This is a genomic window from Vogesella amnigena, assembly GCF_042648905.1.
Classification (GTDB): Bacteria; Pseudomonadota; Gammaproteobacteria; order Burkholderiales; family Chromobacteriaceae; genus Vogesella; species Vogesella amnigena.
In genome coordinates this window covers 54,721-248,311 of record NZ_JBHRYH010000009.1, presented here as the reverse complement: position 1 = coordinate 248,311, position 193,591 = coordinate 54,721, and the positions used below count along the sequence as shown (strand labels likewise).

The 193,591-nt window shown below is 62.5% G+C and carries 165 protein-coding genes, 3 tRNA genes and 1 riboswitch (1 of these 169 cut by a window edge); of the genes, 114 read left to right on the top strand and 54 right to left on the bottom strand.

All coding sequences use genetic code 11. The annotated features are described in order from the left end of the window. The first annotated feature begins 264 nt into the window (after positions 1 to 264). The 9 genes from ACFOKJ_RS04695 (at position 265) to ACFOKJ_RS04655 (ending at position 9,315) form a co-directional block, all read left to right on the top strand. On the top strand, positions 265 to 1,128 hold the full coding sequence (locus tag ACFOKJ_RS04695; protein ID WP_390276967.1) for an AraC family transcriptional regulator: 864 nt from the start codon (positions 265 to 267) through the stop codon (positions 1,126 to 1,128). Between the two features lie 94 nt (positions 1,129 to 1,222). Beyond that, positions 1,223 to 2,191, top strand: a complete 969-nt coding sequence (locus ACFOKJ_RS04690) for a DMT family transporter (protein ID WP_390276966.1) — start codon at positions 1,223 to 1,225, stop codon at positions 2,189 to 2,191. Between the two features lie 205 nt (positions 2,192 to 2,396). Then, a complete protein-coding gene (locus ACFOKJ_RS04685) occupies positions 2,397 to 3,464 on the top strand; it encodes an extracellular solute-binding protein (protein ID WP_390276965.1) in 1,068 nt (355 codons plus the stop codon). An 87-nt stretch (positions 3,465 to 3,551) separates the two neighbouring features. After that, on the top strand, positions 3,552 to 4,646 hold the full coding sequence (locus tag ACFOKJ_RS04680; RefSeq protein ID WP_390276964.1) for an ABC transporter ATP-binding protein: 1,095 nt from the start codon (positions 3,552 to 3,554) through the stop codon (positions 4,644 to 4,646). Positions 4,647 to 4,651: 5 nt separating this feature from the next. Beyond that, on the top strand, positions 4,652 to 5,521 hold the full coding sequence (locus ACFOKJ_RS04675) for an ABC transporter permease (protein ID WP_390276963.1): 870 nt from the start codon (positions 4,652 to 4,654) through the stop codon (positions 5,519 to 5,521). Between the two features lie 10 nt (positions 5,522 to 5,531). Next, positions 5,532 to 6,389 (top strand): ABC transporter permease, encoded by an 858-nt coding sequence (locus tag ACFOKJ_RS04670; RefSeq protein WP_390276961.1) that lies wholly within the window; start codon positions 5,532 to 5,534, stop codon positions 6,387 to 6,389. 140 nt (positions 6,390 to 6,529) lie between these two features. Continuing rightward, positions 6,530 to 7,270 carry a glycerophosphodiester phosphodiesterase gene (ugpQ, locus tag ACFOKJ_RS04665; RefSeq protein ID WP_390276960.1) on the top strand — a complete coding sequence of 247 codons (741 nt, stop codon included), beginning with the start codon at positions 6,530 to 6,532 and terminating at the stop codon, positions 7,268 to 7,270. A gap of 129 nt (positions 7,271 to 7,399) precedes the next feature. Further along, entirely contained in the window at positions 7,400 to 7,654 is a 255-nt protein-coding gene (locus ACFOKJ_RS04660; RefSeq protein WP_390276959.1) for a hypothetical protein, read from the top strand. Positions 7,655 to 8,220: 566 nt separating this feature from the next. Beyond that, positions 8,221 to 9,315, top strand: coding sequence for a fimbrial protein (locus ACFOKJ_RS04655; RefSeq protein ID WP_390276958.1), 1,095 nt, complete (start codon positions 8,221 to 8,223; stop codon positions 9,313 to 9,315). Positions 9,316 to 9,591: 276 nt separating this feature from the next. Here the strand turns inward: ACFOKJ_RS04655 and ACFOKJ_RS04650 are convergent, their stop codons facing one another. Continuing rightward, complete coding sequence (locus ACFOKJ_RS04650; RefSeq protein ID WP_390276957.1) at positions 9,592 to 10,572, bottom strand: bestrophin family protein; 981 nt, start codon at positions 10,570 to 10,572, stop codon at positions 9,592 to 9,594. Positions 10,573 to 10,671: 99 nt separating this feature from the next. On the opposite strand from ACFOKJ_RS04650, the gene ubiU reads away from it, so the two are divergent. The 5 genes from ubiU (at position 10,672) to ACFOKJ_RS04625 (ending at position 18,789) form a co-directional block, all read left to right on the top strand. Further along, positions 10,672 to 11,670, top strand: coding sequence for a ubiquinone anaerobic biosynthesis protein UbiU (gene ubiU, locus ACFOKJ_RS04645; protein ID WP_390276956.1), 999 nt, complete (start codon positions 10,672 to 10,674; stop codon positions 11,668 to 11,670). 5 nt (positions 11,671 to 11,675) lie between these two features. Then, positions 11,676 to 12,581: a U32 family peptidase gene (locus ACFOKJ_RS04640; RefSeq protein WP_390276955.1), complete on the top strand. Its 906-nt coding sequence runs from the start codon at positions 11,676 to 11,678 to the stop codon at positions 12,579 to 12,581. Then, positions 12,568 to 13,002, top strand: coding sequence for a ubiquinone anaerobic biosynthesis accessory factor UbiT (ubiT, locus tag ACFOKJ_RS04635; RefSeq protein WP_390276954.1), 435 nt, complete (start codon positions 12,568 to 12,570; stop codon positions 13,000 to 13,002). Before ACFOKJ_RS04640 ends, ubiT begins: the two co-directional genes overlap by 14 nt. Positions 13,003 to 13,357: 355 nt before the next feature. Continuing rightward, entirely contained in the window at positions 13,358 to 14,521 is a 1,164-nt protein-coding gene (locus tag ACFOKJ_RS04630; RefSeq protein WP_390276952.1) for a response regulator, read from the top strand. 203 nt (positions 14,522 to 14,724) lie between these two features. Continuing rightward, a complete protein-coding gene (locus tag ACFOKJ_RS04625; protein WP_390276951.1) occupies positions 14,725 to 18,789 on the top strand; it encodes a PAS domain-containing protein in 4,065 nt (1,354 codons plus the stop codon). 38 nt (positions 18,790 to 18,827) lie between these two features. Here ACFOKJ_RS04625 and ACFOKJ_RS04620 read toward each other — a convergent pair whose 3' ends face one another. The 10 genes from ACFOKJ_RS04620 to ACFOKJ_RS04575 form a co-directional block, all read right to left on the bottom strand. Further along, the gene (locus ACFOKJ_RS04620; protein WP_390276950.1) at positions 18,828 to 20,189 is read right to left on the bottom strand and encodes an MBL fold metallo-hydrolase RNA specificity domain-containing protein; all 1,362 of its coding nucleotides are present in this window, start codon (positions 20,187 to 20,189) and stop codon (positions 18,828 to 18,830) included. 330 nt (positions 20,190 to 20,519) lie between these two features. Further along, a complete protein-coding gene (locus tag ACFOKJ_RS04615) occupies positions 20,520 to 21,221 on the bottom strand; it encodes a hypothetical protein (protein ID WP_390276949.1) in 702 nt (233 codons plus the stop codon). 81 nt (positions 21,222 to 21,302) lie between these two features. Next, entirely contained in the window at positions 21,303 to 22,601 is a 1,299-nt protein-coding gene (locus tag ACFOKJ_RS04610; RefSeq protein WP_390276948.1) for a nucleotide sugar dehydrogenase, read from the bottom strand. A gap of 92 nt (positions 22,602 to 22,693) precedes the next feature. Further along, positions 22,694 to 23,764: a hypothetical protein gene (locus tag ACFOKJ_RS04605; RefSeq protein WP_390276947.1), complete on the bottom strand. Its 1,071-nt coding sequence runs from the start codon at positions 23,762 to 23,764 to the stop codon at positions 22,694 to 22,696. A gap of 146 nt (positions 23,765 to 23,910) precedes the next feature. Beyond that, positions 23,911 to 25,026 carry a hypothetical protein gene (locus ACFOKJ_RS04600; protein WP_390276946.1) on the bottom strand — a complete coding sequence of 372 codons (1,116 nt, stop codon included), beginning with the start codon at positions 25,024 to 25,026 and terminating at the stop codon, positions 23,911 to 23,913. A 99-nt stretch (positions 25,027 to 25,125) separates the two neighbouring features. Beyond that, positions 25,126 to 26,427 (bottom strand): glycosyltransferase, encoded by a 1,302-nt coding sequence (locus tag ACFOKJ_RS04595; RefSeq protein ID WP_390276945.1) that lies wholly within the window; start codon positions 26,425 to 26,427, stop codon positions 25,126 to 25,128. A 1,739-nt stretch (positions 26,428 to 28,166) separates the two neighbouring features. Next, positions 28,167 to 29,054, bottom strand: a complete 888-nt coding sequence (locus tag ACFOKJ_RS04590; protein WP_390276944.1) for a LysR family transcriptional regulator — start codon at positions 29,052 to 29,054, stop codon at positions 28,167 to 28,169. A 265-nt stretch (positions 29,055 to 29,319) separates the two neighbouring features. Next, positions 29,320 to 30,633, bottom strand: coding sequence for a replication-associated recombination protein A (locus tag ACFOKJ_RS04585; RefSeq protein WP_390276943.1), 1,314 nt, complete (start codon positions 30,631 to 30,633; stop codon positions 29,320 to 29,322). Positions 30,634 to 30,636: 3 nt separating this feature from the next. Further along, entirely contained in the window at positions 30,637 to 31,242 is a 606-nt protein-coding gene (gene lolA / locus ACFOKJ_RS04580; RefSeq protein ID WP_390276942.1) for an outer membrane lipoprotein chaperone LolA, read from the bottom strand. A gap of 114 nt (positions 31,243 to 31,356) precedes the next feature. Then, positions 31,357 to 32,949, bottom strand: a complete 1,593-nt coding sequence (locus ACFOKJ_RS04575; RefSeq protein WP_390276941.1) for an NAD+ synthase — start codon at positions 32,947 to 32,949, stop codon at positions 31,357 to 31,359. Between the two features lie 262 nt (positions 32,950 to 33,211). Here ACFOKJ_RS04575 and ACFOKJ_RS04570 point away from each other — a divergent pair. From ACFOKJ_RS04570 to ACFOKJ_RS04540, 7 genes are all read left to right on the top strand, one after another. Then, positions 33,212 to 33,302 (top strand) — tRNA-Ser (locus ACFOKJ_RS04570). A gap of 60 nt (positions 33,303 to 33,362) precedes the next feature. Then, positions 33,363 to 33,453 (top strand) — tRNA-Ser (locus tag ACFOKJ_RS04565). Between the two features lie 275 nt (positions 33,454 to 33,728). After that, positions 33,729 to 34,769, top strand: a complete 1,041-nt coding sequence (locus tag ACFOKJ_RS04560; protein WP_390276940.1) for an adenosine deaminase — start codon at positions 33,729 to 33,731, stop codon at positions 34,767 to 34,769. A gap of 205 nt (positions 34,770 to 34,974) precedes the next feature. Beyond that, positions 34,975 to 35,934: a threonine/serine dehydratase gene (locus tag ACFOKJ_RS04555; protein ID WP_390276939.1), complete on the top strand. Its 960-nt coding sequence runs from the start codon at positions 34,975 to 34,977 to the stop codon at positions 35,932 to 35,934. Next, positions 35,931 to 36,875 carry an ornithine cyclodeaminase family protein gene (locus ACFOKJ_RS04550; RefSeq protein ID WP_390276937.1) on the top strand — a complete coding sequence of 315 codons (945 nt, stop codon included), beginning with the start codon at positions 35,931 to 35,933 and terminating at the stop codon, positions 36,873 to 36,875. Before ACFOKJ_RS04555 ends, ACFOKJ_RS04550 begins: the two co-directional genes overlap by 4 nt. Before the next feature lie 221 nt (positions 36,876 to 37,096). Continuing rightward, the gene (locus ACFOKJ_RS04545; RefSeq protein WP_390276936.1) at positions 37,097 to 38,041 is read left to right on the top strand and encodes an ornithine cyclodeaminase family protein; all 945 of its coding nucleotides are present in this window, start codon (positions 37,097 to 37,099) and stop codon (positions 38,039 to 38,041) included. A gap of 27 nt (positions 38,042 to 38,068) precedes the next feature. After that, on the top strand, positions 38,069 to 38,971 hold the full coding sequence (locus ACFOKJ_RS04540; protein WP_390276935.1) for an ornithine cyclodeaminase family protein: 903 nt from the start codon (positions 38,069 to 38,071) through the stop codon (positions 38,969 to 38,971). Between the two features lie 69 nt (positions 38,972 to 39,040). Here ACFOKJ_RS04540 and ACFOKJ_RS04535 read toward each other — a convergent pair whose 3' ends face one another. The 4 genes from ACFOKJ_RS04535 to ACFOKJ_RS04520 form a co-directional block, all read right to left on the bottom strand. After that, positions 39,041 to 39,820 carry a substrate-binding periplasmic protein gene (locus ACFOKJ_RS04535; RefSeq protein ID WP_390276934.1) on the bottom strand — a complete coding sequence of 260 codons (780 nt, stop codon included), beginning with the start codon at positions 39,818 to 39,820 and terminating at the stop codon, positions 39,041 to 39,043. Between the two features lie 204 nt (positions 39,821 to 40,024). Next, on the bottom strand, positions 40,025 to 41,812 hold the full coding sequence (locus ACFOKJ_RS04530) for an aminopeptidase P family protein (RefSeq protein WP_390276933.1): 1,788 nt from the start codon (positions 41,810 to 41,812) through the stop codon (positions 40,025 to 40,027). A gap of 360 nt (positions 41,813 to 42,172) precedes the next feature. Continuing rightward, complete coding sequence (locus ACFOKJ_RS04525; protein ID WP_390276932.1) at positions 42,173 to 43,354, bottom strand: acetyl-CoA C-acetyltransferase; 1,182 nt, start codon at positions 43,352 to 43,354, stop codon at positions 42,173 to 42,175. 84 nt (positions 43,355 to 43,438) lie between these two features. After that, a complete protein-coding gene (locus ACFOKJ_RS04520) occupies positions 43,439 to 45,199 on the bottom strand; it encodes a PHA/PHB synthase family protein (RefSeq protein WP_390276931.1) in 1,761 nt (586 codons plus the stop codon). Between the two features lie 430 nt (positions 45,200 to 45,629). On the opposite strand from ACFOKJ_RS04520, the gene ACFOKJ_RS04515 reads away from it, so the two are divergent. Together ACFOKJ_RS04515 and ACFOKJ_RS04510 are read left to right on the top strand one after the other, a co-directional pair. Next, positions 45,630 to 46,037 carry an RNA-binding S4 domain-containing protein gene (locus tag ACFOKJ_RS04515; protein ID WP_390276930.1) on the top strand — a complete coding sequence of 136 codons (408 nt, stop codon included), beginning with the start codon at positions 45,630 to 45,632 and terminating at the stop codon, positions 46,035 to 46,037. 104 nt (positions 46,038 to 46,141) lie between these two features. Beyond that, the gene (locus tag ACFOKJ_RS04510; RefSeq protein WP_390276929.1) at positions 46,142 to 47,302 is read left to right on the top strand and encodes an MFS transporter; all 1,161 of its coding nucleotides are present in this window, start codon (positions 46,142 to 46,144) and stop codon (positions 47,300 to 47,302) included. Between the two features lie 11 nt (positions 47,303 to 47,313). Here the strand turns inward: ACFOKJ_RS04510 and ACFOKJ_RS04505 are convergent, their stop codons facing one another. Then, positions 47,314 to 48,087 (bottom strand): helix-turn-helix transcriptional regulator, encoded by a 774-nt coding sequence (locus ACFOKJ_RS04505; RefSeq protein ID WP_390276928.1) that lies wholly within the window; start codon positions 48,085 to 48,087, stop codon positions 47,314 to 47,316. 162 nt (positions 48,088 to 48,249) lie between these two features. Here ACFOKJ_RS04505 and leuC point away from each other — a divergent pair, with 162 nt between their 5' ends. From leuC to ACFOKJ_RS04400, 21 genes are all read left to right on the top strand, one after another. After that, complete coding sequence (leuC, locus tag ACFOKJ_RS04500) at positions 48,250 to 49,656, top strand: 3-isopropylmalate dehydratase large subunit (protein ID WP_390276927.1); 1,407 nt, start codon at positions 48,250 to 48,252, stop codon at positions 49,654 to 49,656. A gap of 74 nt (positions 49,657 to 49,730) precedes the next feature. Continuing rightward, positions 49,731 to 49,853: an entericidin A/B family lipoprotein gene (locus ACFOKJ_RS04495; protein ID WP_390276926.1), complete on the top strand. Its 123-nt coding sequence runs from the start codon at positions 49,731 to 49,733 to the stop codon at positions 49,851 to 49,853. Continuing rightward, positions 49,850 to 50,488: a 3-isopropylmalate dehydratase small subunit gene (gene leuD / locus ACFOKJ_RS04490; RefSeq protein WP_390276924.1), complete on the top strand. Its 639-nt coding sequence runs from the start codon at positions 49,850 to 49,852 to the stop codon at positions 50,486 to 50,488. The genes ACFOKJ_RS04495 and leuD overlap by 4 nt, the downstream gene beginning before the upstream one ends. Before the next feature lie 62 nt (positions 50,489 to 50,550). Beyond that, entirely contained in the window at positions 50,551 to 51,615 is a 1,065-nt protein-coding gene (gene leuB / locus ACFOKJ_RS04485) for a 3-isopropylmalate dehydrogenase (RefSeq protein WP_390276922.1), read from the top strand. A 287-nt stretch (positions 51,616 to 51,902) separates the two neighbouring features. Next, on the top strand, positions 51,903 to 53,009 hold the full coding sequence (asd, locus tag ACFOKJ_RS04480) for an aspartate-semialdehyde dehydrogenase (RefSeq protein ID WP_390276921.1): 1,107 nt from the start codon (positions 51,903 to 51,905) through the stop codon (positions 53,007 to 53,009). A 69-nt stretch (positions 53,010 to 53,078) separates the two neighbouring features. Further along, positions 53,079 to 54,092, top strand: coding sequence for an aspartate-semialdehyde dehydrogenase (locus tag ACFOKJ_RS04475; RefSeq protein ID WP_390276920.1), 1,014 nt, complete (start codon positions 53,079 to 53,081; stop codon positions 54,090 to 54,092). 150 nt (positions 54,093 to 54,242) lie between these two features. Beyond that, positions 54,243 to 56,429: a FimV/HubP family polar landmark protein gene (locus ACFOKJ_RS04470; RefSeq protein ID WP_390276919.1), complete on the top strand. Its 2,187-nt coding sequence runs from the start codon at positions 54,243 to 54,245 to the stop codon at positions 56,427 to 56,429. Positions 56,430 to 56,497: 68 nt separating this feature from the next. Next, positions 56,498 to 59,023: a type IV pilus assembly protein FimV gene (locus tag ACFOKJ_RS04465; RefSeq protein ID WP_390276918.1), complete on the top strand. Its 2,526-nt coding sequence runs from the start codon at positions 56,498 to 56,500 to the stop codon at positions 59,021 to 59,023. Then, on the top strand, positions 59,023 to 59,649 hold the full coding sequence (locus ACFOKJ_RS04460) for a hypothetical protein (RefSeq protein WP_390276917.1): 627 nt from the start codon (positions 59,023 to 59,025) through the stop codon (positions 59,647 to 59,649). Before ACFOKJ_RS04465 ends, ACFOKJ_RS04460 begins: the two co-directional genes overlap by 1 nt. Continuing rightward, the gene (truA, locus tag ACFOKJ_RS04455; RefSeq protein ID WP_390276916.1) at positions 59,646 to 60,434 is read left to right on the top strand and encodes a tRNA pseudouridine(38-40) synthase TruA; all 789 of its coding nucleotides are present in this window, start codon (positions 59,646 to 59,648) and stop codon (positions 60,432 to 60,434) included. The genes ACFOKJ_RS04460 and truA overlap by 4 nt, the downstream gene beginning before the upstream one ends. Position 60,435: 1 nt before the next feature. Beyond that, positions 60,436 to 61,086: a phosphoribosylanthranilate isomerase gene (locus ACFOKJ_RS04450; protein ID WP_390276915.1), complete on the top strand. Its 651-nt coding sequence runs from the start codon at positions 60,436 to 60,438 to the stop codon at positions 61,084 to 61,086. Between the two features lie 31 nt (positions 61,087 to 61,117). Then, the gene (gene trpB / locus ACFOKJ_RS04445; protein ID WP_390276914.1) at positions 61,118 to 62,320 is read left to right on the top strand and encodes a tryptophan synthase subunit beta; all 1,203 of its coding nucleotides are present in this window, start codon (positions 61,118 to 61,120) and stop codon (positions 62,318 to 62,320) included. Between the two features lie 87 nt (positions 62,321 to 62,407). After that, positions 62,408 to 63,202, top strand: coding sequence for a tryptophan synthase subunit alpha (gene trpA, locus ACFOKJ_RS04440; protein ID WP_390276913.1), 795 nt, complete (start codon positions 62,408 to 62,410; stop codon positions 63,200 to 63,202). A gap of 125 nt (positions 63,203 to 63,327) precedes the next feature. Next, a complete protein-coding gene (gene accD / locus ACFOKJ_RS04435) occupies positions 63,328 to 64,200 on the top strand; it encodes an acetyl-CoA carboxylase, carboxyltransferase subunit beta (RefSeq protein WP_390276912.1) in 873 nt (290 codons plus the stop codon). Positions 64,201 to 64,402: 202 nt separating this feature from the next. Continuing rightward, on the top strand, positions 64,403 to 64,585 hold the full coding sequence (locus tag ACFOKJ_RS04430; protein ID WP_390276911.1) for a hypothetical protein: 183 nt from the start codon (positions 64,403 to 64,405) through the stop codon (positions 64,583 to 64,585). A 138-nt stretch (positions 64,586 to 64,723) separates the two neighbouring features. Continuing rightward, positions 64,724 to 65,848 (top strand): glycerate kinase, encoded by a 1,125-nt coding sequence (locus ACFOKJ_RS04425; protein ID WP_390276910.1) that lies wholly within the window; start codon positions 64,724 to 64,726, stop codon positions 65,846 to 65,848. Next, positions 65,842 to 66,378: a macro domain-containing protein gene (locus ACFOKJ_RS04420; protein WP_390276909.1), complete on the top strand. Its 537-nt coding sequence runs from the start codon at positions 65,842 to 65,844 to the stop codon at positions 66,376 to 66,378. The genes ACFOKJ_RS04425 and ACFOKJ_RS04420 overlap by 7 nt, the downstream gene beginning before the upstream one ends. 114 nt (positions 66,379 to 66,492) lie before the next feature. Beyond that, positions 66,493 to 67,425: a cysteine synthase A gene (gene cysK, locus ACFOKJ_RS04415; RefSeq protein ID WP_390276908.1), complete on the top strand. Its 933-nt coding sequence runs from the start codon at positions 66,493 to 66,495 to the stop codon at positions 67,423 to 67,425. Between the two features lie 46 nt (positions 67,426 to 67,471). Then, positions 67,472 to 67,894, top strand: a complete 423-nt coding sequence (locus ACFOKJ_RS04410; protein WP_390276907.1) for a hypothetical protein — start codon at positions 67,472 to 67,474, stop codon at positions 67,892 to 67,894. Next, positions 67,891 to 68,298, top strand: a complete 408-nt coding sequence (locus ACFOKJ_RS04405; protein ID WP_390276905.1) for a YchJ family protein — start codon at positions 67,891 to 67,893, stop codon at positions 68,296 to 68,298. The genes ACFOKJ_RS04410 and ACFOKJ_RS04405 overlap by 4 nt, the downstream gene beginning before the upstream one ends. Before the next feature lie 105 nt (positions 68,299 to 68,403). Then, positions 68,404 to 68,712: a hypothetical protein gene (locus ACFOKJ_RS04400; protein WP_390276903.1), complete on the top strand. Its 309-nt coding sequence runs from the start codon at positions 68,404 to 68,406 to the stop codon at positions 68,710 to 68,712. Between the two features lie 63 nt (positions 68,713 to 68,775). Here the strand turns inward: ACFOKJ_RS04400 and ACFOKJ_RS04395 are convergent, their stop codons facing one another. The 3 genes from ACFOKJ_RS04395 to dcd all read right to left on the bottom strand — a co-directional run bounded on the left by ACFOKJ_RS04395 (position 68,776) and on the right by dcd (position 70,498). Then, positions 68,776 to 69,204: a MarR family winged helix-turn-helix transcriptional regulator gene (locus ACFOKJ_RS04395; protein ID WP_390276902.1), complete on the bottom strand. Its 429-nt coding sequence runs from the start codon at positions 69,202 to 69,204 to the stop codon at positions 68,776 to 68,778. After that, positions 69,201 to 69,677 carry a glutathione peroxidase gene (locus tag ACFOKJ_RS04390; protein WP_390276900.1) on the bottom strand — a complete coding sequence of 159 codons (477 nt, stop codon included), beginning with the start codon at positions 69,675 to 69,677 and terminating at the stop codon, positions 69,201 to 69,203. Before ACFOKJ_RS04390 ends, ACFOKJ_RS04395 begins: the two co-directional genes overlap by 4 nt. Positions 69,678 to 69,928: 251 nt before the next feature. Then, positions 69,929 to 70,498 (bottom strand): dCTP deaminase, encoded by a 570-nt coding sequence (gene dcd, locus ACFOKJ_RS04385; protein ID WP_390276898.1) that lies wholly within the window; start codon positions 70,496 to 70,498, stop codon positions 69,929 to 69,931. Between the two features lie 176 nt (positions 70,499 to 70,674). Here dcd and bfr point away from each other — a divergent pair, with 176 nt between their 5' ends. Further along, complete coding sequence (bfr, locus tag ACFOKJ_RS04380; protein ID WP_390276969.1) at positions 70,675 to 71,157, top strand: bacterioferritin; 483 nt, start codon at positions 70,675 to 70,677, stop codon at positions 71,155 to 71,157. A gap of 257 nt (positions 71,158 to 71,414) precedes the next feature. On the opposite strand, the gene mscL is transcribed toward bfr, so the two are convergent. Next, positions 71,415 to 71,876: a large conductance mechanosensitive channel protein MscL gene (gene mscL / locus ACFOKJ_RS04375; RefSeq protein ID WP_390276897.1), complete on the bottom strand. Its 462-nt coding sequence runs from the start codon at positions 71,874 to 71,876 to the stop codon at positions 71,415 to 71,417. Positions 71,877 to 71,905: 29 nt separating this feature from the next. Here mscL and ACFOKJ_RS04370 point away from each other — a divergent pair, with 29 nt between their 5' ends. Continuing rightward, positions 71,906 to 72,109, top strand: coding sequence for a hypothetical protein (locus tag ACFOKJ_RS04370; RefSeq protein ID WP_390276896.1), 204 nt, complete (start codon positions 71,906 to 71,908; stop codon positions 72,107 to 72,109). A gap of 81 nt (positions 72,110 to 72,190) precedes the next feature. Here ACFOKJ_RS04370 and ACFOKJ_RS04365 read toward each other — a convergent pair whose 3' ends face one another. The 3 genes from ACFOKJ_RS04365 to tsaD all read right to left on the bottom strand — a co-directional run bounded on the left by ACFOKJ_RS04365 (position 72,191) and on the right by tsaD (position 76,478). After that, positions 72,191 to 73,318, bottom strand: coding sequence for a M14 family metallopeptidase (locus tag ACFOKJ_RS04365; protein ID WP_390276895.1), 1,128 nt, complete (start codon positions 73,316 to 73,318; stop codon positions 72,191 to 72,193). A 75-nt stretch (positions 73,319 to 73,393) separates the two neighbouring features. After that, a complete protein-coding gene (locus ACFOKJ_RS04360) occupies positions 73,394 to 75,313 on the bottom strand; it encodes an ATP-binding cassette domain-containing protein (RefSeq protein WP_390276894.1) in 1,920 nt (639 codons plus the stop codon). A gap of 139 nt (positions 75,314 to 75,452) precedes the next feature. After that, on the bottom strand, positions 75,453 to 76,478 hold the full coding sequence (tsaD, locus tag ACFOKJ_RS04355) for a tRNA (adenosine(37)-N6)-threonylcarbamoyltransferase complex transferase subunit TsaD (RefSeq protein ID WP_390276892.1): 1,026 nt from the start codon (positions 76,476 to 76,478) through the stop codon (positions 75,453 to 75,455). Between the two features lie 107 nt (positions 76,479 to 76,585). Here tsaD and ACFOKJ_RS04350 point away from each other — a divergent pair, with 107 nt between their 5' ends. The 13 genes from ACFOKJ_RS04350 (at position 76,586) to ACFOKJ_RS04290 (ending at position 88,481) form a co-directional block, all read left to right on the top strand. Beyond that, positions 76,586 to 77,005, top strand: a complete 420-nt coding sequence (locus ACFOKJ_RS04350; RefSeq protein WP_390276891.1) for an OsmC family protein — start codon at positions 76,586 to 76,588, stop codon at positions 77,003 to 77,005. 218 nt (positions 77,006 to 77,223) lie between these two features. Further along, positions 77,224 to 77,619 (top strand): flagellar basal body rod protein FlgB, encoded by a 396-nt coding sequence (flgB, locus tag ACFOKJ_RS04345; RefSeq protein WP_390276890.1) that lies wholly within the window; start codon positions 77,224 to 77,226, stop codon positions 77,617 to 77,619. Positions 77,620 to 77,621: 2 nt separating this feature from the next. Continuing rightward, positions 77,622 to 78,032 carry a flagellar basal body rod protein FlgC gene (gene flgC / locus ACFOKJ_RS04340; protein ID WP_390276889.1) on the top strand — a complete coding sequence of 137 codons (411 nt, stop codon included), beginning with the start codon at positions 77,622 to 77,624 and terminating at the stop codon, positions 78,030 to 78,032. A 16-nt stretch (positions 78,033 to 78,048) separates the two neighbouring features. Then, positions 78,049 to 78,735 (top strand): flagellar hook assembly protein FlgD, encoded by a 687-nt coding sequence (locus ACFOKJ_RS04335; RefSeq protein WP_390276888.1) that lies wholly within the window; start codon positions 78,049 to 78,051, stop codon positions 78,733 to 78,735. A gap of 19 nt (positions 78,736 to 78,754) precedes the next feature. After that, complete coding sequence (flgE, locus tag ACFOKJ_RS04330) at positions 78,755 to 80,062, top strand: flagellar hook protein FlgE (RefSeq protein WP_390276887.1); 1,308 nt, start codon at positions 78,755 to 78,757, stop codon at positions 80,060 to 80,062. 24 nt (positions 80,063 to 80,086) lie between these two features. Continuing rightward, on the top strand, positions 80,087 to 80,827 hold the full coding sequence (gene flgF, locus ACFOKJ_RS04325) for a flagellar basal-body rod protein FlgF (protein ID WP_390276886.1): 741 nt from the start codon (positions 80,087 to 80,089) through the stop codon (positions 80,825 to 80,827). A gap of 27 nt (positions 80,828 to 80,854) precedes the next feature. After that, entirely contained in the window at positions 80,855 to 81,634 is a 780-nt protein-coding gene (gene flgG, locus ACFOKJ_RS04320; protein WP_390276885.1) for a flagellar basal-body rod protein FlgG, read from the top strand. 39 nt (positions 81,635 to 81,673) lie between these two features. Then, positions 81,674 to 82,354 carry a flagellar basal body L-ring protein FlgH gene (locus ACFOKJ_RS04315; RefSeq protein WP_390276884.1) on the top strand — a complete coding sequence of 227 codons (681 nt, stop codon included), beginning with the start codon at positions 81,674 to 81,676 and terminating at the stop codon, positions 82,352 to 82,354. Between the two features lie 14 nt (positions 82,355 to 82,368). Further along, complete coding sequence (locus ACFOKJ_RS04310; RefSeq protein WP_390276883.1) at positions 82,369 to 83,466, top strand: flagellar basal body P-ring protein FlgI; 1,098 nt, start codon at positions 82,369 to 82,371, stop codon at positions 83,464 to 83,466. Between the two features lie 108 nt (positions 83,467 to 83,574). Beyond that, complete coding sequence (flgJ, locus tag ACFOKJ_RS04305; protein ID WP_390276882.1) at positions 83,575 to 84,483, top strand: flagellar assembly peptidoglycan hydrolase FlgJ; 909 nt, start codon at positions 83,575 to 83,577, stop codon at positions 84,481 to 84,483. Positions 84,484 to 84,533: 50 nt separating this feature from the next. Then, on the top strand, positions 84,534 to 86,465 hold the full coding sequence (flgK, locus tag ACFOKJ_RS04300; protein ID WP_390276881.1) for a flagellar hook-associated protein FlgK: 1,932 nt from the start codon (positions 84,534 to 84,536) through the stop codon (positions 86,463 to 86,465). Between the two features lie 14 nt (positions 86,466 to 86,479). Continuing rightward, entirely contained in the window at positions 86,480 to 87,661 is a 1,182-nt protein-coding gene (gene flgL / locus ACFOKJ_RS04295; RefSeq protein WP_390276880.1) for a flagellar hook-associated protein FlgL, read from the top strand. An 88-nt stretch (positions 87,662 to 87,749) separates the two neighbouring features. Further along, the gene (locus ACFOKJ_RS04290) at positions 87,750 to 88,481 is read left to right on the top strand and encodes a pseudouridine synthase (protein ID WP_390276879.1); all 732 of its coding nucleotides are present in this window, start codon (positions 87,750 to 87,752) and stop codon (positions 88,479 to 88,481) included. 232 nt (positions 88,482 to 88,713) lie between these two features. Here the strand turns inward: ACFOKJ_RS04290 and ACFOKJ_RS04285 are convergent, their stop codons facing one another. The 4 genes from ACFOKJ_RS04285 to ACFOKJ_RS04270 form a co-directional block, all read right to left on the bottom strand. After that, entirely contained in the window at positions 88,714 to 89,877 is a 1,164-nt protein-coding gene (locus tag ACFOKJ_RS04285; protein WP_390276877.1) for an HD-GYP domain-containing protein, read from the bottom strand. A 34-nt stretch (positions 89,878 to 89,911) separates the two neighbouring features. Continuing rightward, positions 89,912 to 91,069 (bottom strand): HD-GYP domain-containing protein, encoded by a 1,158-nt coding sequence (locus ACFOKJ_RS04280; RefSeq protein ID WP_390276875.1) that lies wholly within the window; start codon positions 91,067 to 91,069, stop codon positions 89,912 to 89,914. A gap of 78 nt (positions 91,070 to 91,147) precedes the next feature. Then, entirely contained in the window at positions 91,148 to 95,098 is a 3,951-nt protein-coding gene (gene hrpA, locus ACFOKJ_RS04275; protein WP_390276874.1) for an ATP-dependent RNA helicase HrpA, read from the bottom strand. Positions 95,099 to 95,236: 138 nt separating this feature from the next. Beyond that, positions 95,237 to 95,920 (bottom strand): DUF5610 domain-containing protein, encoded by a 684-nt coding sequence (locus ACFOKJ_RS04270; protein WP_390276872.1) that lies wholly within the window; start codon positions 95,918 to 95,920, stop codon positions 95,237 to 95,239. 303 nt (positions 95,921 to 96,223) lie between these two features. Here ACFOKJ_RS04270 and ACFOKJ_RS04265 point away from each other — a divergent pair, with 303 nt between their 5' ends. The 4 genes from ACFOKJ_RS04265 (at position 96,224) to ACFOKJ_RS04250 (ending at position 102,162) form a co-directional block, all read left to right on the top strand. Further along, positions 96,224 to 98,731, top strand: a complete 2,508-nt coding sequence (locus ACFOKJ_RS04265) for an EAL domain-containing protein (protein ID WP_390276870.1) — start codon at positions 96,224 to 96,226, stop codon at positions 98,729 to 98,731. Between the two features lie 248 nt (positions 98,732 to 98,979). Then, positions 98,980 to 100,176 (top strand): formaldehyde dehydrogenase, glutathione-independent, encoded by a 1,197-nt coding sequence (fdhA, locus tag ACFOKJ_RS04260; RefSeq protein ID WP_390276869.1) that lies wholly within the window; start codon positions 98,980 to 98,982, stop codon positions 100,174 to 100,176. A 274-nt stretch (positions 100,177 to 100,450) separates the two neighbouring features. Further along, complete coding sequence (locus tag ACFOKJ_RS04255; RefSeq protein ID WP_390276868.1) at positions 100,451 to 100,771, top strand: hypothetical protein; 321 nt, start codon at positions 100,451 to 100,453, stop codon at positions 100,769 to 100,771. 899 nt (positions 100,772 to 101,670) lie between these two features. After that, complete coding sequence (locus tag ACFOKJ_RS04250; protein WP_390276867.1) at positions 101,671 to 102,162, top strand: hypothetical protein; 492 nt, start codon at positions 101,671 to 101,673, stop codon at positions 102,160 to 102,162. 285 nt (positions 102,163 to 102,447) lie between these two features. On the opposite strand, the gene serS is transcribed toward ACFOKJ_RS04250, so the two are convergent. After that, entirely contained in the window at positions 102,448 to 103,734 is a 1,287-nt protein-coding gene (serS, locus tag ACFOKJ_RS04245; protein ID WP_390276866.1) for a serine--tRNA ligase, read from the bottom strand. 519 nt (positions 103,735 to 104,253) lie between these two features. Between serS and ACFOKJ_RS04240 the strand changes: the two genes are divergently transcribed. Then, a complete protein-coding gene (locus tag ACFOKJ_RS04240; protein ID WP_390276864.1) occupies positions 104,254 to 105,513 on the top strand; it encodes a methyl-accepting chemotaxis protein in 1,260 nt (419 codons plus the stop codon). 128 nt (positions 105,514 to 105,641) lie between these two features. Here ACFOKJ_RS04240 and ACFOKJ_RS04235 read toward each other — a convergent pair whose 3' ends face one another. After that, a complete protein-coding gene (locus ACFOKJ_RS04235) occupies positions 105,642 to 106,637 on the bottom strand; it encodes a GlxA family transcriptional regulator (protein WP_390276863.1) in 996 nt (331 codons plus the stop codon). A 190-nt stretch (positions 106,638 to 106,827) separates the two neighbouring features. On the opposite strand from ACFOKJ_RS04235, the gene ACFOKJ_RS04230 reads away from it, so the two are divergent. From ACFOKJ_RS04230 to ACFOKJ_RS04190, 9 genes are all read left to right on the top strand, one after another. Next, positions 106,828 to 108,039 carry a M24 family metallopeptidase gene (locus ACFOKJ_RS04230; protein WP_390276862.1) on the top strand — a complete coding sequence of 404 codons (1,212 nt, stop codon included), beginning with the start codon at positions 106,828 to 106,830 and terminating at the stop codon, positions 108,037 to 108,039. A 169-nt stretch (positions 108,040 to 108,208) separates the two neighbouring features. Continuing rightward, positions 108,209 to 109,585, top strand: a complete 1,377-nt coding sequence (locus tag ACFOKJ_RS04225; RefSeq protein WP_390276861.1) for an L-serine ammonia-lyase — start codon at positions 108,209 to 108,211, stop codon at positions 109,583 to 109,585. A gap of 10 nt (positions 109,586 to 109,595) precedes the next feature. Continuing rightward, positions 109,596 to 110,840 carry a sarcosine oxidase subunit beta family protein gene (locus ACFOKJ_RS04220; RefSeq protein ID WP_390276860.1) on the top strand — a complete coding sequence of 415 codons (1,245 nt, stop codon included), beginning with the start codon at positions 109,596 to 109,598 and terminating at the stop codon, positions 110,838 to 110,840. 14 nt (positions 110,841 to 110,854) lie between these two features. Then, entirely contained in the window at positions 110,855 to 111,139 is a 285-nt protein-coding gene (locus ACFOKJ_RS04215) for a sarcosine oxidase subunit delta (RefSeq protein ID WP_390276859.1), read from the top strand. Beyond that, a complete protein-coding gene (locus tag ACFOKJ_RS04210) occupies positions 111,126 to 114,122 on the top strand; it encodes a sarcosine oxidase subunit alpha family protein (RefSeq protein ID WP_390276858.1) in 2,997 nt (998 codons plus the stop codon). Before ACFOKJ_RS04215 ends, ACFOKJ_RS04210 begins: the two co-directional genes overlap by 14 nt. Next, positions 114,115 to 114,708: a sarcosine oxidase subunit gamma gene (locus tag ACFOKJ_RS04205; RefSeq protein ID WP_390276857.1), complete on the top strand. Its 594-nt coding sequence runs from the start codon at positions 114,115 to 114,117 to the stop codon at positions 114,706 to 114,708. Before ACFOKJ_RS04210 ends, ACFOKJ_RS04205 begins: the two co-directional genes overlap by 8 nt. 59 nt (positions 114,709 to 114,767) lie before the next feature. Then, a complete protein-coding gene (purU, locus tag ACFOKJ_RS04200; RefSeq protein ID WP_390276856.1) occupies positions 114,768 to 115,634 on the top strand; it encodes a formyltetrahydrofolate deformylase in 867 nt (288 codons plus the stop codon). 348 nt (positions 115,635 to 115,982) lie between these two features. Further along, positions 115,983 to 117,350: an MFS transporter gene (locus ACFOKJ_RS04195; RefSeq protein WP_390276855.1), complete on the top strand. Its 1,368-nt coding sequence runs from the start codon at positions 115,983 to 115,985 to the stop codon at positions 117,348 to 117,350. Positions 117,351 to 117,472: 122 nt separating this feature from the next. Beyond that, on the top strand, positions 117,473 to 119,515 hold the full coding sequence (locus ACFOKJ_RS04190) for a methyl-accepting chemotaxis protein (RefSeq protein ID WP_390276854.1): 2,043 nt from the start codon (positions 117,473 to 117,475) through the stop codon (positions 119,513 to 119,515). 364 nt (positions 119,516 to 119,879) lie between these two features. Here the strand turns inward: ACFOKJ_RS04190 and ACFOKJ_RS04185 are convergent, their stop codons facing one another. The 7 genes from ACFOKJ_RS04185 to tauA all read right to left on the bottom strand — a co-directional run bounded on the left by ACFOKJ_RS04185 (position 119,880) and on the right by tauA (position 125,102). Then, positions 119,880 to 120,185 carry a DUF2325 domain-containing protein gene (locus ACFOKJ_RS04185; protein WP_390276853.1) on the bottom strand — a complete coding sequence of 102 codons (306 nt, stop codon included), beginning with the start codon at positions 120,183 to 120,185 and terminating at the stop codon, positions 119,880 to 119,882. 373 nt (positions 120,186 to 120,558) lie between these two features. Continuing rightward, positions 120,559 to 120,981, bottom strand: a complete 423-nt coding sequence (locus ACFOKJ_RS04180) for a hypothetical protein (protein ID WP_390276852.1) — start codon at positions 120,979 to 120,981, stop codon at positions 120,559 to 120,561. Positions 120,982 to 121,075: 94 nt separating this feature from the next. Next, a complete protein-coding gene (locus ACFOKJ_RS04175) occupies positions 121,076 to 121,429 on the bottom strand; it encodes a hypothetical protein (RefSeq protein ID WP_390276851.1) in 354 nt (117 codons plus the stop codon). Between the two features lie 172 nt (positions 121,430 to 121,601). Continuing rightward, a complete protein-coding gene (gene tauD / locus ACFOKJ_RS04170) occupies positions 121,602 to 122,435 on the bottom strand; it encodes a taurine dioxygenase (protein WP_390276850.1) in 834 nt (277 codons plus the stop codon). Positions 122,436 to 122,472: 37 nt separating this feature from the next. After that, a complete protein-coding gene (gene tauC, locus ACFOKJ_RS04165) occupies positions 122,473 to 123,327 on the bottom strand; it encodes a taurine ABC transporter permease TauC (protein ID WP_390276849.1) in 855 nt (284 codons plus the stop codon). Next, positions 123,324 to 124,106 carry a taurine ABC transporter ATP-binding subunit gene (gene tauB / locus ACFOKJ_RS04160; protein ID WP_390276848.1) on the bottom strand — a complete coding sequence of 261 codons (783 nt, stop codon included), beginning with the start codon at positions 124,104 to 124,106 and terminating at the stop codon, positions 123,324 to 123,326. Before tauB ends, tauC begins: the two co-directional genes overlap by 4 nt. Before the next feature lie 12 nt (positions 124,107 to 124,118). Beyond that, complete coding sequence (gene tauA / locus ACFOKJ_RS04155) at positions 124,119 to 125,102, bottom strand: taurine ABC transporter substrate-binding protein (protein WP_390276847.1); 984 nt, start codon at positions 125,100 to 125,102, stop codon at positions 124,119 to 124,121. Positions 125,103 to 125,327: 225 nt separating this feature from the next. Here tauA and ACFOKJ_RS04150 point away from each other — a divergent pair, with 225 nt between their 5' ends. Then, positions 125,328 to 126,194 (top strand): EAL domain-containing protein, encoded by an 867-nt coding sequence (locus tag ACFOKJ_RS04150; protein ID WP_390276846.1) that lies wholly within the window; start codon positions 125,328 to 125,330, stop codon positions 126,192 to 126,194. 56 nt (positions 126,195 to 126,250) lie between these two features. Here ACFOKJ_RS04150 and ACFOKJ_RS04145 read toward each other — a convergent pair whose 3' ends face one another. Further along, complete coding sequence (locus ACFOKJ_RS04145; protein WP_390276845.1) at positions 126,251 to 127,534, bottom strand: haloacid dehalogenase-like hydrolase; 1,284 nt, start codon at positions 127,532 to 127,534, stop codon at positions 126,251 to 126,253. A gap of 236 nt (positions 127,535 to 127,770) precedes the next feature. Between ACFOKJ_RS04145 and ACFOKJ_RS04140 the strand changes: the two genes are divergently transcribed. From ACFOKJ_RS04140 to ACFOKJ_RS04130, 3 genes are all read left to right on the top strand, one after another. Further along, positions 127,771 to 128,544 (top strand): DeoR/GlpR family DNA-binding transcription regulator, encoded by a 774-nt coding sequence (locus tag ACFOKJ_RS04140; protein WP_390276844.1) that lies wholly within the window; start codon positions 127,771 to 127,773, stop codon positions 128,542 to 128,544. A 171-nt stretch (positions 128,545 to 128,715) separates the two neighbouring features. After that, the gene (locus tag ACFOKJ_RS04135; RefSeq protein ID WP_390276842.1) at positions 128,716 to 131,814 is read left to right on the top strand and encodes a response regulator; all 3,099 of its coding nucleotides are present in this window, start codon (positions 128,716 to 128,718) and stop codon (positions 131,812 to 131,814) included. Continuing rightward, a complete protein-coding gene (locus ACFOKJ_RS04130; protein WP_390276841.1) occupies positions 131,811 to 132,905 on the top strand; it encodes a response regulator in 1,095 nt (364 codons plus the stop codon). Before ACFOKJ_RS04135 ends, ACFOKJ_RS04130 begins: the two co-directional genes overlap by 4 nt. Positions 132,906 to 132,917: 12 nt before the next feature. Here ACFOKJ_RS04130 and ACFOKJ_RS04125 read toward each other — a convergent pair whose 3' ends face one another. Next, entirely contained in the window at positions 132,918 to 133,970 is a 1,053-nt protein-coding gene (locus tag ACFOKJ_RS04125) for an NADP(H)-dependent aldo-keto reductase (RefSeq protein WP_390276840.1), read from the bottom strand. A 205-nt stretch (positions 133,971 to 134,175) separates the two neighbouring features. Here ACFOKJ_RS04125 and ACFOKJ_RS04120 point away from each other — a divergent pair, with 205 nt between their 5' ends. Next, entirely contained in the window at positions 134,176 to 135,417 is a 1,242-nt protein-coding gene (locus ACFOKJ_RS04120; RefSeq protein WP_390276839.1) for an MFS transporter, read from the top strand. Continuing rightward, a complete protein-coding gene (locus ACFOKJ_RS04115; protein ID WP_390276838.1) occupies positions 135,410 to 136,357 on the top strand; it encodes an alpha/beta hydrolase fold domain-containing protein in 948 nt (315 codons plus the stop codon). The genes ACFOKJ_RS04120 and ACFOKJ_RS04115 overlap by 8 nt, the downstream gene beginning before the upstream one ends. A gap of 427 nt (positions 136,358 to 136,784) precedes the next feature. On the opposite strand, the gene ACFOKJ_RS04110 is transcribed toward ACFOKJ_RS04115, so the two are convergent. Further along, positions 136,785 to 137,669, bottom strand: coding sequence for a DMT family transporter (locus ACFOKJ_RS04110; protein WP_390276837.1), 885 nt, complete (start codon positions 137,667 to 137,669; stop codon positions 136,785 to 136,787). A gap of 109 nt (positions 137,670 to 137,778) precedes the next feature. Between ACFOKJ_RS04110 and ACFOKJ_RS04105 the strand changes: the two genes are divergently transcribed. Both ACFOKJ_RS04105 and ACFOKJ_RS04100 read left to right on the top strand, forming a co-directional pair. Next, positions 137,779 to 138,585 carry an AraC family transcriptional regulator gene (locus ACFOKJ_RS04105; protein WP_390276836.1) on the top strand — a complete coding sequence of 269 codons (807 nt, stop codon included), beginning with the start codon at positions 137,779 to 137,781 and terminating at the stop codon, positions 138,583 to 138,585. Next, positions 138,582 to 139,259 (top strand): thermonuclease family protein, encoded by a 678-nt coding sequence (locus ACFOKJ_RS04100; RefSeq protein ID WP_390276835.1) that lies wholly within the window; start codon positions 138,582 to 138,584, stop codon positions 139,257 to 139,259. The genes ACFOKJ_RS04105 and ACFOKJ_RS04100 overlap by 4 nt, the downstream gene beginning before the upstream one ends. Positions 139,260 to 139,276: 17 nt before the next feature. On the opposite strand, the gene ACFOKJ_RS04095 is transcribed toward ACFOKJ_RS04100, so the two are convergent. Continuing rightward, positions 139,277 to 140,185, bottom strand: a complete 909-nt coding sequence (locus ACFOKJ_RS04095; protein WP_390276834.1) for a LysR substrate-binding domain-containing protein — start codon at positions 140,183 to 140,185, stop codon at positions 139,277 to 139,279. Positions 140,186 to 140,283: 98 nt separating this feature from the next. On the opposite strand from ACFOKJ_RS04095, the gene ACFOKJ_RS04090 reads away from it, so the two are divergent. The 4 genes from ACFOKJ_RS04090 to argE all read left to right on the top strand — a co-directional run bounded on the left by ACFOKJ_RS04090 (position 140,284) and on the right by argE (position 143,902). Next, positions 140,284 to 141,573, top strand: coding sequence for a flavin-containing monooxygenase (locus ACFOKJ_RS04090; RefSeq protein ID WP_390276833.1), 1,290 nt, complete (start codon positions 140,284 to 140,286; stop codon positions 141,571 to 141,573). Positions 141,574 to 141,645: 72 nt separating this feature from the next. Continuing rightward, complete coding sequence (locus ACFOKJ_RS04085; protein WP_390276832.1) at positions 141,646 to 142,065, top strand: RidA family protein; 420 nt, start codon at positions 141,646 to 141,648, stop codon at positions 142,063 to 142,065. Continuing rightward, positions 142,065 to 142,739, top strand: coding sequence for a DUF1028 domain-containing protein (locus ACFOKJ_RS04080; protein ID WP_390276831.1), 675 nt, complete (start codon positions 142,065 to 142,067; stop codon positions 142,737 to 142,739). Before ACFOKJ_RS04085 ends, ACFOKJ_RS04080 begins: the two co-directional genes overlap by 1 nt. Next, the gene (gene argE, locus ACFOKJ_RS04075; RefSeq protein ID WP_390276830.1) at positions 142,736 to 143,902 is read left to right on the top strand and encodes an acetylornithine deacetylase; all 1,167 of its coding nucleotides are present in this window, start codon (positions 142,736 to 142,738) and stop codon (positions 143,900 to 143,902) included. The genes ACFOKJ_RS04080 and argE overlap by 4 nt, the downstream gene beginning before the upstream one ends. Positions 143,903 to 144,361: 459 nt before the next feature. Here the strand turns inward: argE and ACFOKJ_RS04070 are convergent, their stop codons facing one another. After that, positions 144,362 to 144,961, bottom strand: a complete 600-nt coding sequence (locus ACFOKJ_RS04070) for a hypothetical protein (RefSeq protein ID WP_390276829.1) — start codon at positions 144,959 to 144,961, stop codon at positions 144,362 to 144,364. A gap of 74 nt (positions 144,962 to 145,035) precedes the next feature. Beyond that, positions 145,036 to 145,938 carry a hypothetical protein gene (locus ACFOKJ_RS04065; protein WP_390276828.1) on the bottom strand — a complete coding sequence of 301 codons (903 nt, stop codon included), beginning with the start codon at positions 145,936 to 145,938 and terminating at the stop codon, positions 145,036 to 145,038. A gap of 841 nt (positions 145,939 to 146,779) precedes the next feature. Between ACFOKJ_RS04065 and ACFOKJ_RS04060 the strand changes: the two genes are divergently transcribed. Beyond that, positions 146,780 to 147,655 carry a hypothetical protein gene (locus ACFOKJ_RS04060; RefSeq protein WP_390276826.1) on the top strand — a complete coding sequence of 292 codons (876 nt, stop codon included), beginning with the start codon at positions 146,780 to 146,782 and terminating at the stop codon, positions 147,653 to 147,655. A 185-nt stretch (positions 147,656 to 147,840) separates the two neighbouring features. On the opposite strand, the gene ACFOKJ_RS04055 is transcribed toward ACFOKJ_RS04060, so the two are convergent. The 3 genes from ACFOKJ_RS04055 to ACFOKJ_RS04045 form a co-directional block, all read right to left on the bottom strand. After that, positions 147,841 to 149,226, bottom strand: a complete 1,386-nt coding sequence (locus ACFOKJ_RS04055) for an aspartate aminotransferase family protein (protein ID WP_390276825.1) — start codon at positions 149,224 to 149,226, stop codon at positions 147,841 to 147,843. A gap of 67 nt (positions 149,227 to 149,293) precedes the next feature. Continuing rightward, positions 149,294 to 150,715, bottom strand: a complete 1,422-nt coding sequence (locus tag ACFOKJ_RS04050; RefSeq protein WP_390276824.1) for an APC family permease — start codon at positions 150,713 to 150,715, stop codon at positions 149,294 to 149,296. Between the two features lie 54 nt (positions 150,716 to 150,769). Beyond that, positions 150,770 to 152,266, bottom strand: coding sequence for an aldehyde dehydrogenase (locus tag ACFOKJ_RS04045; protein WP_390276823.1), 1,497 nt, complete (start codon positions 152,264 to 152,266; stop codon positions 150,770 to 150,772). A 162-nt stretch (positions 152,267 to 152,428) separates the two neighbouring features. Between ACFOKJ_RS04045 and ACFOKJ_RS04040 the strand changes: the two genes are divergently transcribed. The 10 genes from ACFOKJ_RS04040 to ACFOKJ_RS03995 all read left to right on the top strand — a co-directional run bounded on the left by ACFOKJ_RS04040 (position 152,429) and on the right by ACFOKJ_RS03995 (position 165,037). Next, positions 152,429 to 153,211 carry a LuxR C-terminal-related transcriptional regulator gene (locus tag ACFOKJ_RS04040; protein ID WP_390276822.1) on the top strand — a complete coding sequence of 261 codons (783 nt, stop codon included), beginning with the start codon at positions 152,429 to 152,431 and terminating at the stop codon, positions 153,209 to 153,211. Positions 153,212 to 153,670: 459 nt separating this feature from the next. Next, the gene (locus ACFOKJ_RS04035) at positions 153,671 to 154,270 is read left to right on the top strand and encodes a response regulator transcription factor (protein ID WP_390276821.1); all 600 of its coding nucleotides are present in this window, start codon (positions 153,671 to 153,673) and stop codon (positions 154,268 to 154,270) included. Positions 154,271 to 154,657: 387 nt separating this feature from the next. Further along, positions 154,658 to 155,026, top strand: a complete 369-nt coding sequence (locus tag ACFOKJ_RS04030) for a response regulator (protein WP_390276820.1) — start codon at positions 154,658 to 154,660, stop codon at positions 155,024 to 155,026. Positions 155,027 to 155,036: 10 nt separating this feature from the next. Then, entirely contained in the window at positions 155,037 to 155,351 is a 315-nt protein-coding gene (locus tag ACFOKJ_RS04025) for an STAS domain-containing protein (RefSeq protein ID WP_390276819.1), read from the top strand. Then, complete coding sequence (locus ACFOKJ_RS04020) at positions 155,335 to 157,401, top strand: chemotaxis protein CheA (RefSeq protein ID WP_390276817.1); 2,067 nt, start codon at positions 155,335 to 155,337, stop codon at positions 157,399 to 157,401. The genes ACFOKJ_RS04025 and ACFOKJ_RS04020 overlap by 17 nt, the downstream gene beginning before the upstream one ends. Before the next feature lie 36 nt (positions 157,402 to 157,437). Next, a complete protein-coding gene (locus ACFOKJ_RS04015; RefSeq protein WP_390276815.1) occupies positions 157,438 to 159,042 on the top strand; it encodes a methyl-accepting chemotaxis protein in 1,605 nt (534 codons plus the stop codon). An 11-nt stretch (positions 159,043 to 159,053) separates the two neighbouring features. After that, positions 159,054 to 159,560 (top strand): chemotaxis protein CheW, encoded by a 507-nt coding sequence (locus tag ACFOKJ_RS04010; protein WP_390276814.1) that lies wholly within the window; start codon positions 159,054 to 159,056, stop codon positions 159,558 to 159,560. Between the two features lie 393 nt (positions 159,561 to 159,953). Then, positions 159,954 to 160,343: a hypothetical protein gene (locus ACFOKJ_RS04005; protein ID WP_390276813.1), complete on the top strand. Its 390-nt coding sequence runs from the start codon at positions 159,954 to 159,956 to the stop codon at positions 160,341 to 160,343. Further along, on the top strand, positions 160,327 to 161,583 hold the full coding sequence (locus ACFOKJ_RS04000) for an EAL domain-containing response regulator (RefSeq protein ID WP_390276812.1): 1,257 nt from the start codon (positions 160,327 to 160,329) through the stop codon (positions 161,581 to 161,583). The genes ACFOKJ_RS04005 and ACFOKJ_RS04000 overlap by 17 nt, the downstream gene beginning before the upstream one ends. 1 nt (position 161,584) lies before the next feature. Continuing rightward, complete coding sequence (locus ACFOKJ_RS03995; protein WP_390276811.1) at positions 161,585 to 165,037, top strand: response regulator; 3,453 nt, start codon at positions 161,585 to 161,587, stop codon at positions 165,035 to 165,037. Between the two features lie 342 nt (positions 165,038 to 165,379). Here the strand turns inward: ACFOKJ_RS03995 and ACFOKJ_RS03990 are convergent, their stop codons facing one another. The 3 genes from ACFOKJ_RS03990 to ACFOKJ_RS03980 form a co-directional block, all read right to left on the bottom strand. After that, positions 165,380 to 165,865: a hypothetical protein gene (locus ACFOKJ_RS03990; protein ID WP_390276810.1), complete on the bottom strand. Its 486-nt coding sequence runs from the start codon at positions 165,863 to 165,865 to the stop codon at positions 165,380 to 165,382. A 106-nt stretch (positions 165,866 to 165,971) separates the two neighbouring features. After that, positions 165,972 to 166,406 carry a hypothetical protein gene (locus ACFOKJ_RS03985; protein WP_390276809.1) on the bottom strand — a complete coding sequence of 145 codons (435 nt, stop codon included), beginning with the start codon at positions 166,404 to 166,406 and terminating at the stop codon, positions 165,972 to 165,974. A 390-nt stretch (positions 166,407 to 166,796) separates the two neighbouring features. Further along, a tRNA-Thr gene (locus ACFOKJ_RS03980) sits at positions 166,797 to 166,872 on the bottom strand. 364 nt (positions 166,873 to 167,236) lie between these two features. Continuing rightward, a riboswitch (TPP riboswitch) is annotated at positions 167,237 to 167,330 on the top strand. A gap of 55 nt (positions 167,331 to 167,385) precedes the next feature. On the opposite strand from ACFOKJ_RS03980, the gene ACFOKJ_RS03975 reads away from it, so the two are divergent. From ACFOKJ_RS03975 to ACFOKJ_RS03950, 6 genes are all read left to right on the top strand, one after another. Beyond that, on the top strand, positions 167,386 to 168,399 hold the full coding sequence (locus ACFOKJ_RS03975; RefSeq protein WP_390276968.1) for a thiamine ABC transporter substrate-binding protein: 1,014 nt from the start codon (positions 167,386 to 167,388) through the stop codon (positions 168,397 to 168,399). A 10-nt stretch (positions 168,400 to 168,409) separates the two neighbouring features. Beyond that, entirely contained in the window at positions 168,410 to 168,976 is a 567-nt protein-coding gene (locus ACFOKJ_RS03970; protein ID WP_390276808.1) for a GNAT family N-acetyltransferase, read from the top strand. Beyond that, the gene (locus tag ACFOKJ_RS03965) at positions 168,973 to 170,505 is read left to right on the top strand and encodes an ABC transporter permease (protein ID WP_390276807.1); all 1,533 of its coding nucleotides are present in this window, start codon (positions 168,973 to 168,975) and stop codon (positions 170,503 to 170,505) included. Before ACFOKJ_RS03970 ends, ACFOKJ_RS03965 begins: the two co-directional genes overlap by 4 nt. Next, positions 170,492 to 171,430, top strand: coding sequence for an ABC transporter ATP-binding protein (locus tag ACFOKJ_RS03960; RefSeq protein WP_390276806.1), 939 nt, complete (start codon positions 170,492 to 170,494; stop codon positions 171,428 to 171,430). Before ACFOKJ_RS03965 ends, ACFOKJ_RS03960 begins: the two co-directional genes overlap by 14 nt. Positions 171,431 to 171,758: 328 nt before the next feature. Next, positions 171,759 to 173,474 (top strand): methyl-accepting chemotaxis protein, encoded by a 1,716-nt coding sequence (locus ACFOKJ_RS03955; protein ID WP_390276805.1) that lies wholly within the window; start codon positions 171,759 to 171,761, stop codon positions 173,472 to 173,474. Between the two features lie 74 nt (positions 173,475 to 173,548). Next, positions 173,549 to 174,136, top strand: coding sequence for a D-sedoheptulose-7-phosphate isomerase (locus ACFOKJ_RS03950; RefSeq protein ID WP_390276804.1), 588 nt, complete (start codon positions 173,549 to 173,551; stop codon positions 174,134 to 174,136). 140 nt (positions 174,137 to 174,276) lie between these two features. Here ACFOKJ_RS03950 and ACFOKJ_RS03945 read toward each other — a convergent pair whose 3' ends face one another. The 3 genes from ACFOKJ_RS03945 to ACFOKJ_RS03935 form a co-directional block, all read right to left on the bottom strand. Next, positions 174,277 to 175,323, bottom strand: a complete 1,047-nt coding sequence (locus ACFOKJ_RS03945; RefSeq protein WP_390276803.1) for an oxidoreductase — start codon at positions 175,321 to 175,323, stop codon at positions 174,277 to 174,279. A 137-nt stretch (positions 175,324 to 175,460) separates the two neighbouring features. Beyond that, complete coding sequence (locus ACFOKJ_RS03940; RefSeq protein WP_390276802.1) at positions 175,461 to 176,444, bottom strand: response regulator transcription factor; 984 nt, start codon at positions 176,442 to 176,444, stop codon at positions 175,461 to 175,463. A 115-nt stretch (positions 176,445 to 176,559) separates the two neighbouring features. Beyond that, positions 176,560 to 177,750, bottom strand: a complete 1,191-nt coding sequence (locus ACFOKJ_RS03935) for an NnrS family protein (protein ID WP_390276801.1) — start codon at positions 177,748 to 177,750, stop codon at positions 176,560 to 176,562. A 102-nt stretch (positions 177,751 to 177,852) separates the two neighbouring features. Here ACFOKJ_RS03935 and ACFOKJ_RS03930 point away from each other — a divergent pair, with 102 nt between their 5' ends. The 12 genes from ACFOKJ_RS03930 (at position 177,853) to ACFOKJ_RS03875 (ending at position 190,551) form a co-directional block, all read left to right on the top strand. Beyond that, a complete protein-coding gene (locus tag ACFOKJ_RS03930) occupies positions 177,853 to 178,533 on the top strand; it encodes a Crp/Fnr family transcriptional regulator (RefSeq protein ID WP_390276800.1) in 681 nt (226 codons plus the stop codon). A gap of 186 nt (positions 178,534 to 178,719) precedes the next feature. Continuing rightward, entirely contained in the window at positions 178,720 to 179,940 is a 1,221-nt protein-coding gene (locus tag ACFOKJ_RS03925) for an aspartate aminotransferase family protein (RefSeq protein ID WP_390276799.1), read from the top strand. Between the two features lie 116 nt (positions 179,941 to 180,056). Next, on the top strand, positions 180,057 to 181,094 hold the full coding sequence (locus tag ACFOKJ_RS03920; RefSeq protein ID WP_390276798.1) for an arginine N-succinyltransferase: 1,038 nt from the start codon (positions 180,057 to 180,059) through the stop codon (positions 181,092 to 181,094). Continuing rightward, positions 181,091 to 182,122, top strand: coding sequence for an arginine N-succinyltransferase (gene astA, locus ACFOKJ_RS03915; protein ID WP_390276797.1), 1,032 nt, complete (start codon positions 181,091 to 181,093; stop codon positions 182,120 to 182,122). Before ACFOKJ_RS03920 ends, astA begins: the two co-directional genes overlap by 4 nt. Next, entirely contained in the window at positions 182,119 to 183,579 is a 1,461-nt protein-coding gene (astD, locus tag ACFOKJ_RS03910) for a succinylglutamate-semialdehyde dehydrogenase (RefSeq protein ID WP_390276795.1), read from the top strand. Before astA ends, astD begins: the two co-directional genes overlap by 4 nt. Further along, the gene (gene astB / locus ACFOKJ_RS03905; RefSeq protein ID WP_390276794.1) at positions 183,576 to 184,925 is read left to right on the top strand and encodes an N-succinylarginine dihydrolase; all 1,350 of its coding nucleotides are present in this window, start codon (positions 183,576 to 183,578) and stop codon (positions 184,923 to 184,925) included. The genes astD and astB overlap by 4 nt, the downstream gene beginning before the upstream one ends. Before the next feature lie 496 nt (positions 184,926 to 185,421). Further along, positions 185,422 to 186,351 carry a branched-chain amino acid ABC transporter permease gene (locus ACFOKJ_RS03900; RefSeq protein ID WP_390276793.1) on the top strand — a complete coding sequence of 310 codons (930 nt, stop codon included), beginning with the start codon at positions 185,422 to 185,424 and terminating at the stop codon, positions 186,349 to 186,351. A gap of 19 nt (positions 186,352 to 186,370) precedes the next feature. Beyond that, positions 186,371 to 187,429: an ABC transporter permease subunit gene (locus ACFOKJ_RS03895; protein ID WP_390276792.1), complete on the top strand. Its 1,059-nt coding sequence runs from the start codon at positions 186,371 to 186,373 to the stop codon at positions 187,427 to 187,429. A gap of 3 nt (positions 187,430 to 187,432) precedes the next feature. Continuing rightward, complete coding sequence (locus ACFOKJ_RS03890) at positions 187,433 to 188,203, top strand: ABC transporter ATP-binding protein (protein ID WP_390276790.1); 771 nt, start codon at positions 187,433 to 187,435, stop codon at positions 188,201 to 188,203. Further along, positions 188,200 to 188,910 carry an ABC transporter ATP-binding protein gene (locus ACFOKJ_RS03885; protein WP_390276789.1) on the top strand — a complete coding sequence of 237 codons (711 nt, stop codon included), beginning with the start codon at positions 188,200 to 188,202 and terminating at the stop codon, positions 188,908 to 188,910. Before ACFOKJ_RS03890 ends, ACFOKJ_RS03885 begins: the two co-directional genes overlap by 4 nt. Before the next feature lie 100 nt (positions 188,911 to 189,010). Beyond that, positions 189,011 to 189,784, top strand: a complete 774-nt coding sequence (locus ACFOKJ_RS03880; RefSeq protein WP_390276788.1) for a YdcF family protein — start codon at positions 189,011 to 189,013, stop codon at positions 189,782 to 189,784. Between the two features lie 5 nt (positions 189,785 to 189,789). Beyond that, on the top strand, positions 189,790 to 190,551 hold the full coding sequence (locus ACFOKJ_RS03875; protein WP_390276786.1) for a competence/damage-inducible protein A: 762 nt from the start codon (positions 189,790 to 189,792) through the stop codon (positions 190,549 to 190,551). Between the two features lie 98 nt (positions 190,552 to 190,649). Here ACFOKJ_RS03875 and ACFOKJ_RS03870 read toward each other — a convergent pair whose 3' ends face one another. From ACFOKJ_RS03870 to mmsB, 3 genes are all read right to left on the bottom strand, one after another. Further along, the gene (locus ACFOKJ_RS03870; protein WP_390276785.1) at positions 190,650 to 192,416 is read right to left on the bottom strand and encodes a DEAD/DEAH box helicase; all 1,767 of its coding nucleotides are present in this window, start codon (positions 192,414 to 192,416) and stop codon (positions 190,650 to 190,652) included. 306 nt (positions 192,417 to 192,722) lie between these two features. Then, positions 192,723 to 193,172, bottom strand: a complete 450-nt coding sequence (locus tag ACFOKJ_RS03865) for a DMT family transporter (RefSeq protein WP_390276783.1) — start codon at positions 193,170 to 193,172, stop codon at positions 192,723 to 192,725. A 183-nt stretch (positions 193,173 to 193,355) separates the two neighbouring features. Continuing rightward, positions 193,356 to 193,591: the 3' portion of a 3-hydroxyisobutyrate dehydrogenase gene (gene mmsB, locus ACFOKJ_RS03860; RefSeq protein ID WP_390276781.1), read on the bottom strand. Its footprint extends 649 nt past the window's final position; only the last 236 of its 885 coding nucleotides appear in the window; its start codon lies off the right edge, out of view — the gene reads right to left on this strand; its stop codon occupies positions 193,356 to 193,358.

Genomic DNA, 193,591 nt, shown 5'->3' with positions numbered 1-193,591 from the left:
AACGCCTCAGCGCCGATGATAGTGCGGATACCCGTGTGAAAGTAGGACACCGCCAGACTCCCCCACAAGAAGCCCAGCTCAGACGAGCTGGGCTTTGTGCTTTGTGGTGGGCGGCAGCCAGCACACCGGTGCAGTCTTGCCTGATTGCAGGCTGCGACCAACGTTGGCTGCACGCCGTGTCAGCGACGTCGACTCAATCATCGCGCCTGATGATGGACCGCTTTTCTGCCAGAATGTGGTTTTATCGTGACCGCTCCATCGCCCATGTCTTCCGTTGTAACTGCTTCGATCCCTCCCTCCGTGTCGCTGAATGGCGTGCCACAGGCGTTCGAGCATTTGTCAGATCGGGCAGAGTTTTGTCAGCCGATGCCAGGTGTGGAGCTGTATCGGGCACATATCGTCAGCCATGCTTTCGAGCCGCATACCCATGCGGCTTTCGGTCTGGGAGCGATTGAAAGCGGAGTGGAGCGCTTTCGTTATCACGGCAGTGAACATTTGGCTTCATCCGGCTCGCTGGTGCTGATGAATCCGGATGCGCTGCATACCGGTGAGGCGGCCACCGAACAGGGCTGGTGCTACCGCATGATCTATATCGATCCGGATGTGCTGGCGCGCGTCAGCGGCGAAGACGGCTGGTGGTTCGACGCTGCGGTCCGCCACGACCCTGCCATCGCGCAGCGGGTGGGCCAGCGTTTGGCGGCGTTGTGGCAGGCGGAGGAGCCGCTGGCATTCGATAGCCAGCTGTACGAGCTGCTGGCCGAGTTCCGTCCGCTGGCGCGGGTGCCGCGACCGGCGCGGCGCGAGGCCGATGTGCGGTTGACTGCCGTGCTGGACTTTCTGCACGCGCACCTTGCCGAGCGGTTGACGCTGGAACAGTTGGCCGCAGTTGCTGGCCTTAGCCCCTACCATTTTCTGCGCCGCTTCCGGGCGCAGTATCACGTTACGCCGCAGCAGATGCTGATGGCGCTGCGGCTGTACGAGGCCAAGCGCCTGCTGGCCACTGGTCTGCCGCCGGCGCAGGTGGCTGCCGCTGCCGGCCTTACTGATCAGTCGCATCTCAATCGCTGTTTTGTGCGTCGCTACGGTGTGACTCCGGCGCGTTATCAGCAACAGCTGCGCTTGCGCTAGCCATTCCTTTACGTATCCCGTTCATCGCAATCTGGTACAAGACCGCTGCCTTGCGGCCAACCTACACTGCCGGCAACGCAGACTGGAGGTGAGCATGTTGGCAGGAGTGTTGTATGCATTGGTGGCTGGCCTGATGTGGGGGCTGGTATTCGTGGCGCCACAGATGTTGCCGGAGTATCCGGCTGCCCTGTTGTCGGTGGGGCGCTATCTGGCATTCGGATTGATTGCCTTGCCGCTAGCCTGGGTGGATCGCGCAGGCTTGCGCGATTTGAGCCGTGCGGACTGGCTGGAGGCGCTCAAGCTCGCTGCAGTTGGCAATCTGCTGTACTACCTGTGCCTGGCTGGTGCCATCCAGCGTGCCGGTGGCCCGCTACCCACCATGCTGATCGGTACCTTGCCGGTGGTAATCGCCATCTGCGCCAATCTGCGCGACCACCAGCGTGACGGGCGTCTGCCCTGGCTGCGACTGCTGCCTTCGCTGTTGCTGATCGCCGTTGGTATCGCCTGTGTGAACAGCGTGGAACTGGACGCCTTGCGCCGCGACAGCGGGGTCGATCTGGGGCGCTATGTCAGTGGTGCGCTGCTGGCCTGCCTGGCGGTAGCCTGCTGGACCTGGTACCCGCTGCGCAATGCTGACTGGTTGCGCGACCATCCAGGTCGTAGCCCGCGCACCTGGGCCACGGCACAGGGTGTGGCCACCTTACCGCTGGCCTTGCTGGGTTTTGTGCTGCTGAACTTGCTGCCCGGTGCTGGCGACAGTGGTTTCGCCATGCCGCTGGGTCCGCAGCCGGTCCGTTTTCTGCTGCTGATGGCCGCCATCGGCTTGTTTGCCTCCTGGCTGGGGACCCTGTGCTGGAATGAGGCCAGCCAGCGCCTGCCTACCGCGCTGGTGGGGCAGTTGATCGTGTTTGAAACCTTGGCCGCATTGGCTTACGCCTACCTGTGGCGCAGCGAGTTCCCGGCATGGCTTACCTTGCTGGGAGTGCTGTTGCTGGTAGCCGGGGTACTGTGGGCGTTACGTGTCAAACCCGAGCTGGTAGCTGCAGAGGGGCATGCTGGCTGAGTTGCAGTGTTGTAAGAAAACATACAGGAAACGCACAAAAAACCAACAACTGAAATTTTTATTAAACATGCCCGTAACATGGCCTATATATTCTCTGGTGCTGGCCCGCGAGACAAAACCCGGCGCAATGCAGGGTACACGCGGAATCGCAGCCGCCACCGGTGGCTGCGGAGTTGTCTTTCCAAACACGAGGGAGTGGCAATACATGTTCAAGCAAGTTTCGAAATTATCCGCCGGTGCACTGCTGGTGGCATGTGCGTTCAATGCCAACGCCGCCGATTCCGTACTGCGCCTGCTGACCTGGGCCGACTACGCGCCACAGGCGGTGGTAGAGCAGTTCAAGAAGGAAACCGGCATCACCGTCGAGGTGACCCTGTCCAACAACGAGGAAATGATCTCCAAGCTGCGCGCCACCGGCGGTGCCGGCTTTGACCTGGCCAACCCCAGCCAGGACCGCATCACCGGCCCGGTGCGCGAGTTTGGCATCTACCGTCCTATCGACCTGTCCAAGGTCAAGACGGCCAATTTCATCCCTTCCATGCTGGCGTCCACCCAGAAAGTCACCGCGCTGGATGGCAAGGTATATGGCCTGCCGCTGTTCTGGGGTACCGATGGCCTGGTAGTGAACAGCGCCAAGAGCAAGGCCGCCGACTACGGTGATCTGTGCAGCCCGCAGTATGCCGGCAAGACCGCGGTGCGCCTGAAGCGCCCGACGCTGATCGCCCAGGCTTTCGCCATGGGCAAGGATCCGTTCAAGGCCTATGCCAATGCCAAGGAATACGAGGCAATCATGACCGCAGCCGGCAACAAGCTGATCAGCTGCAAGAAGAACCTCAAGTACTTCTGGGAAAGCAAGGATCAGCTGCTGAACGATATCCGTACCGGTGAGGTGGTGGCTGCGCAGATGTGGGATGCCGGTGGCTGGAAGCTGAACAGCGAAAACCCGGCGCTGAAGTTCGTGGCGCCCAAGTCCGGCGCGCTGGGCTGGGTGGATACCTTTGCCATCCCGGCCAAGGCCAAGAACCTGGATGCCGCTTACAAGTGGATCAACTTCATCACCCGTCCGGAAATCGCAGCCCAGGTGGCCAAGTCTGCTGGTAGCTTCACTGCGGTGAAGGGCGCCGAGAACTTCATGGATGCGCAGATGAAGAAGCAGCTGGCAGAGTCCTTCCCGCCGGCAGCGATGAAGAACATCAAGTGGTACCCGGCGATTCCGGCTGGTCTGGAAGAGATCGACGGCAAGGTGCTGGATCGCATCAAGGCTGCAAGCTAAGTCACTGCCGGCCACAGCCGTGGCTGGCAATTCTGCAAGGCCGCGTTCGCGGCCTTTCTTTTCTCTCCAATTTGAATGGGGCTCTTCATGCCGCATACCCCGCAACATGACGCCATCGACTTGTCGGTGCGTGGCGTCAGCAAACACTACACCGGTTTTACTGCCGTCGACCGGCTGAGCCTGGACGTGGCCAAGGGCAGCTTCTTTTCCATCCTCGGCCCCTCCGGCTGTGGCAAGACCACGCTGCTGCGCATGATCGCCGGCTTCATCGCCCCGGATGACGGCGATATCGTCATTGGCGGCCACAGCATGCACAACGTGGCGCCCAACCGTCGCCCGGTGAACATGGTGTTCCAGCACTTGGCGCTGTTCCCGATGATGTCGGTAGGCGACAACGTGGGCTACGGCCTGGCGCGCCGGGGCCTCGGCAAGGCCGAGATCCGTCGCCGCAGCGAAGCGATGCTGGAGCGTGTCGGTCTGCCCGGTACTGCGGGCAAGCGTATCGACCAGCTGTCCGGTGGCCAGAAGCAGCGCGTGGCGATTGCCCGCAGCCTGGTGCTGGAGCCGACCCTGCTGCTGCTGGACGAGCCGCTGGGGGCGCTGGATCTGAAACTGCGCGAACACATGAAGCTGGAGCTGAAGCAGCTGCAGCACGAGATCGGCACCACCTTTGTCTACATCACCCACGACCAGAGCGAGGCGCTGGTGATGTCCGACCAGGTGGCGGTAATGAACAAGGGCCGCTTCGAACAGGTGGGCACGCCGCAAGAGCTGTACTACCAGCCGGCCAGTGCCTTCGTGGCCGGTTTCGTCGGCAACAGCAACCGGCTGGAAGTTACGCTGTCCGGCGCAGGCGAGGGCGTGGCCGCCAGCGGTCTGCCGCTGAAGTTGGCCGCACAGCAGGACGATACCGGCGGCAGCCAGGCGCTGTTCATCCGCCCGGAAACCATTGCGTTGTCGCGGCATGAGGCCGATGTGGCGGCGTTCGACAACCGCCTGCCGTGCCGGGTGGAAACGCTGTATTTCGATGGCGCCAACTCCACGGTGCAGGTACGCGATGCCCGCTACGGCACGCCATTGCATGTGGCGCTGCCGCACACCGGCCAGCATGCCGATCTGCAGCCGGGCGAGACGGTATACCTCGGCATCCGCGCCGAGCATGCCAAGGCCTTCAGGGAGTGAGCGCCATGAACGTACTGGCTCCGCGCCGTCTTGGCCTGTTCCTGCTGCTGGCGCCCGCCGTACTGTGGCTGGCGCTGCTGATCCTGCTGCCGCACGTGGAGGTGGGTCTGCTGTCGTTCCGCGAGCGGGTCGGCCCCGGCGAATTCGCCCCCAGCCTCAAGCAGTATCTGACCTTTTTCGACGAGCCGCTGTACTGGCATACCTTCGTGCGTACCGCGCTGATGTCGGTGATCGTTACCGTGCTGGCGCTGCTGCTGGCGTTTCCGGTGGCATGGAGCATCGCCAAGGTGGCGCGCGGGCGGGTGCGCGCACTGCTGATGGCCGGCATCCTGCTGCCGTTCTGGGCCAGCGAGCTGGTGCGCATGCTGGGCTGGCTGATCCTGCTGCGTGGTTCCGGGGTGCTGCCGCAGCTATTGTTCCAGCTGGGCATTACCGCCGAGCCGGTGGAACTGCTGTACCACGATGCCACCATCCTGGTGGGGCTGGTGTATAGCTCGCTGCTATTCATGCTGGTGCCGCTGATCAATGCACTGGAAACGCTGGACGACAGCCTGATCGAGGCTGCCTATGACCTGGGCGGCAATCGGCTGGATATCCTGCGCCGCATCGTGGTGCCACATGCGGCGCCCGGCATTGCCGCCGGTTGCATCATGGTGTTCATGCTGACGCTGGGCAATTACCTGACGCCGGTGATCATGGGCGGCAAGAACTCGATGTGGTTCACCGAGCAGATCTATACCCAGTTCATCACCCGTTTCAACTGGGAGCAGGGCTCGGCCTTCGCCTTCCTGTTGCTGGGGCTGTCGTCGTTGCTGGTATGGCTGGGGCTGAAGCTCACCGGCCAGCGCTTTGCCGACTCCATGCGCCGTACCTGAGGAGCCTGACATGATTCCAAGCCTGCCGGACAACCGCTGGCTGCTGCGCGGCCGCACGCTGTACCTGGCCGTGTTCTTCCTGTTCCTGCTGCTGCCCTTGTCGGTGGTGGCGGTATTCGCCTTCAACGACTCGCTGTTTCCCACCCCGCCGTGGCAGGGCTTCACCCTGGACTGGTTCCTGGCCAATGGTAACGGCCGCACCGGCCTGCTGTTCGATAGCGAGCTGCTGGTCAGCATCTGGCATAGCTGCAAGGTTGCGTTCTGGGTGAGCCTGATTTCGGTACTGCTGGGTACCAGCAATGCTTTTGTGCTGGAGCGCGCCGAGTTCCGCGGCAAGGGCCTGTTCACCACCCTAATGCTGGTGCCACTGGTGATTCCTGGCGTGATTCTGGGGATTTCCATCCTGGCGTTTGCCAGCCAGATCGCCAACTTTCTCTACGACAGCTGGGAAATCGAGCTGGAGTGGCTGCGCCCCGGCTTGCCGCTGGTGGTGATGGGGCAGGTGTCCTACATCATCACCATCGCCACGCTGACCATCGCCGCGCGGCTGAAGCGCTTCGATACCTCGCTGGAGGAGGCCGCGCTGAACCTGGGCGCCAGCCGCTGGGAGATCCTGCGCACGATCACCCTGCCGTACCTGAAGCCGGCCATCATCGGCAGCGGTGCGGTAGCCTTCCTGCTGTCGTTCGAGAACTTCAACACTACGCTGATGCTGGTAGGTAGCGACAGTCCGCTCACCATCCTGATGTACGGCCGCATGCGCGAGGGTGCCTCGCCGGTGCTCAACGCTGTCAGCCTGGGGCTGATGCTGGTGTCGGCGCTGGCGGTGGTGCTGCTATACCTGCGCAAGCCCAAACAGCAGGCATGACGCCCTTGCGGCCAACCCCCGTGTAGGGTGGGCAAAGCGTAGCGTGCCCACCAGAACCACTTGCCGGTGGGCACGGCCTGCGGCCTTTGCCCACCCTACCTCAGCCCAGGCAGCCTGCCTGCACACGACTGGAGAACCCCATGCAAGACTGGCCTTACCCCTACCTGTTCGCCCACCGTGGTGGCGGAAAGCTGGCCCCGGAAAACACCCTGGCCGGCATGGCTACGGCGGTGCAGTACGGCTACGGCGCGGTGGAGTTTGACGTGAAACTGAGCCTGGACGGCGTGGCATTCCTGCTGCACGACGACACCCTGCAGCGCACCAGCAACGGCCATGGGTTGGCCGCAGAGCATGACATCGCCGCGCTGTCGCGGCTGGATGGCGGCAGCTGGTTCGCACCGCGCTTTGCTGGCGAGCCGCTGCCCACCTTCGCCACCATCGCCGCTTACTGCCGCGCACATCGCTTGCTGGCCAATGTCGAGATCAAACCCTGCCCGGGGCGCGAAGCGAAAACCGGCCGGGAGGTGGCGCTACTGGCCGCAGAGCTGTGGCAGGGCCACCCGGCACCGCCCTTGCTGTCGTCGTTTGCCTGGGAGGCGCTGCTGGCCGCGCGCGATGCCGCCCCGCAGCTGCCGCGTGGCTGGCTGATCGAGGAACAATGGCCTGAGGACTGGCCGGCGCGCCTGGCCGAGCTGCAGGCGGTATCGCTGCATAGTGACCACCAGCTGCTCACCGCCGAGCGCGTGGCGGTGGTACGCGCCGCCGGCTACCGCGTGCTGGCCTATACCGTGAACGATCCTGCTCGTGCCGCCGAACTGCGGCAGTGGGGCGTGGACGGCATCTTTACCGATGCGCTGGACCGGATCCGCCCTGAGTCGTAGCAAGCTGTCACCCCTACCCGGTTGGCGTGGCATCAGCAGGTGACCACGCCAGCCGTTTGGTGTCCTTCTGTCCTGGCAGTCATCCTGTGGCCACTTCTCCTATCGCCCGCCTATTGGTGGGCGATTTTCATGCTGCCTTCCATCACCGCTTCGCTTACCTGCTGTACCACCATGGCTGTCCTGTGGCGCGTTGCCTGCTTCCGGGTAAGTGCGGGCGGTCTTTCCGGTTTTCTCTCTTCGGCAAGCGATTGGCTTGTTGCCTCATCTACTAAATCAATACTGCTATTTAATACCTTATTGTTTTTATTTGGCATGGCTTATGAATTTACGATGCATTCAAATGGCTGTTTCAAGCCATTGATTAATTTTTTGGCTGTTGCATAAGTGCTGCGTAATTAAAGCTTTGCTTTCAAATGACGGCATTCGGCTTAAATCTATTTGTTTATATAGATGCTGTTTGAAACTGCCTGCGTAGATTTTGAACAGTATTGGGATGAATCTTATGTGGTTGACTGCCATGCTACGTTGTACTGACCAATATTCGCAGCGATATTGCTGGTGCTGAAAAAACGGGGTGGCTTATGTTGTGACAGTCGATGACGTAAATGGATTCAGGCTTGCCGATTTATGCGAATGCTATGACGACACGATTTACTGTTTTTCCTTATGTCTAGTAGATAAATGCAGCAGCAACAGAAACTGGCATTGCCAATAATTGCTCACGATTTGTTTGCTCGTGCCGCGTGCCAGGTCAACAACGATTTCCGTGCTGCATTGGTTGCTGGCACAGAAGCGAGTGCAGGCGTTTTTTGCGTTAGGCCTTTGGACGTAAGTTCCCGAGTTTTGCCGGCAACGCATAAATATCCAGCTCGTGCGCTGACTGTGGGGGGGCGATATTGCAGTCAGCTAATGCAGTCACGGCAAATTTTATTTTGGAGGTGGAATATATAATGCGATGGGGCTCTGACAAAGTTGCGGGCTGGCAGCGAAAATCAAGGCTGACTCTGCACTTGGTGGTATTGCTGCTGGGTGTGACAACAGCGATGGAGGTGAAGGCGACGGGTTGTGTGCCCACTGCGGGTACGTCGTTTTTCTACAATCTTCCATTCCCAGCTACGATGCGGCTACCAGCCAATAAGCCGATAGGTTCGATCTTGCAGGATACTGGCTGGGTCAGCCCGCCCAGCTTCTCCCAGGGCAAGTTCAGCTGCTCCGATAATTATTTTATTCGCTATTCCTATAAAATGACTTCGGCAACCAATCCTTTGGTTCCTGGTAGTAGCGATATTATCCAAACTGGCATACCAGGTATTGGCCTGCGCATGTGGGCAAGTGCTGATGTATCTGGCGGGCGTCCGGTGGCGATGACGCCTTGGCCCGGAACGTATGAGAACTACTCGACTACACGTATTGGTATTACCATTGGCCCCTTGCCCTCCATGAGGGCACAATTGATCGTGACTGGCCCGATTTCGGCGGGAACCACTAACTTTCCGGCTAGTGATCCAAATCACCCAATTGGTTTTATTGATTTTAGTGACCGCAGTATGAATACTGTCAGTACTGCAGGTTGGGGAAATATGTATATCAGCAATAGCGTAACGGTAACTGCGGCTTCCTGCACGATCAATGCGCCGAATAACCGTGCAGTAAATCTGGCGCCGGTAGCCGCCAATAGTTTCAGCGCGGTGGGAGCCACTGCCGGCAGTGGTAGCTTTACTCTGAGCCTGAATTGCATGTCCGGCACCAAGGTTTACATGACCATGACTGACAGCACGAATCCAGGCAATACCAGCAATGTGCTTTCCCTGGCTGCCGGTTCCACTGCCACCGGGGTTGGTTATCAGCTAAGCCATCCTAATGGCGTAGTATCTTATGGCCCGGATTCCAATGTTGCAGGCAATACCAATCAATTCTGGGTAGCCGATGTCGGAGGCACTAACAGCACCGTGAATATTCCGTTTTCCGTGAAGTATGTGCGTACCGGAACGGTAGGCCCTGGTACGGCAAATGCCGTGGCAACGTATAACGTGAGTTACCAGTAACAATAACAGCACCTGTGGGCAGGGGATGTCAAACAGACACCACCAGCTGATTTGACGACGGGGGTGTGGTGTCAAAACAAGGCAGTCCATACGGGCTGCTGATACGGCAGAAAGCAACGGCTGTCCAAGCTGTTGTGGTGATATCACCGGGATAGCAAAGAGGGATATTCTGCCATTCGAGGTTGGCCGCATGCGGCCAACCTTTTTTACGTACCAGCCCTTATTCCGCCCTGGCTGGTGTTTACTACGCCTGTCGCTGCGAACCGGGCGGCGGTTTCAATGCAGGTATATGCCATCCGGCCGTGGCGCTTCCACTGCCAGCGGTACGCCCTGTATTTCGCGCAGCGAGGCTTCGATATTGTGGCTCATGGCTGCCAGTGGCAGGTCGTTGCCTTCCTTGCCGAATGGCTCTTCCAGCTCGTCGCCCAGCGTATCCAGCGCCAGGAAGGTATAGGCCACGAACACCGCGATCAGCGGCGTGAGCCAGCCGATGCTGCTGGCGAGGCCAATGGGCAGCAGCATGCAGTAGATGGTGACGGTGCGGTTCAGTAGCACGCGGTAGGTAAACGGAATCGGCGTGTTGCTGATGCGCTCGCAGCCACCCTGGGCTTCCACCAGCGCATCCATATTCTTGTCCAGGCTCTGCCACTGCCAGTCACTGATGGCAGCGTTTCGGCGCAAGTCGGCCAGCAGCTGTTGCAGCCAGGCGGCAATCAGCGCCGGCTGGTTGTCGGCAGCTCGCACCCGCTGATACTGGGCCTGCGGCAGCAGCCGCTGCAGATGGTTGCTGACATCATCCTGGCGCAGGTGGCCTTTCAGCGCGTAGACAAAGGCGCAGACGCCATCGATCAGCAGCGGGGTCTGAGGTGCGGCTGGTGCCAGCGCCAGGCTTTTGCCGGCTAGCTCGCGACCGGCAATCAGCAGCACCCCCCACAGCTTGCGCGCCTCCCAGAAGCGCTCGTAGCTGGCCGAGTTGCGAAAACCCAGGAAGATGGCCAGCGATACGCCCAGCAAGGTGAAGATGTAGATGTTCAATGACGACTGCGCGTGCCGGCTCACCCACCACGGCGCGGACCAGCTGGCCAGCAGCGAAATGACCAGCACCAGGGTCAGGCGGCTGAGAATGCGTGGTACGACGGAACCACGCCAGATGAACAGCAGGCGAAACCAGTGGTAGCGGGGGCGAACGATCATGATGCAGGCAGCAGGCGGGTAGGGGTAGTCATCATAGGCGCTATGCTGCAGTGCGGTAAACACGCAGGCCGCAGCGGTATGGATAAATGCTTGATTTGCGGCAATGGCAGTCGGCTGGTGCTGGGCTAAGGTCGGTGCGTTTTGCTTGCAAGGATTTTCACCATGCCGCTTCCGGAACTGGTCTGCCCGGCGGGCAGCCTGCCTTCGCTCAAGGCCGCGGTCGACAATGGCGCCGACTGCGTGTACTTCGGCCTGAAGAACGACACCAATGCCCGCAACTTCGCCGGGCTGAATTTCGACGAAAAAACCGCCGCCGAGGGCATACGCTACGCTCGTGCCAAGGGGGTGAAGACGCTGCTGGCGATCAATACCTTCGCCCAGCAGGCTGACACGGCCCGCTGGCAACGCGCGGTGGACGAAGCCGCCGACCTGGGGGTGGACGCGGTGATCCTGGCCGATTTCGGCCTGCTGGATTACGCCAGCCGCCGCCATCCGGACTTGCGTCTGCACCTGTCGGTACAGGGCTCGGCCAGTAATTACGAAGCGGTCAACATGGCGCAGCAGCTGTTCGGCGTGCAGCGCGCGGTGCTGCCGCGGGTGCTCACTCTGGCACAGGTGGAGCAGGTGATTGCCAACACCAATGTCGAGATCGAAGTGTTCGGCTTTGGCAGCCTGTGCGTGATGGTGGAAGGCCGCTGCCTGCTGTCCAGCTACGCCACCGGCCAGTCGCCCAACACCCACGGCGTGTGCTCGCCGGCGCGTTTCGTGCGCTGGGAGGAGGGTGCGCAAGGCATGGATGCCCGACTGAACGGCATCCTGATCGACCGCTACGCGCCGGACGAACCCAGCGGCTACCCCACGCTGTGCAAGGGCCGCTTCGAGGTGGAAGGCAGCACTGGCTACGCGCTGGAAGAGCCCACCAGCCTCAACGTGTTGCCCCTGCTGCCGGAGATCCTGCGTATCGGCGTGGCCGCCATCAAGGTGGAAGGTCGCCAGCGCAGCCCGGCCTACGTGGCGCAAGTTACCCGCGTGCTGCGCCAAGCGCTGGACAAGGCCGCGCAGGGCGGCCGCCACGCCGACCCGCTGGCCATGGCCACGCTGGGCAAGCTCTCCGAGGGCCAGCAAGTCACGCTGGGCGCCTACAACCGACCATGGAAATGACCACCATGCCACTCCCGCTGCAACTGGTGCTGGGGCCGCTGCTGTACTTCTGGCCGCGCGACCAGGTAATGAACTTCTACGCCGAGGCCAGCAGCTGGCCGCTTGAGCGGCTGTACTTGGGCGAGGTGGTGTGTTCGCGCCGCCAGCAGCTACGCACCCAGGACTGGATCGCGCTTGCCGCCGATATCGCCGCCAGCGGCAAGCAGGCGGTGTTGTCCAGCCAGGCGCTGCTGGAAAGCGAATCCGACCTCAAGCGGCTGCGCAAGCTGATCGACAACGGCGCGGCACTGGTGGAGGCCAACGATGCCGGCGCGGTGCACCTGCTGCAGCAGCGCCGGCTGCCATTTGTTGCCGGCCCGCACCTGAACATCTACAACAGCGACACCCTGCGGCTGTACCGCCGGCTGGGCGCCGAGCGCTGGGTGCCGCCGGTGGAAATGCCGGGCGTCACCGTGCGTCTGATCGCGCAGGCTAATCCGGACATCGAAACCGAGGTGTTCGCCTGGGGCCGGCTGCCGCTGGCGTTCTCCTCGCGCTGCTTTACCGCGCGTCACTACCAGCTGAACAAGGACGATTGCCAGTTCCGCTGCCTGGAGCATCCGGACGGCATGACGCTGGCCACGCGCGAGTCGCAGGACTTCCTCGCCATCAACGGTATCCAGACCCAGTCTGCCGGCTGCCACAGCCTGCTGGCCGACATTGCCGCTTTGCCGGCACACGGTGTGCATGCGCTGCGCATCAGCCCGCAGCACCAGCAGCTGGCACAGGTGGTGCAGGCCTTTGCCGCCGCCATTGCCGGCCAGGCACCGGCGCTGGATGTCGCCACACTGGCACCGGGCCCGCTGGCCAATGGCTACTGGCATGGCGAGGCTGGCATTGTATTGAAGGAGGTGGCCCATGGCTGTGCCTGATCTGAAAGTCCCAGCCGCGCTTGCGCGCGTGCTGGGCAAGCTGCCGGCCACGCCGCCGGCCTGGGGTATGGTGCGCATGCTCAACCTGTTGGCCGCACGCGGCGTGCTGCCGGTGGATCACGGTTTGCTGGCCGGGCGCCAGTTCTGCATTCGCGTGCTGGATGCCGGCATCAGCCTGCATTTCGCCAGCGATGGCAGCCGCTTTGTCAGCAGCAGTGCCGACACCCCGCATGATCTGCTGCTGGCGGCCAACCTGACCGACTTTGCCCGGTTGATGCTGCGCGAGGAGGATCCGGACACGCTGTTCTTCAATCGCCGTTTGCGTATTGAAGGCGATACTGAGCTGGGGCTGACGGTGAAGAACCTGCTAGATAGCGTGGACTGGCAGAATACGCCGCTGGCGCGCTTCATGGCGGTGTAGCGGTAGCGGCGCTGGCCAGGTTCGCGGTCCTGGCGGCGCCTCCATTGCCGGTTTTACCCATGTCTTGCCGCGGCATCGGGCTTGTCGAGACAGCTGCCTGCCGCGCGGCTCCCTCTTTATCCCCCCCTGTACCCGTTCTTGCCAGCCCCGGCACGGCTGTTGATGTTGCGGCAAGTGTGTGTATCTACTTGACAAAAAGTTTGAATCCCGCAGAGTTGTTGCCAAGTATTGATAATGTTGCCTTATTGATATAAGTCAAAGGCGATGTCTGTCGGCTCGCGACAATGCCGTGCCCGGCCAGGCTGGCCACGCCAGCCTGATGTCCGTGTGATCATATTCTCACCTTGGAAACCGCATGCAGACCACACCACTGCTGTTCGTGATTGATGACGACTCGCTGACTGCGCAGATGATAGAGGATGTGCTTGGGGAGCAATTCCGGGTTCGCGCCTACCTTGACCCGCTGCTCGCCCTGCAGCAGGTAGCGCAGGAGCAGCCGGACATCATCCTGCTGGACATCAATATGCCGCAGATGGATGGCTACGAGGTGTGTCGGCGGCTGAAGGCAGACTTCGACAGCCAGGATATTCCGGTGATGTTCCTGTCCGGCTTGACCACGCTGGAAGACCGCATGGCCGCTTATGATGCCGGCGGTCAGGATTTCATGGCCAAGCCACTGGAGCTGGCCCTGCTTGGTGCCAAGCTGGATGCCATGTTGCAGCATCGCCAGCAGCGGGAGGCCCTGGTGCAACAGGCCAGTTACGCCACGGCAACAGCCATGACGGCCATGAGCAATGCGGCTGAGATGGGACAGGTGGTGCAGTTCGCACGCAAGGTGATGCTGTGCCAGGACATGCCATGTCTGGCGCGGGAGCTGCTGGATGCCGCTGCCAGCTATGGTCTGTCTGCGGCGGTGGCGCTGCGTAACGAGAGTGGCTCCCTGGAGATGAACCAGGAGGGAGAGCTTAGTGCCATGGAATCCGGCGTGCTGCAGCTGATTGCCAGCTGCGGCCGTATCGTTGCCATGGGGCAGCGCGCCGCCTTCAACTATGGCGGTGTCACGCTGATGATTCGCAATATGCCGCAGGATGACGAGGACAGGCGTGGCCGGCTGCGTGACAATCTGGCCGCCGTGGCGGAGTTGGCCGCAGCACGGCTGGAAACCCTGGTGCTGGCCGACCTGGCAGCCTCACGGCTGGATATGCTGAAACTGCAGCAGCAGATTGTCGAACGCGAGGCTTGCCTGCGCCGGGTGCTGACCAGCGTGCAGGCTGGTATCGGCGCGATGGAACAGCAGCGTCGCGATGACCGCTTCGCGGCCACCGCCTTGTTGGAGAGCATGCTTGGCGATCTGGAGCGGGAATATGTCCACCTGGGGCTGACGGATATCCAGGAGGCCAACCTGAGCAATCTGTTGCGTGCCGCCAGTAACCGCATTCTTTCCTTGTACGGTGGCGATTTTCAGGGGCTGGAAAGCCTCAAGCAGGTGCTGGCCGAGATGCCGCTGCAGGCAGATTGACCCTGATTTATGCGCATCCAGTATCGGCTTCTGCAGTGGTTTGTGCTGGGTAGCCTGCTGCCGATCCTGCTGGTGGGGGGGGGGCGTATCGGCATTTCGAGACCCAGTATCGCGACTCCGCCCTGACTCAGCTGCAGGGCCTGCTCAGTGTCCGCTTGCACGAAGTCGCCGCCTGGTGGGCCGGGCAGATGGGCATTGTGCGGATGCTGACTGCGGATCCGAATCTGCTTGACTGCGTGCAGCAGCTTGCCGGTGGCGCCAGTGGGATGCACTCGGAGGATTGCGCGCCGTTGCGTACCGTGGGCCAGCTGCCCAGCCAGCTGGAGGTATTGCTGCTGAGCCCGCAGGGCAAGGTATTGTTCAGCGGGCAGCATCGCCAGTGGCGTGGGCTTAACCTGATGGACGCCGCGCAATCCTCGCCCCGGCTGGCCCGGCAGCTGCGGCAATTGCACGATTTGCCTGTGGATGGCACCAGTTTCATTCCCTATGGGCACTTCGCGCCGGCCCATGAATATGCCGCCTTCTGGCTGGCGCCGCTGCTGCGGCAGGGCAAGCTGCAAGGCTTCCTGTTGTTGCGGGTCAGCGACGAGGATGTCCGGGGGATGACTGATGATTATGCCGGCCTGGGCGAGGATGGCGAGAACCTGCTGGTGAGTCTGCAGGAGAACGGTGATGCCTTGGTGATCGCGCCATTGCGCCACACGCCGCATGCCGCCTTCAGGCTGAAGATCGATCGCGCCAGACAGGCCGGGCAGGAAATGTGGCAGTCGCTGGAAGGCGGGATGGGGGCCGGCAGCGGGCAGGACTACCGTGGCCGGCAGGTACTGGCCGCCTGGGCCGCCGTGCCCGTACTGGGCGGCGCCATCATGGTGACGCGCGACGAAGCGGCGGTCATGGCGCCGTTAGTGCAGCAACGCAACCAGCTGCTGGTGCTGTTGTTGCTGGTGTCTGCTGCCGCCGGCGTGGTCGCCTTCTCGCGAGCCCGCCGGCTGGTGGTACCGGTCAGCCGGCTGATGGAAGCCAGCCTGCGCATCAGCCGGGGGGAGCCGGAGGTACGGCTGCCGGCGCTGGAGGGCGAGGAGTTCGCCGTGCTGGGCCGTACATTCAATGCCATGGCGGAGCAGATAGAGCGCAACCAGCAGCAAAGACAGTCGCAGCTGGAGGACGCCGAGCGGATGGCCCGCCTTGGCTACTGCATTGCCAACAGTGATGGCCGGCCTGACGAGTGGACCGTGCAGCTGTACCACATCCTGGAGTACCCCACCAATCAGCCCCCGCAGATAGCCGACTTGCTGCAGCGCATTCACCCGGAGGACTTGCCGCGTGTGCTGCTGGCCCATGCGGCCAACATCAAGGATGGCTATGAGGTGGAGTACCGGCTGTTGCTGCCGGATGCGCGGATCAAGTACCTGCGAGAAGTCGGTCGTCACGAATTCGACAGCAACGGCCTGCCATTGCGCCGCGTGGCGGTGATACAGGATGTGACCGCGGCACGGCAGATGCTGCTGGAGATGCACGCCGCGCGTGAAGCGCTGGCCGTGGAGCGGCTGGCAAGGGCGGAGGAGGCGATCAGCCATGCCGAGGCCAAGGCGCAAGCCATTCTGCAGGCGATGAGCGACGGGGTGTTCGGCCTGGCTACGGATGGACGAGTGGTGTTTTGCAATGCGGCTGCCGGCAGCTTGCTGGGCGATTCGCAAGCCGGGCTGGTCGGTCGACCGCTGGACGACATCCTGCAGCAGTACAACGCCTATGGGCAGCATCTGGGCGAGCCATTACCCCTGCTGGGCGCGCTGCGGCAGGGCAAACCATGCAACAGCCACCAGGAGCAGTTCGGCAGCCCGCAGCGCAGCATGTTCCCGGTGTTCTACCAGTTGAACATGCTGCACAACCCCATTGGCGAGCTGGCCGCCGTACTGCTGTTCCGCGATATCTCGCAGCAACGTGCCAATGAGGTGCGGCTGGAGCAGATGTCGCGGGCCGTAACCCAAAGCCCGGCCGGGGTCATGATCACCAATACGCAAGGGATTATCGAATTCGTCAATCCTCGGCTGTTGCAGATGACTGGCTACCGGGAAGACGAGCTGCTGGGGCAGCTGCCCAGCATGCTCAAGAGCGGGAAAGCGGCATCGGCGCTGTACACCGAGCTGTGGCGCACCCTGCTGGCGGGTGAGAGCTGGAAAGGCGAGCTGCTCAACCGGCGCAAGGATGGCCGCGAGTACTGGGTAATGCAGATGATCTCGCCGATCTGGGACAGCAACGGGCAATTGACCCACTATATCAGCGTGCAGGAAGACATCACGGCCCAGAAGCAGATGGCGGAGCACCTGCAGGAGGCCGTGGCCGCGGCGGAAAGCGCCACCGCGGCAAAAAGCGCCTTCCTGGCCAATATGAGCCACGAGATCCGTACCCCGATGAACGCCATCATCGGTCTTTCCGACCTGGCCATGCGCGAGCAGCTGCCCGCCCGGGCACACGATTACCTCGGCAAGGTGGTGCGCTCGGCGCGAGGCCTGCTGGAAATCATCAATGACATCCTGGATTTTTCCAAGATCGAATCCGGCAAGCTCAGCGTCGAGCAGGTGCCATTTGTACTGGAGGACGTGCTGGAATCGCTGGCCGACGTGCTGGCCATGCGCCTGGATGGCAAGCCACTGGAGCTGGTGTTCGATATCGATGCCGGGGTGCCCGGCCACTGGCGTGGCGACCCACTGCGGCTGGGGCAGGTATTGCTGAATCTTCTGGGCAATGCCGTCAAGTTCACTGCCAGCGGCTTTGTGGTGCTGACCGTGCGCTGGCGCGATGCGCGCCTGCATTTCGATGTGCGCGACAGCGGTATCGGCATGAGTGCAGAGCAGCTGGAAAGACTGTTCCGACCGTTTTCCCAGGCGGATGTGTCCACGCAGCGACGTTATGGCGGCAGCGGACTTGGCTTGGTGATCTCCAACCAGCTGGTGCGGCTGATGGGCGGCGATGGGCTGCAGGCTGCGTCGCAAACTGGCGCAGGCAGCAGCTTCTCCTTCAGCCTGCCATTGCAAGCATTGCCGGCACCGGCTGTTGCCGGCTGGCGGCCAGCTGGCCGGCTGTTCCATGCCCGCCTCAGTGAGCTGTGCCGCAGCTGGCTGCTGCCATGTAGCCAGACGATGGGTATCGATACCTTGCAGGTCGACTCCCGCTCCCAGCTGCATGCGCTGCTGCAGGACTGGAATCCTCAGGATGTACTGCTGCTGGATAGCGATGCCGCCGACTGGCGCGAACTGGTCGACAATCTGCCATGGCCGGCCACCGCCAAGCTGATCCTGCTGAGTCGCCACCATGTCAGCTCCGCCGAGCTGCTGGCGCTGTCCTCCTGCAGCCTGCCGGTAAGTGAAGTCTGGCTCAAACCGCTGACCTTGGGCCGCCTGTCCAGGGCGTTGCAGCGGCTGGCTGCAGAGGATGTCACGCCGGATGGCAAGCTTGGCGCTGCGTTGCCGCGGCTGGATGGCTGCCTGGTGCTGGTGGTGGATGACGTAGCGCTGAACCAGGAAGTGGCGGCGGCATATCTGCAGGAGGCCGGCGCGCTGGTGAGCTTTGCGGCCAACGGGGAAGAAGCCCTGCAGCTGCTGGCACAGGGCCTGCCGGACGTGGTGCTGATGGATTGCCACATGCCGGTGATGGATGGTTTTGCCGCCACCCGCGCCATCCGTGCCAATCCGGCATGGCAGGGGCTGAAGGTGATTGCCCTTACCGCCAATGCGCTCACTGGTAGCCGCGAAGAAGCACTGGAGGCAGGTATGGACGATTACATCAGCAAGCCGCTAGACCCACAGCAGCTGTTCGCGGTGTTGCAGCGTGCAGGCCTGCAGCCGCGCGAGCCGGCGCCGGCAGCGCCGGCGGCGGTCGGGAAAGCGTCACAAGACGCGACCGTGGATGTCTGGCAGCAACTGCGCCAGGCCGGCGTGAATGTGGAAGATGGCATTGCCCGCGCCGTGGAGCGGCCGGACATCTATCGAAAATGGCTGCTGATGTTCGCCCGCAATTGCGCCGATTTCCGGGAGCAGACCGATGCCGCACTGGCGGCCGGCGATGCGACGCTGCTGCATCGGCTGGTGCATACGGTGAAAGGCGCTGCGGCCAACGTCAGCGCCGATGTCGTGGTCAGTCATGCCCTGGCGCTGGAGGCGGTATTGCATGGCGGGCAGGGTCAGCAGGAGCAGGCTGCCGCGCTGGCACAGCTGCAGCAGGTGCTGGACACGGTACAGCAGGCGGTGCTGACCCTGGAAAGGGAGTAGGGAGCTGGCGCTGCCACCAGTTCCCTATCCCCCGGCTACTAATCCAGCTTCACCCGCTGCCCCTGTTCCGCCACCGTTACCTGCCAGCGCTTTTCCAGGCTGATGCGGCGGCGCAGCGCGTCGGCCGCTTCCGGTTCGCCGTGCACGATGAAGGTCTGGCGCGGGGCCTGGCTGAAGCCGCTCAGCCATTGCATGATCTCGTCGCTGTCGGCATGGGCCGACAGGTGCTCCAGCGCCACCACCTCGGCATTCACCGGCACGTCCTGGCCGTGGATGCGCACGCTTTTTGCCCCGCCCACGATCAGCGCGCCACGGGTGCCACCCGCCTGGAAACCGCTGAACAGCAGGGTGTTGCGCGGATTGGGGGCGAAGGCTTTCAGGTGGTGCAGCACGCGCCCGCCGGTGGCCATGCCGCTGGCGGCGATGATCACCGCCGGCTCGCGCAGTTCGTTCAGGCGCTTGGATTCCTCCACCGAACGCACCATGTGCGCCACCTGGCACATACCCTCGCATTCCGCATCCGACAGCCGGTGGCTGTCACGGAACTGCTGGTACACGTCGGTGACATCGCTGGCCATCGGGCTGTTCAGATATACCGGCAGGCGGGCAGGAATGCGGCCGGCACGCTTGAGCCGGTACAGGAAATACATCAGCGCCTGCGCCCGCTCCACGGCAAAGGCCGGAATCACGGTGATGCCATGGCGCGCCACCGTCCGGTTGATTACCTCCGCCAGCACGGCTTCCGGGTCTTCCTGCGGGTGCTGGCGGTTGCCGTAGGTGGACTCCAGCAGCAGGTAGTCGGCCTGCTGTACGAACTCCGGCGGCTTCATGATCGGGTCCTGCTGGCGGCCCAGGTCGCCGGAACCCACCACCGTCACGCCATCGGCCACGATCTGCACGCTGGCCGCACCCAGGATATGGCCGGCCGGGCGTAGCAGCACCTCGATGCCCGGCAGGATCTCGCTGCGCTGGTGAAACCGCAGCGGCACAAAGTATTCCAGCGCCTTTTCGGCATCGGCCTGGGTGTACAGCGGCAGCGCCGGGCTGTGCTTGGAAAAGCCGCGGCGGTTGGCGTACTCGGCTTCCTCTTCCTGCAGGAAACCGCTATCCGGCAGCAGGATGCCGGCCAGCGCGCAGCTGGCCTCGGAGGCATAGATGCTGCCGCGAAACCCATCGCGCACCAGTGCCGGCAGGTAGCCGCTGTGATCCAGGTGGGCATGGCTGAGCACCACCGCATCCAGCTCGGCCGGCGCGAACGGCAGCCCGCTCCAGTTGCGCAGCCGCAGCTGCTTGTAACCCTGAAACAGCCCGCAGTCGAGCAGGATGCGCTTGCCGGCGCATTCCAGCAGGTACTTGCTGCCGGTTACCGTGCCGGCGGCGCCAAGAAAAGTCAGCTGCATAGTGTGTGTCCCCCGTGTATTGCCGAAGCATGCCTGTTGGGAAGCTTAGCAGGGCGGTGTGGTGCTGTATTGCGCTAGCGCAGGAGTGAGGGGGCAAGGCAAGCGGCTGGCCTGTCGGCCAGCTGTTGCAGCGGCTGCTGGCTGGCAGCCTGCGTTATTTCACTTTCCCAAAACGGAAAGTTGGCTTGGCGAATTGGTTAGACATCCCCTCGACCAGCTGGGGCTGATACGCGGGCGACAGAAAGCGATCAGGATCGGCAACGCAATGAAGCTTGGTGGCCTGGCCATGCTGAGTTGGACATGTCCCCATGATGTTAAGCTCCACCTGATTCACTCAGGGGTGAACCGGAAATTCTTAACTACAAGCTCCACTTGGTCTCCTGCCTGTGGAGGTTGACCCTTATAAAGCCAAAGGTTTAGCTCAATCTTGGCGCCATCAGCATCTGGTACACCTTCACGGCGAGTCCAATGCTGAAGGATGTTGCCGGCAGAACTCAATGCGATGAACTCTGCGAGTCCCTTCGTCCATCGGATGCGATAGCGCGTGTGCGCTTCATTGACTGTAAAGCGAGTCACCCTACCGGGCGTTGTATCATTCTGAACAACAAATTGACCGTTCTTAACATCATTTGGCTTGCCCCAGTAGGACAATTCGACATCAAGTTCCCGGTGCGCCTGCTCCGGAGAATGTTTGTAAGTAAAGAATCCAAATACTACTGACCGAGGAAGTGTCGTTGGATTCGTTTCCACTTCCAGTTCGTAAGTACCATACCCCAAGGCTTGGGACAGGATGACTTCTGAACTGGTCCAGATATTGCCAGTTTTACGAATAAATAGGTGGAGGCTACCGTCTGCTCCGACGGCAACCGATTCAGGGGTGCCATCAAAGATATTTGGGCCGGGGCCCCCCTCTTTTCCTGCAGAATCGCGCACCTCCCAGTTGTATCCAGAGAATGCTATCTCTCTGGAGGCGGACAACGCGGGCGTAATAATCAGCGAAAAAAAAGTTGCAATAGCAAGTTTTCGGAGCATAGCGCACCTTTACGATGTGATTTAGTTAGATTCTACGCAGTGAAAAACTTGCCACCTGGCCCTCGCTCCGGCTGCAGATGTTTAGCGCACCATCTCTATATGAGCTGGTGCCAAGCCAGCGTCCAGATGACCCTTAAAGTCCATTACCATGGCCTGCTTCCGCTTCACTAAACTTTGAATCAGTGGCCACCCACCACCCTCCAGAAAGGCTTCGTGTGAAACCGCCATAAAGACCGCATCTGCAGGGTTGGCTTGAGCCTCCGCAAGTGAAGTCAGCTGAAAACCCAACTCATGCTCTACTTCATCAGCGTGTGCCAATGGATCCACGACTTGAACCGTCACGCCATACTTGGCCAGTTCTTTGCAGATATCGCCGACTTTGGAATTGCGTACGTCCGGGACATTTTCCTTGAATGTAACGCCCATCACGGTGACTACCGAATCGCGACCAATGCCGACAGTTTGTGCCATCTTCTTAGCCAGTTTATCCACCAGGAACGCGGGTATCGAGTCGTTGGTTTCACGTGCCGATAGAATCAGTTTGGCTTGAAAGCCTTCACAAGCTGCTTTGTGGCTTAGGTAGTATGGATCTACCGAGATGCAATGGCCGCCAACCAGGCCTGGAGTAAATTTCAGGAAATTCCACTTGGTACCAGCCGCAGCAAGTACGTCATTAGTATCAACGCCACAGCGACTGAAAATCTGATAAGCCTCGTTCATCAGGGCAATATTTACGTCGCGTTGCACATTTTCCAGTACCTTGGCACCTTCAGCCACTTTGATTCCTGGTGCCCGGTGTACGGTAGTGATAGTGCCGTACATTGCGGCCAGGGTCTCCAGCACCTCTGGGCGGTCGCCAGACACTATCTTGGTGGTGTTAGTCAGGCGATGTACGTGGTCCCCCGGATTGATGCGCTCCGGCGAATAGCCAATGCTGAATTCTTGCGGGTAGCGATAACCTGATACCTGTTTCAGAATTGGCAAGCATTCTTCTTCGGTTGCGCCAGGGTAGACAGTGCTTTCGTAAACCACGATGGCACCTTTTTTCATTACTTTGGCTACGGTACGACTCGCTGCCAGTACCGCACCCATATCAGGCACTCGCGCCTCGCTAACCGGGGTCGGCACTGTCACAACAAAGATGTCAGCTACGCACAGGCTCTCTGCATCGCAGGTCAGTGTCAGTTTACCCCTCTTGGTCAGATCAGTTAGCACATCGGTGTGAATCTCACAAGTACGGTCATAGCCGTTAGCCAACTCGTCTATACGCTCACTGTTAATGTCAAAGCCGATAACATCGAAGTGCTTGGCCAGTTCAACTGCCAACGGAGCTCCTACGTAGCCTTGGCCAATAACTACAATTTTCGCTTGCTTAGACATTCCATTTCCAATCATTGTGCGCCAGTCCGGCTGGTCAGTTTATATGTACTTGGTTTTTCGGCCGCATTCATGCGGGCAGATTGAACGGGCAATTACTTGGCAGAATCACCATTGCGAGTCAGCCAGTCACGCAGATATTGCATGCGAGCCTCGGAGCCAGCTTGTTGTGCCACCGCAATAAGTTTTTCCAGAGTGGCCGAGCGCATTGCACGTTGCGCATCATCAGAATCAATACCTGTCACACGCTTAATCGTGTCTTCGGCTAGCTCACGGCGATCAGACCAACCCTGATGCAAGACGTTTTCCGCAGCAATAAGTCCCTTTACGGTATTGATTGCACGCTGCAATTGACTCAATGGGCCGTCACGTTGCTCACGGATATACTGTGCAGCCAAGCCCTCTACTGTAGTTGCAATCCGGTTTGCCGCGGACTGACCAAAACTGTAGGAAAAATTCATGCCCACAAACGCTTTACTGCTGCCTCCGTGTGTTTTGGTGTCAGCCTGAGCCCCTGCCGCGATAGAGACGTCCCAGCCAGTTTGTGCTGCGAGCTGAGCAGTCACGCTGGCCACTTTTGCATGTGACGCAATGGCTTTTTCGACCAGAATATTCAGCGGCTGTTCCGCCTCTTTTAGCTGGTCCTGGAATCTGGCGCGACTCTGATCCATATCTACCAACATCGAATGGACAGTAATACGGGCATCGTAGGAGGCTTTAACATCCATTAGCGTACTCGCACCTATTGCAAGCATCTGTTTCTCTTTAGTGATGTTGGCATTAGCCTGGTCAAGTGCCTTTTGCAGCTTCTGCGCCATGGCATCAATAGCCATCAGCATGCTACGTTGTTCTACGTTTTTTGCCTGCTCAGCCAGCATCTGATCAGCACGGTATGCATCACAGGTAGCATCAGCCAGGGTGCTAATGGTTTTAGCCTGGATATGGCGCGACAGGGACTTGCTTACTCCTGCTGTGATGGTGCTGCTAATGCCAGTTTGAGGATTGCCTAAGGTAGTGAACAGCTGAGAAGATCCCAGAAGTTGCTGTTGAACATTGGCTTGTGCTTTAGTCATTTCACAGAACAACTGTACTTCGTCAGCGAAGCTTGGGGTAGAAATCATTGCAATGACAGTAACCAGCGCCAAGTGCATGTAATTCAATTTCATGGTTGTTCCGTATGGAGGCTTGTCTTTTGTAATCATCAAGTTATGTGGATTTAATCGCTAATAAATTACATGGTAACAAATGTTGAGTGCAGGAAATAAGAGTAATAGACTACTCGGCCATTAATGTAATATTGCTAATTAAATTTTTAGATGATAACGAAAGGCCGGCTGCCAACAAATAAAACTTTGTCCTTGGCTGCTTGATTCTCGCCCAAGTCGAGTTCAACCAGGACGCCACGCACTAACGTGTTATACAGCGGATGTTGCAGCCGCTCTTCTTCAGTGGTAACTGTTTTTATGGTGCCAACTTGGGAACATAGTATAATTTCCAGTTTGCATGAAAATACAGGGGCGCCGATCCGAGCGGAGTCTTCGTTTTCATAAGGCACAAAAGCAAAACGATTAACAGTTTTTGCACCATATGCAGTCATGTAGTATGGGCTGGCTTTAAGTGAAGTCAGCATGGCACCTAGCTCAGCAGTGTCTTTTGTTTTGGTCTTTACATCGGAATCCAGCTCAAGCAATTTCAACTCGGTTTCATTCAGTTGCTGTCGCAGAATGTTAACCTGGGCAATGCTTTGTATTGCCTCCGGCGAAGTGTTGCCACCTGCTAAGGAGTGAACGCCACGATTCAGTTGGCCAATCTGATTGAGCAGCGCAGCTGCAGCGAGATTGCCATCTACCAGAGAAGCCTCCAGTCCAAGAGCAGTAGCACGCATCTGATTTGCCGTAGTCGTTGTAATCAGGCCTGCGCGCAGTGATTTATCTATATTGGCAGTGGTCGGTAGAGTATTCGCTACCAATTTTTCGTTTTTTGCGTTAATGACGATTTTCTCTACACTAAGAGCCTGTAGCTTACCACTGTATTTTTGTGTGGTTACCTTTTCAGCGTTAAGCGCCTGCTCGTAGCGAGCAATAATTTCTCGCAACGCGTCTCGCTGTATCTGCAATAGCTTGTGTGCTTTTTTCGCGATCCCTAGCTCGCTTTTCATCTTGTCATAATTTTGGCGAGCTTGAAAAACCTGTGCAGCCAACTGCGCTACGTGAGGGTCAGACTTGCTCATGATAACTGGGATTGCCCAGCTTTTATTAAAGAGGAAAGTAGTAACTGTAATGCCGTAGCTAACAGCCCCCATCAATATCGCCACTAGCAGAAATATAGCTAGACGGCGGTACCAGTTAAGAACAGTGCCTTTGTAATCTGCATTTTTTAACTGCTTGAAGCGCAAAAAATCACGGATGCCTGTATTGTTTGATTTCATCGTAATTCCTGACTGCATATATTATGTATGACTGCATAGTGTATTTGTAAACATAACACCAAATAACCAGTGTAAATTGTAAGAAATTGCGGAAATTAATTACATTGATTGTTCGGTAGTTAGGTTTGTTAATTCTACTGGGTATTTTTGATCGACATCTTCGTTCGATGCTGCGGGAATTATCGCCTTCTCACGCGTTCCCCACACATCATGATCGAAGGAGAGAAGTGCCATGAAATGCAACATCCAAGACACGATGCCCCACGCTTGAAACAGGCCAACCTTCAGTGGGAAGGAAATCTTGACCGACCCAGGCATCAGCTTGGGTGCGTAGTAGTTGTAAGCTAAAGCCATTAGGATCGAGTGAATACTGCCGAACAGCACGCCAATACATGCCCCATACCAGAACACACCTATACCGTAGACCGGAATACAGGTAAAAAAGAACAGTGTCACTAAAATGCAGAGCACATACGGCATTAACCAGGTCAGCGTACGGTTAACACCGATAGTGCGAAAATTGGTTGGCAATGTTGCCAGAGTCCAGCATGTGTCACGCAGCGCGGAGCGTGACCAGCGCAACTGTTGCTTGAATAGGACGTTGAATGTATTGGGTACGGATGTCCAGCAAATTGCTTTCGGGTTAATGGTGGTACGCCACCCGCGCAGCATGACGATATGGGTCATGAAACGGTCCTCGCCAGCACGTACTTTTACACCAAGCCAGCTCAGGTTGTGAATATCTGGCTCAATGTCGCGATAAATAGAGGCGCGAACTGAGAACAGGCAGCCACTAATACAGCTAACACCTCCCTGTGCCATTTGTGGTAATTTTCCCAGTTGAAAACTTTTGAAGTAGGTTACCGCCTGCGACATGGTGTATACGTTATCATTGATGTTAGTGATGCCAACCGATCCACCTACTGCGCCAATGCGTTCATCACCATAACAAGCCACCAACTCTTTGATAACGTCTTCATGGAATATGCAATCGCTGTCGATGATTATGAAAATTTCACCAGTTGCGTGCCGCGAGGCGTTCAATACAGTAAGATGCTTGCCCGAGTTTTTCTCGTTACTTCCTACTCGCACGAGACTTGGGTGCGCGTCAGCTACTTGCCTAACGTACATCATTGAGTCGTCTTTGCTGCAATCGTCGAATGCGATGATTTCCAATTTGTCGCGGGGCCAATCTGCGGAAATGATGCTGTTGAGCGTATTCAAAATGTTGGCGCCCTCGTTATACACAGGAACCAAAACACTAACACGCGGTTGGTAGGTGTAGTCACGAGCAGGCTGCGCTGCAGTTGTTGCCAGACGCAACAGAAGATTGACTACTAATGCAATAACTAGCAGAATCGGCAGCATTTCAAAAAGTTCAATAATGCTTTGGGCAAACATGGTAGATTCTCAGAAATTTTCTAAGTGACGGAATTGAGCGCGCGCCAAAAATGCACATATTCTACAAGTAATGATTAATGCACTCGACTATGTCATAAATTAATGCAAGCGCTGCCTATGGTTATTCTTAATTTTTCAGCGCTGCCGATGTGCACGTGCAATAAAGTCGCAGCCGAAATTTACAGTGCCGTGTGTCGTGAGATGTTTTGTTTTATTAGTTTAGTTAACATTAAATTTAAATCGTTATGGGTGGGGTTATGCCGCTTAAGGAGACCGAGTGGCACTATACACGCTGCGCTAGGAATTAGTGGTCTGTGCTTAAATTCTTAACAATTGCTATAAATATTTGGCTTGCCCCCCCCCAAGAAGTCGCACGGGTATCTAGGAAAATACTGATTTCATTGCGTTGCTGCGTTGTTATTACAGAATTTCTCATTTCATATCAAGTGTATGCCACGGTGAAGTTTTCAGTGCGCGCTTTGTCCCGCTTAGAAATTCGGTTTTTCGAGGTGCCTATATGTGAATCAGCTGCTCAAATTGAATGGTGCAGTAATGTCATGGGTATGCTGTGATAATTTTCCAGAGTGACTGCCTCATGATTGCCATGGGGCACAAAAAAAGTCCGTACCATCACCGCCACCTGCGCGAAATTAATCAGGCCACCGGCCTCTTGGTCGAGTTGGCCGTATGCAACAAGGTCAGCATCCGCACCAGCCGGAAGTGGAAGCTGTGCGATAGCATCATGAATCAGTCCTCCTCCAGTGGCTGATTGCTCTCAATCCCCGCGCAGGAAATCATCGCCGTAGAACTGCGCAAGCTTTTCCGCTTTGGTCTGGAGGGTCTGCGCTTGTTGTCGGGGTAATGCTTAGTAGGGCGTCTCGAAAAACCCGGATTTTTAAGCGAGACAAGGCGCGAACGGAAAATTTCTACGCAGCATGTATTTGATATGTAAGGAAAAATTTTTCGTGAGCAACGCAGTGTCGCGACGAAAGCTGGAGTTTTTCGAGGTGCCCAATACTGATGTTTCGCGTTACGCCCTAGATCGCTGTTTACGGTCGGCTCAGCGTGGGCAACCTGCAAGCCCGTCGTTGAAGGCTGACAGGCTGGGCTATTTTCCGTTTTGTAAAATGCTTTATGCATGTTTCGGGCGTTACTTCGCACCGCTATCTGTTTGTGACTATCGCCATGCGGCACGATGGATATTTATCTTGCTACGCTCTAGCAAGACCACAATATATGCCATTCAATTTTTGGTGGTCCTGCATAAAGCGTGTCCGTGCCACGTTCGCACCCTATTGGCCTATAACGGCATCGAATTAAGCGGCCGCCTGTTCAACAAGTAGAAACAGGTTTGCGGCAGCCATGAATTCGACTAGTTATGTGTAGCGCTAGGGATGGAAGACCGATTGACCAAACCTCACCATCTGCAAGCGAACGTTATGCTGCAGCGCTTCAACGGGCGTGTCAGTGAGCTATTGGCTACGCTCCGTTTTGAGCACGGGCAGAATCTGGAGGCGACCTTGTTGCGTTAAGTGTTGCTGTACTACCAGCATTTATCGCAATGGCGTTGGCTCATAAAACGCCGTAGCAGGCGATGAAGCAGCGGCAGAAAGCAAACCCTGAATTATTCAAAAAGCAGATATACGGTAGTCCGGAGCAAGTCACAGGGGCGATCCGCCATGTTGCGACAGCCAAAGCCACGCTGGTGGAGCGCCCGGTGAGGCAGTGTTTTCGCACTACTACTTGGTAGCGGCCAGCAGGCAGTCCTGCAGCAGCTGGCTGGCCAGGTCCGGGGTTTTGCCCTGGCGGGTGATGATGCTGAAGGTGGAAGAGTAGGAAAACAGCGCCGGCTGCAGCGCCCGCAGCAGCCCCTGCTGCTGCCATTGCTGCGCATAGTGGCTGAGGTATTGCCCGGTAAGTACCAGGGTGCTGATCGCTTCCATGGTATAGGCCACCGCGGCCTTTTTCAGGCGGATCTGGCAGGGGCGCTGGCTTTCCTGCATATAGCCGCGCTCCACGTAGTCATGGTCGGCCACGCTGTGGGCGATGTGCTCGTCGCTGCTGGCGAACAATGGATGTTGCGTGGCGCAATACAGGCTCTGCTCTTCCTGGAAGGCGCTGGTGTACACCAGGCCGGACAGGTTGTGGTGGAAGGCGCCGACGGCGATGGCGATCTTTTCTTCCAGCACCAGTTTTTCCAGTTCATCTGGGCGATGGATGTGCAGGTGGATCTGGGTTTGCGGCAGCTGTTCGCGAAAGCGCCGCAGCGCCTGCGCGGTGGGCATCTGCGGCAGGGTGAGCAAGCCATCCACCAGCCCGATGTGGATATTTGGTGCCGGCTGGCCGTGCAGGGCGCCCAGGTTGCCAATGAAACGATCGATATCGGAAAACAATCCACGGCTGGCTTCGTATACCGCCAGACCATCCTGGGTGAGCTGAAAACCCTGTCGTCCGCGCTGGCACAGCTTCAGCCCCAGTCGCACTTCCAGATCGCTGATGGTGGTGCTGAGCTTGGACAGATGCATGTTGAGGCTGGTCTGCGCCTGGGTGAAGCCGCCGGCATCGGCGATGGCGCAGAAAATGCGCAGTGATTTCAGATCGAAATCGGATAGGTTGCGGATCGGCATGGCTGTTTCCCGGGCATGGTGGCGGCTTGCGGCGCCCGTTGTTGCGGGCGTGCGGGCATTCTGTGGCAGTGTCCGTGGCGGAACAACTGTCCACGCCGCGCGGTAGGGCGCCTCGAAAACCCGGATTTCCAATTGCGCCAAGTCAGGCGAGACAAGGCGCGAACGAAAAATTTCGACGCAGCATATGTTTGATATGTAAGGAGAAATTTTTCGTGAGCAACGCAGTATCGCGACGAAAGCAGGAGTTTTTCGAGGTGCCCGGTATTCAGCCGCCCGGCTTGCCCGCGTCCTCGTCCAGTTGGCGCAGGAAGGCCAATTTGTCGGCGATCTTGCTTTCCAGCCCGCGTGGCACCGGCTGGTACCAGCCGGGTTCGGCCATGCCGTCGGGGAGGTAGGTCTCGCCGGCGGCATAGGCATGCGGCTCGTCGTGGGCGTAGCGGTAGTCGTGGCCGTAGCCCAGTTCCTGCATCAGCTTGGTGGGCGCATTGCGCAGGTGTACCGGCACTTCGCGGCTCTTGTCCTGCTTCACGAAGGCCTTGGCCTGGTTGTAGGCCATGTAGCCGGCATTGCTCTTGGCCGCCACCGCCAGGTAGATCACCGCCTGCGCCAGCGCCAGCTCGCCTTCCGGGCTGCCCAGCCGCTCATAGGTGGCGGCGGCGTCGTTGGCGATCTGCAGGGCGCGCGGGTCGGCCAGGCCGATGTCTTCCCACGCCATGCGCACGATGCGCCGCGCCAGATAGCGAGCGTCGGCGCCGCCGTCCAGCATGCGTGTCAGCCAGTACAGCGCGGCGTCCGGGTGCGAGCCGCGCACTGATTTATGCAGCGCGGAGATCTGGTCGTAGAAGTTGTCGCCGCCCTTGTCGAAGCGGCGGGCGCTCACGGTGAGCACCTCAGCCAGGAAGTCGGCTGCCACGCTGGCAATCTTGCGCGCGCGCGCGGCGGTGATGGTCTGCTCCAGCAGGTTGAGGAAGCGGCGCGCATCGCCGTCGGCGTAGCCGGCCAGCGCTTCGGCGGCGCCGTCGGCAAAGCTGATGCCATCCAGCCGGCCGCTGGCCTGTACCCGCTGCAGCAGCGCCAGCAGGTCGGCGCCCTCCAGCGATTTCAGTACGTAGACCTGGGCGCGCGACAGCAGCGCGGCGTTGACTTCGAACGAGGGGTTCTCGGTGGTGGCGCCGATGAAGGTGAGCAGGCCGGATTCCACGAACGGCAGGAAGGCATCCTGCTGGCTCTTGTTGAAACGGTGTACTTCATCGACGAACAGGATGGTGCGCCGCCCGCTCTGCTGCAGCGTGGCATGGGCGCGTTCCACCGCTTCGCGGATTTCCTTCACTCCGGACAGAACTGCCGACAGCGGGATGAACTCGGCGTCAAAGGCCCCCGCCAGGATGCGCGCCAGCGTGGTCTTGCCCACGCCGGGTGGCCCCCACAGGATCATGGAGTGCGGCACCTGTGCTTCTACCGCCAGCCGCAGCGGCTTGCCGGCGCCGATCAGGTGTTGCTGGCCGATGACCTCGTCCAGCGATGTTGGCCGCATGGCTTCGGCCAGCGGTTTTACCGGCTCGCGCGCAAACAGGTCCATGGCTTACTCGCTGACCACGTCCACGCCCTTGGGCGGGGTGAAGCTGAAGTGGCTGGCTGTCAGCGGCGGGTTCTTCCTGATGTTGCTGAAGCTGATGCGGGTGACATTGCCGAAGCTGTCGGTGAGCTCCATCTCCACCAGCTGGTTGGCGCTGAAGCCCATCTTGATGCCGTCAAAGGTGTTATCACCCTTGCGCGGGGTGGCTGCCAGCCATTCCACCGCACCCTGGCGGCCAACCTCGCGCAGCAGGTAGTCGCGTTCGATGGCATTGCTGCCGGCCAGCAGTGCCGCCGGGCTGCTGCCCAGGGTGCCGGCCTGGTTGCGCTTGGTGATCTGCGCCAGTTCCTTGTCGTACACCCACAGCGTCTTGCCGTCGCCGACGATCAGCTGCTCGTAGGGCTGGGTGTAGGTCCAGCGCAGCTTGCCGGGGCGCTGGATCTCCATCTGGCCGCTGGCTTTTTCCTGACCGTTCTTGCTGCTAACGGTCTGGCTGAAGCTGGCGGACAGGGTCTTGGTGCCGGCAACAAAGGCCTTGAGCTGGGCGATGGCGGCGGCGTTGGCCGGGGCGATCAACGCGCAGCACAGCGCGAAACTGGCGAATGCTTTCATGGTATTCCTGTCGGTGAAACGGTCTTGCATCAGACCATGCTTCACCGTGACTGTTCGTGCACTTTTGTTAACGAATGCGTGATATTGGCCGCAACTCTGCGGCCAACTTGCTGTTTACATGAAGCGGTTGGTAATCGGGTATCGCCAGTCCTTGCCGAAGCCGCGGTGGGTGATGCGCGGGCCTACCGGTGCCTGGCGGCGCTTGTACTCGTTGATCTTCAGCAGGCGCACCACCTTGCTCACGTCGGCTTCGGCAAAGCCGGCCTTGACGATGTCGGCGGCGGACTGGTTGCCTTCCACATAGCGTTCCATGATGGCGTCCAGCACCTCGTATGGCGGCAGGCTGTCCTGGTCTTTCTGGTCCGGGCGCAACTCGGCGGACGGCGGGCGGGTGATGATGCGCTCCGGAATCACCTCGCCCACGGTATTGCGCCAGCGGCACAGCGCGAATACCAGGGTCTTGGCCACGTCCTTCAGCACCGCAAAGCCGCCGGCCATGTCGCCGTACAGCGTGCAGTAGCCGGTAGTCATTTCCGACTTGTTGCCGGTGGTCAGCACCAGCTTGCCGCTCTTGTTGGACAGTGCCATCAGCAGGGTGCCGCGAATGCGCGCCTGCAGGTTTTCCTCGGTGGTGTCGGCTTCCAGGCCGGCAAAGGAGGGCGCCAGCGCTTGCATGAAGCTTTCGTACATTGGCCAGATTTCGATTTCGTCGTACTTCACGCCCAGGCGGCCAACCATGTCGCGGCTGTCCAGCACGCTGATGTCGGCGGTGTAGCGCGAGGGCATCATTACCGCGTGTACCTTGTCTGCGCCCAGCGCGTCCACCGCTACCGCCAGCGTCAGCGCGGAATCGATGCCGCCGGACAGGCCGAGCAGGGCGCCGGGGAAGCGGTTTTTGCCGATGTAGTCGCGCACGCCCACTACCAGCGCGCGGTAGATGCTTTCCAGCTCGTCCGGCAGCGGGGCGATGTTGGCCGCGGCGATGTCGCCATCCACCACATCCACCAGCAGCAGTTCGTCGTCGTAGGCGGAGGCCTGCGCCACCACTTCACCAGCCTGGTTGATGGCGAAGGAGCCGCCATCGAATACCAGTTCGTCCTGGCCGCCGGTCAGGTTCACATAGGCCATCGGCACGCCGGTTTCTTCCACCCGGTAGCGCAGCACTTCGTGGCGGGTGGCGATCTTGTTGCGATGGAACGGCGAAGCGTTCAGCGACACGATCACCTGCGCGCCGGCCTCGGCGGTTTCCGCCGCCGGCTCCACCGACCACACGTCCTCGCAGATCAGCACGCCTACCTGCACGCCGTTCTGCTCGAATACCAGCGGCGCGGCACCGGGGGTGAAGTAGCGGCATTCATCGAATACTTCGTTATTCGGCAGCAGCATCTTGTGGTACTGGCCCAGGCGGTGGCCGTCACGCAGCACGGTGGCGGCGTTGAAGCGCTCGTTGCCCAGTTTGACCGGGTGGCCGATCACCAGGGTAATGCCGTCCAGCATTTCCAGCTCGTCGATGCCACGGGCAATGTCGCGATAGAACTGGTCGCGCAGCAGCAGGTCTTCCGGGCTGTAGCCGGTGAGCGCCAGCTCCGGGGTAACCAGCACGTCGGCGCCTTGCGCCATGGCCGCACGGGCGAGTTCGAGGATTTTCTGGGTATTGCCGGGGATGTCACCTACCACCGGGTTGAACTGGGCAAGAGCGATACGCATGGCTTGAAGACAGCTTGTTTGTAAGTTAACGGAGAGATTCTACCTGATCAGCCGGCGGCCCGCGTGCCGGAGCGGGCGTCGGTGCTTTGCCTGCCGGATCAAGTGCTTGCCCGCACCACTGTTGCCGGCACGGCGCAGGCTTGGCCGCAAGCGGCTGCATGCTGTGCTTTTTTCTGCAAAAAAGCTTGCCAATATGGGGTATGTCCCCTAGAATGCGCAGCCTCTGACGACGAAACGCCTAGCGCCGTTGTCAAAGCCATCTGGAGAGGTGGATGAGTGGTTTAAGTCGCACGCCTGGAAAGCGTGTTCAGGGTAATACCCTGACGGGGGTTCGAATCCCCCCCTCTCCGCCAGATTGCCTCATAAAGCCGGTTAAACGCCGGCTTTATCAAATTCCGGTTTTATAGAATTCTGGAGAGGTGGATGAGTGGTTTAAGTCGCACGCCTGGAAAGCGTGTTCAGGGTAATACCCTGACGGGGGTTCGAATCCCCCCCTCTCCGCCAGAATGTGAAAAGCCCCGAGCAATCGGGGCTTTTTGCTGGCTGCTACAAACTAACTATTGATGCCTCGCCAGACCCGGCAAAGCCGGGCCGCGCCAGCCAGGTGCTTGCATCGGCAGCCTTCCTGTTTACAAAACCAAGTCCTTCCGCGTAGCGAAAGCACTTGGTCAATACTCGCAAAAAGCCCCAGCAATCGGGGCTTTTTGCTTTTCCTGCCCGCAGCTTTGCACCATGCTGAAAGCACCCCGCCGCTGCGGCCAACCTGCCCGGAGTTATCCATGTCTGCCCTGCACCCCATCGACGCGCTGATCGCGCAGCTGCCCAAGACTGAACTGCACCTGCATATCGAAGGCACGCTGGAGCCGGAGCTGATGTTCGCCCTTGCGGCGCGTAATGGCATCAGTCTGCCGTATGCCGACATTGCCAGCCTGCGCGCTGCCTACGACTTCAATAATCTGCAATCTTTCCTCGACCTGTACTACGCCGGCGCCGGCGTGCTGCAAACCGAGCAGGATTTCTACGACCTGACCTGGGCCTACCTGCAGCGCGCGCAGGCCGACGGCATCGTGCACACCGAGATTTTCTTCGACCCGCAGACCCACACCGCGCGCGGCATCGCCTTTGCCACCGTCTACCACGGCATCAGCCGCGCGCTGGAAACCGCTGAGGCGGAGTGGGGCATGACATCGCGGCTGATCATGAGCTTTCTGCGCCACCTCAGCGAGGAAGATGGCTTTGCGGTGCTGGAGCAGGCGATGCCCTACCTGTCCGGTATCGACGGCTTCGGCCTGGATTCCAGCGAGGCAGGCCACCCGCCGTCCAAGTTCCAGCGCCTGTTCGCCCGCTGCCGCGAGCTGCAGCTGCCCTGCGTCGCACATGCCGGCGAGGAAGGCCCGGCCGCCTATGTGCGCGAGGCGCTGGAGCTGCTGCAGGTATGCCGTATCGACCACGGCGTGCGCAGCCTGGAAGACGCGACGCTGGTACAAAGGTTGGCCGCAGAGCGCATGCCGCTGACGGTGTGCCCGCTGTCCAACATCAAGCTGAAAGTGTTTGCCGACCTGGCCGAGCACCCGCTGCGCCGCATGCTGGAGGCCGGGCTGGTGGCGATGGTGAATTCCGACGACCCAGCCTATTTTGGCGGCTACCTGGGGGAGAACCTGCTGGCCTGCCGCCGCGCGCTGGATCTGGGGGCAGACGAGATTGTGCAACTGGTGCGCAACAGCTTTGAAGCCAGCTGGCTGGCGCCGGCACAAAAGGCCGACTGGCAGCGTGCCATCAGCCACATCGTGGCGGCGTGGCAGGTGGAACAGGCGCTGTAAGCCAGTTTGCGAGGATGACAGAACAACCCGGCATTGCCGGGTTGTTTGCTTTCCGGGCTGGCGGCATTGTCATCAAGTGCAAAAATAAGAGCGATCCTAGTGGAATTGTCGACAATCTAACGGACAATTCAGTCCACATTGTACAAAAAATCCACATTTTGCTGGGCGTTGCCAGTGGCGGCTGTCCGCAATCCATCCGGGAAACATGATGAGCACACTCTACGCTGCCATTGCCGATGCGCACCGCCAACTGCGGCCGCATGTCCGCTACACCGCGCTGGACTACAGCCCGGCGCTGTCGCAGCTGACCGGCTGCGAGGTCTATCTCAAGGCCGAGCATCAGCAGCACACCGGTTCCTTCAAGTTCCGTGGCGCCAGCAACAAGATCCGCCTGCTGTCGCCGGCCGAGCGTCATGCGGGCGTGATTACCGCGTCTTCCGGCAACCACGGCCAGGCGGTGGCGCTGGCCGGGCGCGCTGCCGGTGTGCCGGTTACGGTGTATGCCGCCGAGCACGCCGCCAGCGTGAAGCTGGACGCCATTCGCAAGCTGGGCGCCCGCGTGCAGCTGGTGGCGGGCGATGCGCTGGCGGCGGAGTTGGCCGCACGCGCCGCAGCGGAACAGCAGGGCTTGACCTATATCTCGCCGTACAACGATCTGCAGGTGATTGCCGGCCAGGGCACGGTAGGCATGGAGCTGGCCGAGCAGTGCCCGGAACTGGCGGCGGTGTGCGTGGCGGTGGGCGGCGGCGGCTTGGTCTCCGGCATTGGCAGCGCGCTGCGGCAACTGTCACCCGACACCGACATCATCGGCTGTTGGCCGCAGAACGCCGCTGCCATGTATCACTGCCTGCAGGCTGGCGAAATCTACGATGTGGTGGAGCAGGACACACTGTCCGACGGCACCGCCGGCGGGGTGGAGCCGGGGGCGGTGACATTTGCACTGTGCCAACAGCTCATTGACCATGGCGCGCTGGTGAGCGAGAGCGATATCCGCCACGCCATGCGCCTGCTGGCCGAGCACGAACACTGGATTGTGGAAGGCGCTGCCGGCGTGGCGCTGGCCGGCTTGTTGCAACTGGCGCCGCGCTACCAGGGCCGCAAGGTGGCGGTGGTGCTGTGCGGGCGCAATATCGGGCTGCAGGACTTCCTGGAAGCGATCCGATGAAGGTGCTGGGCAAGCCGGAGATCATGGCGCTGTTCCGGCCGGAGCATGCCTTGCAACTGCTGCGCGAGGGGCTGATTGCCTATTCCGCCGGCCAGGTGCAGCAGCCCCCGGTGCAGCATTTCGGGTTTCAGCAAGGCCAGGGGGACTGCTGTATCAAGTCCGGCTACCTGATCGGGGATGATCAGTTTGCGGTCAAGGTGTCATCCGGTTTTTACGGTAATGCGCAATATGGTCTCGCCAGCAACCAGGGGCTGATCATGCTGTTTTCTGCTGTCACCGGCGCACCGCAGGCGCTGTTGCTGGATGAAGGCTGGCTCACCGGCCTGCGTACCGCGCTCACCGGGCGGCTGGTGGCGGAGGTGATGGCGCCGCCACGGGTGGCGGCCATCGGCATACTGGGTACCGGCATGCAGGCCAGCTTGCAGCTGGAGCAGCTGGCATCGGTGTTGCCATGTCGCACGGTATGGGTGTGGGGGCAGAGCCAGCAGGCGCTGCAGCGTTTCATCCAGCCATTCGTGGCCAGGGGCTACGATATGCGGCCAACCCAGGATGCCCGCGAGCTGGCCAGTCACTGCCAGTACATCGTCAGTTGCACCCCATCCAGCAGCCCGCTGCTGCAGGCGGACTGGATTGCCCCCGGTACCCATATCACCGCGGTGGGGGCGGATGCGGAGGGTAAGCAGGAGCTGGATGCCAGCCTGGTGGCGGCTGCCGATGTGCTGGTGGCGGACTCGGTGGTGCAGTGCACCGCCTTTGGCGAATTGCAGCATGCGTTTGCCGCCGGCGCGATCGGCTTGCAGGACGTTCACGAATTGGGGGCGGTGCTGGATGGTCGCCAATGCGGGCGACGAGCGGCCGATGACATCACCATTGCCGACCTGAGTGGCATCGCCATTCAGGATGTGCAGATTGCCAAGAGCGTGCTGCAGCTGCTGGATTGAACGGGATGTGTCACAGCGAAGGGCCAGGCCGCTATTTCCGGCCTGGCCCTTCGCATTGCTGCTGGCGCGGGCAGTTTTGTGGGCGCTCAGGTGTCTGAGCGTGACATCGTTAAATAGAGAATGAAGCAAAGTTTATTCAGAAAAGCTAGCATCAAGAGCAGTACACACTGCCGCTAGCCCAGGACACACGGCATTGCCATGGGCCGGCACAAGGGGGACGCGTGGAAATCTATACCAGCAAGCAGATCATGCAGGCCTTTCGCCCGGAGCTGGCGGCGGCGCTGATCCGCGAGGGGCTGATTGCCTATTCCGCTGGCCAGGTGCAGCTGCCGCCGGCGCAGCACATCAAGTTCGATGCCATCGAAGCCGATTGCGTGATCAAGTCCGGCTATATGGAAGGTGACAAGGTATTCACCGTCAAGGTGTCATCCGGCTTTTACCAGAATCCGCAACAGGGCCTGGCCAGCAATCACGGCATGCTGATCGTGTTTTCCGCCCACACCGGCGTGCCGCTGGCACTGCTGCTGGACAAGGGCTGGCTGACGGCGCAGCGCACCGCCGTTGCCGGCCGGCTGGTGGCTGAGGTCATGGCGCCGGAACAAGTAGAGGCCATCGGCATTGTCGGTACCGGCCTGCAGGCGCACCTGCAGCTGGAAGCGCTGGGCGAGGTACTGGATTGTCGCCAGGTGTGGGTATGGGGCCGGCATGAGGCGAGCCTGCAGGCGTTTTGCCAGCATTTTGCCGAGCAGGGCTTCGAGGTGCGGCCAACCATGGATGCGCAGCAACTGGCTGCCGCCTGCCGCTACATCGTTACCTGTACGCCGTCGGCACATCCCTTGTTGAAGGCGGAGTGGATTGCGCCGGGTACCCATATCACCGCGGTAGGGGCCGACCGCAAGGGCAAGCAGGAGCTGTCCAGTGCCCTGGTGGCGCTGGCAGATGTCCTGGTGGCCGACTGCGTGGCGCAGTCGCTGGAGTTTGGCGAATTCTCGCATGCCTTCGAGGCCGGGCTGATCCGGCAGGAGCACATTGCCGAGCTGGGCAATGTGCTGGCGGGCAAGTTGCCAGGCCGGCTGCAAAGTCACGACATCACCATTGCCGACCTGACCGGGCTGGCGATTCAGGATGTGCAGATCGCCAAGAGCATCCTGCTGGCGCAGCAGTAGCCTTGCCAGCGTGCAGGAGGGAAGGTCGTGGATATCTATACCAGCAAGCAGATCATGCAGGCCTTTCGCCCGGAGCGTGCCGCGGCGCTGCTGCGCGAGGGGCTGATTGCCTACGCGGCTGGCCGTATGCAGCTGCCGCCTATGCAGCGCATTCACTTCGATGCGGTGGCGGCGGACTGCGTGGTGAAATCCGGCTACCTGGAAGGCGACAAGGTGTTTGTGGTCAAGGTGTGGTCCGGCTTCGAGCACAATGCCGAGCAGGGGCTGGACAGCCGGCACGGCATGTTGCTGGTGTGTTCCGCCCGCACCGGCGAGCCGCAGGCGCTGTTGCTGGACAAGGGCTGGTTGACGGCGCAGCGTACCGCGCTTACCGGCCGGCTGGTGGCGGAGGCGATGGCTCCGCCGACAGTCGATGCGATCGGCCTGCTGGGTTGTGGCCAGCAGGCACAACTGCAGCTGGAGGCGCTGGCCAGTGTGCAAACCTGTCGCCAGATATGGGTATGGGGGCGCAACCTGCAGCGGCTGCAGGCGTTCTGTGAGCCGTTCGCGGCCCGAGGTTACCGCATGCGGCCAACCCTGGATGCCCGCCAGCTGGCCGAGGCATGCCAGCTGATCGTGTGCTGTACTCCGGCAAGGCAGCCCCTGTTGCAGGCGGAGTGGATCGCTGCCGGTACGCACATCACCGCGGTGGGGGCGGACCGCAGTGGCCGGCAGGAGCTGGCAGCTGGCCTGGTGGCGCGAGCCGATGCACTGGTTGCCGATTGCGCGGCTCAGGTACTGGAGTACGGGGAATTCTCCCACGCGTTGAACGCCGGGCTGATTCGCCACGAGCAGGTGGCGGAACTGGGGGATGTGCTGGCCGGGCGGCAGCCGGGGCGCCGCGCGGCAAGCGATATCACCATTGCCAGTCTCAGCGGTTTTGCCGCCTAGGATGTGCAGATCGCCAAGAGCGTGCTGCAGAAGGCGGATGACTAGTGGCGTGACAGCCGGCGGCGCGGCCTAGTGCTGGATGCCCAGCAGCTCTACCTGCGGCGGAGGCTGTTCCTGCGGAAACCAGCGGCGGTGAATGGCGGAGAAGGTGCCGTCCTGCTTGATGGCTCTCAGTCCTGCTTCCCACTGCAGGATGGTTTGCCGCGCGACGCGCGGAGAAAACGCCAGGTACAGATCCAGCTTGTCCAGGGTGAGGATTTTTTCCACTGCGTTGGGGTTGACGCCTTTTTCCCGCAGGATGCGGCCCATTACCACGTTGCCGTCCACCCACAGTTTCACCCGCCCGGCCAGTAGCAGGCGCGCCGATTGGGCCGGGTCGTTGGTGTCTGCCACCTGGAATCCGGCAGCCTTGGCCGAAGTGGCAAAGATGCTGCCGCGATAGGCGGCCACCGGCAGCCGACGCAACTCGGCAGGCGGCAGTTTGCGCAGGCTGGCGGCATGCTTGCTCAGGGCCACGATGTCGGTGCTGGACACCAGGATAGGGCCGAGCAGCGTCATCAGCCGCTCGCGTTCGGCATTGCGGCCAACGGTGAACAGCATCACGTCGCCATCGCCCAGCAGGCTGTTGTAGGCACGAACCCACGGCTGCACCTGTATCTGGCTGTTGTCGCCGATACGGGTCTGGATCGCGCGCACCACTTCCACCGCCATGCCATCCGGCAGGCCCTTGTCGTTCTGGAAGGTAACTGGCGGCCAGTCTTCGGTCAGCAGGGTCAGCGCCGGGCTGGGCAATGCCTGGCCCAGCAGGGCCAGCAGGCCGCACAGAAGGAGTGGTCGGGTGATGTTCATGCGGTAATTCATGGCTACGGGCGGCTTCGCGATCTGCTGTGCGTGGTGGAGTGTTGCGCGCTGCGGGCGGCATTGACACCTGGTCAACTCCGCCTCCCCAGCCGTTTTTGCCTTGTTCCGCACCTGCTTGCGAGGTGGTGAACATGCGCTAACGCGGCAGTATAGCCATTTGGCTCCGACCTGTACGGCCGGAGCCGGTCATGCTCAGATTGCGGCGGTGGCCTGTTGCAGCCAGGCCAGCGCGTCGCCGCTTACCAGCGGCGCGATGCGGCGGTACACCTCGGCGTGGTAGTCGTTCAGCCAGGCGGTTTCGGCCGGGCTCAGCAGCTCGCGTGCGATGCAGCGGGTGTCGATCGGGCACAGCGTCAGCGTTTCGAACTTCAGGAAGCTACCGAAGCTGTTGTCGGCGGCCGGCACGTTCAGCAGCAGGTTCTCGATGCGCACGCCCCAATGGCCCGGGCGGTAGATGCCAGGTTCGTTGGAGGTGATCATGCCTGGCTGCATCGCCATGGTGGCTTCCGGCTGCGAGCGGGAGATGCTCTGCGGGCCTTCATGCACGTTGAGGAAGTAACCCACGCCGTGGCCTACGCCGTGGCCGAAGTCGATGTCTGCCTGCCAGATCGGCGCGCGCGCCAGCGAATCCAGCATCGGCGACGGCGTGCCCACCGGGAAGTGCGCCATGCTCAGCGCGATCATGCCCTTGAGTACCAGGGTGAAGTCGCGCTGCTGTTCGGCGCTGGGCTGGCCCACCGCCACCACGCGGGTGATGTCGGTGGTGCCGTTCAGGTACTGGCCGCCGGAGTCGATCAGCAGCAGGCCGTTGCCGGCGATGTCGCTGTGGCTGGCTTCGGTGGCGCGATAGTGCGGCAGCGCACCGTTGGCGTTGAAGCCGGCGATGGTGGCAAAGCTCGGGCAGACAAAGCCGGGGCGGCGGGCGCGCGCGGCGGTGATCTGCTCGTCGATGGTCAGCTCGCTGATAGTGCTGCGGCCAACGTTGGCCTCGAACCAGGCAAAGAACTCGGCTAGCGCGGCGCCATCCAGTTCCATGGCCTGGCGCACGTGCGCGGCTTCGGCGGCGGTCTTGCGTGATTTCAGCAGCGTGCTGGGGTTGATCTGTTCGCTGATCTGTACCTGCTCCGGCACAGCCTGGCGCAGGCCCAGGGTGATGCGGCGCGGGTCCAGCAGCAGGCGCTTGCCGGCCGGTAGTGCCGCTAGCGCCGCCTTGGCGCCGGCGTAGTCGGCCAGCAGGATGCCATCGGCGGCAAGCTCTGCCGCCAGTTCGGCGTCAATCTTGCCGGCGCCGACGAACAGCGTGGCGCTGTGCTGGCCCAGTAGCAGGTGGGCGATGAACACTGGGTTGTAGTTCACATCGCTGCCACGCAGATTGGTGAGCCAGGCAATGTCGTCCAGGGTGGAAATGAAGTGCCAGTCGGCGCCAGCCTCACGCATGGCGCTGCGTACCGCGGCCAGCTTGTCGCTACGCGGGGTGCTGGCGTAGGGCGGCAGGTGGGCGTATACCGGCGCGGCAGGCAGGCTCGGGCGCTCGGCCCACATCTGCTGCAGCAGGTCGAGATCGGTGCGCAAGGCGACGCCGATACCCGCCAGCGTGGCCTGCAGCGCGCGTGCCGGCGCCAGACCGAGTACGTCGCCATCCACCGCCAGCGTGCTGCCAGCGGCTAGGTTGGCCGCCAGCCAGTCCAGGTGATGGGTGCTGGCCAGGGTCTGGATCTTCATCAGCTGGATGCCGCTGCCGGCCAGCTCCTGCTCCGCCTGCACCCAGTAGCGGCTATCAGCCCACAGGCCGGCAAAGTCGGTGGTAACGATCAGCAGCCCCACCGAGCCATGAAAGCCGGACAGCCAGCGGCGGCCTTGCCAGTAGCCCGGCAGGTATTCCGAAAGATGCGGGTCGGAAGAGGGAATCAGGCAGGCGGTAACACCGTGTTGCTGCATGGCGGCACGCAGGGCGGCGATGCGCTGGGGGATCTGGCTCATGGGGGATGCTCCAACAAAATATTGTATCCATTTTGCGGGGTGGTACTAGCTGGCGCAAGCCTTGTGGCGGCAAACCGCGGCTGGCTGAACCAAGGGACAGGTAGCAGCGTAGCATCGGGGAGTGGTTGCAAGGGGGTGGATGCGACAGCCATGAAAAAACCGGGGCGGGGCCCCGGTTTGTCATGCGGAAATGTAATGCCTTGACAACTGATTTACGATCTGGCGAGCTAGAGCGAGACAAGGCGAAAGCGGCTGAGGGAGCGGAATTGACATGAAGTCAATGCGCATTACCGAGTCGAATTCACGCCGTATCGCCCAAGCGCAGCGGTATAAACAACCGCAGCAGATCGTAAGCAGTTGTTACTGGCGTTCCACTGCCAGCGCCACCCCCATGCCTCCACCAATGCACAGGGTAGCCAGGCCTTTCTTGGCGTCACGACGCTGCATTTCGTGCAGCAGGGTCACCAGCACGCGGCAGCCGGAAGCGCCGATCGGGTGGCCCAGCGCGATAGCGCCGCCGTTCACGTTCACCTTGTCGGCGCTCCAGCCCAGTTCGCGGGCCACGCCCAGTGCCTGTGCGGCGAAGGCTTCGTTGGCTTCCACCAAGTCCAGGTCTTCCACCTTCCAGCCGGCCTTGTCCAGCGCCTTGCGGGTGGCGGCCACCGGGCCGATACCCATGATCTCCGGCGCGCAGCCGGTCAGGGCGTAGGACTTGATCACGGCCAGCGGCTTCAGGCCCAGCGCTGCGGCCTTGGCTGCGCTCATCAGCATCACGGCGGCGGCGCCGTCGTTGATGCCGGAAGCGTTACCAGCGGTTACTGTGCCTTCCTTCTTGAACGCCGGGCGCAGCTTGGCCAGGGTTTCAGCGGTAGTGCCGGCCTTGATGTATTCATCGCTGGCGAAGGCAACCGGGTCGCCCTTGCGCTGCGGTACCAGTACCGGAACGATCTCGTCCACGAACTTGCCGGCAGCCTGGGCGGCTTCGGCGCGGTTCTGCGAAGCCAGTGCCAGCGCATCCTGCTCTTCGCGGCTGATGTCGTACTTGGAGGCCACGTTTTCGGCGGTGATGCCCATGTGGTACTGGTTGTACACGTCGGTCAGGCCATCGGCCACCATGGTGTCCACCAGCTGGGCATTGCCCATGCGGAAGCCGTCACGCGAGCCCGGCAGGATGTGCGGGGACAGCGACATGTTTTCCTGACCGCCGGCAATCACGATCTCGGCATCGCCGGTGGCGATGGCCTGGGCGCCCAGATGCACGGCGCGCAGACCGGAACCGCATACCACGTTCAGGGTGGAAGCCGGGGTGCTTACCGGCAGGCCGGCCTTGATCAGCGCCTGACGCGCCGGGTTCTGGCCGCTGCCTGCGGTCAGTACCTGACCGAGGATGACTTCGCTGACGTCTTCCGGCTTCACGCCGGTTTTTTCCAGCAGGCCCTTGATCACGGTAGCGCCCAGTTCAGGGGCAGGGATCTTGGACAGGGAGCCGCCAAAGCTGCCAACGGCGGTACGCAGGGCTGCAACGATAACTACGTCTTGCATCGGTTTCTCCAGAGTGTTGGGTGATGTGCTTTTTGGAGTTGGTGTCGCACGGGCAACACCACTCTAGCACAATCCGTGGTCAGATTATTGCAGTGCAGCGAGAGCCGGCATGGCCTTGGCCAGCACGTATTCGCCCGGTGCCGCGCACAGCGGCGGCAAGTCTTTGCTGCCCATGGTTTTCGGGGTGGCGATCTTGTCACCGGATTGCGGTGCCAGCCAGGCATCCCAGTCCTTCCACCAGCTGCCAGGGCGGCTTTCAGCGGCATCCAGCCAGCTTTCGCTGCTGTCCACCAGGTTTTCATTCACCCAGTAATTGCGCTTGTCCTTGGTTACCGGGTTGATGGAGCCGGCGATGTGGCCGGAGGCGCCCAGGATGTAGCGGCGGCTTGGGGCGCCCGACAGGTACTTCAGACCGTCGTAGGCCGACTGCCACGGCACGATGTGGTCTTCACGGGCGGCAAAGATGTACAGCGGAATGTCGATGGTGGACACGTCGATAGGTACGCCGCACAGGGTGATGCTGCCCGGCTTGGTCAGCGCGTTGTTGCGGTAGAACTCCTTCAGGAAGAAGGTGTGCATCGGCATCGGCAGGTCGACGGCGTCGTTGTTCCAGTACAGCAGGTCGAACGGCGGCGGGGTCTTGCCCAGCAGATAGTTGTTCACCACGTAGTTCCACACCAGGTCGTTGGCGCGCAGGCTGGCGAAGGTGCGGCCAAGTTCCTTGCCGCTGACGATGCCACCGTTGCCGCTGGCCAGCTTGGCTTCGCGGCCGGCAAAGAAATTGTCGTCCAGGAATACCTTGATCTCGCCCGGGTCGCTGTGGTCTACCAGCGAAGTCATGAAAGTGGCGGAATCAAAGTACTTCAGGCCGCGTGCCTTGGCCACGCACAGCGCGGTGGTAAGAATCACGCCGCCGATGCAGAAGCCCAGCACGTTCATGCTGGCCTGCTTGGTGACTTTCTTCACCGCCTCGGCAGCGGCGAACACGCCTTCCTCGATGTAGTTGTCCCACTGGTAGTTTTTCATTTCCGGGGTGGCGGAGCGCCAGCTCACCAGGAACACGCGGTAACCCTGGGCCACGAAGTGGCGCACCATGGAGTTGTCCGGCTGCAGGTCCATCAGGTAGTACTTGTTCACGCACGGCGGCACGATCAGCAGCGGCTTGGCATAGACTTCGCCGGTGGTGGGCGTGTACTGGATCAGCTCCATCAGCTGGTTGCGGAACACTACCTGGCCCGGGGTGCAGGCGATGTTCTTGCCGATTTCGAACTTGCTTTCGTCCGACATCGAGATGTGACCCTTCTGCAGGTCATCGATCACATTCTTCATGCCTTCCACCAGGCTCTCGCCCTTGGTTTCGATGGCACGTTTCACCACTTCCGGGTTGGTGAGCATGAAGTTGGTCGGCGCCATGGCGTCGATGTACTGGCGGGTGGCGAAGGCCAGGCGTTCCTTGTCGCCGGCTTCCATCTGCGCTTGGTCCACCAGCTCGGTCATCCACTTGGAAGTCAGCAGGTAGCTCTGTTTCAGGAAGTTGTAGAACGGGTGCTCGTTCCATTCCGGGGCGGCAAAGCGGCGGTCATTGCTCGGTGCGGCGCTGGCGCTGTTCTGGCCCAGGAACTGCATCCAGATATTCATCTGCTGCTGGTACAGATTGTTCTGCATGGCGATGAACTGGTTGGCGCCTTCCATCATCTGGCCCCAGGCGCCAGCCAGCGGGTTGCTGGTCTGGTCGGGGGTAACGCCTGCAGACATGGTGTTGACGAACTGTTGCATCCACTTCTGGTTGGTTTCAGAGATGCTGGCAAAAAAGCTGTCCAGCGATGACTTGGGATCCTGACTCATGGGGTCTCCTTGCAGAAAGTGGCTAGGTGGCCGTCGGGGAGCTGTGCTTGTCGTTTTGGCGGCCCGCAACCGAAAGCATGGTTGTCACTGTATCACCGCTTTATGACAAAACACAGGCGTCACCCCTGTTGCCGGCATGGCTTTGCGTGGTGCTCGGCAGATGGCTTGTTGGCGGTTTGCCGGGCGCGGTTGCACTTGGGCTGGTCACTGCTGCGGGTGGGGTGGGAAAAGCTTTTGCTTTCAATGGTTTGTTATGTTGCATTGCGCAACCGGTTAAGGGTAGGGGGCGGCGGGGCGGCTTACCATGTATGAGATTCTGCTTGTTGCGGCGATGCACAATCCACTGTCATGCCAGTCAGGCAGGGCACGTTGACTAGCGGCCGCCGCAGCACTACCTTGGCGCCAGATCAGTAATTAGACAGGTGGCAGCATGAGCAAGCAGCAGGTAGCGCAGGACGACGACAAGCTGCGGCTGGACAAGTGGTTGTGGGCGGCGCGCTTCTTCAAGACCCGGCAGCTGGCGCACGAGGCGCTGGAGCTGGGGCGCGTACTGGTGAACGGTGAGCGGGTAAAGGCTTCGCGGGTGGCCAGAGTGGGGGACTTGCTGCAGGTGCGCATCGACAAGCTGGTCTATAACGTCACCATCCTGGCGCTGGCCAGTCAGCGCCGCCCGGCAGCGGAGGCGCGGTTGCTGTACAGCGAGAGCGAGGAATCCATTGCCGCGCGCGAGCATCAGATCGGGCTGCAGAAGGCCGAGCACGCCAGCTTTCCGTATGGCGAGGGCCGACCCACCAAGAAGGCGCGTCGCGACATTATCCGCTTCAAGGACAACTGGTAGCCGGGCTGCGGCCAACCTGACCATCCGGGCAGCTGCAGTCCGGCGTCATTTCGCCGTGGCAGGCAATGCGCTAGAATGCAGCGCCCGCTTCAAGGTTGGCCGCAATGCCCGTATCCGCCGTTCCGCCATTGGCAGCCATGGCTGCCTTCTACTTCAGCTACTTTGCCTTCCAGGGCCTGTTCGGGCCGTTCTGGTCGCTGTATCTCGAATCGCTGGCGTTCTCGCCGCTGCAGATTTCCATCCTGATGTCGCTGTCCACGCTGGCGCGTATCGTGTCGCCGGTATTCTGGGGTTGGCAGTCTGACCGCAGTGGCAAGCGCCGCGCCATTATTTTCTGGACCTCGTTTGCTGCCGTGGCCTGCTTTCTGCTGGTGGTGTGGCAGCGCAGTTTCTGGGGCATGTTCGCCACGCTGGCACTGGGCTTTTTCTTCTGGGCGGCGGCGCTGCCACTGGCAGAGGCCACCACCAGCCAGCTCACCCGCAGCCAGCCGGGGCGCTACAGCCGCATCCGGGTGTGGGGTTCCATCGGTTTTGTCTGCCTGGCCAGTAGCGGTGGCTATCTGCTGGAGTGGCTGTCGCTGGCCAGCCTGCCGTGGCTGTTGTGCGTTCTGCTGGCGCTGGTGGTGCTGGCTGGCTGGACGGTGCCGGAGGTGGCACCGGAAAAACGCAGCCGCCATCAGGACTCCATGCTGGATACGCTGCGCCAGCCGCGTGTGGTGGCGCTGTTTGCCTGCTGTTTTCTGCTCGCCTTCGGCATGGGGCCGTACTACAACTTCTACTCGCTGGGGCTGAAGGAAGCCGGCTATGACAAGGCGGCCACCGGCTGGCTGTGGTCGGTGGGGGTGCTGGCGGAGATCGTGGTGTTCTGGCAGATGCCACGGCTGATGGCTCGCTTCAGCCTGGAGCGCTTGATGCTGGCCTCGCTGCTGGTGTCGGCCGCCCGCTTCGCGCTGATCGCCAGCCTGCTGGCGGTGCCCGCGCTGGCGGTGCTCGCCCAGCTGGGGCATGCCTTTACCTTTGGTGTGCATCACGCGGCATCCGTTGGCCTGATTCACCGCCTGTTCAGCGAGCAGCAGCAGGCGCGCGGGCAGGGGCTGTATACCGTGGCGTCGTTCGGCATCGGCGGCAGCCTGGGCGGGCTGCTGGGTGGCGCGCTGTGGCAGCACGGCGGGGTAGCGCTGACCTTCGGCATTTCCACTGTGGCTGCCTTGCTTGGTGCTGCGGTGTGTCTGAAATGGCTGCGTCCGCAGCCTGCCGGCCACTGATGCGGCCGACGCTATAACAGCATCACCAGCTTCAGCCCCGGCGCGTGGGCCAGCCGCAGGGTGAGTTGCTGGTAGCGCAGCTGGCCGCGGCTGGCGTGGTTGAACACCCGCTCGCCGCCTTCGCGGCCCTGCACATCCTGCTGCCGCCACAGGGCGTCAAATTCCTCGCTGTCCTGGCGCAGCTGCTCCAGCAGTTCCGTTACCGCCTCGTCGTGGTGATGGCTGATCTCGGCACGAAATTCCGCCACCATGCGCCGTGCGCGTGTTGGCCAGTCGTCCACCAGCGTGCGCGCCAGCGGGTGCTGGAACATGAACTGCAGCAGGTTGTGGCTGTCGCGGCCATCGTCCAGCCAACCGTGGAACAGGCTGGCCGCCTCGGCATTGCAGGCCGGCACGTTCCACAGCGTATCCAGCACGTAAGCCGGGCTGGCAATCTTGTCCACCGCCAGCGCCAATGCCTGCTGAGCCTCCGGGTTGGCCGCTAGGCTGGCTTCCTGCGGATCCTTCAGCCCGGCGAGGTCGAACAGGTAGTCACGCTCGGCGCGCGACAGCATCAGCACTTCGGCCAGCCGTGACAGCGTGGCGGCGGACACCGACTGGGTGCGCCCCTGTTCGATCCAGGTGAGCCAGGTGGGGCTGATGCCCACCAGCTGCGCCACTTCCTCGCGGCGTAGGCCCTTGGCGCGACGGCGGTTGCCGGCGGGCAGGCCGGCCTGTTGCGGGCTGATGCGTTCGCGGTGGCTGCGGATGAATTCGCCCAGCGGGCCGGGGCTTTGTTTGTCCATGAGCTGTCTGTGCCCGTATGTGGGTAGTAGTGTGACTACTAGTATAAATGCTTATCTTGTACTAGGAAGCGTGCTGGGCAATGATGGCGCATCGCCGCCATGCGGCCAACCATCCAGCGACCCCGGCACTGCAGTGCGGTGCCAGTAAACGGAAAGCACACCATGACCGCACAGACTCTCTACGACAAGCTCTGGAACAGCCACGTGGTACGCCAGGAAGCCGACGGCACCGTACTGTTGTACATCGACCGCCACCTGGTACACGAAGTGACCAGCCCGCAAGCCTTCGAAGGCCTGAAGCTGGCCGGCCGCCAGCTGTGGCGTGTCGATTCGGTGGTGTCCACTGCCGATCACAACACTCCTACCGACCACTGGGACGAAGGCATCAAGGACCCGATCTCGCGCCAGCAGGTGGAAACCCTGGACGCCAATATCAAGGCCTTCGGCGCCTTGGCCTACTTCCCGTTCAAGGACAAGGGCCAGGGCATCGTGCACGTGATGGGGCCGGAGCAGGGCGCCACCCTGCCGGGCATGACCGTGGTGTGCGGCGACAGCCACACCTCCACCCACGGCGCCTTCGGTGCGCTGGCGCACGGTATCGGCACCTCGGAAGTGGAACACGTGATGGCCACCCAGACCCTGGTGGCGAAGAAATCCAAAAACATGCTGGTGCGCGTGGATGGCAAGTTGGCCGCAGGCATCACCGGCAAGGACGTAGCGCTGGCAATCATCGGCAAGATCGGCACCGCCGGCGGTACCGGCTACGCCATCGAGTTCGGTGGCGAGGCGATTCAGAGCCTGTCGATGGAAGGCCGCATGAGCCTGTGCAATATGGCCATCGAAGCCGGTGCCCGCTCCGGCCTGGTGGCGGTGGACCAGAAAACCATCGACTACGTAAAAGGCCGCCCGTTCGCGCCGAAGGCCGAGCAGTGGGATGCCGCCGTGGCCTATTGGAACACCCTGCATTCTGATGAAGGCGCGCACTTCGACGCCGTGGTGACGCTGGATGCCGCCGACATCCAGCCGCAGGTGACCTGGGGTACCTCGCCGGAAATGGTGACCGACATCAACGGCCGCGTGCCGGACCCGGCGCAGGAAAGCGACCCGGTGAAGAAGGGCTCCATCGAGCGCGCGCTGGCCTATATGGGCCTGCAGGCCAACACCCCGATCAACCAGATTCCGGTGGACATCGTGTTCATCGGCTCCTGTACCAACAGCCGTATCGAAGACCTGCGCGAAGCCGCCGCGGTGGCCAAGGGTCGCAGCAAGGCGGCCAACGTCAAGCAGGTGCTGGTGGTGCCGGGCTCCGGCCTGGTGAAGGCGCAGGCCGAGGCCGAGGGCCTGGACAAGGTATTCGTGGCCGCTGGCTTCGAATGGCGTGAACCGGGCTGCTCCATGTGCCTGGCGATGAACGCCGACCGCCTGCAGCCAGGCGAGCGTTGCGCGTCCACCTCCAACCGCAACTTCGAAGGCCGTCAGGGGCAGGGCGGTCGCACCCACCTGGTAAGCCCGGCCATGGCTGCCGCTGCCGCGGTTGCCGGCCATTTTGTGGACATCCGAACCCTGTGATTGACGGCTGGTCACACGCTGGTCGCAGTGTCAAACTGCCGCCTTTGTGTGACTGCCTGCAAGGACTTCAAGCCATGATTACCCGAATTCTGACCGCCCTGACCATCGTGTTCGCCATGACTGCCTGCAACACCGTATCCGGCATCGGCAAGGACATCAGGAGCGCGGGTTCCGCCATTGAAAGGGCTGCACAATGAAAGCATTCACTACCCTGAACGGGCTCGTTTGCCCGCTGGATCGCGCCAACGTTGATACCGACGCGATCATTCCCAAGCAATTCCTGAAATCCATCAAGCGTTCCGGCTTCGGCCCCAACCTGTTCGACGAATGGCGCTACCTGGACCACGGCGAGCCGGGCATGGACAACAGCAAGCGCCCGCTGAACCCGGATTTCGTACTGAACTTCCCGCGCTACGCCGGCGCGCAGGTGTTGCTGGCACGCGAAAACTTCGGCTGCGGCTCCAGCCGCGAACACGCGCCGTGGGCACTGGAAGACCAGGGTTTCCGCGTGGTGATTGCGCCGTCTTTCGCCGATATTTTCTTCAACAACTGCTTCAAGAATGGCCTGCTGCCCATCGTGCAGCCGACGGAGGTAGTGGACCAGCTGTTCCGCGAGTGTGAGGCAAACGAAGGCTACCGCCTGAACGTGGACCTGGCGGCGCAGACCATCAGCACCCCGTCCGGCCAGTCGTTCGGCTTCGAGGTTACCGAGCACCGCAAGCACTGTCTGCTGGGCGGCCTGGACGAAATCGGCCTCACCCTGCAGCATGCCGACGAGATCAAGGCGTTCGAAGCCAAGCGTCGCGCCGAACAACCGTGGCTGTTTGCCTGATTTACCCGGGGTTGGCCGCATGCGGCCAACCTTTTGTCACTTAATCTGACGGGATACCAAACATGAAGATCGCAGTTCTGCCGGGTGACGGCATCGGTCCGGAAATCATTGCCCAGGCGCGTCGCGTGCTGGATGTGCTGCGCCAGGATGGCCTGCCTATCGAAATGGAAGAAGCGCCGCTGGGCGGCGCCGGCTACGACGCCTACGGCGTACCGTATCCGGAGTTCACCCAGAAGCTGTGCCGCGAGGCCGATGCCGTGCTGCTGGGCGCCGTGGGCGGCCCGCAGTACGACAAGCTGGATCGCCCGCTGCGCCCGGAGCGCGGCCTGCTGGCCATCCGCAAGGATCTGAACCTGTTCGCCAACCTGCGCCCGGCCATCCTGTACCCGGAGCTGGCCAATGCGTCCACGCTGAAGCCGGAAGTGGTGTCGGGCCTCGACATCATGATCGTGCGCGAACTGACCGGCGACATCTACTTTGGCCAGCCGCGCGGCATTGCGGTGAACGAGCTGGGCGAGCGCGAGGCGTTCAACACCATGCGCTACAGCGAAAGCGAGATCCGCCGCATCGCCCACGTGGCCTTCGGCATCGCCATGAAGCGCAATAAAAAGCTGTGCTCGGTGGACAAGGCCAACGTGCTGGAAACCACCGAGTTCTGGAAAGAAATCATGATCGACGTGGCGCGCGAGTACCCGCAGGTGGAGCTCAGCCACATGTACGTGGACAACGCCGCCATGCAGCTGGTGCGCAACCCCAAGCAGTTCGACGTGATGGTGACCGGCAACATCTTCGGCGACATCCTGTCCGACGAGGCTTCCATGCTTACCGGTTCCATTGGCATGCTGCCGTCGGCATCGCTGGACCAGAACAACAAGGGCCTGTACGAGCCTAGCCATGGTTCCGCCCCGGACATTGCCGGCAAGAACCTGGCCAATCCGCTGGCTACCATTCTTTCCGCCGCGATGATGCTGCGCTACACCTTCAACCAGGAAGCCGCCGCCGTGCGCGTGGAAGATGCGGTGAAGAAAGTGCTGGCCCAGGGCTACCGCACCGCCGACATTTTCGAGGCCGGCTGCGAGAAGGTGACCTGCTCCGGCATGGGCGATGCCGTGGTGGCTGCGCTGTAAGACTGCGCTCGTCCAGCTGCACCTGTTGTCAGCGGCTGTGGAATGCGGGTTTGCCTGGTGCGGACCTGCGCTTCCGCAGCCGTTTTGCGTTGGCGGGTGGAGTGTTTGCTGTATCGGTTCAGACGGCTGAAAACAGTGTTTTGATGCGTATTGGATAAAAATAATCAACCCCATTGTGCGGGCGGCTGTTGCCCTGCACAATGGGGTTGATCATCGAATAGAGCCGGCACGTCAACGGGCCGGCAGAACAGTTTCATATCACCCGACAGACATTCAGGAGAAGTATCGTGCGAGTAGGTTTTGTTGGCTGGCGTGGCATGGTTGGTTCCGTGCTGATGCAGCGCATGCGTGAAGAGAACGATTTTGCGGTTATCGACGAGCCGGTGTTTTTCACCACCTCCAACGTGGGCGGTGCTGCACCGGACGTTGGCCGTGATGTGCCGCCGCTGAAGGATGCGCGCAATATCGACGAACTCAAGGCGATGGACGCCATCGTTACCTGTCAGGGCGGCGATTACACCACCGAGGTGTACGCCAAGCTGCGCGACGCCGGCTGGAAAGGCTACTGGATCGATGCCGCTTCCACGCTGCGCATGGAAGACAACGCCATCATTGTGCTGGACCCGGTAAACCGCGACGTGATCGACGCGGGTCTCGCCAATGGCGTGAAGGATTTCATCGGCGGCAACTGCACCAACTCCATCATGCTGATGGGTATGGGCGGCCTGTTCCGTGCCGGTTTGGTGGAGTGGGTTTCCTCCATGACCTACCAGGCTGCTTCCGGCGGCGGTGCCAACCACATGCGTGAACTGCTGAAGGGCATGGGCGTGGTGCACGGCGCGGTGGCCGAAGAGCTGGCTACCCCGTCCTCCGCCATCCTGGATATCGATCGCAAGGTGGCTGCAGCCATCCGCGAAGACGTGCCGACCGAATTCTTCGGCGCCCCGCTGGCTGGCGGCCTGATCCCGTGGATCGACAAGCAGCTGGACAACGGCCAGTCCAAGGAAGAGTGGAAGGGCCAGGCCGAGGTGAACAAGATCCTGGGTACCGACGCCACCATTCCGGTAGACGGTCTGTGCGTACGTATCGGTGCCATGCGCTGTCACAGCCTGGCGCTGACCGTGAAGCTGAAGCGCGATCTGCCGCTGGACGAGATCGAATCCATCATCAAGTCCGGTAACGACTGGGTGAAGTGGGTGCCGAACGATCGCGAGATCTCGGTGAAAGAACTGACCCCGGCCGCCATTACCGGCAGCCTGCAGGTAGGCGTTGGCCGCGTGCGCAAGCTGAACATGGGTGGCGAGTACCTGTCGGCCTTCGTGATCGGCGACCAGCTGCTGTGGGGCGCGGCCGAACCGCTGCGTCGTATGTTGCGGATTCTGATTGAGCGTTAAAATACGCTTCAAGCTGTTTCCTTCAAGGGCGCCGGCGGCGCCCTTTCTGTTTTTCATCTGGAAAGAATTATGTCTGAAGCCATTCGTGTTGCCGTAGTGGGAGCCACCAACCTGGTCGGCCAGTCCGTGCTGGAACTGCTTGCCGAGCGCGAGTTGCCGATCGAGCGCGTGTACGCGCTGGATGTGGCGGAAAAAGAGGGCGAGAGCGCCTATTACGGCAACCTGGAGCTGGATGTGCTGGCCGTGGACGAATTCGACTTCGCCAATGCCGCGCTGGCCATTTTCGTGGCTGGCAGCGATATGTCGCGCCAGTACGTGCAGACCGCGCGTGCCGCCGGTTGCGCGGTAGTCGACTTCAGCGCGGTATACCGCCAGGCCGACGATGTGCCGCTGTACGCGCCGCTGATCAACGACAAGTTGCTGGATGATCTGGGCGAGGCGCCGCTGGTGTCGATTCCCAACTGTACGGCTACCCCGCTGGCGCAGGCCCTGTCCGCCATCAAGGCTGCGGGCCTGCAGCGCGTGACCGTTACCAGTTTCCAGTCAGTGTCCGGCAGTGGCCAGGCAGCGCTGGAAGAGCTGGCCAGCCAGACCACCGCGCTGTTCTCGCAGCGCGACGCCGAGATGGAGGTGTACCCCAAGCGTATCGCCTTCAACGTGCTGCCGCTGATCGGTGGCGTGGACGAGCAGGGTGTCAGCGAAGAAGAGCAGTCGGTGGAGCTGGAAGTGCGCAAGCTGCTGGCGCTGCCGGCGCTGGCCATCGAGGCCAGCTGCGTGCGCGTGCCGGTATTTTTCGGCCATGGCTGGGCGGTAAGCGTGGAAAGCGAGGATGCGCTGACGGCCGACAAGGCGCGTGAACTGTTCAAGGCCGCCGGCCTGCAGGTGGTGGATGACCCGGCTGGAGAGATGCCGTATGTCACCCCGCTGGAGGCCTCCGGCAACGAGGCGGTGTGGGTTAGCCGCGTGCGTCGCCAGGGCAAGTCGCTGCAGTTCTGGCTGGCTGCCGACAACATTCGCGCGGCAATCGCGCATAGCTGCGTGGTGACTGCCGCCGCATTGATGAAACGCGGCTATTTTGCCTGATGCGCTAAAACAGTTAGTATCAGGCGTTAACATTGTATGAAGTTTGACTTGTTGCATTGCGCGCTTGATAGTACAAGCAGCATGCACGTCCCTGTTGGCCGCATGGAGCCGCAGGGTGCAGATAATCACAGCGAAAGGTAATGCGACAAAATGCTGGCCAAGAAAAAAATCAGTTCGCTGCTGTTGGCTTTGCTGTTTTCCACTTCTGCCTGGGCTGGTTTGGGGGGCATCGCGGTACGCTCCAACCTGGGCGAAGCGCTGCGGGCCGAAATCGATCTGACCGGTAGCGGCAAGGGCGACGAGGAGGTGATCCGCGTCGGTCTGGCATCTATCGATACCTTTCGTGATCTGCAAGTCGACTATGCAGGCATTCTGAGCAGTCTGCGTTTCAATCTGGCCTATCGCGCCAATGGCCGTCCCTATATCCGCGTCAGCTCCACTGCGGCGATAAGCGAGCCGTTCCTGCGTTTCGTGGTGGAGGCGCGTGCGGCCAACGCGCGCTATGTGCGCGAATACACCGTGCTGCTGGACCCGGCAGAATACCCGAGCCGCGCCGATGAAATCAGTCGTGGCCAACCGGCTGCCACCGCGGCGCCGTTGCGTCGGCCTGCGCCGCCGGTGGTACGCCCGCGACCGCTGGCCAGTGACAATCTGCCAATTCCGCCCGCCTACCGCGCACCGCGCGGCAGCATCGTGGTGCAGCCGGGGCAGACCTTGTCCGGCATCGCTCGCAGCCTTGGTTTGGGAACCAGCCAGCGGCGTGCAATGGCCGCGCTGGTCAAGGCCAACCCGAAAGCATTCATCAACGGTAACCCGTCTTCCTTGCGGGCCGGCAGCACGCTGAAGGTTCCTGCCATGTCCGCGGTGCGCGCGCTGAGCGAGCCGCAGGTCAGCGATATTCTGGCCGGCCGTGCCAGCATGGCGGGTGCGCCTGCCGCGCCGCAGGCCGCTGCGCCGTTGCCGCAGGCTACGCCGAAACCGGCGGTACCCGCGCCGGCGGCCACGCAACCGCCAACGGTAGCTTCGGCTCCTGCCACACTAGCGCCGAACGCTACGCCGGTATTGAAGCTGGAGGCACCGGAAGCTTCTGCTTCCGCCACCGACCAGGCGCTGCAGAGTGCGCAGCGTAAGATCGACGAGCTGGAAAAGCAGCTGAAGGCACTGCAGGCAGCGGCCTCCGCCGCCAAGGCCGCGCCGCCAGCCGCCGAACCGCAGCAGGAAGAGGGCGGCTCGCTGCTGGACAGCGTATTCGACAATCTGCCGCTGATTGCAGGCGGCAGCGCCGCCATTCTGCTGCTGTCGGCAGCCGTGGTGTTCCTGCGCCGCCGACGTGGCAATACCAGCACGCTGGCTTCCGCCACTACCATCAACATGCCGCTGCATGACGCCGGTCTCTCATCTGAGACTGGCAGCGGCGACAGTGCTTTCCTGGCCGACTTCACCCGCACCAGCATGAACACGGTGGATACCGTGGAGGTAGACCCGGTGGCCGAGGCCGAGGTGTACCTGGCCTATGGTCGGGATCAACAGGCCGAGGATATCCTGCGCGACGCCCTGAGCAAGGACCCTACCCGCCACGAAGCACGCTTGAAGCTGATGGAAATCTACGCCTCGCGTCAGGATCGTGGCGCGCTGGAAACCCACGCGCAGGAGCTGCAGGCGGTTACCGGTGGCCAGGGCAGTGTCTGGGCGAAGGCAGCCGGACTTGGCCGCTCCATCGACCCGGATAATCCGCTGTATGCCGATCAGCAAGCTGCGGCTGGCGCGCCGGCCGCTGTCGAGGTGGTGGCGGTGCCTGATACCGCGCTGGACCTGGACAAGGAGCTGATGGGGGATATCGCTGCTGAGGCCCCGGCAGCTGCGGCGCCTGTCGAGCCAGAAGCGGCACCGCCGGCGGCCCAGCCCGCAGTCGCCGACGAACTGGACATGGATGCGCTGCTGAACCCGGCGCCGGCAGCCGCCCCGGCCGCTCCGCTGCCTCCGCCCGAGCCGGACAATAGTCATATGCTGGACTTTGACTTCAATCTGGATAGCGTGGCCGCCACTGATGCCGGGGAGCCGGAGCCGGCAGTGGCCGAGCCGGATGCGCTGGAAACCTTCGACTTTGACATGAGCAGCCTGGAGGCGCCGGCCGCCGCGCCTGCTCCTGCTGCCGAGGCGGTATCCACCGCCGGCCTGGATGTCAGCGACGACCCGCTGTCCACCAAGCTCGACCTGGCCCGCGTCTATCTGGACATGGGCGACAAGGAAGGCGCCCGTGAGGTGCTGGAAGAGCTGGTAAAAGAGGCACAGGGCAGCCTGAAGGCCGAGGCGGAAGCCCTGCTGGATAGCCTGTAAGCCTGTTGCGGCGGCATGGTGCAAGTCATGCCGCCGTTTTGCGTAGAGATGTCATAGGGGATGGTGGGGTGCGACTGAAGGCGCTATCTATTGCGCTGGCGCTGGGCATGCTGGCGCCACTGGCTCATGCCGGGCTGGGCGAGATCCGGGTATTGTCGGCGGCTGGCGAGCCGTTTCTGGCCGAAATCCCGGTGCTGGAAGAGCCCGGCATGCTGGCACCCTATGCCTCGCTGGCATCCACGCAGCAATATCCCTTTCTCGACAGCTATACCGCCCGGGCATTCCAGCTCAAGATCCTGACTGTCGAGGAACAGCCCGGCCGCTACGTGATTCGCGTCATGGGGCCGGTGATGTCGGCGGATGAGGCATTGGACTTCGCGCTGGAGCTGGCCTGGGCCGCCGGACGCGAAGTCCGCGCCTACCATGCCGCCCCTCGTGCCGAGAGTCAGACGGCAAGCCAGTCACCAGAGAGCCGGGCCAGTGTTGCTGCGGTATCGCCCGACAGTATGCTGGCATTCGGCGAAGCCCAGCTGCTGTCACGCCATGGCGAACCGCTGCTGGCGGAAATTCCCCTGCACGGTGAATGGCCGGAGGCGCTTGCCGATGGCGACTTCCTGTTTCGCCGCACTACCGCTACACCGGAAGGGCTAGTGGCGGTGCAATACCACCACAGCGCGCAGCGCCGCTGGCTGACACTGCAAGGCCTGTTGCCACTGCAGGGCGACGAACTGGTGTTTGTGCTGGAAACCCGCGCCCGCGGCATGCTGGTGGCGCGAAGCTACCGGCTGCCGCTGCGTCAGGCTGCGGGCCAGGCCGTGGTGGCGCGTCAGCCGGGGCTGAAGAACCACGCGGCACTGTACCGGGTGCAGGCGGGAGATACCCTGTCCAGCCTGGTGCATGGCATGGTACGTGGCCTGGCGCAGCGCAATCAGCTGGCGCTACAGATCGTGCGGGACAACCCGCATGCCTTTGTCGATGGCAACCCCAACCACCTGCTGGCTGGCGCCTTGCTGCAATTGCCGCAGCGTCCGGCGACGCGTTCCGTGGCGCATGGCGGCAAGGCGAAACCTGCGCCAGTGCAGGTCGTGGCCAAGCCGGTGCAGGTGCCTCCGGCACAAGTTGCTCCCGCGGCACCGGTGGCTGCGCCCGCGCAAGCCAGTGCGCCGCTTGCCGCCACGGCGAGCGCCGAGGAAGAGCGACAGCGTATCCAGCGCCTGCATGCCGCACAGCAGCGTATCAACAAGCTGGAGCAGGAAATCCAGCGCATTGCCGACAGCCAGCACAGCGTGGCTAGCGCGCCGCAGCCGGAGCCTAACGCGCAGCACGACAGCGACCTGATGGCGGTGCTGGATGACTGGGTGCTTACCGGCGTGGGTGGCGCTTCGGTTTTGAGCCTGCTGGCCTGGGCATTGTGGCGGCGTCGCCGCCAGCACGGTCAGGATGCTGAGCAGGAGCAGCTGCGCGCCGAGCAGGCCGCCGCCGCCGAGGCGCTGAAGCAGCGCACCAGCGAAGCTTTGCTGCCTGTGGATGTACCTTCCGAGGCGATCGAAGTTACCGAGTTGCCTGCAAGCGAGCCGCCCGCAACGCCTGAAATTGCCACCACTGTGGCCGACGACAGCCAGATGCTGATGCTGGACCTGCCGGCCGAGCCAGCGCCGGACAGCATGGCACCAGTGTTGGCCGCAGCGGACATCGAACCGGCCGCCGAGGCGGAGCCGGATGCTGCGGCGCAGGTCGAGCCCGAACCCAATCCCGATCCCGCGCCTGCGGTGCAGACCGAGCCGCCATTGGCAGCAGAGCCTGACATGGTTGCACCGCCGCTGGTTGCAGCCCTACCGGAAGAGGGCGCCGGAGCAGCGGCTCTGCCGGAAGCCGAGCTTGCGATGGCCGCTGCCGATGTGCCGCTGCCACTGGATATGCCGCCGCCGGAACCGCCGGCTGCAGTCGCTGCACCCTCCGAGACGGTAGAGGTGGACGAGGTGCTGGCCGAGGCGGATGTGCACCTGCTGTACGATCATCGCGACGAGGCGATACAGGTGCTGCGCAGTGCCCTGCAGCGTGCGCCGCAGGCTGAGCCATTGCGCCACCGCTTGTTGCAGTTGCTGGCCGACGATGGCGATCGCGCCGCATTCGAGGCAGAAGCGCTGGATGCCCTGGCCAGTGGCGGTGCCAATGGCCCGCTGTGGGGCAGGGTGCTACAGCTGGGGCGCAGCATCGATCCCACCAATCCGCTGTACGGCGCACCGGCCACGGTCGCCGCGGTCGCGGCCCCCGGGCCGGCTGCCAGCCAGGTAGAGAGCGCCGTGTCCGCCATCGCCGAGGAGCCGCCGGTCGTGCCAGCGACCGTCAGTGCAGCCCCGTCGCCAGTGGCTGCCAGTGCAGCCCCGCCGTCTGCGGCTGCCAGTGCAGCGCCAGCGGCAGTGACGCCAGCACGGGAAGCGCCGCGGCAGGTGCGGCGGGTGGCCGCCAATCAGCCGGTCGCCGTGGCCGAGCTGGCGGAAAACGATGCCGAAACTGCCGCGCTGGCGCAGCTGTATCGTGAGATGGGCGATACCGAAATGGCCGATGCCTTGCTGAAAGGTAGCGGCAACTGATGCCGCGTGCTGCCGGCCTTCATCCCTTCAGCTGTTGCCTTGCTGCTTTCATCCTGGCCCTGTATCTGTCCCGCCAGCCCTTGTCGGTAGTTTCCACCATGCTGGCACTGGCGGTGTTGTGGCAGTCGGCGCGTCGCCAGCTGTGGCTGGCATTGCGGCGCATGCGCTGGTTGCTGCTGGCCATGCTGGGGCTGTCGGCGTGGTCGCTGCCGGGGGCGCCGTTATGGCCATCTGCTTATGCGCCCAGTGTGCCTGGCTTGCTGGCTGGTGCGCAGCAGGCGCTCGGCGTGCTGCTGCTGGCCTTGTTGGCGCGCGGGCTGTGGCTGTGGCAGGGGCAGCAGGGCATGTTGGCCGCAAGCCTGCCGCTGGATGCGCTGCTGGCGCGTGTGGGCATGCCGCGCGGCCGGCTTGCCTTGCGGCTCACCCTCACTTTGCAATATGCCAACCATCTGCTGGAGCAGCCACGCCAACCGCGGCTGACCGAGCTGGCAAGCTATCTGCAGGCGCCGCCGATGGCACAAGCCGGCTCCGATAAGGTACAGTTGCCTCTTTATCCATGGACAAAACGGGATGGCGCGCTGCTGGCGGCCCTCCTGATGGCGGTAGTAATGAAAGTCGTAGCATGAGGATTGCGCTGGGTCTGGAATACGACGGGCGCGCATTTGCCGGCTGGCAGAGCCAGCCGCATGGCAATACCGTACAGGACAGGCTGAACCGGGCGATATCCACCATCGCCGGCCAGCCTACCGTCACCGTGGCGGCAGGCCGCACCGATGCCGGTGTGCATGCGCTGCAGCAGGTGGTGCATTTCGACACCGAGGCGCAGCGGCCGCTGAATGCCTGGGTGCGCGGCGTCAACGCGCATCTGCCGGACAGCGTGGCGGTGACCTGGGCGCGCGAAGTGCCAGAGACCTTCCACGCCCGTTTCTCGGCGTTTTCCCGTTCCTACCGTTACCTGCTGCTCACCGACCCGGTGCGACCGGCGCTGACTGCCGGCCGCATCGGTTGGTATCACCAGCCACTGGACGTGGCCGCCATGCGCGCCGCCGCACAGTGTCTGCTCGGGCAGCATGATTTTTCCAGCTTCCGTGCCAGCGAGTGCCAGGCCAAGTCGCCGCTGAAACACCTGCAGCAACTGGAAATCCGCGAGGCGGATGGTGTGATCAGCTTCGATCTGCTGGCCGATGCCTTCTTGCACCACATGGTGCGCAATCTGGTGGGGGCGCTGCTGTACGTCGGCAAGGGCAGCCTGGATGCAGCCGGTCTGCAGGCGCTGTTGGCCGCACGCGACCGCCGGCTGGCACCGCCCACCTTCATGCCGGATGGCCTGTACCTGACCGGGGTGGGCTACCCGCCGGAATTCGATGTGCCGTCGCACGCCGCGCCAGCGCGGCTGACGCTGTGGAGATGACATGAGCGCGCGTATCAAGATTTGCGGTTTCACCCGCCCGGAAGACGCGCTGGCTGCGGCCAGGCTTGGTGCCGACGCCATCGGCCTGGTGTTCTATGCGCCGAGCCCGCGGCACGTGAGCATTGCCCAGGCGCAGGCCATCATTGCCGCGCTGCCACCGTTCGTCAGCGTGGTGGCGTTGTTCGTCAACGCCAGCCGCGAGGAAGTGGAAAACGTGCTGGCGCACTGCGCCATCGACATCCTGCAGTTCCACGGCGAGGAAAGCCCGGAATTCTGCCGCAGTTTCCAGCGCCCTTATCTGAAAGCGGTGCGCGTACAGCCTGGGACCGACCTCATGGCGCTGGCGGCGCAGTATCATGATGCCCGCGGCCTGCTGACCGACGCCTTCGTGGAAGGCGCGCACGGCGGTACCGGCAAGACTTTCGACTGGACGCTGATTCCGCCGCAGCTGCCACTGCCGCTGGTCCTGTCCGGCGGGCTGGACGAACACAATGTGGCCGCTGCAGTCGCACGTGTCAGCCCCGCCGCAGTGGATGTTTCCAGCGGCGTGGAAAGCGGCAAGGGCATCAAGAGCCCGCAGCGCATGGCCAGTTTTATCGCCGCGGTACGCGCGGCACAGAATGACGTATCGATATCAATGAGGCCGGTGTAAGCCGGCACACACCCACTATCAGGAGCATGCCATGAGCCAATACGACTTCCCCGATGCACGCGGCCACTACGGCCCGTACGGTGGTGTCTACGTTGCCGAGACCTTGATGGCTGCCTTGGACGAGCTGAAAGCCGAGTACGCCCGTGCCAAGGCAGATCCGGCCTTCTGGCAGGAATTCCATTACGAGCTGAAACACTTTGTCGGCCGCCCCAGCCCCATCTACCACGCCAAGCGCTGGTCCGAGCTGCTGGGTGGCGCGCAGGTGTTCCTCAAGCGCGAAGACCTCAACCATACCGGCGCGCACAAGATCAACAACGCCATCGGCCAGGCCTTGCTGGCACGCCGCATGGGCAAGAAGCGTGTGATTGCCGAAACCGGCGCCGGTCAGCATGGCGTGGCTACCGCCACCGTGGCAGCGCGCTATGGCATGGAGTGTGTGGTGTACATGGGGGCGGAGGACATCAAGCGCCAGGCGCCCAACGTGTTCCGCATGAAGCTGCTGGGCGCTACCGTGGTACCGGTGGAATCCGGCTCCAAGACGCTGAAGGATGCCCTGAACGAAGCGATGCGCGACTGGGTAACCAATATCGACAGCACCTTCTACATCCTGGGCACCGCTGCCGGCCCGCACCCGTACCCGATGCTGGTGCGTGACTTCGTGTCGGTGATCGGCGAGGAAGCCAAGGTGCAGATGCCGGAAATCCTCGGCCGCCAGCCGGATGTGGTGATGGCCTGCGTGGGTGGCGGTTCCAACGCCATCGGCACCTTCTACCCGTATCTCGACGTGCCGGGCGTGCGCCTGCTGGGCGTGGAGCCGGCCGGCGACGGCCTGGAAACTGGTCGCCACGCCGCGCCGCTGGCCTCCAATGCGCCGGTTGGCGTACTGCACGGTTCGCGCAGCTACCTGATGCAGGATACCGATGGCCAGGTTGTCGAAACCCATTCCATCTCCGCTGGCCTGGATTACCCGGGGGTAGGTCCGGAGCATTCCTGGTTGAAAGACAGCGGCCGCGCCGACTACGTGGCGGTAACCGACCAGGAGGCCCTGGCCGCGTTCCACGACTGCTGCCGTCTGGAAGGCATCATCCCGGCACTGGAATCCAGCCATGCGCTGGCGCAGGCGGTAAAACTGGCGCCCACCATGGCGAAGGACAAGGCCATTCTGGTAACGCTGTCCGGCCGTGGCGACAAGGACATCAACACCGTTGCCGGCCTGATGGGGCTGACACTGTAAGCATCCAGGGGGTGGCCGCATGCGGCCAAGCCCTGGCAATTTCATACGCGGGCCGCGTGCAACGCCGGCCCAGCAAGGAAACCTGCCATGAACCGTATTGCTGCAACCTTTGCCCGCCTGAAGGCCACCGGCGAAAAAGCGCTGATTCCCTTCATTACCGCTGGTGACCCGCACCCGAACCTCACCGTGGATCTGATGCACGGCCTGGTGGACGGCGGCGCCGACATCATCGAACTGGGCATTCCGTTCTCCGACCCGATGGCCGACGGCCCGGTGATCCAGCGCGCCAGCGAGCGCGCACTGCTACACAAGGTGAGCCTGCGTGACGTGCTGGAAATGGTGAAAACCTTCCGCCAGCGCAACCAGTCCACTCCGGTGGTGCTGATGGGCTACCTCAACCCGGTGCATGTCCTTGGCTACTCGCAGTTTGCCCAGCAGGCTGCTGCTGCCGGTGTGGATGGCGTGCTGACCGTGGACTGCCCGCCGGAAGAGGCTGGCGAACTGTCCGCCGCGCTCACTGCCGCCGGGCTGGATCCGGTGTTCCTGATCGCCCCCACCACCCCGGAAGCGCGGGTGCGTGAAATTGCCCGTCACGCCCAGGGCTATGTCTACTATGTGTCATTAAAAGGCGTTACCGGCGCAGGAAATCTGGACATTGCCGACGTAGCGCGTAAAATTGCCGCCCTCAGACAATTTATCGAGGTACCGATCGGCGTCGGCTTCGGCATTCGCGATGCCGAGACCACCCGCGCTATCGCCGGCACCGCCGACGCGGTAGTGGTGGGCAGCCGTCTGGTACAGGAAATCGAGGCGGCTACACCAGAAACTGCCAGAGAGCAGTTGACCCGTCTGGTGGCCACATTGAAGGCCGCCACCCGTTAAGGCCGGTTTGCGTTCATGGCGTACAGCAGAGCGCAAACAGGATCTTAGGATAACGCTGGACACCCGTGCCAGTAGCACTGCGGCCAACGCCAGGTTGGCCGCAGTATTTGATTCAAGGAGTCAGCATGAGCTGGTTGAACAAACTCCTGCCGCCGAAAATCAAGCGCGAAACCCGCACTGTGAAATCGTCGGCGGTACCGGAGGGGCTGTGGAGCAAGTGCCCGGCCTGCGAGGCGGTGCTGTATCACACCGACCTCCAAAACAACCTGCAGGTCTGCCCCAAGTGTGGCCATCATCACGCCATCGATGCGCGCGCGCGCATCGACATGCTGCTGGATGAGGAAGGCCGCCGCGAGATCGGCGCCGACGTCAAGCCGGTGGATATTCTGAAGTTCAAGGACAGCAAGCGCTATCCGGACCGCCTGACCGCCGCGCAAGGCAGCACCGGCGAGGATGACGCGCTGGTGGTGATGCAGGGCAGCATCCACAACCTGCCGGCCGTAGTGGCCGCCTTCGAGTTCCGCTTCATCGGCGGCTCGATGGGCTCGGTAGTGGGCGAGCGTTTCGTGCGCGGCGTGCAAGCCGCGGTGGAAGCGCGCGCGCCGTTCATCTGCGTGGCCGCCTCCGGAGGCGCGCGCATGCAGGAGGGCCTGAACTCGCTGATGCAGATGGCCAAGACCTCGGCCGCGCTGCAACTGCTGAGCGACTACCAGCTGCCGTTCATCTCCATTCTCACCGACCCGACCATGGGCGGCGTTTCCGCCTCCTTCGCCTTCCTGGGCGACGTGGTGATCGGCGAGCCGGGCGCACTGATCGGCTTTGCCGGCCCGCGCGTGATCGAGCAGACCGTGCGCGAAACCCTGCCGGAAGGCTTCCAGCGTTCCGAGTTCCTGATGGAAAAGGGTGCCATCGACATGATCGTCGATCGTCGCGAGCTGAAAGAGCGCGTCGCCACCTTGCTGGCCATGCTGCAGAAGGAGCCGCCGGTAGCCGCCTGAGCCACCGACAGCTGCCGGCTTTCGGCCTGCTGACAAAGCCCTTGCGTGTACGCGCAAGGGCTTTGTCATGTCTGCGTGCAGGGGGCGCGCATACGCTGTCCCGGCTGTTTATGTCGCACCGCACAAAGCCAATGTCCTGTTTCTGAACGCCAACTCGGCTCTGCTGCCGGATAATGTATACACATCAAGCAAGGAGCAGATCATGCAAAACCTGTTGGCCCTGGTACTGCTGTATTTTCTGGTACTGCCGCTGCTGGGCGGCGTGCTGGCCTTTTTCGCCGGTGCGGTACGTGCACGCCTGAGCGATCGACGCAAGGCACTGGCCGGCTGGCACCCGCTCAACCCGTACTACGCACTATCGCCATACCATTTCGGCAAGCGCTGAAGCCTGACGCGCCTTACACTGTAGCCCCGCCAATGCGGGGCTTTTGTGTTTGGGGGCCTTGCGCCGTGCTTGCCCGGCAAGCTGGGTGTTTCGATGCCCCTATTTGTGGCCAAGCCTGCAGTGGCCAAAGGAGGGCGCATGAGGTGCGTACTGGCACCGGATTCATTCAAGGGCAGCCTGGCAGCTGCCGAGGTGGCGGCAGCCATCGGCCGTGGCCTGCAGCGGGTGCTGCCGGATATCGCGTTGGATATCTGCCCGATGGCGGATGGAGGCGAGGGGACATTGCTGGCCTTGGCCAGCGCCGGCTGCGGCCAACTGCGTACCGCCACGGTGCACGATGCCGAGGGCCGCTTGCGCCCGGTGCAGTGGCTGCAGGGCGCTGAGCTGGCGGTACTGGAAGTGGCGCAGGTGGTGGGTCTGCCGGATGTCGGCGCCAGCCTGCTTGCCGAACGCCACAGCGGTGGCGTGGGCGAGCTGCTGCGCCAGATGCTGGATGCCGGCTGTCGGCGCATCGCGGTCGCGCTGGGTGGCTCCAGTACCAACGATGGCGGCGCTGGCCTGCTAGCGGCGCTGGGTGGACGCTGGCTGGCGGCGGACGGCAGCCAGCTGCCGCCTTTGCCGGCAAGTTGGCCGCCGGCAGTCTACTTTGATGAGAGCGGGCTCGACCCGCGGCTGGCTGGCGTGCAGCTGGAAGTGTGGTCCGATGTCGGCAACCCCTTGTGTGGCCCGCAGGGTGCCAGCGCCGTGTTCGGCCCGCAGAAGGGTTTGCTGGCGCAAGACCTGCCGCGCTTCGATGCCGCGTTACAGAGTCTGGCTTGTGCGCTGTTGCGGCAAAAGCCTGGGCTGCCGCCGCAGGTGGCCGGTGGTGGCGCTGCGGGAGGCATGGGCTTTGCGTTGCAGTGGCTGGGCGCGCGCCAGCAGTCCGGTGCTGCCGCGCTGGCGGCGGCAAATGGTCTGGCGGCACGCATTGCCACTGCCGACTGGGTGATCACCGGCGAAGGGCGCAGCGATAGCCAGACCCTGCACGGCAAGGCGCCGGCACTGGTTGCACAGCGGGCACGCGAGCATGGCGTGGCGGTGAGCCTGCTGTCTGGCGCGGTGGAGGGTAGTGCCGCGCTGAGCGAGGCGTTTGACGGCTGTTTTTCGCTTTGCCCCGGCCCGGCATCGCTGGCCGATGCCATGCAACAGGCAGCGCCTTGGCTGGAACAGGCGGCGGAACAAATGCTGCGGCTAAGGTTGGCCGCAAGGAGGCAGGCATGCTGACACGCAAGCACGGCGTCACCATCGAACTGTGGCGTGGCGATATCACCCGGCTGGAAGTCGATGCCATCGTCAACGCGGCCAACAACGGCTTGCGCGGCGGCGGCGGTGTCGATGGCGCCATTCACCGCGCCGCCGGGCCCGAGCTGCTGCAGGCCTGCATGCTGATCGGGCATTGCCCTACCGGCGACGTGCGGGTGACGCCCGGCTTCAAGCTGCCGTGCCGTTATGTCTTTCATACTGTAGGGCCGGTGTGGCGCGGTGGGGATGAAGGCGAGGGCGAGCTGCTGGCCAGCTGTTACCGCCGCAGCCTGGATACGGCTGCAGAGAAAGGCGTGAAAAGCCTGGCGTTTTCCGCCATCAGCTGCGGGGTATATGGCTACCCGGTATTGTCCGCCATGCATATCGCCTGGCAGCAGATCACCGACTGGCTGGAAGCGCCGCCGCCGCACCAGCTGCAGCGCATTGTGCTGGTAGCCTACGACGATGCCGTGTGGCAGGCCGGCTGTCGGGTAATGCCCGGCATCAGCTGATGCTCACCGGGAGTAAAAAACTTAGCAGAAATCGGTATTAGCTAAGCAGCATTTCGCTGTTTAGAATTGTCCAGAATAACGGATTGGCCGTTAACAAGATTGGAGAATAAGTCCATGCGCATCGCTGCTACCGTAACTGATCTCATCGGCAATACCCCGCTGGTTCGCCTGAACCGCGTGACTGCCGGTGTCGGCGCCACCGTGGTGGCCAAGCTGGAGTTCTTCAACCCGGCGCACAGTGTGAAAGATCGTATCGCGGTATCGATGATCGATGCCGCCGAAGCCGCCGGCAAGATCGGCCCGGATACCGTGATCGTGGAACCGACCTCCGGCAACACCGGCATCGGCCTGGCCATGGTCTGTGCCGCGCGTGGCTACAAGCTGGTGATCACCATGCCGGAAACCATGAGCCGCGAGCGCCGTCAGCTGCTGCGCGCCTATGGTGCCGAGCTGGTGCTGACCCCGGGCCCGGACGGCATGGGCGGGGCCATTGCCAAGGCAAAAGAGATCGTGGAAGCCAATCCGGCTACCCACTTCATGCCGCAGCAGTTCGAAAACCCGGCCAACCCGGAAATCCACCGTCGCTCCACCGCCGAGGAAGTGTGGAACGATACCGATGGCCAGGTAGACATTTTCGTGGCCGGTGTGGGTACCGGTGGCACCATCACCGGCGTGGGTGAGGTGCTGAAGGCCCGCAAGCCGGGGGTGCAGATCGTGGCGGTGGAGCCGGATGCCTCGCCGGTGTTGTCCGGTGGCGCCAAAGGCCCGCACCCGATCCAGGGTATCGGTGCCGGTTTTGTGCCGCCAATCCTGAACACCACGGTGTACGACGAAGTCATTCGCGTGAAAAACGATGACGCCTTCGAAACCGCGCGCGCCATGGCATCGCAGGAAGGCATCCTTACCGGCATCTCCTCCGGCGCCGCCGTCTGGGCCGCGCTGCAGCTGGCCAAGCGCCCGGAAAACGCCGGCAAGCTGATCGTGGTGGTGATTCCGTCGTTTGGCGAGCGCTACCTGTCCACGCCGTTGTTCGAGCATCTGGCCTGACAAAATCCTGAATCAAGCTAAAATGACGGCCATGAACAAACTACTCATGGCCGTTTTGCTTGCCGCGCTGGCAGGCTGCGCCAACCTGCCACAGCTGTTCCCCTCCAGCCAGTCATCCAGCCCGGCACGCGGCAATAATGCGGCGGATGCGCTGCTGGCCGAGGCCGACCGGCTGGCCGACCGGGTGGGAAAGGGCGAGCTGACGCGCGTACAGGCGGCGGAAAAGCTTGGTGAAACCCGCATCAAACTGGTTGGCCGCAACCTGGTGGACGACGATGTCTACCGGCTGTACTACCAGATCGCCCAGTTGCGTGATGCCGGCAAGATCGACGGCGATGCCGCCCGCAAGCAGATGGAAGACCGCCTGCGCTACTGGCAGCGCCGCTGGCCAGGCTTGCAGAACAAGCCTGCCAACCCCGCCTTTACCCAGTTCATGTTCAAGGTCTACAACCTGCCGCCGCTGAAATGAGCAAATCCCGCAAGCAACAAGTTGTCGCTGGCTGCCCCTGCGGCCAACCCTTGCCGTACGAGCAATGCTGTGGCCGCTATCACCAGGGCGCCTTGCCGCAAACTGCCGAGCAGCTGATGCGCTCGCGCTATAGCGGCTATGTGCTGGGCAACGAACCTTACCTGTTGCAGACCTGGGCCAGCACTACTCGCCCGGCAGCGCTGGATCTGTCCGCCGATGACGGCGTGAAGTGGCTGGGGCTGGAGGTTATCGGGCATGAGGCAGGGCAGGCTGGCGATGCCAGCGGCAGTGTTCGCTTTGTTGCCCGCTACAAGCTGGGCGGGCGCGCATTCCGCATGCAGGAAAACAGCCGTTTCGTACGCGAAGATGGCGCCTGGCGCTATCTGGATGGCGAGGTCAGCTAGCTGCGCATGCCGGCTTGCCAATGATCAAGCCGGCATGATTTGTCCCTTGGCATCCGGCATCGATGTGCCATGCTGGTGGTGAACATTCCCCCCAGGAGGTTTACCATGACCGACGTACTTCATGATTTTGTCCGGCAACTGGAAGCGCACCGGGCTGATGGCAAGGAACTGGCGCCCTTGCTGAATGCTCCGGCGGTGCGGCATCTGCAGGTGCCGCTATGTCACGAATGCTGCACCGAATTGCGCGCGATGGCGGCGGTGTTCCAGTGTGACGAGGCGCAGCTGGCCGGCGCGATTCTGCGCGGAGCCTTGCGCCATATGCAGGCCAATCTGGACGAGGACCTGGACCAGCTGGCCGCCATGGCAAGCGAGATGCTTGACAGCCCGTGCCAGAAAGCCAGCGAGACCATCTGACCCTGTGTTGTTCTGCTCATAGCGGCTTCTCGGCGCCCTGCGGGGCGCCTTTTGCATTGATGGCTATGTGTCCTGCAGCAGGCGGATCAGCCGTTGCAATTGCTGCTGCAAGTCCGCGCAGTTTGTGCTGCAGCGGCGTGACTGCTGCAGCCTGGCCGGGACTTGCTCCGCCGCTTGCTGCAATGCCAGGCCGCTAGCCGTCAGGTACAGCAGCACGCTGCGCTCGTCACTGTTGCAGCGCTGGCGTTGCAGCAGCCCGGCGGCCTCCAGCCGTTTCAGCAGCGGCGTGAGGGTGCCGGAATCCAGCTGCAGCCGCTCGCCCAGCCGCTTCACGCTGATGCCATCGGCTTCCCACAGTACCAGCATGGCCAGGTACTGCGGGTAGGTCAGACCAAGTGGCGCCAGCAGTGGCTGGTAGGCCTGGGCCATGGCGCGGCTGGCAGCATACAGTGCAAAGCACAGCTGTGTTTCCAGCCGCAGCGGCGCACTCATAGCAGCGTCTTGATGCGGGCGGCAAGGTCTTGCGGTCTGGTGAGCGGGCCGTAGCGCGCCACCACGTTTCCCTGGCGGTCTACCAGGAACTTGGTGAAATTCCACTTGATGCGCCGGCTGCCAAGCAGGCCAGCCTGTTGCTGCTTGAGGTGCTGCCACAGTGGATCTGCCTGCGGGCCGTTGACATCGATCTTGTCGCTCAACAGAAAGCTGACGCCATAGTTTTTCTGGCAGAAATCCCCGATCTGCGCATTGCTTCCCGGTTCCTGGGCGCCGAACTGGTTGCAGGGAAAACCGATGATGCTGAGCCCGGCCGCGCCAAAGTCACGGTGCAGCTGTTCCAGCGCCTGATATTGCGGCGTAAAACCGCAGGCACTGGCGGTGTTTACCAGCAACAGCACCTGGCCGCGGTAATCTTCCAGGCTGATGTCGCGGCCATCCAGGCTGCGCAAGCGGTATTGATAGAGGCTCATGGCAGGTGTCGGGCGGCGCGGAAATTTGGTGTGCAATTTAGTTGTGTGCAATACAAGTCGCTAAAAAAAGAGCGATGCGGCAAGGGGGAACCACAACGCTCAGGAAGAAACGGCTTGCTGTGCCCAAACCGGCCAGTGCTGGCCGACTCTGAATTTCATCCTAGAACAGGCTACCCAAATTGCGAGCAGGAAATCGTCAGCAAACACAAACGCGGCCAGCAGGCCGCGTTTGTGCAGTGCCTTGCGAATGGTCAGGGGCGCGGCAGGGTTACGCCGACCTGGCCCATGTACTTGCCGGCGCGATCCTTGTAGGACACATCGCAGATTTCGTCGGACTCGAAGAACAGTACCTGTGCCACGCCTTCGTTGGCGTAGATCTTGGCCGGCAACGGCGTGGTATTGGAGAACTCCAGCGTGACGTAGCCTTCCCATTCCGGCTCGAACGGGGTGACGTTGACGATGATGCCGCAGCGCGCGTAGGTGGATTTGCCCAGGCACACGGTCAGTACCGAGCGGGGAATGCGGAAGTATTCCACCGTGCGTGCCAGCGCGAAGCTGTTGGGCGGAATGATGCAATAGCCCTTGCCGGAGACTTCCACGAAGGAGTCCGGGTCGAAATTCTTGGGGTCGACAATGGTGCTGTTGATGTTGGTGAACACCTTGAACTCGTCAGCGCAGCGGATATCGTAGCCGTAGCTGGAGGTGCCGAAGGAGATCACCTTCTGGCCATCGACATTCTTGACCTGGTCATAGACGAAGGGCTCGATCATGCCGTGTTCTTCCGCCATGCGGCGAATCCATTTGTCCGATTTGATAGCCATTGTTCGATCTGCATTCTGAAAGCGAAATAATCGCCCGATTGTACTGGCTCGCCATCCACGACGCCACCGCCGGAAGGCGTAGCCGGGCTGATCGGGCGCATGCTGACGGCAAAGACATTCTGGCCAGTGTCGACTAGAATTCGGGCTTGAATGCCAGCAAAGACAAGGAACCGACCATGCAGGGCCACCCCAAGATCATTGAATTGCTGAACGAGTTGCTGGCCGAGGAGCTGTCCGCGGCCGATCAGTATTTCATTCATGCCGAAATGTACAAGGACTGGGGGCTGGACAAGCTGTTCACCCGCATCGACCACGAGCGCGAGGATGAGCTGGAGCATGCGCGCAGCCTGATCGCCCGTATCCTGTTCCTGGGCGGCAAGCCGAATGTGGCAAAGCGGGTGGCGATTGCGGTGGGCGAGGATGTGCCATCGATGCTGCGCAATGATCTGGACGTGGAGTACCGCGTGGCCAAGGCGCTGAAGGAGGTGATTGCGGTGTGCGAGAAAGAGCGCGACTACGTGACCCGCGACGGCCTGATGGTGCTGCTGGAAGAAACCGAGAACGATCATGCGCACTGGCTGGAGCAGCAGCTGAAACTGATCGAGCTGACCGGTCTGGCCAACTACCAGCAATCACAGATGGGTGGACAGCCCAGCTAGTTCTGCGGCCAGGCTGCCAACAATAAAAAGCCCTCCGTTAGGAGGGTTCAGAGTGTTGACAAAGCCCTTTTGCCTCGCAAAAGGGCTTTGTTTTGTAAGCAGGAAGACTGCCGATTCAATCGCTTAGCTGGAGCGGCCCGGCTTTGCCGGGTCCGGCAATGCATAAATGGGTAGTTTGTCAGCAGCCTGAGCCCTCCGTTAGGAGGGTTTGTTATTGTTGGCAGGTCTCTCCGGGCTGCGGCGCAGCTGGCGTGGGCTCAATCCAGCTGCGAGGTGCAGCACGGGCAGCGGCTGGCTTTCAGCGGAATGCTGGACAGGCAGTAGCGGCACTCCTTGCTGGTAACCTCGGCCGGGGCTTCGGCTTTTTCTTCGCGCTTGAGGCGGTTGATCACCTTTACCAGCATGAAAATGGCAAAGGCGACGATGGTGAAGCTCACCAGCGCATTGATGAACAGGCCGATGTTCAGCGTTACCGCGCCTGCCTCCTTGGCGGCGGCCACCGAGGCATAGGGCGCGGCGCTCTTGGCACCTTCCTTCAGTACCAGGAACAGGTTGGCAAAGTCGACATTGCCGATCAGCAGGCCGATGGGCGGCATGATCACATCGTCCACCAGCGATTTGACGATGGCGCCGAACGCGCCGCCGATGACCACGCCGACTGCCAGGTCGATGACATTGCCGCGCATGGCGAATTCACGGAATTCCTTGATGATGGACATGGTGTAAGCCCCCTTGTTATGGATTGTGGATGAATAATGCCGTCAGTATCGGCAAATTCGGCGCAGATTTGAAGGTCACCTCGCAAAACTCCAGCTTTCGTCGCGATACTGCGTTGCTCACGAAAAAGTTCTCCTTACATATCAAACATATGCTGCGTCGAAATTTTTCGCTTGCGCCTTGTCTCGCCGCGTCTTCACTCCAATGGAAATCCGGGTTTTTCGAGGCGCTCTGAAGTCTTTATGCTGGCGGGAGCATGCAAAACGCCGCCCCCCGGAAGCGGGAGGCGGCGTGATGTGGCGGCAGTGCGTGCGGCTTAGCGCAGTTCCTGCAGGATGCCGTAGATGGCCGACAGCGTAGCCTCGCCCAGGCGCAGGCTGCGCTGACCGTTCCAGCCGTAGTCGTCGTCCGGCAGGTTGTCGTTGTCCTTGAACGGCATTTCCAGAGTGTAGGCCAGGCATTTGAACTGCTCGCCTACCCAGGCGGTGGCCATGCTCAGGTTGGCCGCACCCGGGGCGTCCTTGTCGTAGCCGTGTTCGTCCTGGAAGTCCGGCGAGGACAGGCGCAGCAGGTGCTTGAACTTGTCTTCCAGCTTGGCGACACGCTCGTCGTAGCTGGGCACGCCTTCGGTGCCGGCCACGAAGATGTACGGAATGGTTTCGTCGCCGTGGATGTCCAGGAACAGGTCCACGCCGGTTTCCAGCATCTTGTTACGCACGTGGAACACTTCCGGGCTGGTTTCCACGCTGGGGTTCAACCATTCGCGGTTCAGGTTGGCGCCGGCGGCATTGGTACGCAGGTTGCCCAGCACCGAGCCGTCCGGGTTCATGTTCGGCACGATGTAGAAGGTGGCACGGTCCAGCAGTGCGCGCGAGGTCGGGTCCTGGGTGTCCAGCAGGCGGGTGATCAGCCCTTCGACGAACCACTCGGCCATGGTTTCGCCCGGATGCTGGCGCGCGGTGATCCACACTTTCAGGTCCGATTCCACTTCGTGCCCCACGGTCAGCAGGTTGATGTCGCGCTGCTGCACGGTGGAGCCCAGGTCGGATACCTGGCACAGGCCGGAGCTTTGCGCCATGCCGATCAGGTTCAGGTGCTGCTCGTGCGAGTACGGCTCGAAGTAGGCGTAGTAGACGCTGTCGGCCAGTGGCGCGTGCTCGATGATCAGCTCGTTGCCTTCCACGTGGGTGGGTACGCGGAACCAGTTCACGCGGTCGTAGGAGGCTACCGCCTGGTAACCATCCCAGCTGTACGGGTAGGCGGTTTCGTTCAGGTTCAGGAAGCGCAGCTTGCAAGTCTCGTAGGCAGCGCCCTGCAGGCGGAAGTAGAACCACTGGGCGAAATCCGAGGCATTGTCCTTGCGGATGCGCAGCTGGATATCGTCAAATCCGGTGATGGAAACTACCTCGATGCTGCCGGCATCGAAATTACAGCTGATTTTCATTGGGTACATCCTTCCTGATCAAGGTCGGCATTGTAGACTGCCTTGCCGCTGCCGTCATGGTTGGCCGCAAGGCTCTTACACGGCGTGCTGTTGTTCCAGTTGTTCCAGCTCTTCCTGCAGCGCCAGCCAGTCCATTTCGATTTCTTCCAGCTGGCTGCTCACTTCGCCCTGGCGCTTAACGCTGTCGCCAAGTTGCTGGCGGTTGGCATCATTGTAGGCATCCTCGGATGACAGGAACGCTTCCAGCTGGGCCTTTTCCTGCGACAGCGCCGCCATGCTCTTTTCCAGTTTGGCGAGCTTGGTCAGCAGCGGCTTTTTCACGACCGACAGCTTCTGGCGGGCTTCCGCCTCCAGGCGTTTCTGTTCCTTGCGGCCAAGGTTCTGTGCGTCGCCAGCGGATGGCTGTGCGGCCTGGCTCTGTTGTGCCAGCTGTGCCAGACGCCACTGGCGGTAGTCTTCCAGATCGCCGTCGAAGGCTTGTACGCCGCCGTCCGCCACCAGCCAGAAATCATCGGTAGTGGCTTCCAGCAGCGCGCGGTCGTGGGATACCACCACCAGCGCGCCGGCAAAGTCCTGCAGCGCCATGGTCAGCGCGTGGCGCATTTCCAGGTCCAGGTGGTTGGTCGGTTCATCCAGCAGCAGCAGGTTGGGCTTCTGCCACACGATCAGCGCCAGTGCCAGCCGCGATTTCTCGCCACCGGACATCGGCCCCACCGGGTCGGTCACGCTGTCGCCACGGAAGTTGAAACCGCCGAGGAAGTTGCGCAGCTCCTGCTCGCGGGTATCCGGCGCCAGCTTCTGCATATGCCACAGCGGTGATTCGTCCGGGCGCAGCGTGTCCAGCTGGTGCTGGGCAAAGTAGCCGATCTTCAGCATCTGCGCGCTGATCAGCTCGCCCGACTGTGCGGCCAACTCGCCGGCCAGCAGTTTCACCAGCGTGGATTTACCGGCACCGTTCACCCCCAGCAGGCCGATGCGGCTGCCGGCCATCACCGACAGGCTGATGCGCTGCAGGATCGGCGTGGTGCCGTAACCGACACTGACGCTGTCCAGCCGCAGCAGCGGGTTGGGCAGGTTGTCCGGGGTGTCGAAATGGAAGTCGAACGGCGAGGCGATGTGGGCCGGGGCGATGCGCTCCAGTTTCTCCAGTGCCTTGACGCGGCTCTGTGCCTGGCGCGCCTTGCTGGCCTTGGCCTTGAAGCGGGTGATGAACGATTCCAGGTGCGCGATTTCGCGCTGCTGCTTCTCGAAGGCGCCTTGTTGCCGCGACAGCTTCTCGGCGCGCATCACTTCGAACTGGCTGTAGTTGCCGGTGTACAGCGTCAGGCTCTGCGACGCCACTTCCACGATATGGCTGGTCACGCTATCGAGGAAGTCGCGGTCGTGCGAGATCACCAGCAGGGTGCCGGGGTAGGCCTTGAGCCAGTCTTCCAGCCACAGCACCGTTTCCAGATCCAGGTGGTTGGTCGGTTCGTCCAGCAGCAGCAGGTCGGAGCGGCACATCAGCGCCTGTGCCAGGTTGAGGCGCATGCGCCAGCCGCCGGAGAACTCCGCCACCGGGCGTTGCTGGCCTTGCTCGCTGAAGCCGAGGCCGGTGAGCAGCCGTGCGGCGCGCGATGGCGCGGCGTAGCCATCCACGCGTGCCAGCTCTTCGTGCAGATGGCCGATGGCATGGCCGTCACCGTGTTGTTCGGCTGCGGCCAACTGTTGCTCCAGGCTGCGCAGCTCGACGTCACCGTCCAGCACGTAATCGAGAGCGCTGCGCTGCAGGGCCGGGGTTTCCTGCGCCACATAGGCCATGGTCCAGTGCGCCGGCACGATGGCATCGCCGCTTTCTGCATGCAGCTCGCCGCGCAGCAGGGCGAACAAACTGGACTTGCCGGCGCCGTTGGCACCGACCACGCCGACCTTGTTGCCAGGGTTGATCGTAAGGTTGGCCGCAACAAGCAGTTCTTTCAGGCCGCGGCGCAGGGTGAGGTTTTTTAGCTGGATCATGTTTTTTTAGCCACGGAACCCACGGAAAGCACGGACAGAAAACCTGCGCCGGCTTGAAAGGCAAGTGTGGAGGCGGGGGGCGAAGGTTTCCGTGTCTTCCGTGGGTTCTGTGGCAAGAAAAAGGGGTTAGATGTCGCGATCAAACCGCCGGCAGGCTGGACAAGTCCCAGCGCGGTTTTACCGTAAAGCCGCCGGCTGCCTGTGCCTGCTGCAGGCGCATGGCGCCGGCGAAGGCGATCATGGCGCCGTTGTCGGTGCACAGTTTCAGCGGCGGATAGTACACCGCGAACTTGCGGCGCTTGGCGGTGGCGTCCAGCGCGGCGCGCAGCTGCTTGTTGGCGCCTACGCCGCCGGCCACCACCAGTTGGTTCATGCCGGTCTGTTTGAGCGCTTGCTGACACTTGCTTACCAGTACCTCGACGATGGCTTCCTGGAAGGCGCGGCAGATGTCCTTGCGGGCCTGCTCGTCGATGCCGCCGTGTTCGGCTTCCACCTGTTTACTCAGCGTCAGCACTGCGGTCTTGAGGCCGGAGAAGCTCATGTCCAGGTCGCCGGAGCGCAGCATCGGCCGCGGCAGGGTAAAGCGTGCCGGGTCGCCTTCCTCGGCCAGCTTCGACAGTAGCGGGCCGCCGGGGTAGGGCAGACCGAGCAGTTTTGCCGTCTTGTCGAAGGCTTCGCCGGCGGCATCGTCCAGCGTTTCGCCCAGGATTTCGTACTGGCCCACGCCACGCACCGCCATGATCTGGGTGTGGCCGCCGGAAACCAGCAGCGCCAGGAAGGGGAACGCGGGGCGCGGCTCGGCCAGCAGCGGCGACAGCAAATGGCCTTCCAGGTGATGCACCGGAATCACCGGCTTGCCCAGGCCAAAGGCCAGCGCATTGGCAAAGCTGGCGCCCACCAGCAGCGCGCCGCCAAGGCCCGGCCCCTGGGTGAAGGCGATGGCGTCGATGTCCTGCAGCGTAATGCCGGCCTCGGCGAGACAGGCATTGGTGAGCGGGCGGATGCGGCGGATGTGGTCGCGGCTGGCCAGCTCCGGCACCACGCCGCCGTATTCGGCGTGCATGGCCATCTGGCTGTGCAGCTGGTCGGCCACCAGGCCGCGTTCGGTGTCGTACAGGGCTACGCCGGTTTCGTCACAGGACGATTCAATACCAAGAACAAGCATTAGTTCGGGCTTCAAAACAAATCAATCTTTCCATTTTACCGGTGATTCTTTGTCCGCCCAAATCGGCGATGTTAGGCTAGGCGCCTTGTTTCACGCGGAGAACAACAATGAAGGCAAGACTGAAGTGGGTGGATGGTGTCTGTTTCATGGGGGAAACCGGTAGCGGCCACGCGGTGGTGATGGACGGCGCACCGGAAGGCGGCGGCCGCAACCTGGGCCCGCGCCCGATGGAACTGCTGCTGCTGGGTACCGCCGGCTGCACCAGCTACGACGTGATCAGCATCCTGAAAAAATCGCGCCAGGACGTGCGTGACTGCTGGGTGGAAATGGAGGCCGACCGTGCCGAGGTCGACCCCAAGGTGTTCACCCGCATTCATTTCCACTTCGTGGTGGTTGGCCGCGGGCTGAAGCCGGAAGTGGTGGAGCGCGCCATCTCGCTGTCGGCCGACAAGTACTGCTCGGCTTCCATTATGCTGGGCAAGACCGCTGACATCACCCACGACTTCGAGATCCGCGAAGACGCCTGATGCAGCCAACGTTGGCCGCCAGAATCCAGAACGCCACCGGCAAACGGTGGCGTTTTTCATTTCAGGGGGCGGCAAAACTTGCCGTTGTTGCTCTTGCCGCCGCCTGTCTCCATCGGCAACAGCCTGATTTTCTTGAGTCTGAAATGTAAAAAATTGTTGGCACGCATCGTGCTTATGTAGCTGCATTCCACCGTGAGTGACGTGCCATGTTGAACAAGATGTCCCAGCAACTCGACTTCCTGCAAAGCTCGCTGAATCTGCGCGCCAAGCGGGCAGAAGTGATTGCCAGCAACATCGCCAACGCCGACACCCCGGGTTACAAGGCTGTGGATTTCGACTTTGCCCAGGCACTCAAGGCGCAGGCCGCCGGCCAGCAGGGCGGACTGTCGCTGCAGCGTACCGATGCCGCCCACCTGCCGGCGGTTGCCAGCCACGCCGGCGGCGCCCAGCTGCAATACCGCAGCGCGGTACAGCGCAGCATCGACGGCAATACGGTGGATATGGATATCGAGCGTTCGGCATTTACCGACAATGCACTCAAATACCAGAGCACGCTGACATTCCTGGGCCGCCGTATCAGCGGCCTGATGGATGCCATCAAGGGCGGTCAATAATCATGTCACTGTCTAATGTTTTCAATATTGCCGGCTCGGCTCTCACCGCGCAGTCGATGCGCCTGAACCTGGTAGCCAGCAATATCGCCAATGCCGAGAGCAGCACCAGCTCTACTGGCGAGCCGTACCGTGCCCGTCACGCGGTGTTTACCGCCACGCCGGTGACCGCAGCCACGCCGCAGCTGGCCGGCGTGCGCGCCACCGCGGTGGTGGAAGATACCTCGCCGTTCCGCATGAAGTACCAGCCGGGCCACCCGCTGGCCGACGAGAACGGCTACGTGAAGATGTCCAACGTGAATCTGGTGGAGGAAATGGCCGACATGATTTCGGCTTCGCGCTCCTACCAGACCAATGTGGAAATTGTGAATACCGCCAAGACCCTGCTGCAGAAGACCCTGCAGCTGGGCCAGTAAGCCTGGGGAGTGAGTGATGTCCACCATCGCCAACAGCAAGTACAGCCAGTCGATGCTCGATCAGATCAATGGCACCAGTAGCACCTCGTCGAGCAAGAACATGACCTCGGCCGAGGAAATCCAGAACCGCTTCCTCAAGCTGCTGACCACCCAGATGCAGTCGCAGGATCCGCTGAACCCGATGGACAACAGCCAGATGACTGCGCAGATGTCGCAGATCAGCACCGTGTCCGGCCTGGAAAAGCTGAACGCTACCCTGAAGGTGATGATGGATGCGCAGGTGTCCGGCCAATCGATGTCGGCCATCAATGTGATCGGCAAGAAAGTGCTGGCCGAAGGCAATGCCATCAATCTGAAGGACGGCACGGCTCCTGGCTTGTTCAAGCTGGCCGCGGATGCCGACAAGGTGTCGGTGGATATCGTGGACAGCAGGGGCAGTGTGCTGCGCACCCTGGAGCTGACCGGCGGCGAGGCCGGCATGGTCAGCTACACCTGGGACGGCAAGGATCGCAACGGCAATACGGTGGCTGAAGGTACCTACGGTGTGCGCGTCACTGCCAGCAGTGCGGGCGAAACCGTGGAAGCCACGCCATTGCAGGGTTACTCGGTGAGTGCGGTAGCGTTTGAAAATGGACAACCCCGTCTGGTTCTTTCTTCCGGTGAGCGTGTAAGCCTGTCGGACGTGGAATTGATTACGGCTTAAGGTTTGGAAGGAGAACATCATGGGTTTTCAGCAAGGTTTGAGCGGTCTGAACGCAGCCAGCAAGCAGCTGGATGTGATCGGCAACAACGTGTCCAACGCCAGCACCGTGGGCTTCAAGCGCTCGCGTGCCGAGTTTGCCGATATCTACGCCAATAGCCTGTCCGCGGTGAGCAATACCCAGGTGGGTATCGGCGTGCAGACCGTGAACGTGGCGCAGGCCTTCTTCCAGGGCAATATCACCACCACCCAGAACCCGCTGGACCTGGCGATTTCCGGCCCCGGCTTCTTTCAGGTGAATTCCGACGAGCAGGGTGACGGCATTGCCGCCTACACCCGCAACGGCCAGTTCAAGCTGAACGAGAACGGCTACTTCGAGAATAACGGCTACTTCCTGACCGGTTACAAGCTGGATGATTTCGGCAATGAAGTGGGTGCCGAGCAGCCGCTGAGCATCGACAACGTAGGCGAGGGCGTGGCCAAGCAGACCACCAACGTGGTGTGGAGCCTGAACCTGGATGCCGACGATACCCGCACCCCGGATATCCCCTATGCGGCAGCGCCCGGCGGTTTCGATCTGCCCAGCCTGACCAACCGCGATTCCTACTCCTACACCAATACCACCAAGTTCTACGACAACTTCGGCGCCTCGCACGAGCTGACCACTTTCTTCGTCAAGCGTGATGGCGCCAACAACGTATGGGACGTGTACCGCCAGATCGATGGTGGCGCCATTACCAATGCTGATGGCACCACTCCCAACACGGCGGCACCGTACGTGCGTACCCAGATCAAGTTCGACAGCCTGGGCCAGCTGGTTACCAACGACCAGACCAATTTCCCGACCACGTTCACCATGGATGCCGCCACCACCGGCCTGGATCTGGCTGACCCGATCACCGTGGATTTCGCCAAGACCACACAGTACTCCGGCGAATTCTCGGTGACCCGCCTCAGCTACGACGGTTACCCGCTGGGGCGTCTGGCCGGGGTGAACGTCTCGTCCGATGGACTGGTGACCGCGCGCTTCTCCAATGGTTACGTGAAGAACATCGGCCGCGTGAAGCTGTACAACTTCGTGAACCCGCAGGGCCTGCGCCCGGTAGGTGACAACCGCTGGGTATACACCGACAATGCCGGCGCCAAGAGCGTGGCCAGCCCGGATTCTTCCGGCATGGGCTCGCTGCGCTCCGGTGCGCTGGAAGACTCCAACGTGGATACCACCGAGGAACTGGTGAACATGATCATCGCCCAGCGCTTCTACCAGGCCAACGCGCAGACCATCAAGACGCAGGATGCCGTGCTGCAGACCCTGCTGAACCTGCGCTAATCAATGAACTGAGGGTGTGAACCGATGGACAAGATGCTGTACCTGGCAATGAATGGCGCCAAGCATGTCGAATGGCAGCAGGCGACCACCACCAATAATCTTGCCAATGTCCACACCAATGGTTTCAAGGCCGACCTGGTGTCGTTCCGCGCGCTGCCGGTAGTCGGCGATGGCGCACCCACCCGTGTCTACCAGGTGGACAACACCGTTGGCCACGATCTGTCGCAGGGGGCGCTGCAGCAGACCGGCAACGATTTCGACTTTGCGCTGACCACCCCGGGCTTTTTTGCCGTGCAACTGCCGGACGGTACCGAGGCCTATACCCGCGACGGCGGTTTCGAGCTGGATGCCACCGGCACCATGCGCACCCGTAGCGGGCTGGCCATCGTCGGCGAGGCAGGGCCGCTGCAGGTGCCGGAAGGCAGCAAGGTGGATGTACGCCAGGATGGTTCGGTATATGCCGTGCCGGCCAATGGCGGCCAGGCGCAGGAGGTTGGCCGCATCAAGCTGGTGAACCCGCAGCAGCCGCGCGACATGTACAAGGGTGACGACGGCCTGTTCCGCCAGAGCAATGGCGAAGACCTGGCTGCCGACCCGGCGGTGCGTGTGCGCAGTGGCGCGCTGGAAGGCAGCAACGTCAATGTGGTGGATAGTCTGGTACAGATGATCAGCCACGCCAAACACTACGACCTGAATGTCCGCCTGATGCAGACCGCGGACCAGGATGCGCGTCAGGCGACCCAGATCCTGACGCTGAACAGCTAAGCCGCATAATCGCAAGGTAATCCCACCATGATGCGTTCGCTTTACATTGCCAAGACCGGCATGGAATCCAGCCAGTTTCGCCTGGATGTCATTTCCAATAACCTGGCCAACGTTGGCACCAAGGCATTCAAGCGCAGCAATGCGGTATTCGCCGACCTGATGTACCAGACCCTGCGCGAGCCGGGCTCGCAGCTGCAGACCGGCGAGGCGCTGCCGACCGGCCTGCATGTCGGCCTGGGCTCCTCTCCGGTGGCCACCACCCGGGTGCACACCCAGGGCGGCCTGTCCACCACCGACAATGTGTTCGACCTGGCGATCAACGGTCGCGGCTTTTTCAAGGTCACCATGCCGGATGGCGAAACCGGTTATACCCGCAATGGCCAGCTGCAGCGCAGCGGCACCGGCCGACTGGAAACCTCGGAGGGCTACCCGGTGCAGCCGGAACTGACACTGCCGGAAGGTACCGCCTTCCAGGTTGCCGCCGATGGCACCGTGTCCTACCTGCCGGCAGGCAGCGCGACCCGTACCGATATCGGTCAGATCGAACTGGCGGATTTCATCAACCCGGCCGGCCTGGAGTCGCTGGGCGGCAACCTGTACCGCGAAACGCCGGCCTCCGGCGCGCCGATCAACGGCGTGGGCGGTCTGCAGGGCTTTGGCAATATCAAGTCGGGCTTCCTGGAGGAATCCAACGTCAACGTGGCGGAGGAACTGGTGGGCATGATCCAGGCGCAACGCGCCTATGAAATGAACTCGCGCGCCATCAAGACCTCCGACGAGATGCTGCAGCGGCTGACCCAGCTGTAATGCTGCAGGCTGCATAACCTTGTTGCCAGGATCGTCATCATGAACAAACTGCTGTTGGCCGCCACCACGCTGCTGCTGCTTGCCGGCTGCGCTACCCAGTCGGCACCGATTACCCAGCAGCCAATGAGCATGCGCCCGCAGCCACAGGCGGTGACGGTGCCGGCGGAGGGCTCCATTTTCCAGGGCGGCAGCTATCAGCCGTTTTTCGAGGACAAAGTGCCGCTGCGGGTGGGCGACATCCTGACGGTGACAGTGGCGGAGAACACCACCTCGTCCAGCAGCGAGGATACCGCCGGTAGCCGCGATGGCAGCATCGATGGTTCCATTGGCGCCAGCCTCAACCTGCCGTTCGTGCCGGGTGCGATCGAGAAGAAACTGGCCGGGACCAGCCTCTCCGGCAGCGGCAGTGCCAGCAGCAATGGCAGCAGCAGCAGCAAGAACAGCAGCAAGCTGCAGGCCACCATTACCGTGACGGTGATCGATGTCTACGCCAACGGCAACCTGCTGGTCAGCGGCGAAAAGCAGCTCAAGGTCAATGACGAGCACCAGTTTGTCCGTCTGTCCGGCGTGGTCAATCCGCGCGACATCAACCAGGACCGTACCATCGCATCCACGCGTCTGGCCGATGCCCGCATCGAGCAGGTCAGCCAGGGTCGCAGCCGGCTGTTCAACGATATTGGTTGGCTGCAGAAGATTTTCCTGACCCTGATTCCTTTCTGAGGCGGAATATGAGCATGAAAAAATGGTGCCTGGCACTACTGGCCTGCGCGCTGAGCATGAATGTGCTGGCGGCGCAGCGTCTGAAGGAGCTGGCAACGGTGGCCGGCGTGCGCTCCAACCCGCTGCTGGGCTATGGCCTGGTGGTGGGCCTGGATGGCAGCGGCGACAAGTCCAGCTCCTCGCCGTTCACTACCCAGTCGCTGGCCAATATGCTCAATCAGCTGGGTATCCAGGTGCCGGCGGGTACCAAGCTCGACCCCAAGAACGTGGCGGCGGTATCGCTGACCGCGGTGATGCCGCCGTTCGGCCGTCGCGGCCAGCCGCTGGACATTACCGTTTCCTCCATTGGCGACGCCAAGAGCCTGAAGGGCGGCACCTTGCTGATGTCGCCGCTGAAGGGCGCCGACGGGCAGATCTACGCGCTGGCGCAGGGTAATGTGGTGGTAGGGGGCGCGGGTGCGTCATCTGGCGGCAGCAAGGCGCAGGTCAACCAGCTCAGCGTTGGCCGCATTCCCTCCGGCGGCACCATCGAACGGGAGGTGCCGACTGCCTTCACCGGCAGCGAGGTGGTAATGCTCAATCTGCAGGAATCCGACTTCACCACCGCCAACCGCGTGGTGCAGGCCATCAACCGCGAGATGGGCGGCACGGTGGCGCGGGCGCTGGATGGCGCCACCCTGGAAGTGCGCGCACCGATGGACAGCGATAGCCGCATCCGCTTCCTGTCGCGGCTGGAAAACATCGCGGTAGAACCGGGGGAAGATACGCCGCTGGTAATCATCAACGCCCGTACCGGCTCCATCGTGATGAACAAGGCGGTAACGCTGGAACCGTGCGCCATTGCGCATGGCAACCTGTCGGTTACCGTCAGCAACACCCCCGGCGTCAGCCAGCCGCCACCGCTCAGCGGCGGCAATACCGTCACCACCAACCAGGCAAATATTGCCGTCAAGGCCGATGGTGGCAAGGTGCTGAACCTGCCGCGCAGCGCCTCGCTGTCGCAGGTGGTCAGCGCGCTCAATACCGTGGGGGCGACACCGCAGGACCTGGTGTCGATTCTGCAGGCCATGAAGTCTGCCGGGGCGCTGAAAGCCGATCTGCAGATCATCTGACCGGGCGTTCACCGTGTATTACGGGCCAGGCGTGGCGGGACTTGCGAGTGTCCGTTGCCCCTGGCCCGATTATTGCTGTACTAGGGCAGATTCCCAGGAGTTTGCCGTATGTCCGCCTCTTCCCTCAGCAACCGTCTGGTCATGGACCCGACTTCCACCGAGCGCATCGCCGAACAGTCCCGCAAGGACCCGAAAGCGGCGATGAAGGCGGTTGCCGGCCAGTTCGAAGCCCTGCTGCTCAACCAGCTGGTGGCTGCCATGCGCGAAAACCCGCTGGGTGGCGATGACGACTCCGCCGAGATGGACACCTTCCGCAATATGTACGACCAGCAAGTGGTACAGGGGCTGGTGGAGCGTGGCGGCATGGGGCTGGCCGACATGCTGAGCCAGCAATTGCTGCGGGCGGCAAATCTGTCCGACGGGCAGCAAGAACTGCCGCCGGCCTCGCTGCAATTGCCGCCGGTGGCCGCCGCCCGTGTGCAGCAGGCTTATGGCCAGGCGCCGCAGTTGGCCGCAGGCCAGGCTTCTGGCGCTACCGCTGCCGCCGATAGCCTGCCGGCAGACCGGCAGGGTTTTGTCAGCGCGCTGCTGCCACACGCGCAACGTGCCGCCGACAAGCTGGGCGTGGCGCCAGAGGTGCTGGTGGCGCATGCCGCGCTGGAGTCCGGCTGGGGCCAGCGCATGCTGCGCCAGGCGGATGGCCAGAACAGCTTCAACCTGTTCGGCATCAAGGCCGGCGGCAGCTGGCAGGGCGGCACGGTAGCCGCGCTCACCACCGAATACGAAGGCAGCAAGCCCAGAAAACAGGTGGAAAACTTCCGCGCCTATTCCTCGTATGCCCAGGCATTCGATGACTACGCACAACTGATTGGCAACAGCTCCCGCTATCGGCAGGCCCTGAACCAGGGGAGCGATTTCGGCGCCTACGCCACGGCGTTGCAGCGTGGTGGCTATGCCACCGATCCGGCCTATGCCAGCAAGCTGCAGGCAGTCGCCCGCCATGTCGCGGCACTGTAAGACTTCAATTTGCGCTGCTATTGCCGATATAAAGCAGTAAGGAGAGTTCGATGAATTTGCTGAACCTGGGCGCCAGCGGCGTTGCCGTTGCCAGGGTGAACCTGGAAGCCGCCAGCCATAACATCAGTAACGTGAGTACCGAAGGCTATTCGCGTCAGGTGGTGTCGCAGAATGCGCGTCTGCCGCAGTACAACGGCTTTGGCTTCCTGGGGCAGGGTGCGGATGTCGCCAGTATCAGCCGCATGTTCGACCAGTTTGTCGAAGTGGAGCTGCGCACCACAACCTCCAATATCAGTTCGCTGCAGGCGCAGAAAAATGCGCTGGGCACCATCGACAACATGCTCACCGACAGTTCCACCGGCATCATGGCCTCGGTGCAGCAGTTCTTTACCGCCATGCAGACCGCCGCGGCCAACCCGACCTCCATCGCTACCCGCCAGGTGGTGCTGAGCGAGGCACAGGCGCTGGTGGACCGCTTCCAGACCACCAATAGCCAGATCGAGGAACTGCGGCAGAACCTGCGCAGCTCGGTGGAAGTGAACGTTGCGCAGATCAACACGCTGTCGGAAAGCCTTGCCAAGATCAACCGCGAAATCACCATCCTGTCCGACGGCAACAAGATCCCGAACGATCTGCTGGACCAGCGTGACAAGCTGGTGGTGGACCTGAACAAGCTGGTGAACGTCAACGTGGTGCAGTCCAGCAATGGCAGCTACAACGTGTTCCTGGACAACGGCGGTGCGCTGGTAGTGGGGGGCGATCACTCCACGCTCTCTACGCAGACAACTCAGAGTGCCATCAACGTGTTCCTGGATACCCAGTACGCGCAGCCGGTGCAGTTGCTGTATTCCGATCTGAAGGGTGGCACCTTGCACGGCAACCTGCAGTTGCTGGAGCAGGATATTCCCCGCGTGCAGATCGATCTGGGCAACCTGGCGATCGAGTTCACCGATGCAGTCAACCGTCAGCACGCGCTGGGGGTGGATCTGACCGGGCAATACCAGCCGCAGCAGACACAGAACACTACCGCGCTTGGCTCCTGGGTGGCGCAGACCGGCGGTCTGTTCCAGGATCTGGGCGAGGAGCGGCTGACTGCGGAACTGGCCACCAATATCACCGACGAAGCGCTGGCGATGCGGCTGGCGATTGATCACATGTCGGTAAAGGTGGGCAACCCGGCACAGCTGGCGATGGCATCCGGGGTGATTGCCGTGCCGGCCTACAATGCAGACGGCACCGTGGCCAAGCCGGTGATTTCCTCGGTATGGCAGGAGGCCTATCTGCATAACGACAATGCCACCCCCTTTACCGGCAGCGAGCCCAATGCCCGGCTGAATGAGGTACTGCCGCCGCCAGCTACCATCCAGATTCCATTCGATGCCAGTACCAATCCGGTATTCGGCACCCCGACGGCATCGGTGGCAGGCTATACCTTTACCGCTATCAGTAAATCCAGCTCGCAGCAGGGGGTGTGGGAGTTCGAAATGACGGCTCCTGCGCCGGGTGGTGAGAAGGTCAAGCTGGCGTTCAAGGCTGAATCGCTGCCATTGACCGGTACCCAGTCGCTGACCATACGCGCCCGGGACCCGGCCAATGACGGTATTGCCGGCATGGATAACAGCAATATGCTGGCCATCAACGCGCTGCAAGCCAAGCCGATTCTGGCCAGTAGCAAGAGTGGCGCCACATCGCTATACCCCAAGATTACCGACCCCGGTTTTACCCGCACGGCCACCATGGAAGTGTACTTTGCACAGACCGTGAGCTATGTCGGCAGCCGCGGCAGCATTACCGGTGTGCAGTTGCAGGCGCAGCAGAACCTGAATCTGGAAGTCACCAAGAAGAAGGAAGGCCTGTCCGGGGTGGATCTGGATGAAGAGGCGGCCAACCTGGTGCGCTTCCAGCAGGCCTACCAGGCATCCAGCAAGGTGATCCAGGTGGCGCAGGAAACCTTCCAGTCCATTCTGGATGCCGTTGGTTAAGCAGAGGATTTGTCATGAGAGTGAGTAATGCAACCCAGTTCAGCCTGGGGGTGTTCTACATGCAGCAGAAGCAGCAGCGGCTGCAGAACCTGTATGAGCAGATTTCATCCAAGCAGCGGGTAATTACCGCCGCGGATGATCCGTCTGCCGCTTCGCTGGCGATCGAAGTCTCTGCCACTGCCAGCCGTAATGATCGCTATGTCAGCAATGCCAAGCTGGCACATGACCAGCTGGCCATCACCGACAGCACGCTGCAGAGCGTGGCGGACACCATTACCCGTATCCGCGAGCTCACCATTCAGGCTGGCAAGCCGGCGCTGTCGGATACCGACCGCTCGGCCATGCGCAGTGAGCTGGTGGAAGTCAGCAAGAACCTGGTGGGGCTGCTCAATGCCACCAGTGCCGAGGGCAACTTCATTTTTGGCGGTACAGCCACCGAGTCGAAGCCGTTCGATATCGTATGGGAGCCGGCTATCCAGATCACCTACCAGGGCAACGCCCAGCGACAGGAGGTGGCGATTGGCTCATCCCGTACCCTGGCACTGACCGAGCCGGGCAACCTGGTGGCGGGCGATAGCAGCGTCATTCCCGCACTCACCACCGCCCTGCCGGCGGTGGCGGCCAACCCGCCGACGGTGCCCACTGCCTTGCCGGCGGTGACCACCGATCGTGATGCCTTCACCCCTGGCAATGAGCTGTTCCAGGCCATTTCCCGGCTGGACGAGTTGTTGCGGGTGGGCGAGAACAATGCCGCCAGTACTGCGGCATTCGATCGCATGCTGTATGAATCCCGCCAGAATACGGCGGGTGCCATTACTCCCAACCCGTTCAAGGGCTATGAAGATTTTGCCGCCAGGGCCGACTGGAATATCCCGGATCCGCCAAACCCGGACAGCGGCACCGCCTACTACGCCAAGGGCATGGAAGAGGTGTTGAAAGGGCTGGATGTCGGCTTCGAGCAGGTGGTGTCGGTGAACACCATCATCGGCTCGCGCATGAATGCGGCAGACACGGTGGAAAACATCGGCCGTGACCAGGCCATCAACTACACCTCGCGTATCGAGCAACTGGTGGGGCTGGATGACGACGGTTATGTGCAGGCCATTTCCGAGTACCAGGCGGCGCTGACGGCCCTGCAGGCCTCGCAGCAGACCTTCTCCAAGATCGGCGGCCTGTCGCTGTTCAACTACCTGTAATGCGGCCAGCCAGGCTGAGGTAAAAAGACCGTGAGCCGGTGCTTGGTGGTATGATGCCGCCCTTTGTCGGCATGGCTGTGGGAGAGATATGGAAACGGTGCGTCTGTCCAAGCGCCTGGCGGAAATGGGCGTGTGCTCGCGTCGCGAAGCGGATGTCTACATCGAAAAAGGCTGGGTGAAGGTCAATGGCGAGGTGGCCGTGCTGGGGCAGAAAGTCGGCCCGGACGACCAGATCGTGGTGACCAAGCAGGCGTTGGCCGCACAGGCGCAGCGCGTCACCATCCTGCTCAACAAGCCGGTGGGCTATGTCTCCGGCCAGGCTGAAGACGGCTACCAGCCGGCGGTGGTGCTGATCCGTCCGGAAACGCACTGGAGCGGCGACAGCAGCAATACCCGCTTCTCGCGCGACCATCTCAAGGGCCTGGCGCCGGCCGGTCGGCTCGATATCGACTCGGTTGGCCTGCTGGTGCTGACCCAGGATGGCCGTGTGGCCAAGGAAATCATTGGCGAAAATTCCGAGGTCGAAAAAGAGTACCTGGTGCGGGTGGAGGGCGAATTGAGCGCCGAAGGCCTGCGCCTGCTGAACCATGGTCTGTCGCTGGATGGCGAGGCGCTGCAACCGGCCAAGGTGTGGTGGCAGAACCAGGATCAGCTGCGTTTCATCCTGCGCGAGGGCAAGAAGCGCCAGATCCGCCGCATGTGCGAGCTGGTGGGCCTGCGCGTGGTGGGTCTGAAGCGTATCCGCATCGGCAATATCATGCTGGGCGACCTGCCTACTGGGCAGTGGCGCTACCTGTCGGCGGACGAGGGCTTCCGCTGAGAATTGCGGCCAACTATGAACAAAAAAACCTGCCAGTCGGCAGGTTTCAGAGTGTTGACAAAGTCCTTTTGCCCCGCAAAAGGACTTTGTTTTGTAAACAGGAAGGCTGCCGACTCAAGCGCTTGGCTGGAGCGGCCCGGCTTTGCCGGGTCCGGTAATGCATAAATGGGTAGTTTGTCAGCAGCCTGAAACCTGCCATCCGGCAGGTTTTTTTGTTTATGGGGCCGGGTGTTCAACCCCACAGCTTCACCAGGAAGGATGGCCGCACGCTGGCGTCTTTCAGTGACACCGGGGCACTGATGGCGTACTCGCTTTGCACGGTATTGCGTGGCAGCGGCTCGCCATACATATCGCCGCTGCTGCCGCGCACCGCCGCCACCCGTGGCGTGTTGCCGCGGCCTTCCTGCGGGCGTTGTACCACCACCGCGATTTCGCCATTCACCAGCCGCACGAAACTGCCGGGCGGGTAGATGCCGATTTCCTTGATCAGCAGCGCCACGAAGCGGCTGTCGAAGCTGCTGAAGTCACCGCGATACAGCTTGCCCAGCGCCACTGACGGCAGGTGGCCGGGGCGGTGGGCGTGGGTGGTCAGCAGCGCGGTCAGCACATCGGTGAGGTGGATCAGGTGGGCGCCGGGGTCGATCTGTTCCTTGCGCAGGGAGTAGGGGTAGCCATCGCCGTTCCATTCCTCGTGGTGCTGCTGCACCAGCAGGTGCCAGCGTTCGTCCTCCACCTTGAGGTCACGCAGGATGGCGGATGACAGCAGCGGATGCGCGTACATGTCGGAGCGCTGATCCTCACGCATCGGTTCGGTCTGGCGATCCAGTTCGCTGTGCAGGGTGGTGGCGGCGATATTCATGGTCAGTGCAGCACACAGCAGTACATGCTGCTCGGTGGCGGGCAGATTCAGTCGCCTGGCCAGCACCGCCAGTACCGCGGCGGTATGCAGGCTATGGGTGCTGCCATAGTCGCGCGAGGGTACCAGCAGGCAGGCGGCAATCAGGCCGTCCGGTTGCTGCTGCGCGAGGCGGATCAGGGTATCGGCTACCTGTTCGATCTCGGCGCCGAAATTGCGAAATTCAAAGAAACGGTTGAGTAGGCCGGACATCTTGTGTGCCAGGCGATCCATTTCCAGCAGCGGGTTGCTCTGGCGGTTGGCCTGCTCCCGGCGTTCCTGTTCCTGTTTTTCGCGCCGTTCGCGCAGTTCCTTTTCCACCAGCGCGGCGCGGTCGTGGCCGGTCAGGTGGCCGTGCTCGATCAGGCGCTGCTTCTGCGCCTCGGTCAGTACATAGTGCCCCTGCTTGATGAACAGCATGCCGTTCTTGGCGAACAGGTCGGCGGGAATCTTGCCGATCTGGATCAGGTCGCTTGGCGGGGGGGCGGAGGGCTTGCTCATATCGGTTGTTGCCTTGAGTCACGCGGCAGGCGGACTAGTTGTTGCTGAGGGCGGCGCCGATGCGCTGCCGTTTCCACAGGCTGGCCAGGTATTGCGGGCGAATGCCGATCTGCTGCTGGTCCAGGGCGTGGGTGATCTTGTACTGGCTCTTGCTGGCTTCGCGCAGCTGCGGCTTGCTGTAGGAGGCGCCATCGTTGCTGCGCAGCACCGCCACGCAGGGGGCATTGGCGCGGTTGCGGCGATGCAGCACCACGCCCATCTCCTGGTTTGCCAGCTGCACGAAACAGCCGGGCGGGTAAATGCCCAGCTCCTTTACCAGCATCGCCGTCATGCGGTAGTCGAAGGTTTTGTCGGCTTCCAGGAACACGCTGGCCAGCGCCTGGTTCGGCTTCAGCGCTGCCCGGTAGCCACGCGGCGCCAGCTTGGCGGCGGTGACATCGGCCAGATGCAGCAGGTGCGACAGCGGCTCAATATGCTCGCGGTTCAGGCCGTAGGGGTAGCCGTTGCCGCTCCATTGCTCGTGATGGGTCTGCACCAGCTGATGCCACAGCTCGTCATGCACTCCCAGCTCGCGCAGCATGGCGGATGACAGCAGCGGGTGTGCCTCAATGTGCTGTTTCTGATCGTCGCTCAGCGGGCTGCTCTGGTGGTGCAGGCTGTCCATCAGCCCGGCAATCGACAGGTTCATGGTCAGCGCGGCGCACAGCAGGCTGTTTTTCACTTCCGGCGGCAGCTCCAGCCGGCCGGCCAGGGTGGTGAGAATGATGGTTACGTGCACGCTGTGGGCCGCTGCATACTTGGTCAGCGGCACCAGCAGCACGGCGGCCAGCATGCCGTCCGGAGCGCGCTGGGTGAATGCTGCCAGCCGGTTGGCCAGTGCGCGTACCCGCTGCTCGAAGCCCTGTGCCGACAGCCCGGCGCCCAGCAGGTAGTCCAGGTGCCGGCTGGCGTGCTGCACTTCCTCGAACGGGCTGAAGTCGCCGATGCGGGTAAGGTCGCTTTCCAGCGGCATCATCTGCTGGCCGGGCTGGCTCACCCCCATGCGGGTAAGCCGGTCGCGCTGGTTTTCGTTCAGCACGTAGTGGCCTTTTTTCAGCAGCAGCAGGCCGCTGCGGGTATAGACATCCTCCCGCAGGGCTTCTCCTACCCGGAACACCTGGTTCAGGGCTGGTGCGTTATCCGTATTCGCCATGGCATCGATCTGTAAGCGTGTGCTGCAATATTATTTTGATTCTGGCACAAATCCCCGGCTGGGCGAGGGCCGACAGCATCAATAGTTGCGCGGCAATTCGTCCCACAGCTTCTGTAGCCGTTTCATCGACACCGGATACGGTGTCTTGAGCTCCTGCGCAAACAAACTCACCCGCAGTTCCTCGATATGCCAGCGGAAGGCCTGCAGCTCGGCCGAAGGTTGGCCGCGTTCGGCTTCCTCCGCCATGCGCGCCTCCCATTTCGCCCACAGCTCGCGAATCTCCGCACCACGCTGGCCATCGCGCTGGGCGTTGGTCGGCTGCTTGTCCATGCGCAGGCCCATCGCCTTCATGTAGCGGGGGAGATGTGGCAATTGCGACCACGGCGTGGCGGCCAGGAAGCCCTTGTACACCAGGCGGCCCAGCTGCTGGGTCAATTCGAAACCCAGCTTGTGCTTTTGCAGCCTTGGCGCCAGCGCCTGGTATTCGGCGGCGATCTGGTTCAGGTAGCTGGTCACCGCCTGGGTCACCGCCGGCAGGCGGGTGCGGGCGCGCGCTTTCTGCTCGTTGAAGGCTTTCTCGTTGCGCGGCGGTTCGTCGTCGCCGATGAAGGCGCGATCGCAGATGGCGGCAATCGCATCCTGCAGCAGCTCGTCCACATTGCACACCGTGCGCAGCTGCAGGCCCAGCTGGGTCATGCCCGGCAGCCCCTTGGAGAGCTGCTTCATGTGTTCCTTCAGCTGGTACTGCAGCAGGCGTACCACGCCCTGGCGGTGGGCATGGTTGGCCGCACCCTCGGTATCGAACAGGCGGATCGCCACATGCTCGCCCTTGGCGTCGGTTTCCAGCGTCAGCGCCGGAAAGCCGGTGAGCTGCTGGCGGCCGCGGGCAAACTGGATCGCCTGCGGCAGCTCGCCAAAATCCCAGGCTTCCACATGGTCGCGCTCGAACTCGGCGCTGGTGTCGCGGAAGGTAAGCTGCGCCGCCTGGCCGAACTGCTTCTGCAGCGCGATCAGATCACGGCCCATGCCGATTTCCTGCTTACCATCGTCGATGATGCGGAAATTGAACTGCAGGTGCGACGGCAGCTCCATGGTGTCGAATTCCAGCGGGTCCACCTTCACGCCACCTGTTTCGCGCAGGATGAAGTGCGCCAGCTGCGGGCCGATCGGCTTGTGCTGGTCCGGGTTGGTCAGCAGGAAGCGGGTAACGAAGTCCGGCACCGGCACGCAGCAGCGGCGAATCTGCTTGGGCAGGCCCTTGATCAGCGCCTGCAGCTTGTCGCGGATCATGCCCGGCACCAGCCATTCGAATTCGGCCGGCTCCAGCGTGTTCAGCGCCGCCAGCGGCAGGTCGATGGTAACGCCGTCCAGCGGGTGGTTCGGCTCGAAGCGGTAGCGCAGGCGGCAGCGGCTGCCGGCGATCTCGCGGTATTCCGGGAACTGGGTTTCCGACACATGCTCGGCGGCATGGCGCATCAGCTCTTCGCGGGTGAGGAACAGCAGCTTGGGGTTGGCCGCCTCGGCCTCCTTGCGCCAGGCTTCAAAGCTGGCGGCGTCCACCACCTCGGCCGGAATGCGCTCGGCGTAGAAGGCGAACAGCGCCTCTTCGTCCACCAGCACGTCCTGGCGGCGTGCCTTGTGTTCCAGCTGCTCCACCTCGCGGATCAGCTGCTGGTTGCGCTGGAAGAACGGCGCGTTGCTGACGTATTCCATCGCCACCAGCGCGCCGCGGATGAACAGCTCGCGTGCCTCTTCCGGCGCGATGCGGCCGTAGCTCACCGGGCGGCGGGCGATCAGCGTCAGGCTGAACAGGGTGACACGCTCGCTGGCCACCACCTCGCCGCGCGATTTTTCCCAGTGCGGGTCAAAGTGATGCAGCTTCACCAGGTGCGGCGCCACGTCCTCCACCCAGTCCGGCTCCACCCGTGCCACGCAGCGCGCGTACAGCTTGGTGGTTTCCACCAGCTCGGCGGCCATCAGCCACTTCGGGCGTGCCTTTTTCAGGCCGGAGCCGGGGAACATCAAGAAGCTGCCGCCACGGGCGCCGTTGTAGTCGTCGCCTTCCTGCGACTTCATGCCGATATTGCCGATCAGGCCGGTAAGCAGCGCCTTGTGCAGCTTCTCGTAGGCCAGCGCTTCGGCCTGCGCGCGCTTCTTCGGCGTGGCCTCGGTGCCTGTTGCCGCGGCCGGCGCATGCGCCGCCTCGCGCTCGATCAGCCCCATGTCGGCGGCGATCTCCGCCAGCTGGGCGTGCAGCTCGCGCCATTCGCGCATGCGCAGGTGCGACAGGAAGTGCTGGTGGCACAGGTTCACCAGCTGACGGTTGCTCTGCTTGTTGCTCAGTGCTTCGGCAAAGAAGTCCCACAGATGCAGGAAGGACAGGAAATCGGATTTTTCATCGCTGAAGCGGGCATGGGCGCGGTCGGCGGCCTCGCGCGCCTCGAACGGCCGCTCGCGCGGGTCCTGCACCGACAGCGCTGCGGCGATGATCAGCACCTCGCGCACGCAGTGGTGCTCGCGGCCGGCCAGCAGCATGCGGCCAACCTTGGGGTCTACCGGAATGCGCGCCAGCTCCTTGCCCACTGGGGTGAGCTGCAGCGCCTCGTCCACCGCGCCCAGCTCCTGCAGCACCTGGTAGCCGTCGGCGATCAGGCGGCTGGATGGCGGTTCGATGAAGGGGAACTGGTCCACCTGGCCCAGGCGCAGCGCCGCCATGCGCAGGATCACCGCCGCCAGGCTGCTGCGCACGATTTCCGGGTCGGTAAAGGCACCGCGGGCGTTGAAATCGGCCTCGTCATACAGCCGCACGCAGACGCCGGCTTCCACCCGGCCACAGCGGCCGGCCCGCTGGCGTGCGGCAGCTTGCGAGATCTTCTCCACCTGCAGCTGTTCCACCTTGGCGCGTGGGCTGTAGCGCTTGATGCGCGCGAGGCCGGTGTCGATCACGTACTTGATGCCGGGCACGGTGAGCGAGGTTTCCGCCACGTTGGTAGCCAGCACAATGCGGCGACCGCCGGAGGGTTTGAAGATTTTTTGCTGGTCCTCGTTGGACAGCCGCGCGAATAGCGGCAGTACCTCGTAATGGCGGATGCCGCTGCGGCGCAGCTTGTCGGCGGTATCGCGGATCTCGCGCTCGCCCGGCAGAAACACCAGGATGTCGCCGGGGCCGTGGCGCGAGATTTCCTCCACCGCTTCGACGATGGCGTCTTCCATCTCCATCTCGCGCTCGTCTTCGTCGCGCTGCTTCAGCGGGCGGTAGCGCACTTCCACCGGGTAGGTGCGGCCGGAAACTTCGATTACCGGCGCATTGTTGAAGTGGCGGGCGAAGCGGTCGGCATCGATGGTGGCCGAGGTGATGATCACCTTCAGGTCCGGCCGGCGCGGCAGCAGCTGCTTCAGGTAGCCCAGCAGGAAGTCGATGTTGAGGCTGCGTTCATGCGCCTCGTCGATGATGATGGTGTCGTAGGCCTCCAGGTGGCGGTCGGTCTGGGTTTCCGCCAGCAGGATACCGTCGGTCATCAGTTTGATGACGCTGCGCTCCGACAGCTTGTCGGTAAAGCGCACCTTGAAGCCGACGTGGTTGCCCAGCTCGCTGCCCAGCTCCTGCGCGATACGGGTGGCCACCGAGCGGGCGGCAAGCCGGCGTGGCTGGGTGTGGCCGATCAGCCCGTACACGCCACGGCCCAGCTCCAGGCAGATCTTGGGAATCTGTGTGGTTTTGCCGGAGCCGGTTTCGCCGCAGATGATCACCACCTGGTTGGCCGCAATCGTCGCCTTGATGTCGTCCAGCTTCTGGTTCACCGGCAAGGCATCGTCGAAGCTCGGCTTGGGCCGATGCTGGGCGCGCACTGCGGCGCGGCTGGCGGATTTGGCGATCTGCGCGGCGATGTCGGCCAGCAGGCGGTCTGCCGGTTGCTGGCGCTTGCTGCGTTGCTCGGCATCGGCCAGCTTGCGCTTCAGGCCGTAGCGGTCGCGGATCAGGCAGGTGGACAGGGCGGCTTTGAGTTCGGGCAGGGTGGGGGTGGTCATGCGGTGGGCAAAGAACGTGAATTCGGCAAAGGCGGCAGTATAGCAGAGCGCCTTGCCGCGCCAGACAGGGTGATATGGCCAAAAGCGCTGCGGCCAACCTTGAGGTTGGCCGCATGTGGTGCTGGATACCGGGCAGGATCAGGCAGCTGCCTGGGCACTGCTCTGGCTGGGCAGGGCGATGCTGCCGTTCGCCGGCAGGCCATCCTGCCCCCAGCGGTCGAACTCGGCCATGATGGTATCGTAGGTCTGTTCGCTGATGTCCGGCAGTGTGCCGCCCAGCATCTCCCGCGCCTCGTCAAAGCCCTGGGTTACTGCGTTGCGTACCGCCTCCAGACGCGACGGGTCGTCGCCTATCATGCTGCGGGCAAAGCTCAGGATGCGCTCGGCGGTCTTGCGCACGCCGAACTCGCCGTCTTCGCCAATGGCGGCCTGTGCTGCCTTGATGGTTTCCGGGTCGGCGCTCAGCTGCTGTTCGCCGCTGGCCACCTTGCTCCATTCCAGTCCCTGTTTCTGGATCAGGTTGCCCAGCAGCTGCAACATCTCGCTGGCCTTGCGGTCGGACTCTTCCAGCAGGGCGGCCAGATCCTGCGGGCCTTGCGTGCTCTGGGTTTCCTGGGTTTCTTGAGTTTCCTGGGATTCGGTGTTGCCGCGGCTGGCCGGTGGTTTGCTGTAGGTCAGCGCCAGGTCTTCCTGTTGCTGCTGTCCGAGGCTGACGGTTTCCTGTTTTTCCGCCTTTCTTTCGGCATTCCTGGCATGCGCGGCGGCGCTCACCAGCTGGCCTGGCGGCGTGAAGCCGGCATTGTTGACGCGTGAAATATCCATGGCGAGCTCCGGGAGGTGGCGGGATATTTCTTTATCGGCCACCAGCGCGGGAACTGCAGGCATTTATGCCGGTTTTTGCCGCAGGGGGACGGGATTTGCGGCGTTATTTGCATCTTGTTAGGTTTTCTATTGCAACTGGTGATTATTTTATGAAATTTGTTAAAATATGTTGTCGATTGATAAAATCCGGCTACTAACAAATAATGCGTTTGGCGTTTTCGTATCCTGTTGTTTTTAATCAATACTTATAGGCTGGCGACACGAATATAAAGTATTCTGTTGTTAGTGGCATTGGAGCCGGCTTTGACCTTTACCCACGCTGTTGAGTCGATCATTTCCCGCAATGTGCTGACCTGCGCGCCGGATACGCCGGTGAGCGAGGCGGCGCAGGCCATGCATCAAGCCCACTGCGGCTCCATCGTGGTGGTGGACGCTTCCGGCAAGGCGTTGGGCATCTGGACCGAAACCGATGTGGTGAAGCTGGACCTGTTCCATCCGGATGTGGCGCAGTGCCCGATTCGCGGCTTTATGAGCTCGCCGGTGCTGGCGATTCCTGCCGACCAGTCTATCCAGGACGCTACCGCCTGCATGCACGAAAACAAGGTGCGCCACCTGGTGGTAACCGACCCGGCCAGCGGCAAGCTGCTGGGCATGGTGTCGGTGACCGATATCGTGGTGAACCAGGATGCGGAGTTCTTCCTGCGCCTGAAGCGGCTGGACACCATGTTGCACAAGCCGCTGGTGGTGGTGGAGTCGCAGCAGCAGGTGGTGGAAGCCATGCAGCAGATGCGGGATTTCTCGGTTGAAGCGGTGGCGGTGCGCTACCCGGACCATAGCTGGGGGGTGCTTACCCACCGTGACGTGGTGCGCTTTGTGGCCGGTGGCGACAGCAGCTTGCTGGTAGCCGATGTGGCCAGCCGTCCGCTGCGTGCGGTGTCCTATCAGTCCACCCTGCTGCACGCACGGCGCACGCTGCTGGACGGACAGACCCGCCATCTGGGCGTGAGCGACGACAATGGCCACCTGATGGCGATTGTCGGCATGTCCGATATTCTGGCCACCATGGAGCAGGAGTTCCTGGTGGAGCTGCGTTCGGCACTGCGCGAGCGCGACGAGGCGCTGCTGCGTTCGCGCCAGAGCCTGCAGCTGGCGGACAAGGTGTTCGAATCCACGCTGGAAGGCATCGTGATCACCGACAACAGCGGGGTGATCCAGTCGGTAAACCCGGCGTTCAGCCGCATCACCGGTTACAGCCGCGAGGAAGTGCTGGGCAAGACGCCGGCCATCCTGAAATCCGGCCGCCAGTCGGCAGATTTCTACGAACACATGTGGCGCCAGCTGAAAGCCGAGGGCTACTGGCAGGGCGAGGTGGTAAATCGTCGCAAAAGCGGGCTGCTCTATACCGAGCACCTCACCATTACCGGCATTCCCGACGGCTACGGCGGCATCCGCCATTACGTGGCGGTGTTTTCCGATATCACCCAGCGCAAGCAGGCCGAGGAGCGGCTGCACTTCCTGGCCAACCACGATGCGCTGACCGGGCTGCCCAACCGCACGCTGTTCGGAGAAAAGCTGCAGAGTGCCATCGACCAGGCGCGCGAACATGGCCAGCGCATGGCGCTGATGTTCATCGACCTGGATCGTTTCAAGCTGATCAACGATACCCTGGGCCACCAGGCCGGCGACGAGCTGCTGGTGAAGATTGCCTCGCGGCTGCAAGCCGAGGCGCCGTTGGGCAGCACCGTGGCGCGGCTGGCGGGTGACGAATTCACCCTGTTGCTGCCCAATGTCGGTTCACCCAATGCGGTGGCCAGCCTGGCACAGGACATCCTGGACGGCATCTCCGGCGAGGTGGTGCTGGGGGGCAACAGCAAGGTGTTCGTTTCCGCCAGCCTGGGGATCGCCATGTTCCCCGAAGATGGCAGCACCGCCGACAGCCTGCTGGTCAACGCCGATGCAGCGATGTATCGCGCCAAGAACCGTGGCAAGAACACCTTCCAGTTCTACACCGCCGACATGAACGCCAGTGCCATGGCCCGCCTCAAGCTGGAATACGGCCTGCACCGCGCGCTGTCACGCGAGGAGTTCCATGTCTACTACCAGCCCAAGGTCAACCTGGCCAGCGGCCAGCTGGTGGGCATGGAGGCGCTGGTGCGCTGGCAGCATCCGGAACTGGGCATGGTGTCGCCGGTGGAGTTCATCCCGGTGGCCGAGGAGTCGGCGCTGATCGTGCCGATCGGCACCCATGTGCTGACCGAGGCCTGCCGGTTTACCCGCCAGTTGCAGCTGGAGCAGGGGTTTGCCGGCCGGGTGGCGGTGAACCTGTCCGGGCGGCAGCTCAAGTTCGGCAATATCGTCGATACCGTGCGCCAGGTATTGGACGACACCGGCCTGCCTGCGGCCAACCTGGAACTGGAAATCACCGAAAGCACGGCGATGGACAGCGACCAGGAGGTTGGCCGCGCGCTGGAAGGGCTGCGCGCCATGGGCATCACGCTGTCCATCGACGACTTCGGCACCGGCTATTCCTCGCTGGCCTATCTCAAGCGCCTGCCGGTGCAGGTGCTGAAGATCGATCGCTCCTTCATCGCCCACCTGCACGAAGACAAGGACGATGCCGCCATTGCCTCGGCGGTGATCTCCATGGGGCGCAGCCTGGGGCTGTCCATCGTGGCCGAAGGGGTGGAGCTGCCGGCGCATCGCGACTTCCTGCGCGAGCAGGGTTGCCACATGGCGCAGGGCTATCTGTACGGCAAGCCGATGCCGGCGGATGCCTTCCGCCACTACGTGCAGCAGTTCAGGGTGGCGTAAGCCGGCAGCCTGCCGCTGTTGCCTTTGGGCTGAAGTTGACGGCAGCCGCCATGGCGGTTTTGCACCTGTCTACGTCGCTTACAGCCAGAATGTCGCCTGACAGCCGATCCACACCGTTTTCCATGCATTTGCCGCCCATGTCGGGCGGGTAGTCTCGCGGACGCGGCACAGCCCGTGCCGTGCCGGCGCAGCCCCGCTGCGGGCTTGCGTCAGCAGTCACTACCCATCGAAAAAGGCGGAGACAAGCAATGAGCAATAATCGCGGTGTGGTGTATATGGGGCCTGGCAAGGTCGAAGTGCGTGAGATCGAAGCTCCGCGCATGGTGGACCCGACCGGACGCGCAATCGGCCATGGTGTCATTCTCAAGGTGGTTACCACCAATATCTGCGGTTCCGACCAGCACATGGTGCGCGGCCGGACTACCGCGCCCATCGGCCTGGTACTGGGCCACGAGATCACCGGCGAGGTGATCGAGGTTGGCCGCGACGTGGAAACCCTGCAAGTGGGCGACCTGGTGTCGGTGCCGTTCAACGTGGCCTGCGGCCGCTGCACCAGCTGCAAGGAGCAGCACACCGGCGTGTGTCTGAACGTGAACCCGGCGCGTGCCGGTGGCGCCTATGGCTACGTGGACATGGGCGGCTGGATCGGCGGCCAGTCCGAATACGTGATGGTGCCGTACGCCGACTTCAACCTGCTGAAGTTCCCGGACAAGGATCGCGCCATGGCCAAGATCCGCGACCTGACCTGCCTGTCCGACATTCTGCCCACCGGCTACCACGGTGCGGTGATGGCCGGCGTCAAGCCGGGCTCGTCCGTATACGTTGCCGGTGCCGGCCCGGTGGGCCTGGCCGCTGCCGCCTCCGCCCGCCTGCTGGGCGCCGCGGTGGTGATCGTGGGCGACATGAACGCCGACCGCCTGGCACACGCCCGCGCCGTGGGCTTCGAAACCGTGGACCTGTCGCTGGATGCCACCCTGGGTGAGCAGATCGCTGCGCTGCTGGGCGTGCCGGAAGTGGACTGCGCGGTGGACTGCGTAGGCTTCGAAGCGCGCGGCCACGGTGCCGGCAGCCACGAGGAAGCCCCGGCCACGGTGCTGAACTCGCTGATGGAAATCACCAAGGTAGCCGGCGGCATCGGCATCCCCGGCCTGTACGTGACCGACGATCCGGGTGCGGTGGACGCAGCAGCGAAGAAGGGCAGCCTCTCCATCCGCTTCGGCCTCGGCTGGGCCAAGTCGCACAGCTTCCACACCGGCCAGACCCCGGTGATGAAGTACAACCGCAACCTGATGCAGGCCATTCTGTGGGATCGCCTGCCGATCGCCGACATCGTCAACGTGGAAGTGATCACCCTGGATCAGGCACCGGAAGGCTACCGCGCTTTCGATGGCGGCGCGCCGAAGAAATTCGTGATCGATCCGCACAACACGCTGCAACTGGCATAAACCGGTAGCCAGCATGACAACGGGCCACTGCATTGCAGTGGCCCGTCTTGTTTGCGGCCAACCTTTCAGGTTGCTGACCAGGTAGCCGGCTCAATAACTTCCGCCAGCAGGCAGGGCGGGCTAAAGTAATTTTTTATGCTAATGTGTTGGCATGGTTGCTATCGGCCAGGCGCGGAAATTCCTTACGGTTCCGGTTAACCGGTCGATCTACCCGACGTCCCTCGGCAAGCCTCGGTCCGCGGGTCAACTTTAACGTCAACCACAGGAGGAAAATATGTTCCAAGAAATCGTTGTTCAACGGCTGTCCGCCGGAAGTGTCTTCAAGCTGGTTGCTGTTGGAACCTCTGTCACCTTTATCTCCTTTAGCATCATAATGGGATTTTTTGCGTTGTTTGGTGCCAATACAATTACGTGGAACAATGAGAACATTCACGGCATTACCGGCCTACTTGCATCTCCTTTTATTGGTATATTTCTCTCTCTCATCTTCACTCTGCTTCTCGGCTCATCTATAGCATTCGGCTTGTGGGTATTCTCCAAATTCAGACCCATCACGCTGCTAGTCAAACAAAACAATGCGAGCGCTAATGGCTAACCCGGCAGTCGAGAGGGACGGCCAAGAAGCTGCGCTTTTGGGTTCCCTCCGTGCTTCGCAGCTCCGGTTGCCCCTCACAGTGCTTGCAATTTGTTATCTCTCTTGCAATGAAAAACGGTACCCTGGAACCAATTTATGAGCGCGTTGTTGGCGATTGAGCGGGAGCTAATAAATATATTCAATGTGGCCAAATTACTTGGCGCTGAAACGTGTCAAGAACAAAATAATTATCCGCTTTGTAGTTTGGACGGTGACGGCGCAGGGTCGATACCTGGCGCGAGCCCAACGCATTCTACTCAGCTGAAGCACATTGCCATGCTATCATGCTGGCATGACAACTGGCGGCCACAATCTGCCATTCGGTGAGCTGGCCGTATAGCTGACACTGGCGGCCTTGTTAATTTGCTAGGTTAATTCACGTTAGATTGCCGTTCATGGTGCCGGCATAATTTCATAAAGAGGAATTGTTGTGAGCGAGCAACGTGAAATATCCCCCGAATGGGAAATAAGAGGAAAGACCATCAGACAACTCATTAAAGAACTCCAGACGTTTGAGGACCAAGACTTGGTGGTTCGTATGTCTGTCGATGATGGAGAAACCTTCAGATGCATAAGTTTGGTTACACGCCAGAACAAGCTCGGCGGCTACTTTTGTGGACTAATCAATTGCGAGACGGAAACCTAGTCATGCGCCACCAGCGTGACGTACCTTGTGAGGGTCGTCCTGGGTCACGAGATGAATGGCAGTATCCGGCCAATAGTTGCCGCCCGCTATCGCCGATTTAAAGCGGATGTTCGAGTAAGTATGTCCTACTCTCGATGTACCCAAACTTCCCTCCGCCGCTATGCGATTTCGGCAGCCCTTTTTACATATGGCGTTAGGCGCCAAGATGCGTGTGATGGAAATTCTTGATAGAGACGGCGTAGAAACCCTGTACGTCCACGGGGCAACAGTAAGCACACTTCAACCATTCCTAAATCTGGAGATTCCTTGGGTATGGGTGTTAGGGCATATGCCTAACCACGTTGTGGAATGGTGGCAGGCGACTCTACCTATCGACAAATCCAGAAAGCCAACCACTGCTGAATTCCGCATGGTCGGCTATGACGTACTTCTGCCAACCTTGCAATTCATTGAACTGGCTCCTGACTTCGAAAATCATGGGCTTGCTCTAATCCAAAGTCGTCAGCGGATGCCAAACACGATGGATTTGTCCCGCATTCCTGAGAATCAGCAGTCAAAGGTTCTTCGCAGCAACGGGGCCTTTCTTCGAATCTATCTCCCTCATGCGGGAGAAACTGCGCAAGTTCAGTGCTTTGAAAAAGGCTACTTGGCCAAAGTATCTGCGTCTAGCAGTTCGCTCAAGCCGAAATCTAATAGTGCGGCTTAAATTCAAAGTTAATGTCTGTTCCCTTGGCAGCAGACGACTGCTTTGGGTCGACTGCTGCCGGTCGGTTGGCAGCCCCCGGTCAGCGGCTACCGTGCAGAGGCTGAGCTGTCATTTGCACGGCTTCTTCCCCCTGCGACTGGCCTGCATGGTTACATGCGCCTATTGACCATAGCGAGCAGTTGACTGCGCTGGCCGCAGTCCTGCTCAAACAACAAAGCCCTTGCACTGCTGCAAGGGCTTTGTTGTATCCAGGTTGGCCGCATGCGGCCAACCTTATCAGCAGAATCAACCGCCGATCTTGTCCTTGCCGCCCATATACGGACGCAGCACTTCCGGAATGGTCACGCTGCCATCGGCGTTCTGGTAATTCTCCAGCACCGCCACCAGCGTGCGGCCAACCGCCAGGCCGGAGCCGTTCAGGGTGTGCACCAGCTGGTTCTTGCCGTTGGCGTCCTTGTAACGGGCCTGCATGCGGCGTGCCTGGAAGGCTTCGCAGTTGGAGCAGCTGGAAATCTCGCGGTAGGTGTTCTGCGCCGGCAGCCACACTTCCAGGTCGTAGGTCTTGGCGGAGCCAAAGCCCATGTCGCCGGTACACAGGGTAATCACGCGGTAGGGCAGGCCCAGTGCCTTCAGGATGTTTTCGGCGTGGCCCACCATTTCTTCCAGCGCGGCGTAGGAGTCTTCCGGCTTCTCGATGCGCACCATCTCCACCTTGTCGAACTGGTGCTGGCGGATCAGGCCACGGGTGTCGCGGCCGTAGCTGCCGGCTTCGGAGCGGAAGCAGGGCGAGTGTGCGGTCAGCTTCTTCGGCAGCTCTTCTTCCTTCAGGATGCTGTCGGACACGGTGTTGGTGAGGGTGATTTCCGAAGTGGAGATCAGGTACTGGTCAACAGTGCCTTCCTCGCCGCCACGGGTCACCTTGAACATGTCTTCGGCAAACTTCGGCAGCTGGCCGGTGCCGTACAGCGCGCTGTCGTTGACGATGTACGGGGTGTAGTGCTCGGTGTAGCCGTGCTCGCCGGTGTGGGTGTTCAGCATGAACTGCGCCAGCGCGCGATGCAGGCGGGCGATCTCGCCCTTCAGCACGGTGAAGCGCGCGCCGGACAGCTTGGCGCCGGTGTCGAAATCCAGGCCCAGCGGTGCGCCCACGTCCACGTGGTCCTTCACCTCGAAGTCGAACTGACGCGGTACGCCCACGCGGCGTACTTCCACGTTGTCGTTCTCGTCCTTGCCGGCCGGCACCGATTCGTGCGGCAGGTTGGGAATGGACATCAGCCAGCCGTCCAGCTTCTGCTGCACGCCGGCAAAGCCTTCCTCGGCGGCCTTCAGCTCATCGCCCAGGTTGGCCACTTCGGCCATGATGGCGGACACGTCCTCGCCATTCTTCTTTGCAATGCCGATCTGCTTGGAAACGCTGTTGCGCTTGGACTGCAGCTCCTGCATGCGGGTCTGCAGGAACTTGCGTTCCGCCTCCAGCGAATTGAAGGCGTCTACGTCCAGTGTGTAGCCACGGGCTGCCAGGCGGGCGGCCACTTCCTCGATATTGCTGCGCAGCAGTTGAATGTCCAGCATGGTTGAATCCTGTGTTCTCGAATGATCGTCATCAATGCCGCCCCGATGGGGCGCGTATCGTGCAAGTGTACTGGCTTGCGAGGGGATTTGTCCCGCCTGTCGCCGCATCCGCTGGTGTTGAATGGCATGCGCTACTGCCACTGGCGTGGTGTGGGGCTGACTGTACGCACAGGCTTGGCAGGTACTGCTGACAGGCCTGTGCCACTTGGCGAGTACCGCGCTTGTCCTTCACGCTGCCGGCCTGATCAGCGGCAGATGATCGGCAGTAGGTAGCTGCTTTTATTGATAAATATTGTGCAAGCGACACCCGCGCCCGCTTGGCATTGATATTGGCATTTTCATTTTTGTACTATACAAAACTGCCGCTTTAGTTAAAATAATCGTATAGCGACAGCGCCTGTAGGCACCCAGCATGTCATCGACAAGCTGCAACTGGCATGGGCAATACTAAAGAGGTGGCATATGTTCAACCGGGCACTAAAACAGCAAATCACACAGCTTGAGCAGGCACTGCATGCCATGCAGTCACACAAGCTGTGCATGGATAACACCCTGCTCTCATTGGAGCTTGATCTTGCAAAGAATGTGGTTGCCGCCAGCCGGCCTCTGTTGCAACGCTTCGGCTATCGCGACATCGAGCAACTGCGTGGCAAACCGTACAGCACACTGTTTCCCGACCAGCCAAGCAAGGGCAGCCAGGCTATGCAGCCCTGGAGTGCCTTGCAGCAAGGTTCTGCGTTTTCTGGCCAGCTACAGGGCGTGGATCAAAGCGGCAGCGAACTATGGCTGCAGGTCAGCTTCGTGCCTCTCTTGGACGAACAGCAAAAACTGTATGGCTATTTGCTGGTGGGGTTCGATGTAACCGACCAGCTTGCCAGCTCGCAGCGCAATAGCGCGGTTCTGCAGGCCATAGACCGTTCAATGGCCATCATCGAATTTACCCCCGATGGCAAGATCGTCACCACCAACGACAATTTCCAGCAGGTGACCGGCTATCGTGCTGACGAGCTGAAGGGGCGCCATCACAGCATGCTGTGCGAACCAGCATTTGTGCAAAGTGCTGAGTACGGCAAATTGTGGAGCAGCCTGCAGCGTGGTGAATACTTCGCTGGCCGCATACAGCGCAGGCACCGTAATGGCCAGGTGCTATGGCTGGAAGCCAGCTATAACCCGGTACTGGATAGCAGCGGCAAGATACAGAGTGTGATCAAGTTTGCTGCCGACATTACTGCCCAGGTACAACAAACCAATGCAGAGCGGGATGCAGCGATGCTGGCCTACCACTCCTCACAGCAGACCCTCAGCCTGTCTGACTCCGGGGTGAAAGGTGTGCAGCAAAGCATAGGCGAGATTCAGGAAATGGCCGGGAATATGGAGCGCGCCGGCCAGAACATACAGAGCCTGGGTGCCCGGTCGCAGGAAATATCCAGCATTGTGCAAACCATCCGTGACATTGCCGACCAGACGAACCTGCTTGCCTTGAATGCCGCCATTGAAGCGGCACGTGCCGGCGAGACCGGTCGTGGCTTTGCCGTAGTTGCCGATGAAGTGCGCAAGCTCGCCGAACGAACCGCCAGTTCCACCTCGGAAATCACCCGCATGGTGAACGATATCCAGCAACAGACGACACAGGCCGTGGCCAATATGCAGGAGCTGCTACAGCAGGCCCAGCACAGCGTGAACATGGTGCAAGCCGCTGGCGACACCATTGGCCAGATCCGGGATGGCGCGGAATCGGTGGTGGACGCAGTAAATCAGCTCGCACAGATGAAACACTGAGCGAGCGCCAGCATGCGCACGTCACTTTCCGTGCAACGTCTTTCTGTCGGCAATGGCCAATACCACCAAAGTGGGTGGGCAGATAAGTTGGCTTGGCACTGCAAGCCAAGTCCGTGTAACAGCTGCGCTCAGAGGCGGGTGCCGTAAAGTTTACGATCTGCTATGGGCGAAACCTGGAATTGCGCCTTGTACTTGGTGGCGAAATGGGTAGTAGAGACAAAGCCGGTACTGGCGCACACCTCTTCCAGCGGCTTGGCGGTACGGTAAAGCAGCTGCCGGGCGCGGAGCAGGCGGATCTCCATATAGGCCTGCGCAGGGGTTTTGTTCAGCCGCTCATGGAACCAGCGCTCCAGCTGACGCACCGACACTGCGAGGTAGGTGGCTAGCTCGGCGATCGATAGCGGCTCTTCCATATTGCTTTCCATCAGCTGAAGGGCTTCTTCAAGCTTGGGTAGCTCGGAGCCATGGTATTGCCGTAACGATGCGCGCTGACGCTGTTCGTGGCTGCGTTTCTCCGCCACCAGCAACTCCAGCACCCGCGAGCCAAGATTGCGCGAACCAGGTGGCTGGCTGAGCAGATGTACCATCAAATCCAGCGGCGCTACCCCGCCGCTGCAGGTGTAGCGTTTGCGGTCAGCTTCATACAGGCGGTTGGTAACAATCAGCTTGGGAAAGCGTTCCACCAGCAGGTCCTGATCTTCCCAGTGGATGGTGCAGCGGTAGCCGTCCAGCAAACCGGCACGCGCCAGGTAGTAGCTGCCGGTATCGATGCCGCCCAAGGCAGCGCCTTTGCTGTCCTGATAGTGCAGCCAGCGGGTAATGGCGGTATTGCGAGTTTGCGGAATCGGGTTGGGGCCAACCACGAACACCGTATTGAATACTTCGTTGTCCGCAATGCTGCCTTCCGCCACCACGGTGATGCCGTCACTGGAAGTCACCGCTTGCCCATCCTGCGATAACAGCTTGAAGGTATACACCTTGCGGCCAACCACCATGTTGGCGATGCGCAGCGGGTCTACCGCAGTACTCAGGCCAATCAGCGAAAAGTCCTTTACCAGCAGGAAACCGAAAGTGGTGACCCGCAAGTCGTGGATGCCGTCCGGCGTGATGTGGCTGTTGTCCATGGCGTTCCCGTGGTGTGTGCGGTGCAGCAAAAAATGTGGCTGCCAGATGTTGCATCGCACCTGGCAGCGCGGTGGATGCCATGTAACGTATACAGAAAGTATTCTGTCGTAAACAGAAATTCCGTAATGCTCCAGAAACCTACTATTCACCTCACCAGACGTGGCAACACATCACATGAGGAGAAAGTAAATGAATCTGGAAAGCCTGATCAAAATCGAGAACGGCGAAAAGGCCAAACACACCTTTTCCGATGCAGAGTACGCCAGCCGCCAGCGCAAGCTGCGTGAGCTGATGGCGAGTCAAAACATCGACAGCGTGCTGTTCACCTCGTACCACAACATCAACTATTACGCCGATTTCCTGTACTGCTCGTTTGGCCGCAAGTATGGCCTGGTCGTGACTGGTGACAAGGTGGTGTCGATCTCGGCCAACATCGATGGCGGCCAACCTTGGCGCCGCACCGTTGGCGACTACAACGTGGTCTACACCGACTGGCAGCGCGACAACTTCTACCGCGCCGTGAAGCAGGAGATCCCGAACAAGGGCCGTGTCGGCATTGAGTTCGACCACGCGCCGATCGAAATGCTGGACAAACTGCGCGCCGCGCTGCCGTCGGTAGAGTTCGTGGATATCGGCGCACCCACTATGCGTCTGCGCATGATCAAGTCAGCAGAAGAAATCGCCCTGATCAAGCATGGCGCCAATGTGTGTGACGTTGGTGGTGCCGCCCTGGCTGCCGCCGTGCATGAAGGCGTGGCCGAACACGAAGTGGCGCTGGCTTCCACCCAGGCCATGATTCGCGAAATCGCCAAGCGCTTCCCGGATTCCGAACTCATGGACACCTGGACCTGGTTCCAGTCCGGCATCAACACCGATGGCGCCCACAACCCGGTGACCACCCGCAAAGTGCAGAAGGGCGACATTCTCAGCCTCAACTGCTTCTCCATGATTTCCGGCTACTACACCGCGCTGGAACGCACCATGTTCTTCGACCATTGCCCGGATGCCAGCCTGCGCCTGTGGCAGATCAACGTCGAAGTGCATGAGGCTGGCCTGGAACTGATCAAGCCGGGCGCACGCTGCGGCGATATCGCGATGGAACTCAACAAGATCTACGAAAAGTACGACCTGTTGAAGTACCGCACCTTCGGCTACGGCCACTCCTTCGGCGTACTCAGCCACTACTACGGCCGCGAAGCCGGGCTGGAGCTGCGCGAGGACATCGATACCGTGCTGGAGCCGAACATGGTGGTGTCGATGGAGCCGATGATCATGATGCCGGAAGGGCGCCCGGGTGCCGGCGGCTACCGCGAGCACGACATTCTGGTGGTGACCGAGAACGGCGCGGACAACATCACCGGCTTCAAGTACGGCCCTGAGCACAACATCATCAAGGCCTGATGACTGACCGGCGGCACCTCCCGGCGGTACCCGCTGCCGGGGTGCTGCTGACCATGCCGGGCAAGAACACGTTTTGCCGTGTGGCAAGTGCCTTGCCGGTTTCGCCAGCGTGCCGCTATCTGCCATCTGCCGCGACTACCGTTGATAACGGATTCGCTGAGAGACAGCCATGAATGTCAGCACTTTCGACCTGTTCAGAATCGGCATCGGCCCGTCCAGCTCGCATACCGTGGGCCCGATGATCGCCGCGCAGCACTTTGCCGGTGGCCTGCAGCAATCCGGCGTACTGGCACGGGTGGCCGCGGTGGAAGTGCGCCTGCATGGTGCGCTGGCTGCCGGCAGCAAGCGGCATGGCAGTGAGAAGTCGGTGTTGCTCGGGCTGGAAGGCCATCTGCCGCACAGCATCGACCCGGACTACGCCACGCGCAGGTTGGCCGAAATCCGTAGCGATAACTGTCTGCGGCTGATGGGCGAGCATGCCGTCGGCTTTGTGGCGCAGCGCCAGCTGCTTCTGCTGCCACGGGAGAGCTTGCCGATGCACGGTAACGGCCTGCGCCTGATCGCCACCGACGCCGCGGGCGGCACGCTGCTTGACGCGGTGTACTACTCGACAGGAGGCGGCTTCATTACCGATGCCGCAGGACACCGACTCAACATGCAGCAGCCAGCAAGACCGCTGCGTTTCCCGTTCAAGAGTAGTGTCGACTTGTTACGGATGAGTGGCGAGAGCGGCCTGAGTATTGCGGCGCTGATGTTCGAGAACGAGCAGGCCTGGCGCTCGCCGGACGAAATACGCCGGGGCCTGCTGACCATTGCCGAGACCATGGCAGCGGCGATACATCGCGGTTGCCTCTCGGAAGGTGTGTTGCCGGGGCCGCTGAAGATGAAGCGGCGTGCGCCGGAGTTGTACAAGGCGCTGCAGGCGCAGTCTGCGGCCAACCAGGTCGACCCGCTGACCATCATTGACTGGATCAACCTCTACGCCATGGCGGTGAACGAGGAAAACGCAGCAGGTGCTTGCATCGTCGCGGCGCCCAGCCATGGTGCCGGGGGCATTCTCCCCGCCGTGCTGCACTACTACACCCGCTTTGTGGCGGGAGCGTCGCAGCAGGGGGTGATGGACTTTCTGCTCACCGCGGCGGCTATCGGCTTGCTGTACAAGGCGGACGCCTCGCCGCGCAGAGCAGCCCTGGGCTGCCAGGGCGAGGTTGGTGTGGCGTGCTCGATGGCAGCCGCCGCACTGGCGGCGGTACTGGGCGGCTCCTCGGAGCAGATCGAGAACGCGGCAAAGATCGGCATGGAGCACAACCTGGGCATGGGCTGCGACCCGGTGGGTGGCCAGGTGCAGATGCCGTGCATGGAGCGCAATGCCATGGGCGCCATCAAGGCGGTGAACGCGGCGCGCATGGCGCTCAAGGGTAATGGCAAACATTACGTTTCGCTCGACAAGGTGATCAAGACCATGTGCGAGATCGGAGCGGAGATGGCGGCCAGGAACAAGCAAACCTCGCGTGGCGGCCTGGCCGTCAACGTTATCGAATGTTGAGGTGAGTCTGATGAATCGTTATTCCATTTTCAGCCTGGTGCGCAATGGTCTCTCGTATCACGAGAACTGGCAGCAGGCCTGGCGCAGCCCGGAGCCCAGGCGCGAGTACGACGTAGTGATCGTCGGCGGCGGTGGGCATGGCCTGGCCACCGCCTACTACCTGGCCAAGGAGCACGGCATTACCAATGTGGCCGTGCTGGAGAAGGGCTATCTGGGTGGCGGCAACACGGCACGCAATACCACGATCGTGCGTTCCAACTACCTGTGGGATGAGGCCTCGCAGTTATATGAGCATGCACTCAAGCTGTGGGAGGGGTTGTCGCAGAGCCTGAACTACAACGTGATGTTCAGCCAGCGCGGGGTGATGAACCTGGGGCATAGCCTGCAGGACATGCGCGACATCGAGCGCCGGGTGGGGGCCAACCGCCTGAATGGCATCGATGCCGAGGTGCTGACGCCGGCACAGATCAAGGAGATCGTGCCGTGCATCAACCTGAACAGCCGTTACCCGGTGCTGGGCGCCTCGTTCCAGCCGCGAGCCGGGGTGGCGCGCCATGATGCGGTGGCCTGGGGCTATGCCCGTGGCGCCGACCAGCGTGGTGTCGACCTGATCCAGAACTGCGAAGTCACCGCCATCCGGCGTGACAACGGAGCGGTAACCGGCGTGGAAACCACGCGCGGTTTCATCAAGGCCAAGAAAGTCGCCGTGGTAGCGGCCGGCAACTCCAGCGTGCTGGCGGCCATGGCCGACATCCGGCTGCCGCTGGAAAGCCACCCGCTGCAGGCGCTGGTGTCCGAACCGATCAAGCCGGTGATCAACACGGTGATCATGTCCAACGCGGTGCATGCCTACATCAGCCAGTCCGACAAGGGCGACCTGGTGATCGGCGCCGGTATCGACCAGTACACCGGCTATGGCCAGCGCGGCAGTTTCCACACCATCGAAGGCACGCTGCAGGCCATCGTCGAGATGTTCCCGGTGTTCAGCCGGGTGCGCATGAACCGGCAGTGGGGCGGCATCGTGGATGTGTCGCCGGATGCCTGCCCGATCATCAGCAAGACCCCGGTGAAGGGGCTGTATTTCAACTGCGGCTGGGGCACCGGCGGCTTCAAGGCCACGCCAGGTTCCGGCCATGTCTTTGCCCACACCATCGCCACCGACAACCCGCATCCGCTGAATGCCGCCTTTGCGCTGGACCGCTTCTACAGCGGCCACCTTATCGACGAGCACGGCGCGGCAGCGGTTGCCCACTGATCAGGAGAATCACCATGTTGCAGATCACCTGTCCCTGGTGCGGGGACCGTGCCGAAAGCGAGTTCAGCTGCGGCGGCGAGGCCGACATCGTGCGGCCATTGGACAGCGACAAGCTGACAGACGAGCAGTGGGGCGACTACGTATTCATGCGCAGGAACACCAGGGGCCTGCACAAGGAGCAGTGGTTCCACGGCGCCGGCTGCCGCCGCTGGTTCAATGCCGAGCGCGACACCGTGACCTACCAATTCATCCGCACCTATCCCATCGGTGCGGCGGGAGACACTCATGGCACAGACTAACCGCATGGCCCAGGGCGGCCGCATCAATCGCGCCGCGCCGCTTACCTTCCAGTTCAACGGCAAGCTGTATCAAGGCTACCAAGGTGACACCCTGGCTTCGGCACTGCTGGCCAACAACGTGCATTTTGTCGCACGCAGCTGGAAGTACCACCGCCCGCGCGGCATCGTCACCGCCGGGGTGGAAGAGCCGAACGCGTTGGTACAGCTGGAATCCGGCGCCTATGAAGTACCCAATGCCCGCGCTACCGAGGTCGAGCTGTACGACGGCCTGACGGCTCGCAGCGTCAACGCCAGCCCCAGCCTCGAAAAAGACCGGCTGGCCGTCAACCAGAAAATTGCCCGCTTCATTCCGGCCGGCTTCTACTACAAGACCTTCATGTGGCCGCAAAAAATGTGGCCCAAGTACGAGCAGTTCATCCGCGATGCAGCCGGTCTGGGCGAAGCGCCCACCGAGCTGGATGCCGAGCGCTACGACAAGATGTATGCGCATTGCGATGTGCTGGTGGTGGGGGGCGGGCCGGCAGGGTTGGCCGCAGCCTGGGTAGCCGGGCGCAGTGGTGCCCGCGTGATGCTGGTAGACAACCAGCCGGAACTGGGCGGCAGCCTGCTCAGCCATCCGGCACGCATCGATGGCGGCTCGTCCCTGACGTGGGTGGCACGTATCGAGGCCGAGCTGGCCGGCATGCCGGAAGTCACCATCCTGCGCCGGACTACCGCCTTCGGCTACCAGGACCACAATCTGGTTACCCTGTGCGAACGCAAGACCGATCATGTGGCGCCATTCCTGCGCAAGGGCATCCGCGAGCGGGTGTGGAAGGTGCGGGCGCGCCGGGTGATCCTGGCTGCCGGGGCGCACGAGCGACCGCTGGTGTTTGCCAATAACGATCTGCCCGGCGTGATGACGGCCGGTGCGGTGTCCAGCTATGTGAATCGCTACGGCGTGCTGCCCGGCAAGCGCGTGGTGCTGTTCACCAATAACGACACGGCCTACCAGACAGCGCTGGACCTGCATCACGCTGGCGCGCGGGTAACCGTGGTGGATGCGCGCAATGCCACCAATGGCGATCTGGCGCTGCTGGCGCGCCGGCAAGGCATCGATGTGCGCCTGGGCTTGGTGGTAAGCCATGCCAGCGGCACGCAGCGGGTCAGCCGGGTGCGGCTGAGCCAGCATCATCAGGGGCAACTTACCGCCGAGGCCGGCACCTTGGACTGCGACCTGCTGGCCATGTCTGGCGGTTACAGCCCGGTGCTGCACCTGTTTGCGCAGTCGGGCGGCAAGGCACGCTGGGATGCGCAAAAAGCCTGCTTCGTGCCGGATCAGTCGGTACAGGCAGAGATAAGCGCCGGTGCTTGCAACGGCGATTTCGGCCTGGTCGCCGCCATCGGCAGCGGCATCATGGCGGCGGCACGTACCCTGTCGTTGCTGGACATGCCGCTGGCCCAGTTGCCGGCATGGCAGCTGGAGCCGGTGGCCGAATCGCCGATCCTGCCGCTGTGGCTGGTGGGAGATCGCGACAAGGTTGGCCGCAGCGACAAGCAGTTCGTCGATTTCCAGAACGATGTCTCCGCCGCCGACATCTACCTGGCGGCGCGGGAAGGCTACCGCTCGGTAGAGCACGTCAAGCGCTATACCGCCATGGGCTTCGGCACCGATCAGGGCAAGCTGGGCAACATCAACGGCATGGCGATCCTGGCGGAAGCGCTGGGGCAGAGCATTCCGGAAACCGGCACCACCACCTTCCGCCCCAACTTCACCCCAGTGAGCTTTGGCGCCATTGCCGGGCGCGAGCTGGGAGATTTTCTCGACCCGATCCGCAAGACCTGCATTCATGAGTGGCATGTGGAGCATGGCGCGCTGTTCGAGGATGTGGGGCAGTGGAAGCGCCCGTGGTATTTCGCGCGCAAAGGCGAAGACCTGCATGCCGCCGTGGCCCGCGAGTGTCTGGCTGTACGCAACAGCGTGGGCATGCTGGACGCTTCCACGCTGGGCAAGATCGATATCCAGGGGCCGGACGCCGCCACCTTGCTCAACTGGCTGTACACCAATCCGTGGAGCAAGCTCGAAGTGGGCAAATGCCGCTACGGACTGATGCTGGACGAAAACGGCATGGTATTCGACGACGGCGTCACCACCCGCCTTGGCGAGCAGCATTTCCTGATGACCACTACCACCGGTGGCGCGGCACGGGTGCTCAACTGGATGGAGCGCTGGCTGCAGACCGAGTGGCCGCAGCTCAAGGTGCATCTGACTACCGTCACCGACCACTGGGCAACCTTTGCGCTGGTAGGCCCGAACAGCCGCCGCGTGCTGCAGAAAGTCTGTGCCGATATCGATCTCGCTCCGCAGGCATTCCCGTTCATGAGCTACCGCAGCGGCACAGTGGCCGGCGTGGCGGCACGGGTGATGCGCATCAGCTTCTCGGGCGAACTGGCTTACGAGGTGAACGTGCCGGCCAACCTTGGCCGCAAGGTGTGGGAAGCGCTGATGGCCGCCGGCGCCGAATTCGACATCACACCGTATGGCACCGAAACCATGCACGTACTGCGGGCGGAGAAGGGCTACATCATCGTGGGCCAGGATACCGATGGCTCGGTCAGCCCGCTGGACCTGGGCATGGAAGGCATGGTGGCCAAGAGCAAGGACTTCCTGGGCAAACGTTCGCTGGCCCGCGCCGACACCGCGCGGCAGGACCGCAAGCAACTGGTAGGCCTCAAACCGCTGGACCCGGCCGCCGTGCTGCCCGAGGGCGGGCAGATTGTGGCGCGGCCGACCAATGGCGGCATCACCCCGATGCTGGGCCATGTCACCTCCAGCTACTTCAGCCCCATCCTGCAGCGCTCCATTGCCATGGCGCTGCTGAAAGGCGGGCAGTCGCGCCACGGCGAGCGTATCTACGTTGCCCTGCGTGACGGCGGCAATGTCGAAGCCGAGGTGTGCAGCCCGGTGTTCTACGACGTCGAAGGAGGACGCCAGCATGTCTGATCTGCTGATTCAGGAAGCCCCGCTAGTGGGCATCAAGGCGCAGTTGGTAGCGGCTGTAGGCCGGCCGGCAGCGGAGTTTTCACTCGTCGAACGGGCGTTCATGACCCATGTCACGCTGCGTGGCGACATCGCCTCGCCAGCCTTCAAGCAGGCGGTGGAGCAAGTGCTGCAACTGGCGTTGCCGGCCGCCCGCGGCATGACGACTTCGCAGCGTGGCTGCAGTGCGGTGTGGATGGGGCCGGACGAATGGCTGATCCAGTCGGTGGAAGAAACCGGCCCGGAGCTGGAAACGGCATTGCGCCAGGCGTTGCAGGGCGTGCACCACGCCGTGGTGGATGTCAGCAGCGGCTATACGGTGTTCGAGCTGGCGGGCCTCCGGGTGCGCGATGTGCTGGCCAAGGGCTGCCCGCTGGATCTGCATCCGCGGGTGTTCGCGGTGGGCGAGGCGACGCAGAGCCATTTCTTCAAGGCCGGCATCACCGTGCTGCACATCGCCGAGGCGCGCTACCAGCTGGTGGTGCGGCGCAGCTTTGCCGAGTACGCCTGCCTGATGCTGCTGGATGCCGCCGAGGAATACCTCGGCTGAGCCGGAAGGTTGGCCGCACCGCTGCTGGCGGCGCTGGCCAACACCTAATGGAGCGCAATATGAACAAGACGACCAGTCGCCAGTTCTGCCTCACGCTGGACTGCCCGAGCGAGGCCGGCGAGGTTGCCGCTGCGGTCGAATTTCTGGACCAGCGCGGCTGCTACATCGACGAGCTGGCGGTGTTCGATGACCAGGAGCGAAAGCGTTTTTTCCTGCGCTGCCGGTTCCATCACCGCAGCGGGCAGGCACTGCAACTGCCCGCCCTGCAGCAAGACTTTGCCAGCATTGGCCAACGTTTCGGCATGCGCTGGGCCATTCACGACATGGCCGATCGCCCTCGGGTGCTGATTCTGGTTTCCAGGTTCGACCATTGTCTGGCCGACCTGCTGTTCCGCTGGCGCATGGACGAACTGCAGATGCACGTGGTGGCCATTGTGTCCAACCACGACACGCTGGCGCCGTTGGCCGCAGCCAATGGCGTGCCGTTCCACCACCTGCCGGTAACGGCGGAAACCAAGGACGTCCAGGAAGCACAGCTGCGCGCACTGATAGCCAAACACGATGTGGAACTGGTGGTGCTGGCGCGTTACATGCAGGTGCTGTCGGCGCGCTTCAGCGCCGACTACGCCGGTCGCGTCATCAATATCCACCACTCCTTCTTGCCCGGCTTCAAGGGCGCCAGGCCCTATCACCAGGCATTCGAGCGCGGCGTGAAGCTGATCGGCGCCACCGCCCATTTCGTTACCGACGAGCTGGACGAGGGGCCGATCATCGAGCAGGTGGTGGAACGGGTGGATCACAGCTATTCACCGGACCGCCTGCAGGCCACTGGCCGCGATATGGAGTGTCAGGCACTGGCCCGGGCGGTAAAGGCATTTACCGAACGCAGGGTATTCATCAACGGGAATCGTACCGTGCTGCTGTAAAGCGGTAGCAGGGATTATTGATCGGCTTTCGGGCCAAGGGTGTCCTGCTTGCAGGATCAGGTGTAACCACTTGTTTGCAGTAAAGGAGATTGTCGAACCGAGTAATTGCGAGATGTACCCGCTTCCAGCCCTGGCCGTTTACCCCGGCGGCCAGGCATTTTTCGCCGCGACAGATTTACCGAGCTTCACAGGAGAAGAGCTAGGTGAACAACGGGCAGGCTTGCCCAGCAGGGCGGCGATGGAAACGGTTGTCGAGAAGTTTAGTAGTCATGTGATTAGAAGTTCACCCAATACAGCAATGAACCGCACATTTGTTCACTACTACGATCAGTTTGGAGGAGAAACCAAATGCACGACAACAAAGCAAAGCGGGGGCACAAGCCTCTGCCCAACCGCGGCTATGCAGCCGCCAGTCCCGCCACCATCCATCATGGAGGAGAAAGCACCAATGCTACTCTCAAGCGGGCCGCAACGGCCAGTTTTATCGGCAATTTTGTCGAGTGGTTCGATTATGCAGCCTACGGCTATCTCGCCACGATCATAGCCGCCGTATTCTTTCCCCTGAGCGACCCGACAACAGGCTTGCTGTCTGCCTATGCCGTGTTTGCCATCTCGTTCATCATTCGCCCCATCGGCGGCATCATCTGGGGGCACTTCGGGGACAAGATAGGGCGGCGCAGTGCACTGTCGCTATCCATTCTCATCATGTCTGCTTCCACCTTCTGCATTGCGTTTCTGCCGACCTATGCCCAGGTTGGCCTGCTGGCACCGGGGTTGTTGCTGTTGATTCGGCTGGTGCAGGGGTTTTCTGCTGCTGGTGAGTATGCCGGGGCTTCTGCCTTCCTGGCGGAGTATGCGCCAGAGGGCAAACGTGGCTTCTATACCAGTATCGTGCCGGCCAGTACTGCCGCCGGTCTACTGTTCGGGTCCCTGTTTGTCGCCGTGATGCACTCGGTACTGACCAGCGAACAGATGCACGAGTGGGGCTGGCGCTTGCCGTTCCTGCTGGCGGCCCCATTCGGTCTGATCGGCCGTTATATCCGGGTCCGCCTGGAGGACACGCCCAAGTTCAAGGAACTGGAAGGCAAGCACCATGTGGCCCGGACGCCGATTCGCGACCTGATGACAGTGCATCGTGGCAAGGTGGTGGTAGCGTTCGCTGTGACGTGTCTGAACGCCGTGGCGTTCTATCTGGTGCTGAGTTATATGCCCACGTATCTGTCCACGGAAATGGGCATGAACGAGTCTGACTCCTTCCTTGCCGCCTCCATTTCGCTGGCGGTGTATATCGGGCTGATTTTCCTGATGGGTACGCTGTCGGACCGCTTTGGCCGCAAGACCATGCTGATCCTGGCATCCTTGTTGTTCATCGGGCTTACCTTGCCCCTGTTCCAGCAGCTGCAGACACTCGGTTTTGTCGGCATCGTGCTGGTACAGGTAGCCTTTGGTGCCATGCTGACCATGAACGATGGCACGCTGCCTTGCTTCCTGTCGGAAATTTTCCCTACCAATGTGCGCTATAGCGGCTTTGCCTTCAGCTTCAACAGTGCCAATGCCCTTTTCGGTGGTACTGCGCCGTTGGTGGCAACCTGGCTGATCCAGCAATCCGGTAACAAGATGGCCCCTGCCTGGTATCTGATGGGTGCCGCGGTGGTGGCGCTGGTGGCGATCCTGGCCAGTCGCGAGACCTCTCGCCAGCCCCTGGCTGACGAGTAATGCCATAAGGCATCAGCAGCCGCCAGTGATGGTGCTGGCCATGATGTATGGCCAGCACCATGTGGCGGCATCCATTCTGGTGGACTGACTGCAGTCTGCCTCCCCGCTTACCGGTGCCTGCAATGAATCCTTTGATTTTTCAGCTGTGGCAGCGCAAGGGCGCAGCCACAGCAGGGGCTATGGCCGACAGCGAAAACCCTGTTGTCATGACTATCCGTAGCAAGCTGGTGCTATGTCTGCTGTTTACTACCTTGTTTCCCGTGCTGCTGATCGCCACGCTTGCCATTATCCAGGCGCGCAGCGAGGCCATGCAGCACTTCGTTGATGCCAGCGGACGGGAGATCCGGCAGGTTGATCGGGCACTGAGCGAGTCATTCCAGACTGTGTTCAACGATGTTGCCTACTTTGCCACCCTGCCGCAGCTGGATGCGCTGGGGCCGCAGATCAGCAATTACACCCAGCTCGCCGGCGAACAGCGGATGGCATCGGCTGGCAAGCCTGGTATTGAGGGTGAGCTGTACCGGCTGTTCGAGCAGTTTGGCCAGGCACATCCCGGGCTCGCCTATATCTACGTTGGCACCGAGCACGGTGGAATCGTGCAATGGCCGCAGGGGAAGGTCAGTGCACCTTACGACCCGCGCCGTCGTGCCTGGTATGCCCAGGCCATGGCAAATCCCGGACAAAGCCAGCTGACGCCGGCTTATTACTGGCCTGGAGATGGGGCAACCATTGTCAGCGTGGTGCATGCGGTGGTGCGGGATGGCCGCAAGCTGGGCGTAATGGCGATGGATGTGTCTTTGCGGGGGCTGACGGAAACCGTTGGGCGGATCCGTATCGGCGAAAGCGGTTTCCTGATGCTGGTAGAAGATAGCGGCACCGTACTGGTGGATCCTTCCAACCCGGCACACAACTTCCAGCCCCTGGCCGGTATCGAAGCCGGTGCCTATGCCGCGCTGGCGCGGGCGGGCAGCGGGGTGGTTTCCCTTACCCTGCACGGAGAGCGCTATCAGGCACAGATACTGAAGTCGCCAAAGTTGGGGTGGAAATTCATCGGTTTGGTGAAACAGTCCGAAATCTATGCGCATGCAAACCGGATGGCATGGACGATGGTTGCCATCAGCGCAGCCCTCTTGGTGGTGCTGTTTGTGCTGGGTGGGTGGTTTGCCGGCCTGATTTCCAGACCGGTCAGACAGGTGGCGGAAGGCTTGCATGCCATTGCCGCAGGAGGTGGTGGCCTGGAGCAACGCTTGCGGATTCGTTCCCGTGATGAAACCGCAGTACTGGCCCGCCGCTTCAATGCCATCCTCGACACGATTCAGCATCTGGTGAAACAGACGGGGAGCCGGGCGCTTGCCGTTGGGGATGCCGCGCAGCAGGTTGACCAGGTGGCCAGGAGCATCAGCCATACGGCCCGTTCCCAGTTGCAAGTGCTGGACAATGCCTCTGTGGCAGTAAGCCATATGGCTGATAGTGCCGAAACTATTGCGGCCAACAGTGCACGAGCGGCAGCGGCTGCACGCGATGGCGAGGCTTCGGTGAATCAGGGGGAGCTGGTGGTGGACAGAACGGTAGGCAGTGTTTCCGCACTGGGTAGCCGCCTGCGCCAGGCGGCGACTTCGTTGCAGGAACTGGCTTCCTCTGGTCGCGGCATTACGGCGATTCTGGATGTGATCAGGGGAATCGCCGACCAGACCAATCTGCTGGCGTTGAATGCGGCGATCGAGGCTGCCCGTGCCGGAGAGCACGGCAGGGGGTTTGCGGTGGTTGCCGATGAGGTGAGGGCGCTGGCGCAACGTACCCAGCAATCCACTACCCAGATCCAGCAGCTGCTGGACCGGCTGGCCCAGGGGACTAGCCAGGTGGTGCACGATATGGAGCAAAGTCTGGCGCAGTCTGATGAGGCGGTGGCGCTCAGCGATGCGACACGCACAGTGTTCGAAAGTGTGTCGCAAGCCGTGCGGATCATTAATGACATGAACGCGCAGATTGCCGCCGCCAGCGTCACGCAGCATCAGGCCAGCAGGAGTCTGCATGGTGATATCGGCGAAGTGTGCGCCGCAGCTAACCGGGTGCTGGAAACAGCGGACGCCGCCGCCTCCCATAGTGATGGATTGGTGGCTCAGGCAGCAGGGCTAGAGCAGTTGGTGAGTCACTTCGGGGGCTGAGTCAGGGGTGGGCAAGATTCGCTGGTGGGCTATTGCTGCTAGGCCTGCCTGGGTGCCGAGCGCTATCTGGCAATCAAGCAGCCCGCTGTTCCGCGACCCGGATGTGAGCCAGGGACGGTAGCAATACTAACAGCCCCGGTGGCCAGTGCTACCGGGGCTGTTGCTCGTGATGGCTGCTGCGCTTACTTGCCGTAGATCTGGTCGAATACCTTGCCGTCGTCAAAGTGGGTCTGCTGCGCCTTGGCCCAGCTACCGACCTGTTGACAACACAAAGTCCTCTTGCGGCGAAAAACACCTTGTCTGCATTCTCGAGCCATGGTGGTGCGCCATGGCTTTGTGGCCTGCTGCCAGCGGTACACCGGCTTCAGGCGCTATGCAGGGCGCGGGCGGCACCAGGGCGGCCGGTGGCCACTTCCGGCCCGCCCTGACGCTTGCGGCCAACATAGGCCACGCTGATCTGCCGCTCGCGCGCCATGTCGCGCACCCGCCGCGCCAGATTGTGGTTGATGAAGTCGAGCATGATCACGATATGGTCGACGCCGGAGGGCAGCGGCCGGGTCAGGTCCGCCGGCTTGCGTCCGCTCCAGTGCAGAATGTCGGCGTAGCCGGAAGCCTGCAGCACGCGGCGCGTAGTGTCGATTCTGTCCCCGCCTATGATCATCGCTTTCATGGCATTTCCCCCTGTATCGATAGCACTAATCTACCCAGCCGCCGGTGCCTACGGAACCAAGAAAACCGGCATTGCTTATCAGGGTTCTGCGGGCGGGTAGCCGTCGCCGGGCCTGGCCGTAAACTGCTGTGCGCCAGGGCGGTCTGCGGCGCTAAAAACAAGCACGCCCACCCCGGGGCGGGGTGGGCGTGGCTGGGTGCGCTGGCGTCAGGCGGGAAACGGGCTGCCGGCCGGCGCCACTCTTGGGCTGGCCGGGTTGGTCTGCGCCTGGCTGATAGCTCCGGTGCCGAGGTTCCAGCGGTTCAGCGCCTTGCTGTAGTTGCCGTTTTGCTGTCTGCGGTCTTCCCGCCGCCGGTCGGCAGGCAGGGGAGGTTTAGTCCAGCTTGCAGTTCTGCGTGTTGTCGCAGGCGGCCATCAACTCGGTAACGGCGCTGCGGATTACCTGCTTTTCTTCTTCCGCCACGTCGTAGGCGGTTTTTACTGTCGGCGAGTAGCGGTGGTAGGTCCAGTAGCGGCTGGGGAACAGGCCGGTGGCGTTCTTGGCCGCGCGCGGACGCACGCCGACCAGTGCCATGCCGGAGCCGGTATTGTCGGAATAGCGGATAAAGTCGGCCACCACGAACAGCTCCCACTTGTTGCTGTTGTAGCGCGTGGTGAAGCGCTCGGTTACCAGGTCGGAGAACAGCTCGTCACATTTCACATTGGTGTTGCACAGGTAGCTGTAGGTACCAGCCTGGGCGGCAGCGGCAGTCAGCGCCAGCAGGGCGGCGGGCAGCAGTTTGCGAAGCATCATCATGGGCTCCCTGAATAGTGGATTTTTGTTAAATGCTGACGGGATTGTGCGCGAGCAGCCTGTTATTTGCAATGCAACAGGCGGGCTGGGCGAACGGTCAGCGGCTGCCGGTGGCGCGCGGCTGCTGGCGCGGGGACGGCGGGCTGCGTTTTGCCGGCGAGCGGCGGGGAGGGCTGGGTTGGGGCGCCGGCTGGGGGCCGCTGGCGGGTGGCTGCGGCAGCATCAGCTCCGGGTGCATGCCGAACAGGCGTTCCAGCAGTTTGCTGCGGGCATCGGCATGCAGATCCAGGCACCAGTCCTGCAGCAATTGCAGTGCCAGCCGGCAATGCTGCTCGTCCAGCGTTTTCAGCCGCGCCAGGGCAAACGGCTGTTCCCGGTACAGGCTGATGACCAGTGCTTTCAGGGTTTCCAGCTGGGGTGTTTCCCGGCCGGCATCCAGCATCTTCTTCAATTGCTTCGCCGCATTCACCGTGCTGCTCCCGTGTTGTCGGTGCTGACAATTTACAAAAAGTTACAGAATGATGGCATGGGTGGTGGTGTTTGTCTGCCGGCATTCGGCACGGATTTGTGCTGGCGCAAGCGGGCCGGCGCAGAGCGCGCCGGCCGCGGGGAGTGGTACAGGCTCAGTACGGCTTGTCGCCGAGGATGGTGGCGCGGTGCATGATGCGGTGCGCCGGGCGGTAGTCGTCCACTGCGTAGTGCTGGGTGACGCGGTTATCCCAGAATGCCACGTCGCCCGGTTGCCAGCGCCAGCGCACGCTGAATTCCGGCTTGGCAAAATGGGCAAACAGGAAGCCCAGCAGCGCGGCGCTTTCCGCCGGTTCCAGCTCGTTGATGCGGGTGGTGAAGCCGTCGCTGACGAACAGCGCCTTCTCGCCGCTTACCGGGTGGGTGCGCACCACCGGGTGGCTTACCGGCGGGGTGGTGCGGCGGGTTTCCTCGTAGCGCGCCAGTGCTTCCGGGGTCTGGCCGAAGCGTTCCAGCGGAAACGACTTGGTGAAGTCATGGGTGGCGGTGAGCCCGTCCAGCAGCTGCTGCAGCCGTGGCGACAGCGCACGCCAGGCGGCGGTGCCGCTGGCCCACAGCGTGTCGCCGCCGTAGGGCGGCAGCTGGCGTGCGGCCAACACCGAGCCCAGCGGCGGGGTGTCGATGAAGGTGACATCGGTGTGCCAGATGGCGTTGTCGCGCAGGTCGTTCTGCGCGGTATCCAGCACCATGATCTGCGGGATGTCGGCAATCTTCGGGTACAGCGGGTGAATGTGCAGGTCGCCGAACCAGGCGGCAAAGTCGCGCTGCTGCAGCGGGCTGATGTCCTGGTTACGGAAGAACAGCACCTGGTGCTGCAGCAGCGCGGAGCTCAGCGTGTCACGCAGATCTGTGTCCAGCGGCTGGGACAGGTTGATGCCTTCCACCACGGCGCCGATGGCCGGGGACAGGCGGGTGAAGCTCAGACTCATGGTGTTTCCTTGCGATGATGGTCGAAGCGGGGTGGTTCTATAGAGACTTGCCATGCCATGGCGTCAGCGCCCGCTGCAGGCGGCGCAGTGCCAGCTCCAGGCTGAAGGCCACCAGCGCGATGACGATGATGCCCAGCACCACGATGTCGGTGCCCAGGAACTGCGCCGCCGACTGCACCATGAAGCCCAGGCCGCGGGTGGAGGCCACCAGCTCGGCGGCCACCAGCGTGGACCAGCCGGCGCCCAGACCGATGCGGATGCCGGTGAGGATGTCCGGCAGCGCGCCCGGCAGCATCACGTACCACAGCAGCTGGCGGCGGCTGGCGCCCAGCGACAGCGCGGCCTGCTGGCGGATGTGGTGCACGCTGGCCACGCCATGGGTGGTGGCGATCAGTACCGGCGCCAGTATCGCCAGGAAGATCAGCAGCACCTTGGACAGCTCGCCAATGCCGAACCAGATCACGATCAGCGGCAGGTAGGCCAGCGGCGGCAGCGGGCGGTAGAACTCGATCACCGGGTCCAGCCAGTGGCGCAGCAACGGAAAGCTGCCGATCAGAATGCCCAGCGGAACGCCCACTACCACCGCGGCCAGCAGGGCCAGCAGCATGCGCTGCAGGCTGGCGGCCAGGTGCTGCTGCAGCGTGGCGTCCATATAGCCCTGGGTGACCAGGCTGTAAAACTTGGCGGCCACGGCGGCGGGCGAGGGCAGGAACAGTGCCGGCACCAGCTCGCTGGCGCTTATCGCCCACCAGACCAGCAGCAGGCTGGCCACGCTGAGGCTGCTCCACTGCCATGCGGCCAACGCTGGGCGCGGACGTGCAGCCTTGCCCGGCGGGATATTGACTGGCGGCGTGGCTGCCGCCGGCAGGGTATGTTCGCGGGGCTGACTCATGCCGTCTCCTGTTGCTGGGCGCGGGTCAGGCTGGCCAGCAGCTGCTCGCGCAGGGTGATGAATTCCGGGTCGGACTTGATGGCGCGCACGCTCTCGCCAGCCAGGAAGCGCTGGCTGAAGCCAGGCTGCAGGTACTGCACGATGCGCCCGGGGCCTGGCGACATCAGCACCAGGCTGCTGGCCAGGAACAGCGCCTCTTCGATGTCATGGGTAATCAGGAAAATGCCGCGCCGCGACTGCTGCCACACCTGCAGCAGCAGTTGCTGCATCTGTTCGCGGGTGAAGGCATCCAGTGCGCCGAACGGCTCGTCCATCAGCAGTACGCGCGAACGGCTGGCCAGCGCGCGGGCAATGCCCACCCGCTGGCGCATGCCGCCGGACAGCTGCCACACCTGCTTGCCGGCAGCGGCGGACAGCCCCACCTGCTGCAGGGTATCGGCCACGATGGCGGCGCGCTCGGCTGCCGGCACGCCCTGCAGCTTGAGGCCGAAGGCCACGTTGCCGGTCACGTCCAGCCACGGCAGCAGGCCGTCCTGCTGGAACACCACCGCGCGCTCGGCACCGGGGCCGCGCACCGGCTGGCCGTCGAACTGCACGCTGCCATGGCTGGGGGCGACAAAGCCGGCCAGCACGTTCAATAGCGTGCTCTTGCCGCAGCCGGACGGCCCCAGCGCCACCAGCAACTCGTTTTCCGACAGCCCCAGCGACACCTGCTGCAGGGCAGGCTGGGCCTGCCCCGGGTAGTGCACGCTGAGCTGGTCTACTTGCAGCAGGCTCATGTGGCTACCCGATCAGCGCAGTGCGGCGTTGATGAACTGGTTGGTCACGTACGGGCTGTAATCGGCCTGCACGCTGTCCACCTTGCCCTGCGATTTCAGGAACGCCGAGGTATCGCTCACCGCCTTCACGAACGGCTTCTGCAGCAGCGCGCTCTGTTCCTTCAGCGACGGGTAGCGGTTGCCCGGCAGCAGCAGCGACACTTCCTCCGGCTTGCTGCCGGTGAGGCGGGCGATCTTGTCCACGTTGGCCGCATCGGCGGCAAAGCCTTTCGGGTCCTTGTTGTAGCGCTCGAACACGCTGCCGGTCACCTTGACGAACTGCTTGAGGAACTCCGGGTTCTTCTGGGCAAAATCCTTGCGCACGATCCACAGGTCATAGGTGGGCGCGCCCCACTTGCTGACCTCGGCCGAGCTGGTCAGCACCTTGCCGTTGGCCTTCACCTTGCCCAGCGCCGGCTCCCACACATAGGCGCCGTCAATGTCGCCACGCTGCCAGGCGGCGGCGATCTCGCTGGGGCGCAGGTTGAGTATGTTTACCTTGCCGGCATCCACCTGCCAGTGTTTCAGCGCCGCCAGCAGGCTGTAGTGGGTGGTGGAGACATAGGGCACGGCGATCTTCTTGCCTACCAGGTCGGTCGGCTTGTTGATGCCGCTGCCGTTACGCACCACCAGCGCCTCGGATTCGCCGATGATGCCGGTCACCAGGAAGGTCTGGATCGGCAGGCCACGGCTGGCGGCGGCTGCCAGCGGGCTGGAGCCGATATTGCCGATCGGCACGTCGCCGGAGGCCACCGCGGTAATCACTTCGGCGCCGCTTTCGAACTTGCGCCAGTTGATCTTCTTGCCGGTGGCTTTTTCATAGTCGCCATTGGCCTGCGCCACCTTGGACGGGTCGACGCCGGTCTGGAAGGCAATGGTCACGCCATCGTCGGCATGGGCAAAGCCGGCAGCCAGGGCCAGCGAGATAAACAGGGTGCTCAGAATGGGGCGGGTCATGGTGCGGATCCTCGGATTGGCGTTGGTGATGCGCCATTTAAGAAGCAAACCCTGCCGCTGGTGAAACAAGAAAATAGCCATTGCATATCGGCCGCCCCCGATTTGCTCTGCGGAAATTTCGATAAGCTGCCAATCCAGTTTGGCTGCAAAGCTTGGCGAATCTTCGAATAAGCCGGCGCCTGTAAACTGGCTACAGTAACGGCCAGCAAGCAACCAGGTCGTACCATGAAACGCTTCAAGCAAGCCAGAAACTATCCGGCCGGCTTCCAGCCGGCACATATCGAGCACTGTCGCCGGCTGCTGGCCGCCATGCCATGCCCGGTAACCCTGCAGTGGAACGAGCGCGAGGTATTTGCCGAATTCGATGGCTGGTGGCTGAGCAGCGAGTTCTTCCCGCTGGCGCGCAGCCACGACGGCGGCGAGGTGTTCTCCCATTACGCGGCGCGGCTGCGCATCCATGGCCAGTTCGGGCAGGCCATTCCCGCAGACTGGCTGTTTGCCATGAACTACGCCGAGCAGAAAACCCTGGCGCTGCTGCGGCTGATCCGCGTGCTGCATCTGCTGAACCATGTCGGGCGGCATGGTAGTAACACCGGTCTGCGCATCGACCTCGACCCGCGCATCTGTCGGGCGCACAGCGAGCACATTGTCGATTTCACTGCCGAGCTGCTGGATGTGCTGGCATTGCCGGCGGCGCAGCTGCGGCTGTTGCTGTTTGTCGATGCCGCTACCGTGGAAGCTGGCCGCAGCCTGCTGGCGCGCTACCGCGCGCTGCAGCACCCGGTGGCGCTGGGCGGCTTTGGCGCCGGCGCGAATGACCTGCTGGCGCTGTGGACGCTGGAGCCGGATGCGCTGGTGCTGGACCCGCGCTACAGCCGGCTGGCGGTGGTGTACCCGAGTGTGCGTCAGCAACTGCAAGTCCTGCTGCCTTCACTGTTGCTGCAGGGGTTTGCACTGGGAGTGGACGAGGTGAGTTGTGGCCAGATGCATGCACTGGCTCGGTCGCTGCAGGCCAGCCTGCTGTCCGGCCCGCTGATCAGCGAGCGCCTGTCGCCGGCAGCGCAGCCGGCGGCGATGGCGCTGAGTGGTTAGTTGCAGGCAGCCAGCAGGCCCTGGCGTCAGGTTTAGCGCTGGCTGCCCAACCCCGCTTACGCCAGCAGCTTGCGCTCGGTTTTGCCGTACTTCAGCGATTTTTCATCCGGCAGCATCAGGCCGGTGTGCTCATCGCGCCCCTGCAGGATGAAGCGTGCCTGCGGGTTGCCGACCTGTTCTGCGGCCAGCTTGCTGTCGGCGCCGATTTCGCCTTTCTTCATGCGGTTTACGATCACGCCTACCGAAGTGTCGGCGAAGTCGCGCAGCATCCAGGCATCGCCGTCGCTGTCGCCGGCCACCAGCACCGGCCCGTAGCCCTTGGCCGCCACCAGCTCGTTGCGGATGCCCACGCTCTTGCCCGGACCCCAGTTGAAATGCCAGCCAGCCTTGTAGCTGTCGGTGTATTTGCCATCCTGCATGGTCAGGCGCAGGCCAATCACATTCTCCGGCGGCACGCCGTAGCCGTAGTTGGGGTGGCTGGCGAATACCCGTACCACGTCGTCGATCGAGGCGGTGCTGACATAGACATCGATGCCGTTGGCGCGCAGCGCATGCATCAGCGCGCGGACTTCTTCATGGATGCGAATGCCGTGGAAATGGGTGGCAGTCACCACACCGGCCTTGCCCGGCAGGGTTTTCGGGCTCTGGTACTTCACCTTGCGCAGCGCATCGCCGATAGCGAGGTTGTTCGATGCCTCGGCCATGGCCTGCAGCTCGGCGGTGCTCATGTTCTTGTAGAAGTAGATGATCCACTTGTAGCCGACTTCCAGCGGATGGCTGTCACAGATGGCGTCGTACATGAAGTACAGCTTGGCGCGGAAATCCTGGAACTGGTCGCTGGTCTGGATTTCTTCCAGGCTCATGCTGCCGGCCAGGCCCTTGTAGTTGGCGTACAGCCAGCGGTAATCGGCTTCCACGTCGGCCGCCAGGTCTTCCATGGTTACCGGCTTGCCGTCCACCGTGCTGTAGTCCTTGATGAACTGGCCCCTTGGCACGTCCTTCCACATCACTGCCACGAATTCATCCGGCGTCAGTTTGTACTGCAGATGGTTGATCTGGTACATCAGCAGCGCTTCTTCGCAGTCGTTCATGATGCAGGTGTTGTCCCAGTCGAACACCGCGTACGGGCGCTGTTTCGCGTTGTACTGCTTGCTCTTCACGCCGTGCTGGTCCAGCACCAGCTGCAGGCGTCTGGCATTCAGCGGCGACCAGCGCGCCGGGTCCAGCGTGGGGGCGGTTACCGGGCCGCTGCTGGCGGCTTCGGCGATGCCGCTCTTGAGCAACAAGGTACTGCTGACGGATACGGCGGCGAGACGGTTCAGAAACTGACGGCGCTGCATGTTGACTCTCCCTGTGTAGGGCCCGGTGGTGGGCGGTGGTCGGCCGGCGCGGCAAGCGGCGCACGGCGCTTACATTGAATGGCATAAGCGCACATCATTTCCACAAAATTACACAATTGCCACAAATTTACACGCGATGGCCGTAACATCGACGCGACACTATGCCGTCGCCGCAGGCTTGACAGCCCGCCGCCGGCCGACACAATGCCAGCACGACACTGCGAATGGAGCCTGCCATGTGGCAAGAAGAGCGCTATCAGCGCATACGCGGCCTGCTGCACAGCCTGCAGCGCGTCAGCACCGAGCGCATCGTGGCCGAGCTTGGCGTATCGCGCGAAACCGTGCGCCGCGACTTGGTGGCCATGGAAAAACTGGGCCTGCTCAAGCGCACCCACGGTGGCGCGATCTGTATCGGGGACGAGGCGCCAATCGCCGAGCGCGCGCAGCAGAACGTGGCAGCCAAGCGCGCCATCGCCCGTGCGGCGCTGGCCGAGCTGACGCACGGCCAGACCGTGTTTGTGGATGCCGGCACCACCACGGCGATCCTGGCCGAAGAGCTGGCGCGCTTTGGCGGCCTGACGGTGATTACCAATTCCTTCGACGTGGCGCTGACGCTGCGCGATGCCGCCGACAGCCAGCTGCCGCCCAACCGGGTGGTGGTGCTGGGTGGCACGCTGGGCGCGCGCGCGCCTTCCACGCTGGGTGCCGACACGGTGGCGGAAATCTGCCGCTACCGCGCCGATGTGGCGCTGATCTCGCCGGTGGGGGTGGAAGCAGGGCGCGGCGCCAGCAATTACGACCACCAGGAGGCCGCCGTGGCGCGCGCCATGGTGGACAACGCCGCGCGGCTGGTGCTGCTGGCGGACAGCAGCAAGCTGGGTGTGGGCAGCCGGGTGGTGTTCTGCACGCCACAGCGCATCGATGTGCTGATAACCGAGCGCAGCGCCAAACCGCTACCGGCGCTGGAGGCGCTGGCCACGGGTGTTGGCCGCATCGTGCTGGCTGGCTAGGGAGGCGAGCAGGGGGCTGCCATGGCTGTGGCGGATTAGCACCATGGCGTGTTGTCGATAAAGATACGGCGATCAATATCGATAAATGTCGAATGATTATTTAAGCATTTGTGCTACATAGAAAGGACTCGTTGCGCGTAGTGACGCAACGCCTTTCGAGAAGCCCGCCTTATGCAGCGATCTACCCCACGGCAGTACGAGGGGTTCGCCTTCCTCTCTACCGCTGCGCCTTCCGCTACCCAGCAACGCCTGATGTTGATGGCGATCGGCCTGTCCGCCTTGCTGTGTGTGCTGCTGGTGCCGTTTGCCAAATTGCCGCTGGGCAAGGTGTGGGCGTTCATCCCGGCTTACCAGTCGGCGCTGATCGTGAATGACCTGATTACCGCAGTGCTGCTGTTCGGCCAGTTCTACATCCTGCGGGCGCTGGCCTTGCTGGCCTTGGCCGCCGCCTATCTGTTCACCGCCTGCATGGCGGTGGTGCATGCGCTGAGCTTTCCCGACCTGTTCGCCCCTGGCGGTCTGCTGGGGGCCGGGCCGCAGACCACCGCCTGGCTGTACATGTTCTGGCATGGCGGCTTTCCCTTGCTGGTGATGTGGTATACCCAGCTGGCGCAGCAGGGCGGGGAGCAGCCGTCACGGTTGCGCACCGCGCAAGCCATCCTGCTGTGTTGCGTGCTGGTGCTGCTGCTCACCGTGGTGCTGACGGCCATAGCCACGCTGGGGCATCCCTACCTGCCGGCCATCATGCAAGGCAACCGCTATACCCCGGTGATGCTGGGGGTGGTGGCCTGCACCTGGAGCCTTAGCCTGCTGGCCTTCCTGCTTACCCTGCGGCGGCGGCGCACGGTGCTGGATCTGTGGCTGGCGGTGGTGACGTTTGCCTGGCTGTGCGATATCGCGCTGTCCGCGGTGCTCAATGGCGGCCGCTTCGACCTGGGCTTCTACGCCGGTCGCATCTACGGCCTGCTGGCTGCCAGCTTTGTACTGGTGGTGCTGCTGCTGGAAAACGGCCTGCTGTATACCCGGCTGGCGCAGAGTGCGGCGGCGCTGCGCGAGGCCAAGCGCGAGGCGGAGGACGCCACCCGCGCCAAATCCATGTTTCTGGCCAATATGAGCCACGAGATCCGCACACCGATGAACGCCATCATCGGCATGTCCTACCTGACGCTGAAAACCGAGCTGAGCATGCGGCAGCGCGATTACGTCAGCAAGATCCACAACGCCGGCACCTCGCTGCTGGGCGTGATCAACGACATTCTGGATTTTTCCAAGGTAGAGGCCGACCGCATCGAGCTGGAGACGGTGAGCTTCCGGCTGGACGACGTGCTGGAAAACGTGTCGTCGCTGGTGGGGCAGCGCGCTGCCGAAAAAGAGCTGGAGCTGCTGTTCGAATGCGGTACCGAGGTACCGCAGAACCTGGTTGGCGACCCGCTGCGGCTGGGGCAGGTGCTCACCAATCTGCTCAGCAATGCCATCAAGTTCACCGAGCGTGGCCAGGTGACGGTCAGCATCCAGTTGCGCGAGCAGGTGGGCGACAAGGTGTTGCTGCGCTTTGCCGTGCGCGATACCGGCATCGGCATGGATGAGGAGCAGCAGGCCAGGCTGTTCCAGGCTTTCAGCCAGGCGGATGGCTCCACCACCCGCAAATATGGCGGTACCGGCCTGGGGCTGGCCATCGTCAAGCGGCTGGTGGAGCTGATGGGCGGCAGCATCCAGGTGGAGTCGGAGCCTGGCCAGGGCAGCAGCTTCCAGTTCAGTGCCTGGCTGGGTGTGTCCGCGCTGGTCAACCACCACGGCAAGGCGCTGCCGGAGGATGCGCGCGGCTTGCGGGTGCTGGTGATCGACGACAATGCCTCGGCGCGCGACATTCTGTCCGAGCAGCTGCGCGGGCTGGATTTTGCCGTCAGCACCTGCGCCTCCGGGCGCGAGGCACTGGAGATCTACCGCCAGGCCAGCATGGACCATCCGTTCGACATCGTATTCGTGGACTGGATGATGCCGGTGATGAACGGCATCGAAACCGCCAGCCATATCCGCGCGCTCAATGGCGCCAAAATCATCATGGTGACCGCCTTTGGCCGCGACGACGTGCGCGCCCAGGCCGAGGCAGTCGGCGTGGATGGCTTCCTGGTCAAGCCGGTAAGTCAGTCCTCGCTGCTGGATGTGATTCTGGGCCTGGTGGGCGGCCACAGCGAGGGCAGCGGCGGGCGGCAGGCGCTGGCGCTGCCCAGCCTGGCCGGGGTGCGGGTGCTGCTGGCGGAAGACAACCGCATCAACCAGCAGCTCACGGTGGAGCTGCTGCAGGCGGCCGGTGGCAGTGTGGACGTGGTGGATAACGGCCGCGATGCGGTGATCCGCCTGGCCGAGCACGGGCCGGATGCCTACGACCTGGTGCTGATGGACGTGCAGATGCCGTTGCTGGACGGCATCGAGGCGGCGCGGCTGATCCGTGGTGACCCGCGGCTGCTGGATCTGCCCATCATCGCCATGACCGCCGACGTGCAGGCCACCGAGCGCGACAACTGCATGGCCGCCGGCATGGTGGATCACATCCTGAAACCGGTGGACCCGCACGTGATGTTCGACACCATCCTGCGCTGGGTGCAGCCCAGGGCCGAGGCCGAGGCCGAGAGCGGGCCGGCCGCCGCCGTGGCGGCAGTACCCCGGGCCCCGCTGGCAATACAGGCGGTACTCAGCCAGAGCACCGGCCTTGGCAGCGTGGCGGGCAACCGCAGCCTGTACCTGCACCTGCTGCGGCAGTTCGTGGCCGAGGAAAGCGATGCGGCCAACCGTGTCGCCGTGGCGCTGGCGGAGGGCGAGCAAGATACCGCGGTGCGCATCGTGCACAGCCTGAAAGGGCTGGCCGGCACACTGGGTTTCCTGCGGCTGCAGGCAGTGGCCGCCAGCCTGCAGCTGGCTATCCAGCAAGGCGAGGAGTACCCGCCGTTGCTGGTGGATTTCGAAGAGCAGCTGCAACGGGTGGTGATGCTGCTCAAGGATGCCCTGGCGCAGGAAGAAGGCGAATCCAATGGCGCCACCGGTGATATTGCACCGCTGCTGCGGCAGCTGGACCAGTTGCTGGCGGCCAGCGATGGTGATGCGCTGGGCATCTTCCTGGAGCACGGCGCCAGCCTGCGCGCGATGTTGCCGGCGGCGGCATTTGCCGGTTTTGACCAGGCGCTGCGCCAGTTCGACTTTCCCGCCGCGCGGCAATGGCTGCAACAGGCGGCGGCGGAGGCCGGCATTGGCTGGCAGGAGGACGCGCCATGATGAAGACCCTGAGTCGGCAGACGGTGCTGATCGTCGACGACACGCCGGAGAACCTCACCCTGCTGTACGGCCTGCTGAAGGACAGCTACCGCATCCTGGTGGCCAACAGCGGCGAGCGGGCATTGCAGCTGCTGGCGGACGACCCGTTGCCGGACCTGGTGCTGCTGGACGTGATGATGCCCGGCATCGGCGGCTTTGCCGTATGCCGGCAGCTGAAGCAGGACCCGCGCACCGCCGGCATCCCGGTGATCTTTCTTACCGCCAAGGGCGAGAATGAGGATGAGCAGGCCGGCTTCGATGCCGGCGCGGTGGATTACATCATCAAGCCGATCTCGCCGCCCATCGTGCGGGCACGGGTGCGCACCCATATGAAGCTGAAAGCGGCGGCGGACTTCCTGGAGGATCAGGCTGCCTTCCTGCGCCGCGAGGTGGAGCAGCGCACCCAGGAAGTGCAGGTGATTCAGGATGTCACCATCATGGCGCTGGCATCGCTGGCCGAGACGCGCGACCACGAAACCGGCAACCACATCCGCCGCACCCAGAACTATGTGCGCGCGCTGGCCAGGGCCTTGCAGCCGCATCCGCGCTTTTGCAGCGTGCTGGACAACGACACCATCGACATGCTGTACAAGTCGGCGCCGCTGCACGACATCGGCAAGGTGGGGATTCCCGATGCCATCCTGCTCAAGCCCGGCAAGCTCACGCCGGAAGAGTTCGAGATCATGAAGACCCACACCACGCTGGGGCGCGATGCGATTGTCACCGCGGAAAAGCTGCTGGATGCGCCCAGCAGCTTTCTGCGCCTGGCGCGCGAAATCGCCAACTACCACCAGGAAAAATGGGACGGCAGCGGCTACCCGGAAGGGCTGGCCGGCGATGCCATTCCGGTGTCGGCGCGGCTGATGGCGGTGGCGGATGTCTACGACGCGCTGATTTCGCGCCGGGTATACAAGCCGCCGTTCCCGCACGAGCAGGCGGTGGCGATGATCACCGCCGGCCGCGGCCAGCACTTCGACCCGGACATGGTGGATGCCTTCGTCGACATCAGCGAGGAATTCCGCGCCATCGCCCAGCGCTTTTCAGACGAGTAAGGGCCGGCCGGCTTACGGCGCCGGGTTGGGAATCGCCTGGTGGATGGCCTCGATGGCGGCCAGGGTGTCGGCATCCAGTGCCAGCTCGGCGCTGGCGATGTTTTCCTCCAGCTGTGCCAGCGTGGTGGCGCCGATGATGTTGCTGGTCACGAATGGCCGGCTGTTCACAAACGCCAGCGCCATCTGCGCCGGCGACAGCCCGCGCTCGCGCGCCAGCGCCACGTAGCGCGCGGTCGCCGCTTCCGCCTGCGGGTTGGTGTAGCGGGTGAAGCGGTCGAACAGCGTCAGCCGCGCGCCATCCGGGCGCTGCCCCTGCAGGTATTTGCCGGACAGCACGCCGAAGGCCAGCGGCGAGTAGGCCAGCAGGCCCACTTGTTCGCGGTGGCTGAATTCGGCCAACCCTACCTCGAAACTTCGGTTGAGCAGGCTGTACGGGTTCTGGATACTGGCCACGCGCGGCAGGTCGTAGCGCTCGGCCAGCGCCAGGAACTGCGCCACGCCCCACGGCGTTTCATTGGACAGGCCGATGGCGCGCACCTTGCCGGCGGCCACGAAGTCCTGCAGCACGCGCAGGGTTTCCTCGATGGCCACGCTGCCCGGCGCATCCTCCTGCCACGGGTAGCCCAGCTGGCCGAAGTAGTTGGTGCTGCGGTCCGGCCAGTGCAGCTGGTACAGGTCCAGGTAGTCGGTCTGCAGCCGGCGCAGGCTGTCGTGCAGCGCCTGGGTCAGGTTGGCGCGGTCGAAGTGCACCTTGCCATCGCGGATATGGCCGGGGCGCTTGGGGTCGTTGCTCGGCCCCGACGCCTTGCTGGCAAGCACGATGCGTTCGCGGCGGCCGCCCCTGGCCAGCCAGCTGCCGATATGGCTTTCGGTGCGGCCCTGGGTTTCGGCCTTGGGCGGCACCGGGTACATCTCGGCGGTGTCGATCAGGTTGATGCCGCGCTCCAGCGCCAGATCCAGCTGGCTGTGGGCCTCGGCTTCGCTGTTCTGCTCGCCCCAGGTCATGGTGCCCAGCGAGATCAGGCTGACATGTATGCCGGTGCGGCCAAGTGGTCGGAGTTCCATCGATTGCGTCCTTGCAGGCGGGAGGTGGAGCCGCCGGGGTGGCGGCGGTGCAGACTGTGCATGATAGCGCTCACATGGTGGTGGACAAGCTGTCCGCAAGCAGGGGCATGGCGGAGATTTGCCGAACAGTCTGTACAGCGGTCACCTATGGCGCGGTGCAGCAATCGGGAGTAGGCTGTTGCCCCCACCCGAGCCGTCTGCCGATATGAACCTGCACAGCGATTCCCCTTCTTCCCTGCGGCACTGCCGCCCGTTCTGGCGCTTCTGGCTGGCGCGGCTGCTGCTTACCGGCGGTTTCCAGATCATGGGCGTGGCGGTGGGCTGGCAGGTATACAGCCTCACCGGCAGCACGCTGGACCTGGGCCTGGTGGGGCTGCTGCAGTTTCTGCCGCGCATCCTGCTGGTGCTGGTTACCGGCACCGTGGCCGACCGCTACCCGCGGCGGGTCATCGTTTCCATCAGCATGGCGCTGCAGGCGGTGGCGGCGTTGTTGCTGCTGGCCGGCAGTGCCGGCGTCGGTCCGGCCGTCAGCCGCGAGCTGCTGTTCCTGGTGTCGGTGCTGATCGGCACCTGCCGCGCCTTCGACATGCCCACCATGCAGTCGCTGCTGCCCAATATCGTGCCGCCGGCGCTGCTGCCGTCCGCCGTGGCGGCGGCGGCTTCGGCCAACGAGGTGGCTACCATCGTGGCGCCGGCCCTGGGCGGCCTGCTGTTTGCCGTGGGCGCGCCGTTCACCTACGGGCTGGATGCCTTGATGTTCCTGGCTGGCGCACTGCTGGTGCTGGGCCTGCCAGCACAACAGCGGCTGGCGGACAGCCGGCGAGTGACACTGGATTCGCTGCTGGCCGGGGTGCGCTTTATCCGCAGCCGGCCGGACATCTTTGGCGCCATCTCGCTGGACCTGTTCGCGGTGCTGCTGGGCGGCGCCACCGCCTTGCTGCCGGTATTCGCCGCCGACATCCTGCATACCGGCGCCTGGGGCCTGGGCCTGCTGCGCGCCGCACCGGCGGTGGGCGCGCTGGCGATGTCGGCCTGGCTGCTGCGCAACCCGGTGGAGCGCAAGGTTGGCCGCACCATGTTCGCCGCGGTGGCGGTGTTCGGCCTGGCCACCATCGCCTTCGGCCTGTCCACCCACTTTGGCCTGTCGCTGCTGGCGCTGATGGTATTGGGCGCGTCCGATATCATCAGCGTGGTGATTCGTGGCACCTTCGTGCAGCTGGAAACGCCGGACGAGATGCGCGGGCGGGTGAATGCGGTCAACTCGCTGTTCATCGGCGCTTCCAACCAGCTGGGCGAGTTCGAGTCCGGCGTTACCGCCTCCCTGTTCGGCACCGTGCCGGCGGTGGTGGCTGGCGGTGCCGGCACGCTGCTGGTAGTGAAATTATGGATGCGCTGGTTCCCGTCGCTGGCGCAGCGCGACCACATGCAGGAGCAGAAACATGGCTGAACTCGACGCCACGGTGGCGGCCTGGCTGGGCAAGGTGAACGCGGCGCAGGCCGAGCGCCTGGCCGCAGGCTGGGTGGCCACCCCGATCGGCGCGCGCGAGGCGCTGGCCGGGCTGATTGCCGCCATGGTGACGCCCGGCCCGAAGCTGCCGTGGGTGAACGAGGCGATGGTGGCGGGCGGCGACTGCCCGGTGCCGCTGCGCATATATCACCCGGCGCCTGACGACGCGCGGCCGGTGCTGGTGTACTGCCACGGCGGCGGCCACATGGCCGGCAGTGTCAGCAGCTACGACCCGGTATGCCGCAGGTTGGCCGCAAGCAGCGGCCATATCGTGGTGGCGGTGGAATACCGGCTGGCGCCGGAAAACCCGTACCCGGCGGCGCTGGACGACGTGGCGCTGGTGCTGCGCGAGCTTTGGCCGGCGCTGGATGCCGCCGGCGTGCGCTACCGGCGCGAACGCACGCTGGGTGGCGATTCCGGCGGCGCCGCGCTGGCTGCCACCCTGGCGCAGCGCGGCCAGCATGACCCGGCGCTGGCTTGCGATCGCCTGCTGCTGATCTACCCCAGCGTGGATTACACCCTGACCCAGCCGTCGATCCAGCGCCTGGGGCAGGGCCACCTGCTGGAGTCAGAGCGCATCGGCTGGTATTTCGAGCACTACTTCCGCCTGGGCGGAGACCGGGTAGCCGCTTCGCCACTGCATGGCACGGTAACGGCTGCACACCCGCCCACGCTGCTGATCACCGGCGGCTTCGACCCGCTGCTGGACGAAGGCGCCGCCTACGCCGCCAAGCTCGCCACCGCGGGTGTGGCGGTGGACTACCACTGCGAGGCGGCACATATCCACGGCTTCATGCTGCTGGAGGCGCTGCTGCCCGAGGTATGCGCGGCCAACTACCAGCGCATTGCGGCGTTTCTGCAGCGGCCGCTACCTGCCTGAAAGGACATGCCCCCTCAAGTTGTGCTGCATGCGTTCGATAACAGCTGAAGTAAGAATGCATGACAACAAGAACAAGGGGAACGCAGATGGAATACACCACGCTGGTGCTGATCATGCTGTTGCTGCTGACCATCATCCTGCTGGTGACGGCAGCCAGCAGCATGGATGCGCCGGACTGAGCCGACGCTGGAATGATGAACAAAGCCCCCGCACCATGTGTCGGGGGCTTTGAGAGTGTTGACAAAGTCCTCTTGCCCGGCAAGAGGACTTTGTTTTGTAAACAGGAAGGCTGCCGATTCAAAGGCTTGGCAGGAGCGGCCCGGCTTCGCCGGGTCCGGTGACCCGTAAGTGGGTAGTTTGTCAGCAGCCTGAAAGCCCCCGCGCCATGTGCCGGGGGCTTTGTCATTGCTGCGGCAGGCCAGCCTGTTCAGGCGGCTTGGGCTTGCGGCTTGGCCGCTGGCTTGCGCTGGCTCAGGCTTACCCCGGCCAGGATCAGCCCGCCGCCTATCCAGTGGTAGGGGTGGATGGTTTCGCCCAGTGTGACGCTGGCCAGCAGCGCGGTGAGCAGCGGCAGCAGGTTCATGAAGATGGCGGTACGCTCGCTGCCGAGACGCTGGATGCTCAGCATCCACAGATAGGCGGCCACCACCGAGGAACCGATACCGGCCACGATCAGCACCGGGATGCCGGCCAGCGGTATCGCCAGGCTGTCGGCAGTGGCGGCCAGCGGCAGCAGCATCAGTACCGCCAGCAATACCTGGCTATACAGATTCAGCCATTGCCCGAGCGGCGGCGCCCAGTGCCGGTACAGCAGCCCGTACAGCGCATAGGCGGCCGAGCCCAGCACGATCATGGCGTCACCGTGGTTCACGCCGTGCTGCAGCAGGAACAGCGGGTTGCCGGCACCCATCAGGTAGCACACGCCAGCCAGCGACAACACTACCCCGGCGACGGCGGCAGCGGTGATGGGCTGGCGGAAGAACAATGCTCCCAGCAGCAGGCTCAGCAGCGGAATCAGCGTGGTGAACACGCCCATATTGGTGGCGGTGGTCAGGTGGGCGGCGTAATAGGCCAGGCTTTGCGAGGCCACCATGCCCAGTAGCGACAGCACGGCCAGCTGCGGCAGATGGCGCCGCAGCAGCGTGCGTTGCCGCCACAGCGGGCGGGCAAACAGCGGCGTCAGCACCACGGCGGCCAGCAGCCAGCGGTACAGCGAGATCGCCGCCGGGTCGAACACGACGGCTGCCGCCTTGGAGGCCACGGTGTTGGCCGACCAGATCAGCACGGCAAGCAGGGGAAACAGCGCCAGCATTTTCGGCTCCAGGAAAACAATGCTGCTAGTGTAAGGTTGTCTGGTTCGTGGCATATAATGCAAACCTGACAAAATCATGCCGCACATGCGACAAGTTCACCATTTCGCCATGTCTCTCTCCGAACTACCGTTCAGCGCCGTCGATCGGGCATTGCCGCCGCCGGCACCGCTTACCTTCCGCTACGAGCAATACCAGGCCGATACCGAGTTCGACTGGCACCGCCACCCCTGGGGCCAGCTCAACCGCATCAGCCTGGGCTTGCTGGAGCTGCAGCTGCCGCAGCGGGTGCTGGTGGCGCCGGCCGACTACCTGGTGTGGATTCCGGCCGGCGTGGCGCACGCCGCGCATATCCGCCAGGCACTGGATTATGTCTCGGTATACGTGGCACACGATGCCGCCGCCGCGCTGCCGGCGGAACCCTGCCTGATCGCGCAGACGCCGCTGATCCGCGCCTTGCTGGACGACTTTTGCCAGCGCGGGCTGGATACCGTCAGTGACAGCTGGGATGTGGCGCAGGCGCAGCTGCTGCTGCACCGGCTGCAGCAGGCCGGCAGCGTGGACGACTACCTGCCGGACAGCGACGACCGCCTGCTGCTGCCCATCCTGCTGGCCATGCGCGCCCAGCCGGGCGATGCCACCACGCTGGCGGAATGGGCGCAGCGGGTGCATAGCACCGAGCGCACGCTGGCGCGGCGCTTTGCGCAGCTGCTGGGTATGAGCTTCGTGCAGTGGCGCAGCCGGTTGCGGCTGCTGCAGGCGCTGGGCTGGCTCAAGCAGGGGCGCACGGTAAGCGATATTGCCGCCGAGCTGGGCTATGCCACGCCGTCGGCCTTCATTGCCATGTTCGTGCGGCAGATCGGCATCACGCCGGATCGCTACCGCCGCCAGCTGCTGGCGGAAGGCGGTGCGGCATGAGGTGCTTGCTGTCGGGCCTGCTGTTGGCCGCAAGTCTGCCCATGCCAGCGGTGGCGGCGGCGCAAGACATGCAGTGCCGGGTGGTGGCGGTGCTGGATGGCGACACGCTGCAGTGCCTGGCAGGCTTGCGGCGCACCACCGTGCGCCTGGGGCAGATCGACGCCCCGGAAAAGGCGCAGCCCTTTGGCCAGCGTGCCAAGTACGCGCTGGCGGCACGGGTGTTCGGCCGCGAGGTGCGGCTGCAGCGGCAGGAGACCGACAAGTACGGCAGGCTGGTGGCGCGGGTGTGGCTGGGGGAGCTGGACATCAACCGGCAGCAGGTGAGCGACGGCTGGGCCTGGGTATACCGGCAGTATGCGCACGAGGCGGCCTACTACGCGGCGGAGCGCAGCGCACGTGCCGAGCGTGCCGGCTTGTGGGCGGATGCGCGCCCGGTGGCGCCATGGGACTGGCGCCGTGGCGAACGGGTTGGCCGCAGCCAACCTGCCGAGCCGGCTCCGCCCGCCACGCCGGCGCCAGCGCCACCGGTCAACAATGGCTGGCAGTGCGGCAGCAAACCGCGCTGCAGCCAGCTGCGCAGCTGCGACGAGGCGCGTTACCAGCTGCAGGTCTGCGGCCAGCGCCAGCTGGATGCCAACCACGATGGAACACCCTGCGAGAGCTTGTGCCGCTAGGCTGCCGCGCCAGGCCGCTAGGCGCTGGCCGGCGTACCCCATAGCTGCAGGCAGCTGTCGCGCAGCGCCTCCGCCTTGCGGGTGAGCTTCAGCTCCTGTGGCCAGGCCAGCACGATGGGCAGCTTGGGCACGTCGTCGGCAATCTCCAGGCAGGCCAGCCTGCCACCGTCGTAGCTCACATCCACCTTGGGCTGCAGGTTCAGCAGCGCATAGCCGAAATGCGCCGCCACCAGCCCGCGCACCAGCTCGAAGTTGATGGTGCGGTGGCGCACCTTGGGCTCCAGCCCCAGCTGGCGGAACAAGCCCAGAAAGTATTCACGGCTGTGCGGCCGGTCCAGCAGCACCAGCGGCTCGTCGGCCAGCTCGGCCAGCGACACCTGGCCACGCGCGGCCAGGGGGTGATCCGCCGCCACCAGCACATAGGGGCGGGCGCCGGACAAGGGCAACTTGTGCAGCGTGTCCGGCAGCCCCAGGTCGTACAGCAGCGCCAGCTCGATCTGCCCACCCAGCAGCGCCGCCTGCAGCTGCTGGGTGTCGCCTTCCAGCAGGTTCACTTCCAGCTCCGGATAGGCGTCGCGCAACGCGGTTAGCAGGCCGGGCAGCAGAATGGGCGCCATGGTGGTGAAGCAGCCCAGCGTTACCGTGCCGCGCAGCGACTGGCTGATTTCCTGCGCCTGCTGCATCAGGTCGTCGGCGTGGTGTAGCAGGTTGCGCGCGGCGGCAATGAAACTCTGCCCGGCCGGCGTCAGCGATACCCCGCGCGCATGGTGGCGCACGAAGAACTGCAGGCCGAAGGTTTCCTCCAGCTGGGCAATGGCGTTGGACACGCCGGGTTGCGAGGTATACAGCGCGTTGGCCGCAGCGGTCACGCTGCCGTGCTCGGCCACCGCCACCAGGTAGGCCAGTTGGCGCAGGGTGTATTGCATAATCTGAAGTTATCCTTTGTAGAAAATTTATATATTTTCGGTATTCAGCGTGGCTCCGTAGACTGCCCTTGTCAACCCGCTCAACAGGAGAGAGCAAGATGGCAATCGAAAAAACGGACACGCTGGTGATCGGCGCCGGCCAGGCTGGCGTGGCCATGAGCGAACACCTGAGCAAGCTCGATGTGCCGCACATCGTGCTGGAACGCAGCCGCATCGCCGAGCGCTGGCGCAGCGAGCGCTGGGATTCGCTGGTGTGCAATGGCCCGGCCTGGCACGACCGCTTTCCTGGCCTGGCTTTCGATGCCGACCCGGATGCCTTCGTGGCCAAGGAACAGGTGGCGGATTACTTCGAAGCCTATGCGCGTAAATTCAACGCCCCGATCCGCACCGGGGTGGAAGTGAAGAAAGTCACCCGTAACCTTGGCCGCCCTGGCTTTACCGTGGAAACCTCGGCCGGCGTGTTCGAGGCAGCGCGCGTGGTCGCTGCTACCGGCCCGTTCCAGAAGCCGGTGATTCCGGCGGTGGCACCCAGGGACGACCGCTTGCTGCAGATCCACTCCGCCCAGTATCGCAACCCGGCGCAGCTGCCGGCCGGTGCGGTGCTGGTGGTGGGCGCCGGCTCCTCCGGCGTGCAGATCGCCGACGAGCTGCGGCGTGCCGGCAGGAAGGTATACCTGTCGGTAGGCGCGCACGACCGCCCGCCGCGCGCCTACCGTGGCCGCGACTTCTGCTGGTGGCTGGGCGTGCTGGGCGAGTGGGACGCCGCGGCGATGAAACCTGGCACCGAGCACGTCACCATCGCGGTGAGTGGCGCACGGGGTGGCGAAACCATCGATTTCCGTCGCCTGGCACATGAGGGCATCACCCTGGTAGGCATGACCAAGGCGTTCGATAGCGGCGTGGTGAGCTTCCAGCCGGACCTTGCGGCCAACATTGCCCGCGGCGATGCCAACTACCTGGCGCTGCTGGATGCGGCCGATGCCTACATCGCACGTAACGGGCTGGATCTGCCGCAAGAGCCGGAAGCGCGCCGCATGCTGCCGGACCCGGATTGCCTTTCCAACCCGGTGCTGGAGCTGGACCTCGCCGCCGCCGGGGTGAGCAGCATCATCTGGGCTACCGGCTTTACCCAGGATTACAGCTGGTTGCAGGTGAATGCTTTCGACGACAAGGGCAAGCCGCAGCACCAGCGCGGCGTATCCAGCGAGCCGGGAGTGTACTTCGTCGGCCTGCCGTGGCTGACGCGCCGCGGTTCCACCTTCATCTGGGGGGTATGGCACGACGCCAAGCTGATCGCCGATCACATCGCCACCCAGCGCAAATACGCCGCCTATCGCGACGCCGGCCAGCGCGCACAAGCCGCAGCGGCGGTACCGGCAGAAGTCTGATCAACAACCACGGGTCGCCGGTGCGGCCCGTGGCACCTGCAGCCCAACACACACAATCACAAGGTGACAAACATGATCCACAAGCGTATCCGCCCGTTCAATACCAAGGAAACCTACCCGGAGCAGAACCTCAACAACGACCTGTGCCAGGCAGTGGTGGCCGGCAACATCGTGTTCGTCCGCGGCCAGATCGGCCAGGACCTGGAAACCCGCGAATCGGTAGGCATCGGCGATGTCACCGCGCAGGCGGAAAAGGCGATGTCCAACATCAAGATGCTGCTGGAAGAGTCCGGCAGCTGCCTGGAGCACATCTGCAAGATCGTCATCTACATCATCGACCCGCGTTACCGCGAAGCGGTGTACCAGGTGGTGGGCAAGTGGCTCAAGGGGGTGTACCCGGTATCCACCGGCCTGGTGGTATCCGCGCTGGCGCGCCCGGAATGGCTGGTGGAAATCGACGTGACCGCCGTGATTCCCGAGGAGCGTAGCTGATGACCTTTTCCATCGCTGCCCGTTGCCGGCAAAGCGGCATGGTCGGCGTGGCCGTGGCCTCGTCCAGCATTGCCGTGGCCAGCCGCTGCGCCAATGTGCGCGCCGGGGCCGGCGCCGCGCTGAGCCAGAATGTGACCAACCCCATGCTGGGCCGGCTGGCGCTGGCGCAGATGGCTGCCGGGCAGGAAGGCGATGCGCTGCGTGCCAGCCTGTTGGCCGCAGACCCGTTCATCGACTGGCGCCAGCTGGTGCTGGCGCCGCTGCATGGCACGCCGCAGGTCATCACCGGTAGCCACGCGCTGGGGGTGTACGGTGCGGCTACCGGGCGGGATTGCGCCGCCGGCGGCAACCTGCTGGCCAGCCCGCAGGTGCCGCAGGCCATGGTGGATGCGTTCGAAGCCAGCAGCGGCAGCCTGCCAGAGCGGCTGCTGGCGGCGCTGCAAGCGGCGGTGGATGCCGGTGGCGAGGCCGGGCCGATTCATGCCGCCGGCCTGCTGGCCACGGGGGATACCGAATGGCCCAGTGTCGACCTGCGCATCGACTGGAGCGACGGCGCACCGGTGGCCGAGTTGGCCGCACTGTGGCAACGCTACCAGCCGCAGATGGCGGCCTACGTCACCCGCGCCGTATCGCCGCAGGATGCCCCCAGCTACGGTGTGGCAGGAGACCCATGATGGAGCAACATTCTTCGCTCGGCCTGCTGCAGACCCTGGTGGGCTTCGACACCGTCAGCCAGCATTCCAACCTGGCGCTGATCCACTTCGTGCGCGACTACCTGGCGCAGTACGGCATCGCCAGCCAGCTGGTAAGCAACGAGGAGGGCAGCAAGGCCAACCTCTACGCCACCATCGGCCCCACCGATCGTGGCGGTGTGATGCTGGCCGGGCATACCGACGTGGTGCCGGTTACCGGCCAGCACTGGAGCAGCGATCCATTTTGTCTCGATGTCCGCGACGGCCGCGCCTATGGCCGCGGCAGCGCCGACATGAAAGGCTTCATCGCCGCAGTGTTGGCCGCGGTGCCGGCGTTTGCGGCCGCAAAGCTGCACACCCCGCTGCATATCGCGCTCACCTACGACGAGGAGATCGGCTGCATCGGCGTGCGCCGTCTGCTGGACGTGCTGGGCGGGCTGCCGGTGCTGCCGCAGATGGCCATTGTCGGCGAGCCCACGCTGATGCGGCTGGTGGCGGCGCACAAGGGCAAGGTGGCGTACCAGGTGAAGCTGCGCGGAAAGGAAGGCCACTCCAGCAACCCGGCTGCCGGGGTGAACGCGGTGGAGTACGCCGCCGAGCTGATCACCTTCATTCGCCAACTGGCACGCGAGCGAGAGGCCTGCGGGCCGTTCGACCCGCTGTACGAGGTGCCGTACACCACGCTGCACGTGGGCAAGATGCATGGCGGCACCGCGCTGAACATCATTCCGGCCGCCAGCGAATTCGAATTCGAAATCCGCCACTTGCCGGAGGATGACCCGCAGCCCTTGCTGAACGCCATCTTCCACTACGCCCGCGGCCAACTGCTGCCGGCAATGCGTGTGGTGGACCCGGATGCCGGTTTCGAGTTTGTCGAGCGCAGCAGCTACCCCGGCCTGCTTACCGCGCCGGATAGTGCGGTGGTGCGCTTCGTGCAATCGCTGCTGGGCGACGATCGCGCCCCGGCCAAGATCGCCTTCGGCACCGAGGCCGGGCTGTTCTCGCAGCGCGTCGGCATTCCGGCCGTGGTGCTGGGGCCGGGCAGCATAGACCAGGCGCACAAGCCGGACGAATGGCTGGCGCTGGAGCAGCTGTCCGCCTGCGACACCATGCTGGCCACGCTGTTGCAGCGGCTTGGCGGCTAGCGCTGCAGTTGTTGTTGTGCCGTACTTTCGGGTACGGATCGTTGCTTTGCTGTTTGCTATCTGCAAGTCCTTGGCCCGCTTCGGCGGGTTTCTTTTTTTGTGCGGGCTGTTTTGGTGCTGGCGTTGCTTGTAACGCCCGGCAGGTTGGCCGCAAGCGGCCGGGTGCTGGTGTTTGGCGCGCTTTGTGGGCAGGGGTGGTTGTGAGGGGTGTATGTCTATGTGTGGGCTGGATGCTGTTGAATGTTGCCTGTCGCCACCAGGAGCGCAAAACGATATGATGAATGAATTTTGCCGCGAACGGCTAGGGGGACAAGAGATATCAGCAAGGCAAGGAGTCTTCGCCCATCTGTATTTGGAAGTAGAGGCTGTTGCATTGAAGTACCTTAACGAAGCGTCCTACGTTTGACATGAAAGGCGGTCGACGGACGCAGTCCGTTGAACGTCCTCTCAATGGAATGGTTAGACGATTTTTCCGCTTCGCTCTAGCTCAAGCCCCAAGGTGTTGAGCACGCCCTGTAGAAAATCAACGATGATCGCAGTTGCAATCTCTTGAGCTAGAACAGCCGTTTCAGGCGTAGCAGGTTCTGCTCGATGAGCGACAGAGTTTCTTGCCTTTTGCACTGCCGTGATTTCTTCCCAAATGTTCTTCGTATGACCAGAGATCTTATAGTTTTCAAAATCAACCATTCCATACTTGCTCATGATTGCAGATAGAACCTCTTTAAAACGATCAAGGCCGTTGTTCTTGACCACCAGATCAGAGACCAAGTCTGCTACTGACTCGTTATGAACTAGGCCGTAAATTACTGGTTTTAGAACAGCACTTTTAAGGGCGACTTCGATGGCGGCCGTAAAGAGTAGCAGTGCTGCGGTCGGAGATTTTTCTGCGACAGACTTTGCCTCACGATAAATTTCAAACACATTTTCAGCCAAGGATGGATGCTTGCGGTAATACGAGGACAACCGCCCAGAAGTAAACCCATCAATAGCCTCAGCAGAAATGCTCTCTTGCATTTCGGATAGCCATTTCTCTTCTGCGATCTCGTCCGGAGTCATCATTGCGGGTTTCACCTAACGTTTGACATAACTGGACTGGCGCGGCCTTATCGCGCCAGTCCATGTTGAAAAATGGGTCAGCCAGCATTTCCGGCAACTAACCAGTTAAGACGATTTAGGTAGCAGAAATGAAGTACGGTACCGTATGACACTACGGCCTCAAGCTCTTCGCCATCAGCGAACTCGCTGGCAAGTTGCTGGATCGCTCTTGCGCCTTCAAAGAACCGTGCTTGCAAATATGAAGCCTCATCGGTTACTGACTCCATTGCGGATTTCACCGCCTGAGACAGCATCGCGAGCTCTTCGATGGCGGATCCCGTTGCGTTGCCGTTATGCTCAACAAGCGAGCTAACTCGTTCTAGGAGAGATGGTCCCTCGCTCGGTGTTGGGTCAATATTTGCAACGCCATGGGCACCAGGCATAGAGAAGTTCCAAGCCGAATGGCCTTTAAGTACTGAGATATCAGGAAAGGTAGAATTCTCCACAATCCGTGGCTCAACTGTCCACTTGTGAAGGAGCGACTCCTTATGGAACGCTGGGCACGCGTAACAGACAATTGCCCGTCCTTTCAACTTCTGTTGTAGTTTTTCAAGGGCAACCTGTTGGTGAGGTGTTATCTCGAATCTCCAGTAAGGCGATTTGAGGCCATGAGCTTTCAAAACCTTCGGCACATAGCGCCCGTACTGAGGGCGCTTGGCTTGAATGAAAACATTTAGATGAAAGGACGGGAGTTTTTTCTTGGAGCGACGAAGATGCCAAATGTAATCCCAGTTGTAACGTGACAAGACAACGCCGTCTAAAGGCGCATGGTGTCCATGAAGAGCATGAAGGTATGCATGCGTTGTGAATAATGCGTGATCTATCCCGATGTGCTTCTCAAAGACCTGTCCCGGCTCCCAGAGCAGGCTGGAGGTGGAGAGTTGATTAAACAGCGGGCCGCGATATTCTGCTTCTTCAAATTCACAATTCTTAAGTGGCACTCAACTGACCTCATTAATGATGGCTAACTAGTTAGTAGGTTAGTAGACAGCCCTATTGGTCCGCCTGCTATTAATCGTACGGGCAGTGGTTTTCATCTTAATCTGTTGATTTGCATCAACGGCATAGCCGATTTCTTTATTCGTATCAATAGACGGATAGCGCTCCTATGTTACTTCATTTGCATTTTTTTCGCCTAGGAAAAGATGGGAGCGTCTTGGCTATCGAAAGGCCTGCTTTGAGTTGGGGGCGGTCACTGGAGACGTGTGCGCTGACCGACCGCTCAGACCGAGCTGTTCGCGCTCAGCAAACGCGCTGAACGTCCGTAGCTAACGGTAAGCTGTCGTTGCCGAGTCCGAGATGCGAAGGTCCGTCTAGGAATTGCGGTTTCAGGAATGTGTTGCATCCATTGGTTGAATCCGCAGTCGAAAGCTGTCACTCATCCTGACGAACAATATCGCGACTCAGCCAAATACCCCGCCCCACAAAAGATAAAGGTTGGCCGCATGCGGCCAACTATTGTCTTTTACAACTCACCACCTGCAGTCTTCAGGTGGGCGTTCTTCGAATTACATCATCGGTAGCCCGGCCACTCTCCATTGCCGGCAGCAGCATGCTGCCCGGTTTCCGGTGCCGGGTTGGTAAACGCCAAGCGGATTTCGGCGCCCATTCTGCTGGTAACCGTCGGCACAATGGACAGGCCTAGCCCGGAGCAGGTCTGCTCGTCGCCGAGTGTACGACAACGTGGCCAGGCCAGCGCAGCCCCCGGATCTGGACCGCCGACATGGCAGTATGGTTATGACCGCCATATATTGAAGTCAGGTTCTGACCGAGATTGCTTACATGCGAATGCTTGCCCGCCGCTTGCTGCTGATAATCGCCATTTGCTGGACTGCAATGGCGCAGGGGGCGGAAACGGTGCGCTTTCCTGACTACCCGGATATCAACAAGGCCTTTTTTCTTGCCGTGCTGCAACTGGCGCTGGATAAAAGCGGCCAGCAATACACCTTGTCGCCGGTAGTGCCGAAAATGCTGCAAGGGCGGTCCATTGCGCTGGCCATGGCGCCCGGCGGCAACCTGGATGTGCTGTGGACCATGACCACGCGCGAGCGGGAGACGCAGCTTATTCCGGTACGCCTGCCGGTAGACCGGGGCCTGCTGGGCTGGCGTATCGCCCTGGTGCGGCAGGACAATGCCGCCCTGTTCTCCAGGGTGCGTACCGTTCAGGACTTGCGCTACTTTATCGCCGGCCAGGAGCACGACTGGCCGGATACCGGCATCCTGCGCGGCAGCGGTCTGCCGGTGATTGCCGTCAGCCGGTACGAATCCTTGTTCAGCATGCTGGCGGCCAAACGTTTCCACTACTTTCCCCGTGGCGTGACGGAAGCATGGGCCGAGCTTGAGGCCCACCCTGGCCTCGGGCTTACCGTTGATGGCTTCATCGCGCTGCATTACCCGGCGGCCGAGTATTTTTTTGTCACCCCCGGCAAGCCCTACCTTGCCGCGCACATCCAGCAGGGCTTGCAACGGGCGCAGGCCGACGGCGGCTTCGACCGTTTTTTCCATGAGCACTTCGACCGGATCTTGCAGCGTGCCAGGCTGTCGCAGCGCCGCATTCTGGAGCTGCCCAACCCATTGATCGATGCGGACAGTTTGCTGCCGGCTGATTCGCCGTGGTGGTATCACCCCGAGCGCCCCGTCCCCGCGAAACCAAACTGACGGGCACCTTGGAAAACCATGGGTTTTCGCGGTGCCCGCCTCGTTTTGCCTTGTCTCGTTACCGCTTGACCTGGTTACCGCTTGGGTTACCGCTTGACCTGGTCGGCGGCCTGGCTGGTGGCTGGCGCCAGCAGCAGGCCCGCCGTGGCCAGGGTGGGGCGCCTGTTGGCATTGCGCACTAGCGCTTACAGCACGCCGATCTCGGCGGCGGTGCGGTCTACTGCCAGCCTGGTCTTGTCTATCAGCTCGTCGATTTCTGCGTGGTTGATCACCAGCGCCGGCGCCATGATCATGCGGCCCAGGGTGGAGCGGATGATCACGCCTTCCTCGAAGCCGATGGTGCGGCAGCGCCAGGCGATGTCGTTCTCGTTGGCAAAGCGTTGGCGGGTGGGCTTGTGCTGGCAGAACTGCAGTGCCGCCACCAGGCCGGTGCCCTGGATCTCGCCCACCAGCGGATGCTGGTCGAACACCTCGCGCAGGCATTTCTGCAGGTAGGGGCCGGTGTCGGTCTTCACCCGCTCGACAATGCCTTCGCGCTGCAGCGTGTCCAGATTGGCCAGCGCCACGGCGGCGGCCACCGGGTGGCCGGCGTAGGTGAGGCCGTGGGCGAACACGCCGCCGTGCTCCACCAGTGCCTCGCCCATGCGGCGCGACAGCACCAGGCCGCCCATCGGGATGTAGCCGGAGGTCAGCCCCTTGGCGATGCTGATGGTGTCCGGCTGGAAGCCGAAGTGCTCATGGGCGAACCATTCGCCGGTGCGGCCGAAGCCGCCGATCACTTCATCGGCGCACAGCAGCACGTCGTACTGGCGGCAGATGCGCTGGATTTCCGGCCAGTAGCTCTCCGGCGGAAAGATCATGCCGCCGGCGCCCTGGAACGGCTCGGCCACGAAGGCGGCCACCTTGTCGGCGCCCAGCTCCAGGATCTTGGCTTCCAGCTCCTGCGCGCACTGGCGGCCGAATTCCGCCGGGCTCAATTGGCCGCCGTGCGCAAACCAGTACGGCTCGCCGATGTGCACCACGTTCGGAATCGGCAGGTCGCCCATCTCATGCATGAACTTCATGCCTCCCAGGCTGGCGCTGCCCACGGTGGAGCCGTGGTAGCCGTTGTGGCGGCCGATGAAGATTTTCTTGCTTGCCTTGCCCGCCACGTCCCAGTAGCGGCGCACGGTGCGGATCAGTACCTCGTTGGCCTCGGAGCCGGAGTTGGTGTAGATCACGTGGCTGTAGTCGCCGGGCAGCAAGGAAAACAGCAGCTCGGACAGCTCGTTCACCGCCGGGTGGGTGGTGTGGAAGAAGGTGTTGTAGTAGCTGAGCTGCTGCAGCTGGCGGGTGGCGGCGTCGATCAGCTCCTGGCGGCCGTAGCCGATATTGGTGCACCACAGGCCGGACATGCCGTCCAGGTACTTGTTGCCGTCGGTGTCCCACAGGTAGACGCCCTTGCCTTCGGCCATTACGCGCGGGCCTTCCTGGTTCAGGGCTTTCTGGTCGAGAAAGGCGTTGATGTGGTGGGCAGCATCCAGCTGCTGGTAGTCGCGGGTACTGCGGCTGCGGTTGCGGGATGTAGTCATGGCGATAACCTCGTCAGTGTGTGATCTGGCGCCAGGGCCGGGCCCTGGCGGGAAAGCGAAAGGGTGGTTACTGGCGTGCCAGCGCTGACTCCAGTGGTTCCGGGCGGAACAGCGGTTTGCGCATCACCAGCTTGATCCACAGGATGGCGATCAGCGATACCAGCCCCAGTACCGCGCCGGCATAGCCGAAGATGGCGGCGGTCATTTCCGGTGTTGGCGACACGTAGTAGATCGATACCAGCATGCCGGCGATGCCCACCAGCTGGGTCAGCGGGTAGAACGGGGTCTTGAACGGCCGTGCCAGCAGCGGGTAACGGCGGCGCAGGGCAATCACATCCAGGTGGCAGATGATGTAGGCCAGCAGCCAGGCAATGGCGGCCGCCAGTAGCAGTAGACCGATGGTGGCCGGGTCGTTGCCCATCAGCAGGACAGGGGCGCCGGTGATCAGCGACACGAACAGCACCGCTACCCACGGGGTGTTGTGGCGCTTGCTCAGCAGTTTGAACTGCGGAAACACCTGGCCGTTATGTGCCATGCCATACAGCATGCGCGGTACCGCGGCCAGCGAGCTGTTGAGGGTGCTGCAGGTGGCGGTAATGGCGGCCACCACCAGGAACAGCTTGCCGGTTTCGCCCAGCAGCGCGGTGGCGTACAGATAGTGTGGCAGTGCCGATGCGGCCAACTGCTCGCGCGGCACATAGAACAGCGCACCAATGCTGTACAGCGCGGTAGTGACGAAGATCACCACGATGCCAAGAATCATCGCCAGCGGGATATTGCGCTCCGGTTGGCGGGACTCCTCCACCAGCGGGCAGGTGAACTCGGCGCCGACAAAGCCCCAGATCGCCAGTGCCACCAGGGTGAGCACGCTGGCGCCCAGGGGATTCCAGTCACTGCTCACCGCCTGAACCAGCTGCGGGTGGCTGCCGCTGCCGGCCATGGCAGCCAGGCCCAGCGCCAGCAGCACGATCACCATCACCAGTGCCAGTACGGATTGCAGCTTGGCAAATACGTCGATGCCCAGCAGGTTCAGCAACGTGAACAGCAGCAGTACACCGTAGGCAATGCTCAGGTGCGGAAAGACACCGGGGTAGACCTGGTTGATGATCTGGTCCAGCAGCAGCAGCTCGGCCGATAGCGCGAACATTGCCACCACAACGTAGCCGGAGAAGGTGGCGAGGATGGCGGGGAACTGCCCCAGCGCCACTTCGGTGTAGCTGCTAAGGCTGCCGGCACGGGGAATCATCAGTGCCAGCTCGGAAAATGACATCACATAGGTGAGTGCCAGCACGAATGCCAGTGCAAGCGGGATGAGAAAGCCCAGCCCGGCAATGCCGGCACCCTGCAGCATCAGCACCATGACGCCCTGCGATACCACCAGGCCGATGGCCACGGCAAGCAGGGAGCCCAGGCCCAGGCTTGGTCTGGGCTTGGCGGTTGCTGGCGAGGCGGCCAGAGGAGGGGCGGAGTAGAGATGCGAATCGTTCATGATGTGTCTCCTACTGTCTTGTTGTTGTAACCAGGGAACTACAGCGCTGTGTGGCTAGCCACGCAGCTGCACCCAGGTGGTTTTGAGCTGGGTGAATTTGTCGACGGCGTGCAGCGACAGGTCGCGGCCGAAGCCGGACTGCTTGTAGCCGCCGAAGGGAATGCCGGGGTCGAGCGCGTCCACGGTGTTCACCGATACGGTGCCGGCGCGCAGTCGGCGAGCCACGCGGTGGGCGCGGGACAGGTCGTTGGTCCATACCGATGCGGCCAAGCCATAGATGCTGTCGTTGGCCAGCGCCACGGCTTCGGCCTCGGTATCGAAGGTCATTACCGCCAGCACCGGGCCGAATACCTCTTCGCGCGCCAGCGTCATGTCCGGGGTAACGTCGCTGAAAATGGTGGGGCGGATGTAGCAGTCGCTGCCGTTGATGCTGGCGCGCTCGCCGCCGCACAGCAGGCTGGCGCCTTCGCGGCGGGCGATGTCCACAAAGGTCATGATGCGGTCGGCCTGGCGGGTATCGACGATGCTGCCGGTGCGGGTGGCCGGGTCCAGCGGGTTGCCCGGCTGCAGCGCATCCACCTGCTTGAGCAGCTTCTGCAGGAAGGCATCCTTGATCGAACGCTGCAGCAGCAGGCGCGAGTTGGCGGAGCACACCTGGCCCTGGTTGAAGAAGATGCCGAAGGCGGCGCGTTGCGCGGCGGCGTCCAGGTCGCTGTCTGCGAACACCAGGTTCGGGCTCTTGCCGCCGCACTCCAGCCACACCATCTTCATGTTGGATTCCGAGGCGTAGCGCAGGAAGTATTTGCCCACCTCGGTGGAGCCGGTAAAGCTCAGGCAATCGATGTCCGGGTGCAGGCCCAGCGGGCGGCCAACCTCTTCGCCATAGCCCGGCAGCACGTTCAGCACGCCGTCCGGCAGGCCGGCCTCCTGGGCCAGCTCCGCCAGGCGCAGCGCGGACAGCGGCGATTGCTCGGCCGGCTTCAGAATCACGCTGTTGCCGGCGATCAGCGCCGGTGCCAGCTTCCACGCCGCCATGTCCAGCGGGAAGTTCCACGGAATCACCGCTGCCACCACGCCTACTGGCTCGCGGGTGATCAGCGCCAGTGCGTCATGGGCGGTGGGGGCCACCTCGTCGTACAGCTTGTCGGCGGCTTCGGCGTACCAGTCGAACACCGCGGCGGTGCCCGGCACATCGATAGTGCGGGCATCGGCAATCGGCTTGCCCATATCCAGGCAATCCAGCAGCGCCAGCTCGTCGCCGTGCTCGCGGATCAATGCGGCCAACCGTTGCAGCACGGTTTTGCGCTCGCGCGGGTGGCAGCGCGACCACACTCCGGCTTCGAAGCTGGCGCGGGCGGCCAGTACTGCCAGCTCGACATCGGCCTCGCCGCAGCGGGCAATCTCGCCCAGCGACTGGCCATTGATCGGGCTGATGTCGGCGAAGGTGCGGCCGTCAGCGGCCGGAACGAACTGGCCGTTGATGAAGGCCTGGCAGCGCGGTCGCAGGGCGGCGGCGCGTTGTTGCCAGTACGTCAGGTCATGCAGGGTCATGGGCTCACTCCGTTTTTCCGGCGCGGCTGAGGGTGGGTTGGCCGCATGCTGCTGGCCGTGCCGCGCGTTGTGAGGCCATACTAGTAAGCCCCCGCAGTGACGGACATCACGCAGAAACGTTAGCGGGGAGGGGTAGGAATAACCTTAACGGGGTAGGCGGACATGCAGTTGAACGTGGCGGATCTGGCGTTTCACCAGCGGCTGGGCAGGCTGCTCTGCAGCATCGATAGGGCGGCGTTCTGGCAGCAACTGGCAGCCTTCCTGCGTGAACAGCTGGCATTTGATACCTGGGTGGCGGTGCTGTTCCGCCCGGATGTGCCGCCGCTGGTGCTGGCCGACCATGCGGTGAATTACGCCGACGACAACCTGTTTGCCGACTACCTGAACGGCCTGTACCTGCTGGATCCGTTTTATAGCTTTGCGTTGAAATGCCCGACTGCCGGTGTGTACCGGCTGGACGAGGTGGCGCCGGACAGCTTTCGCGATACCGAATACTGCCGGCATTACTTCTCGCGCAATGTGGTTACCGACGAGCTGCAGTTCCTGCTGCCGCTGCCGCAGGGCACGCTGTCGCTGTCACTGGGCAGCCAGCGCCGCTTCAGCGATGCCGAAATTGGCTGCTGCAACCTGTTCGCGCCCTGGCTGCTACCCATGCTGCGCCTGGCCGCACAGCGGGAAGACAAACTGGTAGCGCCGGCCAACGACACCCCGCGCCGCAGCCGCCAGCAGCTGGAAGAGGCGCTGCGCCTGCGTGGCGCAACGCCGCTGACCAATCGCGAGGTGGAAGTGGCTTTGCTGATCCTTGGGGGGCACTCCACCAAGGGCGTGGCGCGCGAGCTGGATATCTCGCTGGAAACCGCCAAGGTGCACCGCCGCAACCTGTACGCCAAACTGGGCGTGTCCAGCCAGGCGGCGCTGTTCCTGCTGTTTGCCGAGCTGCAGTAGCGACGCGACTCAGCCAGTTTGGCTGGGGCGCCATCCATCGGCACCTTGCTGCGGCCGAACCCATCGCCACCCGTGGCGTGCTTGTGGCTATTGGGCACCTCGAAAAACTCCAGCTTTCGTCGCGATGCTGCGTTGCTCACGAAAAATTACTCCTTACATATCAAACATATACTGCGTCAAAATTTTCCACTCGCACCTTGTCTCGCTTAGAAATCCGGGCCTATTCACGGCCGCGTATTATTGCCATTCAAAATCGAAACTACAGTCTGTTAACCAGGCTTGAATTGCGGCCTCATTAATTTCTACACTGCTTTCGTACGCTTGCAGCTAGTGATATTCACGTGTGTTTTATAGAAACACGCTGTGTTTTTGTTTGTTGCTATTGTCGACCATAAAACATATCTACCTCGGTTTTATACTGAAAAGCCGTGTGCAGGTATTGAAAGCAAAGGGCGAATCATGTCCAGTCTGCGCTCCAGGATTCACATAGTCGATGATGACGATATTACGCTGTGGATGTTTCGCGAGCTGCTGCAGCAGCTGCATGCCGAGGTGCTGTCCTATGCCTCTGCCCACGCATTCCTGGCCAGCTATTACCCCTTTCCCTCCGAGTGCCTGGTGTGCGACCTGCGCATGCCGGAGCTGGGTGGCCTGCAGGTACAGCAGCACCTGCAGCAGGCTCAGCGGCAGGTGCCCATCATCTTCGTCTCTGGTCAGCCCGACGTGCGTTCGGCGGTGGAGGCCATGAAGTGTGGAGCATTTGATTTTCTGGAAAAGCCGGTAAATGGCCGACTTTTGCTGGAAAAAGTGCAGTGTGCGCTGGCACATTGCCGCGACCTGCACGCCCAGCAGGTGGCTGCCAGCACCCAGCTGGCACGTCGGGCACTGCTGACGCCGCGTGAGCTGCAGATTGCCGAGCTGCTGGTGCAGGGCAAGTCCAGCAGCCAGATTGGCCATGAGCTCGCCATCAGCACCCGTACCGTGGAAAACCACCGTGCTCGGCTGAAAGACAAGCTGCACATTTCCTCTACCGCCGAGCTGGTGCGGCTATTTCTATAAATACAGGCCAATGGTGCCTGGCATGTTTACTCCCGGCGATGGGGAGTAGATTTACTCGGTCTGTCAGTTAGTAACTGTCGGGTTATTTTCCTAGCCTTAGTGGCAGGAGGTAATGATGACAGTCCCAATAAAATCAACGCGACACCATGTTTTGCCATGGTTGGCGACTATTGTTCTGGAACCGGAAGATTTGCCTGTTTTTGTCCAGTGGGCAATATCAGGCGGTGGTTCCATATTTTCGCCATTGTCGGCCGCTCTGGTTTGCCAATCGCCAAACTGTTTGCCGGCAAATATCTTCCCCCTGGCCGGGAGCATCGCCTATCCGGCCTGGCGCCATCCTGGTGTCTCCTGTCGTAGTTGCCACCTGTCATTAGTGGAGACCACAGCATGAGCCGATCGATTCTTATCGTGGATGACTCCATGAGCATGCGCCAGACGCTGGCGATCGCGCTGCGTGCCGGCGGTTACGAGGTAACCGAGGCGGTAGATGGCAAGGATGCGCTCACCAAGCTGGATGGCCGCAAGTTCAACCTGATCATTTCCGACGTGAACATGCCCAATCTGGATGGCATCAGCTTCGTGAAGCAGGCCAAGCTGCTGCCGGCCTACCGCTTCACCCCGGTGCTGATGCTGACCACCGAGGGCGACGAAAAGAAAAAGGCGGAAGGCAAGGCCGCCGGGGTGAAGGCGTGGATCGTCAAGCCGTTCCAGCCGCCGCTGCTGCTGGATGCAGTATCGAAACTACTGGTGATGTGAGGAGACCGCCATGCATCGCAAACCCGCGATAACGCCGCCAGCTACCGCCATAAAGCTGGAGGGCGCCATGACAGTGATGATGGCTGGAGAACTGCGTGAGCAGTTGCTGGTGGTGCTGGGACACACGGCGGGCGTGTTGCGTGTGGATCTGTCTGCCGTCAGCGAACTGGACAGTGCCGGCTTGCAGTTATTGCTGGCACTGGTGCGGGAAGGCCCGCAGGTGCAGCTGCATTCGCCCAGCCCTGTGGCTGGTGCGCGCATCCGTCGCCTTGGACTGATTGGCGCGCTGCGGCTGGAACAGGAGATTAATGATGGAACACCATGATGCGCTTACCTCGCTGGTGCAGGAGGCTAGGGAACTGCTGACGCAGATGGAAGCCGCGCTGCTGGAAATCGAGGAATACGGCGTGGACGACGAGCGCATCAACGCCGTGTTCCGTGCCGCGCACACCATCAAGGGTTCGGCCGGGCTGTTCGCGCTGGACTTGATCGTGGATTTCACCCACGTGATGGAAAGCGTGCTGGTGCAGGTGCGCAATGGCGAGCTGGCGCTGGACGGCGAACTGTCTGCGCTGCTGCTGGGCTGTGGCGACTACCTGGCCGGCCTGATCAATGTGCTGGAGGAGGGTGACAGCGAGCACGATCCAGCACCGGAAACCCGCACCGAGCTGCTGGCGGCATTGGGCCAGCTGTTGGAAACCGCAACGCCCGTCCCTGCGGCCCTGCCCGGTAATGGCCTGGGTGCCGCCGACAGCGGGGAGGAGGCATCTGCCGCGCAGGAGGGTACAGGTACGGGCTGGCAGATACTGCTGCAGCCATCGCCCGACCTGCTGCGCATGGGTATGGATCCGCTGTCCTTCATTCTCTACCTGGAGCGCCTGGGCCGCCTGCAGCAGGTGGCGACCCAATTCCAGATGCTGCCCTCATTGCAGGAGCTGGATCCGGAGCGCTGTTACCTGAGCTTTTCCTTGCAGCTGCTTACCAGCGCCAGCCGTGAAAGTGTGCTCCAGGCGTTCGAATTCATTATTGACGATTGCGACATCACGCTGACCGCGCTGCCCCCCGATTCCACCTGCCAGGTGCAGGAGGTGTCGCTGCCGCCGGCAGTCGGTCGCGACAATGCCGGCCTGGTGCCTCGGCCGGTAGGCATGCCGAGCCAGCGCGCCACCGATCGCCCGGAGCAGACGCTGATCAAGATCGAGGCACGCAAGCTGGACCAGCTGATCGACGCCGTGGGCGAGATGGTGATCGCCACCGCCGGCACCCGGGTGTTGGCCGCACGCGGCAGCGATGGCGAACTGCGTGAAGCACTGGCCGAGCTGGAACTGGTAGTGGAGCGCATCCGCGACCGCGCGCTGGAATTGCGCATGACGCCGATCGGCGACGTGTTCCAGCGTTTTCCGCGCGTGGTGCGTGACGTGTCCAAGGAGCTGGGCAAGAAGATCGAACTGGTGATCAGCGGCGCCGAGACCGAGCTGGACAAATCGATGGTGGAAAAGCTGTCCGACCCGCTGCTGCACATCGTGCGCAACGCGCTGGATCACGGCATCGAGCCCACCAGCGAGCGGCTGGCGGCCGGCAAGCCGGAGCACGGCCGGCTGCAGCTGAACGCCTATCACGAGTCCGGCAGCATCGTGGTGGAAATCAGCGACGACGGCCGCGGGCTGAACAAGTCACGCATCTTCGCCAAGGCGGTGGAGAAGGGGCTGATTGCCGAGGACGCGCAGCTGAGTGACGAGGAAATCTTCAACCTGATCTTTGCCGCCGGGTTTTCCACTGCCGAACAGGTTACCGATATTTCCGGCCGTGGCGTGGGCATGGACGTGGTGCGGCAGAACATCAGCCAGCTGCGCGGCAGCATCCAGATCAGCTCGCAAGCCGGCATGGGCTCCACCTTCCGCATTCAGTTGCCGCTGACGCTGGCGATCATCGACGGTTTCCAGGTGCTGATCGGGGGCAGCAGTTTCATTCTGCCGCTGGACATGGTGGAGGAGTGTGTCGATGTCAGTGGCCGGTTGGATGAAAACCACGTGGTGTCACTGCGCGGCGAGCCGCTGCCAATCATTGATCTGGAGGCAGTGTTCGATTTGCAGTGGCAGCACGATGGCCGGCAGTCACTGGTAGTGGTGCGCTATGGCCAGCGCCGTGCCGGCATCCTGGTGGATCGCTTTGTGGGTGAAATGCAGGCAGTGATCAAGCCACTGGGGCAATTGTTGCAAGGGGTAAGGGGGTTGGGGGGCTTCACCATTCTTGGAGACGGGCAGGTAGCGCTGATTCTCGACGTGCCACTGCTGGTGCGACAGCAAACCGCTGCTGCCAGCCACTTGCGGGTGGGCCAGTGCCTGGAGCAGCAGGAGCCGAAGCACCGGGCATGAGGCAGTGCAGCGACATTATCGGAAAAGGAGAATGACATGACTTTGTTCAAGCGGATGATGATTTTGGTACTGGCCGGCATGTTCGGGGTGGTGATACTGGCCGGCTTGAGTCAGCGGCAGATGCGGCAGATTTATGATGCGGCCAACTTCGGCAATATCAGTGTGGTGCCCAGCCTGCTGGAGTTGCACCATGCCTATGCCAGCTTCGCCAATAACCGGGTGCTGCTGTGGCAGATTTTGTCGGAGGAAGACAAGTCGGACATCACCAAGATGGAGTCGAAGATCCAGGACAACGATCGCAAGATCGAAGCGGCACTGGTGAATTACGAAAAGAATTACATCGCCAACGAGGCGGACCGGGCGCAGTTGGCGGAGGACCGCGTCAAGCTGGCAGCCTACTACCAGCAGCGCTTGAAGGTGCTGGACATGGTGCATCAGGGCAAGCAGGCCGAAGGGCGGGTGTTCCAGCTTGATAGCCAGCACATTACCCAGGATGTGGCCGAAGCGTTCGAGAAGCATTACCAGATCAATATCGATATCGGTAACGATGGTGCCAAGAGTGGCGAGGCGCTGAAGGATGAGGCCATGCTGCTGTCCATCGGCATTGCGCTGCTGACAGTGTTGTCGTTGCTGGGGATTGCCTTCTTCGTGGTGCGTAGCACCATGCGGCAGATCGGCGGTGAGCCAGCGGAAGTCGGTGCCATAGTCAGCCAGGTGGCAGCTGGCGATCTGACCGTAAAAGTGGACATCCGGAAGGGGGCCGAGCGCAGTCTGCTGGCCTCGGTGAAACAGATGGTGGACAAGCTGTCCGGCATCATCGCCGAGGTGCGCACTGCGGCGGAAAGCCTGGCCTCGGCCTCGGAAGAGGTGTCCGCGTCTTCCAATACCCTGAGCCAGAACGCCACCGAGCAGGCTTCCAGCGTGGAACAGACCAGCTCGTCGATGGAGGAAATCTCCTCCACCGTGGCGCAGAACGCGGAGAACGCCAGCGTTACCGATGGTATTGCCTCCAAGTCGGCGCGCGATGCCCAGGACGGTGGTAAGGCGGTGGCGGAAACGGTGGTGGCGATGCGCAAGATTGCCGAGAAAATCACCATCATCGACGACATTGCCTACCAGACCAACCTGCTGGCGCTGAATGCGGCCATCGAGGCGGCGCGCGCCGGCGACCACGGCAAGGGCTTTGCGGTGGTGGCGGCCGAGGTGCGCAAGCTGGCCGAGCGCTCGCAGGTGGCGGCGCAGGAAATCAGTGGCCTGGCCAACAACAGCGTGGATCAGGCGGAGGACGCCGGCAAGCTGCTGGAGCAGATGGTGCCGTCCATCGGCAAGACCGCCGACCTGGTAAAGGAGATCGCCGCAGCCTCTGCCGAGCAGCGCGGTGGACTGGAGCAGATCAACGGTGCCATCTCCCAGCTATCGCATGCCACGCAGGCCAATGCCTCGGCCTCGGAGCAGCTGTCGGCCACGGCGGAAGAAATGAGTGCCCAGGCGATCCAGTTGCAGGAGCTGATGCAGTTCTTCAAAACAACCGAGCTGAACGCCATGCCGCTGCAGCGCCCGCCGGCCGGCCGTCGCAAGGCCGCTGCCAGCAGTGGCGGGCCAGTCGGAGATATCGATGGTGCCGCGTTCGTGAGCTTTTAGAGGAGCCGACCATGCACGCCATCACTAGCCCGGAACAGTATCTGACCTTCACGCTGGGCAAGGACATTTATGCGCTGCAGATCGCGCCGATACGCGAGATTCTGGAGTACCCGGGGCTGACGGATATTCCGATGACGCCGCAGTTTCTGCGCGGGGTGATCAACCTGCGCGGGGCGGTGGTGCCGGTGATCGACCTGGCGGTGCGCTTTGGCCGCGGGCTCACCGAGGTTGGCCGCAGAACCTGCATCGTGATCAGCGAAATCAGCGGCGACAACGGCCCCCTGCCACTGGGCATCCTGGTGGACGGCGTGAACGAAGTGCTGGAGGTGGAGCCGGAGCAGATCGAAGACAGGCCGGATTTTGGCCTGGGGGTCCGCCCGGATTTTGTCAGCGGCATGATCCGCCTCAACAACCAATTCATCGTGATGCTGGATATCGGTCGCGTGCTGTTGCTGGGCGAGCTGGAGCAGCTGGTAGCGGCCGAACTGGCGTCACAGGATGGCTCGCTGCCGTGCTGAAGCATGTGCTACCGAGGCCACCATGGTGCGGGAGCGAGGCTTGAGTCAGGCCGTATTCCGGTAGCGGGTGCACGGCTGCTGTAACGCTATTGCCTGCGCGGTACCGCCAGACGCCGGCAAGCCGCGGGCCGGCGAAGCATTGCGGCAACGTGGTGGTTTGTCGAGCACGAGCTGATGCACGCCCGCGCTGGCTTGGGAAAGTTTGCCGTGCTTTTTCATGAGCAACGACTGACTTTGTTTCGGCCTGCCAGGCAAGGCTCGAGTGGTGTGCCACGCCATGCAGGCACGGAGACCCGGTGGCTGGCGGTATGTGGAGCGGGCGGAAACCCTGTATGGCATGGAGCTGGCGCTGGATAGTGTGCAGCCGTCCATCTATCGCAAGCGGGAGGCGTAATGGGACAGCAATGGGTGGGGGTCGGCGAGATCGGGCCGGCGTGGCATGAGGCCGGACTGGCCGCGAAGCCGGGTTACTGCGTGAGCACCATGCCGTGGCATTGCCACTGCGCTGTGGCACTGATGGAGCAAGTGCTGCTACCGCAGCGAGCCATGGCCAGCGCCCGCGATACCGATGCGTCATGGACGCTGATGTGCGGCAGCCTGGCGCGACGCGATATGCAGCGGGTGCGGTTGCAGGCAGAGGTATGTGATGTTGGTGGGGTGCGGCACCGCACTCTTCCGGTCTGCGTGGTTAGCGGCTGGTTGCAGCGCAGCCACGGCAGGGCAGATGTCGATTTGCTGGCAGCAATGCCTGCCGAGGTCTGGTGCCATGGAAATGCCTGTTGAACTCTCTGCGCGCATTTTCCAGCTTGGCGTACTGGTGGTGGACGACAGCCCGGTACAGCGCCAGGTGGCGGCGGCCATGCTGCGCAGCATGGGCATCCAGCCGCTGTACGAAGCTGTGGACGGGGTGGATGCGCTGCGTCTGCTGCGGGTGCTGCAGCCACAGCCGGCCGTCATCCTGCTGGATCTGGAAATGCCGGGCATGGATGGCATCGAAACCGCGCAGCAACTGGTGGAGGAGGAAAACTGCCCAGGCCTGCTGTTTGCCAGCGGGGCCGATGCAGGCATCCTGCAGGCGGTAGCCAGCATGGCGGAAGCACTGGGGCTGCCATTGCTGGGCACTCTGCGTAAGCCGCTGGAATTTGCCGCACTGCACCAGGCGTTGGCCCGCTACGAGTGGGTACTTAGCCGCGGCCAACATGCCGAGCCACTGCCCTCGATCGAGCAGGCAGTCCTGAGTCAGGCCATTGTCGAGCGCCGGATCCGCCCCTATTACCAACCCAAGATACGGCTGGCGGATGGTGTGGTTACCGGGCTGGAGGCGCTGGCGCGCTGGCCGGATGAAAACGGCGCCATGATCGCGCCCTGCCGCTTCATCGATGTTGCGGAGCGGCACCGCCTCATCGATGCCCTGACCCTGCTGGTGCTGGACCAGGTATTGCAGGACTTGGTGCACTGGCATGCCAGCGGCTTTTACCCCACGGTAGCCATCAATATCTCGGCGCCATCGCTATCGGGGCGCGGCTTTGGCCAGGCCATCATCGAGCGGGTGACAGCGGCTGGCATTGTTCCGGTGGCGCTGGTGCTGGAAATCACCGAAAGCGCGTTGGTGGGAGACCTGGCGGCAGCGCTGGCGACGCTGGGACGGTTGCGCATGAAGGGCTTTGGCTTGTCGATCGATGATTACGGCACAGGCTTTTCATCCATGCAGCAGCTGTCGCGCCTGCCATTTACCGAATTGAAGCTGGATGGCTCCTTTGTGCGCCACTCGCCGCAGAAATGGCAGCTGCGCACCATTCTGGAGGCGGCGCTGAGCATGGGGCAGCGCCTGGGGCTGCGTACCGTGGCCGAAGGGGTGGAAACGCAGGAAGAGCTGGCCTTGCTGCGCCGGCTGGGCTGCGAGTATGCGCAGGGTTATCTGCTGGCGCGCCCGATGCCGGCTCATGAGCTGCTGCCCTGGCTGCAGCGCGAACAACCGCGCTTGCAGACCATCTGCCAGCAGGCGGCAGAAGAGGGAGACTGATATGCATGCAAAACAGTGGCGGCAGGATACCCGGAACAGCGTGCTGCTGGCGCTGTGTGCCAGCGCCTTGCTATGGCTGGCCTGTGGCGTGCTGCTTGGTGCGCTGGAAACGGCGCAGCGTCATGCGGTGGAGCAACATATCCAGCGCACGCTGGACAGCATGGATCGTCTACTGGCGCTGCAGCGGCAGGATACGCTCGACCGCGTGCGCAGCGTGGCGGCAGAGCCGCGACATCAGCAGCTGTTTGCGCAACTGCTGCGTTCGCCGCAGGACAAGCAGCTGCAAGCGCGATACCAGCGCTGGATCACGCCGATCTACCTGGGCCGGGGGTTCGACGGCTATAGCCTGATGAGCGCGGATGCCGGGCTGCTGGTGGCGGCCAGTAGCCCGGCCTATGTCGGCAGGCCGCTGCAGACCGAAGGCGCACACGATGTGCTTGCCACGGCGCGGCGCGAGGGGTTGGCCATCTCGCGCCCCATCATCCCGCCACGACTGTTGCTGACCGGCGGCAAGCTGCAGCCACAGGCGCAGCCGTTCCAGGTTGGCTGTGCCCGTATCGGCAGCCAGGCTCGCCCTGTCGGTTTCCTGTGCCTGCGCGAAAACCCGCAGCGGCGGCTGTTTCGCGTGCTGCAGGCCTACCAGTCCGGCGATAGCAGCATGGCGTACGTGGTGGATGCCCGTGGCCAGATCCTGTCGCCAGTGGCGCGCTACAGTGGCCAGGGGCCGATGCCGCCGCGCTATCGTGATGCCCGCGAGCCGGGAAGCGGCCCAGGTGAGCTTGGCAAGTTCACCCAGGTGGTGGGGCTGATGCTGGCCAGCCGTGGCAACAGCGGTGTGCAGTTTGCTTACCCTGATTATCGCGGAGTCGCCGTGGTCGGCGCCGCGCGCTGGTTGCCGGCCAGCGCCATGGGCATCGTAGTGGAGCAGGATATGGCGGGCCTGTTCGCACCTTATTACTTTGCCCGCAACGTGGCACTGCTGCTGGCGCTGGCAGCGACGCTGCTGATCGGCGGCCTGAGCCTGGCGCACTGGCGCGCACGACGGCGGCTGGCCTTGCGTGACGGCATGTTGGCCGCATTACGCGACAACTTGCCGCTGGCTATGCACATCAAGTCGCCGGATGGTCGCTACCTGATGATCACCCCGAGCTTCGAGGCGCTGTTGCAGTTGCAGCCGGGGCTGGCTATCGGACATACGGATGCGCAGCTGTTTACGCAACCGCCCTTGCTGCAAACCACGCAGGAGCACGCGACGGTGCTTGGCAGTGGTGAGGTGACCGTGGTCGAGCGCTGTGTGCCGCATGCCGCACCGGTGCAACATTACCGGCTGCTATGTTTCCCGGTACACGAGCCGGGGTCGCCGAAGACCATTGCCATCGGCACCGTGGCAGTGGACATTACCGAGCAGCCTGTGGCCGGGCCGCAGGCGGAGGTGGAGGCGCAGGCTTGTTCCCTGGAGGAGCTCGTGGCGGAGCGAACCTGCGAACTGGCTGCCGCGCGGGATCTGGCCGAGGCGGCGGCGAGTACCAAGACCGAGTTCCTGGCCAATATGAGTCACGAGATACGCACGCCGCTGAACGCCATCATGGGCATGACCGACCTGGCGCTGCAGCAGCCGTGTGTGCCCCAGCTGCGGCACTACCTACAGCAGGTGAAGGGCTCCAGCCGCCACCTGTTGGACATCATCAACAATATTCTGGATCTGTCGCGCATTGAGGCCGGCAAGCTGCCGCTGGATGTGGCCGAATTCTCGCTGCAGGGGCTGCTGGAGCACGTGGCCGGGCTGGTCTGGGTGGCAGCGGATGCCAAGGGCTTGCAACTGTCGATTGATATCGGCCCCGGCATCGCGGACTCACTCCGTGGCGACGCCATCCGCATCAGTCAGATACTGACCAACTTTGCCAACAACGCGGTGAAGTTCACCCGGCAGGGCAGCGTGGTGTTGCGAGTGCGCTGCCTGTTCCAGCGGGGCGAGCACCTGCAACTGCGTTTCGAAGTGGAGGACAGTGGCATCGGCATCGCCGCGGAGCACATGGACACCCTGTTTCAGAGCTTCCAGCAGCTGGACGGCCAGCCGGCGCAGCACGTTGCCGGCAGTGGTCTTGGACTGGCGATCAGCAAGAAACTGGCGGAGCTGATGGGCGGTAACGTCAGCGTGCAAAGCCAGCTGGGGCAGGGCAGTATCTTTGCACTGGACGTCGGCCTGCTGGTAGGTCACATGGCGCCGCTGCCTGCCTTCAGTGCCGATGGTACGCCGCATGTCCTGGTGCTGACTGCAGATCGCGGCCTGCTGGCCTATCTGCGGGCCCGCCTGAATGGCTGTGGCTTGCTGCTGGAGCATGCCGCCACTGCGGTACAGGCGCGGCGGATGCTGACCCTGGCCATGCGCAGCAATGGCTGCTACTCCATGCTGATGCTGGATATGCAGCTATCCGGTGCGCAAGGCATGCTGGAGCAGCTGGCGCGCCCGGAAATGAAGCTGCACGGCGGGGTGACAGTGGTGCTGGATGATAATGCCGCTGCCACCGAGGTCGACAGCCTGCAGGGTGTGCAGGAGCTGACGCTGCCCCGCTTCCCCGAAGACCATGTGCTGGTGGCGCTGTGCTACGGCGTGCAGGCCATGGCGGTAGAGGAGGCTTTGCTCACGCGGCGCACGCAGTTGTCTGGCTATCGCGTGCTATTGGTGGAAGACAATGCGCTCAACCAGGAGCTGGTGTGCGGCCTGCTCTCCCGGGTGGGCATGCAGGTGGTGACAGTGGACTGCGGGGAGGACGCACTGCGGCAACTGCAACGGCAGGCATTCGATGTGGTGCTGATGGACGTGCACATGCCCGGCATGAATGGCTTCGTTACTACTGCGCAGATTCGTGGCGACCCGCGCTTTGCCAAGCTGCCCATCGTGGCGCTGACCGCGCGTGCAATGGAGGGCGATCGTGCCTGTTGCCTGGCTGCCGGCATGAGTGACTACCTGACCAAGCCGCTCAAGCCAGCGCTGCTGTTTGATGTGCTGTACCGCTACTGCGCCGCATCGCGGCCCGCCCCGGGGCAGTTTGCCGTCTCGCCGCCTCCCTTGGCGGGCAGTGAAATCGCCGGTATCGATCTGCAGCAGGGGTTGGCCAGCACCATGGGCAATATCGAGTTCTATGTCCGTCTGCTTGCCCGGGTGGTGAACGAACAGGTGGATCTGGCGGACCGGCTGCAGCAAGCCTACGAGCAGGGGAGCTGGGGGGATATGCAGGAACTGCTGCACAGTGGCCGCTCGGTGCTTGGGGCTATCGGGGCACGTCAGTTACAGCAATTCTGCAGCGACATGGAGCAGCTGCTGGCGCAGCCCGAGCGGTTGGGGCTCTGCCTGCAGCAATTTGTGGTCGACTATGGCGCCATGATTCACGATGGGCGTCGCTGGTTGGCCGCACAAGCCGCACCTGCGTCACGGTCTGCTGGCGCGGAGTGATACCAGCGGTGTTTGTACGCCTAGGCACAAAAAAACAGGGCCTTGTCTTTGACAAGGCCCTGTTTTGTATTTGGTGCCGGCGGCAGGAATCGAACTCGCGACTCCCTGATTACAAGTTATGTGTCTTTTTTAGCAAAAACAGGTGGTTAGGTGGATTGTGCTTCTACAAATTATCCGAGAATGCCCCTGTTTTACCCTTGTTTTGCGGGGTTTCCTTTTGTTTTTGTAGAAGTCTATATCGGTTGGCTTGCTACACATGCTCTGGCATATACCGGACATTTCGGTTCCCAATTACCCACAAGTGCAGCCTGCAAGTGGTTCCTCTCTTCGGGATTGTTATGGCTATTTTTCAAGTAATGCACGGTAGTAATCTGCAATATTGTTTTCTGGCCCTTGGAAAATGCGATTGTGCGCACGTCCCCAAGGCCAGAAGTTAACTCCGGATGTTGCCTGAAGCCCAGGATATTGCTGGCCATTCAACGAGAAAATGCCCCATGAGCCGCCGTGATTTTTGCGATACACCTCGCCAACATAGCTGCCGAAAGCCTTAGCTACGGCCATTGTTTGTTCTTCTGTGGGGCGAGGATTCGTGGTAAGAAACGACAAATGCATCATCGCTAATGACTGCTCAACCTTTGCGATACTTGCGTCAGACCAGTCAAGCGAAATATTGAATTGTTCTTTCGCAAAATCGACAGCATCCAGTGCATAAGCCTCGGCAACCTTTTGCACGTTGGAATCAGGCATGAATGGATGCTCTGTGTCTGCCAAGGCTGGCATCATGAAAGAGAAAAACGACAAACAGAAGATAAGTAAGATGCTGTGCATACATACTCCAAACGTAGAGCTAATCGCTTACAACAACCGAAACATGGCCGCACAGTGAAAAATTGATTTGCCGCCCTTGGGGGTCAATTTGTCTAGGTAGACGTCATTAGTTCACGCGAATTTCTCGGGTGATGGAACCAGAAGAAGATTTATAGACGAACTGTTGCAGGTCAATCTGAATGATCTGGCTGTGAAGTTGTTGTCCGGATTTGAATATTGGTGGCATATCTTCAGTGAAGCTTTCGGTTAGTTTGCCGTTGACTAGTTGCCAGGTTCCCCTCCCGGTGATCGGAAGGATCATTTCGTTGTATTCAATGTGGCCAGTCTTGATGAAGTTGCCATCTGGTTGGTAGGTTGTTCTGCCGACCAGTTTTATGCCTTGTTCATCTTTGTGGACTTCCCACGTACCTACCAGTGTGTTTTCCCACTTTCTGTCCTGAGCTAGTGCCGCTTGCTTCTGTTCGGGGCTCTGCGGTGTACTGCAGGCACCGAGCAGACTGGCCAAACTGACAAGCAGCAGGGCAGAGTAAATTTTGTTCATGTCATAGCCCTTAATATTCAAAATTAATATTGTAATGGCATTGCTGGGTCGATGGTAGGGTTTGACGCTGACAGGGTGGGGCGCGAAGGTGGTGAAATGAGGTATCGGCTCATTCTAGTTGTCCAATGTCGTTTCTACCGGAAGCCTGCTATGTGCCCGTCAAGTGCAGTAGCTGGCCGTGACGTTGAACAGCAGCTCAGGGCCGCTAACGGCCAGCACTTCGAGAAGGGCGACAGACCTGCCGAACCTGCCCTGGGAATCCGCTTGTCACCGAAATTGTAGATTTTGTAGAAAATAGTCAGGTGACTAATCGCGGGGATGTAGAGATGGGTGAAATTCAAAAAACCAAATGAAAACAGCCCCTTGCATTGCTGCAAGGGGCTGTAAATCTGGTGCCGGCGGCAGGAATCGAACTCGCGACCCCCTGATTACAAGTCAGGTGCTCTACCAACTGAGCTACACCGGCGTTAGGGGGCGAATATTAGACTGCTTTGCTTTTTATGGCAAGTATTTTTTATCTGTCGCGCTGGGTAGGGCTAGGTGGGAGTTGGGTGGGCTGGGTGTTATTGCAGCCACACCAGGTTGGCCAGAATGTCGTCAAGCATTTCGCGGCTGGGCAGGAAGTGTTTCATGGTGGCTCCTCCGGATGGATGGCTGCAGTATGGTGTGTGCTTATAGTCTTGTTAAATTGATTGTTTCTTGTTGATTGGTTGCTTGTGGCTATGGTGCGGTGGTGGGCCATGCTGTTTGCGTTGTAGACCAGCGGCAGCTGCCGCGCCAGTAGCGTGGTACTGGCTGTCACGCAATGGCGCGCGGCGTTATACTCGCGCCTCGATCACCGGGGGTGCCTGCCGTGCGGGCTGAGAAATACCCCATCACCTGATCTGGGTCATGCCAGCGGAGGGAGCGTGATGCGCGGCCTGGCCGTGTCCCGCTTCTTCTTTTGGGTGCCGTTGCCAAAAGAGGATGTCTGTAAATGTTGAAGAAAACCGTATTGCTGCTGGCGCTGGCCGGCGTTTCCCTGTCTACCCTGGCTGCCGAGCTGCGGGTGCTGACGCACAATTCCTTCAGTCTGCCCAAGGACAAGCTGGCCGAGTTCGAGAAACAGGCTGGTGTGAAACTGTCCATCATCAAGGCCGGTGATGCCGGCGAGATGCTGAACAAACTGATTCTGACCCGTGTCAACCCGATCGCCGACGTGGTGTACGGCATCGACAATACCCTGATCGCCAAGGCCAATGCCGCCGGTGTGCTGGAGCCTACCAGCAGCAAGGTTGGCCGCAGCGTGGCCGGTATCAGCCTGCCGGGCGCGGTGGCGGTGGATTACGGCTATGTGAACCTGAATATCGACAAGGCCTGGTTTGCCCAGCACAAGCTGGCGCTGCCGGCCAGTCTGGATGATCTGACCCGCCCGGCCTACAAGGACCTGCTGGTGGTGGAAAACCCGGCGACTTCCAGCCCGGGGCTGGCCTTCCTGATGGCTACCATCGCCGACAAGGGCGAGACGGCCGCTTTCCAGTGGTGGGGCAAGCTCCGTGACAACGGCGTGAAGGTGGCCAAGGGTTGGAGCGAAGCTTATTACACCGATTTCAGCCGTAACGGCGGCGCGCGTCCCATCGTGGTGAGCTATGCCACCAGCCCGGCGGCAGAGGTGTTCTACAGCAAGGAAAAACTGGCGGAATCGCCTACGGCCAACCTGCTGCTCAAGGGCGGGGTATTCCTGCAGATCGAGGGCGTGGCCAGGGTGAAGGGCGGCAAGGAGCCGCAGGCGGCGCAGGCGTTTGTCGATTTCCTGCGTGGCAATGCCGCGCAGCAGGCCTTGCCGACCGAAATGTGGATGTACCCGGCGGTGGCTGGCGTGAACCTGGACCCGGTGTTCAAGCATGCACAGCAGCCCAAGGCATTCAGCAACCCCAAGCTGGAAGCCATGAGCAGCAAGACCGCCGGCTGGGTAAGCCGCTGGACGCGCCTGGTGCTGAAGTCCGGCAACTGAGGGGTTGACGGTGCTGGTGTGTGCGCAGCGGCAACATGCCGATGTCCATAGCCCGCGCTTGCACCTGCGGCCGCTGGATGCCGAGGTGCTGCGGCTGGGCTGCAACGGTCGCCATGCCGAGGCCGGCGCGCGGCTGGGCGCGGTGCTGCCGGAGGACTGGCTGGGCGAGCAGGCGCTGATGGCCTTGCGCCTGGCCGACATGCTGGCTGATGGCGCTTATGCGCCGTGGTCGCTGCGCGCCATGCTGTGTCGGCACAGCGGCCGCATGCTCGGCCATATCGGTTTTCACAGCACGCCGGGGCCGGACTACCTGCAGGAGCTGGCACCGGGTGCGGTGGAGCTGGGCTACACCGTGTACCCGCCATATCGCCGCCAGGGTTATGCCGCCGAGGCGCTGGCCGCCATGTTGCACTGGGCGCGGCGTGAGCATGGTCAGCAACGTTTCGTGCTGTCCATCACGCCGCACAACCACCCGTCGCTGGCGCTGGCGCGGCGCTTCGGTTTTCGGCAGCTAGGCCGCTGGCTGGATCAACAGGATGGTGACGAGCTGGTGTACCTGCTGGAGTACGGCGCATGAGCTGGCCGCTGCGCGGCAGCCTGGCCTTGCTGCCGCTGCTGTTTCTGCTGGCCATGGTGGCGGCGCCACTGGCGCGGCTGCTGTGGGAGGGCGGTATCGCCGTCAGCCCCGGGCTGCTGCAGGACAGCTATCTGCAGTGGCGGCTGGCCTGGTCGCTGGGGCAGGCGCTTGCCAGCTGCCTGCTGTGTCTGCTGGTGGGGCTGCCGCTGGCCTGGGTGCTGGCGCGTTACGATTTTGCCGGCCGCCGCCTGCTGCTGCGCCTGCTGCTGCTGCCGTTCGTGATGCCCACGCTGGTGGCCGGCCTGGGCGTGCTGGCGCTGTTCGGGCCGCACGGTATCAGCGGTATCGATCTGCAGGACACGCCGTGGCTGCTGCTGTACGGCAATCTGTTCTACAACCTGCCGCTGCTGGTGCGGGCCGCGGTGGATGGCCTGAGCCAGGTGCCGGCCAGCCGGCTGCTGGTGGCGCGCACACTGGGCGCCACGCCGTGGCGCTGCTTCTGGCGGGTGGAGTGGCCGGTGGTGCGGCCATGGCTGGCCTCGGCGCTGTGCCTGATCTTTCTGTACTGCTTTGCCGGTTTTGGCCTGGCGCTGCTGCTGGGCGGGCAGCGCTATGCCACGGTGGAAGTGGAAATCTATTCGCTGGTGGCCTACGAGCTGAACCTGGCCGATGCCGGCGCGCTGGCGCTGCTGGCCTTGTTGGTGGGCAGCCTGGCGGCTGGCGGCTATGCCTGGCTGGAGCGCCGGCTGGTGAAGGAGGCGCGGCCTGATCCCAGCCTCTGTCAGCGCCCGCAGGGTTGGCCGCAATGGCTGCAGCTGGCGTTGGCGCTGACGGTACTGCTGTTGTGCAGTGCGGCTCCCTTGCTGGCCATTGTCTGGCGGGCGTTGCTGGCCGATGCCGCCAGCTGGCAGGGGCTGTGGGATGCCGAGGTGCTGGCGGCCATTGCCAACACGCTGCGTTTTACTGCCGGGGCGCTGGCGCTGGCGCTGCTGCTGGGGCTGGCGCATGGCGTGGTGGCGGCACGCTGGTGGTGGCTGCGGGCACTGGGCTTTCTGCCGTTCATGGTGTCGCCGGTGATGCTGGCTTTTGGCTTGCTGCTGCTGTATCCGCAGTTCAGCGCCAGCCTGTGGTTGCTGCTGGCGGCCTATGCGCTGCTGGCCTATCCCTTTGTCGCCAAGGCAGTGGCCGCCGCGCTGGCCAGCCTGCCGCCCAGCCTGCCGGCGGCAGCACGTACCCTGGGCGCCACGCCGTGGCGCAGCTTTTGCCGCGTCAGCCTGCCGCTGATCCGCCCGGCGCTGCGCCGCGGGCTGGCGTTTGCCGCCGCCACCGAGGTGGGGGAGTTCGCGGTGACGCTGTTCCTGTCGCGGCCGGAGTGGACCACACTTACCACGCTGATCTACCAGCGGCTGGGGCGGGCCGGTGCGGCCAACCTGGAGCAGGCCATGCTGCTCACCTGCTTGCTGCTGGGCTTTGCCCTGTTGGCGTTTTTGATCATTGAATGGCCGGAGAAACATCGTGCTGCAGATTGATGGCTTGAGTCTTGCCTACCAGCGGCGCCAGGTGCTGGATGCGGTGTCGCTGCAGGTGGCTCCGGGCGAGACCGTGGCCTTGCTGGGGCCATCCGGCGCAGGCAAGAGCAGCTTGCTGGCGGTGCTGGCCGGCTTGCAGCGCCCGGATGCCGGCAGCGTGCGGCTGCATGGCCGCGACTTGCTGGCCTTGCCGCCGGAGCAGCGCCAGCTGGCGATGATGTTCCAGGATCACGCGCTGTTTCCACACCTGGATGCTGCGGCCAACGTGGCGTTCGGCCTGGTCGAGCGTGGCATGCCACGGCGCGAGGCGCGGCAGCAGGCCGAGGCGATGCTGGCGGCGGTGGGGCTGGCCGGGCGTGGCGGCGCCGCCTGCCATGCGCTGTCCGGCGGCGAACGGCAACGGGTGGCGCTGGCGCGTGCGCTGGTGTGCCGGCCGCAACTGCTGCTGCTGGACGAGCCGTTTTCCAGCCTGGATACCGATCTTAAGCAGCAGCTGCTGGCCGATGTGCAGCAGCATCTGCTGGCGCTGCAGGTGCCGGCGCTGCTGGTGACGCACGACCGGCACGAAGCCTTCACCCTGGCGCAGCGGGTGGCCATCCTGCAGCACGGCCGCATCGTGCAGCAGGGCAGCCCGGCGGAAATCCTGGCGCGGCCGGCCAGCAGCTGGGTGGCGCGTTTTGTCGGCTTTCATAATGTGTTTGCCGACTACGCGATTCCGCCGCAGGCCTTTGTGCTGGGGGATGGCCAGCCGCTGCGCCGGGTGCTGGCGGTAGCGCCGCAGGCCGACGGCTGGCGGGTAAGCGTGCAGGGAGATGACGGCCCGTGGCAGTTGCTGCTCACCGCCCGCGAGCTGCCGCTTTGCCCGCAGCCCGGCAGCAGCCTGGCGCTGGGGTTGCGGCCGGAGGCGGTGCTGCGCTGGTCGTGAGCGGGTGGGTAGGGATGGTCGCTGGCAATATGGCGGCTAATTCCGTTGGCATGGATTGTGCCGATCTGGTGCTGTTGCTGCAGTCGGCTGGCCGACCGGTTCCAGGCTGCTCATGCCCGTAACGCGTGCTGGCAGCATTGGTATAGACATTTACCGTTGCCGCGGCGTCAGCAGGCGCATTTTTATTGCTGTCGGCGGCATGTGCTGGCTGGCTAGGTATAAATACCGTATGCATTTTATTTGATTGACATGATTGCGGCCGGTGGCTAAGTAACAAGGGGATTTATCGTTATTAACGGTTACACCACCCACCACCGGAGTAAACGACATGTTGCGTCACCTCACCATCGGCCAGCGCCTGAGTCTGCTGCTGGGCCTGTTATTGCTCATAGCCGCCGCTGTTGGCGGCTATGGCATGTATGTGCAGTCCCGGATCATAGCCGCCTATGCCAGTACCTATCACGACCGCGTTGTGCCGCTGCAGCAGCTGAAGCAGGTGGCGGATGCCTATGCGGTGAACGTGGTGGATTCGGCGCAGAAGCTGCGCAGCGGCGCGCTGAGCAGCGCGGACTTCCAGCAGCGTCTGGATGCCGCGCGCAACGATATTGCCCGGGAGTGGCAAGCCTACCGCAGCACCTTGCTGACACCGGAAGAACAGCAACTGGTGCAGCAGACCGAGCGGGCGATGGTGGCTGCCGACCAGGCGGTGAACACGTTGCGTCAGCTGGCGCAGGCGGGGGACATGGCCGGCTTGCAGCAATTCACCGATAGCCGGCTGTACCCGGCCATCGACCCGGTATCCACGCCGGTGGCGGGGCTGATCGCCCTGCAGTTGCGGGTGGCGGCCGAGCAATATGCCGAGTCGGCGGCGGCATCGCAGCGCAGTGCGCAGCTGTCGCTGCTGCTGCTGTTGTGCGGCTTGGCACTGGGTGCCGGCATGGGCTGGGTGATCATTCGCGGTTTGCTGCGCCAGCTGGGCGGCGAGCCGTCCGACGTGGTGCGGCTGGCGCGCGGCATTGCCGCCGGCGATCTCAGCCAGAGCCTGCAGGTGCGTGCCGGCGACGATGGCAGCGTGGTTGCCAGCATGGCGGCGATGCAGGCCGCGCTGGGCCGGCTGGTGCACAACCTGGAACAGGTCATCGAGCGGCTGTCGATCAATGCTACCGAGTTGGCCGCATCCTCCGAACAGGTGGCGGTAACCGCCGAGGAGCAAACCCGCTCGGCAGCTGCCATGTCGGCATCGGTGGAGCAATTGTCGGTGAGCATTGCCTCGGTCAGCGACAACTCGCGCGACGTGGTGCGCGATGCCGACAGCGCCGGCCGCCTGGCTGCAGATGGCGAAACGGTGATCGCCGCCACGCTGGACACCATCGAGCAAGTGGGGAAGCAGGTGCGACAGTCGCAACAGCAGGCCGATCTGCTGGGCAGCAAGTCGCAGCAGATTTCCGGCGTGGTGGCGGTGATCCGCGACGTGGCCGAGCAGACCAATCTGCTGGCGCTGAATGCTGCCATCGAGGCTGCGCGGGCCGGCGAGGCCGGGCGCGGCTTCGCCGTGGTGGCGGACGAGGTGCGCAAGCTGTCAGAGCGCACCGCGCAGTCCACCCGCCAGATCAGCGACATCATTGCCGAGATGGTGGGCAGCAGCCAGCAGGTGGTCAGCGGCATTCACGCCACGGTGGCCGGCATGGAGCAGGGGCTGCAGCAGACCCGGCAGGTGCGCGACACCGTGGCTGGCATCAGCGGCGATGTTGGCCGCATCAATCAGGCCATCCAGGCGGTGGCGGTGGCGCTGGCACAGCAGCAGGCTGCCAGCGGCAGCATTGCCGGCAATGTGGAGCAGGTGGCGCAGATGACCGAGGAAACCAGCACTGCAGCCACGCAGTCCGCGGTTTCCGCTGGCCAGCTGGAACAGATGGCGGGGGAACTGAAGGCGGCGATTGCCTATTTCACCCTGCCGCCGCAGCCGGCACAGTCCGCGGCGCGGCAGGCCACGGCCAGCATCGGCACATCCGGCCTGCTGGCGCAGGCTGCAAATGCAGCCTAGACCGGAAGGGGTACTGCACATGGCGGGCGAGGCGGGTACAATGCCCGCCCATCAAGATCAATCAGGCTGACACCATGAAACCGCATATTGTTGCCACCCTCACCGAAGCGCGCAGTGCCCTGGACGCGCTGCTGTCCAACCAGCAGGCGCTGGCAGCCATCGATGCTGCTGGCGATGCGCTGGTAACGGCGTACCGCAATGGCAAGCGGGTGTACAGCTGCGGCAACGGCGGCTCGATGTGCGATGCCATGCACTTTGCCGAGGAGCTGTCCGGCCGCTACCGCCTGGATCGCAAGGCGCTGCCGGCGGCATCGATCAGCGATCCCAGTCACATCAGCTGCGTGGGCAACGACTACGGCTACGAGGCAATCTTCTCGCGCTACCTGGAGGCGCATGCCGGCGCCGGCGATGTGCTGCTGGCCATCAGCACCAGCGGCACCAGCAAGAACGTGCTGGCGGCGGTGAAGGAGGCGAAGGCCATGGGCATGGTGGTGGTGGCGCTGACCGGGCGGCCGGATTCGGTAATCGGCCAGCTGGCTGATATCGATGTCTGCACCCCCGGCGGCAAGTACGCCGACCGCGTGCAGGAGCTGCATATCAAGGTGATCCACATCCTGATCGAATCGGTGGAGCGCGCGCTGTTCCCGCAGAACTACGCCTGAACGACAACCGTTCTGGTAACAGCAAGGCCCGGCTCGCCGGGCCTTGTGCTTTTTGCCGCCAGCCGGGTAGTCCGGATAGGCGCCGTGCTTCCGGGGAGGGGGCTCTCGTCGCTTTGCGGTGTTGTCTGGTGGGGTGGGGCTCAGTAACCGTTCACCGGCAACTCGTGGCCGCGTCTGGCGCTGTCGGCGCCCAGTTCGATAAGCCGCATCACCTGCGTGGCCTGCTCGGCCGGTACCGGGTTGGCCGCGCCATCCAGAATCGCCGCGGCCACCGCATCGTAATAGCAGCGGTAGTCGCCGGGCACGGTGGGGTAGACCGTGCCGTGCTCCTCGCCATCCTGCTGCCAGTAGTGCATGCCGTGCAGCGGGTCGTCGCCCCAGCCGCTCTCGCCCGGCTGCTGCCCGCGCTTGAGCATGGCCTCCTGGCTGTCCAGCCCGTATTTCACATAACTGCCCAGGCTGCCATGCACGGCAAAACGCGGCGAGCCGCCGCTGATCAGGCAGCTGCCGGATAGCCGCACCCGCAGCCGGGGGTAGCGCAGCAGCACGTGGAAATAGTCGGGGGTGACGGCGCCGGGGCGCTGGCAGGCCAGGTCGGCGTGAATGGCGTGCGGCATGCCGAACAGCTGCAGCGCCTGATCCAGCAGATGCGGGCCGAGGTCATACCACAGCCCGCCGCCGGCCACGTCGGATTCGCGCCAGCGCACCTGCACCTGCGGGCGGTAGCGCTCGAAGCGCGATTCGAACAGCGCGATGTCGCCCAGCGTGCCGGCCGCCAGCAGTTGCTGCACGGTGAGGAAGTCGGCATCCCAGCGGCGGTTGTGGAACACCGACAGCAGGCGCTGGTGATGCTTGGCCTGCACCAGCAGCTGCTGCGCCTCGCTGACGGTGACGGTAAACGGCTTGTCCACCACCACGTGCTTGCCGGCGGCCAGCGCCGAGTCGGCGTGCATGAAGTGGCTGTTGTTGGGGCTGGCGATCACTACCAGGTCGATCTGCGCATCGGCCAGCGCCTGCATGGTATCGCTGGCCACCACCACGCCGGGGTAGTCGGCCACTACCTGCTCTGCCTTGCTGCTGACGATGGTATGCAGTTTCAGACGCGGGCTGGCCTGGATCAGCGGGGCGTGGATGGTGCGGCCGGCATAGCCGTAACCCACCAGGGCAACATTCAGCGGAGCGGACATGACATGTCTCGTAAGCGAAGGGGAACCAGCTTTTACCGTAGCCCAAAGCCGCTGACAAGGCTGCTTTTGCTGTAGTGGCAGCACTACATGGATTTTGCCGCAAATGCTTGCCTGGCAAGGCTTTGCGGCCAACCGGCCTATTGCTTCAGCAGGGAGACCAGCTTGCTGTCGAACAGGCGGGCCAGCTGTTGCTGCTGTTCGTCGGACAGGCCCAGCGCGGCGCTGTCGGCCGGCAGCTCGCGCCGCAGGGTCAGCATGGCGCCCTGCATGGCATCCAGTTGCTGTTTGAGCTTGCCAACCTCCTGCTGCAGCTCGTCCAGCGCCTGGGCACGGGCGGCGGCAACCTCGGCCAGGATGGCCAGGTGGTCGCGCAGGCGGCCGCAGCGGGTCTCGTCGTCCACCGGCATGTCGCGCACGATCAGGCAGCAATGCGGGTAGTTGAACGAGGTATTGCTGCCGCTGGAGTAGATATGCGCCAGGGTGCGGGCATTGGCGATGATGCTTTGCTCCAGCGCGGTGGCCGGGCCGTCGGTGGAGCGCAGGTTTTCGCCATGGCTGCCGTAAACCTGCACACAGCCGTGCAGGCCGTAGGCATCCAGCGTGCTGCAGATGGCGGCGGCAATGTGGCTGTAGTCACCCAGCCGGCTGGCGTTGCGGATAAAGTCGATCAGCACGCCCATTTCCGACATCGCACTCATCGCGGTCATGGCAGTGGAAAACGCATACTGGCCGCTTTGCTGCAGCTCGCGCTTTTCTGCATGCGCCCGCAGCGCCAGCGCTACCTTGCGCAGCATCTCCTGGCCTTCTACCGGTTTGCACAGGAAGTCGTTGCCACCGGCGTCGTAGCCCTGCAGGCGGTCCTGCAGGCTGCCATGGGAGGAGACAAACAGGATGGGCATGTCATGCCCGCCATCGCGCAGCTGGCGGCATACCGCGTAGCCGTCCATGTCCGGCAGCTCCACGTCCAGCAACACCGCATCCGGTAGCTGTTCCACCACGCTGGCCAGGGCGTCGCTGCCATTGCTGGCGAAGCGCAGCGCATAGCAGCTCTCGAATAGGCTGCGGTACAGCGCGCACTGGCTCTGGCTGTCTTCCACGATCAGCAGGGTGGCCTCGGACATGGTGTGTTCTCCTGTGGGGCGGGCAATCTGGCGGCAACTTTACTGCATCTTTTCTCCAGCGTAGATGTTATTTCAATGATGGTTTGACCTGACTGCATGCCGTGCAGATGGCGTGTCAGCCATCCTTGCCGTCGATACGCGCCTTCAGCAGCCATGGGGCGCCCAGCCACAGCCAGCCCAGCAGCAGCAGCGCCAGCAGGGCGGAGGCTGCCGCCAGCAGCAGGTTGGCCGCACTGCTGGCGATGTCGGCCAGTACCCGCAGCATGGCCACGCCATGCAGCAGCAGGTACAGCCGCCATAGTGCCGGCGAAGCCTGCAGCGGTCGCCCGGAGTGCCCCAGCATCACCCGCGAGGCAAAGCCCACCAGCATGGTGATGAAGAATCCCAGGGTAATGGCGTGCAGGCCGGCCAGCGGCGACAGCAGCCCCAGGTCAGCCAGCGCCAGCAGCAGGAAGGCCGCGCCCAGCCAGGCAAAGGCCAGGTGCAGCATCGCCAGCAGCGGCACCGTCAGGCTGCGGCGCAGCTGCCAGCGCCAGCTGGTGTAGCCGAACAGCCCGGCCAGCAGCAGGTCCAGCGGCCATTGCGGCAGCAGGGCAATGCCCAGCGCGCCATGCAGCAGGCTGCCGGCCAGCCACAGCTGCAGCAGCCAGTACGGTCGCCACGGGGCGTAAGGCTTGAGCACACTGCCGCTGAAGAACGGCAGCATGCGGTGCGCCACGGTAAGGAACACCGGCAGCAGGAAGCCGTACAGCGCCAGGTGCCGCGTCCACCACCAGCCATTGGCGAACAGCCCGGCCAGCCACAGCGCTGCACACAGCAGGCCGGCGGCACCGAGTGCGAAGCCGGCCACCACCAGGCTGGCATGGCGGCGGTCGGCCACCTGGCTGCGGCGGATCATGCCGAGCAGTGTCAGCGCCAGGGCGGACAAGCCCGCCAGCTGCAGCAAGCTGCCGGCTAGCAACCAGCCGTGGCCCAGCCACAGGCCGGCCAGCCAGCATAGCACCCCGCCAAGCAGCAGTAGCGGCACGCCAACAAACAGTCGCGGCGGCGGGTTGACGGTATTCAGCCAGCGCGGCACGGCGGTATAGCAAAAGCCGCACATGAAGAACGGGAAGATGCCGTACAGCATGATCAGGCCATGCGCCTGCGAAATGGCGATGCTGGTGGCGATGCTGCTGCCCGTCAGGCGTGCGGCCAACTCTGCCGCCCAGAACACTGCCAGCAGCAGGCAGATGGCAATGCCGGGCACAAAGCCGGCGCGATGCGGCGAGCGGGTAATTAGCTCTAATGGTGGATGGTGGGCCATGGCGCTAACTGTTATTAACAGTCCATAAACATAACAACCGCAGTGTCCGTTCCGTCCGTCAGGGCGGGAATGATGGTCGTCAAGAAATCAGGAGCCCCCACCATGCAAGCATCCGCCATCCGTTTTTTGCAGCACCTGCCGCTGTTCGCCAGCTGCTCGCCCGAGCATCTGCAGCAGATCGCCAATGTCACCACCGAGCATCGCTACGACAAGGGCGCGGTGCTGTTCCAGCGCGGCGACCGCTGCGACGGCATGCACGTACTGGTGTACGGCAAGGTCAAGCTCAGCGTGTCCTCGCGTAGCGGCAGTGAAAAGGTGGTGGAGATCATCTACCCCGGCCAGAGTTTCGGCGAAGCCATCATGTTCATGGCCGGCAGTTACCCGGTAATGGCGCAGACGCTGGAGGACGCGCTGGTACTGTTTGTGCCGGCGGAGCCGCTGCTGGCGCTGCTGGATAGCGACCCGCAGCTGGCGCGGCGCATGCTGGCCGGTTTGTCGATGCGCCTGCACGGCCTGCTGCAGGATGTGGCCAGCTACAGCCTGCAGGGCGCGGTGGCGCGAGTGGTGAGCTACCTGCTGCAGGCGCTGGGCGAAGGCGAGCATGCCGGCGCGGTGACGCTGCCGGTGAACAAGCAGGTAATGGCGTCGCGGCTCAATCTCACGCCGGAAACCTTTTCGCGCGTGCTGCAAAAACTGTCGGAGCAGGCGCAAATCACGGTGGAAGGGCGGGAAATTCACATTCCGGATGCAAACAAGCTGCAGCAACTCATTGAGCTGACTTGATTTTTTGTTTTTGCACCGCCTTCTTACATCTCTTGAAAAAGTGTAAGGCCATGTCGCAAAGCGGATATGGCCGGCTTAAAAGTTTCGATTAGAATCGATGCAAGCTTCAGGGACAGGCCGTAGGCAGCATGCGCGCCACGGTCGCCACACAAGAATTCAAGACAAATTGCAGGAAGGAACCCATCAATGAGCAAGCAAGTCAGCCGCGAAACTTTCGACCAGGTCATGGTCCCCAACTACTCCCCGGCAGCTTTCATCCCGGTAAAAGGCGAAGGCTCCCGCGTGTGGGATCAGCAGGGTCGCGAGTTCATCGACTTTGCCGGTGGTATCGCGGTGAATGCGCTGGGCCATTGCCATCCGGAACTGGTGGCCACCGTGACCGAGCAGGCACACAAGCTGTGGCACCTGTCCAATGTGTTCACCAACGAGCCGGCACTGCAGCTGGCGTCGCAGCTGGTGGAAAAGACCTTTGCCGACCGCGTGTTCTTCTGCAACTCCGGCGCCGAGGCCAACGAAGCCGCTTTCAAGCTGGCACGCAAATACGCTCATGACCATTTCGGCGCCGACAAGCACGAAATCATTTCCTGCAAGAATTCCTTCCACGGCCGTACCGTGTTTACCGTCAACGTGGGTGGTCAGCCGAAGTACGCCGAAGGCTTCGGCCCGAACCCGGCCGGCATCACCCACATCGAGTTCAACAATATCGACGCGCTGAAAGCAGCGATTTCCGACAAAACCTGCGCCGTGGTAATCGAGCCGGTACAGGGCGAGGGCGGTGTACTGCCGGCTACCCCGGAATTCCTGAAGGCCGCGCGCGAACTGTGCGACCAGCACAACGCGCTGCTGATTTTTGACGAGGTACAGACCGGTGTTGGCCGCTGCGGCACCCTGTACGCCTACCAGGCCTACGGCGTGACCCCGGATATCCTGTCCTCGGCCAAGGGCCTGGGCGGCGGTATTCCTATTGGCGCCATGCTGACCACCAGCAAGGTGGCGCCTAGCCTGGCAGTAGGCACCCACGGCACCACCTACGGCGGCAACCCGCTGGCTACCGCCGTGGCCGGCAAGGTGGTGGAAATCGTGTCCCGTCCGGAAGTGCTGGCCGGTGTACAGGCCAAGCACCAGCGTTTTGTTGACGGCCTGAACGCCATCAACGCCAAGTACAACGTGTTCAAGGAAATCCGCGGCATGGGCCTGTTGATTGGCGCCGTGGTAACCGACGAGTTCGCCGGCAACGCCCGCGACTTCCTGAAAGCCGCCGAAGCCCAGCAGCTGATGGTGCTGGTGGCCGGTTTGTCCGTAGTGCGCTTCGCCCCGTCGCTGGTGGTGGAAGACAAGGACATCGACGAAGGCCTGGCCCGCTTCGACGCCGCCGTAGCAGCGGTGGTTGCGGCCAAGCGCGGCTGATTCCAGTCGCGACTTAACTAATTCCTTACCAATCCAGGGGAATCCTGCCGCCAGCTGGCGGCAGGACGGGCGCTGTTGCGCCTGATTTCCGGGTCACTACGAGAGAGAGGCAAGCCATGCTGACAGTGCGCCCAGTTCGTATTTCCGACCTGCCAGTCATCGAGAAGATGGCGGTAGACAGCGGGATCGGCGTTACCAGCCTGCCGAACAATCGCGAAAAGCTGTACGAGAAAATCCAGTCCTCGCTTGGTGCTTTCGAGCACGAAGCCATCGCCGGTACCGGCCGCGAATACTATATGTTCGTGCTGGAAGACGAAGGCGAGGTGGTGGGTACCGCTTCCATCAGCGCCTCCGCCGGTTTCGAGGAGCCGTTCTACAGCTACCGCAGCGAAACCATGGTGCACGCGTCGCGCGCGCTGCAGGTGAACAACCGCATCCACGTGCTGAACATGTGCCACGACCTTACCGGCCAGATCCAGCTGTGCGGTTACTTCTGTGCGCCCAAGCAGCAGATGCGTGCCTACGAGCTGCTGTCGCGTGCCCGGCTGATGTACATCTCCGCGGCTCGCGCCCGCTTTGGCCGCCGCATCCTGGTGGAAATGCAGGGCATTCTGGATGACAACGACCAGTCGCCGTTCTGGGACGCCATCGGCCGCCGCTTCTTCAATATGGACTTCCCGCAGGTGGAGCAGGCCTTTGCCCAGCGCAGCAAGACCTTCATTGCCGAGCTGATGCCGACCTATCCGATCTATGTGCCGTTGCTGCCGGATTCCGCGCAGAACGCCATCGGTCAGATCCATCCGGATTTCGAGCGCCCGTTCGATATCCTGACCCGCGAAGGCTTCGAGGCCGACAACTACATCGACATCTTCGACGGCGGCGCGGTGCTGACTGCCGAGGTGGACCAGCTGTTCACCCTGCGCGAGCAGCGCATGCACCGGGTGGAAGTGGCGCCGGTACTGCCGGAAGGCGCGGTGGAAATGGTGATCTCCAACCATCGCAGCGCGGAATTTGCCGTAACCCAGGCGCGTGGTGTGGTGGTGGACGAGGTGTTGTTCATGACGCCGGACACCGCACGCGTACTGGCACTCACCAGCGGACAGCAGGCCTGCGTGGCCCCGCTGCTGCCGCAAGCAGGGAGGACTGCAGCATGATGATCATTCGCCCGATTCGCGATAGCGATCTGGACGGTCTGATGGAGCTGGCGCGCAGCGCCGGCGTGGGTCTGACCTCGCTGCCGGTGAACGTGGAAAGGTTGGCCGCACGCATCGCGCGCTCCGAGAAGACCTTTGCCGGCGAAGCCGAGCAGGCCGACTGTGGCTACGTGTTCGTGCTGGAAGACAGCGAAAGTGGCCGCGTTGGCGGTATCTGCGCGCTGGAAGCCGCGGTAGGTCTGAAAGAGCCCTGGTACAACTACCGCGTCGGCACCATCGTGCATGCTTCGGAAGAGCTGGGCGTGTACACCCGTCACGAAACCCTGTTCCTGTCCAACGACCACACCGGTTACAGCGAGCTGTGCACGCTGTTCCTGCACCCGGACTTCCGGGTAAACCGCAATGGCGGCCTGCTGTCCAAGAGTCGCTTCCTGTTCCTGGCGCAGTTCCCGGAGCTGTTCGGCAAGGTGGTGGTGGCCGAGATGCGCGGCGTGTCCGACGCCGATGGCAAATCCCCGTTGTGGGAAGCGCTGGGCCGCCATTTCTTCTCCATCGATTTTGCCGAGGCGGATTACTTGACCGGCGTGGGCCAGAAGGCCTTCGTGGCCGAGCTGATGCCGAAATTCCCGGTGTACATCGACTTCCTGCCGCAGCAGGCGCAGGCGGTGATCGGCCAGACCCACGAAAACACCCGTCCGGCGGTGGCAATGCTGTATGGCGAAGGCTTCCGTTACGAAGGCTATGTCGACATTTTCGACGGCGGCCCGACGGTGCAGGCCTACACCCGCGACATCCGCGCAGTGCGCGACAGCCGCCTGCTGCCGGCCAATATCGTGGCCAGCGTGACCGAAGGCGATTTCCAGCTGCTGTCCAATACCAGCCTGGAAGGCTTCCGCGTGATCATGGCGCAGCAGCAGGTTGGCCGTGACGGCATCGACATCACTGCCGAACAGGCCGCGGCACTGAATATCAAGCAGGGTGACATGGTGCGCGTGGTCGCGCTGTCGCCGAAGGAGACTGCACAGTGAGTACCCAATTCATCAACGGTTTGTGGCTGGCTGGTAGCGGCGAAGCCATGAGCAAGAGCAACCCGGCTACCGGCGAAGCGATCTGGCACGGTAACGCCGCCGGCAGCGAGCAGGTGAATGCCGCCGTAGCCGCCGCGCGCGCCGCGTTCAAGGCCTGGGCGCGCCGTCCGCTGGACGAGCGCATTGCCATCGCCCACCGCTTTGGCGAGCTGCTTGCGGCCAACAAGGCCGCGCTGGCCGAGATCATTGCCAAGGAAACCGGCAAGCCGCTGTGGGAAGCGCAGACTGAAGTGACCACCATGGTGAACAAGGTGGACATCTCGGTGAAGTCCTACCAAGAGCGCACCGGCGAGCGTAGCGCCGCCATGGGTGACGCGCAGGCGGTGCTGCGCCACAAGCCGCATGGCGTGGTGGCAGTGTTCGGCCCGTACAACTTCCCTGGTCACCTGCCCAATGGCCACATCGTGCCGGCGCTGATCGCGGGCAATACCGTGATCTTCAAACCGTCCGAGCTTACCCCGTGGACCGCACAGGAAACCGTGCGCCTGTGGAACGAGGCCGGTCTGCCGGCTGGCGTGATCAACCTCACCCAGGGCGCGCGTGATACCGGCGTGGCGCTGGCAGGTCACCACGGCATCGACGGTCTGTTCTTCACCGGCAGCTCCGCCACCGGCAACCTGCTGCACAAGAACTTCGCCGGCCAGCCGGAGAAGATCCTGGCGCTGGAAATGGGCGGCAACAACCCGCTGATCGTCGGCAAGGTAGCCGATATGGATGCCGCCGTGCATCACGTGATCCAGTCCGCCTTCATCTCCGCCGGCCAGCGCTGCACTTGCTCGCGTCGCCTGCTGGTGCCGGCAGGGCAGTGGGGCGATGCCTTTGTGGCGCGCCTGGTGCAGGTTGCGGCCAACCTCAAGGTGGGTCTGTATAACGAAGAGCCGCAACCGTTCATGGGTTCGGTGATTTCCAATGCGGCTGCCGATGCGCTGCTGAAGGCGCAGGCCACGCTGCTGGCCAATGGCGGCAAGCTGCTGCTGGAAATGAAGCGCCTGTCCGATACCGGCGCGCTGCTCAGCCCCGGCATCGTGGACAGCACCGCGGCACAGCGCCCGGACGAAGAGTTCTTCGGCCCGCTGCTGCAGGTAATCCGCTATACCTCGTTTGATGAGGCCATCGACATCGCCAACGACACCCGCTTCGGCCTGGCCGGCGGCGTGCTGTCGGATGACCGTGCCGAATACGAACACTATCTGCTGGAAAGCCGTGCTGGCGTGGTGAACTGGAACAAGCCGCTGACCGGCGCCTCCAGTGCCGCCCCGTTCGGTGGTATCGGCGCCTCGGGCAACCATCGCCCCAGCGCCTATTACGCGGCTGATTACTGCGCCTGGCCGGTGGCGTCGCTGGAGTGCGACAGCCTGACCGTTCCATCTCAACTTTCCCCGGGGATCGTACTGTGAGCAACGCATTTGAAGTGAACTTCGACGGCCTGGTAGGTCCGACGCACAACTACAGCGGCCTGTCCTACGGCAACGTGGCGTCCACCGGCAACCAGAACGCGGCATCCAACCCGAAGTTGGCCGCATTGCAGGGCCTGGCCAAGATGAAGGCGCTGCACGACATGGGCTTCAAGCAGGGCGTGCTGGCCCCGCACGAACGCCCGGACGTGGCCAGCCTGCGTCGCCTGGGCTTTGGCGGTACCGACGCGCAGGTTGTCGAGCGCGCCGCCAAGGAAGCGCCGGCGATCCTGGCTGCGGCCAGCTCGGCCTCCTGCATGTGGACTGCCAACGCGGCTACCGTCAGCCCGTCCGGCGATACCGCCGATGGTCGCGTGCATTTCACTCCGGCCAACCTGAATAACAAGTTCCACCGCTCCATCGAGCATCCGACCACTCGCCGCATCCTGCAGGCGATGTTTGCCGACGAATCGCGCTTCGCGGTACACGAGGCGCTGCCGGCCCAGATGCACTTCGGTGACGAAGGTGCGGCCAACCATACCCGCTTCTGCCACGAATACGATGGCGCCGGCGTGGAGTTTTTCGTGTTCGGCGCGGCGGCCTTCGATAGCCGCTACCCGGCACCGGCCCGCTTCCCGGCGCGCCAGACGCTGGAAGCCAGTCAGGCCATCGCCCGCCTGCACGGCCTGAAGGAAGAGGGCGTGGTGTACGCGCAGCAGGACCCGGCCACCATCGATGCCGGCGTGTTCCACAACGACGTGATCTCGGTGGGCAACCGCAATGTGCTGTTCCACCACGAGAAGTCCTTCCTGCATCAGGCCGAGGTATTGGCCGAGCTGGATCGCAAGTTGGCCGCAGTCGGTGGCAAGTTCATCAGCATCGAAGTGCCGCAGGCAGAAGTGAGCGTGGAAGAGGCGGTGAAGAGCTACCTGTTCAACAGCCAGCTGCTGTCGCGCGCCGATGGCAAGATGATCATTGTGGTGCCGGAAGAGTGTCGCAACATTGAGCGCGTGTGGACTTACCTGCAGAAGCTGGTGAACAGCGGCGGCCCGATTGCCGAGGTGCGTGTGTTCGACCTGAAACAGAGCATGCAGAACGGCGGCGGCCCGGCATGCCTGCGACTGCGCGTGGCACTGTCCGAACGCGAGATCGCCGCGGTAAATCCGAAGGTGATGATGAATGATGCATTGTTTGGCACGCTTAATGCTTGGGTGAACAAGCATTATCGTGATCGTATCGCCCCGGCCGATCTGGGTGACCCGCAGCTGCTGCTGGAATGCCGCACTGCGCTGGACGAACTGACCGGCATCCTGGGTCTGGGCTCGGTGTACCCGTTCCAGCTGGTGTAAAACAGCTCGCTTTACCTGGATAAAAGCCGCTGCACGATGATGGTGCAGCGGCTTTTTTGCGTTCGCAAACGAATAAGATAGATTGTATACAGTAGTTTGGTGACTTCTGTTTCGTCATATGCGCGAAAACGATCAAATTTGTTTTCGAAAAAGAAACTATATGTTTTTAGAATGAAAAATTACGAAAATTTTTAAATAGAACAAAGCTGGAAAAGATCACGGAAAACATGGCTTGGTTGCACTGCAACATGGCGGCTGTTGCGTTTTGTTACGCAATTAAATTCAATTAAATCAATGACTTGCATTGTGTGGAAAATTTGTCAGAAAACGTCCTGTTTCGGCTGTTTTAAGATTGACAGTCGATTGGATACGCCTACATAATCCGCTCGGCTTGTAGGGCTGGTTGACAGTCGGCACTACATGGCTGGCAAGGCGGCAACAAGGGGGTCCACCCTACAAAAAGCCGTCGGGAAGTTCATCCAAAGGAGATCCCACCGTGGACATTTTTCTGCAACAGATCCTGAATGGCCTGGTGCTGGGCAGCATTTATGCCCTGATCGCACTCGGTTACACCATGGTGTACGGGATCATGGGCCTCATCAACTTCGCACACGGCGAAGTGGTGATGTTTGGCGCCATGGTTACCATCACCGTCATTTCCGTTTTGACCAATGCCGGCGTGGCGCTTCCGGGCGGCGTACTGGTATTGATCGGCCTGATGGTGGCGATTCCGGCATGTATGCTGCTGGGTTACACCATCGAGCGCGTGGCGTACCGTCCGCTGCGCAATGCCCCCAAGCTGGCACCGCTGATTACCGCGATTGGCCTGTCCATCGTGCTGCAGCAGGCTGCCATCATGATCTGGGGTCGTAACTACATTCCGTTCCCGCCGATTCTCGACCACGACACCATCGATATCTTCGGTGCCACCATCACCCAGCTGCAGGTGCTGATCGTGATTCTGTGTCTGGTACTGATGGCCGGCCTGCTGCTGGTGGTTGAAAAAACCAAACTGGGCCGCGCCATGCGCGCCACCAGCCAGAACCCGGGCGTTGCCGGTCTGATGGGCGTGAACGTCAATACCATCGTATCCGCTACCTTCGTGATGGGCTCCGCACTGGGCGCCATCGCCGGCGTGATGGTTGCAGCCAACTATGACCAGGCTCACTACTACATGGGCTTCATGATCGGTCTGAAAGCGTTTACCGCTGCGGTGCTGGGTGGTATCGGCAACCTGGGTGGCGCGGTGGCCGGTGGCATTCTGCTGGGCATCATCGAAAGCCTGGGCGCCGGTTACATCGGCGACCTCACCGGTGGTTTCCTGGGTTCGCACTATCAGGACATCTTCGCTTTCGCAGTGCTGATCGTGGTGCTGATCTTCCGTCCGTCCGGCTTGCTGGGCGAAAAGATTGCCGATCGCGCTTAAGTCCAGGCAGGAGCACACAATGACTAGCAATAAAAAACTGGGCGTCTTCGTCGCCTCTGCCATCGTGCTTGCCGTTCTGCCATTCGTGGTAGGCAGCACGCTGGGCAACTCCTGGGTTCGTACCATCGACTTTGCATTGCTGTACGTGATGCTGGCGCTGGGTCTGAACATCGTGGTGGGCTTTGCCGGCCTGCTGGACCTGGGTTTCATCGCCTTCTACGCAGTGGGTGCCTACACCTTCGCGCTGCTGGGCTCGCCGCACTTCGACATTCACCTGCCGTTCTACATCACCATTCCGCTGGGCGCGGCCTGCGCGGCGCTGTTCGGTGTGATGCTGGGTACCCCGGTGCTGAAGCTGAAGGGTGACTATCTGGCGATCGTGACCCTGGGTTTCGGTGAAATCGTGCGTATCTTCATGAACAACCTGAACGCGCCGATCAATATCACCAATGGCCCGCAGGGTATCAACCTGATCGACCCGATCCAGTTTGCCGGCTTCTCGCTGGGCAAGATGACCCAGATCGGTGCCTTCACCCTGAACCCGGTGCACCTGTACTACTACATGTTCCTGTTCCTCACCGTGCTGGTGGTGATCATGGTGTCGCGCCTGCAGCATTCCCGTATCGGTCGTGCCTGGGTAGCGATGCGTGAAGACCAGATTGCCGCTTCGGCGATGGGTCTGAACATCCGCAACATCAAGCTGCTGGCTTTTGCCCTGGGCGCGCTGTCTGGTGGTGTGGCTGGTGGTCTGTTCGCGGCCTTCCAGGGCTTCATCTCGCCGGAATCCTTCGGTCTGCTGGAATCGATCATGATCCTGGCCATGGTGGTACTGGGCGGCATGGGTCATATTCCAGGCGTGATCCTGGGTGCCGTGGTGCTGACCATTGCGCCGGAAATCCTGCGTGACGTGATTGGCCCGCTGCAGATGCACACTTTCGGCAAGATGATCGTCGATCCTGAAAATGCTCGGATGCTGCTGTTCGGTCTGGCCATGGTAATCATGATGCTGACCCGCCCAGAAGGCATGTGGCCGTCCAAGCGACGCCAGGCCGAGTTCGACGATGCCAAGAAAGGTTAAGCCATGGCTGAAGTTCTGCTGAAAATCGAAGGCATCCACAAACGCTTTGGCGGTCTGCATGCCCTCAACAATGTTGCCCTGCATATCAACAAGGGCGAGATCTACGGTCTGATCGGCCCGAACGGCGCCGGCAAGACCACCCTGTTCAACGTGCTGACCGGCCTGTACACCCCGGACGAAGGCCAGTTCACCTTCGCCGGCCAGGACCTGTTCCGTGCCCCTCCGCACATCGTGGTGGCCGGCGGTATCGCCCGTACCTTCCAGAACATCCGTCTGTTCCATGAAATGACGGCGCTGGAAAACGTGATGGTTGGCCGCCACATCCGCTCCAAGGCCAATGCACTGGGCGCGGTGCTGCGCAACAAGGCCACCCGCGACGAAGAGGCGGCAATCGAGGCCAAGGCCTGGGAGCTGCTGCGCTACGTGGGTATCGAGGATGTGGCGTACGAACGTGCCCGCAACCTGTCCTACGGTCACCAGCGTCGTCTGGAAATCGCCCGTGCGCTGGCCACCGAGCCGAAGCTGCTGGCGCTGGACGAACCGGCCGCCGGTATGAACCCGAGCGAGACCGAGGGCCTGAAGGCACTGATGGAAAAGATCCGCAACGACGGCGTGACCGTGCTGCTGATCGAACACGACGTGAAACTCATGATGGGCCTGTGCGATCGCATTGCCGTGCTGGACTACGGTAAGAAAATCGCTGAAGGCGTGCCGGAAGTGGTGCGCAAGGATCCTAAAGTTATCGAAGCATACCTGGGAGCGGCACACTCATGAGTCTCTTGGAAGTCAAAAACCTGCAAGTCGCCTACGGCGGCATCCAGGCCGTGCGCGGCATCGATTTTCACATCAACAAGGGCGAGCTGGTGACCCTGATCGGTGCCAACGGCGCCGGCAAGACCACCACGCTGAAAACCCTGGTGGGCATGGTGAAGAAGTCCGGCGGCAGCATCAACTTCGACGGCAAGGACACCTCCGCGATTGCACCGTACAACTTCGTGCGCAATGGCCTGGTGATGGTGCCGGAAGGTCGTGGCATCTTCGGCAAGCTGACCGTGGAAGAAAACCTGCAGATGGGCGGTTTCCACCGTAACGACAAGGACGGCATCCAGCGCGACATCGAGCGCGGCTACGAGCTGTTCCCGCGTCTGAAGGAACGCCAGAAGCAGCTGGCCGGCACCCTGTCCGGCGGCGAGCAGCAGATGGTGGCAATGGCGCGTGCCATTGTTTCCCAGCCCAAGCTGCTGCTGCTGGACGAGCCGTCCATGGGCCTGGCGCCGCTGATCGTGGAAAAGATCTTCGAGATCATCCAGATGGTGGCCAAGGAAGGTGTGACCATGCTGCTGGTGGAGCAGAACGCCAAGCTGGCACTGGAAGTGTCGCAGCGCGGTTACGTGATGGAAAGCGGCCGCATCACCATGAGTGGCCCGGCGCAGGACCTGCTGGCCGACGAGCGCGTGCGAAACGCCTACCTCGGCGAGTAAGCTGTACTGTTGCCAACAAACGCCTCCGCTTGCCGGGGGCGTTTTTGTTTCTGGCGCTGCATGCCGGCGCTTGTGCGGGTAAATGGTTGTGGAGTTGCTGATGGCTAGTGATGTCAATCTGACGGTATTTGTGCACCAGTTATTGGGCGCGGTGCTGTTGCCACCGTTTCTCTATCTGTTGCCGGTATTGCTGGCACTGCTGCTGTGGCAACGCCGGCCAGGGCTGGCACGCGGCCTGATGGCCATCAGTCTGCTGCTGGCCTGGCTGCTGGCATTGCCGGTGACGGCCATCACGCTTAATGGCTGGCTGGAGCGCTATCCGCCGGCCGATCTGGTGCAGGTGCGGCAGACGCAGGCCATCGTGGTGCTGTCCGGTGGCAAGAAGCCGGCACCGGAATATGCGGCCAACGTGCTGACCTCGGATGCCGCCGGCCGGCTGCGCTACGCCGCCTGGCTGGCGCGGCATACCGGTCTGCCCCTGTTGCTGAGTGGGGGCGCGCCACTGGGGGGCGAGCCGGAGGCGCTGGTGATGGCACGCACGCTGCGCGAAGATTATGGTTTGCAGCCGCGCTGGGTGGAGGCGGCATCCAATACCACGCTGGAAAATGCCCGGCTGAGCGCCGCCATGCTGGGAGAGACCGGGGTGGGGCGCATCACGCTGGTAACGCAGGCCTGGCATATGCGCCGCGCGCTACCATTTTTCGAGGCTCAGGGTTTGCGGGTGTTGGCGGCGCCCACCGGCTTCACCCGTTATGAGGCTGGCGGCCTGCTGTTGTGGATTCCGCAGGGCAGGGCGATGCAGGAGACGCATCAGGCGCTGCGTGAGCTGCTTGGTATATTGTACTATACAATTCGCGAGCACTTTACGGGATAAAGCACATGAATATTGGCGCCTTGATCATTGGAGACGAATTGCTGTCCGGCAAGCGACAGGACAAGCACATGCAGGCGCTTATCCGCCTGTTGGCCGCACGCGGCATGAAGCTAGCGTGGGCCGAGTACCTGGGCGACAGCCCGCAGCGTATTGAAGATGCCCTGCGGCGTGCCTTTGCCGGTGGTGACCTGGTGTTCAGCTTTGGCGGTATTGGCGCCACGCCGGATGACCATACCCGCGGCTGCGCGGCAAGGGCACTGGGCGAGTTGCTTACCGTGCATCCGCAGGCGCGCGAACTGATCGAAGGCCGTTTTGGTGCGGAGGCCTACCCGCACCGCATCAATATGGGGGCCTTCCCGGCCTCGGCCAGCATCATTCCCAACCCGGTGAACCAGATTCCCGGTTTCAGTTGCCGGGACGTGCATTTCGTGCCGGGCTTCCCCAGCATGGCGTGGCCGATGGTGGAGTGGGTGCTGGATACGCATTACCGGCCGCTGCACAGCGACAGCCCGGATGTGGAGCAGGGCTGTATTGCGTTGCAGGCGAAAGAGGGCGACCTGATTGGCCTGATGCAGGAGTTTGTCGATCGCTATCCCAAGCTGCGCCTGTCCAGCCTGCCCAGCTTCGGCAACGAGACAATACCGCAGATGCATATCGAGTTCGGTTTCAGTGGCCAGCCTGCGCTGGTGGCCATTGCGCTGGATGAATGGAAGAAAGCTCTGCAGGCACGCGGATACGTGTTACAGGACAAGCCCCGAGCCGGCTGATGCAGCCATGAAAAAAGCCACCGCAAGCGGTGGCTTTTGCTTTGTCGATCTGTTTTCAACTCGGTATCGCCGAAGCGTAGCAGATCGTCCGTAGTTGCTTAGCGCTCGCCACGCTTCGGCGGGCTAAACAGTGCCGCCTGCTGCTGGCGTGGCTTACCACTGCCGCCGCGACGGCCGTTGCTGTTGGCGCCCTGACCCTGACCCTGGCCGAAGCCTTGCTGCTGGCGCGGGCCGCTGTTGCTGCGTGCGGCCTGCGGTTGGCGCGGCTGCTTGCCCGGAATTAGGCCCTGGCTCAGCTCGTGCATGGTCAGTGACGGCTGGCGCGGGCCATTATCATAGAACACATTGCCGTTCGGTTCGTTCATGCCCGGCAGCGACTTGTTGCGCTTTTCCTGCGGCTTGCGCTGTTGCGGCTGCGCTTGCTGCTGGCGCTTCTGGCCTTGTGCAGCCGCTGCCTGCGGCTGCTGGCGGTCGGAGCGGGGCTTGTCGCTGCGCGGCTTGCCACCATCGTTCTGCTTGGCAGCCGGCTTGGCCTGCTGCTGGCGCGGCTTGTCGCCAGTGTCGGCAGGCTTGGCGCGGTTCTGGCCCTGCCCTTGGCCCTGACGGCGCTGGCCGCCACGACCACGGCTGTCGCCCTTGGCGCCTTTCGGTGCGGTGGTCGGCACCAGGGCGCCATGAATGTAGCGGCCCAGGCCGATTTCGATGGCTTGCGGCTCGGCGTTCAGGTCGGCTTCGAAGCCTGGCTGGGTGAAGCGCTCGATCGGCTTCTTGGTCAGCTTCTCGATATCGCGCAGGAAGCCCAGCTCGTCCACGCAGACCAGTGAGATCGCCTCGCCGTTGCAGCCGGCGCGGCCGGTACGGCCGATGCGGTGTACGTAGTCTTCCGGCACGTTGGGCAGCTCGTAGTTCACCACGTGTGGCAGCTCTTCGATATCCAGGCCGCGGGCGGCGATGTCGGTGGCCACCAGAACCGGCAGACTGCCATCCTTGAAGCCGGCCAGCGCCTTGGTGCGGGCACCCTGGCTCTTGTTGCCGTGAATCGCCATGCTGGCCACGCCGGCTTTTTCCAGTTTTTCCGCCAGGCGGTTGGCGCCGTGCTTGGTACGGGTGAATACCAGTACCTGATGCCAGTCGCCGGACTTGATCATCTCGATCAAGAGATCGGTCTTGCGGTCGCGGTCCACCATGTAGACCTTCTGCGTGATCTGCTCGTTGGTGGCGTTGGGGCGTGCCACTTCCACCAGCTTGGGCTGATTCAGCAGTTTGTCGGCCAGCTTCTTGATGTCGTCGGAGAAGGTGGCGGAGAACAGCAGGTTCTGACGCTGTGCCGGCAGCAGGGCCAGCACTTTCTTGATGTCGTGGATGAAGCCCATGTCCAGCATGCGGTCGGCTTCGTCCAGCACCAGGATTTCCACCCCGGACAGGTCCACGGTTTTCTGGCCGGCGTGGTCGAGCAGGCGGCCAGGGGTGGCCACCAGGATGTCCACCGGCTTTTTCAGCGCGTTGATCTGGGGGTTGATACCCACGCCGCCGAACATCACCATGGATTTCAGCGACAGGTATTTGCCGTACTCGCGTACCGATTCTTCCACCTGGGCCGCCAGTTCGCGGGTAGGGGTCAGCACCAGCGCGCGCGGGCGGCCTTTCTGTTTGCTCGGCGCGTCCATCAGGCGGTGCAGCAACGGCAGGGTGAAGCCGGCGGTCTTGCCGGTTCCCGTCTGTGCTGCGGCCAACAGGTCGCCACCTTGCAGTACTTGCGGAATGGCCTGCGCCTGGATAGGGGTAGGCTGGGTGTAGCCGGTATCGGCTACGGCTCGCAGGATGGGCTCAGCAAGGCCCAGTGCGGCAAAATTCGATTCTGACATGTATTAGTTTTGCAAGCAGATGCCTACCCATTGCGTAAGACAATACCAATCCGGGTAGACATGAGTTCTGTTTGTCGAAGGTGGGCCGGGCAGGAAGCCAAGGGCCAAGAAGAGGTCGCGCTGATTGGCAAAGGCGCGAGCCGCTAGTGTACTCCGATTGTTTGGTTTTTGCTGTTGAAATTACGGGGATTTTGCGGCAAAGGCTGATTATTTCGATAACGCGGCGTCAGGGCTGCGGGTTCTGGTGTTTGCCGGGCCGCAAATGGCACGGCCGGCTTGCCTGTCGCTATGGTAGTGAGAGTGCTGCTAGCCGCGGCGTACTGCCAGGAATACGCCTGCCGCCATCAGGATCAGCCCAATGGCCCGTTGCGGGGTGATGGCATGGATCGGGGCGCCCAGCAGGCCAAACTGATCTATGGTTGCCATCGATAGCAGCTGCCCCAGCAGCACGAAGGCGACGGCATTGCCAACGCCGAACTTCGGCGCTACCCAGGTGATGCTGAGAACGTAAAATGCCACGAACACGCCGCCCAGATAGAAATAGAACGGCAGCGCCATTTTGGGGAATGGCTTCAGGCCGCCCTCTACAGCAAACAGGTAGGCCACGGAAAGCAGCAGCGCAACGGTAAACAGGATGCTTGCCGCGAGTGCCGAGCTGCCATACCTGGCGCCCAGGGTTCCGCTTAGTGTCGCCATTATCGGGATGCCGATCCCGGTTGCCATCATGAGGCTTGAGTAGAAGACCTGGTTTCCCATCAGACAGAACCTTTCAGATCGAGTGGCGGGCAAGGCCGCCGGTGCCTTGCGCCCTTGGCAAAATATCACATTCGCAAGACTGCTTGCGCCAGTACGCACCATGGCGTGCATCGATCAGGGGCCGGCTTTGGTGGCAGGTAAGCCTGGGGCACGGCTGACGTACCCCAGGGCTTCTGCTGCGGCTTAGCGCCGGAACTGCTGCAGGATGCTGGAGAAATCCAGCTTGCCGTTACCTGCGGCCACGTGCTGTTCGTACAGGCTGCGTGCCAGTGCCCCCAGCGGGTTGGCCGCATGGCTGTGCAGTGCCATTTCCTCGGCCAGCCCCAGGTCTTTCAGCATCAGTTCCGACATGAAGCCGCCCTGGTAGCCGTGGCTGGCCGGCACGTTGTCCATCACCCCCGGCCACGGGTTGTACAGTT

Bases quoted from the DNA above. Each gene is read 5' to 3' on its own strand.
- ACFOKJ_RS04270 (WP_390276872.1), bottom strand. From the start codon at position 95,920: ATGGATATTTCACGCGTCAACAATGCCGGCTTCACGCCGCCAGGCCAG.
- ACFOKJ_RS04560 (WP_390276940.1), top strand. From the start codon at position 33,729: ATGTCTGCCCTGCACCCCATCGACGCGCTGATCGCGCAGCTGCCCAAG.
- ACFOKJ_RS04335 (WP_390276888.1), top strand. From the start codon at position 78,049: ATGTCCACCATCGCCAACAGCAAGTACAGCCAGTCGATGCTCGATCAG.
- ACFOKJ_RS04590 (WP_390276944.1), bottom strand. From the start codon at position 29,054: ATGCCGATCCGCAACCTATCCGATTTCGATCTGAAATCACTGCGCATT.
- ACFOKJ_RS04460 (WP_390276917.1), top strand. From the start codon at position 59,023: ATGCCGCGTGCTGCCGGCCTTCATCCCTTCAGCTGTTGCCTTGCTGCT.
- ACFOKJ_RS04350 (WP_390276891.1), top strand. From the start codon at position 76,586: ATGAAGGCAAGACTGAAGTGGGTGGATGGTGTCTGTTTCATGGGGGAA.
- ACFOKJ_RS04615 (WP_390276949.1), bottom strand. From the start codon at position 21,221: ATGCTCCGAAAACTTGCTATTGCAACTTTTTTTTCGCTGATTATTACG.
- ACFOKJ_RS04100 (WP_390276835.1), top strand. From the start codon at position 138,582: ATGAGGTGCTTGCTGTCGGGCCTGCTGTTGGCCGCAAGTCTGCCCATG.
- ACFOKJ_RS03920 (WP_390276798.1), top strand. From the start codon at position 180,057: ATGCTGACAGTGCGCCCAGTTCGTATTTCCGACCTGCCAGTCATCGAG.
- ACFOKJ_RS04620 (WP_390276950.1), bottom strand. From the start codon at position 20,189: ATGCAGCTGACTTTTCTTGGCGCCGCCGGCACGGTAACCGGCAGCAAG.
- ACFOKJ_RS04640 (WP_390276955.1), top strand. From the start codon at position 11,676: ATGCCACTCCCGCTGCAACTGGTGCTGGGGCCGCTGCTGTACTTCTGG.
- ACFOKJ_RS04365 (WP_390276895.1), bottom strand. From the start codon at position 73,318: ATGAAAATCAGCTGTAATTTCGATGCCGGCAGCATCGAGGTAGTTTCC.
- ACFOKJ_RS04450 (WP_390276915.1), top strand. From the start codon at position 60,436: ATGAGCGCGCGTATCAAGATTTGCGGTTTCACCCGCCCGGAAGACGCG.
- purU (WP_390276856.1), top strand. From the start codon at position 114,768: ATGAACAAGACGACCAGTCGCCAGTTCTGCCTCACGCTGGACTGCCCG.
- ACFOKJ_RS04520 (WP_390276931.1), bottom strand. From the start codon at position 45,199: ATGAGTCAGGATCCCAAGTCATCGCTGGACAGCTTTTTTGCCAGCATC.
- ACFOKJ_RS03885 (WP_390276789.1), top strand. From the start codon at position 188,200: ATGAGTCTCTTGGAAGTCAAAAACCTGCAAGTCGCCTACGGCGGCATC.
- accD (WP_390276912.1), top strand. From the start codon at position 63,328: ATGAGCTGGTTGAACAAACTCCTGCCGCCGAAAATCAAGCGCGAAACC.
- ACFOKJ_RS04360 (WP_390276894.1), bottom strand. From the start codon at position 75,313: ATGATCCAGCTAAAAAACCTCACCCTGCGCCGCGGCCTGAAAGAACTG.
- ACFOKJ_RS04145 (WP_390276845.1), bottom strand. From the start codon at position 127,534: ATGCAGCGCCGTCAGTTTCTGAACCGTCTCGCCGCCGTATCCGTCAGC.
- flgB (WP_390276890.1), top strand. From the start codon at position 77,224: ATGTCCCAGCAACTCGACTTCCTGCAAAGCTCGCTGAATCTGCGCGCC.
- ACFOKJ_RS04040 (WP_390276822.1), top strand. From the start codon at position 152,429: ATGCAGTTGAACGTGGCGGATCTGGCGTTTCACCAGCGGCTGGGCAGG.
- ACFOKJ_RS04205 (WP_390276857.1), top strand. From the start codon at position 114,115: ATGTCTGATCTGCTGATTCAGGAAGCCCCGCTAGTGGGCATCAAGGCG.
- ACFOKJ_RS03875 (WP_390276786.1), top strand. From the start codon at position 189,790: ATGAATATTGGCGCCTTGATCATTGGAGACGAATTGCTGTCCGGCAAG.
- ACFOKJ_RS04680 (WP_390276964.1), top strand. From the start codon at position 3,552: ATGCCGCATACCCCGCAACATGACGCCATCGACTTGTCGGTGCGTGGC.
- ACFOKJ_RS04045 (WP_390276823.1), bottom strand. From the start codon at position 152,266: ATGACCCTGCATGACCTGACGTACTGGCAACAACGCGCCGCCGCCCTG.
- ACFOKJ_RS03990 (WP_390276810.1), bottom strand. From the start codon at position 165,865: ATGCACAGCATCTTACTTATCTTCTGTTTGTCGTTTTTCTCTTTCATG.
- ACFOKJ_RS04190 (WP_390276854.1), top strand. From the start codon at position 117,473: ATGAATCCTTTGATTTTTCAGCTGTGGCAGCGCAAGGGCGCAGCCACA.
- ACFOKJ_RS04025 (WP_390276819.1), top strand. From the start codon at position 155,037: ATGCATCGCAAACCCGCGATAACGCCGCCAGCTACCGCCATAAAGCTG.
- serS (WP_390276866.1), bottom strand. From the start codon at position 103,734: ATGCTGGACATTCAACTGCTGCGCAGCAATATCGAGGAAGTGGCCGCC.
- ACFOKJ_RS04470 (WP_390276919.1), top strand. From the start codon at position 54,243: ATGCTGGCCAAGAAAAAAATCAGTTCGCTGCTGTTGGCTTTGCTGTTT.
- ACFOKJ_RS04630 (WP_390276952.1), top strand. From the start codon at position 13,358: ATGCAGACCACACCACTGCTGTTCGTGATTGATGACGACTCGCTGACT.
- ACFOKJ_RS04550 (WP_390276937.1), top strand. From the start codon at position 35,931: ATGAAGGTGCTGGGCAAGCCGGAGATCATGGCGCTGTTCCGGCCGGAG.
- dcd (WP_390276898.1), bottom strand. From the start codon at position 70,498: ATGGCTATCAAATCGGACAAATGGATTCGCCGCATGGCGGAAGAACAC.
- ACFOKJ_RS03880 (WP_390276788.1), top strand. From the start codon at position 189,011: ATGGCTAGTGATGTCAATCTGACGGTATTTGTGCACCAGTTATTGGGC.
- lolA (WP_390276942.1), bottom strand. From the start codon at position 31,242: ATGAAAGCATTCGCCAGTTTCGCGCTGTGCTGCGCGTTGATCGCCCCG.
- ACFOKJ_RS04220 (WP_390276860.1), top strand. From the start codon at position 109,596: ATGAATCGTTATTCCATTTTCAGCCTGGTGCGCAATGGTCTCTCGTAT.
- ACFOKJ_RS04685 (WP_390276965.1), top strand. From the start codon at position 2,397: ATGTTCAAGCAAGTTTCGAAATTATCCGCCGGTGCACTGCTGGTGGCA.
- ACFOKJ_RS03895 (WP_390276792.1), top strand. From the start codon at position 186,371: ATGACTAGCAATAAAAAACTGGGCGTCTTCGTCGCCTCTGCCATCGTG.
- ACFOKJ_RS03965 (WP_390276807.1), top strand. From the start codon at position 168,973: ATGAGCTGGCCGCTGCGCGGCAGCCTGGCCTTGCTGCCGCTGCTGTTT.
- ACFOKJ_RS04390 (WP_390276900.1), bottom strand. From the start codon at position 69,677: ATGAGCCTCTATCAATACCGCTTGCGCAGCCTGGATGGCCGCGACATC.
- ACFOKJ_RS04370 (WP_390276896.1), top strand. From the start codon at position 71,906: ATGAATAATGCCGTCAGTATCGGCAAATTCGGCGCAGATTTGAAGGTC.
- ACFOKJ_RS04655 (WP_390276958.1), top strand. From the start codon at position 8,221: ATGCGATGGGGCTCTGACAAAGTTGCGGGCTGGCAGCGAAAATCAAGG.
- ACFOKJ_RS04525 (WP_390276932.1), bottom strand. From the start codon at position 43,354: ATGCAAGACGTAGTTATCGTTGCAGCCCTGCGTACCGCCGTTGGCAGC.
- ACFOKJ_RS04050 (WP_390276824.1), bottom strand. From the start codon at position 150,715: ATGAACGATTCGCATCTCTACTCCGCCCCTCCTCTGGCCGCCTCGCCA.
- ACFOKJ_RS03890 (WP_390276790.1), top strand. From the start codon at position 187,433: ATGGCTGAAGTTCTGCTGAAAATCGAAGGCATCCACAAACGCTTTGGC.
- ugpQ (WP_390276960.1), top strand. From the start codon at position 6,530: ATGCAAGACTGGCCTTACCCCTACCTGTTCGCCCACCGTGGTGGCGGA.
- ACFOKJ_RS04420 (WP_390276909.1), top strand. From the start codon at position 65,842: ATGCTGACACGCAAGCACGGCGTCACCATCGAACTGTGGCGTGGCGAT.
- ACFOKJ_RS04495 (WP_390276926.1), top strand. From the start codon at position 49,731: ATGATTACCCGAATTCTGACCGCCCTGACCATCGTGTTCGCCATGACT.
- ACFOKJ_RS04090 (WP_390276833.1), top strand. From the start codon at position 140,284: ATGGCAATCGAAAAAACGGACACGCTGGTGATCGGCGCCGGCCAGGCT.
- ACFOKJ_RS04315 (WP_390276884.1), top strand. From the start codon at position 81,674: ATGAACAAACTGCTGTTGGCCGCCACCACGCTGCTGCTGCTTGCCGGC.
- ACFOKJ_RS04195 (WP_390276855.1), top strand. From the start codon at position 115,983: ATGCACGACAACAAAGCAAAGCGGGGGCACAAGCCTCTGCCCAACCGC.
- leuB (WP_390276922.1), top strand. From the start codon at position 50,551: ATGAAGATCGCAGTTCTGCCGGGTGACGGCATCGGTCCGGAAATCATT.
- ubiT (WP_390276954.1), top strand. From the start codon at position 12,568: ATGGCTGTGCCTGATCTGAAAGTCCCAGCCGCGCTTGCGCGCGTGCTG.
- ACFOKJ_RS04240 (WP_390276864.1), top strand. From the start codon at position 104,254: ATGCAGTCACACAAGCTGTGCATGGATAACACCCTGCTCTCATTGGAG.
- ACFOKJ_RS04515 (WP_390276930.1), top strand. From the start codon at position 45,630: ATGAGCAAGCAGCAGGTAGCGCAGGACGACGACAAGCTGCGGCTGGAC.
- tauC (WP_390276849.1), bottom strand. From the start codon at position 123,327: ATGAGTCAGCCCCGCGAACATACCCTGCCGGCGGCAGCCACGCCGCCA.
- ACFOKJ_RS04225 (WP_390276861.1), top strand. From the start codon at position 108,209: ATGAATGTCAGCACTTTCGACCTGTTCAGAATCGGCATCGGCCCGTCC.
- ACFOKJ_RS04670 (WP_390276961.1), top strand. From the start codon at position 5,532: ATGATTCCAAGCCTGCCGGACAACCGCTGGCTGCTGCGCGGCCGCACG.
- ACFOKJ_RS04125 (WP_390276840.1), bottom strand. From the start codon at position 133,970: ATGGAACTCCGACCACTTGGCCGCACCGGCATACATGTCAGCCTGATC.
- mscL (WP_390276897.1), bottom strand. From the start codon at position 71,876: ATGTCCATCATCAAGGAATTCCGTGAATTCGCCATGCGCGGCAATGTC.
- ACFOKJ_RS04690 (WP_390276966.1), top strand. From the start codon at position 1,223: ATGTTGGCAGGAGTGTTGTATGCATTGGTGGCTGGCCTGATGTGGGGG.
- ACFOKJ_RS04410 (WP_390276907.1), top strand. From the start codon at position 67,472: ATGGCCGTTTTGCTTGCCGCGCTGGCAGGCTGCGCCAACCTGCCACAG.
- flgG (WP_390276885.1), top strand. From the start codon at position 80,855: ATGATGCGTTCGCTTTACATTGCCAAGACCGGCATGGAATCCAGCCAG.
- ACFOKJ_RS04140 (WP_390276844.1), top strand. From the start codon at position 127,771: ATGTGGCAAGAAGAGCGCTATCAGCGCATACGCGGCCTGCTGCACAGC.
- ACFOKJ_RS04010 (WP_390276814.1), top strand. From the start codon at position 159,054: ATGCACGCCATCACTAGCCCGGAACAGTATCTGACCTTCACGCTGGGC.
- ACFOKJ_RS04405 (WP_390276905.1), top strand. From the start codon at position 67,891: ATGAGCAAATCCCGCAAGCAACAAGTTGTCGCTGGCTGCCCCTGCGGC.
- tauA (WP_390276847.1), bottom strand. From the start codon at position 125,102: ATGACCCGCCCCATTCTGAGCACCCTGTTTATCTCGCTGGCCCTGGCT.
- ACFOKJ_RS04595 (WP_390276945.1), bottom strand. From the start codon at position 26,427: ATGTTTGCCCAAAGCATTATTGAACTTTTTGAAATGCTGCCGATTCTG.
- leuD (WP_390276924.1), top strand. From the start codon at position 49,850: ATGAAAGCATTCACTACCCTGAACGGGCTCGTTTGCCCGCTGGATCGC.
- ACFOKJ_RS04015 (WP_390276815.1), top strand. From the start codon at position 157,438: ATGACTTTGTTCAAGCGGATGATGATTTTGGTACTGGCCGGCATGTTC.
- ACFOKJ_RS04150 (WP_390276846.1), top strand. From the start codon at position 125,328: ATGAAACGCTTCAAGCAAGCCAGAAACTATCCGGCCGGCTTCCAGCCG.
- ACFOKJ_RS03930 (WP_390276800.1), top strand. From the start codon at position 177,853: ATGCAAGCATCCGCCATCCGTTTTTTGCAGCACCTGCCGCTGTTCGCC.
- ACFOKJ_RS03985 (WP_390276809.1), bottom strand. From the start codon at position 166,406: ATGAACAAAATTTACTCTGCCCTGCTGCTTGTCAGTTTGGCCAGTCTG.
- ACFOKJ_RS04055 (WP_390276825.1), bottom strand. From the start codon at position 149,226: ATGACTACATCCCGCAACCGCAGCCGCAGTACCCGCGACTACCAGCAG.
- ACFOKJ_RS04505 (WP_390276928.1), bottom strand. From the start codon at position 48,087: ATGGACAAACAAAGCCCCGGCCCGCTGGGCGAATTCATCCGCAGCCAC.
- ACFOKJ_RS04610 (WP_390276948.1), bottom strand. From the start codon at position 22,601: ATGTCTAAGCAAGCGAAAATTGTAGTTATTGGCCAAGGCTACGTAGGA.
- ACFOKJ_RS04180 (WP_390276852.1), bottom strand. From the start codon at position 120,981: ATGATGATGCTTCGCAAACTGCTGCCCGCCGCCCTGCTGGCGCTGACT.
- flgC (WP_390276889.1), top strand. From the start codon at position 77,622: ATGTCACTGTCTAATGTTTTCAATATTGCCGGCTCGGCTCTCACCGCG.
- ACFOKJ_RS03870 (WP_390276785.1), bottom strand. From the start codon at position 192,416: ATGTCAGAATCGAATTTTGCCGCACTGGGCCTTGCTGAGCCCATCCTG.
- ACFOKJ_RS04660 (WP_390276959.1), top strand. From the start codon at position 7,400: ATGCTGCCTTCCATCACCGCTTCGCTTACCTGCTGTACCACCATGGCT.
- ACFOKJ_RS04695 (WP_390276967.1), top strand. From the start codon at position 265: ATGTCTTCCGTTGTAACTGCTTCGATCCCTCCCTCCGTGTCGCTGAAT.
- hrpA (WP_390276874.1), bottom strand. From the start codon at position 95,098: ATGACCACCCCCACCCTGCCCGAACTCAAAGCCGCCCTGTCCACCTGC.
- tsaD (WP_390276892.1), bottom strand. From the start codon at position 76,478: ATGCTTGTTCTTGGTATTGAATCGTCCTGTGACGAAACCGGCGTAGCC.
- ACFOKJ_RS04575 (WP_390276941.1), bottom strand. From the start codon at position 32,949: ATGCGTATCGCTCTTGCCCAGTTCAACCCGGTGGTAGGTGACATCCCC.
- ACFOKJ_RS04310 (WP_390276883.1), top strand. From the start codon at position 82,369: ATGAAAAAATGGTGCCTGGCACTACTGGCCTGCGCGCTGAGCATGAAT.
- ACFOKJ_RS03955 (WP_390276805.1), top strand. From the start codon at position 171,759: ATGTTGCGTCACCTCACCATCGGCCAGCGCCTGAGTCTGCTGCTGGGC.
- ACFOKJ_RS04230 (WP_390276862.1), top strand. From the start codon at position 106,828: ATGAATCTGGAAAGCCTGATCAAAATCGAGAACGGCGAAAAGGCCAAA.
- flgL (WP_390276880.1), top strand. From the start codon at position 86,480: ATGAGAGTGAGTAATGCAACCCAGTTCAGCCTGGGGGTGTTCTACATG.
- ACFOKJ_RS04555 (WP_390276939.1), top strand. From the start codon at position 34,975: ATGATGAGCACACTCTACGCTGCCATTGCCGATGCGCACCGCCAACTG.
- ACFOKJ_RS04395 (WP_390276902.1), bottom strand. From the start codon at position 69,204: ATGAGTGCGCCGCTGCGGCTGGAAACACAGCTGTGCTTTGCACTGTAT.
- flgJ (WP_390276882.1), top strand. From the start codon at position 83,575: ATGTCCGCCTCTTCCCTCAGCAACCGTCTGGTCATGGACCCGACTTCC.
- ACFOKJ_RS04210 (WP_390276858.1), top strand. From the start codon at position 111,126: ATGGCACAGACTAACCGCATGGCCCAGGGCGGCCGCATCAATCGCGCC.
- ACFOKJ_RS04215 (WP_390276859.1), top strand. From the start codon at position 110,855: ATGTTGCAGATCACCTGTCCCTGGTGCGGGGACCGTGCCGAAAGCGAG.
- argE (WP_390276830.1), top strand. From the start codon at position 142,736: ATGATGGAGCAACATTCTTCGCTCGGCCTGCTGCAGACCCTGGTGGGC.
- ACFOKJ_RS04280 (WP_390276875.1), bottom strand. From the start codon at position 91,069: ATGGCGAATACGGATAACGCACCAGCCCTGAACCAGGTGTTCCGGGTA.
- ACFOKJ_RS04020 (WP_390276817.1), top strand. From the start codon at position 155,335: ATGATGGAACACCATGATGCGCTTACCTCGCTGGTGCAGGAGGCTAGG.
- ubiU (WP_390276956.1), top strand. From the start codon at position 10,672: ATGCCGCTTCCGGAACTGGTCTGCCCGGCGGGCAGCCTGCCTTCGCTC.
- ACFOKJ_RS04600 (WP_390276946.1), bottom strand. From the start codon at position 25,026: ATGAAATCAAACAATACAGGCATCCGTGATTTTTTGCGCTTCAAGCAG.
- ACFOKJ_RS04030 (WP_390276820.1), top strand. From the start codon at position 154,658: ATGAGCCGATCGATTCTTATCGTGGATGACTCCATGAGCATGCGCCAG.
- ACFOKJ_RS04235 (WP_390276863.1), bottom strand. From the start codon at position 106,637: ATGGACAACAGCCACATCACGCCGGACGGCATCCACGACTTGCGGGTC.
- ACFOKJ_RS03935 (WP_390276801.1), bottom strand. From the start codon at position 177,750: ATGGCCCACCATCCACCATTAGAGCTAATTACCCGCTCGCCGCATCGC.
- ACFOKJ_RS04110 (WP_390276837.1), bottom strand. From the start codon at position 137,669: ATGCTGGCGCTGTTTCCCCTGCTTGCCGTGCTGATCTGGTCGGCCAAC.
- flgF (WP_390276886.1), top strand. From the start codon at position 80,087: ATGGACAAGATGCTGTACCTGGCAATGAATGGCGCCAAGCATGTCGAA.
- ACFOKJ_RS04085 (WP_390276832.1), top strand. From the start codon at position 141,646: ATGATCCACAAGCGTATCCGCCCGTTCAATACCAAGGAAACCTACCCG.
- ACFOKJ_RS04035 (WP_390276821.1), top strand. From the start codon at position 153,671: ATGTCCAGTCTGCGCTCCAGGATTCACATAGTCGATGATGACGATATT.
- ACFOKJ_RS04535 (WP_390276934.1), bottom strand. From the start codon at position 39,820: ATGAACATCACCCGACCACTCCTTCTGTGCGGCCTGCTGGCCCTGCTG.
- ACFOKJ_RS03865 (WP_390276783.1), bottom strand. From the start codon at position 193,172: ATGGGAAACCAGGTCTTCTACTCAAGCCTCATGATGGCAACCGGGATC.
- ACFOKJ_RS04005 (WP_390276813.1), top strand. From the start codon at position 159,954: ATGGGACAGCAATGGGTGGGGGTCGGCGAGATCGGGCCGGCGTGGCAT.
- trpA (WP_390276913.1), top strand. From the start codon at position 62,408: ATGAACCGTATTGCTGCAACCTTTGCCCGCCTGAAGGCCACCGGCGAA.
- ACFOKJ_RS04510 (WP_390276929.1), top strand. From the start codon at position 46,142: ATGCCCGTATCCGCCGTTCCGCCATTGGCAGCCATGGCTGCCTTCTAC.
- ACFOKJ_RS04605 (WP_390276947.1), bottom strand. From the start codon at position 23,764: ATGAAATTGAATTACATGCACTTGGCGCTGGTTACTGTCATTGCAATG.
- ACFOKJ_RS04105 (WP_390276836.1), top strand. From the start codon at position 137,779: ATGTCTCTCTCCGAACTACCGTTCAGCGCCGTCGATCGGGCATTGCCG.
- ACFOKJ_RS04080 (WP_390276831.1), top strand. From the start codon at position 142,065: ATGACCTTTTCCATCGCTGCCCGTTGCCGGCAAAGCGGCATGGTCGGC.
- flgK (WP_390276881.1), top strand. From the start codon at position 84,534: ATGAATTTGCTGAACCTGGGCGCCAGCGGCGTTGCCGTTGCCAGGGTG.
- ACFOKJ_RS04120 (WP_390276839.1), top strand. From the start codon at position 134,176: ATGAACCTGCACAGCGATTCCCCTTCTTCCCTGCGGCACTGCCGCCCG.
- ACFOKJ_RS04130 (WP_390276841.1), top strand. From the start codon at position 131,811: ATGATGAAGACCCTGAGTCGGCAGACGGTGCTGATCGTCGACGACACG.
- ACFOKJ_RS04095 (WP_390276834.1), bottom strand. From the start codon at position 140,185: ATGCAATACACCCTGCGCCAACTGGCCTACCTGGTGGCGGTGGCCGAG.
- ACFOKJ_RS04060 (WP_390276826.1), top strand. From the start codon at position 146,780: ATGCGAATGCTTGCCCGCCGCTTGCTGCTGATAATCGCCATTTGCTGG.
- bfr (WP_390276969.1), top strand. From the start codon at position 70,675: ATGCAGGGCCACCCCAAGATCATTGAATTGCTGAACGAGTTGCTGGCC.
- ACFOKJ_RS04430 (WP_390276911.1), top strand. From the start codon at position 64,403: ATGCAAAACCTGTTGGCCCTGGTACTGCTGTATTTTCTGGTACTGCCG.
- trpB (WP_390276914.1), top strand. From the start codon at position 61,118: ATGAGCCAATACGACTTCCCCGATGCACGCGGCCACTACGGCCCGTAC.
- ACFOKJ_RS04625 (WP_390276951.1), top strand. From the start codon at position 14,725: ATGCTGACTGCGGATCCGAATCTGCTTGACTGCGTGCAGCAGCTTGCC.
- ACFOKJ_RS04475 (WP_390276920.1), top strand. From the start codon at position 53,079: ATGTCTGAAGCCATTCGTGTTGCCGTAGTGGGAGCCACCAACCTGGTC.
- tauD (WP_390276850.1), bottom strand. From the start codon at position 122,435: ATGAGTCTGAGCTTCACCCGCCTGTCCCCGGCCATCGGCGCCGTGGTG.
- ACFOKJ_RS04185 (WP_390276853.1), bottom strand. From the start codon at position 120,185: ATGAAAGCGATGATCATAGGCGGGGACAGAATCGACACTACGCGCCGC.
- tauB (WP_390276848.1), bottom strand. From the start codon at position 124,106: ATGAGCCTGCTGCAAGTAGACCAGCTCAGCGTGCACTACCCGGGGCAG.
- ACFOKJ_RS03945 (WP_390276803.1), bottom strand. From the start codon at position 175,323: ATGTCCGCTCCGCTGAATGTTGCCCTGGTGGGTTACGGCTATGCCGGC.
- ACFOKJ_RS04425 (WP_390276910.1), top strand. From the start codon at position 64,724: ATGAGGTGCGTACTGGCACCGGATTCATTCAAGGGCAGCCTGGCAGCT.
- ACFOKJ_RS04000 (WP_390276812.1), top strand. From the start codon at position 160,327: ATGGAAATGCCTGTTGAACTCTCTGCGCGCATTTTCCAGCTTGGCGTA.
- flgE (WP_390276887.1), top strand. From the start codon at position 78,755: ATGGGTTTTCAGCAAGGTTTGAGCGGTCTGAACGCAGCCAGCAAGCAG.
- leuC (WP_390276927.1), top strand. From the start codon at position 48,250: ATGACCGCACAGACTCTCTACGACAAGCTCTGGAACAGCCACGTGGTA.
- astA (WP_390276797.1), top strand. From the start codon at position 181,091: ATGATGATCATTCGCCCGATTCGCGATAGCGATCTGGACGGTCTGATG.
- fdhA (WP_390276869.1), top strand. From the start codon at position 98,980: ATGAGCAATAATCGCGGTGTGGTGTATATGGGGCCTGGCAAGGTCGAA.
- ACFOKJ_RS03925 (WP_390276799.1), top strand. From the start codon at position 178,720: ATGAGCAAGCAAGTCAGCCGCGAAACTTTCGACCAGGTCATGGTCCCC.
- truA (WP_390276916.1), top strand. From the start codon at position 59,646: ATGAGGATTGCGCTGGGTCTGGAATACGACGGGCGCGCATTTGCCGGC.
- ACFOKJ_RS04290 (WP_390276879.1), top strand. From the start codon at position 87,750: ATGGAAACGGTGCGTCTGTCCAAGCGCCTGGCGGAAATGGGCGTGTGC.
- ACFOKJ_RS04675 (WP_390276963.1), top strand. From the start codon at position 4,652: ATGAACGTACTGGCTCCGCGCCGTCTTGGCCTGTTCCTGCTGCTGGCG.
- ACFOKJ_RS04135 (WP_390276842.1), top strand. From the start codon at position 128,716: ATGCAGCGATCTACCCCACGGCAGTACGAGGGGTTCGCCTTCCTCTCT.
- ACFOKJ_RS04530 (WP_390276933.1), bottom strand. From the start codon at position 41,812: ATGAGCCAGATCCCCCAGCGCATCGCCGCCCTGCGTGCCGCCATGCAG.
- ACFOKJ_RS04255 (WP_390276868.1), top strand. From the start codon at position 100,451: ATGTTCCAAGAAATCGTTGTTCAACGGCTGTCCGCCGGAAGTGTCTTC.
- ACFOKJ_RS04400 (WP_390276903.1), top strand. From the start codon at position 68,404: ATGACCGACGTACTTCATGATTTTGTCCGGCAACTGGAAGCGCACCGG.
- ACFOKJ_RS03995 (WP_390276811.1), top strand. From the start codon at position 161,585: ATGCATGCAAAACAGTGGCGGCAGGATACCCGGAACAGCGTGCTGCTG.
- ACFOKJ_RS04115 (WP_390276838.1), top strand. From the start codon at position 135,410: ATGGCTGAACTCGACGCCACGGTGGCGGCCTGGCTGGGCAAGGTGAAC.
- ACFOKJ_RS04250 (WP_390276867.1), top strand. From the start codon at position 101,671: ATGGAAATTCTTGATAGAGACGGCGTAGAAACCCTGTACGTCCACGGG.
- ACFOKJ_RS04585 (WP_390276943.1), bottom strand. From the start codon at position 30,633: ATGGACCTGTTTGCGCGCGAGCCGGTAAAACCGCTGGCCGAAGCCATG.
- ACFOKJ_RS03950 (WP_390276804.1), top strand. From the start codon at position 173,549: ATGAAACCGCATATTGTTGCCACCCTCACCGAAGCGCGCAGTGCCCTG.
- ACFOKJ_RS04070 (WP_390276829.1), bottom strand. From the start codon at position 144,961: ATGATGACTCCGGACGAGATCGCAGAAGAGAAATGGCTATCCGAAATG.
- cysK (WP_390276908.1), top strand. From the start codon at position 66,493: ATGCGCATCGCTGCTACCGTAACTGATCTCATCGGCAATACCCCGCTG.
- ACFOKJ_RS04285 (WP_390276877.1), bottom strand. From the start codon at position 89,877: ATGAGCAAGCCCTCCGCCCCCCCGCCAAGCGACCTGATCCAGATCGGC.
- ACFOKJ_RS03940 (WP_390276802.1), bottom strand. From the start codon at position 176,444: ATGTCCGAGGCCACCCTGCTGATCGTGGAAGACAGCCAGAGCCAGTGC.